This window comes from Streptomyces sp. NPDC002742 (genome assembly GCF_042888885.1).
Classification (GTDB): Bacteria; Actinomycetota; Actinomycetes; order Streptomycetales; family Streptomycetaceae; genus Streptomyces.
The window spans coordinates 112,518-320,590 of the sequence record NZ_JBIAQF010000012.1 but is presented as its reverse complement, the minus strand read 5'-3'; the positions used below and the strand labels follow the sequence as shown (position 1 = coordinate 320,590).

Below are 208,073 nucleotides of genomic sequence, written 5' to 3'. Positions count from 1 at the left end.
ACCGGCAGCATCTCCTTGGGAGTGGCCTTGGTGGCCGGCAGGAACCGGGTGCCGAGGCCTGCCGCGGGGATGACAGCCTTGCTGATCCTGGGGTGCGATGCCATTGGTCGCTCTCGGTCTCTCTCGTTGAACGGGCGAGTGGCCCGGCACAGGGCCGAGCCACTCACGGTCAGGCGTATGTCGGGAGGGTCACGCGTCGATGAGACCGTGCTGCTCACCGGAACGCTGGGCCACGATGTGGGCCCGCACGATATCGCTGTTCGGCGCCGGGGCGGGGGTCCGCTCGTTCAGCGGCACGATGGCCGGCTCGGGCTTCTGGCCGAGGTACAGCCTGCGTACGACGCGCTCAGCGGCGTTGCCGTCGTCGAACTGCACGAAGCGCTCGCGGAACGCCGCGCGCAGCTCGGCGGCCCGCTCGCCGTTCCAGGCGCCGGAGCGGAAGACCTCGATCAGCTCGTCCTCGCTCGTCGCGCTCGCGCCCGGCGTCTCGCCCGGGTTCCCGGAGAGGATGTCGAAGTACACGCCTCGGGCCCGGCTGTAGACCTCCCAGTCGTCCGCGTAGGTGATGATCGGACGGTCCAGGCAGGCGTAGTCGAACATGATCGACGAGTAGTCGGTGATGAGGGCGTCGGCCGCCAGGCAGAGGTCCTCGACCACCGGGTAGGTCGACACGTCCTTGATCAGGCCGCGCTCCTGAAGCGTCTGGAGCTGCGGGTCGGCACCGTAGAAGTAGTGGGTGCGGACCAGGACCACATGGTCGGGGCCCAGTTCACGGCAGAAGCGCTCCAGGTCGATCCGCGGGACGTACCCGGTCTGGTAGTCGCGCACCGTGGGGCAGTACAGGATGGCGGTCTTGCCCTCGGGGATGCCGAGTTCGGTGCGGATGCGCTGGACGTCCTCGGCGGTGGAGCGGAAGTACACGTCGTTGCGGGGGTAGCCGTACTCGATGGCCTCGAAGGCGCAGGGGTAGACGCGCTCCCAGATCTCCGTGGAGTGCTGGTTGGACGTCAGGCTCAGGTCCCAGCGGTCGGCCCGCTCGAGCATCTTGCCGAAGCTCATGTTCTTGGCGGCCGCGGGGAAGCGCTGCTGGTCGATGCCCATCTGCTTCAGCGGTGTGCCGTGGTGCGTCTGGAGGTGGATCTGCCCCGGGCGCTTGACGAACTCGTTCGGGAAGTTGACGTTGTTGATGAGGTACTTGGCGCGTGCCATGACCTCCCAGTAGCGGGGGGAGTTCGCCACCACGTAGTCAACGCCGGCGGGGATGTTCTCCTCGTCGCCGCGGCGCACGACCCAGACGCCGTGGATGTTCGGGGCGAGTTCCTTGGCCTTGTGGTAGATGGCCGCGGGGCTGCAGGCGACTCCGCGGTTCCAGTAGGCCGCGTAGACCGCGAGGTTCTCGTCGATGGGGCGGCGCTTGTGCAGGCGGTAGAGCCGGTTGTACGCCGTCTTGCCGAGCTTCGTCTTCGCCTTCGTGACCCGCTTGATGGCCTTCTGGCGGGTGGAGGACGCGATCGTCATCGCGGCGTACGCCGAGTACGAACCGCGGGCCAGGAGGTCGAACTTCACGCCCATGGTGCCTTCGGGAACCGTGAAGTTCTTCGGCTTGAAGCGCTTGTACTGTTCGGCGGCCAGCTTGAAGAACGGCGCCCGGTCCTGCGGGACGATGCGGTCCTCGCGGGCCAGGGTGAACAGGAAGTGGCTGGCCATGCGCTCGAACAGGAGCGCCCGCACGGGCTCCAGGTGGGGGCGCTCGTCGAGGAAGTCGAAGAGACGGGCGTACTGCTCGAAAATGCCGAAGTGCTTGCGGCCCGGCGTGCGCATGGAGTTGCCCTGGCGGCGCTGGCGGTATTCGACGCAGACGTGGTCGAGAGCGGCGATGCGGTCGGCCGTCAGCATGGTCTTGTAGACCATGAGGGCGTCCTCGTAGATGCCGTCGGTGAACGTGAAACCGTTGCCGACGTAGAACTCCCGGCGGTACGCCCGGTTCCACACCACGGCGAACATGTTCAGGTACTCGGGGCGCTCCAGCGCCGTGAAGACGTCCGTGCCGGCGGCGGAGAGCATTTCTCCGGCGGCGCTCGCCTGGACCCGGTTGTTCCAGTACGTGCGGACGTGGTTCAGGAGAAGGATGTCCGGGTCGCCGGTGACCTCGAGTCGCTCCGCGATGGCCTGGAGGGCGCCTTCGCCGAGGGTGTCGTCGCTGTCCAGGAAGAGAATGTACTCACCGCGCGACTTCAGCGCCCCCGCGTCACGCGCCTTTCCGATTCCCTGGTTCTCCGTGAAATGCACGGGAACGACACGGCTGTCGAGCTGTGCGTATTCATCGAGTATTCGACCGCAGGAATCCGGGGAATAGTCGTCCACGGCGACGATCTCGAAATCGGTGAACGACTGCTCGAGAATGGAGTCCAGGCAGGCTCGCAGGTACCCCTGTACCTTGTAAACGGGTACGACAACGCTTATTTTGGGCGAAGCGTTACCATTCGGCACAGGCATACTCAGGGCTCCTGGGATCGCAGATCAAACTCATCTGCGCCTCGCATTCCGGTCGCTTCGGACCGCGGCGGGACGCAGGGGGCACGGCGCTAGGTTAACGTAGCCGGAACCCTAGCGTACGCTCTGGTATGGCCGAGGCTGCCGGAGTGTGGCGTGGTTCATCCCGCTCGTCCGGCCGCGCCGACGACTTCCGAGTCGTACGGCGTCCGCTGTTCGCCTTCGTGCCCGTCGTTCCTGCTCAGGTACTGCTTCCAGGCGCCCGGCGGTGCCCCTCCACGGCGTTCCCGCCCCATCGGACCGGTGTGCCTCTGTTATCGGACCGGTGTGCCTCTGTTGTGGACGCCACGCTTGCCGCCGGAGTCCGGCAGCTGGCGTCCGGGTCGGATGTGATAGGGGAGAAGCCGCTGCGCGGGCGGACGGCCCGGGGCGCTGGTGGTGCAGTCGTTGCCGTTCTCCTGGACGGAGCCGCTCGGGCCGCAGCCCCGTGCCGGCCGACGGGCGGAGGCGGCTCCCTTGGCCGGTGAGGAGCTGGGGGCCCTGGAGGGTCTGACGGGTGTCGGCGCGGACGGGCCGGAGGCCGGCGGGGGCTGGGTCGCGACGGTGAGCGAGGTCCGGCCGCCGGGCTCGAAGGCGGCGCGCTCAGGTCGTGGAGCCGGAGCCGGAGCCGGAATGCGCCGGAGGCGCGGCACCGTGCCGCGAGCCTGTTGTTCTCCGGGGTGATGCCGACGGTGGTCCGGTCGATGCCGTATTCGAGGCTCATTGGTCGAGCTCAGGGTGCGGCGGTCGGATGCTGCGGTATTCGGTGGATACCGGAAATGACTACGCGGCCATGAGTCAAGGACGAAAGGGCGGAGAAGTCGAGGGTTTTCGTCCTGTTGTCGATTGAGGAATTCTTCCCGATTCCCCTCGTCATCACTTCAGGTGCTGTCGAATATTCTTGACGTTACGCGCCTTGCTTTCACCGCGGGGTCGGTCTTCGTCGCGTATTCCGGCTCCTCGCCCACTTGTTCAACCGTTGATGAGCCGTCCGCCTGCCGGACCGATGGACGCTTCCACGTCTTCTTCGCGTAGATTCGGTCAGGCAGCCGAGGCGAGGGGGCGGACAGCAAGGTGACCGTGGCAAGGCAAGCAGTGGCGCAGGCGCACAGGATCGTCGTCAAGGTGGGCTCCTCGTCGCTCACCACCGCCTCCGGCGGTCTCGACGCGGACCGGGTCGACGCCCTCGTGGACGTCCTCGCCAAGGCGCGCGACGGTGGTGAGAAGGAGATCGTCCTCGTCTCCTCGGGTGCCATCGCGGCGGGCCTCGCGCCGCTCGGACTGCGCCGCCGCCCCAAGGACCTCGCCCGCCAGCAGGCCGCGGCCAGTGTCGGCCAGGGCCTTCTGATGGCCCGCTACACGGCCTCCTTCGCCCGCTACGGCATCCGCGTCGGGCAGGTGCTCCTCACCTCGGACGACACCAGCCGGCGCGCCCACCACCGGAACGCCTCGCGCACTCTCGACAAGCTCCTCGCGATGGGCGCCCTGCCGGTCGTCAACGAGAACGACACGGTGGCCACGGACGAGATCCGCTTCGGCGACAACGATCGGCTCGCCGCCCTCGTCGCCCATCTCGTACGCGCCGATCTGCTCGTCCTGCTCTCCGACGTGGACGGGGTCTACGACGGCGACCCCAGCAAGCCCGGCACCTCGCGGATCGCGCAGGTGAGGGAGCCCGCGGACCTCGCCGGCGTCGAGATCGGCAGCTCGGGCAAGGCCGGCGTCGGCACCGGCGGCATGGTCACCAAGGTCGAGGCGGCCAGGATCGCGGCGGCCGCGGGTATCCCGGTGGTGCTGACCAGCGCGGTGCACGCCGCCGACGCGTTCGCGGGCCGGGACACCGGCACCTTCTTCCACGCCACCGGCAAGCGGTCGGCCGACCGCCTGCTGTGGCTCCAGCACGCCTCCACCCCGCAGGGCGCGATCACCCTGGACGACGGCGCCGTGCGCGCGGTCGTCCAGCGGCGCTCGTCACTGCTGCCCGCGGGCATCGCGGCCGTCGAGGGCGAGTTCACCGCGGGCGACCCGGTCGAACTGCGCGACAGCACGGGCCGGGCCGTCGCACGAGGACTGGTGAACTTCGACGCCAAGGAGATCCCCCAGCTGATCGGCCGCTCCACCCGGGAGCTGGCACGTGAGCTGGGCCCCGCGTACGAGCGTGAGGTCGTGCACCGCGACGACCTCGTCCTGCTGAACCCGTAGGCCGCACATCCGTGAGACGCGCGACCCGCCGTCGACAGCCGGGAAGCGGGCGCTCCGTCACCCATCCGTGAGACACGCGTCCCGTCCTGCGGATACGTGTACGCCCGTCACGGAGGCCTCGTCCGCCCGCCACGGCGTCCGGTGCCCCAGGGGCCTCCCTGAAACAGCTGTCCGCTACACCCGGAAACGGCCGATTCCCCCGCCCCCGCCGGGGGACGTTCCGTAAAACCGCCACACGGCGGCTTCTCACCTGCTCAACTTTGTGGCAGGGAGAGTCCGGGATTCGGTACGACCATCGGGTAAAGGAGGCCGTCGTGAGACGAGTGCGCCCTGGGGCGGCGGCGTCCCGCGGTGGTCCCGCCTCCCGTGCGGCGGGCGAGGAGCGGGCCCTGACCAGTGTCGCGGCCGGCGACACCTACGAGGGCGAGCAGCCGGCCGACCAGCCCCGGCTGTGGCACGTCACGCTGAGCGTGTCAGGCGGTGAGGCCCCGCTGACCGAGGTGAGGCGCGGTCTCGAACAGCTCGCCCACGACCACCCGTTCCTGCTGACGAGCCGGTACGCCAACGACCACGCGGAGATCCGCTACTGGGAGGAGGCCCGCGACCTGCACGACGCGGCGGCCGTCGCGCTGCGTCTGTGGGGCGAGCACCGGCAGACCGCCAAACTCCCGCCCTGGGAGATCGTCGGCCTGGAGGTCATCGACCGCGAGACGTACCACCAGCGGATCGCCGAGGGGTACGGACGGCTGCCCGCCGCACCTGTGGGAGTTCACCCCTTTTGAGCCCGTCTCGCCGTGTGGGACGACCGCTGGACGGGCCCGCCGGGCCCACTACCCTTCCCTCATGACCACGCTCTCGCCGTACGACTCCATGTCCCCGGTGGCCCAGGCCGCCTATCGTGCGAAGTCCGCCGCCGCCGACCTGGCACCTCTGCCGCGAGCCGAGAAGGACGACGCGCTGCTCGCGATCGCGGACGCGCTGGAAGTCCGTACGAGCGAAATCGTCGCCGCCAACGCCAAGGACATCGCCAAGGCCCGCGAAGCCGGGACCAGCGAGAGCGTCATCGACCGGCTCACGCTCACCCCCGAGCGCGTGCGCGCGATCGCCTCCGACGTCCGAGACGTCGTGGCGCTGCCCGACCCGGTCGGCGAGGTCGTCCGCGGCTCCACCCTCCCGAACGGCATCGACCTGCGCCAGGTCCGCGTCCCCCTCGGCGTCGTCGGCATCATCTACGAGGCCCGCCCGAACGTGACCGTCGACGCGGCCGCCCTGTGCCTGAAGTCCGGCAACGCGGTCCTGCTGCGCGGCTCGTCCTCCGCCTACGAGTCGAACACGGCCCTCGTGCGGGTCCTGCGCGACGCCGTCGGCGGCGCCGGACTGCCCGCCGACGCGATCCAGCTCGTACCCGGCGAGGGCCGCGAGTCGGTCCGTGAACTGATGCGCGCCCGCGGCCTGGTCGACGTCCTCATCCCGCGCGGTGGCGCCTCCCTGATCCGCACGGTCGTCCAGGAGTCGATCGTCCCGGTCATCGAGACCGGCACCGGCAACTGCCATGTGTACGTCGACGCGCAGGCGGACCTCGACATGGCCGTCGACATCCTGATCAACTCCAAGGCCCAGCGGCCCAGCGTCTGCAACTCCGCCGAGACCCTCCTGGTCCACCAGGACATCGCCGCCGAATTCCTGCCGCGCGCCCTGGACGCCCTCGCGGACGCCGGGGTCACCGTGCACGCCGACGAGCGCGTCCTCGCCTACGCCAAGGACTCCAAGGCCACCGTCGTGGAGGCCACGGCGGAGGACTGGGACACCGAGTACCTGTCCTACGACATCGCCGCGGGCGTCGTGGACTCGCTGGACAAGGCCGTGTCCCACATCCGGCTGTGGAGTTCCGGCCACACCGAGGCCATCGTGACCACCTCGCAGCAGGCCGCCCGCCGCTTCACCCAGCTGGTCGATTCCACGACGGTCGCCGTGAACGCCTCGACCCGCTTCACCGACGGCGGCCAGTTCGGTTTCGGCGCCGAGATCGGCATCTCCACGCAGAAGCTCCACGCGCGCGGTCCGATGGGGCTGCCGGAGCTGACGAGCACGAAGTACATCGTCACGGGCGACGGTCACATCCGCCGCTGAGCCACCGGCCGGACTGCGGGCTCGGGCTGGGGGCTCGGACTGCGGGCTCGGGCTGCGGGGCGACGGGGTTGAGGGGCAGGACATCTCTCGCCACGGGCCGGGTGCGCGGCGGCCTCGCACGGGCGGAACCGCGCGCCGGCCGAACCGTGCCCCCAAGGCGCACGGACGCACCGTCCGTGCCCCCAAGGCGCACGGACGCACCGTCCGTGCCCCCACGGCGCACGGACGGCACGGACGCACCTCGAAGGTCCGGCGGCGGGCCCGTGCGGGCGAGACCGTGCCGCCCGTCCGCCTCGGTGTGGAGGGCGCGCGCAGGGTGTGCCAGGTGGCACGGTGTCGGGCGCCGGGGCGTGCGGCGGACGGTTCACGGCCCGCGATCCGCTGAGGCGCGGTCTCCTCGGGCGGATGAATTTCCGTACCGTCTGCCCAAATTGACCCCTCAGGTCTACTCTGGATGCGTGCCGGAGGACGTGGGGGGCACGCCGTTCCCTGACGGCTGGGAGCCCGACGACGACCGCGGGGGCGCGGACGAAGAGTTCGCCTCCGTGGTCTTCGACGAGGACTTCGTACGGGCGGCGGTGATCCACGAGCCGACCGCCGTGGAGAGGCTGCTCGCGGCCGCCCAGGCCCGCGCGGAGGCCTCCGAGGCCGAGGCGCGCCGGGCGCACGCCCGCGGAACCCGTGGCGACGACGAGCTCTACGAGGACGGCTTCGGCCCCGACGGTCACGGCGGCTTCGTCCACGATCCCGACCTGGACGATCCGGACGACGCCGAGATCCTCGAAGGCCGCCACGGCCTACTGGGAATGTACGGCCGGCCCTACGGGAAGCAGGCCCGCTGGCACCGCCCGGTCGCCTGGATCCTCGCCCTCGTCATGGGCATCGGCATGGTCGCCCTCGCCTTCACGGCGGTCTACCGGGGCGCTTCCTCCGGCGGCCAGGACCGGTTCCCCTCACCCGCCTCCTCCGGCCTCGAACAAGGCCAGGAGAAAGTCACCGGCGCGGTCCCCTCCGCCTCGGCCGACCATTCCCGGCCGGCGGCGTCGGCGGTACCGCGCACGCCCTGAGACCGGTCTCCCGCCGAGGCACCGACGATCCCTCGCACAGCGTGACCGTCCTGGTGAGAACCTGTCAGAACTTGTCGCGTACCACAGCGTTTACCAGAGCTCCCGGAGACCTACTCTGAAGGTATGGGCGGGCCTGGAGACCCACCTGAGGGGACACCCGAGGGTGCTCCCGCTGGTGGAGAGGACGAGTACCGATCCGTCGTCTTCGACGAGTCGTTCGTCCGCGCTGCCCGCCTCCAGGAGTTCTCCGCCCAGGAACGCATGGCGGACCACAGCCCGGCCGTACGCCGCCGGCCGCCCCTTCAGCGCGGACTGTCCCGGCAGGCGCTGATCCTCGTCCTGCTGATAGCCATGGCCTTCGGCACCGCGATCTACATGGGTGTACGCCACCCGTACCAGACCCCCGACACCCGGCCGGCCGAACCGCTGCGGATGACCGTGATCCCCCTGGCCCCGCAGACCGCCGTGCCCGGCTCCCCGAGCACCGACCAGTTGTACGCGGACAGCCCGGCCGCCCAGTTCCGCACAGGTGCCGACGGCATCACGCTGCCGGCCGTCCGGCGCACCGCGCACTTCTCCGACAGCCAGGTCGTCACCGCCCTGACCACCGCCAAGGACTACCTCGTCGAGTCGTCCCTCGACCCGAGCGTGCTGACCGGGGGCGCCACCCGGCCGGTACGGATCCTGCTCGACCCGCGGCAGCTCGACCAGTTCGACCAGAGCTTCGACCACCCGACCGCCGACGGACGGCACGCCGCCACCGGCTGGCTGGTCCGCTTCGACGCGACCCGGGCGCAGCTCGCCGACAAGAGGATCCGGGTACAGGGCACCCTCCAGGCCGCCGAGTTCGACGCGAACACCCTGGAGGTCGTCGCCGACCACACCTTCGTCTACGCGCTGAAGCCGGCCGGCGCGGACGCCCAGGCCAGGGCCTCCCTGTTCACCGTCCGGCGCGAGCTGACCTTCCGCTTCGACCGTGACGACCTGCGCACCCGCCAGGCCGAGCTGGCGGTGTCCTACGTCCAGGCCGGCCCGCTCACCTGTTCCGACGACTCGGTCAGCCGGCTCCGGCCGCTGCTCGCGGGCGAGACGGCCAAGGCGGGCGGCCCGGCCGGCACCGACCCGTACGCCACCGGCAGCGCGACCGCCCTGTGCGGTTCGCTGGCCAAGAGCGCGCAGCCGAGGCTCTAGCCGGACCGACGGACCGACGACCGCCGGGCGGCGCCACGGGTCAGGCGGCGGCACCCGACGGGGCGATCAGTTTCGGCCGTCGGTGTCCTCGTCGTCGGAGCGGCCCTCACGCGGCGCCTGTTCGGCACCGGTGTCCGTGGCGTCCGCGGTGTTCCCGGCGCCCTTGGGCGCGCCGCTCGCGAAGCCCCCGAAGCCGCGCCGTACCCGGCCCCCGAGGTCGCCCGCGCCGCCGGCGATGTCGCTGACCAGCTTCATCAGCGGGTCCTTGGAGTTCTTCATGTCGCTGGCGTAGCTGGCCGCCGACTGCCGGAAGGAGTCCGACACGGACGTGTCCTTGTCCGCGTCGCGCCGCGGGTAGTGGCCGTCCATGATCCGCTGGTAGTCGCGGGACTCCGCCCACTTCTTCAGCTCGGCCGCGCGGACCGCGGTGAAGGGGTGTGTGCGCGGCAGCACATTGAGGATCTTGAGCACGGAGTCCCGCAGGTCGCCCGCCGACTCGTACTCCTCGGCCTGCTCGAGGAACGCGTCCACGTTCATCTCGTGCAGATGATTGCCGCCCGCGATCTTCATCAGGCCGCGCATCGAGGCCCGCAGGTCCTGGCCGACCAGGAGTCCGGCGCGGTCCGCGGACAGTTCCGACTTGCGGAACCACTCGCGCAGCGCGGTCACGATCGCCATGATCGCGAGGTTCCCCAGCGGGATCCAGGCGACCCGGACCGCGAGGTTGGTGAGGAACAGCAGGATCGTGCGGTAGACGGCGTGCCCGGACAGCGCGTGGCCGACCTCGTGGCCGATGACCGACCGCATCTCCTCCTCGTCCAGCAGCTCGACGAGCCCGGTCGTCACCACGATGATCGGATCGTCCAGGCCGATGCACATCGCGTTCGGCTGCGGGTCCTGGTTCACGTACATCGGCGGGACCTTCTCCAGGTCCAGGATGTGACAGGCGTCCCGCAGCATGTCGTTGAGGTGCGCGAACTGGGCGTCCGAGACGCGCACCGAGTCGGACAGGAAGAGCAGCCGCAGGCTGCGCTCGGGCAGCAGCCCGCTCAGTGCCTTGAAGACCGTGTCGAAGCCGCTGAGCTTGCGCAGGGCCACCAGGGCCGAGCGGTCCGCCGGATGTTCGTAGGTCCGCGAGGAGATCCCCTCGAAGCGCCTGCGCTGCCTGCTCGGCACCTTGTCGTGCCCGTTCCGCTCGTGGCCGTCGTCGGACATGTGTTCCCCCATGTGCGTCTGAGTGCCCTATGTGCCCCCAAGGCAGAGCCCAGCCTAGGCGGAGATACCGTTGACGGGCAGTACAGAGAAGGAGTCGTACGACATGGAGCACATCCCCGCGGCCGCATGGCTCACGGAAGCCGCCGACGCGGCAGGCAAGCAGGGTTCGGGCAATCTGCTCCGCGTCGTGCTGATCGTCATGATCATCGGCGTGGTCTTCGCCGCCTGGTTCCTGCTGCGCGGCTACAAGCGCGACGACTGAGCCGCGTCGGCCGGGGTGGTCCCCGGCGGGGCGGCCACCGGTCGCGCATGCGACCGCGCGGATTTGGTCTCTGGCCGAGAGAGCCCCTGTGCCGGACGGTCTTCGGCCGATGGAACCGCTTCCTCCGAGGCGGTGACGGTGCCCGGAAGGGCCGGGCGGGCCGCGGTCGACGGTTCGGCTCGGTGGTCACGGCAACCGGCGTCCCCAACGGCGGAGTCGGCGTGTTCGCCGCCGAGGTGCCCGCATACGATGGGCCGACGTCTTCATCCCGCCCTCCCCTGCCACCGACTTCGGTCGAGCGCGGGGGACCCCCATCGGATAGGTCCTGCCGAGATGAGCTTCCAGCACACTGCCGCACAGTTGGTCACCGTTGCCGCCGAGGGCGAGAACGGCGGCAACCACGAAAGCCTCAGCCCGTACCTGACCGGTGGCGGGGCCCTGTTCATCCTGCTCCTGCTGCTGTGGATCACCACGCGCTTCAACCGCGACCGCTGAGCCCCGCAGGGCCCGCTCGGGCCCCTGTCGGCCGGAGCCCGTCGGCCGGGCCGGTAGGGTCTGCACGCATGGGAGAGCAGGACATGCCTACCGGTCCGGCGAGTGACACGGAGAGCGGCGCCGTCGGCGACGCCACGGGCAGCTTGAGCGGCACGGCAGGCGGCACGGTGAAGCGCCTGACGACCGGCCCCGGCAACGGCCCCTCGAATCCGGGCAAGCGCCGGCTCGGCGTCATGGGCGGCACCTTCGACCCGATCCACCACGGACACCTGGTCGCGGCCAGCGAGGTCGCCGCGCAGTTCCACCTCGACGAGGTGGTGTTCGTGCCGACCGGGCAGCCGTGGCAGAAGACCGACCGCAGTGTCACCCCTGCCGAGGACCGCTATCTGATGACGGTCATCGCGACCGCCGAGAACCCCCAGTTCTCGGTCAGCCGGATCGACATCGACCGCGGCGGCCCGACCTACACCACGGACACCCTGCGCGACCTGCGCGCGCTCAACCCCGACGCGGACCTCTTCTTCATCACCGGCGCCGACGCGCTCGGCCAGATCCTCACCTGGCGCTACACGGAAGAACTGTTCTCCCTCGCGCACTTCATCGGGGTCACCCGGCCCGGTCACACCCTGACCGACCCGGGACTCCCGGAGGGCGGTGTCTCGCTCGTCGAGGTTCCCGCGCTCGCCATCTCGTCCACAGACTGCCGTGCCAGAGTCGCCAAGGGCGACCCCGTCTGGTACCTGGTGCCGGACGGTGTGGTGCGCTACATCGACAAGCGTGAGCTGTACCGCGGCCAGTGAGCCGAGAGGGGCACCCGGTGAACGACCGATACGACGGATACACGGGCGGCGACCAGTACGAACTCGTCGGCTACGACGAGTTCGGGCAGCCTGTGTACCGGCAGGTCCCGCAACAGCCTGCCCAGGGGTACGACGGCTACGACGCCCGACAGCAGGGCTACGGCTACGACCCCTATGCGACGGGCCGTCAGGAACCTGTCCAGCCCTACGACACGGGCCACCAGCCGCCTGTGTCGTCTTATGACACCGGTCAGCAGGAAACGGTGTCGCCCTATGACACCGGTCAGCAGCCGTCGGTTTCCTCGTTCGACCCGTTCGGCACCGGTACGCCCCGAGCGGGCGGGACCGCGGCCGCTTCGACGTCGTACGACCCCTATGGGCGGACCGCCGACGCGGCGGGCGCCGCGAGCACCGGCCGGCAGCCCCGGGTCGCCGACCAGACCGCCTACATCCCGCAACAGGCCGGACCGGCGACGGACGGACCGGCGACGGACGGGCCCGCGAAGGACGGTGCTCCCCGGGCCGACCGGGACTACCGCACCGAGCAGTTCGCCTTCGTCGAGGAGCAGGAAGCCGAGTCCGAGGACGTCATCGACTGGCTGAAGTTCACCGAGAACCGCACAGAGCGCCGCGAGGAGGCCAAGCGCCGCGCCCGCAGCCGGGTCGTCGCCCTGGTCGTGGTCGTCGCCCTGGTCGCGGTCGGTGGCGCGGGCTACCTCTGGTACGCGGGCAAGCTGCCCGGCACCGCCTCGCACGGCAAGCCGGGGACCACGACGGCCGTCACGGCGCAGAAGCGCGACGTGATCGTCGTCCACCTGCACAACACCAAGGGCGGCGGCACCTCCACCGCTCTGCTCGTCGACAACACCACCACCAAGCAGGGAACCACCGTCCTGCTGCCCAACTCCCTGGCCCTGACGGACGACGACGGCTCGACGACCACGCTCGCCAAGTCCGTCGACGGCGACGGCTCCTCCGGGACGCGGGACGCGCTCGACACCGTGCTCGGTACCAACATCCAGGGCACCTGGCGGCTCGACACCCCCTACCTCAACAACCTCGTCGAGCTCGTCGGCAATATCGAGGTCACCACGAACACCGACGTGCCGGACCCCGACTCCAAGAAGAAGGGTGATCCGCCGCTCGTCAAGAAGGGCACGGACCAGACGCTCAGCGGCAAGACGGCCGTCGCCTACGCCACCTACCGGGCCTCCGGCGAGGCCCAGGACGCGCAACTGGAGCGGTTCGGTCAGGTCATGCAGGGAGTCATGCGCAAGCTGTCCTCGGACAAGCAGGCCGCGACCACCACCGTGCAGACCCTGGCCCAGATCCTCGACCCGTCCCTGACCGACCAGGACCTCGGCGCCTTCCTCGCCAAGCTCGCCGACCTCGCCAAGGGCGGCGACTACAAGACCGCGCTGCTGCCCGTGCAGCAGGACGGCACCCTGAGCGCGGGCGCCTCCAGCGGCGTGATCAAGGACGTCCTGGGCGGCACGGCGAAGAGTCCCGACGCCGGCTCCGCGGTCCGCGTCGGCATCGAGAACGCAACCGGCGTCAAGGCGGCCACGAACCAGGCCCGTATCGTCCTGGTCAACGGCGGCTACACGTTCCTGGACTCCGGTACCGCGGGTGCCGCCCAGAGCGTGTCGCGGATCACCTACAGCGATCCCGCCAAGAAGGACGACGCCCTCGAGGTCGCCAAGACCCTGGGTCTGCCGACCGGCACGGTGAAGAAGGGCACGGTCACCAGCAACGCGGACGTGTCCGTCGTCCTGGGCCAGGACTACAAGATCAGCAGCGGCTCGAAGGGGTGACCGGCGTCACGCCCCGGGGGTCCCCCGGGGCGTGACCGGAGAAACGCGTGGGGTGTCGTCGGCGGTCCGTGAGACCCTTGAGTCATAACTGACCGCCGACGGAAAGCCGCGTAGTGACCGCCACGGACCGCTCCATCGAGCTCATCAACACCGCCGCGCAGGCGGCCGCAGACAAGCTCGCGCACGACATCATCGCCTACGACGTCAGCGATGTGCTCTCCATCACCGACGCCTTCCTGCTGGCGTCCGCGCCCAACGACCGCCAGGTCAAGTCGATCGTCGACGAGATCGAGGAGCGCCTGAACAAGGAGCTCGGCATCAAGCCGGTGCGCCGCGAGGGCGACCGCGAGGCACGCTGGGTGCTTCTCGACTACATCGACATCGTCGTGCACGTCCAGCACAGCGAGGAGCGCGTCTTCTACGCCCTGGAGCGGCTGTGGAAGGACTGCCCCGAGCTGGACCTGCCCGAAGAGGCCAAGGCCACCCGCGGCAAGGGCGCCGAGCACGCCAAGTTCCAGGCCGAGGAGGACTCCGCCGACATGGGGGAGCTGCGGTGAGCGCCGAGGGCCGCGGGACGGCGGGCGCGAAGAGCGACGGGAAGCCGGGCAGGGGTCGTCGCGTCATCCTGTGGCGGCACGGCCAGACCTCCTGGAACGTGGACCGCCGCTTCCAGGGCTCGACGGATGTCGAGCTGACCGAGACGGGCATCGGGCAGGCCCGGCGCGCCGCCCGGCTGCTCGCCTCGCTGAGGCCCGACGCCGTCGTCGCCTCGGACCTCAAGCGCGCCGCCGCCACGGCCGCCGAGCTGGCCGAGCTCACCGGCCTGGACGTCACGCACGACGAGGGCCTGCGCGAGACCTACGCGGGCGTCTGGCAGGGCCTGACGCACGAGGAGATCATCGCCCGCCACGGCGAGGAGTACGCCGCGTGGAAGCGCGGCGAGCCGGTGCGCCGCGGCGGGGGCGAGCTGGAGACCGAGGTCGCCGACCGCGCCGCCCCCGTGGTGCTGCGGCACGTGGAGAAGCTCCCCGACGACGGCACGCTCGTCGTGGTCAGCCACGGCGGCACGATCCGCACCACCATCGGCCGTCTGCTCGGCCTGGAGTCCCAGCACTGGGAGAGCCTCGGCGGCCTCTCCAACTGCTGCTGGTCCGTCCTCGGCGAGGGCGCCCGCGGCTGGCGGCTCCTGGAGCACAACGCCGGCACGCTGCCGGAGCCGGTGCTCGGCGACGACGACTGAGCGGCGCCGGGCGGCCTCCGTCCGGTCGCGCGGCCCCCGCGGGACCGGATTTCACTTTCCGGCTGGTCGCAGGCTAAAGTTCTTCTTGTTCGGCCCGCAGGGCGGGAAGAACGCAAGGGGCTATAGCTCAGTTGGTAGAGCGCCTGCATGGCATGCAGGAGGTCAGGAGTTCAATTCTCCTTAGCTCCACAGATCGACTCTCTTTTGAGTTGTCGGACATTGGTGATGAAGGATCCCGTTCCCGTCAGGGAGCGGGATTTTTCGTTGTTCATCGCCGAGTTGAGTGCCTCGGGTGTGAAGAACACGCCGGGACGGGCGCAGTTGGCGGCCGGCCTGCCGAAGGGCGCGTCATGGACGACTGCCGGACGGCGCCGCCCCTGAAAGCGGCCGCGGTCGCCTTCAGCCGCCTTCCCCCGGCCCGGCCGGCTCACGGGTGCCGTGGTCTTCGGCACACTCTTCTTGAACAGGCTTGAGTCACTTGGGCCCCCCGGGGCGTATACCTTTGCGGACGCGCTCCTGGCGTGCACGTATGCGCCGGCCGCGACAGCTGCGCCGGGTGCCTGTGTCCGGACTGGTACGAAGGCGTCGCTGACCGTATTGCTCCGGCCGTGGCAGAATCAAACGGCCGGAAGGGGGCGCGGCCCGACGGGAGGGAGTAGCGATGCCTGCCAGCATCCTCGAGGAGGTCGACGATCTCCTCGAAGTGGCACTGAACCGTAAGAAAGCCACCCTCCTCGACTGCCCTTCCTGCGGATCGGTCCACGTTGCCCAGGTTCTCGGTGACAACGGTGGAATCTCCTACGTGTGCACGGCCTGCGGCCACAGCTGGAGCTGATTGATGGGTGCGCACAGGCGGAAATGCGATTGGTGCGGCAGTGGTACGCCGATCGTCCGCGACATGGAGCCGGTCAACCACGACTACCAGTACTGGTGTGAGGAGTGCGCGCGGGCGCTGATCATAAAAGGCGACCCCATCGAGACGTACCGCGAGCTGGAGGGCGAGCCGATCTACGCACGGCTCCTCGACGAGCACTGCACCCTCAAGCGGTTCTACTCGTTCGCCACGGCCTGACCCCGAGGGCGGCCGGGTAGGTGAGGCGGATTTCCCCGTAGCGGGCCGGCGGCGTCAATCCGGCGCCGCTGCGGTGCAGTTCCAGCGACCCGGCGCTCCGGCACCCGCCACGGCGCGCCCGCGCGGGCGGACACCACGGCGGCTCTGGGGCCACGCCCGCGCATTCGGCCGCCGGAGGGCCGCCACGGGGCCCGTGAGGGCCACCGAGGGCCGCGTGACGGCGCCCCAGGGGTAGACCGCCGCCATCTCCTCCTCGCGCCCCCCGCGGCCCCGCGCACGTGTCGCGGCCACCCCTGGAACCCCGTTCGGCCCAACGGGCTTGTCCCGGCGGGGATAGGGGTGTGGCAAAGCCTATAAAATGCGACATGGGTGCTGAATCGGCACAGACGGGAAACGATTTGGTGGTGCACCAGGGGAACCGTGTAATGTTGGCGTCGCCGCCGGGGAAACCGGGCGACACGGTGAATACGCGGCCTCGCCGCGTGGCCACAAGGGGCTATAGCTCAGTTGGTAGAGCGCCTGCATGGCATGCAGGAGGTCAGGAGTTCAATTCTCCTTAGCTCCACAGACGTTGAGAGCGGGCCACCCGATCAGGGTGGTCCGCTTCTTCGTTCTTGAGCCCCCGTCGCGGAAGGGTCGTCCGGCGGCTTCGCGGAACGTGCCGAAGGCGGGCCACCGTTCCTGGTGGCCCGCTTCTTCGTGTCAGCGGCCGCTGCCGAGCGCGCGGCGACCGCGCCCCTGGGAGAGGACCGGCAGGTTGCGCGCCGGAGCGGAGGACCTGGTGTCCTCCTCCAGTCGCAGGGCGAGCGCGGGGCAGCGGCGCACCGCGCGCAGGGCCTTCGCCTCGGCGTACGCGGGCACCGGGGCCTGCGCGACGGTCGGGAAGCCGTCGGCGCCCAGTTCGAAGACCTCGGGGAGGAGATCGGCGCACAGGCCGTGCCCGCGGCACAGCGTCCAGTCGACGAAGATCTTCTGGCGGCTGGGACCCGCCTCCTGCTCGCCGGGGCCGCCGAGGATACCCATGGGCACCTGACCGTCCTCGAAGAGCGGCAGAACGCCTTCCACGGGCCTTCCGCAGCCGTTTCCGAGGACATGCGCGGCCAGGTCGTCCGTGAACGCCTTCAGGGTCGACTCGATGAACATCGCCGAACCGTCCGGGTGGGAGCAGGCGCCGCGCCGCTTCACGGACTTGGCGACCTGCTTCACGGCCTCAAGAGCCGCCGGGCCGCCGCCGTTGAGGATGTCCGCCAGACCGCGCGCCGCGGCGGGCAGACCCAGGTAGCAGGGGCCGCACTGTCCCGCGCTCTCGTCGGCCAGCCACTGCGCCACGCGCAGCGACTCGCCGAGGGGGCAGGTCTCCTGGGTGATGGGGAGGATCGCGCCGGCACCGAGCGCACCGCCCACCGCGGCCAGGGAGTCCCGCGAGACGATCGCCTCGTTGACCGTCGCCGCGTCCAGCCACTTGCCGTGGTAGCCGCCGGTCAGCACGCCCTGAGGCATCGCCGGGGCGCCGGCCAGCTGGAGCACGTACCGCAGCGGTACGCCGGTGGGGACCTCGATCACCATGGGGCGCGCGACCGCGCCCGAGACGGTGAGCATGACGGTGCCGGGCTCGTCGTACAGGCCCGTGTTGCGGTAGCGGTCGGGGCCGATGCGGGCGGCGATGGCCAGCTGCGCGAACGTCTCGGCGTTCGACAGCAGGGTGGGCGCGCCGCCGACACCGGTCTGGGACGCGCTGACCTTGCGGCCCGGCGGAACGGCCGGGCCGCCGTCGATCGAGCGGATCAGTGACGCGGCCGCTCCGGTCACCATGCGGATGGGATTGCGCTGCACCCGCGCGCGAAGGGGCGATCCCCTGCGGTTGCTCAGCCCCCGCTCGGCCAGCGCCGCTTCCATGGAGCGCTGTGTGGACTCGCGGGTCACACCGATCACGAGCGTGCGGGCGCCCATGGCCTCCGCGACCAGCAGGGCGCCGTCGAGGATGAGGTGCGGGGCACGGTTGATGAGCACCGTGTCCTTGCGGCAGGCCGGTTCGTCCTCGCTTCCGTTGACGACCACCACCGGGCGGATGCCCTTCTTGATGGCCGACTCGGCGACCGAGCGCAGTTTCTTGCCGAACGGGAAGCCCGCCCCACCGCGCCCCTTGAGATTGATGTCCTCGGCGAGGCTGGCGAGCTCTTCTCCCCCCAGGGGTTCGAGCGGACCGTGCACCTTGAGGTGCATGGGCAGATCAAGGCGTTCAACCAGGTCGAAACCCGACGTGAGCTGCGGAAGTCCGACGACGCGGACTTCCGGGACGTCGGGCAGGGCCTCGTTCACTTAAAGCCTCCGGAAGGGGCATTCCATGATTCACCGGAGCCAGGAGCGTCGAAGGCGCCCGGCAGTACGTCAGTCGTGGGACCGCTGTCGTACGTGTCATTGGTGTTGTACGTGCGGTAGGACGCGTTCGTCTCACCGGTGTTGTACACATCACTCGTGCCGTAGCCGTTGGCGGGCGGATTGCCATAGACCGGAACGGTGTATCCGGTGTCGTTCAGCGGGTCGTACGCCGACGCCGGTGCCTCGCCGACGGGGGGCGGTGAGGGAACGGGCCAGCCGCTCGGGGTGCCGCCGTTGTCGACGCGGGGAAACGTCTGGGTGGGCTGCATGTTCACGGGCATCTGGAACTGCTGTGTCCCGGGGGCCGCGGGGCCGTCACCGGACGGTGTCACGGCCCGGTAGGCCGCCGCGAAACCGGCCGTGTCGGCGGGGTCGGGCGCGCCGCCGGACAGCGGGGACGAGGGCTCCTTGCGAGGGGACGGGACGGAGCCGGCGCCCGGGGAGCGCCGGTCGGAGCGACCCGCGGAACGCTCCTGGGGCGACTCCATCGCGGCGGCGCGAGAGGCCTCCAGGTCCTCGCGGAACCCGCGGGCGCTGCCGCCGCCGGTGAGCGCCAGGATCTGCGCCGCGACCTTGTGCTTGAAGGGGTTCGGGGCGGCCCGCAGCGCGAGGGCGGCTATAACGCCGACCAGGCACAACTCGTACGAGACCATGAAGAAGGTCTTCGCCGCGCGCCCCGCGAACAAGCCGTGGACCAGGGCCGCGCAGAGTGCGGGGTAGGCCAGCATGTGCATCGCGCGCCAGCGGGCGGCGACCACGGCCGGTGCGGCGAACTGATTGCGCAGTGCGCCGGTGATGCCCACGAAGATCATGAGCAGGCCGCCCAGCGAGCCGAGGCCGATGAGCCCGCCGAGGCCCTTGACGCCCAGGCTGAAGGGGATCAGCGCGGCGATCAGGACGGTGTGGTCCAGTGCCAGCTTGACGGTGATGTGCACCAGGAGGAACGCGATCGAGCCGACGGCGGTCACGCGGTGGATGCCCTGCGCGACGATCCGCTGGCGTGTGTTGAGGAGGAGCCGGTCCTGGGCAACCAGGCCCCAGATCACCGAGCAGGTCAGGCAGACCAGTGACAGGACGCCGGCGCCGAAGTTCAGGAAATCCTGGACCGCGTTGCCTCCAGCCACCACGATCACGGGTATGAGGATCAGGACGGCAGCCGTGGCCACCCCGTAGGCCGAACGGCCCATCCGGGGAAGCGAGCTGTTGTTACGACGAGGGTCCATGAGGGGGTACTCCCAAGGGTTCGGGGAAGCGGTCCCGAAGGGGCACTCTAAGTCGAGAAATACCGACGAGTTCCAGGTTTGAGTTATTGCGTTGTTACCAAAGGGCAATGAGGTCTTTGTGTTGTCCGCAAGCGTCCGTTAAGCGAAGTAAAATTTGAACATCGTTCAACATTTTTGGAGCCGCCAGGGGTGGCACGGGGTGCCGGGCGGTCCCGAAAGCTCGTCGCGGCCCGCGCTGGCACTGCTGTACCCTGACGCCATGCGTGCCGTACGCCTTCTGCTTAGCGAGCCGCGCTGATCAGTCCCGACCGCTGACGCATCGTGGTCGGCATCAGCGCGGCGTCCCCTCCTGTGCGAGGGGTTTTTTCATTTCTTGAGTGTCACAGCCGCTGGCAGAGACGATCGATGGAGCTTTGAGGATCATGAGCGAGACGAACACCGCTGCCACTGCCGAGGTGGCCGCGCCGCACCGCTACACGGCCGCCCTGGCCGCTGACATCGAGGCACGCTGGCAGGACTTCTGGGACGCCGAGGGCACGTACGAGGCTCCGAACCCCACCGGCGACCTGGCCGGGGACCCCGAGCTGGCCGCCAGGCCCAAGAAGTTCATCATGGACATGTTCCCCTACCCCTCGGGCGCGGGTCTGCACGTGGGCCACCCCCTGGGCTACATCGCCACCGATGTATATGCCCGGTTCCAGCGGATGACCGGCCATAACGTGCTGCACACCCTGGGCTTCGACGCCTTCGGCCTGCCCGCCGAGCAGTACGCCGTGCAGACCGGCACGCACCCGCGCGTGTCCACCGAGGCCAACATGGAGAACATGAAGGTCCAGCTGCGCGCGCTGGGCCTGGGCCACGACAAGCGCCGGTCGTTCGCCACGATCGACCCGGAGTACTACAAGTGGACCCAGTGGATCTTCCTGCAGATCTTCAACTCCTGGTACGACGACGAGGCCGGCAAGGCCCGTCCCGTCTCCCAACTGGTCGCCCAGTTCGAGAGCGGTGAGCGCGCCGTCCCCGCCACCGGCTCCACCACGCGCGCGTGGAACGAACTGAGCGCCACCGAGCGCGCCGACGTCCTGAGCGGCTACCGCCTGGCGTACGCCTCCGACGCGCCGGTCAACTGGTGCCCCGGCCTGGGCACCGTCCTGGCCAACGAGGAGGTCACCGCCGACGGCCGTTCCGAGCGCGGCAACTTCCCCGTCTTCAAGGCCAAGCTGCGCCAGTGGAACATGCGCATCACCGCCTACGCGGACCGCCTGCTGGACGACCTGGACGCGCTGGACTGGCCCGAGGCCATCAAGCTGCAGCAGCGCAACTGGATCGGCCGTTCCGAGGGCGCCCGCGTCGACTTCCCGATCGACGGCGAAGCGATCACGGTCTTCACCACCCGCCAGGACACCCTGTTCGGCGCCACCTACATGGTGCTGGCGCCGGAACACCCGCTGGTCGGGAAGTTCACCCCGGCCGCCTGGCCCGAGGGCACCCACGACGTGTGGACCGGCGGTCACGCGACCCCCGCCGAGGCCGTCGCCGCCTACCGCGCGCAGGCCGCCTCGAAGTCCGACGTCGAGCGGCAGGCCGAGGCCAAGGACAAGACCGGCGTCTTCACCGGCGCGTTCGCCACCAACCCGGTCAACGGCGAGAAGGTCCCGGTCTTCATCGCCGACTACGTGCTGATGGGCTACGGCACCGGCGCCATCATGGCCGTCCCGGCGCACGACACCCGCGACTTCGCGTTCGCGCGCGCCTTCGAACTGCCCATGCGCTGCGTGGTCGAGCCCTCGGACGACCGCGGCACCGACGCCTCCACCTGGGACGACGCCTTCGCCTCGTACGACGCGAAGATCGTCAACTCCGCCGGCGGCGACGTCTCCCTGGACGGCCTGGGCGTGGTCGACGCCAAGGCGCGCATCACGGAGTGGCTGGAGCGCCGGGGCATCGGCGAGGGCACCGTCAACTTCCGGCTGCGCGACTGGCTGTTCAGCCGCCAGCGCTACTGGGGCGAGCCCTTCCCGATCGTCTACGACGAGGACGGCGTCGCCCACCCGCTGCCCGAGTCGATGCTGCCCCTGGAGCTGCCGGAGGTCGAGGACTACTCGCCGCGCACCTTCGACCCGGACGACGCGAACACGTCCCCGGAGACCCCGCTGTCCCGCAACGAGGACTGGGTCGCCGTGACCCTGGACCTGGGTGACGGCCGTGGCCCGCAGAAGTACCGCCGCGAGACCAACACCATGCCCAACTGGGCCGGTTCCTGCTGGTACGAGCTGCGTTACCTGGACCCGCACAACGACCGGAAGCTGGTCGACCCGGCCATCGAGCAGTACTGGATGGGCCCGCGGGAGGGGCAGCCGACCGGTGGTGTCGACCTGTACGTCGGCGGCGCCGAGCACGCCGTGCTGCACCTGCTGTACGCCCGCTTCTGGTCGAAGGTCCTGTTCGACCTGGGCCACATCTCGTCGGCCGAGCCGTTCCACAAGCTGTTCAACCAGGGCATGATCCAGGCCTACGTGTACCGCGACAGCCGCGGTATCGCCGTACCGGCGGCCGAGGTGGAGGAGCGCGACGGCGCCTACTTCTACCAGGGCGAGAAGGTCTCCCGGCTGCTGGGCAAGATGGGCAAGTCCCTGAAGAACGCGGTCACCCCCGACGAGATCTGCGCCGAGTACGGAGCGGACACCCTGCGCCTGTACGAGATGGCGATGGGTCCCCTGGACGTGTCCAGGCCGTGGGACACGCGCGCGGTGGTGGGCCAGTACCGGCTGCTGCAGCGGCTGTGGCGCAATGTCGTCGACGAGGCGACCGGTGAGGTCACGGTCGTCGCCGCCGAGCCGGACGAGGACACGCTGCGTGCCCTGCACAAGGCCATCGACGGCGTACGCCAGGACCTGGAGGGCATGCGCTTCAACACCGCCATCGCCAAGGTCACCGAGCTGAACAACCATCTGACCAAGGCGGGCGGCCCCATCGCGCGCCCGATCGCCGAGGCCCTGGTGCTGATGGTGGCGCCACTGGCCCCGCACATCGCCGAGGAACTGTGGCGCAAGCTGGGCCACAGCGACTCGGTCGTCCACCAGGACTTCCCCGTCGCCGACCCGGCCTACGTCGTCGACGAGGCCGTGACCTGCGTCGTGCAGATCAAGGGCAAGGTCAAGGCGCGCCTGGAGGTCTCCCCGGCGATCTCCGACGAGGAACTGGAGAAGGTGGCGCTGGCCGACGCGAAGGTCGTCGCGGCACTGGACGGCGCGGGGATCCGCAAGGTGATCGTGCGCGCGCCGAAGCTGGTGAACATCGTCACGGCGTAGTCGTCGCGGCGCGCTCGGCACGGCGCACTCGCCACGGAGCACTCGTCATGGCGTGCGGTACCGGGCCTCGGCCCGGCACCCGCGCAGGTCCGGGCCGTGTGACGGCTCGGGGTAGTCCCCTACGGGCAGGTTCGGGGTTCTTCCGGAACTCCGAACCTGCCCGCAGCGTTTACCGTTGAGAGCGCGGAGACAGTTGCCGCGACCGGTCGGAGGAGGAGTGTGATGGGTACCGTGATCACCATAATCGCCTTGCTCTTCCTGCTGTTCGTGGTGTTCGGCGCGTACGCGACGGTGAAGGTGATCGGCGCCGCCAAACGCGGCGTGGACCGCACGATCTCGCAGGCCCGGCGCACCGTCGAGGACACCACCCTGCGCGCGAAGACCTTCGCCCAGTTCGGACCTCAGGGCGAGCTCGCCCAGCTCAGGTTGTCGCTGCGTACATCGATGCGGGCCACCCAGGACGCTCTGCAGGCGAGCGTGGCGGAGGACGAGTCCCTCAAGGAGTCCCTGAGCCTCTTCGAGCGGCTCAGCGCGCACGGGCGCGAACTGGACGCCGAACTGAAGCGCCTGGAGACGGAGCCCGACCGGGGCACGCTCGCCACCCGGCTGCCGGCCCTGCGCGAGCGCACCCAGCGGATCACGAAGTCGGCGGACTCGCTGCGCTGGGCCGCCCGCGACCGGGCCCACCGCTTCGCGGGCGACGATCTGGACACCCTGAGCGCCCAGATCGACGTGGAGGCCGGCGCACTGCGTCACTGGACCAAGGAGCCCGGGCCCTCGGCGACCTGGCCCGACGCTCCCACGACGGACGCGGGCACCTCCGGAGCACAGACCCGGCGCCGGAGCCCGGAGTCCCGTCCGGCGGATCAGCCGGGGCGTTCCGCCATCACCCCGCCCGGCCAACGGCCCACCTACCCTTGGCAGAAGAAGCCCCGCCCCGAGAGCACGACATGATGCGGCCGACCCGACCGCAGGTGGATAGGGCCGGGCTGCCGCCCACCCGCCCCGCCAGGTAACCTCCAGCTCATGTCCCGCCATGTCGCGATCGTCACCGATTCAACGGCCTACCTGCCGCCGCGGACGATGGAGCGCCACAGCATCACGGCGGTTCCCCTGACCGTGGTCCTCGGGGACCAGGCACTCGAAGAGGGCACCGAGATCTCGGCCCGTTCCCTGGCCCAGGCACTGCAGAAGCGGCGCCCCGTCACGACGTCCCGGCCCAGCCCCGAGACGTTCGCCGCGGCCTACCGCAAGGTCGCCGAGTCCGGCGCCACCGGCATCGTCTCGCTGCACCTGTCCTCCGAGTTCTCGGGCACCTATGACGCCGCGGTGCTCGCGGCGCGCGACGCCCCGCTACCGGTGCGTGTCGTCGACACCGGGATGGTCGCGATGGCCCTCGGGTTCTGCGCGCTGGCGGCCGCCGAGTCGGCCGAGGCGGGCGGCACCGTCGACGACGCCGTCACGGCCGCGGAGAAGCGGGCCGCGGGCACGTCCGCGTACTTCTACGTCGACACCCTCGACTACCTCCGCCGTGGCGGCAGGATCGGAGCCGCACAGGCTCTGCTGGGTTCCGCGCTCGCGGTGAAGCCGCTGCTGCGGCTCAACGACGGCCGCATCGAACTTCTCGAGAAGGTCCGGACGGCGTCCAAGGCGATCGCCCGCCTGGAGGAGATCGTCGCGGACCGGGCGGGCAGCGCGCAGGTCGACATCGCCGTTCACCATCTGGCCGCCCCCGAGCGGGCGTCGGCTCTCGCGGACCGTTTGCGGGCACGGGTGCCGGGGCTCGCCGAACTGCATGTGAGCGAGGTGGGTGCGGTGATCGGAGCCCACACCGGCCCGGGACTGCTCGGGGCGGTTGTCTCGCCCCGGTGAGGCCCGCCCGTGTGCCGTCCGCGCGCGTCGCTCGTGAGGGTGACGGAGTTATCCACAACTGGGCCGCTTTCCACCGGAATTGAGCAAGATCATCGCGAGGGTGCCGGGATGCCGGATCCTCGTCGCATGGCACTTCGATCAAGCTCACGCACCGCCACACCGACCAGCGGCCCTGGTCGTGGCCCCCACTCCGACAGCCGCAGCAGCCATCGCCGTCGCGATCGGCGAAGCCGGGCCCGTCGCCACGAGGCATCGGCCGCGGCCCTCCGTCTGCGCGCCGACGCACTCTTCACCCAACACGCCCAGGGGAGGCGTGAGTTGGGGAAAGCGCCGCCCGGGGCGGACCACGATGTCGGGGACGGTCCGAGGGCGAACACGGCTGTGGGCGCGGGGGTTCCGACCGATGTCCGGGGACCTCGGACGCACCGGGCGGGGTGCCACGGCCGTGGCACCGGGCCGGACACCGGCCGAACCCCACGGGCGGACCGCTCGACGGCCGCCGGGACGCCGATCACGAGTGCGGAGGCCGCGAGGGGGCCGGTCGTGGAGGCGGGCGCATGGCGGGAGCGGGCAGGGCTCGCCGTGCGGGAGCGGCTGCCGTTGTGGCTGCAGTCGAGGTGTGGTCTGGAGCGCAGGAGCGTGGCCGCGCTGACCGTACTGCTGGTCGTGGCCGCGGTCTTCGCCGTGCAGCACTTCTGGGCCGGCAGGACGCAGCCGGTCCGGGCTCCCGAGGTGATGGGCGCCGCCACGCCGTACGGCGAGAGGCGCGGACCGGGCGATCGGCCGGGCGTGGAATCCGGTGCCCCGGCCGACGCCCCGAGCTCGGCCGGTGCCGCAGGCTTCGCAGGCCCCGGCGGGGGCGTGATCGTCGTGGACGTGGGCGGAAAGGTGCGCACCCCCGGACTCCAGCGGCTGCCGGCCGGTTCACGCGTCGAAGACGCCCTGCGAGCCGCCGGCGGCGTACGGCCCGGCACGCACACCGACGGTCTCAACCGCGCGCGACCTCTCGTGGACGGCGAACAGATCGTGGTCGGTGCATCCGCACCCCCGACCGGAGCCGGCTCCGACGGTTCGGGGCCGGTCGGAACCGGCGGATCCGCGGCTGGAGCGGCGCCCTCCGCGCCGATTCCCCTCAACACGGCCACCGTCGACCAGCTCGACGGCCTGCCCGGCGTCGGTCCCGTGCTGGCCCGGCACATCATCGACTACCGCACGGCCCACGGCGGTTTCCGCTCGGTCGACGAGCTCCGTGAGGTGAGCGGAATCGGAGACCGCCGGTTCGCCGATCTCCGGAACCTGGTGCGGCCATGAGCGGCTCCGGGAGGCGGGCTGGTCGGGCTGGACCGGCGACGGGCGTGCGGCGGGCCGGACCGCTGATGAGCGCGCCACGGGGCGGGCCCCTGACCGGGAACGGACTCGCCGGCCCTGCCGAGTCCGCAAGGAGATGCCGACCGGGCGGGCCGGGTGGGCCGCAGGGGCCGGACGTGGCGCAAGGTCTGAACGGACCCGACGTGGCGCGAGGTCGGCGAGGGCCGCTTAGGACGCGGGAGGAGCGCGAGTCGGAGCCGACGGACCTCGGTGAGCCGGAGCGGACGGAGGAGCGCCGTGAGCCTGAAGCTTCTCCGACTCACCCGGCTGGTGTCCCCGCCGTCAGCAGCCGGAGGTCGGTGCACGCTGCTGCCGGGAGTCGGCTGGGAGCCTCGCACCCCAGGGCCGAGGGGCCGACCGATCTCCGGCTCGTGGCGCCCGCGGCGGCGGTCTGGCTCACGGCGGCCGTGACGGTCGGGGTGTCGCCTGGCTGGGCGACGGGTGTCGTGGCCGTGTCCCTGGTCGCGGGTGGCTTACTTCTGGCGGCGGGGTGGAGCGGCGCGGGAGCGGGGCCGCGAGGCACGCGAACGGGGCGTAGAGACGGGGGTACGGGGCGGAGAGATGCGGGTACGGGGCGGGGAGGCTCGGGTACGGGGCAGGGGCGTGGGGCGGCGCGGCCGGGTTCGTGGCCGTGGGTGTCCGTCGCCGCCGTGCTGCTCTGTGTCGGCGCGGCGGCGGCCTCCGCGGGGCTGCACGGAGCGGACCTGCGACGTGGACCTGTTCCCGCGCTCGCGGAGCGGTTCGCCAACGTGACCGCGGAGGTGGAGATCACCTCCGATCCCCGGCTCACCCGGCCCCGGATCAACGGGGACCACATCGCTCCGACGGCTCTGCTGTTCGACGCCGAGGTCACGCGGGTCACAGAGGCGGACGGCACGACGCTCGCCACCCGGACGCCGGTGCTGGTGATCGTCGACGCGCGCTCTCCACGGGGCTCACCCAGGGAGGCCGGTGGGCGCTCGCCCTGGCTGTCGCTGCTGCCTTCCACCCGGCTGAGGCTGGCCGCGCGGATCGTGCCCACCCTGACGGACGGGGACGACATCGCGGCGGTGCTGCGCGTGCGGGGGAGCGGGCCACCGGAGGTGGTGGGCGAGCCGTCCGGTCCGCAGCGGTTCGCCGGCCGGCTGCGCGACGGGCTGCGAAAGGCGACGGACGGCCTGGACGCGGACGCGCGGGCGCTGCTGCCCGGCCTGGTGGTGGGGGACACCTCACGCGTGACGCCGGAGCTGGACGACGCCTTCAAGGCCACCGATCTGACCCACCTCCTCGCCGTCAGCGGAGGCAACCTCGTCATCATCCTCGCCTTGTTCATCGGGCCGGCGGGCCTCGCCCAGAGAGCCGAGCGCCGGGGCCTCGCGCCCAGGCTCGGGGTCTCGCTCCGGGCGACCGCACTGCTCGGCGGAGCGCTCACCCTCGCCTTCGTGATCGTGTGCCGACCGGACCCGAGCGTGCTGCGTGCGGCGGCCTGCGGATCGATCTCGCTGCTCGCCATCGCGACCGGGCGCCGCAGATCCCTGATCCCGGCACTGGCCGCCGCGGTTCTGCTCCTGGTGCTGTACGACCCCTGGCTCTCCCGGAGCTACGGATTCCTGCTCTCCGTCCTCGCGACCGTGGCCCTGCTCACGATCGCCCCGCGCTGGAGCACGGCGCTCCAACGACGTCGTGTGCCTCCGCGTCCGGCCGAGGCGCTCGCCGCGGCCGCCGCCGCACAGGCCTTGTGCGCGCCGGTGGTCGCCCTGTTGTCGGCGCGGGTGAGCCTGGTGGCGGTGCCGTGCAATCTGCTCGCGGAGTTCGCGGTCACGCCGGCCACGGTGCTGGGTTTCGCGACACTGGCGACCGCCTCCCTGGCGATGCCCGTGGCCAAAGTCCTGGCTTGGTCAGCGAGTTGGCCCGCCCGGTGGATCGCGGGCATCGCCCGGACGGGGGCGGCTCAGCCCGGTGGAGGAGTGGACTGGCCGGGCAGTTGGACGGGCGCCCTTCTGCTCGCCCTCGTCACGGTGGTCGTCGTGACCGTCGGTCGACGGCTGCTGAGGCATCCCGTGCTGAGTGCTGTCTGCGCGATGCTGTTCCTGCTGGTCGTGGTGCGGCCGCCGCCGCTCACCAGGGTGATCACGGGGTGGCCGCCGCCCGGCTGGCGGTTCGCGATGTGCGACGTGGGGCAGGGTGACGCGACCGTGCTCGCGGCGGGCGACGGCAGCGCGGTGGTGGTGGACGCGGGGCCCGACCCGGTGTCGGTCGACCGCTGTCTGAGCACGCTCGGCGTCACCAGAATCCCGCTCGTCGTCCTGACGCACTTTCACGCCGACCACGTCGCGGGGCTGCCGGGCGTGCTCCACGGGCGTTCGGTGGGCGCGATCGAGACGACCACGTTCGAAGAACCTCTGGAACAGGTCGAGTTCGTACGAAGAGAGGCACTCGCACGGCACATTCCCCTGACCCGGGCCGTGGCGGGGGAGCGGCGGCGCACGGGAAGTCTCGACTGGCGGGTGCTGTGGCCGCCGCCGGATCCGGCTCCGCCGCCGGACGGTCCGAACGACGCCAGTGTCACCCTGCTCGTACGGTCAGCGGGGCTGCGGCTGCTGTTGCTCGGCGACCTGGAGCCGCCCGCGCAGCAGGCCTTGTCGAGATCGGCGGCGGCCACGGAACTGGACGGCGTGGACGTGCTCAAGGTCGCCCATCATGGGTCCGCGTATCAGGACCCGGAGCTCATACGCAGGGTGGCTCCGCGGCTCGCGCTCATTTCCGTGGGAAGCGACAACCCCTATGGGCATCCCGCCCCGAGCACGGTCGCGGCTCTGCGGGCCGGGGGCGCGGTGGTGTTGCGTACCGACGAGGACGGTGACCTCGCTGTCACCGGTGCGGGCGAAGGGCTGAGTGTGGCGCGACACTGAACGAATGAATTCCGCACAGGCCGACGCCTACCTTCGCCGTATCGGGGCCCAGCACCCGGCATGGCCCACGTCCGATGTGCTCCGCGAGCTTCAAGTGCGCCACCTGCGGACAGTGCCGTTCGAGAACCTGTCGATCCATCTCGGCGAGGAGATCGTGCTGGAGGAGAAGAGGCTGCTGGACAAGGTGGTGGGTGCTCGCAGAGGGGGCTTCTGCTACGAACTGAACGGCGTGTTCGGGGCGTTGCTGGCGTCGCTGGGCTTCGACGTGACGTATCTCGCGGCGCGGGTGTACGGGGACGAGGGGGAACTCGGGCTTCCTTACGGCCATCTCGCGCTGCGGGTGCGGACGGTGGACGGGGGTGACTGGCTGACCGACGTCGGTTTCGGGGCGCACAGCCACTACCCGTTGTCGTTCATGGAGCGAGGCGAACAGCGGGACCCCGGCGGGATGTTCCGGGTCGTGGAGTCGGGGCCGGACGCGGCGGGGGTGCGGGGTGCCGGCGGATCACGGGAACGCGAGGATCTGGACGTCCACCTGGGCGACAAACGCCAGTACCGCCTGGAGGTACGGCCGCGGGTGCTCGGGGACTTCGCCGTCGGTGCCTGGTGGCAGAGCACATCGCCGCTGTCGCACTTCACCCGGTCATCGGTCTGTTCTCGGATCACCGAGGAGGGAGGACGGATCACGCTCAGCGGCCACAGGTTCACCGTGTCGACGGCCGACGGGGCCAAGGAGGTGTCGGAACTGGGCACCGACGAGGACGTGCTGGCCACCTATCGGGAGCGCTTCGGAATCGAGCTGGACCGGGTGCCGGAGGTCAAGGGGGCTCAGTAGTTCCGGTCCGGCAGGCCGCACATGCAGCGCAGGCCGCACGGGCGGCACGGGCGGCACGGGCGGCACGGGCCGGATAGGCCGACCCCGGCGTCGGCCGTGTCGGGCGTATCGGAAGATGTTCACGTGAGCGATGTGAGACATGTACTGGTGCTGCCCGACCGCGATGCCGCGGAAGAGGCGGCGGAGGCCGTCGGTGACCGGTTCGGGCTCCTGGAGGAGCCGCAGCTCGTCCGGGATGCGCTGGCCGGCGAGGACGATGCCGAGGACGCGCAGTGGCTGGTGGTCCTGACGGACCCCGAGGCCCGGCTGAGCCCGAAGGAGCTGGACGAGTTCGCGGCCGAGTGGGACGGCTGGCACGAGGAGCCGTAGCCCACGCTCGGCAGGGGCAGGGGCAGGGGCAGGGGCAGGGGCAGGGACAGGGGGGTGAGGGGGCTGGTGGGCCGCGCGGGGATCGCTGTTCGCGGCACCTGGTGTCAGTGGCGCGTGGGATGCTTTCGGTGATGGCCAAGAAGACCGCACAAGACGACCCTCTCGCCCCTGTCACACTGGCGGTGGGCCAGGAGGATCTCCTGCTCGACCGTGCCGTGCAGGAGGTGGTGGCCGCCGCCAGGGCCGCCGACGCCGACACGGATGTACGGGACCTCACCCCGGATCAGTTGCAGCCGGGCACACTCGCCGAGCTGACGAGCCCCTCGCTCTTCTCGGAGCGCAAGGTCGTGGTCGTACGCAACGCGCAGGATCTGTCGGCCGACACGATCAAGGACGTCAAGGCGTATCTCGGGGCGCCCGCCGAGGAGATCACCCTGGTGCTTCTGCACGCGGGCGGGGCCAAGGGCAAGGGGCTGCTGGACGCCGCGCGCAAGGTGGGGGCGCGGGAGGTGGCCTGTCCCAAGATGACGAAGCCGGCGGACCGGCTGGCGTTCGTGCGGAGCGAGTTCCGGGCGCTGGGCCGGGCGGCCACTCCGGAGGCCTGTCAGGCGCTGGTGGACTCCATCGGGAGTGATCTGCGGGAGCTGGCGTCCGCCGTGTCGCAGCTGACCGCGGATGTCGAGGGGACGATCGACGAGGCCGTCGTCGGGCGGTACTACACCGGGCGGGCCGAGGCCTCCAGCTTCACCGTGGCCGACCGGGCCGTGGAGGGGCGGGCCGCGGAGGCGCTGGAGGCGTTGCGATGGTCACTGTCGACCGGCGTCGCGCCCGTCCTGATCACCAGTGCGCTCGCGCAAGGAGTACGGGCGATCGGGAAGCTGTCCTCCGCGCGCGGCGGCAGGCCCGCCGACCTGGCTCGTGAGCTGGGGATGCCGCCGTGGAAGATCGATCGCGTACGGCAGCAGATGCGGGGCTGGACACCGGACGGGGTCGCCATGGCGCTCACGGCCGTCGCGGAGGCGGATGCCGGGGTCAAGGGCGGCGGGGACGATCCCGAGTACGCCTTGGAGAAGGCGGTCGTGGCCATCGCGCGGGCAGCTCGCTCCGGCCGGCGTTGACCGCACGCGGGGTCGGCCCGACCGAACCTCCGCGGGCCCCGCACAGGAACAGTGACCGCACAACGAAGGCCCCGCTCGTTCTCCCGGGGAAGGGAGGGGCGGGGCCTTCGGTTCGAGCTGGTGGATTCACGCCCGCGTGGCGAACGCAGATCGTGCGTGAATCCGGGTGTGTCGGTCGGGAGCGGGAGAGAGGGCCTGCTCGGGTCCGGCCGACGGTCAAGTCAGGGGTCGAGCTCCGGAGAGCTCAGCCGACTCAGCCCTTGAGGGCGGCGACCTTCGAAGCAAGCGCCGACTTCTTGTTGGCGGCCTGGTTCTTGTGGATGACGCCCTTCGAGACGGCCTTGTCGAGAGCGCGCGACGCGGCGCGCGTGTACTCGGTGGCCTTCTCGACGTCACCCGCGGCAGACGCCTCGCGGGCCTTGCGGATCGCGGTCTTCAGAGAGGACTTGACGGCCTTGTTGCGCAGCCGGGCCTTCTCGTTGGTCTTGATCCGCTTGATCTGGGACTTGATGTTCGCCACGAATGAGCCTTTACAGGTTCAGGCGCGCGAGACAGCACGTCTCACTCGCCGTTTGATTTTCTTGGGTGCGTCTCCTGCTGAGAGGGCACGAGACACAGCTACCCAGGCTACCAGTCGCCGTACGACCGGCCCAAACCGGCCGCCCGCCCCGGCCGAGGGGCCCCCGGGACCGGTCGCGGCCCGCCCCGCTCACGCGGACCGAACCGGTCGCAGCTCCCCGCGCGTGGGACCATGGAACCTACGTATCGATCCGACCCGAGGCGACAGGCGCCTCAAGAGACAGGACCCTGCGTGCCCGCGACCCCTAACAATGTGCCCGAGCCGAGCCGTACCGACCCGGCTCTGATCCGCAATTTCTGCATCATCGCGCACATCGACCACGGCAAGTCCACGCTCGCCGACCGCATGCTCCAGCTGACGGGGGTGGTCGACGCGCGGCAGATGCGTGCTCAGTACCTCGACCGTATGGACATCGAGCGCGAGCGCGGCATCACGATCAAGTCCCAGGCGGTCCGGCTGCCCTGGGCGTCGACCGAGGACCCGGGCAGGACCCACATCCTCAACATGATCGACACCCCCGGGCACGTCGACTTCACGTACGAGGTGTCCCGGTCCCTCGCGGCCTGTGAGGGCACGGTGCTGCTGGTCGACGCGGCCCAGGGCATCGAGGCGCAGACTCTCGCCAACCTCTACCTGGCGATGGAGAACGACCTCAAGATCATCCCCGTACTGAACAAGATCGACCTGCCGGCCGCCCAGCCGGAGAAGTTCTCCGAGGAGCTCGCCAACCTCATCGGCTGCGACCCCGAGGACGTTCTCAAGGTCTCCGCCAAGACGGGCCTGGGCGTCGAGGCACTGCTCGACAAGGTCGTCGCCGAGATCCCGGCCCCGGTCGGCATCCAGGACGCCCCCGCCCGCGCGATGATCTTCGACTCGGTCTACGACTCCTACCGCGGTGTCGTGACGTACGTGCGTGTCATCGACGGGCAGCTCAACAAGCGTGAGCGCATCCGGATGATGTCCACCGGCGCCACGCACGAGCTGCTGGAGATCGGTGTCTCGGCCCCCGAGATGAAGGCGGCCGACGGGCTCGGTGTCGGTGAGGTGGGCTACATCATCACCGGCGTGAAGGACGTCCGTCAGTCCAAGGTCGGTGACACGATCACCACCCTGCACAAGGGCGCCACCGAGGCGCTCGGCGGGTACAAGGACCCCAAGCCCATGGTCTTCTCGGGCCTGTATCCGCTGGACGGGTCCGACTACCCCGAGCTTCGCGACGCCCTGGACAAGCTCCAGCTCAACGACGCGGCGCTGGTGTACGAGCCGGAGACGTCGGCGGCGCTGGGCTTCGGCTTCCGCGTCGGTTTCCTCGGGCTGCTGCACCTCGACGTGATCCGTGAGCGGCTGGAGCGCGAGTTCGGCCTCGATCTGATCGCGACCGCCCCGAACGTGGTCTACCGCGTCGAGATGGAGGACCGCAGCGAGCACATCGTCACCAACCCGAGCGAGTTCCCCGAGGGCAAGATCGACAAGGTGTACGAGCCGGTCGTGCGGGCGACCATCCTCGCGCCCTCGGAGTTCATCGGCGCGATCATGGAGCTGTGCCAGACCCGGCGCGGCACCCTGCTCGGCATGGACTACCTCTCCGAGGACCGGGTCGAGATCCGCTACACCCTGCCGCTCGCGGAGATCGTCTTCGACTTCTTCGACCAGCTGAAGTCCAAGACCCGCGGCTACGCCTCGCTGGACTACGAGCCCACCGGCGAGCAGGCCTCCAGCCTGGTCAAGGTCGACATCCTGCTGCACGGCGACAAGGTCGACGCCTTCTCGGCGGTCACGCACAAGGACGCGGCGTACGCGTACGGCGTCCGGCTGGTCGCCAAGCTGCGCGAGCTGATCCCGCGGCAGGCCTTCGAGGTGCCCATCCAGGCTGCCATCGGCTCCCGGGTCATCGCCCGCGAGACCATCCGCGCCATCCGCAAGGACGTCCTCGCCAAGTGCTACGGCGGTGACATCTCCCGTAAGCGGAAGCTGCTGGAGAAGCAGAAGGAAGGCAAGAAGCGGATGAAGATGGTGGGCTCCGTGGAGGTTCCGCAAGAGGCCTTCATCGCCGTGCTGTCCAGTGACGACAGCGGTCCCGCCGCCAAGGGCAAGAAGTAGTCACGCCGAATCCCGGTTCTGCAGGGCCCGTCGCGCCTCGGCGCGACGGGCCCTGTGCTTGTCTCAGGGGTGTGTCCTGCGAGAAGTGACCGGGAAGTGACCGGCCGCCGCCTCTTACGCACCGGCCGGACGCGCTCTAGTCTGATCTCTGCTCGGTAGTTACTCGCGAGTTAAACAACAGCCGCAATTGAGCCAGCCGCACTGCCGCGGGCCCCGGAGGATGTCGTGAGCGACACACAGACCCTGATCGAGAACCGTCCGCCGTCCGTCGCGGCCCTCTTCCTGGAGCGCGTGGCGGCCACACCCGACGCCGAGGCATACCGCTACCCGGTACCGGCCTCGGGCGGCCCGGACGAGTGGAAGTCGCTGACCTGGGCGCAGGCCGCCGAGCGGGTCTACGCCATCGCGGCCGGTCTGATCGAACTCGGCGTGGAGCCGGAGCAGCGAGTGGCGCTCGCCTCCTCGACCCGGGTCGAGTGGATCCTGGCCGACCTCGGCATCCTCTGCGCGGGCGCGGCCACCACGACGGTGTACCCGCAGACCAACGCCGAGGAGTCGGCGTTCATCCTCTCCGACTCCGCGAGCAAGGTCCTCATCGCGGAGGACGCGGCCCAGCTCGCCAAGGCCAGGGAGAAGCGCGCGGAGCTTCCCGAGCTCACGCGGGTCGTCGTCATCGACCCGGCGGGCGTGGAGACCGACGACTGGGTCCTCACGCTCACCGAGCTGGAGGCGCGTGGCACCGCCTACCTGGAGAAGCACCCCGAGCTGATCAAGGAGCGGGTCGGCGCGATCACCGCGGACCAGCTCGCGACCCTCATCTACACCTCCGGTACCACCGGCCGCCCCAAGGGCGTCCGTCTGCCGCAGGACAACTGGTCGTACATGGCGAAGGCGATCGCCGCGACCGGCCTGGTCGGCCCGGACGACGTCCAGTACCTGTGGCTGCCGCTCGCGCACGTCTTCGGCAAGGTCCTCACCTCCGGCCAGATCGAGGTCGGGCACGTCACCGCCGTCGACGGCCGAGTGGACAAGATCATCGAGAATCTTCCGGTGGTGCGGCCGACGTACATGGCGGCCGTGCCGCGCATCTTCGAGAAGGTCTACAACGGGGTCGCGGCGAAGGCACGGGCCGGCGGCGGCGCCAAGTACAAGATCTTCCAGTGGGCCGCCGGGGTCTCCCGCGAGTACGCGAAGGCCAGCCAGGACAACTTCCGCCGTACCGGCTCGGCCTCCGTGCCCTTCGCGCTCGGCGCCAGGCACAAGGTCGCCGACGCGCTCGTCTTCGCCAAGATCCGCGAGGCCTTCGGCGGCAACCTGCGCGCCTGTGTCTCCGGGTCGGCCGCGCTCGCGCCGGAGATCGGCTACTTCTTCGCCGGCGCGGGGATCCACATCCTGGAGGGCTACGGGCTCACCGAGTCCTCCGCCGCCTCCTTCGTGAACCCGGGCGAGGCCTACCGGACCGGCACGGTCGGCAAGCCGGTGCCCGGCACCGAGGTGCGCATCGCGGACGACGGCGAGATCCTGCTGCGCGGCCCCGGCATCATGGAGGGCTACCACGGACTGCCCGAGAAGACCGCGGAGGTCCTGGAGGCCGACGGCTGGTTCCACACCGGCGACATCGGTGAGCTGTCCCCGGACGGCTATCTGCGGATCACCGACCGCAAGAAGGACCTCATCAAGACCTCGGGCGGCAAGTACATCGCGCCCGCCGAGGTCGAGGGCCAGTTCAAGGCCGTCTGTCCGTACGTCTCCAACATTCTCGTGCACGGCGCCGACCGGAACTTCTGCACCGCGCTCATCGCGCTCGACGAGCCGTCCATCCTGGAGTGGGCGAAGGACAACGGCCTGGGAGGCAAGTCGTACGCCGAGGTCGTCGAGGCGCCCGCCACCGTCGCCCTCGTCGAGGGCTATGTGAAGGAACTCAACGCGGGTCTGCAGCGCTGGCAGACCGTCAAGAAGTTCCGTCTGCTGCCCCGCGACCTGGACGTCGAGCACGGCGAGATCACCCCGAGCCTCAAGCTGAAGCGCCCGGTCGTCGAGCGGGAGTACAAGCACCTGATCGACGAGATGTACGCGGGCAGCCGCGAGGCGTAGCCCCCGGTCCCCGGTCCGCCCGCGGGCGGTGGCGCGCAGGACTTCTCCGCGACCGAGCGGCGGAACTCCACGCGCCACCGCCCGCGTCGTCGTTCCTGCGCCCCCGCCCCCCGGGCAGCTCCTGTGTGCCCGGCCGCTGCCCCGGCGGCCCGGCTCGGCTCCGCTCGTAAGCCCAGGTCCATGATCCGGTCGAACACCGTGTCGAGTCCGGTGGCCGGTCCAGGACCCGCCTCGGGGTGCTGGGCCGAAGTACCCGTCCCGCGCCGCCGTCATCCCGGCGGGCGGTGGGAGCGGACCGGATGCTCGAATCTGTCCGGAATTGAGCACAGGCATACCACTGTTCCCGCTCGTGGCGGCCCACTTCGGTGACTCGGTGCTTATGGGAGCCGTCGGTCTGTCACCCTGGCCGCATCGTCCGAGGTGTATTCGTCCGAGCTGCCCAGGGAGCCGCACAGTGGGGGCCATTCCGACGCAACGGGAATCCATGGCGTGCGCCCCGGACGCGCCCGCGCACCATCGCGCCGGCCGGGACGTCGTGTCACGTACGTCGTTGCCGGGCACCCCGCTCGCCCCCGGAGCCGCCCGCCGCTTCCTCCGTGACACCCTCGTGAGCTGGGCCGAACTGGCCCTGCCCGGCGTCGAGATCATCGACGACCGGCTCACGGAGGACGCCGTCGTGGTGGTCAGCGAACTCGTCACGAACGCCGTCGTCCACGCCGGCACCGACGTCGAGCTGCTGTGCCGCCTGGAGTGCGGGCCCGACGGCCCGCCGGGCCCGCTGGTCGTCGAGGTCTCCGACCACCACCCCTCGCGCGCCATACGGGAGGACGGCGCCGAACACGCCTATGGAACACCGGAGTACGGACGCGGCCTGCGCCTCGTCTCCGCACTCTCCGAGGCCTGGGGGATCACCTACCGTCCGGGCGTGAAGACGGTGTGGTCCCGGCTGCTGGTCGACGGGGGCGCCGCCGCCCTGCCCGGGGCGGACGTCTTCGCGGACGCGGACGACCTGCGCCGGCCGGGCGGATCGGAGGACGCCGAACGTTTCCCCGCGACCGGTGGGTTCACGGATGCCGACGGCGTCCCCCGGTCGGGCGGGTACGCGGATGCCGACGGGCTCCGGGAGCCGGGCGGTCCGGGGGACGGCGACGGGCTCACGGGCGCGAAGGGCGGGGCGGAGGGGGACTGGGCCGGCGCGTACGGCGAGGGGCTGGTCCCGGGTCACGGGCGACCGAGGGCCGGCGGCGAGCCGTATCCCGCGATATCCGCCTCCGTGGCGCGCAGGAGCGGCGCGCGGGGTCACGAATGGCTCGACCGGGGAGCCCTCTCGTTCCTCGCCGAGGCCTCCGACCTGCTCGCCGGTCAGCTCGACGAGGACCTGGTCGCGGCGCTGGCCGGACAGCTGCTCGTCCCGCGCCTCGCCGACTGGTGCGCCGTGTGGCTCGAGGACGAGGCCACCGACCGCGCGGGAGGTCTCGGCCTCGCGCTCGGACCACGCCTCGCCCGCGTCTGGCACGGCAGCGAGAACCTCGTCGAGGGACTGCGCCGCTCCCTGGAGAAGGACCCGCCGCGGCTGCCCGACGCGGTGCGCTCCCAGGCCGTCCCGGTGCCCTGGCCCGGCGAGGCGCTGGGCGCCCGCGGGGCGAGCGGGGCGGCGCTGGCGTACCGGCTGATCGCGGGCGGCCGGCCGCTCGGCACGCTCGTCATCGGGCGGGCCGGACTGCCCGCCTTCCCCGACGAGGTCACCGGGCTCGTCGAGGATCTGAGCCGCCGGATCGCCCTCGCCATCGGCGCGGCCCGCCAGTACGCGCGACAGGCCACCATCAGCCGGGTCCTGCAGCGCGGACTGCTGCCGGGCGCTGTCGCCGAGATCCCCGGGGTGCGCAGCGCCCTCGTCTACGAGCCGCTCGACAAGGGCGGGCCGAGCGGCGACTTCTACGACGTGTTCCCGGCCGGCGACGGCCGCTGGTGCTTCGCCGTGGGCGACGTCCAGGGCAAGGGCCCCGAGGCGGCCGTGGTGATCGGTCTGGCCCGGCCGTGGCTGCGGCTGCTCGCCCGCGAGGGCTACGACGTCGCGGACGTCCTCGACCGCCTCAACCAGCTCCTCCTCGACGACGCGACGGAGACCGCGGACGCGGCGGCCCGCGCACTCGTGGCCGCGGGCGGACCCGGGCTCGGCACCGATCCCGGCCCGCAGACGCGCTTCCTCTCGATGCTCTACGGCGAGCTGGTGCCCTTCGACGGCGGAGTGCGCTGCACGCTGGCCTCGGCGGGACATCCGCTGCCGCTGCTGCTGGACCCCGCGGGCGACGTTCGGGAGATGGCCCGCCCGCAGACCCTGCTCGGCGTCTTCGAGGACCCCGAGTACACCTCCGATTCCTTCGAGCTGTACCCCGGCGACACCCTGCTGTGCGTCACCGACGGTGTCACGGAGCGGCGCGACGGGTCCCGCCAGTTCGACGACGACGACGGTCTCGCGCAGGCCCTCGCGGGCTGCGCGGGCCTGGACGCCGAGATGATCGCGGAACGGATTCGCGGGCTGGTCCACGCGTTCGGCACCCGCCCGCCGGAGGATGACATGGCCCTGCTCGTGTTACAGACGGAGTAGCCCTCAGGTGCCTGGCTCCCCGTCCCTGAGGCCCCGGCACCGCCTCCCGGGCACGGGACGGAACCGTGCGCCCCGCCGGTACTGGACAATGGAACGCATGCCTTCCGCACTTCCCGACGGTGAGCCCGTCCCCGACGACGGGGCGCTGCCCGCGCACGCCCTGGACGGGGCGGCCGAGCGGCCCCTCGGGTTCTACCTCCATGTGCCGTACTGCGCGACCCGCTGCGGCTACTGCGACTTCAACACCTACACCGCGACCGAGCTGCGGGGCAGCGGCGGTGTGCTCGCCTCCCGCGACAACTACGCGGACACCCTGACCGACGAGGTCCGCCTCGCCCGCAAGGTCCTCGGTGACGATCCGCGCCCGGTCCGTACGGTCTTCGTCGGAGGCGGTACGCCCACACTGCTGGCCGCCGACGATCTCGTACGGATGCTGGGGGCGATCCGGGACGAGTTCGGGCTCGCGGAGGACGCCGAGATCACGACGGAGGCGAACCCCGAGTCGGTCGACCCGGAGTACCTCGCGACGCTGCGCGCGGGCGGCTTCAACCGGATCTCCTTCGGCATGCAGAGCGCCCGGCAGCACGTCCTGAAGGTGCTCGACCGTACGCACACCCCCGGCCGCCCCGAGGCCTGTGTGGCCGAGGCCCGCGCGGCCGGCTTCGCACATGTGAACCTGGATCTGATCTACGGCACACCGGGGGAGTCGGACGACGACTGGCGGGCGTCGCTCGAAGCGGCCCTCGGCGCGGGCCCCGATCACATCTCCGCGTACGCGCTCATCGTCGAGGAGGGCACGCAGCTCGCGCGCCGCATCCGGCGCGGCGAGGTCCCCATGACGGACGACGACGTGCACGCGGACCGCTATCTCATCGCGGACGAGGTGATGTCGGCGGCGGGCTTCGACTGGTACGAGGTGTCGAACTGGGCCACCTCCGAAGCCGGCCGCTGTCTGCACAACGAGCTCTACTGGCGGGGCGCCGACTGGTGGGGCGCGGGCCCCGGCGCGCACAGCCACGTGGGCGGTGTTCGCTGGTGGAACGTGAAACATCCGGGGGCGTACGCGGCCGCGCTGGCCTCGGGCCGCTCGCCGGGCGCGGGGCGCGAGCTGCTGTCGGACGAGGACCGCAGGGTCGAGCGGATCCTGCTCGAACTGCGGCTGCGCGAGGGCTGCCCGATCTCCCTGCTCCGCCCCGACGGGCTCGCGGCCTCCCGCCGTGCCCTGTCCGAAGGGCTCCTCGAAGCCGGTCCGTACGACGCCGGACGCGCCGTTCTCACCCTGCGAGGGCGGCTGCTGGCGGATGCCGTCGTCCGGGATCTGGTGGACTGAACACCGTCGCCCGCCCGCTCCCGCCCCGTCGCGGCGGGGGGCAGCCGACGCGGGCGCGGGAACGCGGGCGCGGGAACGCCGGTCCGATGGTGTGCGCGTGCTGTTCGCGTGCCGTCCTCATGCCGTCCGGGTGCGGCGATGCCCGGCTGGGGCGGCTCGGGCCGGGCCGTCGGTCATCGAGTCGGTAAGTCGGGCCCGGCCGGTCCCGGAGCCCCGTCACTCCGGAGCCGTGACGAAGTCGATCAGTTCCTCCACCCGGCCCAGGAGTTCCGGCTCCAGGTCCTTGTACGAGCGGACCCGGGACAGGATGTGCTGCCAGGCCGCGCCGGTGTTCTCCGGCCAGCCCAGGGCCCGGCACACGCCCGTCTTCCAGTCCTGGCCGCGCGGGACCCGGGGCCAGCGCGGGATGCCCACGGAGGACGGCTTCACGGCCTCCCAGACGTCGATGTACGGGTGCCCGAGCACCAGGGCGTGCTCGCTCGTGACCGCCTCGGCGATCCGGGACTCCTTCGAACCGGGGACCAGATGGTCGACGAGGACGCCGAGCCGGGCGTCCGGGCCCGGGCCGAACGCGGCGACGATCGCCGGGAGGTCGTCGACGCCCTCCAGGTACTCCACGACGACGCCCTCGACGCGCAGGTCGTCGCCCCAGACCCGCTCGACCAGTTCGGCGTCGTGGCGGCCCTCCACGTAGATGCGTCCGGCCCGCGCGACCCGGGCGCGGGCGCCGGGCACCGCCACCGAACCGGACGCCGTACGGCTCGGGCGTACCGGCGCCGAAGCCGTCGGGCGCACCAGCGTCACGACCCTGCCCTCCAGGAGGAAGCCGCGCGGTTCCAGCGGGAACACCCGGTGCTTGCCGAAGCGGTCCTCCAGGGTCACCGTGCCGGCCTCGCAGTGGATCACCGCGCCGCAGAAACCGGTGCCGGGCTCCTCGACCACCAGACCCGGGTCCGCCGGGACCTCGGGCACGGGCCGGGGCTTCTTCCACGGCGGGGTCAGGTCCGGAGAGTACTGGCGCATTCGGATGACGATAGGAGAAGCCCGGCGGTGATCACCGCGACACGCCGGAACCCGCCGCGCCGAAACGCCCGGCCAGGGCGTCCCGCTGGGCGCGTACGAACGCGGCGTCCACGACCGCCCCGTGGCCGGGAACGTACAGCGCCTCCTCGCCGCCGAGAGCGAGCAGCCGGTCGAGGGCCGCGGGCCAGCGCGACGGCACGGCGTCGGGGCCCGCCTGCGGCTCACCGGACTCCTCGACCAGGTCGCCGCAGAAGACCACCGGCGGGTCGCCCGGCACCACGACCACGAGGTCGTGGGCGGTGTGTCCCTCACCCGTCCGCACCAGCCGGACCTCGACGCCGCCATGGAGCTCCAGGTTCCAGGTGTCCCACACGTACTGCCGGGGACGCACGAGGGTGTCGGCCGCCTCCGCCGCCGCCCGCGGGTCGAGACCGTTGCGCACCGCGTCCGCGCACAGCTCCCCGCGACCGCTCTCGTACACATCGGGCGAGCCGCCCGCGACGAGGATCTCCGCGCCCGCGAACGCCGCGGCGCCGAAGACATGGTCGAAATGCGGGTGGGTGAGCGCGATGTGGGTCACCCGGTGCCCGGCGACGGCCTGCGCCTCCCGGCGCAACCGCGCGCCCTCCGCGAGGCTCGAACCCGCGTCGACCATCAGCGCCGCGCCCTCGCCGACGACGAGCCCGACCGTGCAGTCCCAGTCCGGAAGTCGCCGCCGCCCGACCCTGGGCGCCACCCTTTCCCACCCCAGCTCTTCCCAAGTCAGCCTCATGCGGCGACGCTAGCGGTGACCGGGTGTCGTGCACGACATCGCAGGCCCGCCCTTGCCGGGGTCCTGCCCCACCGCCGTACACTGGGCCGGGGAACGCTGGCACTCCCGTGCGCCGAGTGCCAGACGAAAGCCACGAAGGCCACGAAGACCACCGAGTCGAATTCTGGAGGTGTGCGCGATGCTCAGTGAACGCAGGCTCGAGGTGCTCCGCGCCATCGTCCAGGACTACGTGGGCACCGAGGAACCGGTCGGTTCCAAGGCGCTCACCGAGCGGCACCGGCTGGGGGTATCCCCGGCGACCGTCCGCAACGACATGGCGGCCCTGGAGGACGAGGGCTACATCGCCCAGCCGCACACCAGCGCCGGGCGCATCCCCACGGACAAGGGATACCGGCTCTTCGTCGACAAGCTCGCGGGCGTCAAGCCGATGACCGCGCCCGAGCGGCGGGCCATCCAGAACTTCCTGGACGGCGCCGTCGACCTCGACGACGTCGTCGGGCGGACCGTGCGGCTGCTCGCGCAGCTCACGCGGCAGGTCGCCGTCGTGCAGTACCCCTCGCTGACCCGCTCGACCGTGCGCCATGTCGAGCTGCTGTCACTCGCCCCCGCGCGGGTGATGCTCGTGCTGATCACGGACACCGGCCGGGTCGAGCAGCGCATGATCAACTGTCCGGCACCGTTCGGCGAGACGACGCTGGCCGATCTGCGGGCCCGGCTCAACAGCCGGGTCGCGGGGCGCCCCTTCGCGGACGTCCCACAGCTCGTCCAGGACCTCCCGGACGCCTTCGAGGCGGAGGACCGGGGTACGGTCTCGACGGTGCTCTCCACACTTCTGGAGACACTCGTCGAGGAGACCGAGGAGCGACTGATGATCGGCGGTACCGCCAATCTCACGCGATTCGGACATGACTTCCCTCTCACCATCCGGCCGGTGCTCGAAGCACTGGAGGAGCAGGTTGTGCTCCTCAAGTTGCTTGGAGAGGCCGGGGATTCGAGCATGACCGTGCGAATCGGGCACGAGAACGCGTATGAGGGACTCAACTCCACGTCCGTGGTCTCGGTCGGCTACGGTTCGGGCGGCGAGGCAGTAGCCAAACTCGGCGTGGTCGGCCCGACCCGCATGGATTATCCGGGAACGATGGGAGCGGTACGAGCGGTGGCACGGTACGTCGGACAGATCCTGGCGGAGTCTTAAGTGGCCACGGACTACTACGCCGTACTCGGCGTGCGCCGCGACGCGTCCCAGGACGAGATCAAGAAGGCGTTCCGGAGGCTCGCTCGCGAGCTGCACCCGGACGTCAATCCCGATCCGAAGACGCAGGAGCGGTTCAAAGAGATCAACGCCGCGTACGAGGTGTTGTCGGACCCGCAGAAGAAGCAGGTCTACGACCTCGGTGGCGACCCGCTGTCCCAGCAGGGCGGCGGCGGCGCCGGCGGTTTCGGCGCGGGCGGCTTCGGGAACTTCTCGGACATCATGGACGCGTTCTTCGGCACGGCGTCGCAGCGCGGACCGCGCTCGCGCACCCGCCGGGGCCAGGACGCCATGATCCGGCTGGAGATCGAGCTCGACGAGGCGGCCTTCGGCACCACGAAGGACATCCAGGTCGACACGGCGGTCGTCTGCGGCACCTGCAACGGCGAGGGCGCCGCGCCCGGGACCTCCGCGCAGACCTGTGACATGTGCCGCGGTCGCGGCGAGGTGTCCCAGGTGACGCGGTCGTTCCTCGGCCAGGTCATGACCTCACGGCCGTGTCCGCAGTGCTCGGGCTTCGGCACCGTGGTCCCGACCCCGTGCCACGAGTGCGCGGGCGACGGCCGGGTCCGGTCCCGTCGCACCCTCACGGTCAAGATCCCGGCCGGTGTGGACAACGGCACGCGGATCCAGCTCGCGGGCGAGGGCGAGGTCGGCCCCGGCGGCGGCCCCGCCGGCGACCTGTACGTCGAGATCCACGAGCTGCCGCACTCGACGTTCCAGCGGCGCGGCGACGACCTGCACTGCACGGTCACCCTCCCGATGACCGCGGCGTCCCTCGGCACCAAGGTGCCGCTGGAGACGCTCGACGGCATGGAGGAGGTCGACATCCGTCCGGGCACGCAGTCCGGCCAGTCGATCCCGCTGCACGGCCGGGGCGTCACCCACCTGCGCGGTGGCGGCCGCGGCGACCTCATCGTGCACGTCGAGGTCACCACGCCGACCAAGCTCGACCCGGAACAGGAGCGGGTGCTGCGCGAGCTCGCCAAGCTGCGTGGCGAGGAGCGGCCCACCGGTCAGTTCCAGCCCGGTCAGCAGGGGCTCTTCTCCCGGCTGAAGGACGCCTTCAACGGCCGCTGATCCAGGCCGGGCGCGGGGTGGCACGGCCACCCCGCGCCCGGCCGTTCCGGTGGCCAGCCGGGCGGACGGCCGGATTCGGACTTGTCCTGGGGACGTGACAACATGCCGTCATGTCCTCCGCGCTGACCGATCTCTTCCCTCACCCGATCGTGCAGGCTCCCATGGCGGGCGGCGTCTCCGTCCCGCAGCTCGCGGCAGCCGTGTCCGAGGCCGGGGGGCTCGGTTTCCTCGCCGCCGGGTACAAGACGGCCGACGGCATGTACCAGGAGATCAAGCAGCTGCGCGGGCTGACCGGTCGTCCCTTCGGCGTCAACCTGCTCATGCCGCAGCCCGAGTACGCGGACGCCGGCACCGTCGAGGTGTACGCCAACCAGCTCGCGGGTGAGGCCGCCTGGTACGAGACCGAGCTCGGCGACCCGGACAGCGGCCGCGACGACGGCTACGACGCCAAGCTCGCCGTCCTCCTCGACAACCCGGTGGCGGTGGTCTCCTTCCACTTCGGCGTACCGAGCCAGGACGTGCTGGACTCCCTGCGCCGGGCCGGCACCTTCACCCTGGTCACCGCCACCACCGCCGAGGAAGCCCGCGAGGTGCAGCGGGCGGGCGCCGACGCGGTCATAGTGCAGGGCATCGAGGCCGGCGGACACCAGGGCACCCACCGTGACAACCCGGAGACGGACGGCACGGGCGTCGGTCTGCTCTCCCTGGTCGCCCAGGTCCGCGAGACCGTGCGGATCCCGGTCGTCGCGGCCGGCGGCATCATGCGCGGCAGCCAGATCGCCGCCGTCCTCGCCGAGGGCGCGGACGCGGCCCAGCTGGGCACCGCCTTCCTCGCCACCCCCGAGTCCGGCGCGAACGCCGTGCACAAGCAGGCGCTGACCGACCCCCTGTTCGTCCGTACGGAGCTGACGCGCGCCTTCTCCGGGCGCCCGGCGCGCGGGCTGGCCAACCGCTTCATGCGCGAGCACGGCCCGTACGCACCGGCCGCCTACCCCGAGATCCACCACCTGACCCTGCCGCTGCGCAAGGCGGCGGCCAAGGCGGCTGACGCGCAGGGCATGGCGCTGTGGGCCGGGCAGGGCCACCGCATGGCGCGCGACCTGCCCGCAGGGCAGCTGGTGGAGGTACTGAACGCCGAAATCGCGGCCGCCAAGACAGCGTTGTCGTCCGCCGACGAGATCCCGGAAGAGGGTGCGGCCCGATGACGGCACCGGTGTTCCTGGTCGAACACTTCAAGACGGACGGCGGCGGACGCCACGTCCTCGACGGTCCCGAGGGGCGGCACGCCGTCTCCGTGAAGCGGCTGCGGGCCGGCGAGGACGTCGTGCTCACCGACGGGACCGGGCGGTGGGCGGACTGCGTGGTCCTCGACACCGAGGGCAAGGACCGTCTGATCGTGCGGATGGGTCCGGTGGCCGAGGAACCGGCCGAGGAGCCGCGCATCACGGTCGTCCAGGCCCTGCCCAAGGGCGACCGGGGCGAGCTGGCCGTCGAGACCATGACCGAGACCGGCGTCGACGCGATCGTCCCCTGGGCCGCCTCCCGCTGCATCACGCAGTGGAGGGGCGACCGGGGCCTGAAGGCGCTCGCCAAGTGGCGCGCCACCGCCCGGGAGGCCGGCAAGCAGTCCCGCCGGGTGCGCTTCCCGGAGGTCGCGGACGCGATGACGAGCAAGCAGGTTGCCGCACTTCTCGCCGAAGCCGATCTCGCCGCCGTACTCCACGAGGACACCGAACTCGGCACCGAGCCGTTCGCGACCGCCGCGCTGCCCGGCTCCGGGGAGATCGTCCTGGTGGTCGGCCCCGAGGGCGGGATCTCCCCCGAGGAAGTCGCGCTCTTCACCGAGGCCGGCGCGAAGACGTTCCACCTGGGGCGCACGGTGCTGCGTACCTCGACGGCCGGGACCGTGGCCACGGCACTGCTGCTGGCCCGCACCGGCCGCTGGTCCTGATCCCGCCATCCACCGTCCCGACCGCACCCGCCCGCACTCCCACCGGGGATTTCATGGAACTCGCCCAGGTACGGCTGCTCGTCTCCGACTTCGCCGCCTGCTACCGCTTCTACTCCGAAGTCCTCGGCCTCAGACCTCAGTCGGGCGCGGCCGAGGGCCCGTACGAGAAGTTCAGTCCCGTCGCCGGATCGGCGGGCATCGCCCTCCAGGACCGCGCGATGATGGCCGAGATCCTGGGAGAACTCGGTGAGGTGGTGACCGGACACCGGTCGCTGGTGGTGCTGCGGGTGGACGACCTCGACACCTACTGCGTGCAGGTCGTCTCACGCGGCGCGACCCTCCTGCACGGCCCGGCGCCCATGACGGAACGCATGCGCGTCGCCCACCTCAAGGACCCCGAGGGCAACCTGGTGGAACTCCAGGAGTGGCTGCTGCTGCTCGGCTGACGAGCGGCCCGCGGCCGGTGTCCCCGGGCGACGAGCGACTCCGTCGTCGCCCGGCCGTGGACGGGCAACTCCTTCGGGTGGTTGTGCCCCCGATGGCCGCATGCGGTCTACCGCGCGTCGCCGTGCGGTGGCACGCTGCGGTCCATGGGGGCTTTGAGGCATATCAGGCGCCGGACGGGACACGGGCGGGCAGTGGCGGCCGTCGGGCTGGGCGCGGCCGGAGTGTTCGCCGTGACCGCGTGCCAGCCCGTGGACGGACTCAGCACCGCCACCGTGGCCTACACGACCGACCAGACGGCGACCAGGCAACTCGAACGGCAGCACGTGGATGTGCGCTGGCTCACCTGCACCGCCCACTACGGCAACGTCAACAAGGCCCACACGCCCGGGAACTCGCCCTCGCCGACCGAGAACACCGTGGCGACCGTCGACTGCCGGGGCCAGACCGGCGACGGCCGGGCCATCGTCGTCAAGGGCAAGGTCACCCGGGCCGTCAACGGCGCCTGCGTACGCGGCGACCTGACCGCCACGATCGGCGGCAAGCAGTGGTTCCACGTGAACGGCCTGGGCGACTGCAACGCCGCGAACAACCCCACCCCGCCGGTCACCTACCACCCCACGAACGGGCAGCCCGATCCCACCGTCACCGTCACCGTGACGAAGACCATGTGGTGCAAGGGCGACCCCACCTGCTGGCCCTCGCAGGGCAAGTGACCTGGCAGGCCGTACACCGATCAAGTGATCCAAACCCCTGTCGGGGCGCGCGTGGGCTGCGTAGGGTGACCGGGTGACTGAGTCCGCACCCTCCGCGTATCTCCGGTTTCCGCATCTGCACGGCGAGTTGGTCGTCTTCACGGCCGAGGACGACATCTGGGCCGCCTCCCTCGACGGCGGCGGCCGCGCCTGGCGGGTCAGCGCCGACAACGTGCCGGTCAACCATCCGCGCGTCTCCCCGGACGGCACGACCGTCGCCTGGACGTCGACGCGGGACGGAGCCCCCGAGGTCCACGCCGCCGCCCTGTCCGGCGGGCCTGCCAAACGGCTGACGTACTGGGGCAGTCAGAAGACCCAGGTACGCGGCTGGACCCCAGACGGACAGGTGCTCGCGCTCAGTACCCAGGGCCAGGCCAGTCTGCGCCGCAGCTGGGCACGGTCCGTCCCGCTCGACGGCGGCCCCGCGACGACCCTGCCGTACGGACCCGTCGGCGATGTCGCCCACGGCGAACCCGGCACCGTCCTGCTGTCCGCCCCGATGGGGCGCGAGGCCGCCTGGTGGAAGCGGTACCGGGGCGGCACGGCGGGCAAACTGTGGATCGACCGGGACGGCGACGGCGAGTTCGTCCGGCTGCACGAGGACATCGACGGAAACCTCGAATACCCCTTCTGGGTGGGCGAACGGATCGCCTTCCTGTCGGACCACGAGGACGTCGGGGCCCTGTACTCCTCCCTCGCCGACGGCTCCGACCTGCGGCGCCACACACCCACCGACTCCTTCTACGCCCGCCACGCGGCCACCGACGGCACCCGCGTCGTGTACTCCTCCGCCGGCGAACTGTGGCTCCTGGACGACCTCGACGGCGCCGAGCCGCGCCGGCTGGACATCCGGCTCGGCGGCCAGCGCGTCGACCAGCAGCCGCATCCCGTGAGCGCCTCGCGCTCGTTCTCCGCCGCGGCTCCCGACCACACCGGACGCGGCAGCGCCGTCTCCGTGCGCGGCGCCGTCCACTGGGTCACCCACCGCTCCGGCCCGGCCCGTGCGCTCGCCGCCGAGCAGGGCGTCCGCGCCAGGCTGCCCCGCACCTTCCGCGCCGAGGGCGAGGAGCACGTGGTGTGGGTGACCGACGCGGAGGGCGACGACGCCCTCGAATTCGCCCCCGCCACCGGAGTCGCCCCCGGCGCCACCCCGCGACGGCTCGCCGCCGGCGCCCTCGGCCGGGTCCTCGGCCTCGCCATGGCGCCCGACGGCAGCCGCGCCGCCGTCGCCTCGCACGACGGGCGCGTGCTGATCGTCGAGCGCGAGAGCGGCGAGGTCCGCGAGGTCGACCGGAGCGAGGACGGCGACGTCACCGGCCTCGTCTTCTCGCCCGACTCGGCCTGGCTCGCCTGGTCGCACCCCGGACCGCGCCCGCTGCGCCAGCTCAAGCTCGCCAACACCACCGACCTGTCGGTGACCGAGGCGACCCCGCTGCGCTTCCGGGACTACGCACCGGCGTTCACCCTCGACGGCAAACACCTCGCCTTCCTGTCGGCCCGCGCCTTCGACCCCGTCTACGACGAGCACGTCTTCGACCTGGCCTTCGTCGGCGGCTCCCGGCCGTATCTGATCACCCTGGCCGCGACGACCCCGTCCCCCTTCGGACCGCAGCGCCACGGCAGGCCCTTCGAGGCCCCCGACAAGGACGAGACCCCCGACAGCGAGGGCACCCCCAGCACCCGTATCGACCTGGACGGACTCGCCGACCGGATCGTGCCGTTCCCCGTCGAGGCCGCTCGCTACTCGACACTGCGCGCCGCCAAGGACGGGCTGCTGTGGCTGCGCCACCCGGTACGGGGCGTGCTCGGCTCCTCCCGCGCCACCCCGGACGACCCGGACCCGAAGACCGAACTGGAGCGGTACGACCTCGCCCAGCAGCGCATCGAGCACCTCGCCGCCGACGCCGACCACTTCACCGTCACCGGCGACGGCAAGCGGGTCCTGCTGTGGACCGACGGCAAGCTCAAGGTCGTCCCCAGCGACCGGCGCGCCTCGAACGACGACGAGAGCGACACGAACATCACCGTCGACCTGTCGCGGGTGCGCCAGGTGGTCGACCCGGCCGCCGAATGGCGGCAGATGTACGACGAGACCGGCCGCCTCATGCGGGACAACTTCTGGCGGCCGGACCTGGGCGGCGTCGACTGGGACGCGGTCCTCGACCGGTACCGGCCGGTGCTGGAACGGGTCGCCACCCACGACGACCTCGTCGACCTGCTGTGGGAGGTGCAGGGAGAACTCGGCACCTCCCACGCCTACGTCACCCCGCGCGGCGGCTGGGGCGGCGGCGACCGGGCCCAGGGTCTCCTCGGGGCGGACATCTCCCGCCACGAGGACGGCCGTTGGCGCATCGACCGGATCCTCCCCTCGGAGACCTCCGACCCGGACGCGCGGGCCCCGCTCGCCGCGCCCGGCGTCGCGGTCCGCGCCGGGGACGCGATCGTCGCGGTCGGCGGCCGTCCGGTGGACCCGGTGGCCGGGCCCGCACCGCTGCTCGTCGGCACGGCGGGCAAGCCGGTCGAGCTGACCGTCTCGCCCTCCGGCGGCGGCGATCCGCGCCACGCGGTCGTCGTACCGCTCGCCGACGAGGAGCCGCTGCGCTACCACGCGTGGGTGGCCGACCGGCGCGCCTATGTGCACGAGCGGTCCGGCGGACGCCTCGGCTATCTGCACGTGCCGGACATGGTCGGCTCCGGATGGGCGCAGCTCCACCGCGATCTGCGCATCGAGGTGGCCCGCGAGGGTCTCGTCGTGGACGTCCGTGAGAACCGCGGCGGCCACACCTCCCAGCTCGTGGTGGAGAAGCTCGCGCGGCGGATCGTCGGCTGGGACCTGCCCCGGGGCCTGCGCCCCTACAGCTACCCGGAGGACGCGCCGCGCGGCCCCGTCGTCGCCGTCGCCAACGAGTTCTCCGGCTCCGACGGCGACATCGTCAACGCGGCGATCAAGGCGCTGGGCATCGGACCCGTGGTCGGCACCCGCACCTGGGGCGGCGTCATCGGCATCGACAGCCGCTACCGGCTCGTCGACGGCACCTCCGTCACCCAGCCCAAGTACGCCTTCTGGCTGGAGGGTTACGAGTGGGGAGTCGAGAACCACGGCGTCGACCCGGACGTCGAGGTCGTCCAGGCCCCGCAGGACCACGCGGCCGGCCGCGACACCCAGCTCGACGAGGCGGTCAGGATCGCGCTGGCCGCGCTGGAGGAGAACCCGGCGAAGACCGCGCCCGCACTGCCGCCGCTGTGACCCGGCGCCGGACGGCTCGCGGACGGTCGGCGACGCGAGCCGCCCACGAGCCGACCGGCCCGTCGGGCCGCTAGCATGCGGAGGTAATGATCGGCTGGCGTGAGGAGGCACACGCATGGCGCAGGAGCCGAGGCGGGACGAGGGCGGGGAACCGCAGGACGACTGCCTGTTCTGCAAGATCGTGGCGGGGCACATCCCGGCGACGCTGGTGCGCGAGAGCGACACGACGGTGGCGTTCCGCGACATCAACCCGCAGGCACCGACCCACATCCTGGTGATCCCCCGGGTGCACTACCCGGACGTGGCCTCCCTGGCCGCGGCCGAACCCGCCGTCGCCGCGGACCTGTTGCGGGAGGCGGGCGAGATCGCGGCCGAGGAGAAGCTGGAGAGCTACCGCATCGTGTTCAACACGGGCAGCGGTGCCGGACAGACCGTCTTCCACGCGCACGCCCACATCCTGGGCGGCCGCGGCATGCAGTGGCCGCCGGGATAACCGGCCTTGTCCGCACGTGAACTGGTGGTCCTCGGCACCGCCAGCCAGGTCCCGACCCGGCACCGCAACCACAACGGCTATCTGCTGCGCTGGGACGGCGAGGGTCTCCTCTTCGACCCCGGCGAGGGCACCCAGCGCCAGATGCTGCGCGCCGGGGTCGCCGCGCACGACCTGCACCGCATCTGCGTCACCCATTTCCACGGCGACCACGCGCTCGGACTCGGCGGGGTGATCCAGCGCATCAACCTCGACCGCGTACCGCACGAGGTGACCGCGCACTACCCGCTCTCCGGACAGCACTTCTTCGAGCGGCTGCGGTACGCCACCGCCTACCGTGAGACGGCCCGGCTCACCGAGGCGCCGGTCGGGGACGACGGCGTCCTCGCGACGACCCCCGCGTACACCCTTGAGGCGCGCAGGCTCTCCCACCCCGTCGAGTCCTTCGGGTACCGGCTGGTCGAACCGGACGGGCGGCGGATGCTGCCGGAGCGGCTCGCCGAGCACGGGATCAAGGGGTCCGACGTCGGGGTGCTGCAACGGGAGGGCTCGCTGCGGGGTGTCACGCTGGACGACGTCAGCGAGGTGCGGACGGGACAGCGGTTCGCGTTCGTCATGGACACCCGGCTGTGCGAGGGCGTGGACGCGCTCGCCGAGGGCTGCGACCTGCTCGTCATCGAGTCGACCTTCCTCGACGGGGACCATCAACTCGCCTCGGACCACGGGCATCTGACAGCCGGTCAGGCGGGCCGGGTGGCCAAGGAGGCGGGCGTACGGCACCTGGTGCTCACCCACTTCAGCCAGCGCTACTCCGATCCCGACGAGTTCGAGCGCGAGGCCCGCGCGGCGGGGTTCGACGGGGAGCTGACGGTGGCGCACGACCTGGTGAGAGTGCCGGTCCCGAAGCGGCACTGAGAACGGCGCGGAGAGCGACGGTGTGCCGGGAAGGTGCCGGTTTCGGTGGGCCCGGGGATCGACCGTACGATGCTTCGATGTCCCTCCCCAAGGCTGAACTGCACCTCCACATCGAAGGCACCCTCGAACCCGAGCTGGCCTTCGCGCTCGCGGCGCGCAACGGCGTCACGTTGCCGTACGCGGACACCGAAGAGCTGCGCAAGGCGTATCTCTTCGACGACCTCCAGACCTTCCTGAACCTGTACTACGAGCTCATGGCCGTCCTGCGGACCGAAGCCGACTTCGCCGACCTGGCCGACGCCTATCTCGCCCGGGCCGCCGCGCAGGGCGTGCGGCACGCGGAGATCTTCTTCGACCCGCAGGCGCACATCGCCCGGGGCGTGCCGATGGGGACGGTCGTCGAGGGGCTGTGGCGGGCGCTCGGACGGAGCGAGGAGACCCACGGCGTCTCCACCCAGCTGATCATGTGCTTCCTGCGCGACGAGTCCGCCGAGTCCGCCATGGACACCCTGGAGGCCGCGAAGCCCTACCTCGACCGGATCACCGGCATCGGCCTCGACTCCGCCGAGGTCGGCCATCCGCCGGTCAAGTTCCGCGCGGTGTACGAGGCCGCCGCCGAGCTCGGTCTGCGGCGCGTCGCGCACGCCGGCGAGGAGGGGCCGCCCGCCTACATCACCGAGGCGCTCGACGTACTCGGCGTCGAGCGCATCGACCACGGGCTGCGCTGCATGGAGGACCCGGAGCTCGTCGAACGGCTGGTCCGGGAGCGTGTTCCGCTGACCCTCTGCCCGCTGTCGAACGTACGGCTGCGCGCCGTGGACGTCCTGGCGGAGCACCCGCTGCCCGCCATGCTGGACGCCGGACTCCTGTGCACGGTCAACTCCGACGACCCCGCCTACTTCGGCGGTTACGTCGGCGACAACTTCCATGCGGTACGCGAGGCCCTCGGTCTCGGCGAGGAGCGGCTGCGGGAGCTGGCGCGCAACTCCTTCGAGGCGTCCTTCCTGGAGCACGACGAGGAGCGCCGGGCCCGGTACATCGCCGAGGTCGACGCGTACGAGTTCGCGTAAGCGGGCGAGGGCCCGTACGCCCGTCGACTCCTTCGCCCGCCCGTCCGCCCGTCCGCCCGGACGGGCGACGGATGGGACGGGCGGACGGGGGGCGGGCGTCAGACGGTCACGGGCCCCGGCGCGGACGCGGTGGCCGCCGGGTGCCGGGGCCCCGCCGTGCCGTACGCCGCCCGCTGGGCGGGTACGCCTTCCAGGGGGAACCCCACGACGTCCGCCACGGCGGCCTCCGCGAGGGCGGTGTCCACGACCGGGACCGGCGCCGCGGAGACCTCCACGACCGGGATCTCCGCGAAGTGGCCGACCGCTGCCGGGATCTCGGCGGACGGGGCGTGCGCGGCCGGGGTCTGCGCCACGGGGTTGCTCGCGGCCGGCATCTCCAGGACCGGCATCTCCAGGACCACCGGCAGCCCCAGGACCGGCAGCTCCACGGCGGGCCTCTCCACGGCGGGCCTCTCCACGTCGGGGATCTCCAGGGCGGGCCTCTCCATGACGGGGATCCCGGCGATCTGGGTGGTGCGCCGCGGGCGCAGGGCCACCAGGGTCATCGGGACGCCGACCAGCAGCAGACCGGCCGCCAGGACCGTTCCCATCGCCGGGTAGCCAGCCCGCGCGGACAGCAGGCTGCCGGTGAGCGGGCCGCACGCCGTGCCGAGCGAGGACGCGGAGCCGACGAGGACCGCCCACCGGCCGCGCCGGTCCATGGACGCGGCGAGGCCGATCACGTACGACAGCACGACCGGGTACAGCGCGTTCCAGGCGATCTCGCCCGCCGCGAAGGACGTCAGATCGGTGGCCGCCGCGCTCAGCGCGATGCAGCCGGCGATCAGCGCCGTGCCCAGACCGATCGGCAGCGCCCGGCCGAGCCGCGGGCCGAGGGCGCCCGCCCCGATGGTCCCGAGCAGTCCGGCGCCGAGCGCCACCGCGAAGACCGCGCCGACCTCGACCTCGGTGAGGCCCGCCTGGGTCAGACCTATCCGGCCGCTCACGCCCCACAGGGAGTTCTGCGCGAGGGACCAGAAGAGCATCGCCCCGGCGAGGAGCAGGCCGGAGCGGCGGTGCGGGAGCGGGGTGGCGGTGCGCAGGGTGTGCGCCGCCGGTGTGCGCGCGGGGAGGCGACCCGTCAGGGACAGTGCGAGCAGCGCGGTGCAGGCGATCGCGGCGAGCGGGACACCGTGCGCCGGGCCCAGATGGGGGATCGTCAGATACAGCGCGCCCGCGAGGCCTGAGACGCCGAGCAGACCCAGGGCGGTGACCCGGTGCGGATCGTGCCGGCCGGCGATTCCGGTCGCGGCGACCGCGGTGGCCGTACCGGAACCGAAGCCGCCGACGATCGCGCCGACGACCACGAGAGGGACGGCCGTCGAGAGCGCGGCGGTGCCGTAGCCGAGGGCCGCGAGGAGCAGGCCCGCGCGGGCCAGCCTGCGCGGGCCGAAACGGTCGACGCGGGAGGCGAGCAGGAAGCCGGCCGAGGCCGAACCCAGCAGCAGGACACTGCCGACGGCTCCGGCCTGGGTGGCCGACAGCGGGAGGCCCGCGTCGAGCCGGCCGACGGTGGTGGGGAGCAGATACGCGGCGAGGTACCCGGCCGTGAAAAGGGCGACGAGGGGCCAGGGCGTGGGGGTGCGGGCGGACACGGGCGTTCCCAGGGCAGGCGAGAGCGGCTCAAGAAGAGGGGGAGGGGGCGGCTGTCGACGGACAGGAACGCGCGGGCAATTTGTATCAAGGTGGGGGGTCCGCGAAGAAGGCATAGCGGTGTGATCTGGGGCACTCTTCGTTTGGGGTGGGGGCGTCGGGGTAGGGAGCCCACTTTTCGAGGCTGGGGAGCCGGGCGGCTGCCGGTGCCGTGCGTACCGGCGAGGTGCCGTGCGTACCGGCGAGGCGCCAGGACGGGCACAGGCGGACGCGGGGACAAGGGCGAGCACGGGCGTGGGGACGGGGACAGGGGTCTCCGGGCCCGGAGACGGCGACGGGCAGTCGGTGACGTGCCCCACCCGCACCACGGGCCACGGCCGCCCCGGCGTGACCCACGGCCTCGCGCGGCCGATGTGGTGCACACTGGCCAGAACCGGACCACCCCAGGGAGCGCACCGTGATCAACGGCGAGGGACCGTTCCGTCAGGCCCATGTCGACCCGCTCGCCGGGCTGCGCACCGCCGAGGACCCGCCCTGGGACGTCTACCTCACGGGAACCGTCTTCCTGGACATCATCTTCACCGGGCTCGACTCCGCCCCCGTTCGCGGCACCGAGTCCTGGGCGCGCGGCATGGGTTCCAGCCCCGGCGGGGTCGCGAACATGGCGACGGCCCTCGCCCGGCTGGGCCTGAAGACCTCCCTCGCCGCCGCCTTCGGGGACGACCACTACGGGGAGTACTGCTGGGACGCCCTGGAGCAGGGCGAGGGCATCGATCTGGCGCCGTCGCGGACCGTGCCCGGCTGGCACTCGCCGGTCACCGTGTCGATGGCGTACGAGGGCGAGCGGACCATGGTCAGCCACGGGCACGAGCCGCCGCACGAGGAGCCCGCCCCGGACTGCCCGCCGCGGGCGCGTGCCGCCGTCGCCTCGCTGACCCCGGGCATCCGCGCGCCCTGGATCGCGCAGGCCGCGAGCCGGGGCACCCGGATCTTCGCGGACGTCGGCTGGGACGACACCGGTCGCTGGGACCTGGCGGGGCTCGCCGATCTGAGGCACTGCGAGGCGTTCCTGCCGAACGCCGAGGAGGCCATGCGGTACACCGGCGCCGACTGCCCCCGCGCGGCGGCGCACGCGCTGGCCGAGCACGTACCGCTGGCGGTCGTCACCCTCGGCTCCGACGGCGCCTACGCCGTGGACGGCCGCTCCGGGGAGAGCGCCGAGGTCCCGGCGATCGCCGTCGAGGCGCTGGATCCCACCGGAGCGGGCGACGTCTTCGTCGCCGGATTCGTCATGGGGACCCTGGCCGACTGGCCGCTCGCCGACCGTCTCGCCTTCGCCGGGCTGACCGCCGCGCTCTCCGTCCAGGAGTTCGGCGGATCGCTGTCGGCGCCCGGCTGGTCGGAGATCGCAGCCTGGTGGCGCAAGGTCCATTCGGTCGACGCCCAGAACCCGGCGGCCCTGAGCCGGTACGCCTTCCTGGAGGGCCTGCTCCCGGAGGTCACCCGCCCCTGGCCGCTGCGCCGGGCGGTGCCGACGATCGGTTTCGGCCGCTCTGCGTGAGGTCGCCCGGTCGAGGCCGCCCGTCGGCGAGGTACCTGATCGTGAGGCCGTCCGATCCCTCGGTCGACGGGTCCTCAGGCCACGTCGCCTCCGCACGTCCCGGCGCGTCCTCAGGTCACGACCTCGTGACCTGAGGAAAAGCCCTACGGCTCCGTGAGTGCCGCGACGTACGCTGGGAACGCAAGGCTGCCCGTGTGGCAAGCGTGCCGACCGAGGAGGATACGCAGGCCTACAGAGCCGGCCCATGACTCAGACACCCACAGCTCACGGCCCCGCTCAGGGGCAGGCGCGCGCGCACTTCACCGTCCCGGCCAAGCACCCCATGGTGACTGTTCTGGGTTCCGGAGACGCCCTGCTGCGCGTGATCGAGAAGGCCTTCCCGGCGGCCGACATCCACGTCCGGGGAAACGAGATCAGTGCGGTCGGCGACGCCGGTGAAGTCGCTCTCGTCCAGCGCCTGTTCGACGAGATGATGCTGGTGCTCCGCACGGGGCAGCCCATGACGGAGGACGCAGTGGAACGCTCGATCGCCATGCTCAGGGCGAGCGAGAACGGGGAGGGCGACGGCCAGGAGACTCCGGCCGAAGTGCTCACGCAGAACATCCTGTCCTCGCGAGGCCGCACGATCCGCCCCAAGACGCTCAACCAGAAGCGCTACGTCGACGCCATAGACAAGCACACCATCGTGTTCGGCATCGGCCCCGCCGGTACCGGCAAGACGTACCTCGCCATGGCGAAGGCCGTCCAGGCGCTCCAGTCCAAGCAGGTCAACCGGATCATCCTGACCCGCCCGGCGGTCGAGGCCGGCGAGCGGCTCGGCTTCCTGCCCGGCACGCTCTACGAGAAGATCGACCCGTACCTGCGCCCGCTGTACGACGCCCTGCACGACATGCTCGACCCGGACTCGATCCCGCGCCTGATGGCGGCGGGCACGATCGAGGTGGCGCCGCTGGCGTACATGCGCGGCCGCGCGCAGCCGCGATTCACGAACGTCCTGACGCCGGACGGCTGGCGGCCTATCGGCGACCTGCAGGTAGGTGACCTCGTCGTCGGCTCGAACGGCGAGCCGACCCCGGTCCTTGGTGTCTACCCGCAGGGCGAGAAGGACATTTACCGCGTCACCGCCCAGGACGGCTCCTGGACCCTGTGCTGCGGCGAGCACCTGTGGACCGTGCGCACGGCTTCGGACAAGCGCCGCGACAAGCCGTGGAGGGTCCTGGAGACGAAGGAGATGATCGGCAACCTGCGTGCGGCGCACGCGCGCCGCTACGAGCTGCCGATGCTCACCGCACCGGTCGGTTTCCCCGAGCGTGAGGTCCCCATGGATCCGTACGCGCTGGGGCTGCTGCTGGGCGACGGCTGTCTGACAGGGTCCACCACCCCTTCCTTCGCGACGGCGGACCCGGAACTGGCCGAAGCTCTGGAAGCCGCGCTCCCGGGTGTCGCTCTGCGGCACAAGGGCGGGCCCGACTACGTCCTCAACCGGATCAAGAGCCCTGGCGATGTCGTCACTCTGGAGAATCCGGTGACCCGGATCCTGCGTGAGACGGACCTGCTGCGTACTCGCTCGCACTCCAAGTTCGTCCCGGACGACTATCTGCAGAACTCCGTCGAAGTGCGGCTGGCCGTTCTCCAGGGTCTCCTCGACTCCGACGGCGGCCCGGTCACCCAGGCGGACCGCACCTGCCGCATCCAGTACACGACGACGTCGATCCTGCTCCGCGACGACGTGATCTCCCTGGTGCAGTCGCTCGGCGGCGTGGCGTACACCCGCCGCCGGACGGCCGAAGGCCGAAAGCCCGGCAGGGCCCGTGGCCGTGACGTTCCCTTCAACCGGGACGCCCACATCATCGACATCCGCCTCCCCGAAGGCATCGAGCCCTTCCGCCTCGCACGCAAGCGCGACAAGTACCTCGCGGCCGGAGGCGGCGGACGCCCCATGCGCTTCATCGACTCCATTGAGCCCGCGGGCCGGGAGGAGGCCGTCTGTATCCAGGTCGCGGCCGAGGACTCGCTGTACGTCACACAGGATTATTTGTTGACGCACAACACTCTCAACGACGCGTTCATCATCCTGGACGAGGCCCAGAACACGAGTGCCGAGCAGATGAAGATGTTCCTCACCCGGCTCGGCTTCGACTCGAAGATCGTGGTCACCGGTGACGTGACGCAGGTCGACCTGCCGAGCGGTACGAAGTCGGGTCTGCGGCAGGTCCAGGACATCCTGGAGGGTCTCGACGACGTCCACTTCTCGCGGCTCACGTCCCAGGATGTCGTCCGGCACAAGCTGGTCGGCCGTATCGTCGACGCGTACGAGAAGTACGACAGCGAGAACGGCACCGAGAACGGCTCGCACAAGGGCCGGGGCCACAAAGGGAAGTAGACCAGCACCGCCATGTCGATCGACGTCAACAACGAGTCCGGAACCGAGGTCGACGAGCAGGCGATCCTCGACATCGCCCGCTACGCGCTCGCGCGGATGCGCATCCACCCGCTCTCCGAGCTCTCGGTGATCGTCGTGGACACCGATGCCATGGAGCAGTTGCACATCCAGTGGATGGACCTGCCGGGACCGACGGACGTCATGTCCTTCCCGATGGACGAACTGCGTCCGCCGTCGAAGGACGACGACGAGCCGCCGCAGGGACTGCTCGGCGACATCGTGCTCTGCCCCGAGGTCGCCGAGCAGCAGGGCAAGGACGCTCCGACGCAGCACACCATGAACGAGGAGCTCCAACTCCTCACCGTCCACGGCGTGCTGCACCTGCTCGGCTACGACCACGAGGAAAACGACGAGAAGGCCGAGATGTTCGGCCTGCAGGCCGCCATCGTGGACGGCTGGCGTGCGGAGAAGGGCATCACGGGTCCGTCTCCGGCCCCGACCGTGTCATGAGCCCACAGTTGGTCATAGGTGCCATCACCCTGGTCGTCGTCGCCTGGCTCGCCGCCTGCGCGGAGGCGGGCCTCGCGCGCGTCTCCAGCTTCCGCGCCGAGGAGGCGGTCCGCAGCGGCCGTCGGGGCAGCGCCAAGCTCGCGCAGGTCACCGCGGACCCGACGCGCTATCTGAACGTGGCGCTGCTGGTCCGCGTGGCCTGCGAGATGGCGGCCGCCGCGCTCGTCGTCTTCGCCTGCCTGAAGGAGTTCGACCGGACCTGGCAGGCCCTCGCGGTCGCCATCGCCGTGATGGTCCTCGTGTCGTACGTCGCGGTCGGCGTCTCACCGCGCACCATCGGCCGCCAGCACCCCTTGAACACCGCGACGGCCGCCGCGTACGTCCTGCTGCCGCTGGCCCGGATCATGGGCCCGATCCCGCCGCTGCTGATCCTGATCGGCAACGCGCTCACACCCGGCAAGGGCTTCCGGCGCGGCCCGTTCGCCTCCGAGGCGGAGCTGCGGGCGATGGTCGACCTCGCCGAGAAGGAGTCCCTCATCGAGGACGACGAGCGCCGCATGGTGCACTCCGTCTTCGAACTCGGCGACACCCTCGTGCGCGAGGTCATGGTGCCCCGCACGGACCTCGTCGTCATCGAGCGCTACAAGACCATCCGGCAGGCCCTCACCCTGGCCCTGCGCTCGGGCTTCTCGCGCATACCCGTCACCGGCGAGAACGAGGACGACATCGTCGGGATCGTCTACCTCAAGGACCTGGCCCGCAAGACCCACATCAGCCGGGACGCCGAGTCCGAGCTGGTGTCCACGGCCATGCGCCCGGCCGCCTTCGTGCCCGACACCAAGAACGCGGGCGACCTGCTGCGCGAGATGCAGCAGGAGCGCAATCACGTCGCCGTCGTCATCGACGAGTACGGCGGCACGGCCGGCATCGTCACCATCGAGGACATCCTCGAGGAGATCGTCGGCGAGATCACCGACGAGTACGACCGCGAACTGCCGCCCGTCCAGGAGCTCGGCGACGACCGCTTCCGGGTGACCGCCCGTCTCGACATCGGCGACCTTGGCGAGCTGTACGGCTTCGAGGCCTACGACGACGAGGACGTGGAGACCGTCGGCGGCCTGCTCGCCAAGGCGCTGGGACGGGTCCCCATCGCCGGTGCCTCCTCGGTGGTCGAGCTGCCCGACGGACGCGAGCTGCGGCTGACCGCGGAGGCCGCGGCAGGCCGCCGGAACAAGATCGTCACGGTCCTGGTGGAGCCGGTCGGACCGGCCGGGCAGCCTCAGGAGGAGAAGCAGGAGTGACTCCGCAGCAACTGCGCGCGTTCTGTCTGTCCTTCAACGCGACCGTCGAGGACTTCCCGTTCAACCCCGAGACCTCGGTCTTCAAGGTGCTGGGCAAGCTCTTCGCCCTGACGAACCTGGACGGGCGCCCGCTCAAGGTCAACCTGAAGTGCGACCCGCAGGACGCGATCCGGCTGCGCGAGCAGCATCCGGAGCTGATCATCCCCGGCTATCACATGAACAAGCGGCACTGGAACACGGTGACCGTCGACGGCGAGCTTCCGGACCGCCTGGTCCGGGAGCTCATCGAGGATTCGTACGATCTCGTCGTGGCCGGTCTGCCGCGGGCCGAGCGGCTGCGCCTCGACCGTCCCTGACGGCAGGCGGGCCCGTACCCCGCCGCGGGCCGAGGTATCCGGTGGGCGGGGGTGACCCTTCGGCCGGGGCGCGCACCGGGACTTCGTATGCTCTGGTCATGACCGACAGCAGCGCGCTCGACCCCGAGGACCGCAAGATCGTCACCCTGGCCCGTTCCGCGCGGGCCCGCAACGGTGTGCCCGAGGGCGCCGCCGTACGCGACGAGACGGGGCGTACCTACGTCGCCGGGACCGTGGAGCTGGAGTCCCTGCGGCTGAGCGCCCTGCGGACGGCCGTGGCGATGGCAGTGGCGTCCGGGGCGAAGTCCCTGGAGGCGGCGGCCGTGGTCTCCGAGGCGGCGGCCGTCACGGACGAGGACCGCGCGGCCGTACGCGATCTCGGCGGGCCCGCGACGCCGGTGCTGCTGGCCGGGCTGGACGGTGTCGTACGCCTGACGGTGGCGGCGGGCTGACCCCTGCGGGGCGCCGGGCGGCGGTCAAGGTGACCGCGGGCCGACGCCGACGGTGCGGGCGGGCCGAGAAGCTTCCGCCCGCCCTTGTACGTGAGGACGGCCCGGAGACCGGGCCGTCCTCACGTTCTTCAGGGGCGGGGAGGTTCCTCAGAAACCGAGCTTGCGCAGCTGCCGGGGGTCGCGCTGCCAGTCCTTGGCGACCTTCACATGGAGGTCGAGGAAGACCGGCGTGCCGAGCAGTGCCTCGATCTGCTTGCGGGACTTGATGCCGACGTCCTTCAGGCGCTTGCCCTTGGGGCCGATGATGATGCCCTTCTGGCTGGGGCGCTCGATGTAGACGAAGGCGTGGATGTCGAGGAGCGGCTTGTCGGCGGGGCGGTCCTCGCGCGGCAGCATCTCCTCGACCACGACGGCGATGGAGTGCGGAAGCTCGTCGCGGACGCCCTCCAGGGCGGCCTCGCGGATCAGCTCCGCGATCATGACCTGCTCCGGCTCGTCCGTCAGGTCGCCCTCGGGGTAGAGGGCGGGCCCCTCCGGCAGCAGCGGGACGATCAGGTCGGCCAGCAGACCCACCTGCGAGTCGCCGACCGCCGACACCGGCACGATCTCGGCCCACTCGAACCCGAGCTCCCGGCCGAGCTGGTCGATCGCGATGAGCTGCTCGGCGAGGGTCTTGCTGTCGACGAGGTCGGTCTTCGTGACGATCGCGATCTTCGGCGTCTTCTTGATCGACGCCAGTTCCTTCGCGATGAAACGGTCACCCGGGCCGAGCTTCTCGTTCGCGGGCAGGCAGAAGCCGATCACGTCGACCTCGGCCCAGGTGGTGCGGACGATGTCGTTGAGCCGCTCGCCCAGCAGGGTGCGCGGTTTGTGCAGGCCAGGGGTGTCGACGAGGATCAGCTGCGCGTCGGGCCGGTGCACGATGCCCCGCACGGTGTGCCGTGTGGTCTGCGGCTGGTTCGCGGTGATCGCCACCTTCTGGCCGACCAGAGCGTTCGTGAGGGTGGACTTGCCCGCGTTGGGGCGGCCCACGAAACAGGCGAAGCCGGCGCGGTGGTTCCCCACTGCCTCGGACGGCTCGGATGACTGGTTGCGAACGCTCATGGCGCCCATTCTCCCTGATCGTCGGGCGCCTGCCGTACCAAGCTGTTCGATACCGCGGAGGCGGGCATTCCGACACCCGCGCCCGGGGTGCCGGGACTCGCCCGCCGGGCGTTCACATGCCGGGCGCCACACAGCTCATCCGTGAGGATTCGGAAATCACGGCGCAATGAAACACATCGGAAACGCTGGTGTGCGCAACCAGAAATGCGCGCCCATGACGCTCTGACGACGCCCCCACCCCGTTGGAGAGACCGTGACTCTGGCCGCTGCCCGGATCGACACCGGCGACACAGCCTGGCTGCTCGCCGCCACCGCGCTCGTCCTCCTGATGACGCCCGGCCTCGCCCTGTTCTACGGCGGCATGGTCCGCGCGAAGAGCGTGCTCAACATGCTCATGATGAGCTTCGTCTCGATCGCCCTGGTGACGGTGGTCTGGCTGACGGCCGGATATTCCCTGGTGTTCGGCCAGGACGGGTTCGGCGGGCTCATCGGCGACCTGCGGCACGCGGGGATGGCCGGGCTCGGGCCGGACAGCGTGCAGGGCAGCGTCCCCACCCTGCTCTTCGCCACCTTCCAGCTCACCTTCGCGATCATCACCGCCGCGCTGATCAGCGGGGCGGTCGCCGACCGGGCGAAATTCGGGGCCTGGCTCGTCTTCGTGCCCGTCTGGGCGCTGCTCGTATACGTTCCCGTCGCGCACTGGGTGTGGGGCCCCGGCGGCTGGATCCGCGACGGTCTCGGCGCGCTCGACTTCGCGGGCGGTATGCCGGTCGAGATCACCTCGGGCGCCTCCGGGCTCGCGCTGTGCCTGGTCCTCGGGCCCCGGCTCGGCTTCAAGAAGGACGCCATGCGCCCGCACAACCTGCCCATGGTGATGCTCGGCGCCGGTCTCCTCTGGTTCGGCTGGTTCGGCTTCAACGCCGGGTCCGCCCTCGGCGCCAACGGTCTGGCCGCCGCGGCCTTCCTCAACACCCTCACCGCCGGCTGCACGGGCCTGCTCGGCTGGCTCCTCGTCGAGCAGCGGCGCGACGGCCACCCGACCACGCTGGGCGCCGCCTCGGGCGCGGTCGCCGGTCTGGTGGCCATCACCCCGTCCTGCGGGTCGGTGTCCCTGCTGGGCGCGCTCGCCGTGGGGCTCGCCGCCGGCGTCGTCTGCTCGTACGCCGTGAGCTGGAAGTTCAAGCTGAACTACGACGACTCGCTGGACGTCGTCGGCGTCCACCTGGTCGGCGGCGTCATCGGCACCCTGCTCATCGGGGTCTTCGCGGTCCACGGGATGACGGGCGGGATCGAGGGGCTGCTGTACGGCGGCGGCCTCGGCCAGCTCGGCCGGCAGCTGGTCGGCGTGCTGGCCGTCGGGTCGTACGCGTTCGGCGCCACGTACGGCATCGGCAGGCTGCTCGACCGGCTGATCGGCCTGCGCGCGGACGAGGAACACGAGCAGACCGGCCTGGACCTTACGGTGCACGCCGAGAGCGCCTACGATCACGGGGTCCTGGGCCACGGCGCCCCGGTGTCGTCGTCCCTTCCCACCGCGCAGAAGGCCAAGTCCCAGGCATGAAGCTCATCACCGCCGTCGTCAAGCCGCACCGCCTCGACGAGGTCAAGACCGCCCTGCAGGAGCTCGGTGTGCACGGGCTGACCGTCACCGAAGCCAGCGGGTACGGGCGTCAGCGCGGGCACACCGAGGTGTACCGCGGCGCCGAGTACCGCGTCGACCTGGTCCCCAAGGCCCGGATCGAGGTCGTCGTCGAGGACGCGGTGGCCGACGCGGTCATCGACGCGGTGGTGAAGGCCGCGCAGACCGGGAAGATCGGGGACGGAAAGGTGTGGTCCGTACCCGTGGAGACGGTCGTACGGGTACGGACGGGCGAACGCGGGCCCGACGCGCTCTGATCGTCACCACCGCCGCCGCGGTGACCGCGGCTCCCGTCACCGCGGCCACCAGCCATGGAAGCGCGAGGAACGACACGCTCGCCGACTCCCGGGTGCCCGGCGCGCTGGCCGTCAACGTCACGTCTCCCCAGTCGAGTTGGGGCGCGCCGTGCCAGGGCGCGGTGAGCCGCACCCGCTGGCCGGGCAGCAGTTCCGAGGGGATGCCCGCCAGGTCGCGGGACGCCAGGGTCCGCCCGAAGAGGCCCTCGGCCTTCAGCCGCACCTTCGGGTTCAGGGTCACGTTGCCGGTGTTGTGGAGCGTGTACGAGACGGTGGCCGCGGAGGCGCCCGTGCCGGGGATCAGCGGCTGGTGGTGGGTGAGGCGGACCTTCTCGACGGCGAGGGCGGGAACGGTGGGCCCGCCGACCCGGAGGTAGACCCGGGCGGCCACGGCTCGTCGCACCCCGACCGACAGGGAGCCCGAGCCGGTCTCGATCCGTTCGTCGAGCGCCACCAGCGCGCCCGGATGGTCGCCGGGCTCCGCCCGCTCCGGGACGTGGAGCGTGAACGGCACGGTGACCTCGCCGTGCGCGGGCACCGTGACCCGGGAGCGGGCGGGCCGGGCCCAGGCCCCCACCCCACGCTGTGCCTCCTTCAGCGTGCGCACGGCGAAACCGCCGTCGCGCGCGGTGTTGTAGGCGTCGGCCGCGTACAGCCGGAAGGTCAGCGGACCGCCGGTCTTGTTGGCGACGGTGACCTTGTCCCGGAGGGTCTGGCCGGGGTCGGCGGAGAGGTAGAAGTAGGGCCGCGCGGCGATGCGCGAGGACACGGGGTAGACCGACCAGCTCCCGTTGTCGGCCGCGTACGAGGGAGTCGCCAGGAAGGCGGAGAGGGCCAGCAGGGCAGGGAACAGGCTCAGGAGGAGGGCGTACGGCTTGCGCATGGGTGCGGACCCCCGCGGACGGCATGGGCGGACGAGGTGGACGGGCGGGTGCGCGCCCGGCCACCGGGGTGCGGACGGACCGGTCGAGTGGCGGACCGGTCAGCTGAGCGTCAGCGTGAGCACACCGGAGTAGGAGCCGGGGGGCGTGAACTCCGGTACGTTCAGCGACAGTCCGGCGTCGACGGTGAACTCACCACCGGTGAGCGTCCCGTTGGGGGTGGACGCCAGTGTCGCCCCCGAGGTGCCCACCGCGCCGGACGAGCCGGCCTGGCAGGTGCTCGGGCTGCCGGCCTTGGTGGCGCAGGCCGGGGTCCAGCTCAGGGCACCGGCACCGATCTTCGCTCCGGGGCCGGTGAAGTCGGTGACCTTGCCGGTCAGGGACCAGCCCGCGGGTCCGCCGCGGAAGTCCTTGACCGTCACCGTCCGCAGGGCGCCCGTGGAGGCACCGCCCTTGCCGTAGTCGACCGCCGAGAGCGCGACGGCGTCCCCGGCCTGGGTCATCGACAGCGTTCCCGCCTTCACCGTGGTGGTGAGTTTCTGACTGCCGTCCGGGACGGGCGTGTTGTCGATGACGACGTACGCGGCGGGACCCGCTCCGGTGTCCGCGTTCCAGCTCCCTCCCTCGTACGCGACCACGCCGGTCGTCGTCTTGTCGTTGACGACGAGCGAGCCGCTGAAGGAACCCTGGGCGTTCGCGGTCACGGTCGCGGTGTCGGCGGTCTGGGTGGCCCCGGCCCGTCCGGCGAGGGTGACCGTGGCGCCCGGGGTGAAGTCGCTGCCGGTGACGGTCACGCTGTCACCGGGGTTCCCGGAGGCCGAACCGAGCTGGATGGCCCGGGTGTTGGTCTGTCCGCCACCGGTCGCGGTGACCGTCTCCGACACCGGGGCGGGCGGGGTGATGACCGTGCACGGGGTGTCCAGCTCCATGATGTAGCTGGTGTGGATGTTGTAGTCGCCCGGCGACAGGGTGATCGCGCCGGGCGCGGTGACGGTGAACGTGCCCGTCATGCTGAACGACGGGAAGGCGCCTTTGCCGGGCACCGGGTCGTTCTTCTTGGGACCGGCGACGGTGACGTTTCCGGTCTGCGCGCCGCCCAGCGCTACCTTGCCGGTGGGGGTCATGATGTCGGCCGGCAGTGCGATGTCGACGGGGTTGCTGGCGGCGGGTGTGACCACCGTGTAGGTCACGGTGACCGTGTCGCCGACCTTCGGACTCGCGTTGTCCACCGTGATTTTCGCGGTGGTGGTGCCGTCGATCGGCGGGAGGCCCGCGATCGCCGGCGGGATGCAGTGCGTGGCGAAGTCCACGTTCGTGGGAGCGGCTCCGGCCGGGGCGGCCAGCGCGCCTCCCGCGGTGAGCGCGAGTACGGTCGCCCCGAGCAGTGCCGCGAGGCGGCGTCTTCGGGTTGTCGGACCCGTGGTTGACATGGTTGTAGCCCCCTCCTGAGGGATGCGGGCGCAGCGGCTCGTCTGCGCCGACAGGGGGCCATTGATGTGCGGGCCGTGCGAGAAGTCAATGGAGTCCCGGCGCAGTGACTGATGGGCCATCAGTTTCTGTCATGATCGTTGAACGGGGTGCCTGCCGGGTCGCCAACCCGGTTCACCCGCTGGGGAGTTGCCGGAGGGCCGGTGCCGCTGCGCGCGGGCGGCACCGGCCCTCGTCACGTCATGGCGCGGTCGGTCAGTCGAAGACGAACGGGCCAGGGGACTGCGGCGCGTCCGCCGTGCAGGTGATGGTGATGCCGAAGACCACCATCTTCAGGGAGCCGCCGTAGGTCTCCAGGCTGTCGCCGGAGGCGACGGTGCCGTCGAGGGGGCCCACCGAGACTCCGCCGCCCGCGGCGATCGCGGGGTTCTTCTTGCCGCTGAAGGCGGTGGTCCCGCCGCTCGCGTTCACCAGGGTCAGCGTGGAGGTGACCGAGTTCGCGGCGAGGGGGAGCGGGGACGTGATGGTGGTGGAGCTGAGGGTGATGGTCGCGGCCGTGCCGTCCTGGGTGGCCGTGAGGGTGGCCGCACCGCCGCCACCGAGGGTGCAGGTCGCGTTGATGGTTGCCGTCTGGGGAGTGACGGCCGCGGCGGTCGGCGCGAAGGCCAGACCGGTCACGGCGAGGGTGCCGGCGGCTAACGCCGCGACGGTTCCGAGTCGCTTGCCTCTCATCGAAATCCCTTCCCTTGTGGGGAATTGCCATGTGGGGATGGTCGGGACGGAACCGTCCGCCCAGGTCCGGGCACACGGGCTTCTCACCTCTGTGCTCGGTGAGGGTGCGGGGAGACGTGTACGCGGACCGTCCGCGCGTGGGGTGCGGGACGCCGTGCGGAGGCGTATCTGACGGTCCGTCGGAACGTGCGGTCCCATTGAGACGCGGGTGCCTCACGATTGCAAGGGAAGCGGACCCTTTCCTTCAACGGTTGTGAAAAGTGGCCGAAGTTGGACCCGGGTGCGGGCCGGGAGTGGGCCACGTTCGGGGGTCGCCGCAGTCCGGCCTCCGGTGTCGTGCCTCGGCACACCAAGTGGACGTGCGGGTTGTGGGCGACCTGGCGACCCGTTCACACGTCGGGGTTCGGATTCCGGCGTGGTGACGTACTCGTGGGGCTTGCCCGAGCGTCCGGGCCCGTGGGACCCCGAGGCGCCCGGCCCCCATCAAGTCCCCGGCTCGGCGATCAAGGCCGTGGCCACGCGCCGGAAGCCGAGCCGGCCGTAGATCCGGGCCACGTCGTCGTCGCCGGCGGACAGGAAGACCGTGTCGACGCCCCGCGTCCGGGCGTCGGCCACCAGGGCGGCGGTCACCGCGAGGGCCAGCCCGCGCCGCCGCGCGGCGGGCAGGGTACCGACGCCCGCGACCTCGCTCACCCCACCGACGGGCAGATGCATTCCGGAACTGAGCACCACGCCGCCCTCGACGGCCGCGGCCACCACCGTGCGGCCCGCGCGGACGCGCTCGGCGGCGGCGGGCAGATCACCGGCCCGGGCGGTGATCTCAGCGGCGAGCTCGGCGGGTCCGGCGGTGCCGAGGGCCGTGCCGGGCGCCGCGAACGCCACGTGCGGGACCGCCAGCGCACCGGCCAGGGACGGCGCCATCCAAGACGACCGTCCCACCGGAGTCACCCGATTTCGGACCGGCTCAGTCCACCCCCTTGATCCGCCCCACCAGCACCGCCCCCGCGAGGCCGATCACCGCCGCGACCAGGTACAGGACCCGGTAGCCGCCCAGGTACGTCACGATCGGGGCCGCCAGTACGGGGGCCGCGACCTGGGGGAGGGCGTTGGCGATGTTGATGACGCCGAGGTCCTTGCCGCGGTCGAGGGCCTTCGGCAGGACGTCGGTCATCAGGGCGAAGTCGACGGAGGTGAAGACGCCGAAACCGATGCCGAGGACGGCCGCGGCGGTGATCGCGCCGGGCCAGGTCTGCCAGCCCGCCAGTACCGCCGTGGCCACCGCCATCAGGACGCCGGACCAGATCACGAACGGCTTGCGGCGGCCCAGCCGGTCCGACCACACGCCGCCCACCACGACCGTGGCCAGCAGCGTGACCCCGTTCACCGCCGTGAGGACCAGGACCCCCTGCTCGGGGTCGCCGTAGTGCAGCCGGTCGCGCAGGTAATAGAGCAGATACAGCAGCACCAGGGCGTTGCTGAGGTTGATCAGGAAGCGGGTCAGCCAGGCCCACGCCAGGTCGGGGTGCTCGCGCGGGCTCAGCCGGAAGGAGGCGAGGAACGCGCGCCCGGACCAGGGCGGGCGGGCCGACACCGGCAGGCGCAGGTCCGGGTAGCGGAGGACATAGGGCAGGACGCCGACCAGGGTGAACACCGCGCACGCCGCGTACCCGCCACCGGTGCCCCCGGCCACCGTCGCGAGTCCCGTGCCGCCCACCACACCGAGGATCTGGGCCGCGCCCAGCCAGCCGCCCACGGAACCGCGCTGGAGCCGTGGCACCCGGTCGGGGACGGCGGCGGTGACGGCGGCGAACGCGGCGTTCAGGGTGAGCTGGACCAGGCACCAGCCCGCCGCCATCGTCCACACGCCGCCCGCGCCCGCGAGGAGCAGCAGGGACAGCGCTCCGCCGGCCGCCCCGGCCACGATCCACGGCGTACGGCGGCCCCGGCGCGCGGTCGTACGGTCGGACAGCGCGCCGAAGAGCGGGTTGGCGATCAGCGAGACGACCGCGCCCGCACCCGTCACCCACGCCAGCATCGCCTCCTTGGACATGCCGGTGCCGGGCGCGAAGTCCTCCGCCTGGGAGGCGAGGAGGATCTGCAGGGGGCCGTACCAGCCCACCCAGATCGCCCCGTTGGCGAGCGAGAGCGCGGAGGTCCAGCCCCGGCCGACCCGCAGGGTGGGCTCGGCGAGGGCGGCCACGGGTATGACCGGGTGGTCGGCCGCGGTCATCTCTGCGCCCGCAGGGCGTCCCGCAGCCAGTTGTACGAGGCCTTCGGGGTCCGCTTCAGCGTGTCGAAGTCGACGTGCACGAGACCGAAGCGGCGCGCGTACCCCTCAGCCCACTCGAAGTTGTCCATCAGCGACCAGACGAAGTAGCCGCGTACGTCCACGCCCTGCTCCAACGCCCGGTGCAGCGCCCGGAGATGACCGTCCAGGAAGGCGATCCGCTCCTGGTCGTCGATGCCGTCGTAACTGCAGCCGTTCTCGGTGATGACGACGGGCGGGAGCCTGTCGCCGTAGCGCTCGCGGAAGCCGGTCAGCAGCTCGGTGAGACCCTCGGGCACCACCGGCCAGCCGAAGTCGGTGACCGGGTAGCCCTCCAGTTCCTTGACGGTGAAGGGCAGTTCGGCGGGCAGCGTGAGTCCGCTGAACTCGATCTCCGCGCCCTCGGGAGCGCCCACCTTCGTCGGCTGGTAGTAGTTGATCCCGTACCAGTCGACCGGCTCGCCGATGATCTTCAGGTCCGCCTCGACGTCGCCGGGCATCAACTCGCCGATGCCTTCCGGGTACCGCCCCAGCAGGACGGGATCGGCGAACAGGCGGTTGAGCAGCAGGTCGTAGAAGTCGGCCGCCTCCACGTCCTCGGTACGGTCCGAGGCCGCCCAGGTCGGGCCGTGCGAGTTGGCGATCCCGATGTCGTCGGCGCCGGCCGCGCGCAGGGCCCGTACGGCGAGACCGTGGGCGAGGAGCTGGTGGTGGGCCACCGGCAGCGCGTCGAACAGGAGCTGCTTGCCGGGGGCGTGCGCGCCGAGCGCGTGGCCCAGCAGGGTGTGCTCGGCGGGCTCGTTGAGAGTGATCCACTTCTTGACGCGGTCCCCGAGGCGTCCGGCGACGACCGAGGTGTACTCGGCGAACCGCTCGGCGGTGTCCCTGTCCAGCCAGTCGAGCTCCGCCGGCAGGTCCCAGTGGAAGAGGGTCGGCACGGGCCGTATACCGGCGGCGCACAGGGCGTCGACAAGCCGGTCGTAGAAGTCGAGGCCGCCGGGGGAGTTCACCCGGGGCCAGGAGACCGAGAAGCGGTACGCGTCCACGCCGAGGCCGGCGAGGAGTGCCACGTCCTCGGGGTAGCGGTGGAAGTGGTCGCAGGCCACCGCCGCCGTGGAGCCGTCCTTGATGTGTCCGGGCCCGGCGCTGAAGGCGTCCCACACCGAGGGGTCGCGTTCGTCCACGGCCCCCTCGATCTGGTGGGCCGAGGTGGACACGCCCCAGAGGAAGCCGGACGGGAACTGCGGGAGGGGGATCGTCGCCATGCGCGCGATCATCTGTACCGGCGGTAACGGAAGTCAACGGTTCGGCGTGACCGCTTTCGGCGCCCTCCGTCAGGCGTCCTCCGGCAGAGGCCGTGAGGCGTCCTCCGTCAGGCGTCCTCCGCCAGAGACCGTGAGGCGTCCTCCGTCAGGCGTCCTCCGCCAGAGACCGTGAGGAGCCCTCCGTCAGGCACCCTCCTTCAGCACCCGCGAGATCAGTTCGCGCTGGTCCTCCGTGAGTCTCGGGTCGGCGGCGTAGACCGTCTTCCCGTCCACGGTGATCCGGTAGCTGAAGCCGTCCGGGACGCCGGCCGGGGGCGTGCCCCGCCCGGCCGCGAGCGCCCGCTCGGCCAAGGCCTGCCATTCGGCGGCGTCGGGCCGTGCCGAGGTGTCCACCTCGGCACGGCGCTCGATGCCGGCGAATCCGCCCGTGCGCCGCACTTCGATACGCATGGGTCCTGTCTAGTACGAGTCGGGCGCCCGGGGCCAGGCCTTCGGGCCGCGGGTCCGGGACTTACGGGACCCGGGCTGCCGGTCCGGGACTGCCGGTCCGCCCGGGGCTACGCGGACGGGACTCCGACCTGTTCCCAGGCCTTCGTCACGGCCTGCAGTTCCTCCCCCTCGTTGTACCGGGTCCGCGCCGCGGCGAGCGTGAGCCGGGCGAAGTCCGAGAAGAGGGCCTGCTCGGGCAGTTCGCCGCCGGTGAGGACGTCGTACCAGATCTGTCCGGCCCGCTCCCACGCGTGGCCGCCGAGGGCCGTGGCGACGAGGTAGAAGGCGTGGTTGGGGATGCCGGAGTTGATGTGGACGCCGCCGTTGTCGCGGCCCGTGCTGACGTAGCCGTCCATCGTCCCGGGCTGCGGGTCCTTGCCGAGGACCTGGTCGTCGTACGCGGTGCCCGGCTCCTTCATGGAGCGCAGGGCGGTGCCCGTGATCCGCGGGGCGAGCAGGCCCGCGCCGATCAGCCAGTCGGCCTCGGCGGCGTTCTGGCCGAGCGTGTACTGCTTGATCAGCGAGCCGAAGACGTCCGACATGGACTCGTTCAGGGCGCCCGGCTGGCCGAAGTAGGTGAGGTTCGCCGTGTACTGGGTGACGCCGTGGGTCAGCTCGTGGCCGATGACGTCGACCGGGATGGTGAAGTCGAGGAAGATCTCGCCGTCGCCGTCGCCGAACACCATCTGCTCGCCGTTCCAGAAGGCGTTGTTGTAGTTCGTGTCGAAGTGCACGGTCGCGTCGAGCGGCAGGCCCTCGCCGTTGATCGAGGTGCGGTGGTAGGCGTTCAGGTAGAGGTCGAAGGTCGCGCCGAGCCCCGCGTACGCGCGGTTGACCGTGGCGTCCTTGCCCGGCTTGTCGCCCTCGCCGCGGACCTTCTTGCCGGGGAGGTCCTGCCGGTGGCGGGCGTCGTAGATCGTGCGGTGCGGCGCGTGCTCGTCGGCCCCCGCGGGCGCGGGCACGGCCGGTGCGCCGAGGACGGTGGTCAGCCGCCGGTGGGTGCGCTCGTACGCGTCGCGCTCCAGGGTCTGGCGCGCGGGACCGGAGAGCGCCGGGTCCTCGTGCCTGGCGAGCTTGTCGAGGACGTGGGGCGGCACGATGGTGCAGTGAACGGGCTCGAAGCCCCCGTTGGTCGTCATGCCCGGCACCCTTGCACTGAGTGACTTGTATGTCACTACATGCAACCATGATTGGTGAAATGCGGAGATAAGGAGCCTGGGATTCCGCCTGGAAGTGGTATGGCGCACTTTTTGTACCTTTTGGTGGGCGTGATCCCGCATACTGATACAGCCCTCCGTACGGAGCGAGGCTCCGCTAGGCTGCGGAGCATCATGCGTTTCGGGCTGCTTCTCCTTAGCTGCCGCGGCGAGGGCCTGTAGTCGAGGCCGACCCCCTCCCCGCGGAGTCTGGCGTTGCGCCGTCGGCCGTCCTTTCGGACATCCTGAGGAGCCTACGCATCATGGCGAACAGCCACAGCAGCCAGCCCACGCGCCCGAACCGTCAGCGGCCCACGTCGATGCCGGTCCACAAGTACGGCCAGTACGACCAGGTCGACATCCCCGACCGCGACTGGCCGAACAACCGGATCACCGTCGCCCCCCGCTGGCTCTCCACGGATCTGCGCGACGGCAACCAGGCACTGATCGACCCCATGTCGCCCGCGCGCAAGCGCGAGATGTTCGACCTGCTGGTGAAGATGGGCTACAAGGAGATCGAGGTCGGCTTCCCGGCGTCGGGCCAGACGGACTTCGACTTCGTCCGCTCGATCATCGAGGACGGGACCGCGATCCCGGACGACGTCACGATCTCCGTACTGACCCAGGCCCGCGAGGACCTGATCGAGCGGACCGTCGAGTCGCTGAAGGGCGCCAGGCGCGCCAACGTGCACCTGTACAACGCCACCGCCCCGGTCTTCCGCCGGGTCGTCTTCCGCGGCTCCAAGGACGACATCAAGCAGATCGCGGTCGACGGCACCCGCCTGGTCGTCGAGTACGCGGAGAAACTGCTGGGCCCCGAGACCGAGTTCGGGTACCAGTACAGCCCCGAGATCTTCACCGACACCGAGCTGGACTTCGCCCTGGAGGTCTGCGAGGCGGTCATGGACGTCTGGCTGCCCGGTCCGGGCCGCGAGATCATCCTCAACCTGCCCGCCACGGTGGAGCGTTCGACCCCCTCCACGCACGCGGACCGCTTCGAGTGGATGGGCCGTCACCTGTCCCGCCGCGAGTACGTGTGTCTGTCGATCCACCCGCACAACGACCGCGGTACCGCCGTCGCCGCCGCCGAGCTGGCGCTGATGGCCGGCGCCGACCGCGTCGAGGGCTGCCTGTTCGGCCAGGGCGAGCGCACCGGCAACGTCGACCTGGTCACCCTGGGCATGAACCTGTTCTCGCAGGGCGTCGACCCGCAGATCGACTTCTCCGACATCGACGAGATCCGCCGTACGTGGGAGTACTGCAACCAGATGGAGGTCCACGCGCGCCACCCGTACGTGGGCGACCTGGTCTACACGTCCTTCTCCGGCTCCCACCAGGACGCCATCAAGAAGGGCTTCGACGCGATGGAGGCCGACGCGGCCGCCAAGGGCGTCACCGTCGACGACATCGAGTGGGCCGTCCCGTACCTGCCCATCGACCCGAAGGACGTCGGCCGCTCCTACGAGGCCGTCATCCGCGTCAACTCGCAGTCGGGCAAGGGCGGTATCGCGTACGTCCTGAAGAACGACCACAAGCTGGACCTGCCGCGCCGGATGCAGATCGAGTTCTCGAAGATCATCCAGACGAAGACGGACGCCGAGGGCGGCGAGGTCACGCCGAAGGACATCTGGGCGGCCTTCCAGGACGAGTACCTGCCCAACCCCGGCAACCCGTGGGGCCGTATCCAGGTCAGGACCGGCCAGTCCACCACGGACAAGGACGGCGTGGACACGCTGACCGTCGAGGCCACGGTCGACGGCGCCGACACGGTCCTGAGCGGCACCGGCAACGGTCCCATCTCCGCCTTCTTCGACGCCCTGCAGTCCATCGGCGTCGACGTACGCCTCCTTGACTACCAGGAGCACACGATGAGCGAGGGTGCCTCCGCGCAGGCCGCGTCGTACATCGAGTGCGCGGTCGGCGACAAGGTCCTGTGGGGAATCGGCATCGACGCGAATACGACACGCGCCTCGCTGAAGGCCGTCGTCTCCGCCGTCAACCGCGCGGCCCGCTGACCTCGTTCACCTGGTTCTTTCCGGCCCCGTCCGCCTTTTCAGGCGGGCGGGGCCGTGTCGTGTCCCGGCCATTCCGTGTGCAGGTCACGAGCAGGTCTCGTCCTAGGTACTGACTACACCTCGACAATGTGGCTAACATCACGCCAGCGCGGCGATGTTGCCGTGTCGTTACGGAGGTGTGCGACGTGCTGCCAGGATGGGGACGAAACGGTCGTGCAGTTCAGGTTCCCCGCTTCCTGGGCACCCGTACCGCGTGGAGCACCGTCGGCGACGGGGAGTTCTTCTGCCCCGGCTGCGGCGGCGACCGCAACTACCAGCGGCTCGCGGGCCGACGCCGCTTCACCCTTCTGGGTGTTCCCGTACTCGCGCGCGGCGAGACGGGGCCCGTCGTCGAATGCGCCGCCTGCGGGCACCACTACGGCGCCGACGTCCTCGACCACCCCACCACCACCCGCTTCTCCGCGATGCTCCGCGACGCCGTCCACACCGTCGCCCTCGCGGTGCTCGCGGCGGGCGGCGGCTGTGCCCGCGCGTCCCTGGAGACCGCGGCAGCGGCCGTCCGCGCGGCCGGCTTCGACGACTGCACTCAGGACCAGCTCGGCGCCCTCGTCGAGGCCCTCGCCGCCGACACGGGCCGCTTCTTCGGCGAGCCCTGCGGGGCGAGCCTGGCCATAGAACTGCACGAGGCCCTGGACCCGCTGGCCCCGCACCTCGCCCCGACGGGCCGTGAGGCGATCCTCCTCCAGGGCGCCCGCATCGCCCTCGCCGACGGCCCGTACACCCCCGCCGAACGGGACGTCCTCGCCACCGTGGGCGCGGCCCTGACGATCTGCTCGGACGACGTGACCCGCCTCCTGGCCACGGCCCGGACACCGTCGTAGGCCCCGCCTCCCGGCGTCGGCGCGGAGGCCCGGAGGCCGTCGTAGTCCCGCCCCGCCTCCCGGCCACGGCGCGGACACCGTCGCAGGCCCCCTCCGCCCCGCCCCGCCGCTACTCCCCAGGGAGTAGTCCGGCCCCCGGGCCACCCTTCGCGCCCCGTCGGTTCCCGCGCTCACGGCGGGCGGCCCCGAGGGGCTCTCCGAGCGGGAGCGCGAGGTGCTCACCCTGGTCGCGCGTGGCCTCAACAACACCGAGATCGCGGCCACGTTGGGACTCAGCCCGCTCACCGCGAAGACCCATGTCAGCCGCATCGTGGGCAAGCTGGGCGCCCGCGACCGGACCCAGCTGGTCATCGGGGCGTACGAGTCGGGCCTGGTGACTCGGGAGACGCGGGCCGGGACTGAGCGAGCGTCCGTCCGGCACTCCCGACGCGCCATCGGAAGGACCTGACGTCTCATCACCATGCCGTGAGAAAGCGGGTATTGCCGTGTCACCCGGGGCACATTAGGTTCACCTGGACATCCCACGTCCCACGTTCCACGTTCCAGGTCCGATGCAGTCGACGTAGCCCAGGGAGTGCCATGACCAGCATGAGCCGCGTGGTCGCGTTCGCAGCCGCCGCCGGACTCCTCGCCACCCTCACCGCCACCGGCGGTACCGCCTCGGCCGCGCCCATGGCCGGCCGGGGCTGCACCTCCTCCGTCCCGTACACCGCGGGCCAGGAGGGCTATGACACGTACCGCATCCCCGCGACCGTCATGACCGGGGCGGGTACCCTGCTCGCCTTCGCCGAGGGGCGGCACAGCGGCGCCGGTGACACCGGGAACATCGACGTCGTCCTCAGACGGTCGTCCGACGGCGGCTGCACCTGGAGCCCGCTCAGGGTCGTCGCGTCCGGCGGCGGTGACACCCGCGGCAACCCGGCGCCGGTGGTCGACCCCCGGACCGGCCGGATCGTCCTGCTCACGTCCTACAACAGCGGTGCGGTGACCGAGGCGCAGATCATGCGGGGCGAGGTCACGGCGGAACACAGCAGGCGCGTCTTCGTCCAGACCAGCCGGGACGACGGGCGGCACTTCTCCGCCCCGCGGGACATCACGGCGCAGACGAAGCTGCCGGGCTGGCGCTGGTACGCCACCGGCCCCGGCCACGCGATCGCCCTGCGCCACGGACCGCACGCCGGGCGTCTGGTCGTGCCGGCCAACCACTCCGCCGCCCCGCCCGCCGGGTCCGCCGACACCGGTCAGGAGCCCAGGTACTACGGAGCGCACGCGCTCTACAGCGACGACGGCGGGGTCACCTGGCGGCTCGGCTTCGTCGACGACTCGTACGACGGGGCCGACAACGCCAATGAGAGCGCGGTGGCCGAACTCCCCGACGGACGGCTCTACTTCACCTCGCGCGACCAGAACGGAACGAGTCCCGGCAACCGCCTCGACTCCTACTCGAGCGACGGGGGCGAGACCCTGGACCGCCCCTTCGCCGTCCAGCCCACCCTGAACGACGTCCCCGTCGTCCAGGGCAGCGTCCTCCAGCCGGCCGGCCGCTTCGCCCCGCTCCTCTTCTCCGGCCCCTCCGTCCCCACCGTCCGCCAGTCCATGGCCGTCTGGCGCAGCACGACCGGCGGCGCGACCTTCGTGAAGGCGACCACCCTGTCCACGCAGCGGGCCGCCTACTCGGACCTCGTCCAGCTCGGCGCCTCCCGGGTCGGCATCCTCTACGAGACCGGGGCCACGGGACCCTACGAGAGCATCGAGTTCAGACGGCTGCCGGTGAGCGGGCTGCTCGGGTAGCGGTGCCCGGCCCCGGCCGGTAAACCGTCCTAGAGCAGTCCCGCCGAGGCCAGGTACTTCCCGACCCGCTCGACCTCGCCCTGCGACAGCGGCACCTGGGGTTCCGCCGTCGCGGGGCAGTCGATGACGCCCCGCAGGGACAGCGCGGCCTTGAAGGCGCCGAGGGCCGAGGAACTGCCGCCCATCCGGGCCGGGTCGCCGACGCTCACCAGGCCGAACAGCTCGCACAGCCGTTCCTGCTCCGCCCGTGCCCGCTCCCGATCGCCCGCCGCGCACAGCTCGTACAGTCGTACGTAGCCCGCCGGGTCCACATTGGCCAGACCGGGGACCGCGCCGTCCGCACCCAGGGCCAGAGCCGAGTCGACGACCACCTCGGACCCGGTGAGCGCGGTGAAACCCTCGATACCGGGGTGCGTACGAGCGCCGGTGACGACCGTGCGGAAGGCGCCGAGGTCACCGCTGGAGTCCTTGAGCCCGGCCAGGACACCGTCGGCGGCGAGTTCGAGGACCAGTTCGGGGCTCAGCTTGGTGTGGACGGACGCCGGCAGGTCGTACGCGAACACGGGGAGCGCGGCGCGGGCGGCGACGAGGCGGAAGTGGCGGGCGATCTCCGCGGGATGGGTGCGGGTGTAGAAGGGTGCCGTGACGACGATCGCGTCCGCGCCCGCGGCGCGGGCGGTGTGCGCGTGGTCCAGGACACGCGGTGTCGTCATGTCGATCGCACCCGCCAGGACCGGGAGCTGACCGGCGACATGCCCCGCCGCCGTCTCCACCACCAGTTTTCGCTGCGCGTCCGTCAGATAGGCCACCTCGGACGTCGAGCCGAGGACGAACAGGCCGTGCACCCCGCCGTCCACCAGATGGTCGATCAGTCTGGTGAGCGACGGGACGTCCACCTCGCGGTCCGGTGTCAGGGGCGTGCAGACGGGCGGTACGACACCGGTCAGCGGGGCGGGGAAGGTCATCAAGGCTCCCGGATGTGCTGCTGGAACGGAACGTCGGCCATGGCGGTGGCCCCGGCGGCGGACTCGGCCTGGGCGACCAGGGTGCGCGTCGACCGGCCCTCCTCGACAGGATGGTGACACCGGAAGCGGTGACCCGGGGTCGACGCGGCCGTGAACTCCGGCATCCGGGTCGCGCACTCCTCGTCCGCCTTCCAGCAACGGGTCCGGAAGGGGCAGCCGCTCGGCGGGCGCGTCGCCGATGGGACGGGACCGGTCAGCGGAATCGGCTCGATCGGGTCCAGCAGGCCCGGGGTCGCCGAGAACAGCGCCCGGGTGTACGGGTGACGGGAGCCGTCGGTGACCTCGCCGGCCGGGGACTCCTCCACGATCCGGCCCAGGTACATCGTGATCACCCGGTCGCTCATCCGGCGCACGGTCTGGATGTCGTGGGACACGAACACCAGGGCCAGGCCCAGGCGTTCCTTCAGGTCGAGGAGGAGGTTGAGGATCTGCGCGCGCACCGACACGTCCAGTGCGCTCGTCGGCTCGTCGGCCACCACCAGGCCTGGATCCAGCGCCAGGGCGCGGGCGATCGCCACCCGCTGGCGCTGACCGCCGGAGAGCTGGCCGGGCAGCGCGTCCGCGAGCGCCCGGGGCAGGCCGACCAGCGACATCAACTCCCTTACCCGGTCGGCCCGTTCGGTCGCCGTGCCGCGCCGGTGCACATCCAGCGGGTCGCGCAGGATCCGGCGCACGGGCAGTCGGCGGTTCAGGGCCGTCGACGGGTCCTGGAAGATCATGCCCGTGCTGCCGCCGACGGCCGCGCGCCGCTCGTCCGGTTTCAGGGACCACAGGTCGCGGCCGTGGAAGGTCACCGTGCCGGAGGTCGGCCGCTGCACCCCCACCAGCACCTTCGCGAGCGTCGACTTGCCGCAGCCCGACTCGCCGACGACGCCGACCGTCTCCCCGGGCGCGATGGCCAGATCGGCACCGGTCAGGGCGTACACCCGGTCCCGGGTGAACACACCGCCGCTGCGCGCCCTGTGGGCGACGTGCGTGTCGGTGAGCCGGACGAGCGCGTCCGTCCGCCGGTCCTCGGCCCCCGTCACGGGCGCGGTCATGCGACGGCCTCGGCCGCCGCCGGCGGAAGCCTCACGGCAGACGGAATCCTCACTTCACGGCCTCGCTCTCCGTGGTCACCAGGTCGACGGCCGGATGGTGGCAGGCCGCCGTGTGCGTGCGCGGGCCGACCAGGTCCGGCGCCGTCGTCCGGCACACCTCGCTCGCCATCGGACACCGGTCGGCGAACCGGCAGCCGGCCGGGAAGTCGGCGGGGGAGGGGACGACCCCCCTGATCTGCGTCATGCGCTCCGCCGCCGACTCCAGGGACAGGACGCTGCCCAGCAGTCCGCGCGTGTAGTGGTGCGCCGGGGACTCCACCAGGTCCGCCGTCACCCCCGTCTCGACGATCTGGCCGCCGTACATCACGACGACCCGGTCGGTGACCGCCGAGATCAGCGCCAGGTCGTGCGAGACGAGGATCAGGGCGAAGTCCAGTTCCGCCCGAAGCCGCAGCAGCAGCTCCATGACCTGCGCCTGGACCGTCACGTCCAGGGCCGTCGTCGGCTCGTCCGCCACGATCAGCTTCGGCTCGCGGGACAGCGCCATCGCGATCAGGACGCGCTGGCGCTGGCCGCCGGAGAGCTCATGGGGGTAACTGCGCAGGGTGCGCTCGGGATCGAGGCCGACCAGAGCGAGCAGTTCGGCCGCCGTGCGCTTGCCGCCCCGCCGTATCACCTGCTTCAGCTGCGCCCTGATCGTCATCGCCGGGTTCAGCGACGACAGCGCGTCCTGGTAGACCATCGCCATCTCGTGGCCCAGCAGTCGGCGCCGTACCCGCATCGGCTCGCCCACCAACTGCCGCTGGTCGAAACGGACATGGCCGCGCACCCGGGCGCCCTTCGGCTCCAGGCCCATGACCGTCAAGGCCGTCAGCGACTTCCCGCAGCCCGACTCGCCCACCAGGCCCAGGACTTCGCCCGGATACACCTCGAAGCTGATGCCGTCGACGATGTCCACACCGCTGTGCCGGTTCTCGAAGCCGATGGCCAGATGCTCGACGGCGAGAACGGGCTGCCGGCCCGAGGGCAGCGGACGGGCCCGTGCGCGCAGCCGCGCGGCGGCCTCCGCCAGACCGGGCAGTTCCAGGACCGTGCCGCTGCCCGGCTCGGGGGCTTCGAGACGGTCCTCGGCCGGCGGTACGGACACCTCCCGGGCGGCCGGAGCGGCCCACGCGTCGGAGACACCCTCGGAGAGGATGTTCAGCGACAGCACGGTGACCAGCATCAGCAGGCCGGGGAAGACGGTTGCCCACCAGCCGCCCGTCAGCACCATGTTCTTGCCGTCGGCGATGACACTGCCCCAGGACGGGTCCGGAGGCCGTACGCCCGCGCCGATGAAGGACAGCGAGGCCTCGAACACGATCGCCTCGGCGACCTGCACGGTGCAGAACACGAGAATCGGGGCGGCGCAGTTGACGGCCACGTGCCGAAGGACGATGTGCGGGGTGCGGGCGCCGATCACCTGCTCGGCCGTGACGTAGTCCTCGCCGTACTGGTCGAGCACGTTCGCCCGTACGACCCGGGCGACGGGCGGGGTGAACAGGAACGCGATGGCGCAGATCAACACGTTGATGCCGCCCCCGAACACGGCGACGAGCACGGCGGCGAGCGCGATGCCGGGGAACGCCATCACGACGTCCAGGCAGCGCATCAGCGTCTCGTCGACCGACTTGCGCGAGGTCGCGGCGAGCGCGCCGAGCAGCGCGCCCACGACCAGGGCGAGCGCGGTGGCGCCGAGACCGATCGCCAGCGACCAGCGCGCCCCGTACATCAGCCGGCTGAGGATGTCCCGGCCGAGACTGTCCTGCCCCATCCAGTGACCGGCCGACGGATGCCCGGTGCCGTCCGCCTGAGGCTGCTGGTCGAGCGGGTCGTGCGGCGCGAGCAGGGGGGCGAACAGCGCCGTCAGCGCGACCACGGCCAGGAAGCAGACCGCGATCCGCGACAGCGGCGGCAGCCTGCGCCAGCCGCGCAGCCGGACACCGGGCCGGACGAGGGCCCCCGCCAGATCCTTCCGCGTGATCATCGGGCCGCTTCCCTCAGACGTGGGTTGACCAGCAGATACAGGATGTCGATGACGAGGTTCACGACCACGAAGCCGATGGCCGTGGTCAGGACGACGCCCTGCACGACCGCCGGGTCACCGTTCTGCACGGCGTCGATCATCAGCTTGCCCATGCCGGGCAGCGAGAAGATCGTCTCGATGACGACCGCGCCGCCCAGCAGATAGCCCACGCGCAGGCCCAGCACGGTGAGCGGGTTCATCAGGGCGTTGCGCAGGACGTTGCGGCCGACGACCACCCGGGGCGGCAGCCCGCTGCCGATCGCGGTGCGCACGTAGTCCTTGTCGAGTTCCTCGACCACGGACGTCCGCACGATCCGGGTGAGCTGGGCCGCGACCGGCAGGGAGAGCGCGAGCGCGGGCAGCGCCATGGTCTTCAGCCAGCCGGACAGCGAGTCGGCCGGGTTGACGTAGCCGCCGGTCGGGAACCAGCCCTGGTCGACGGCGAGGTACTGGATCATGAGCAGCGCCAGCCAGAAGCCCGGTGCGGCGACCCCGGTCAGGGACACCACCCGGATGATCTGGTCGGGCGGCCGGTCGCGGTAGATCGCGGCCGTGACCCCGCCGAGCAGCGACAGCACCACCGCGATGCCGAGCCCCAGGAAGGTGAGCTGGAGCGTGAGCGGCAGCGCGGTGGTGACCTGTTCGGCGACCGGCGCCCGGGTCAGCGCGCTGGTGCCCATGTCGCCGTGCAGCAGGTCACCCACGAAGTGGAAGTAGCGCACGGGCAGCGGATCGAGCAGGCCGTTCTGCTCCCGGAAATCGTGCAGCTGCCGCGGGGTGGGGTTGGCGCCCTGGAAGAACGCCGACGCCGGATCGACGTCCGAGAACCGCATCACCAGGAACACGAACAGGACGATCCCGAGCATCAGCGGCACGAGCAGCAGGGCGCGGCGCAGCAGGATCCTGACGATGGCGACCACGTATCAACTCCCTTGTCGCCTAGACCCACTTGGCTTGCAGCAGATTGATGCCCGGGTAGGGCTGGGGCCTTATCCCCGCGAGCCGGCGCGGATTCCACGCGGTCATCAGCTCGTTGTGCACGACCGGGTAGAGAACGGCCTGCTCGGCGACGACGTCGATGTAGTCCTGGATCATCGTCTTCTTCTTGTCGGCGTCGGGCTCCTGCGTCGCCCGGTCCATGTCCTTGAAGAGCTGCTTGGCGACCGGGTCGCCGGCCCAACGGGCATAGCCCATCCAGGGGTTCTGGGGGCCGTAGTTGTAGTGCATGATCAGGTCGGCGTCGAGGCCGAACTGGTTGGGGTTCGAGGCGGCGGCCACGACCTGGTAGTCCTGCTTCTGGTCCATCTTGGTGAACACGGCCGTGGTCTCCTGCGGGGACAGCGTCGTCTGCACGCCGATCGCGTCCCAGGACGCCTTGATGGTCGGCAGGCAGTCGACGATCCAGCTGACGTTCACCGACAGGATCTCGATCTTCAGCCCCTTGACCCCGGCCGCCTTCAGGAGCTTCTTCGCCTTCTCCGGGTCGTAGGAGTAGACGGTCTTCGCGGGCCGGTAGGAGGGGTTGGCCTCGTTGAGGAAGGAGCTCGACGGCTTCCCGTGCCCTCTGAGGGCGACCTCGACCATCTTGCCGGTGTCGATGGCGTAGTGCAGCGCCTGGCGGACGCGGACGTCGTCGAACGGTTTGTGCCGGGTGTTGAACATGAGGAACAGGTTGTTCATGCCCGCGCCGCCCTGGACGGTCATGCCGCCCTTGCGGAGCTGCTGGATGTTGGCGTACGGGATGTTGTCGGCGATCTGGGCACCGGCGCTCGCCCCCGAGATCTTCGCGACGCGCGGCGCGGCGTCCACTATGGTCAGCCAGTTCATCTTCTTGAAGGCGGGCTTGCGCGGCCCGTTGTAGGCGGCGAACGCCTCGAACGTCGTGTTGGACTTCGGGTGGTGCGCGGTCTGCCGGTACGGACCCGAGCCGATCGCCTTGCCCTTGATCGCGTCGTCCCAGGCACCCGGCTGGGAGAAGACGTGCTTGGGCATGACCTTCGCCAGGGTGAGCCGGGAGATCCCCTCGGGGAACGGGAACTTGAGGACCAGCTCGACGTTCTGCGCGTCGATCTTCCGGACCTCCTTCAGCCAGCTGGCGAAGAAGCCCTTGGCGAGGGTCTGGGTGTTCGGATCGAGTATCCGGTCGAAGACGAAGACCACGTCGTCGGCGGTGACCGGCTTCCCGTCGTGGAACGTGGCACCCGCCCGCAGGGTGAACTTCCAGGAGGTGCCGGTGAGATCGGCGGGCACCTGGGTGGCGAGCGCCGGGTAGGGCTCGCGGGAGATCGGGTCGGTGTCGAGAAGGCCCTCGTAGACATGGTTGTTGGCGGCCATGCAGAAGGCGGACGCGGTCTGCGTCGGATCCCAGCTGCCGTCGTTCCCGTAGCCGATCACGGCCGTGAGGGTGGCGTTCCGGCCGCTGCCCGAACCGCCGGTGTCGTTCGTGGACTCCGGTCCCGACGAGCAGGCGGCAAGGGTCGAGGAGAGGCCGGCGGCCGCGCCCAGGGCCCCGGTGTACTTCAGGAACGACCGGCGGTGCAGCGCCGGAGTGCGGTTCTCGTCGCGCACGGTTCCTCCAGCAAGGAGTGGTCCAGTTGAGCGGTCCGGTGAGGCGGTGGAGCGTCGGTGCGATGCCGTGGAGCGGTCGGTGCGGTGGCCCGGGGAGCAGGAGATACGACGTCCTACGTCATAGGGGGCAGCGCGACCATAGGAGGGGGCGCGGAGAGGGTCAAGGGATCGCACACGAATGGCGTATCTTCCACTGGTGCGACCAATGGCGGTATGAATCAGGGCAGTTGGCCGAACTTGGCGTTTAATCAGCCCGGAGGTGGGACGTCCGATGTCCAGCGAGCGTACGATGCGGCGCATGCCTGAGGAGACCGGGAACCGGCGGCGGCCCGAGCGCCGGGTGAGCAGTCAGATCCAGCGCGAGGTCATGCAGCTGATCCTCGACCAGGGGCTTCCGGCCGGGGCGCCGCTGCCCACCGAGACCGAGCTGATGACCGATCTCGGCGTGAGCCGCAACTCGGTCCGCGAGGCGCTCAAGGCCCTTCAGGCGCTCGACATAGTCGAGATCCGGCACGGCTACGGCACCTATGTCGGCGAGGCTTCCATGACGCCGTTCGTCGACGGACTGACCTTCCGCACGCTCGCCCGTCCGGACGATCCGACCGCGGCGCTCGCCGAGATCCTCCAGGTCCGCGAGGTGCTGGAGGAAGGGTTGATAAGCCGGGTCGCCCAGGTGCTGACCGAGGAGGAGCTGGACCGGCTGGAAGCCGTCGTCACGGAAATGGAGACGGCGGGCGACGACGGCCGCTCCTTCCCCGAACTCGACAGCGAGTTCCACGAGTTGCTGTACGCCTCGCTCGGCAACCCGCTCGTGCCCCAGCTGCTCGGCGCGTTCTGGACCGTCTTCCGGCGGGTCGCCGTGGTGCGTGGCTGGACCGACGACATCACCCCGGAGGTGACGGCCCGCCGCCACCGCGACATCCTCACCGCCCTGCGCGTCCGGGACGTGGAGGGCGCCCAGCGCGCGATGGCCGACCACTTCCGGGGAATCGAGACACGGGCGGCCCAGGGCTCCCGCGGCGTGAGCTGAGCGGGACGGGCAGAACGGGTCCGGGCCGAGCGGGTCCGGGCTGAACGGGTCCGGGCCGAGCGGGTCCGGGCCGAGCGGGTCCGGGCTGAACGGGTCCGCACCTGACTCCGGCCCCGATTCACGCGCCCCGTGGTGGCCGGGCGCGAACCCGACTCGCAGGCCGGCGCACGACCCGGGACCGACGCTCCCGGCGACAACTGGGACGGCTCTGGTCTCAGAAGGAGAGCGCGAGGAGCAGCCGGTCCCTCCCCGGCCCGAGATAGTCCTTGCGGATACCCCCGACAGGGACGAAACCCAATGACCGGTAGAGCAGGATGGCGGTCGTGTTGGAGGGTGCCACCGTCAACCGCACCTCACGTACGCCGTCGGAGCGCAGGTGGCCCAGCGTCTCCAGCATCAACTGCCTGCCCAGTCCGTGTCCGCGACGGCCGGGAGCGACGGCGAGGCTGACGATCCAGGTACGTGTGGGATCCGGCGTCGCGGCGACGGCGACGTAGCCGTGCAGGGCCGTGCCGTCATCGGCGACGAGCAGACGGTCGCCGCACACATCGAGCCACTGCCGGAGTATGTCGTAGTTGTACGGGCCCTCCGGGAAGGCCTCCTCGTCGAGGCGGACGACCTCCGGCAGGTCCGAATCGGTGCCCGGTCTGATGCTCAGGGGACGGTCGCCCGGCCATCGGCGCAGCGTCGAGCCGGTGACGGACGGGAAGTGATCTCCGGGCAACGGAAGCATTTCGGCCCCTTGTGAGAGGAGTCAAAGAGGTGCCGTCTCGCACGGGTGAATACGAGCCGGTCGGCGCACACCCTGTGCCCGGGTGCGATCAGCACAGGTCAAGCCATCATTCCTGGCTGCAACTGTCCGTTCAAGGTGGAATTAGGGCCAAAAACTGATTCATCCGGGGCGCCACCTCGCGCCCTGCGTCAAGGGTTCGCAAAGGATCCGTGTCGGAAAGGGGTACGGGCCACGAGTCGCGTTGCTACATTGGGTCGATGGCCTCGAGATCGCCGGACGGCGGGCAAAAGCTGAACGATGAAGCACCCTGGGACGCGTTCGACCCCGAGGTGTACATCGATCACAACTACCGGATCCTGCATCCTGATGATGCGGAGATCATCTCCATCGTCCGGGACCGCTTCAGTGATCACTTCCGTGAGAATTCCGGAAGGATGCTTTCCGGAATCGACGTGGGTGCGGGAGCGAATCTCTATCCCGCTCTCACCATGCTGCCCTGGTGCGACAGGATCACGCTGCTGGAGCGCTCGGCCGCCAACGTGCGCTATCTGAAGAGTCAGCGCCGTGGCTTCGACCAGTCCTGGGACCAGTTCTGGGAGGTGCTCACCAAGGGGGACAAGCACGAGGTCTACAGCGGACTCGAGGCGGACCGCAAGGTGCGGTTCGGGGAGGCCGTCCGGGTCAAGCGCGGGAATCTGTTCGACCTTCACCGGAGCCAGGGGCGCTGGTCCATCGGGACCATGTTCTTCGTCGCCGAGTCGATGTCCACCTCCTACGAGGAGTTCGAGCGCGGAACCGGCTGCTTCCTGAGTTCCCTGGAGCCCGGAGCGCCTTTCGCCGCCGCGTTCATGGAGCATTCGGAAGGATACAAGGTCGGCGCCGAATGGTTTCCGGCCTGCTATGTGAGCAAATCACAGATCGCCGATGTGGTCGGTCGGTATTCGGACGATGTCGAAATTTTTCCCGTAGGAAAGCCGGGTGGACTGCTGCGTGACGGATACACGGCGATGATTTTGACCTGTGGGCGCCGGAATTCCTATTTCGACAAGCCGGTGCGTTCGAAATGGTGGAGCGTGCAAGGGGTGAACCCGTCCGGTTCCTGACGGCGAGTCCGTTCGGTTCCTGACTGATTTCTCCGTGCACCTTCCAGGCCTGTGTGAGGGGCATGGGTATGCAGATCAAGCCGCGTCAGCAGCTTTTGGACATCTGGCAGGCGATCGCCCGCCACTCCTTTTCGAGTGGCGCATGGGACTGGGGTGAATGGGGACGTCGCAGCAGCGTCGCGGACGCCGAGCGGCTCCTTTGTCTCATGTACCCGGCCACCGAAATCCCGGCCTTCCGGCTGGACGACCCGAACACCATCCAGGACGACGTCCAGAAGGCTCTCAGGAGAGCCGGGGGGCCGATGGAGCTCCCCGGAAATCTGGTGACGGCTCTCGCCGAGTTCATGGACCAGTACACCGACGACACCGAAACGCCGACCTTCGGTGGCGGCTACTACTTCGTCCCCGAGCAATCGAAGGACGAACTCACCAAGGAACAGCTCGAACTGGGAGTGGTCGACTCCTTCTCCATGTCCGTGACCCTCTGTCTCGCCACGCTCGGCTTCCTGAAGGTGTACGAGACCAAGACACAGCGGACCGATGTGAAGAGGCGGATCCAGGAACTCAGGACCGCCACCAGTACCCGGCTCACCGCCGCCATGGTGAGCCTGCTGCGTTCCTTCGCGGTCAATGTCTTCGACACCGATTCCGCACAGGGCCGGACCCTGTGCCGGCTCCTCGGCCAGGGAAGGCTGTCCGACAGGGTCGTCCTTCAGCAGTTCAAGGAACGCTTCAGGGCGTTGCGCGCCACGATCAGTGAAAGCTTCGTTCTCGGCGTCGAGGTCGAGGAGCGCCTCAGCGACGACAGCCAGCTCTTCGAGTGCGGCTGGGCCTGGAGTCTCGTGCAGGACGCCCCCGAGGTGCAGACCACGGAATCGATCGGTGCGCAGCCCGAAGGCATCGCCCACGCCACTCCGTATCTCTACTTCACCGTCGTCGCACTCGACGGCATCCAGGACCTCTTCTCGGACCGCACCCTCACCCTCGGGCTGCTCAACTCCGAGCAGCAGAAGCTCGCCGAGGCGCTGCGACTGCGCTGGGAGATCACCCAGCAGTTCTGGTCGGGGATCGCCCGCTTCGGCGACGACACCTGGCCGCTGGAGGACATCCCCTGGCGCACGACCGGCCAGCGGCGACTGGAGTCGGAGTACTTCTCGCTCTCCGTCGCCGCGCTGCTCGTCCACGATCTGGTGCGCCGCCGTGCCACGGACGACGACCTCACGCGCACCGTCGGCGTCATGGAACGCCTCGCCGAACGCGGCCGGATCACCAGTCGCGTCACCCGGGACGACCGGGCCGTCCTGCTGCACAGCCCCGGCGTCACCCTGCCGCTGCAGGGCAGTGACGCCAAGGGCCCGCCCATGCAGTGGACGATGACCGACTTCTCCGCGCAGCTGCTCAAGCGAACCATCCAGCTGTGCGTGCTCTCCCGCAACATCGTCTCGCACGACCGGCTGCTGCGCCTCGCCGAACAGACCCTGGACCATCTGTGGGCGCGCCGCATCGGGAACGGCGAAAGCGCCGGGCTGTGGGACAACGTCCATGCCGTCTACCCCGCTTCGCAGGCGACCGAGGCGCCGTTGTCCTGGAGCATCACCGAGCGCGTCACCGAGTGCATGGTCGCCGCGCGCCAGCTCTACACACAACCGCCGATCCGAAGCGGCGAACTGGCCACTCTCGCGCGGGCCCTGCTCAGCGAGTCCACGCATCTCCTCGGCAAGGAACAGATGGAGCCCGCGCCCCCGGCCAACAGCGAGGAGGGCGCCGGTCTGCGGGGTATCGAGGCGAACCTCCGCCGGGCCAGACAGCTGCTCGACGAACAGCCGGGCACGGCCTACGCGCTGACCCTCGGCGTACTCGTCGAACTCGACGCGCTGGCCCGGGCCAGGAACGCCGCCTTCCAGGAGGTGTGAACCGTGCTGGTCTTCGCCGCTTCCGACAAAGGTGGCACGGGGCGCTCGGTCACCAGCGCCAATCTCGCCTACCGCCGGGCACTCGCAGGGGACGAAGTCTGTTATCTGGACTTCGACTTCGGCTCTCCGACCGCCGCCGCGGTCTTCGGAATCCCAAGGGCGCTGGACGGGTTCGGACACCAGGGCCTGCACTCCTATCTGTGGGGAACCACCGACGAGCCGGCACGCATCGACGTCTGGGCCAGTACCGAGCGCAGGACACTGCGCGACCGGCCCAGTGGATCCGGCCGCCTGGTGCTGCTGCCCGCGGACCGTGACGGCGGCGAATTCGTCACCGACGACGAGAGCCTGCACCGGTGTGTCGACCTCTTCCTGCGGCTGAACGCCGAGTTCGACGTGATCGTGGTGGACCTCAGCGCCGGACGCAGCTATGCGATGGACATGGTGCTCCGGGCGACCTCGCGGCCGGAACTGCGGGGTGTCCAGGCCCGCTGGCTGGTCTACCACCGCTGGACCCCGCAGCACGTGACCGCCGCCGCCGACCTCGTCTCCGGCATAGTGAAAGCCGGCGCGGACATGGGACACGAGCAGGAGGCACTCTCGGGCGCCATCCGCTTCGTACGGGCCGCGGTGCCCGCTGTCGGGTCGCCCCTGCTGTCCCAGGTGCCCTCCACGACGGCCCGCTGGATGCGCGCGTACGACGAGAAGCTCGACGTCATGGCGGCCAACCGCGGCATCGGAAAGACCCGCGTGCTCGGATCCGTACCTCTGGAACCCGTCCTGCTGATCTGTGAGCAGCTCATCACCGACGAGGACGTGAACGGCAGCCGGATCGCCAACAAGGCGACCTGGCAGGCGCTCGTGGAACTCTCCGAGCGGCTGACCGACGACGCGTACTGGGGGCAGCCGTGACGGAGGCCGTCTTCCGGGAGACGAGCGCGCAGCCGCGCACCGAGTCCGTGCCGTTCTCCCATCTCTCCCTGGAGCTGGGGCATCTGCACATGGAGGACCTGCGCGAAGGCCCCGACCGGCTCCGGCGGCACTTCGAGGCCGTACGGCCCTGGATCGACGCCGCCCGCGCCGGAGTCGCCGTACTGACCGGGGGCCGGACACTCCGCCTCAGCACCTGTTTCCTCATCGACGACTACTTCACCCGCTTCTCCACGCCGGCCGAACTCGTCCCGATGCTGCTCTCGGCAGCCGGCGAAGCGGACCTGACCATCGACTACCTGGCCCGCGAGTCGGGGTGCGCCGTCACCGAGGACGTCCACCTCGCCGAATCCGTGATGCGACGCCTTGTCGAATCGCCACCGCCCGGCAGCAACGGTTTCCGCCCGCCCGTCAGCCGGACCGGCTGGCTCACCAACGGCCGGCGCACGCCCCCTCTGCGCACGTCGGCCGCGATGACCGCCACCAACTGGAAGCCGCCCGCCGAGACGGGGGCCGTCCGCCATTCCATCCACATGGACGTGGAACTGTGGGACGACCGGGACGACCACCGCACCTGGTCCTGCCCGTTCCTCGCCGCGGTCTGGCAACTGTCCCGCCTCGGACTGCTGCGGGACAACGGCAGGGCTGTCCCGAAGCCCGCTCCATGGAACGGCGAGGGCTTTCCGGACGACTGGGACGACCTGCCACCGCTGCTCCGGCTCACCCCCTCGGCGGCGCCGTTCACCGCGTACTTCACCTGCACGGTGCTGCCGACCCGGTTCCTGCCCGTCGAGCACGCCGTCCGGGTGATCCTCGACCAGATCCACGTGGACTCCGCGGCACTGGGGCAGATCGTCGGGCGATCCGCCCGCGAGGGCGTCGACGTACCCGTCCAGATCGCCGACCGTGTCTCCTACGTCTTTCCCCCAGGACTCTGACGTGGCTGCCGCGGGGGAGACGCCCGGGTACGTGCTGACCTGCGGAGAGGTACGCACAGGTCTGCTGCCGACCCGGCACTGCCTGGACGGCCGCGGTGCCGCCCGGCTGCTCGCGCTGCGGACGGACGAACAGGTCCGCGTCTCCGAACGCCCCAATCTCCATGCCCGCTCCCCGGACGTCCTCACCGGCGTGGACTGCCGGCTGCCGACGGCCAACGACGCCAAGGTGCGCGCCATCGGCACGGTGGCCGCCCGCGCGGTACTCACCGAGGGCCGGGTTCTCCAGGCCACCGCGTACTTCTCCGCCCCGGCCGAAGGTCTCGACCAACGACAGCCATGGGGGTACTACCTCGTCCGTCCGGGAGTTCTGGTGCCGCTGGGCCGGCTTCCGGAGCGGGCTGTCGCCGCCGGCTTTCTGGCACGCGATCAATCAGCTTTCCCATCGGGCGAGTTGGGGGTCGGATCCATTGCGGAGGGGCTGTTCGGGCAACTGTCACGGCATCCGTTGCTCGATCACGAGGTTCCGTTCAAGTCCCGGCGCACCAGACTGCGCTGGGCCGCTCTGCCGGTCCAGGACGGTGCCGGTGCCTCGATCGAGCGTTTCACCCTCGACGACGACGGGTTGCGGACCATCGAACTGCGGTTGCCGCGGAGTACGGAGCCGACGGCCGTCGCCGGGCTGTGCGAGGACCTCGCCCTGCACGACTGGCTGCTGACGACGGTCGTACAGAAATTCGACGGCATCCGGACGGGGGCGGCGGAGGACAGGGCGGTCATGAAGGTGGTGCGCCCCCTGGTCGACCATCTGCTGCACCTGTGGATGCCGAGGGCACGGGTGGACCGGACGTTGAGCCCCTTGTGGGAGGTGCTGGAGACCGAGCCCGGATTCACCCGGCAGTGGCGGACGCTCGTCCAGCGCATCCGGGACCAGCTGACCCTGCAGGCCATCGCAGCACCGGCAGAGGCGTCGACGGCGCCCTGACGCGACAGATCCGTGCACGATTCCGACGGGGGAGAGGCAGATGGACGCAACGCCAGGAGTCCTGAAGAAGACACTGATCACGTTGGTTGTGGCCGTTCCCGTGTACGTGCTCACCAACGTCCTGGACCAGAACCAGAACGAGATCTGGAAACTGACCGTTTCCCTGATCCTCGGTGGCGCGGCACTGATCATTCAGTACATGAACGACTTCGAGAACCGGCTGAAGGGGATGGAGACCGGTCAGCGCGACCGCATTCAGGAGATGAAGGAGAGTCTGGCCGACCACAACACCGAGATGAAACAGAACCTCGTCTCCCACAACCGTGAGATGGAGGACGTCGTCAACACCAGTTTCGCCCGCATCAACGAAGCGACCAGGCTGTTCAGCCAGATGGGGCGTTCGGTGCTCCGCGCGGACGGAGTGGCCGAACTGGCCCACAGCGCGACGCGGGTGGGCCTGCTGGGCACCGAGATAGTGAACAGCTTCGCCCGGGACGAGATCAACAGGCTCGCGTTGCTCATGGAGGGGCTCACCAAGCGGAGCGCCGAATGCCGGGGAGAGAACCACGACTGGCTCCTGGGCCTCACCAACTGCACGAAGAGCACCATCGACGCCACCAGCACCATCGTCGACCGGGACTTCTGGACCAGTGAGCCGGGGCGTCGCTATCTGCTGGCGCAGCGCGACGCCATCAAGCTGCGGCAGGTGAGGGTCAGACGGCTGTTCATCGTCAATGAGCCCGAGCATGTCGAGGACGAGCTGACAGGACTGTGCGAGAACCAGAACGCCTTGGGCATCGAGGCACGGGTGGTGGTGCTGTCCCAGGTGCCCGAGCACGCCCGTCTCGGTCCGACCAGCGACTTCGTCATATTCGACGGAGCGCTCTGCTACGAGGTGGAGCAGGACCTGAGGCAGGTCAACGTCAAGACGACGCTGGACGCGAGGGAGGACCACGTCGATCCGTGCGCCAAGTGGTTCGAGGAACTCTGGGAGGCCAGCCGGTAGGCGGGTGAACCGGTCGGCCCCGACCGGTCGGCCCGGACCCGTCGGTGCGTGCCGGGTGGCCGTGCACGGGTCCGGGCTCTGTGACGGTGCGACCCGAGGCGTCGACGCGCCGGGTCAGCTCACCGAGATGCCCCGGAGCGAAGACACCACCGGCGACAGTGACGGACGACGTGAGCGTGACGGTGGAACACCGAACGGGCAACGGGACTCCTTCAAGGAGGAAGACCTTGGTCGGCTTCCTCGCTCTACCAGGTGCCCCATAGCCGCGACCTGCGCTTGCCCTGAAAACCCTGATCCGGTTGGCAGCGCAGGATCGCCCTTAACTCCGTGGTCTTGGGGTACTTCCTCGGGGCAGGCATCTTGGGCTCCTCTCATGAGACCCATCCGACCTGCTGTCACCTTTCCCCGCATCTCGGGGGAACCTCAGCCACGGGGCTGGAGGCCGTGTCAGCGCGATGATCAGCCAGCTCGGCGAGGGGATTCGGGAAGGGCTCCACCCCCCAAGAGCGCTACAAGGTGGCTGGGGCCTGGCTGCGAGGCGTAGGTCTTGCTGGAGGACGGCGTATCGCTTGCCAACGACGTTTCGGCTGGTCAGGGGCCTAGAAACACCAAAGGCCCCCTGGCCTAAGCGCCAGCGGACCTTCGGTCTGCCATAAACCCGTCAGCGTGCTCAGCAGAGGCCAAGCGGGTCTTCTGAAGGAACTATACGATGCCAGGCACCATGGGACAACAGAAGATCTCTTCAGAACAGCTGCTCATTGCGCGTTTTTCTCCGTCGCGTATGGCTCCCTACCTGGCTGCAGCGGGTTCGCCCCGTGAAGCTGTCAAGCTCTACCGATGGAACGTGGAGGCTTCTGCAGCGCTGTACGAAGCTCTGCACATCTTCGAGGTGGTCTTGCGTAACGCCATCCATGAGCAGATGACGCAATGGCATCAAGCACAGGGCAGGCCGGGAACCTGGCTGACTCATCCTCCTGACGAACTCACATCGCGAAGCAAAGAAGATCTTGCGAAGGCCAGGTCAAGGGCGAGGGATGCCTTGGCGCAGAAGCCTCGACAGCCGGGAGCCGCAACGTCTCCCTCGCTGACGGACGGTGACATCGTTGCTCAGCTGACGCTGGGCTTCTGGCGGTTCATGCTGGCGTCGCGTTACACCCACGACCTGTGGCACGACGCTATCCGCTATGCCTTTCCGGAGCTCAGGCAGCAGCGGCTCTCGGACGTGGAGGGTCCAGTCGTCCGTCTGCACTGGCTGCGGAACCGGGTTGCCCATCTGGAGCCGGTCTTCGTGCGGAATCTCCACCTTGATCTCAAGGACATGAAGACCGTCTTGGGATACATCTGTCCACGGACCCAGGCGTGGTTCGCGTCCACGCGAACCCAGTCCATCAAGGATGTCGCCAGTACGTTGCCCCGGATCCGGCCGTAGCCCCGCATTCCCAAACGGCCCAATATCGAACTTAACGGCTGACGGCTACAGCAGTTCGCGTCGGGCGATGACGAGGTTGCGCCAGCGCTGCCGGGTCGGCTGTGCGCCGTCGAGCCACTGGGCTTGCGAGGGTGTTTCAACGGGCAGGCCGGCCATGAAGTGGGCGATGTCTGCGTAGTAGGCGTAGTCGCCGCTGTGGGTGAGTTCCCGCAGGCGTGTGATGGAGGCTGTGGCCTTCTCGTCGTCTCCTTGGATGGCGTGATGGAAGCTCAGGGCAAGTTCGAGGATGGGTTCAGCGACGGTGACGCCAGCGAGGCGGATCTCGGTGCGCAGCTGTTCTGCCCGGTCTTCGATGTCGTGGGTGGTGCTGGCGTCGCGGATGAGTTCGGCAGTGGCGACGGTGGCCGTGGTGACGCGCAGGACCAGGCCGGTCAGGAGCTGACGGGCGAGGTCGATCTCGTCGGCGGCCGTGCGGGGGTCGGTGAAAGAGAGGACGAACGCGCGCTGCGCCTGGGAGGTGGCGAGTTCCCCGGCAACAGCATGTTCTTCGGCTTGGGCGCGGGCGGCGGCATAAGCGGTGGCTGCGCGGTGCATGTCGCCGTGCGGCCACCAGATGTCTCCCTCGACACGGTGGCCGCGTCCGGCCCAGCCGAGAGCGCGGGCGGTGGCCAGTGCGGTGGGGAAGTCGCCGCCGAGGCGGGCGAGGTGGGCGAGGCCGCGGCGGGCAGCTGGGGCCAGTCTGCCGCCGCGGTCGGCGACGTACTGCATGCCGTGGCGGGAAGTGTTCGAGCGGCCGAGGTCGCGTTCGGCCTTGGCCTGGTAGTAGACGGCCATCTCTTGCAGTTCGCCGGGCAGCAGGCCGGCGTCGATGACTGTGGTGAGGCGTTCGACGGTGCGGGCGCGGTGTTCGTGCTGGCGGCGGGCGAGGGTGTGGAGGAGTTCGGCGAGTGCCTCGGCAGGGGTGTGCAGGGTGCCGGCCTGTTCCTGGCGGGCGGGTGGGGCGAGGGGTTCCCAGACGGAGTCGCTGACGTAGGTCCAGGCTGCGGGGGTGAGCCAGTCGAGGTCGAGGTGGTGGTCGCGGGCCAGGCGCAGGCCTTGGCGCAGGCAGGCGATCAGCAGGAGTCGGCCGGGATCGTCGGCTGCCTGGTGCTGTTCGCCCAGGGCGGTGAAGGCGCGCTGGGCGGCCTGGTGCCAGTCAGTCTCGGTCCAGCGGTCGTCGGTGGTGTCGTCGGCGGTGCGGACGGCGGACTGGATGAGGGAGTGGAGGTGGAAGGGCCACAGTCCGAAGGGGGTCTCGCGGACGAAGGGCCGCTCGGTCAGACGCTGGGCGGGGCTTTCGTGGGTGAGACCGGCGGCACGGGTGGCGAGGGCGATGTCGAAGGCGTCAAGCAGGGTGACCGAGCGCAGGACGCGGCGTTCGTCGGGGGTGAGGTCGGACAGAGTGCGGGCGACCAGGGCGGGAAAGTCGTGGTCGAAGTCGGCCGGCTGCGGGAGGTGGCCGGTGCGGCGTAATTCCAGGAACCGGGCGACGGACAGGTCGAGGTGCAGGGGCAGGCCGTACGAGCGGGCGGTGATGACCTGCCGGACGCTTTCGCTGATCAGGGGTTGACCGTCGCGAGTGAGGCGGCGGGCGAGATAGTCGTCGCAGTCCTCGGGGGAGAAGTCGCCGACTAGCACCTGCCGTGCGGCTCGGACGCCGGGAGCACGAGCAGCGGGCACCGGGGTGGAGGAAAGTCCAGGCCATGCGGAGGGTCCGGTGTAGTCGAGCTGACCCTGCAGGGCAGGGTCAGCCCACTGAAGGCGGGAGCGACTGGTAATGATCCAGAAAGCGTTCGGCATCAGCCACACGGTCCGCTGGATCAGCCGTTCCAGGTCACGGTGGGTCCGGTCGCCGATGTCCTCGAACGTGTCGAGCAGGATGACCGGTACGACCCGCTTGCCTTCGGGCAGGCGGGTGAGCTCCCAGGCCAGCAGATGGGGGTAGAAGGCGAGGGCATCCAGGTCGGGTTCGGCCTCCAGCAGATCCGCCAGCCGGGCACACCCTGCCAGTGCTCGCACGGTCTGACGGCGTTCACGCAGCGCGCTGACGAGGGCGCCGGTGACCTGGCCGACGACCGATCCGATGGTGCCGGGCAGCATGAGCGCCTGGGCGACGTCGGCGAGCGCGGACTGCACCTGCTGCGGCAGAGCCTGCCCGAACCGGGAGCCGAGCCCTGCCCGGCGCAGGTACTCCTCCAGTGGTTCGCCGGGGTGGTTGACGTCCCAGTAGCGGCGCAGCGCCAGATCGAAGGCGGGCAGCGGGCGCCCGATCCGAGTGAGGGCGGACCGGATCGTCAGCACGATCTGCTCGAAATCGGTGCCGGCAGATCGGGCGAGGTCGATCCGCACGGGCAGGATCCGGTCGGCAGGCCAGCCAGGCGCACCCCACTGGGAGGGCCTGCGTCCCGCGTCGGCGAGTGCCGCCTCCAAGGTCCTGGACAGCGTCGTCTTGCCGATCCCGCCCACCCCGTGGAAGACCAAAACGTTGTTGCGGGGCGCCTCAAGGTCCTCCGGGTCGAGAGAACTAACGTGCTGGAGGTGCTCGGTGAGCGCGGCCGCTACTGTCTCCCATTGTGAGGATCGGTTCGTGAACGCCTCTGCTGCCTGCACGCTGCGGTCGTTGGTACTGAACAGCGCCCTCAGATCCCGGCCACCAGTCACAAGCACCCCCGGAAAAATGATCACCTACGGGACCAACTTACGCCCGTAGCCAGCTGCTTGGGCAGTACGCCCCGATGGACCGGGCTTACGGCATGCCTCAGTGATGAAGTCCGATCCCGAGCCCGGGTATAGCACGAGCCCCAGCTTTCGGCAGTCGGCAGTCGGCAGGGGTGCGGGCGCCTGTTGGCCTCTCACCGAAATGCCGACCGCGTGATGACCTCGTACCGTCGGCCGGTGACGTGCACAGCGCTTAGCCATTCGAGTCGAACAGCACGCTCGGAGCTCATGTCCTGCCTTGACACGTTTGTTGGCAGGCCCATGATGAGGAAACGGTCCTGCTTCCATAGCCGGCCGTGACCGACCTTCCTTGATGTGCCAGTGAAGAGACTGGACAATGACGCCTGATCGTTTTCAAATCTCAAGGTGGCCGCCGTGTCCGACCCGCAAGACCCACAACCCCGGTCCGTGCCGTCCTCGGCCGGCCCCGAGGAGGACGGCGGCGAGGTCGGGTACGCGGTGGTTGCGGAGCATGTACGCCGCGTCATGAGCTGGTACAGCGAGCAGATCAGTACCGAGATGCGCTCTGCCGTCCCTGATCAGCAGCGGTTACGGCAGCTCGCCGCTGAACGCCTGGCCTGTCAGGATGAACTGCGCGCCCTCGACGACGCGGAACCCGAGGAGCTGGCCCGGATCGCCGCCGAGTACGAGGAACGCTTCACTCAGCTGCGCCGGTCCCGGCCGTAGTGTCTGGCTCTGCCAGGTAACGGGCGGGCAGCAGCCCTGGCACGCCCGGTCCGGCCAGCCGGGGCTGGTGCAGATGCTCGGGCATCAAGGGCCAGGCCAGTTGGGTGATCTGTGCGATCTCGGCCCGGTACCGCGGCAGCGCCGTGGTCAGCTTCCGCTGGACCGCGCGGAACCGGGCTGCCTCGGCTTCGGTGTACGGTCGCTGCTGCTCACCGGTCAGTGCCAGCGCGGCAACGGGTAGGTGCACCCACTGCCCGTCGGCGGCCCGGCTGTTGCGGTAGAGCGCGGCTGCGTCGCGTCGCATGATCACCAGTGAGTCCACCCACGGCGATTGCTCAGCTGCCAAGACTGTGTCCGCGACCGCCCTGAAACACACATCGTGCCCCGAAGCGCTGGTGAACCGGGCCGGAAGACCTTTGCGTGCGGCTTCTTCGTAGCGCGTCATGGTGGCCTGTTTGCTGTCTGCGGCCCGGACGCCCAAGGCGACGACTTCCACCCGGTATCCGGCCCGGTGGAAGCGGGTGGCACTGGCCAGGAATTGCTGGGCGTTACCGGGCGCGATCTCGATCACCACGTCGCCGCCCCGTTCGCGTACGTAAGCTTCGCTTTCGGTCTGCCAGGCACTGTAGTCGGCGCGGATCTTGGCACTGGCTGTCCGCGGGTTCTCCTCCAGCAGCCGCAGATAGTCGGGGTGAGCGGCCTTGAAGTTGTCACCCACGATCGCCGTGGGCCGCCGGTGGCGCATGGACCGCCGGATCGTACGGGCCAGTTCGGACTTGCCCGCACCGGGCTGCCCCACTACGTACACCACGACCGGCTTGTCGTGCCTGGTGATCGCACCGAGCTCAGGAACGATTACCGTGCGGAAGATCCACCGGTGCTCGGCAGCCGACAGACGGTGATAGTCGACCCCGGGCGGATCGATCAGCGGCTGCGCGATACGGCGCACCGCCTCAGACAGGGCAAACGCCCGCTCGAGGCCACCGCTCACCATCAGACGCTGCCCGGACGAGACCCGCAGGTCAGACAGCTTTCGCTGGATCTCGGACAGCTCCTGCCGGAATCGCCAGGAGCGCTGAGCACTCCATGGCCGCGCCCACTCCGACCGGATGGCCCGTACCGCGGCAGCCGGCCGCCTCCATCTTCCCGATGCCAGTTCGTTGCGGTAGAGGACCTCCAGGTCACGCCGGAACACGGTGATGCGATCAGCCAGGCACTCGTCCTCGACCACCTTGAGCGTGGCAAGCAGGCCGCGCACGCACGTGTCGTGGTTTTCCCAGGACACGTACCGCCCCGTAGACCGGTCATAGACCTGCCGCACGTAGCGGTCCAGCACACCCAGCTGGCTCAGCGCCTCAGACGTGGACAGGACCGCGATCTCGATGCGGTAGCCGGCCATACGGAAGGCTCGTGCCGCCGTGCGGAACTCGTCCACGTCGCCCAGCGCCGTCTCGATCACCGCATCCGCTGCACAGAGCCGAACGTGTTCCTCGACCTCGGACTGCCACAAGCGCACGTCCGGGCGCACCTTCAGACCCGCCGTCCGCTCGTCCTCGGCGAGCAGTTCGGCATACGACGGATGGACCGTCTTGTAGAGATCACCAGCAACACGGACCGTGCCACCTCGTCGGTTCAGTGACTCCTGCAGCACATCCGCGAGGAAGGACTTGCCGCTACCCGGCGCACCGGCAACGAAGAACACGACAGGCGCCTGCTGGGAGGCAGCACCGTGCACCCAGACCGGCAGGATGAGATCCGCGAGGATACGTGCATGCTCCTGCTCGGACAGCACGACCGGCGGGACTTCTCGTTCCCTCACCACTCCTCCTTGGACCGTCCGGGGCTACTCAAGACCACCGGGGATCTGCGCCATCTTGGAGACAAACGACGACAAGCCGACCTCGGTCTTCGAGATCAGCAGATTCGGGATGCTGGTGTTGCCGGTGAACATCGCTTCACCGAATAACGTGCGCAGTGCGTCCCTGGGCAGACTGCGGTGGTTGGCGCCGGCTGCGTGGATGAACAGTCCGGCCGTGGAAGCCACGAAGGCAGCAGCGGCGCTCCACACGTGTGAGGGGACATGCATGACGTGAGGCATCGCGCCGATCAGAACCCAGTCGACGACCGCCGTGGCCGTGGAGTCGGCCCACCGGATCACGCCCGGCCCGAAGATCTCCTTGATGGCGCTTACGTCCTCCTCCCGGACGCCGCTGGGCAGTACGACCAGGTCCTCGCGGGATGGTAGATCGTTGCTGGCCTCATCGAGGATGTACCAGCTCTGCCCGTCGCCGGTGTGATGCCCGCATGCCGTCTCGTGGTTCGCCATGACCAGGTTGTCGCAGGTGGCCACGGCGGCGGAGATGCTGCGGGACCCTGTGGCGATAGTGACTGAAGACGCCAGCGAGTTGCTGCAACCTGAGATGAACTCCCTGATGTTGTCCTCGTCGCCTGCAGGATCAAGGCAGATGATGTTCTGGCCGTTGGAACTGGCCTGCTGCAGCAACTGGGTGCGTTGGCGCCGGTAGTAGCCATCGCCAGGGCCGATGACGAGTGCCTTGGGGTCCCAATGTCTGGCCACCTGCGCGGCGTCCTGGAAGCACCGGCGCTGGACGACCTCGGGATATTTCTTCCAGAACGTGGCCTGAGCGGCACCGCCCGCCTGCGGGAAGACTCCAGTGGGGTTGAGGTCGTCGTCGCCCTCGAAGGCTTGAAGGCAGGCCAAATCATCCGCAAGCGGCGGGTGTTGACGGTCCCGGCGAGCCCGGAGCAGGAAGGTCCGCATGGCATCGGCGATGTGGCCGGCTGCCTTCACTTGGTCAGGAGCTGGAGCTGCCTCCACCGGCGCTGTCTCCACCGGCAACACCTCCGAGCATCGGGTGGGACCTACTGCGCGTCTCACAGGGTTGAAGAGACCCTACAGTGTTGGAGGACTACGCAGTTACACGGGTAGAACATTTCTGTAGTTCTGTAGTTCTCAAGATCCGTAGTTCTGTAACTCATTGATAAAGTGTCAAGTCTCTGCAGACTACGAGATGCGCAAGGTAGTGTATGCGCGTTAGGCTCGACCCCCGAGTCTGATGGCAACGGCAGAGTGCTGCGGCGAGGTCGGCGTGGTGACTCCGCCGACTTACCACAAGGAGGACTTGTGACGCGAAACCTCAATGGCACCAAGCAAGTTGTGGTCTCCGTCCGGTTCGATACGGACATGTTCGAACTGATCCAGAGCTTCGCTTCGGTCGTCAGCTCCACGCCCAACGCCGTGATCCGCGATGCAGTGAGCGCCTACCTGACCAACCAGGTGAACACGCCACAGTTCCAAGAGGCCTCCCAGGTCCACGTCGAACGGGCGCGTACCGCAGTCGAATCCCTGTACGCCCTCTCGCATGCGAACGGAGGACCGGAGCGCAACTCGCTCCCTTACGCCGCTCCGGACCATGCCCTCGAGTCGAATGACACGTTCAACCAGCAGACCGCTATCGGGTAGGCAACGGAACCGAACGCTCCACGCGCACGTTCGCGATCATGAACACACCACATCCTCTGATCGGCATAGACATATCTCGGCGCCGACGAGACAAGGGACAGCGAGACATAAGAGGTCTGACACGTCGTCGTGTCAGACCTCTTATGTCTCGCTGGTTATCACCGCTCACGCCCCGATCTCCCTCGTAGCGCGATTCAGATTCGACGCACGGCATCCAGTCGACCGCGCTGCGCACGACGAAATCACTGAGCGTTTTCGGAGTGGCCACCGATGGGGTGACGGCGAGGTGGGCCGCAACGCACGAGGCACCCGTGCCGTTGAGGGAGGTGTTCGAAGTCTCAACTCATCAGCTTAGGTGCCTCGTTGGTTCCTTATCCTGCCGCACTCGATCTGCCCCACGCGTTGGTCGAGTGGGTCATCATGCTCATCGTCACCCGCGAGGGTGACCGCCGTTGCAAGTTCCCGCCGCACCAACGTGCGCTCGTCGTTCCGGTGTACCTGCGCAAGCACGACACGCCGGCCCAGATCGCGGCCGGCTTTGAGGTGCCCCCGAGACGCGGAGTTTGTTGACAGAGGGTCGGATGGGGCTTATGGGAGGAACATCGACCATGGCTGCCGGTGAGCTTGTCCCACGCGCGCATGTACCCCAGCTGCGGGAAGAGCACCAGTGACAGCACGAAGTGCACCCCCACCCTCGACGGCAGCAGCCGCAGCCTCCGCTGTGCGCCGCCCGTACGTTCCAGCACGTCATCGACGAGTTCGAAAGGCAAGTGCCGGGTCAGCTCACCGAGATGCCCCGGAGCGAAGACACCACCGGCGACAGTGACGGACGACGTGAGCGTGACGGTGGAACACCGAACGGGCAACGGACTCCTTCAAGGAGGAAGACCTTGGTCGGCTTCCTCGCTCTACCAGGTGCCCCATAGCCGCGACCTGCGCTTGCCCTGAAAACCCTGATCCGGTTGGCAGCGCCGGATCGCCCTTAACTCCGTGGTCTTGCAATACATGGGCCTTGTAGCGTCACCGAGAACATGGGCCCGCTCCAGCCGGGCGGCCACCTTTTCCTCCACGTACTCGTCCGCCGCGAACGGATTGGCGGCCAGCGTCACGGCCCGCGCATAAGCGGCCGTCTGCAACAGACCCGGTACCAGCGCGGGCGCGAACTCCGCGATCTTCGTCGCCGTCCGCTCCAGTTCGACGACCGCCGCGAAATACCCCGCGTACCGTTTGTCGTCGATCAGCTTGTGCCACATCCGCTCGAAGAAACCGTCGCTCCGCAGCAGCGTGTCGATCCGCTGGGCCACGTCCAACTGCGGTTTGCGGATGGCCTGTTCGAACTGGCCGATATAGCCCCCGGAGACAAAGACTCGCGCACCCAACTCCACCTGGGTGAAACCCGTGTCCTCCCTGCGTCGTTTCAGTTCTGAACCGAAAAACTCCCAGGCAGCCTGCCGAGAACCGTTGGCCACGGCCAACCCCCTTACGCTGCGCCGCATTTGTAGTGAACCCAATCCTGCCGATTCTAGATGCGGAGCGTCACCATGAAGATGCGAAGCGTGAAATGAAAAGGGACGGGTGAGCAGAGTGAAAGAAGTTCCGGTCGGTTCCTACGCCGTCGACACGTACACGGGGAAGCTGGGCATGGTCATGGGGAGCGAGGGCCCCTACGTGCAGCTGAGGCCGCTCGGTGGCGGCCGGGAATGGGACTGCCCGCCGGAGGCCGTCCGGCGGGCCACCGCGGCGGAGCGGCTCAGCGCGGCGACCGCGTACGTCAACGCGCGCAGCCGCGGTGAGGTGCCTTGAAGACGGCCTCCGGACGCAAAGCGACCCGTCGGGGCCGGGGTGCGGGCGCCGTAGGCGAGAATGGGCCGCATGAGTCTGTTCCGCGACGACGGCATCGTGCTGCGCACCCAGAAGCTGGGTGAGGCGGACCGGATCATCACGCTGCTCACACGCGGGCACGGCCGCGTACGGGCGGTGGCGCGGGGCGTCCGGCGGACCAAGTCCAAGTTCGGGGCCCGCCTCGAACCCTTCTCCCACGTGGACGTGCAGTTCTTTGCGCGGGGCAGCGAACTGATCGGCCGCGGCCTGCCCCTGTGCACACAGAGCGAGACGATCGCTCCGTACGGTGGCGGGATCGTCACCGACTACCCGCGTTACACCGCGGGCACCGCCATGCTGGAGACGGCCGAGCGGTTCACCGACCACGAGGGCGAGCCCGCCGTGCAGCAGTACCTGCTGCTCGTCGGAGGGCTGCGCACCCTCGCCCGGGGCGAGCACGAGCCGCACCTCGTCCTCGACGCCTTCCTGCTGCGCTCCCTCGCCGTCAACGGCTACGCGCCCAGCTTCAGTGACTGCGCCAAATGCGGCATGCCGGGACCGAACCGTTTCTTCTCGGTCGCCGCGGGAGGAACCGTCTGCGTCGACTGCCGGGTGCCCGGCAGCGTCGTACCCTCGCCTCAGGCCCTCGAACTCCTCGGTGCGCTGCTCACGGGAGACTGGGAGACCGCGGACGCGAGCGAGCCGCGGCACGTCCGGGAGGGCAGCGGGCTGGTGTCGGCCTATCTGCACTGGCATCTGGAGCGCGGACTGCGTTCCCTGCGGTACGTGGAGAAGTAGACGCCGTCCGGCAGGCCGGGGCGGCGACAGCGGACAAGCGCGGCACAAGCGCGCGAGAACAGCACAGAACAGCAAGCAGAGCGAGACGAGCGCCCGGCGCACGCGAGCAAGCAAGAGGGAGACGAGAAGCACATGGTCGTACGCGGGATCCTGGGCAGCCGACGCCGCGAGTACAAGGCGCCGGAACCGCACCCCTCCGGTGCCCGCGCGCCCAAACTCCCCGGCGAGCTCGTCCCGAACCATGTGGCGATCGTCATGGACGGGAACGGCCGCTGGGCCAAGGACCGCGGGCTGCCCCGCACCGAGGGCCACAAGGTCGGTGCCGAGCGCGTGCTCGACGTGCTCCAGGGCGCGGTCGAGGTCGGCGTCGGCAGCATCTCCCTGTACGCCTTCTCCACGGAGAACTGGAAGCGCTCGCCCGACGAGGTGCGCTTCCTGATGAACTTCAACCGCGACTTCATCCGCAAGACCCGCGACACCCTCGACGGGCTCGGCATCCGGGTGCGCTGGGTGGGCCGGATGCCCAAGCTGTGGAAGTCGGTCGCCAAGGAGCTCCAGATCGCCCAGGAGCAGACCAAGGACAACGACGCGCTCACGCTGTATTTCTGCATGAACTACGGCGGCCGTGCCGAGATCGCCGACGCGGCGCAGGCGTTGGCCGAGGACGTGAAGGCCGGCCGCCTCGACCCGTCCAAGGTCAACGAGAAGACCCTCCAGAAGTACATGTACTACCCGGACATGCCGGACGTGGACCTGTTCCTGCGCCCGAGCGGCGAGCAGCGCACCTCCAACTACCTGATCTGGCAGAGTGCCTACGCCGAGATGGTCTTCCAGGACGTGCTGTGGCCCGACTTCGACCGGCGTGACCTGTGGCGGGCCTGCGTCGAGTACGCCCAGCGCGACCGCCGCTTCGGCGGAGCCGTTCCCAACGATCAACTCCTCGCGATGGAACAGGACATGCGCGGCGACGGGTCGTAGCACCCGCCGCCCGGAGCGTTGTCAGGACCCGGCGTTACGATCACGGCTCATCACCACCGAACTGGGGAGGGGCCGTGGTCGAGGACCAGGGTGCTGCGCAGCAGCAGGAGTCGCCGGAGCAGCCGCAGGGGCACGAGGCGGATGTCGTCGAGCTGGAGTACCGGCCGACCATCGGGGACCTCACGTCGGCGCTGAAGGCGCGCCGAGGTGTCAGCAAGGCGGGCCGAAGACAGTACTGGGCGCTGGGTGCCATGGCCGTCGTGGCCGTTCTTCAGGGCGCGGAGGCGCTGACCGGTCACGGAGGTTCCCTGTTCGTGGCCGTCTGGCTGGCCGTCTGCGTGCCGCTCATCCTGCTGACGCCCTGGCTCACGGCCCGCCAGTTCCTGCGGCTCGCGGAGCGCCAGGGCACGTTCCGGGTGACCGTCACGAACACCGGGGTGACGGTGACCACGGACAACTCCACGACGGCGCTCAACTGGACCGTACAGCCCCGCTACCGGGAGGCGAAGGACGTCTTCGTCATGATCAGCCCCGACAAGAACGCCGTCGGATTCACCGTGCTGCCCAAGCGCGCCGTGCGCGCCCCCGAGGACGTGGACCGGCTGCGGGCGATCCTCGACCGCAACACGACCCGCGTCTGAGTACCCCGGGGCGGGGCCGGCCCTCGGGTCAGCCCTTCGCCGCCGCGCACTCCGCGCACGTACCGAAGATCTCCACCGTGTGCGCCACGTTCACATAGCCGTGCTCCGCGGCGATGGACTCCGCCCACTTCTCCACGGCCGGGCCCTCCACCTCCACGGCCTTGCCGCAGACACGGCAGACGAGGTGGTGATGGTGCTCGCCGCTGGAGCAGCGCCGGTAGACGGACTCGCCCTCCGACGTGCGCAGGACGTCGACCTCGCCGGCGTCGGCGAGGGACTGGAGCGTGCGGTAGACCGTGGTGAGCCCGACCGAGTCGCCCTTGTGCCTGAGCATGTCGTGGAGCTCCTGCGCGCTGCGGAACTCGGCCACCTCGTCGAGCGCGGCCGCCACGGCGGCACGCTGCCGGGTGGAACGGCCCCGGACGGGTGATCCAGCGGTTGTCACCGTTGCCTCCTCACGTCTGCCCTTGCCCGGCCATTGTGCCAGTCCGGGCTGTGCCCGGTCAGACGCCGACCGTGCTCTCCGGGCCACGCGTGGACGGAATCGCGCACTCCGCGGGGTCCTGGGCCGTCTGCGCCATTGTCACCGCACGGGCCCGGCGCCGGGCCAGCGGCGAGGCCAGCGCCGTCAGCGCGACGAACGCGCCGATCGTCAGCAGCACGATCGTCGAGCCGGGCGGCACATCCTGGTAGAACGACGTCACGGTGCCGCCGATCGTCACGCTCACACCGATCGCCACCGCGATGGCGAAGGTCGCCGCGAAGCTCCGGGTGAGCTGCTGGGCGGCCGCCACCGGCACCACCATCAGCGCGCTGACCAGCAGCAGACCGACCACCCGCATCGCGACGGTCACCGTGACCGCCGCCGTGACCGCCGTCAGCAGGTTCAGGGCCCGCACCGGCAGACCGGTCACCCGCGCGAACTCCTCGTCCTGGCTGACCGCGAACAACTGTCGGCGCAGTCCCACGGTGACGAGCAGGACGAAGGCGCCCAGCACGCAGATCGCGGTCACGTCGGACTCGCTCACCGTCGACAGCGAGCCGAAGAGGTACGAGGTCAGGTTGGCGTTCGAGCCGCCCGCGAGACTGGTGAACATCACGCCGCCCGCCATGCCCCCGTAGAAGAGCATGGCCAGCGCGATGTCGCCGCGCGTCCTGCCGTACCAGCGGATCAGCTCCATGAGCACGGCGCCCAGTACGGACACGGCCGTCGCCATCCACACCGGTGACGTGGAGAGCAGGAAGCCGAGGCCCACGCCCGTCATCGCCACATGGCCGATCCCGTCGCCCATCAGGGCCTGACGGCGCTGGACGAGGTAGATGCCGACGGCGGGCGCGATGACGCCCACCAGGACGGCGGCGAGCAGCGCCCGCTGCATGAAGGCGTAGTCGAGGATGTCCATCAGCTGAGCAGTCCCGTCCGGAGGGGTTCGGCGTCATGGGCCGCGTGCGGGTGTACGTGGTCGTGGCCGGGCAGGGCGTGCTGGCCGACCGCGCGCGGCGGCGGGCCGTCGTGCAGCACACAGCCGTCCCGCAGGACGACCGCGCGGTCGATCAGCGGCTCCAGGGGGCCCAGTTCGTGCAGTACGAGCAGCACGGACGTGCCCTGGGCGACCTGGTCGCGCAGGGTCGCGGCCAGCACCTCCTGGCTGGCGAGGTCCACGCCCGCCATCGGCTCGTCCATGATCAGCAGTTCGGGTTCGGAGGCCAGCGCGCGGGCGATGAGGACCCGCTGGTGCTGTCCGCCCGACAGGGCGTTCACGGAGTCCTTGGCGCGGTCCGCCATCCCGACGAGCTCCAGGGCCCGCCGTACGGCCGCGTGATCGGCCTTGCGCAGGATGCCGAAGCGGGCCCGGGACAGCCGGCCCGAGGCGACGATCTCGGTCACCGTCGCCGGCACACCGCCCGCCGCCGTGGTCCGCTGCGGGACGTAGCCCACCCGGTGCCAGTCGCGGAAACGGCGGCGCGGCACGCCGAAGATCTCGATCTCGCCGTCGCTGACGGCGACCTGGCCGATGACACTGCGCACGGCGGTCGACTTGCCGGAGCCGTTGGCGCCGAGCAGCGCGACGACCTCCCCGCGGCGCACCGTGAGATCTATGCCGCGCAGGACCGGGCGCGAGCCCAGCTCCGCCCGCACACCGCGCAGGGACACGACGGACTCGCTCACGACGTCCTCCATGGTGATCACTCGGCGCCCAGCGCCGTCTGCAGGGCCTTCAGGTTCGACCGCATGACCTGCGTGTAGTCGCTGCCCCTGGACTTCCCGGTGATGCCTTCCAGGGGGTCGAGGACATCCGTCCGGAGCCCCACGTCCCGCGCGATCGTGCCGGCCGTCCTGTCGCTGACGAGGGTCTCGTAGAACACCGTCGTGACCCCGTCGGCCTTCGCCAGGTTCTCCAGGCCCTTCACCCGGTTCGCGCTGGGCTCCGACTCCGGGTCGAGGCCGGTGACGGCCTCCTCGGTGAGCCCGTAGCGCTCGGCGAGGTAGCCGAACGCGGCGTGGGTGGTGATGAAGGTCTTGGTCTTCGTGTGCGCGAGACCGTTCCGGAAGTCGGTGTCCAGCGCGGCGAACTTCTTCCGCAGCGCCGCCATGTTCCGCTCGTAGTCCGCGGCGTGCTTCGGGTCGGCCTTCCGCAGCGCGGCCGAGACGCCCTCGGCGACCTGGCCGAACCGCACCGGGTCGAGCCAGACGTGCGGGTCGGCGGCGCCGGCTTCCTCGCCCTCGCCGTGGTCGTGGGCGGCGGCGTGCCCGCCGACCTCGTTGCCGTGCTTCTCCAGCTTCGTGAGCGAGGCGGCGTCGACCTTCGTCCTGACCCCGGACTGGGCCACCGCGTCGTCGACGGCCGGCTGGAGGTTCTTGAGGTAGAGCACGACGTCGGCGTCCTGGAGCCGCGCGGTCTCGCGGGCGCTGATCTCCAGGTCGTGCGGTTCCTGGCCGGGGCGGGTCAGGTTCGTGATGTTCACATGGGCCCCGCCGATCTGCTCGGCGAGGTACTGGAGGGGGTAGAACGACGCGACCACGTCGAGTCTTCCGTTGCCCTTGGCGTCGGCCGAGGCGGAGCCCGAGCAGGCGGTGAGAGCGCCGAGGCCGAGGGCGGCGGCCGCCGCGACCGCGAACCCCGATATGAGGCGTCGTCCTACGTTCATGACACTCATTTTCAACAAATCTGGAAACGATTGTCAACAAGCCCTCTTCCTGGCGGCCGGGCCCCCCTCGGCAACGGGTATCAAGTGCATCCAATCGGCAGGAAGCGGCCCACCGCGGGAACCGATTTGATGCGGGGGTGGCCCACGCCGGTAACCTGAAGCATTCGCTGCCGTCCGTTCGTAATGAAGAGAGCACCGTGGCCGCCGACAAGATCGATTCCATCGTCAGCCTGAGCAAGCGCCGTGGCTTCGTTTTCCCCTGTAGTGAGATCTACGGCGGACAGCGTGCCGCTTGGGACTACGGCCCGCTGGGCGTCGAACTCAAGGAGAACCTGAAGCGCCAGTGGTGGCGTTACATGGTCACGTCGCGCGAGGACGTGGTCGGTCTCGACTCGTCCGTGATCCTGGCCCCCGAGGTGTGGGTCGCCTCCGGTCACGTCGCCACCTTCACGGACCCGCTGACCGAGTGCACCTCGTGCCACAAGCGGTTCCGCGCCGACCACCTGGAGGAGCACTACGAGGCCAAGCACGGCCGCCTCCCGGAGAACGGTCTCGCCGACCTCAACTGCCCCAACTGCGGCAACAAGGGCACCTTCACCGAGCCCAAGCAGTTCTCGGGCCTGCTCTCCACCCACCTCGGCCCGACCCAGGACAGCGGCTCCGTCGCCTACCTGCGCCCCGAGACCGCCCAGGGCATCTTCACCAACTTCGCCCAGGTGCAGATCGCCTCGCGCAAGAAGCCGCCGTTCGGCATCGCCCAGATGGGCAAGTCCTTCCGCAACGAGATCACGCCCGGCAACTTCATCTTCCGCACCCGCGAGTTCGAGCAGATGGAGATGGAGTTCTTCGTCAAGCCGGGCGAGGACGAGCAGTGGCAGGAGTACTGGATGGAGCAGCGCTGGAACTGGTACACCGGTCTCGGCCTGCGCGAGGAGAACATGCGGTGGTACGACCACCCGAAGGAGAAGCTCTCCCACTACTCCAAGCGCACCGCCGACATCGAGTACCGCTTCCAGTTCGGCGGCAACGAGTGGGGTGAGCTGGAGGGCGTCGCCAACCGCACCGACTACGACCTCGGCGCGCACTCCAAGGCCTCCGGCCAGGACCTCTCCTACTTCGACCAGGAAGCCGGAGAGCGCTGGACCCCGTACGTCATCGAGCCCGCCGCCGGTGTCGGCCGCGCCATGCTCGCCTTCCTGCTCGACGCCTATGTCGAGGACGAGGCGCCGAACGCCAAGGGCAAGATGGAGAAGCGCACCGTGCTGCGCCTCGACCCGCGCCTCGCGCCCGTCAAGGTCGCCGTGCTGCCCCTGTCGCGCAACGCGGACCTCTCGCCCAAGGCGAAGGGTCTGGCCGCCGCGCTGCGCCAGAACTGGAACATCGAGTTCGACGACGCGGGCGCCATCGGCCGCCGTTACCGTCGCCAGGACGAGATCGGCACCCCGTTCTGCGTCACCGTCGACTTCGACACCCTCGACGACAACGCCGTCACGGTGCGCGAGCGCGACTCCATGAAGCAGGAGCGTGTCTCGCTCGACCAGATCGAGGGCTACCTGGCGGCACGCCTCGTCGGCTGCTGACCCGAGCGCTCACGAAGCCCCCGGTTCCCGTGCGGGAGCCGGGGGCTTCGCGTTGTCCCGGACCATGGGGTGTCCGGGCGTCGGTGCGACCGGCGGCGTCGGCGTGCCGCCGGTCGGTCCTTTCGGCCTCAGCGGCCCTGCAGTGCCTTCACGTTGTCGCCGAAGGTCCAGTTCTTCGAGCCGTCCCAGTTGACCGACCAGGTCATCAGGCCCTTGAGGCCGGTGCCGTAGTGGCGCCAGGCCTGGGAGACCAGACTCGGCGCCATGTAGCCGCCTCCGGCGCCGGACTGCGCGGGCAGCCCCGGCACCTGCTTGTCGTAGGGGACCTTGATGGTGGTCCCCTGCACCACGAGCCCCTTGTCGAGACAGTCGGTCTGGGCGGTGAAACCCTGGACCGTGCCCGCGGAGTACGCGTCGCCCGAACAGCCGTACATGCTGCCGTTGTAGTACTGCATGTTCAGCCACCACAGACGCCCGTTGTCCGCGTACTTCTTGACGATCGGCAGATACGCGCCCCAGATGGAGCCGTACGCGACGCTGCCGCCGGTGACGTACGCCGTCTCCGGTGCCATCGTCAGCCCGAAGCCGGCCGGCATCCGCGACAGCACTCCGTCGATGATCCGGATCAGGTTCGCCTGCGAGGCGGAGAGCTGGCCGATGGTCCCGCTGCCGACGAGCCCGGTCTCGATGTCGATGTCGATCCCGTCGAAGTTGTACTTCTTCAGGACGGGCACGATCGTCGCGACGAAACGGTCGGCGACCGCGGACGAGCTCAGGTCGATCCCGGCGGCCGCTCCGCCGATGGACAGCAGGATCGTCTGCCCCGACGCCTTGGCCGCGCACATCTCGGCGGGCGTCGCGACCTTCACCCCCGCGTCCATCCCGTCCTCCCACAGCGCGGTGCCGTCCGAGCGGATGACGGGGAACGCCGCGTTGATCACGTTGTAACCGTGCGCGGCGATACGGGAGTCGGTGATCGGCGTCCACCCGAAGGGCGGGTGCACACCGTTGGACGAGCCGTCCCAGTTCTCCCAGTAGCCCTGGAGAACCTTTCCGGCGGGGCGGGACCTCACGGCGCAGGTGTCCGCGGCCGAGGCGCTGGGGGCGCCCGCGACCGACAGCGGGGTGAGGACGGTCGCGGCCAGCGCGACGGCGAGCAGACGAAGTTTCCGGCGCATCATGCGAGGCCTCCCGGTGGGGGTGCGGTGAGGTGTCGTAGGCATGACAGTCGCGCGGTCCAGACCTTTCGTCAATAGGTCTGGACCAAAGTGGGGGTGATGGCTCCGTGCGGGCCGGACGTGGGCCGGTGCTCGCCGATCTGGCCCGACGCGGCGCCGTGTCCGCGCCGTGAACCGGGCGGCAGCCCTCAGGCCTCCTTGGGGTCGACCGTCGCCTGGTGTTCCTCGGCCAGGTGTTCCTCCGCCTTCAACCAAGGGAGGAATTGGGCGTTTTTGCGCCAGCCGCACGTGTCGCATTTGATGGTGCGCTGTACGCCCGCCCGTTGTACGCGGACGGTGTGCTCGCGGCCGTGCTGGTCCCAGCGGCTTACTTTGCTCGTGTTGATCTGCAGCATGACACCTCCTGGTTTTACCGCTTCGTCTGCGCAGCAAGGAGTGTGCAGCATGGTGAAGATCAACGGGGGCTCTTCGGTGGCGAGTTCGGTGAGGGCAAGATCACGCTCAGGAGGGGGCCAGATGTCCTTCGGCGGCCTCGACGGCGGCGGTGGTGACGTTGACCTGGTGTTCTATCTGCCGGTCCACCGGGACCCAGGTCGCCGTGAAACTCGCCGAGTAGGCGGCGCACCAGCGCGCGACGAGGGCTTCCAGCTCGGCGCGTTGAGGCGCGGTCCCCGGGGTGGGCGCGTACTCCTCCAGGAGGCGCAGCAGCATGGCGGCGGCCCGCAGCGGGGTCCGACGGGCGAAGCCCTCGATGCTGGCCGTGCGGGCGCGGGTGAGGCCGGGGAGCGGGGTGAACGACGGGTGCGCGGGGTCCCAGCTGTCAGCCAACGGGCCGCAGACGCGCAGGGTTTCGGCCACCGCCCTGCGCATGCTGAAGCCGGAGTCCGGGCTGGGTGCCGGGAGGTGGGGGCGGGCGAGTTCGTAGTGGCCGCGGACGGTCTGGGCGTAGGCCCGCAGGCGTTCCGCCCAGTGCCGCAGACGCTCTTCCGGAGCGGGGTGGGGGGCCAGGTCGGCGAACCCGGCGGCGGCCCAGACCGGTACTTCCACCACCGCGGTGACGCCACCGTAGGCGTGCGGGGCGAGCCAGGTCGAACGGTGGGCGTTCTCCGGGAAGGCGGTGGGACGTTCCGGTGCTCCGGGCGGCGGCAGGACGAAGACACCGGGGGCGCTCGTGGGCCAGTGCAGGGCGTCCAGCGGGGCCCTCTCGACCGGGATGCCGAGCCGTTCGGCGGAGGCGGCGAGGGTCCGGTCGAGGCCGGGGACGTCCCGGGTGAGCTGGGCGAAGGTGCCGCCGATGTCCGTGCTGTGCAGGGAGATCTGGATGTAGGGCCGCAGCCGGCGGATGACGTCGAGCAGGGCGCGGCTCTCCGGCAGGAACCGTGGCCTCGGCAGGGCGGGTGCCCATTCGGGCTGTTCGTCGGCGGTGGGGCGGAAGAAGGCCCGGTAGTGGTCGAAGAGGGTGTCGGCGCGGTGTCCGCCTTCGTTGAGGCGGGCTCCGTCCGGGTCCAGGCACAGCACCAGATGCCATACGGTGCCGGGCCGTTCGCCGCCCAGTGCCCGGTGGGCCAGCGCCAGAAGGGTGCCCCCGCCGACGTACTCGTTGGGGTGTGCGCCCGCGACCACGAGGGCGTGGTGTGACCCCTTTCCGACGCTCAGCATCCGCAGCGGGACGCCGTGCCGGGAGTGGCCGATCGTGCTCAGCCTGCACAGGCCGGGGTGCCGGGCGGCCAGGGCTTCGGCGGTGCGGGTGACGTCGGCGGGTGTGGGATAGCTCAGAGTCCGGAACCGCTGTCGTCCCAGGTCTCTCCCTGGTCCAGCGCGCGGATCTTGATCTCGGTCACGGAGCCTCCTCGGATCGCGGATCGCGGGTCGGCCGAACGGAACGCTCCTGGCCGTCGCCGGGCGCGTTCCGTTCGACTTCAGTGCGACTCAGTACGACATGACGCATCACGAGTGTCAACAGCCCCTGAGGATAGGGGAGTTGCGCTCATGGCCAGTGCATATGCCGGTGGCCGCACGGAGGTTGGATACCGGTCGTCACGGCCGGCGTGTGCCCGGCGTGTTCGCTGCCGTCGGCATGTTCGGCATGTTCGGCATGTGCCCGGCGTGTTCGGTGGGTCGGCGAAGGGCGGGGCGGTCGACGCGGCCGGCCTCAGGGCTGCGGGGCCGGACCCTCAGCCGATCGTGCGCGGCAGCCGCAGGCTCAGCGCGGTGGTCAGGGCCACGCCGGCCAGTTGGGCGAGGAGGGTCGTCACCAGGGCGTCCCGCATCCCGTGGGACGGGACGAGCGACAGGAACAGGGTGCCGAGCGTGGCCACCCCGACGGCGAGGGCCGCCTGCTGGGTGGTCGCCATCACGCCGCTGCCCACGCCCGCCCGCGCGGGCGGCACCTCGGAGAGGACGATCCGGATCAGGACGGGCAGCTGGAGCGCCTGGCCCGCGCCGGCGACGGCCGCTCCGGGCAGCAGTTCCGCCACCCCGAGGTCCGGCCAGGAGCGCCAGGCGGCCAGCGTGATCAGGGCCAGACCCGCCCCCTGGATCAGCCCGCCCGCGGTGACGACCCGGGTGCCGTACCGGCCGATCAGCCGGGGTCCGCACAGGGACGTGACGAAGAAGACGACCGCCATCGGCGCGAGGGCCAGCCCCGCCGGGACGGGGCCGAGCCCCTCGCCGCGTTGCAGCGCCACCGCGATCACGAACATGAAGCCGCTGAAGCCGATGGAGAACGGCACGATCATGATCAGGCCCCGGCGCAGCGAGGTCAGTTCGAACAGGCTCGGCGGGACCAGCGGGGTGCGGCCGCGGCGGTCGGCTCGGCGTTCGACGAGGTAGAAGGTTCCGGCCGCGAGCGGGAACAGGGCGAGGGACACCCAGGTCCACAGCGGCCAGCCCGCGGCCCGGCCCTCGGTGAGCGGGGCGAGCAGGGCCAGCAGGGCGACCGCGAGCAGGATCGTGCCGGGGGCGTCGACCGGCTCCGGGCGCTGCGAGCGCGTCTCGGGGACGGCACGGCGGGCCAGGACCAGGCCGAGCACGACGACCGGCACGTTCACGAGGAAGACCGAGCGCCAGCCGGTGCCCGCGATGTCGGCCGCGACCAGCAGGCCGCCGAGGATCTGCCCGACCACCATGGACAGGCCGGCCGTGGCGCCGTACAGGCTCATCGCCTTGGCCCGGCGGGGTCCGGAGGTCGCCGACTGGATGGTGGCGAGGACCTGCGGCAGCATCGCCGCGGACGCCGCGCCCTGCGCGACCCGCGCCGCCACCAGGGTCCAGGCGGTGGGTGCGAGGCCGCAGGCGAGCGAGGTCAGGCCGAAGGCCGCCATGCCGCCGATGAAGAGGCGGCGGCGCCCGAACAGGTCGCCGAGCCGTCCGCCGAGGACGAGCAGGACGGCGTACGCGACCCCGTAGCCGGCGACGACGAGTTCGAGGACGGCCTCGCTCGCGTTCAGGTCATGCCCGATGGTCGGAAGGGCTACGTTGACGATGAAGAAGTCGATCAGGGGGAGCGCCGCGCCGAGCAGCACGGTGAAGAGTCCGAGGCCGCTGAGCGCGGGTGGCGCCGTGGGAGCGCGGACGGTGGTCGTGAGAGTTCCGGTTTCGGTCACGTCCTCCAGACTTCTCCCGTACTCAGACGGGTACCAGAGTCTTCTTGTCCTGGTACAAGCACTACCTGGCAACAGGCTGCGCCGAGCGGCAGGGTGGAGGCATGACGACGATGGCACGCGAGACGGCGATGAGCGCGGTGCCCGCGCGACCGGCGGCCACGGGCCAGGACCCGGACCCGGTGCGGCCGGCCGGCGGTGGGGTGGCCTCGGGTCCCGGTGCGGCGCCCCGGGCAGGGCGGGCAGGGGAGATCCGGCGGCACGAGCTGGCCACCTTCCTGCGCAGCCGCCGCGAACGCATCACGCCCGAGCAGGTCCAGCTTCCCCGTGGCCGCCGACGGCGGACGCCGGGCCTGCGCCGCGAGGAGGTCGCCCAGCTCTCCGCGGTGGGGGTCACCTGGTACACGTGGCTCGAACAAGCGCGCGACATCCAGGTCTCCGAGCAGGTTCTCGACGCCCTGGCCCGCACCCTGCTGCTGGACACCAGCGAGCGGGCCCACCTCTTCCAGCTCGCCGGAGCGGTCGATCCCACACCCGCCGCGCAGTGCGCGGTGATCACACCGGCGCTGCGCCAGATCCTGACGCAGCTGGAGCCCGTTCCGGCCTGCATCCAGAACAGCCGGTACGACATCCTGGCGTACAACCGCACCTACGCCCGGCTGATGATGCGCGACCTCGACACGGTCCCGCCCGCCGACCGCAACTGCGTGCTCCTGGCCTACACCAACGCGGAGTGGCGCGCCTCGATCGTCCTGCTCGACGAGACGACGAGGCTGATGGCCGCGAAGCTGCGCGCGTCGATGGCCGGGCATCTGGGGGAGCCCGCCTGGAAGACCCTGCTGAAGCGGCTGCGGGCCGAGTCGGCCGAGTTCCGCGAGAACTGGGACCGGTACGAGGTGGCCGCCGCCCGCGGCAAGACCAAGAAGTTCGCGAACCCGTACGTCGGTCTGGTCACCGTCGATCACACGGACCTGTGGCTCGCCCCCGACCTGGGCGCCCGCATGGTGACGTACGCGCCTCACGACGAGGAGAGCCGCGAACGGCTTGAGAGGCTGCACGCGATCGTGCTGGAGGCCGAGGCCGAGGCCGGGGCCGGGGCGCGAGCGGAGAACGAGGACCGGGCCGGAGCGCGGTCCCGGGTGGAGGCGGCGGGGGCGGTCTGATCCGGGGACGGCCCCGCACCGCCGGTCCGGTCAGGCGGCGGAGGGGTCCTGGGCCCGTACGCCCGCCGCTTCCCGGATCTCGGGGGACTCCAGCAGGCGGGCCGTGCGCTCGGCCGACGCGCGGGCCCGGCGTCCGCTGGTGAGTGCGCCGAGGACCAGGACGGCGACACCGCAGGCGGTGATGATCCACCAGCCGGGGCGGGAGGCCGGGACGAAGGTGTCCCGGTAGGCGGAGGCCCGGATGCCGGAGGCGAGGGCCGCGCCGATGACGGCGACTCCGAGGGTGCCGCCGATCTGCCGGCTGGTCGAGGCGACGGCGGCGGCGACGCCCGCCTGGGCACGGGGCATCCCGGAGACGGCGGTGTTGGTGATGGGGGCGTTCACGAAGCCGAAGCCGAGCCCGAAGAAGACGTAGCCGATGACGAGGGTGACGTTCGACGTCTCGGCCTCGAAGGCGGCGAACAGCACACCGCTCACGGTCATCGCCACACCGGCGATCAGCAGCGACGGCCGGGGGCCGCGACTGCCGACCAGGCGGCCCGATATGGGCGCGCAGACGAAGCACAGGGCCGCCATGGGCAGCATCCACAGGCCCGCGTGCAGGGCGTTCAGCCCGCGCACGTTCTGCAGGTACAGCGTCGACAGGAACAGGAAGCCGCTGAGCGCCGCGAACGCGCTCACCGCGATGACGGTGGCCCCGCTGAACGGCACCGAGCGGAAGAAGCGCAGGTCGATGAGGGGTTCGTCGCGCCGGGGCTCGTACCGCAGGAGACCGAGGAGCGCGGCGAGGGCGATCACGGAGAAGGCCAGGGTGTGGACGAGGCCGGAGGTGGGCGCTTCGATGATCGCGTACGTGAGGGAGCCGAGCAGCGCGATGACGAGGAGCTGGCCGACCGGGTCGGGGCGGCGGGCCCTCGGGGCACGGGACTCCGGGACGAAGCGCAGCGTCAGCAGGAGTGCGGCGAGACCGACGGGGAGGTTGATCCAGAAGATCGACCGCCAGCCCACGGTGTCGACGAGCAGTCCGCCCACCAGCGGTCCGGCGGCCATGGAGATGCCGACCACGGCGCCCCAGACGCCGATCGCGCGGGCGCGTTCGCGCGGGTCGGTGAAGGTGTTGGTGATGATCGACATCGCCACGGGGTTCAGCATCGAGCCGCCGACCGCCTGCACCATCCGGAAGACGATGAGCATGTCGAGGTTCGGGGCGAGGGAGCAGAGCACCGAGCCGATGGTGAACAGCACCAGGCCCGCCGTGAAGACCTTGCGCCGGCCGATGCGGTCGGCGGTGGAGCCCGCGAGCATCAGCAGGGAGGCGAGCACCAGGGTGTACGCGTCGATGGTCCACTGCATGCCCGCGACGCTCGCGTGCAGCTCCTGCTGCATCGAGGGCAGGGCGACGTTCAGAATCGTGACGTCGAGGCTCACGATCAGCAGACTCATGCAGCAGATCGCGAGCACCAGCATGCGGCGGCGGTGGCTGAGCTCAGGCATGCGGTCAGGGTACGTCGTTGTCGATAGTGTGTCTAACTAATGACTGCTACATGATCTTCCGCGCGAGCATCCGGCCCGGTACGCCACAATGGGGGAATGCCCACGCCCACGTCCACCGTGAACTCCACGCTGAACTCCACGCTCTCGATCGGCCCCCACCAGGTGCAGCCGCCCGTCGTCCTGGCCCCCATGGCCGGGATCACGAACGCGCCGTTCCGCACGCTGTGCCGCGGGTTCGCCGAAGGCGACGGCTGGGGGCTCGGGGGTCGTCCCCCGAAGGATGCTGCCAGTGGCGGCAAGGGACTGTTCGTCAGCGAGATGATCACCACACGGGCGCTGGTCGAGCGCAACGAGAAGACCATGCAGCTGGTCCACTTCGACGCGACCGAGAAGCCGCGCTCGATCCAGTTGTACGGCGTCGACCCCGCCACCGTCGGCAAGGCCGTCCGCATGATCGCGGAAGAGGACCTCGCCGACCACATCGACCTCAACTTCGGCTGCCCGGTCCCCAAGGTCACCCGCAAGGGCGGCGGCTCCGCCCTCCCGTACAAGCGCCACCTGCTGCGCGCGATCCTGCGCGAGGCGGTCAGCGGCGCCGGGGACCTGCCCGTCACCATGAAGATGCGCAAGGGCATCGACGACGACCACATCACCTTCCTCGACGCCGGACGGATCGCGGTCGAGGAGGGCGTGACGGCCATCGCGCTGCACGGCCGGACCGCGGCCCAGCACTACGGCGGCACGGCCGACTGGGACGCCATCGCCCGGCTCAAGGAGCATGTGCCGGAGATCCCCGTCCTCGGCAACGGCGACATCTGGTCGGCGGACGACGCGCTGCGGATGGTGCGCGAGACCGGGTGCGACGGGGTCGTGGTCGGGCGCGGCTGCCTCGGCCGGCCGTGGCTGTTCGGCGACCTGGTGGCCGCCTTCGAGGGCCGCGCCGACGCCTACGCGCGGCCGGCGCTGCGCGAGGTCGCCGCTGTCATGGTCCGCCACGCCACGCTCCTCGGTGAGTGGATCGGCGACGAGGCACGGGGCGTCATCGACTTCCGCAAGCACGTCGCCTGGTACCTCAAGGGCTTCGCGGTCGGCTCGGAGATGCGGGGGCGCCTCGCGATCACCTCCTCGCTCGCCGAACTCTCCGACGGTCTCGCCGAGTTGGACCTCGACCAGCCGTGGCCCACGGGCGCCGACGGACCCCGCGGCCGTACCTCCGGCAACAACAGGGTCGTCCTGCCGGACGGCTGGCTGAAGGACCCCTACGACTGCGCGGGCGTGTCCGAGGACGCCGAACTGGACACCTCCGGCGGCTGATCCGAGGGATGCCCGGTACCGGTCCGCGGGACGTCCCGCGGACCGGCCGCCGAACGATCGGTGCCGATCCGCCGGACGTCCGGTGCGCGCCGCCCGCGCGCACCGGACCGAACCCGCTAGGCGCCACCCACCGCCGTGAGCAGGGCCAGCGGTGCCGCCGCCGAACGGGACTCCCGTACGCAGGCGTGCGGGTAGGGCACCGGCTCGGCATGGGTGTCGCGGCCGTAGCCCGCGAGGACCTCGGGGAGACGGTGACCGGCGGCCGTGGCGGCGTCGACGAGCGCGTGGGCCACCGTACGGGCCTCGTCGTGCAGGCCGTACCGCGCCAGCCCCAGAGTGATCAGGGCGTTGTCGTGGGGCCAGACGGAACCCCGGTGGTACGACAGCGGGTGGTACGCCGGCTGGCCGGAGGCGAGTGTGCGCACGCCCCAGCCGGAGAAGAAGTCCGGTTCGAGGAGCCGGCGGCCGACCAGCTCGCCGTACTCCTTGTCCAGCAGACCGGACCACAGCAGATGGCCCGCGTCCGAGGCCAGCGCGTCGACATGCCGGCCGTCGCCGTCCAGCGCCAGGGCGGGGAAGGCGTGTTCGCTCATCCAGAAGTCCCGCTGGAAACGGTCGCGCAGATCGGCGGCGGCCTGTTCGAGGAGCGCCGCGTAGACCTCGTCGTCCCAGACCGTGCGGGACAGGTGCGCGGTGCGGCGCAGCGCGTCGTACGCGTACCCCTGCGCGCCCGCCGCCATCACCGGGCCGCTGGGGCGGCTGCCGTCGGCCGAGCAGATGGCCCCCGGGGAGTCCTTCCAGTTCTGGTTGGCGAGACCGCCGCCGTCCGCGCGGTAGACGAGATAGCCGCGCGAGGTCAGCCCGCCGTGGTCCAGCATCCAGCCGATCGCCGCACGGGCGTTGGGTTCGAGGCGGCGGGCCAGGGCCACGTCACCGGTCCGCTCGGTGTAGGCGCCGAGCAGCACCAGGAACAGCGGAGTCGCGTCCACCGAACCGTAGTAACGCCCGTACGGCACCTGCCCGAAGTGCGCCAGCTCGCCGTGCCGCACCTCGTGCACGATCTTGCCGGGCTGGGCGACCGCGCCCAGCCCCACCTCGACCGCCTGGGTGGCGGCCAGCGCGGGCAGGGTGGCGGCGGCCAGCTGGGGCCGGTAGGGCAGCGCGAAGAGCGAGGTGAGCAGCGCGTCGCGGCCCAGCAGGGTGAGGAACCAGGGGACCCCGGCCGCGGGCACCCGCAGCTCCTCGCCGTCCAGGCCCGTCGCCGGTACCTGGAGCACCGCCAGATCGGACAGGCCCCGCGCACAGGCCGCGGCCAGTTCGGGCCAGCCGGTCGGGAAGGGCACCCCCCGCGCGAACTCGCCCTCCAGGGCGAGGAGTCGCTCATTGGCCGCGGCGGGCGAGGCGGGCACCCGCGGTTCGTTCGCGGCGCCGTGCGGACGCGCCGCGACCCGCAGCGCCAGCTCCGCCGAGCCGTGTGGTTCGAGGTCGAGGGTCCACACGAGGCGACGCGCGCCCGTGCCCGTCTCCTCCACCCCGTCCGGCGCAGGCTCGGAGGTGACCGTCGTACGGGACTGCCACTCCCCGCGCCGGTAGCTGAACTCCACGCCGTCGTCGAGGACCTGGCGCTGGCGCACGACCCCCGTCTTGGCGTACGTGCGGTAGTCGGAGCGCAGTTCGAACTGATCCGTGAAGTCGGCGTCCGCGGTGACCGCGATCCGGACCGTGGTGGTGGTCGGACGGTTGCTGGTGACGCGCAGCGCCTCCACGAACGAGCCCTCGGCGACGGCCTGTTCACGGAAGAGCGTGTAAGCGGGCGGCTCGTTGCGACCGCCCCGCGGGACCAGCACACAGCGTGCCGTGTCACCGTCCGCGACCGGCGTCAGCGCCTCGGGCACCGCGCCGTCCACCGTCAGCTGCCAGCGGCTGAGGTGTCGGGCGTCCCGTACGAATAATCCGTCCGGAGAGCTGCCGCCCCGCACTCCGCTGATGTCCCCGCCGTCGCCCACGGCGGCGAACGTTCCACCGTGCACGAGCAGATGATGCCGGTCCGTCATCCCCGGTCCCCTCCCTTGGCGCCCGTCTCGAACTCGAATACGCGCTGTCCCGCAGCGCTGTGTGCCGTGTCGATCAACGCGTCGCGCCCCTTCGGGGACACGATCGACGTCGCCCCGGAGGGCTCGTGCAGCAGGTCGAGCGTCAGTGCCGCCGTCCAGCTGAAACCGAGTGCTCCGCAGGCCTCGCCGGTGAAGGGGTCCACGTACTCCGCGAACCCGGACTCCCCGGCGGTGTCCAGCAGGGCGGCCCGCAGCGCGTCCGCCCGTCCGTGCTCCCCGTGCAGCCGCAGCCCGCGCTCCAGCAGCCAGTTGGTGTTGAACCAGGCCGGCCCGCGCCAGTAGCGGTGCGGATCGAACGCCTCGCCGGTCAGGTCGTAACTGGGTGCGAGCCGCGTCACCCCGCCGAGCCCGAAATGCGGCCCGCCCGCGGTCCGTACGAGCGTGGCGGCGATGTCCCGCGGCAGCGCGGGGAGGATGAGGGGGAGCAGCCCGGCGACACTGCGCTCGGGAATCAGCGCACCGCGCCCGCCGCCCCCGCCTTCCCTGTCGCTCCGCCCGTTCCCGTTCCCGTCGCCGTCGCTCCGCCCGCCGTTCCCGTAGCTCCCCCCGCCATTGCCTCCGGCACGCTCGTCGCGGCAGAAGAACATGCCCTCCGCCGGATCCCACAGCCGCTCCACCAGGGCCGCCGTCAGCCGCTCGGCGCGCGCGTGGCGGGCGGTCCCCGTCGCGCCCAGCTCCCGCGCGATCCGGGCCAGCGCGTGTTCCGAGGCGATCAGCAGGGCGTTGAAAGCCGGGTCCTCGACGGCGAACTCGCCGCCGCCGTCCGCGTACCCCCGGTCCCGGTAGTCCGTGGCCAGCCGCACGTACCGTCCGTAGTCGAGATCCGTCGGCCGGTCCTCGGGGGCGCCGTGGTCGAGGTCGGCGCGCCGGAAGGAACGGGCGGGCGCCGGGGTGACACGGCTGAGCGGGGCGTCCCAGCAGGGGCTGTTGTCCATGCCCTGCTCCCAGGGGTGGACCACGCTGGCGAGGCCCCCGCCGCCCAGGTCCCGGCGGTGCAGGAGATAGCGGTGCCAGGCCGCCAGCCGGGGATACATCCGGGAGAGGAACGAGCGGGACCGGGACAGCCCGGGGTCCGCCCGGTGCACCAGCCACACCGCGAGCGCGTGCACCGGTGGCTGCACGATGCCCGACGTCTGTACGGTGCGCGGGGCGCCCGCGGCGCGTCCGGCGGTGGACGAGCGCCAGAAGTCGGGGCTCGGGAAGTAGGCGTCGAGCGGGACGGAGGGGTTGAACACGATGTGCGGGACACGCCCGTCGGCCCACTGCGCGCCGAGCAGGGTCTCCAGCTCCGTCTGCGCCCGCAGCGGGGACAGATGGCGAAGGCCGATCGCGATGAACGCGGAGTCCCAGGACCACTGGTGCGGATACAGACCGCGCGAGGGCACCGTGGACGTTCCCGTCCAGTTGCCGTTCAGCACCCGGGACGCCCTGAGGTGCAGGGACCCCGACCGGCCCGCGGGATCGTATACGGGTGATCCGCCACGGACGATCTCGCCGGGACCGGGCGGAGAGGGTGGGCCGGAGGCGTGCGCCGGAGTGCCGGAGGTACGCACGGGGGTGATGGGCCCCCTGCGCAGGGCGGTGAGCTGGGTTGTGCTGTCCACTCAGGTCTCCCCGAAGACGTCCGTCCGACCGGTTCGGCAGTAGCTGCCGTAGGGTTACGTCTATTTAACACGCAAAACTCAATATGTAATGCAGAGTTGGGGAACGCAAGAGGGTGCGCATGACAGAAAGGGCGGGGAGGACCGTGAAGACCGGTAACCAGGCAAGCTCCGGAGAACTGCTCGAACTGGTGCGCAGTGGCCGCGCGACCACACGCGGGGCGCTCCAGCGGGCCACCGGTCTGTCGCGGGCCACGGTCGGCCTGCGCCTCGACCGGCTGTTCCGCGCGGGCTGGCTCCGCGAGGGGGCCGGCGGGCCCGTCGACTCACCCCTCGGCGGCCGCCCCTCCATCACCCTGGAGTTCGACGACGAGCACGCCGTCGTCCTCGCCGCCGACCTCGACACCCGGCACGGCCGGGCCGCCGTCCTCACCCTGACCGGCGAGATCCTCGCCGAGCACGCGGGTTCCCTGGTGATCGACGACGGTCCCGAGGCCGTGCTCGGCGAGCTCGGGCGCTGGTTCGCCGAGCTGGTGGAGAAGTCCGGACGGCGCGCCGACGCCGTCTGCGGCATCGGGCTCGCGGTGCCGGGCCCCGTGGACAGCGAGACCGGCCGGGTGGTCCAGCCGCCGATCATGCCGGGCTGGGACGGCTACGACATAAGGGGCCGGCTGGGCCGCGCCTTCTCCGAGCACGCGGGCACCGGGACCGCTCGCGTCCCCGTGCTCGTCGACAACGACGCCAACCTCATGGCCTACGGGGAGCAGCGCGCCGGCTATCCGGACTGCTCGGCCTTCGCGCTGGTCAAGGTCTCCACCGGTATAGGCGCGGGCATGGTCGTCGGCGGCACCGTCTACCGGGGCATCGACGGCGGTGCCGGGGACATCGGGCACATCCGGGTGGGCGCCGACGCGTTGTGCCGGTGCGGGTCGTACGGCTGTCTGGCCGCCGTCGCCAGTGGCGGCGCGGTGGCGCGAAGGCTCGCCGAGTCCGGGGTCCCGGCCGCGTCCGGCTCCGATGTGCGGGACCTGCTGGTCACCGGGCACCCCGAGGCGATGGCGCTCGCCCGTGAGGCGGGCCGCCAGGTCGGGGACGTCCTGGCCACCGTGGTGACGCTGCTCAACCCGGGCGTACTGATGATCGCCGGGGATCTGGCCGGGACCCCGTTCCTCACGGGTGTCAGGGAGCTCCTCTACCAGCGGGCGCTGCCCCGTTCCACCGCTCATCTGGACGTGGTGACCTCCCGTCTCGGTGAGCGGGCCGGGCTCGTGGGCGCGGGGGCGATGGTCGTGGAGTACCTGTACGCACCGGAGCGGGCCGAGGAGCGGCTGGCGGCCCTCGGTGTGTGATCGGACGCCCGCCGTCCGGGGTCACCCGTGCGGGGGATAGGCATGTGACAACCGTGTGTCGTGTCCGGATCGTGGTCCGCATGATGAAATCTGACTGCTCCCGGTGGCGTGATTCTCGCCACCCTTGATAGGGGTCACGCTCAGATGAGCGGATCTTGAGCGACTGCACTTCCCAAAGGGGTGGCACTCAGTGCCACCCTCTGATCGTTCATCGATTAAACTCAGACGTGTCGAAGCTCGCTCACCTGAGCGTCTAGAGCGATCTGTGAGCGTTGATTCGTTCAAGAAGTGAAAACATCGCCACCCGATGGCTTGCCAAGGCTTGACTTTTGATCTGGTGGCGGACGAATGGTTACAGGCGCATGACGCGCAAGTGGACGTACCCAGACGCCTTCGATCTGGGTATGTTCCCCGTCGTCAGGGCAGCCACCGCGACGTCGAGGAGTCGAGACTCGTGTCGGAAAACAAAGATCCCCACGTAGCTGAAAGCGGCGAAAGCGGCGTCGGCGGAGCGAAGTTCGTTTATGACTTCACCGAGGGCAACAGGGACCTGAAGGACCTCCTCGGGGGCAAGGGCGCCAACCTTGCCGAGATGACCAACCTGGGGCTTCCCGTCCCGCCCGGCTTCACCATCACCACCGAGGCGTGCAAGACCTACCTCGACAGTGGCGAGGAGCCGGCGGCACTGCGTGACGAGGTGAGTGCGCACCTCGACGCCCTCGAGGCCAAGATGGGCAAGAAGCTCGGCCAGGCCGACGACCCTCTGCTCGTGTCCGTCCGTTCCGGGGCGAAGTTCTCCATGCCCGGCATGATGGACACCGTCCTGAACATCGGACTCTCCGACAGGTCCGTCCTGGGCCTCTCCCGGCAGTCCGGCGACGACCGCTTCGCGTGGGACTCGTACCGCCGTCTCATCCAGATGTTCGGCAAGACGGTCCTCGGTGTGGACGGCGAGCTCTTCGAGGAGGCGCTGGAGGCGGCGAAGCACCTCAAGAAGGTCACCGTCGACACGGACCTCGAAGCGGCCGACCTGAAGAAGCTCGTCACCAAGTTCAAGAAGATCGTCAAGACCGAGGCCGGCCGGGACTTCCCGCAGGACCCGCGCGAGCAGATGGACCTCGCCATCCACGCGGTCTTCGACTCCTGGAACACCGAGCGCGCCAAGCTCTACCGCCGCCAGGAGCGCATCCCGCACGACCTCGGCACGGCCGTCAACGTCTGCTCGATGGTCTTCGGCAACCTCGGCCCCGACTCGGGCACCGGCGTCGCCTTCACCCGCGACCCCGCCTCCGGCCACCAGGGCGTGTACGGCGACTACCTCCAGAACGCCCAGGGCGAGGACGTCGTCGCGGGCATCCGCAACACGGTCCCGCTCGCCGAGCTGGAGTCGATCGACAAGAAGTCGTACGACCAGCTCATGCAGATCATGGAGACCCTGGAGAACCACTACAAGGATCTCTGCGACATCGAGTTCACCATCGAGCGCGGCCAGCTGTGGATGCTCCAGACCCGCGTCGGCAAGCGCACGGCGGGCGCGGCCTTCCGTATCGCCACGCAGCTCGTGGACCAGGGCCTGATCGACGAGGCCGAGGCGCTCCAGCGGGTGACGGGCGCCCAGCTCGCGCAGCTGATGTTCCCGCGCTTCGACGACGAGGCGAAGGTCGACCAGATCGGCCGGGGCATCGCCGCCTCGCCGGGCGCCGCGGTCGGCAAGGCGGTCTTCGACTCGTACACCGCCATCAAGTGGTCCCGTTCCGGCGAGAAGGTCATCCTGATCCGCCGTGAGACCAACCCCGACGACCTCGACGGCATGATCGCGGCCGAGGGCATCCTGACCTCACGCGGCGGCAAGACCTCGCACGCCGCCGTGGTGGCCCGCGGCATGGGCAAGACCTGTGTCTGCGGCGCCGAGGAGCTGGAGGTCGACACCAAGCGGCGCCGGATGACGGCGCCGGGCGGGATCGTCATCGAGGAGGGCGACGTCGTCTCGATCGACGGCTCCACGGGCAAGGTCTACCGGGGCGAGGTCCCGGTGGTCCCCTCCCCGGTCGTCGAGTACTTCGAGGGCCGCATGCACGCGGGCGCCGACGACGCCGACGAGCTGGTCGCCGCCGTGCACCGGATCATGGCGTACGCCGACCGGGTCCGCCGGCTGCGGGTGCGCGCCAACGCCGACAACGCCGAGGACGCGCTGCGCGCCCGCCGCTTCGGAGCGCAGGGCATCGGCCTGTGCCGCACCGAGCACATGTTCCTCGGTGACCGCCGCGAACTCGTCGAGCGGCTGATCCTCGCGGACACCGACGCGGAGCGCGAGGAGTCCCTCAAGGGGCTGCTGCCGCTCCAGAAGAAGGACTTCGTCGAGCTGTTCGAGGCGATGGACGGCCTTCCGGTGACGGTCCGTCTCCTGGACCCGCCGCTGCACGAGTTCCTTCCGGACATCACCGAGCTGTCGGTGCGCGTCGCGCTCGCCGAGTCCCGCAAGGACTCCAACGAGAACGACCTGCGTCTCCTTCAGGCCGTCCACCGGCTGCACGAGCAGAACCCGATGCTGGGCCTGCGCGGGGTACGCCTCGGCCTGGTCATCCCCGGTCTGTTCACCATGCAGGTACGGGCCATCGCGGAGGCGGCCGCCGAGCGCAAGAACGCCAAGGGCGACCCGCGCGCGGAGATCATGATCCCGCTCGTCGGCACCGTCCAGGAGCTGGAGATCGTCCGCGAGGAGGCCGACCAGGTCATCGCCGAGGTCGAGGCCGCCACCGGCGTGCACCTGAAGCTGGCGATCGGCACGATGATCGAGCTGCCGCGGGCCGCGCTGACGGCCGGCCAGATCGCCGAGGCGGCGCAGTTCTTCTCCTTCGGCACCAACGACCTCACCCAGACGGTGTGGGGCTTCAGCCGCGACGACGTGGAGGCCTCCTTCTTCACGGCGTACCTGGAGAAGGGCATCTTCGGCGTCAGCCCGTTCGAGACGATCGACAAGGACGGCGTCGGCTCCCTGGTCAAGTCCGCGGTGCAGGCCGGCCGCGCGACGCGCCCCGACCTGAAGCTGGGCGTCTGCGGCGAGCACGGCGGCGACCCCGAGTCGGTCCACTTCTTCCACGAGGTGGGACTCGACTACGTCTCCTGCTCCCCCTTCCGGATCCCCGTCGCCCGCCTGGAAGCGGGTCGCGCGGCCTCCAGCTCGAAGGGCAGCGACCACCGGTAGAGACCCCGGAGCCACGCCGGTCACCTGACCCTCACCGACCGGCGACGGCCCCGGCATCCAGAACGAAGGGGCGGCACCCTGTGCGGGGGTGCCGCCCCTTCGGGCATGGTCTGCGGGGACTGTCAAGGTACGGTGCTGACCAGGGGAAACGGCGTTGGGTGGCGTTGGCTGCCGTTGAACCTGTGCGAGGCCGTTGTGCCCTCGTTGTGCCCTCTGGGTGCGGCTGAGTCCCGTCACGCGTCGGCAGCGCAGAGACCCGCCTTGATTTGGCGCTTTGAGGGATCATTCCCCGCTACGCGCCCCCAGAAGGTTGAGGCGGGATACTCCCGCGACGCAGCGCATCAGCAGCAATCGACGGCCGGGAGTCCGCTGCCGGTGGAGGCGCCAGGCTGATGCCGGCATTCGTCAGGATGGACAGGTCCAGTTCGTAGCTGCGCTCGGACCGGGACCTCCAGATTTTGAAGGCATCGGCAACGTGCGCGTGCGCCTGCTCTTCCGTCATGCCAGTGACGTTCATCAGATGCAGCAACGCTTCTGGCGCCTGCCCACGAATTTGGGCTAGACCGAAGTGGGTGACCGTGTGGCAGTCGGTACACAGGCAGATCAGACGGCGCAGCCTCTGTACGAGTCGGTCCTCGTCGTACACCCACCGCTCGTGCGCTTCCAACCAGCGCTTCACATCACGGTCCTGTGCGGCACCGCACACTTCGCACCGCTGGCCTGCCCTACCAGTGATCATCCGACGGAGACGTTCCCAGTCCCTTGGCGAGACGCAGGAGCGGACATTGGTGAACCAGCAGGAAGACGGCACTAGGTCGACGAACAGGCCTTGCCCCACCGTCCGGTCCTCACCTGGGAGAAGCTCCGGTACGGCGGGGCCAGCAAGCCAGCGCTCCAAGGAGGTTTCCCGACCAGGCGGGGCGTACCAGCGCCGTGTAGTGGCGTCCCATCGGGCGCCGGCCGCCTTTGCCTCATCCTTCTCCTGGTAACTCACGTCCAGCCACGTACGCGAGACCCCCATGGCCCCTCCCAATGCCGCAAGTTGTTGACTACCGGATCTTATGGGGCGTCAGAGCGCTTAGGTGGGCTTATCGGGAACCGTAACGATCGGACTGTGAGGCCGGCGTGTTCTGAGGCTTGGCGCTGCCCCGAGTGGGGGAGGCAGCAAAGACCCGCCGGAGGGGCCGGAGGGAAGGGAGGAGCCACGAATGCCGCAGCAAAGCGTGTATGGGGGCTACGCAGAGGGCAAGGCGGACGCGGCGGCGGCTCGGACGGGCGACGAGGACCGAACCGACGCCGTCGGGGAGGGCCTGGCGGCCATTGCTTACGCCCTGCTCGACGTCGCCGCCGCGATCCGAGAGAACACTGAGGCCCGGCAGCAGTAGCAGCGGCGATTGGCCCCTGTACGCGTGCAGCGACCAGCACGTAACTCGCTTTGCAGGTTTGTCCGGGCTGTTCGGGGCATGATCCGGGGTTGTTCAGGGGCGTTCAATCTCGTGCAGACGACACGGCTGACGGAGCCGAGCGAACGACCCTGAACGGCGACGTGCGGCCATGAAAGAGACGGAAACTGAGACGGCGCTAGGACCGCTGACCTGGACGGCGCCCCTGGCGAGAAGCTGCTAAGAGGGCTATGCGCTGCACTGCCTCCACGCGACGGCGTGCCTGGGGCACTGGCTGTAGTAGCTGTCATCAAGGTTGCGGCTCTGCGGTGCTCGGCCCTTGGCCCCGTTGGCCATGCCGCGACCATCTGCCCGATGCGAGAGACGCAGGCGCCGGGCTCGTCATACCTGGACGGTGCTCCTGTCCGGGCTCTGCCCGCCTCGCACCTGGTAGACGCCCGGACTCACCTCGTCGGACTGCTCGATAACAACCGATGCCAGGTCGGCAGGCCATCTTGTATGCGAATCCCAAGCCGCTCCTACCGGCAGGAGCATGTGCGCAGCACCTGCGAGCCGCGCACCCTTCAGGTTCGCGTCGGTCAGGTTCGCGTCGGTCAGCTTCGCGCTGGTCAGGTCCGCATCGCTCAGGTCTGCGCCGCTCAGGTCCGCGATGGTCAGGTCCGCGCGGTGCAGCTTCGCGCTGGTCAGGTCCGCGTCGGTCAGGTCCGCGCAACTCAGGTCCAGCTGGTCCGCAGTGTGCTTGGGCTGGCTGAGCTGAGCGGCTTGGAGGACTGGCTCTTGGTGCGTTTCCTCTGCGTGCTCAGCAATGGCCTCCGCGGTTGCGGTGATCGCGGTGGCGGGGGCGTCGGGGCAGGCGAGGTAGAGCAGTCCGCGCAGGCGGGCTGCGTGCTCGGCTCGTTCGATGTCCGTCACCACGTCTCCAGGGTAGGCCGGTGGTTCATAACCGGGGCCGTTGCCGCTTGACACAGATGGGACAGAGGTAGTTGGGCTGGCCGTTGACAGCCAGGAGGATGCCGACGGCTTCGTTTTCGGCCCGGCGCACGGTGGCTGTAGTACCAGTCTGCGGGGGTGTTGCCGTGCCCATGATGACCTCGATCAGGTGGGTGAAGTGCTTCTCTGCCCATTTCCAGTTCGGTTCGACGTCCGGCTCTGCGCCGTCGAGAGGGTGACGGGCGCCGAATGCCAGGACTGCGGCCTTGACGGCCTCGCTGCCCTGTTCGTACACCTCATGCAGGGTGATCACGAACCGCTCCCGGATGGCGGTGGCGGGCCGGGGGGTTCGGCCAGGCGGCGCAGTTCGTCGAGGACGTCGCTCAGCTCGCGTGGTGGACTTGGATCTGCTCGGTGATGACGTAGCCGGCGGCCGCTCCGATGATGGCGGGGATCGCAGCCCAGCCGATCAGGGACAGCGGCCAAGCGCACCATTGGGGGCGGACGGCCGCGGGCGAGGTGATGCCGGTCAGGACGGTGTAGACGTTTGCCCAGCCGATCACGAACCCGTTGAGCACGTACAGGGCACCACACACCGTCAGCACTACGGCGCCCCGGCTGAGCAGCCAGTAGCCGAACCGGGGCAAGGCGTGCCGGTCAGCCCAGCGTGCCCGCAGCCGCAGCCGCAGCCGCTGCCGTCGGCCGGGTGGCGGGGGCCCGCCGGGCGCGGGGGCTGGTGCGGAGGACACATCGCCCACGGTAGGGGGTAGATCGCTTCCCCGGCAGGCGAACGACGGCCTCCACGGCAGGAATTGACGTGTGTGCCCGGCGCATAGCGGTGCGGCTGCGCTCAACAGGGACGGGTTCCGGGCGGCCGTTGCCTGACGTCGTCGTCGGCTAGCCTCGCACGGCCCACGGATGGCCCGGCCCGGAACCCAAAAAAATCCGACTGAGACGGAAACCGAGACGGGCAACGTCGAAGGGCACCGCTGCAAGCAGCGGGGCCCTTCGGCATCGTGCCCGGTGAGGCACTGGTGGAGGATACGAGATTCGAACTTGTGAGGGGTTGCCCCCAACACGCTTTCCAACTGTCCGCATTACAGTTCGAGGGTGTCCGTAGGGGTTCACGCGGCAGGTCAGATGGGTTGCGTGTACGGCAGCGAACGGTGGCGGCCGTAGGGGAACTGGACAACGATCAGGACAACGCGGCGACCGTCAGATGCGAGAAACGACCCTGACGAACTCTCTCCCCTTGTGGTTGCTGACCGAAGTCGAAGCCATGGCCATCAGCGTAGGTGAGTTCCACCTTGACGTAAGAGGCCGTTTAAGCGCAGAACCGCTGCGCCTGGCAGGCGGTGACAGCGCACCGCCTGCCTGGAGGACACGGACGGTTTGAGGCCGAGCGTGTGGTGGTCGGCCCCTGGCCTTCCGCTACTTCCACTCAAGACCCCAGACGTTCGAGTCCTTCTTCACGGGGGCCGTGAACCACTTCGCCCAGACCTTCTTCTCGTGGTACCTGCAGCGGGCGTCGAAGGAGTACGTGTACTTCGTGGCCAGGAACTTCTTCGACTCGTGGAACATCGTCATGCGGACCTTGGTCTTGCCCGCCTTGTTCCTCGCCGGGATCGAGTAGCTCCAGCTGCTCGACTTCGACCAGGACTTGCCGACGGTCACGCTGAACGACTTACTCGCCTTGGCGAAGATCACCCCGGCCTCGGCCTCGACCCCCCACGTGCCGCTGGCGCTCGTCGTGGCGGTTTTCGAGTGGTTGTAGGTGAGGTTGCCGCCGAGGTTGTCGTACACCCAGTCGCTGTGCAGGTTGGTCGACTTGCTCACCGTCGACTTGTTGGTGATGCGGTAGCTCTTGCCGGGAGACGGAGGAGGGCACGCGGCGGAGGCGGTGCCGGCGGTGACGGCGACAATGCCGGTCGCGACAACAGCCGTCGAAACAAGGGCGCTTGCAATTCTCAGCACGGATGAGTCCTTCCAAGGAAGCTCGTTGGTTCGGCTGAGGGTAATGAGATCTCGCGAAGAGGCGAAGTTCCGTTGTGCACAAGCATTTTGACGGTTCCTCATGCAACGGGACAAGGAGCGCGGACGGGGCCTCGCCGAGGGCGCGGGGGTGAGGGGATTGGCTCGCATTCGCACCGCTCCGCACCCTCACCCGCGACGCTTGAAGTGACCTACGTCTCAAAGCGGTGGTCCATGCGCTTTGCGGTATGGGAAAGGCCGGACCTCAATTTCTGCCAAAGTCCGCAGCCGTATACCCCCGCCCTTTGTCATGATCTGTGGTCCATGACGGCTCGGTCATTGAGCTGGGGCAAACGGGGGGCAAAGAATGCCGGTTGCAACAAATCGAAGAAGAGGTCACGGAGCAGGTCGTGAAACGGAGGGCGGAATGGAGCGCCGGAGTTGAGGGGTTGCGCACGGTCTGGGTGGCCGGTGGTCGTGAATGGACCGATGGCCTCTGCGACCTTGACGCCGTGGAGCAGCGTGTCGCGGAGGTCATCGAGCTACTGCGGGAGCTGATGGTCTAGCTGGGATCGCACCGCGGGCCCTTGTGCAGCTCATCCAGTACGAGCGCAAGATCCGGCGAGGTGTTCTTGAGCCCCGTCCACCGACCCATCACGGTGGCCGCGGCGTCAGCCAGGTCAGTGGGAAGGCCGGCCTCTTCGAGGGCATGCGCGGCTTCCCGCATTTCTGGTCCCCAGCGCCATGATCGAGCGGCGACCTTCGGGAAGTACGTGGTCTCTGCGAGGTAGTTGGTCGTATGTCCTTGGGCGATGTCCAGTAGCTCCGCCTCCACCCCGTGGTCACTGGCGAGAGCATAGGCAACGGCGGCCAGTGCGCGGCTGGCTTTTTGGTAGCTGCTGTACGACAGCTTGAGGGCGGATGCCTTCCCGATCCCGCCCGACAGGGGACGCGTCTGCGCGACGCTTCCGGCGAAGAGCTGGACGACTGCCGACAGAGCCTCGGTCGGTCCAGCAAGGTAGAGGCGAGGGCTCTTCGAATCCGACGGCGGAGACCCGATCACGGAGCCGTCCACAACAAGCGGAGGAAGACCGGACCGCCGACATGATGGAGGCGGCTCTCAGCTAAGACGGGATCACTGACAGAAGCGCACAATGTGGGGTACGGAGCCGAGTCACGCTCCGTACCCCACGCTGGCCGCGTGTGCCGAACCGCTTTGACGACACTTGCCGTTAGCAGTCAGCGAAAAGTGTGCCATTTCAACTGGCACGCTGGTGCTTTCTGCCTTTCGCCTGGTTCAGGCTCTAGCCCCACGTTCTCCCTATCGACCCAGAACCACTTACCTCGAAAGCGGGTGTCGCCGTCTTCCATGCGCACCAGGTATCGCTGTTTTTGGTCAGGGCCCACGGACCAGCACTCAACACCAACCTTTTTGACCAAGTCCTCCTCCGATGTTGAGGGCTCCCGATCATTTCGGTGAAGGAAGAGCTCCACCGCCCCGCCGCCCAAGGCCAGGAAGCCGGACGTTCTCGGCTGCCCCTCCGGCCAGGGCGCGAGCCCCGGAGACGGCGACGGGGACGGGGACGGGGGCGGAGACGAAGTCCCTGGCTTCCCTCCCACATCCTCTGGCATATTGCCCCCTGTTTCGTAGCACCCGTCGTCGCAGTAGTCGCCCTCTGTACCCGGGTCAGGTGAATTCCCTGGGTAGTAGTTGCGCCCCTTGATCTGGTTCTCGCAGACAGCAGTCCCGCAATGGTTCTCGGCCCGAGGGCCGGGCATATGCAGGTAGGCCACCACGCCGGTCATAACCGCCATGATGATGAGCGCCGCTCCTTTAAGAAGGGCTCTCCAGGAATCGGTGAGGTATGAGCGTTTGGGCAACTCCGCTTTGCACCGTGGTGTGCGGCGGATTGAGTGAGCGGTGGTTGCACGGAGGATGTTGTCGAGCGTGGTGTCCGACGGCTTACGCCGCCCGCTGGCGATGAGCGACAAGGCTGCCGGGCTGACATGAGCCTCGTTGGCCACCTGCCGCAACGTCTTCCCTGACTCCGCGAGCTCCTTCCGGACCGCGTTCGCCAGGTTCTTCTTACCCTCTGGAAGGTCGTCCGAAAGGGGCTTCATGCTGGTCGTCATTCGCCCTCTCCGTCCTCCTGCTTAACCTCCTTCGGGAGGGAGGGCAGCTGGATCCCTGGCATCTCGGCCCCGGCACTCCCACCCCCCGGACCGACCATGTCGCGGACGACGATGGCAACTGCTGTCACTGCCCCCAAGGCAACGGTCACCTGAACGCTGGCGGCGAGAACTAACACCAGCACCAGGCTGGCAGCCGCTCCGAAGGTGATCAGCCTCTGCATGAAGGAACGCCAAGGCACTGGGCGCTCAACTCCCCAAATAGACCCGGATTGCAAGTGGCCTCGGCTCTTGCCAGCCGTGCTTCGACCACAGCAACTATGGAACCCCCCAGGTACCCGAGGGGGGTAGATGCTGGGGGACCTTGTAAACACTTTCTCGGGGCCCTTGAGATGTGAGGCAGTTCAGGGCCCAATAGAACTGCTGAACGTCCCGACCCGGATGTGCGGCCAGAGGCCCCTCGTCTTGCCGCGAGGGGCCTCGCCGTCCGCACTGCAGGTCAGGCCCCCTGCACAAGGACAGTTGGGGTTCTTCGCTCGCCGGCCCAGGTGTAGCGCGCTGGAGGAAGGGGTTCGGCTTGGTGCCCAGGTGGCGTACGAGCTTGCTGAAGACTTCTGTCCCTTCGACGTAGAGGTGCAAGGCCTTTGCCCGTCGAGCCTGACGATGTGAGGCCGCGTCCCTTCGAGGACGTAGAAGACCGTCGGGTGATTGCAGGAGACAACCCCGGTCAACCCCTTCAGCCTCTTGCCGACGCGCCACAGTACGTAGGCGCTGGTGGATGGCGGCAAGGCACTGTGCGCGACGGACGTCCGGGATGCGCCGTGCGAGCTGACGTGAAGTTCACCGGGGAGCCGTAGCGGTACGGCTCACCTCCTGAGTGCCACCGTGATCCGTCTTGAGTGCCCTGAGAGTGCCCTCGGGTACGTGAGAAGAGCTGATTTCCCAGCTCAGGAAGTCAGCCGTCCACCCTGTGCGGGGGTGCCGCCCCTTCGGGCATGGTGCTGCGGGCCGGGCGGAGGGACCCCCTACGCTGGGCCGCCCCGTAGTCACCTGGAAGGAAACGCCATGTCCGGCTGGAACGCGCAGGACGTCCCCGATCAGAGCGGGCGCACCGCTGTCGTCACGGGGGCCAACAGCGGGCTCGGGTACGTCAGTGCGCGTGAGCTCGCGCGCAAGGGCGCCCGGGTCGTGCTCGCCTGCCGCAGCGAGGCGCGGGGCGCCGGGGCCGTGAACCGGCTCATGGCCGAAGTGCCGGGCGCGGACGTGGAGTTCATACGGCTCGACCTGGGGGAGCTGGACTCCGTAAGGGAGTTCGCGAGCGTCTTCGAGCGGGCACACGGCCGGCTCGATCTCCTCCTCAACAACGCCGGGGTCATGGCGCTGCCCCTCGGCCGTACCGCCGACGGCTTCGAGACCCAGTTCGGCGTCAACCACCTCGGGCACTTCGCGCTCACCGGGCTGTTGTTCCCGGTGATCGCCGAGACCCCCGGCGCGCGGATCGTCACCGTGTCGAGCATGGTCCACGCGCTCTCCGACCTCGACCTCGACGACCTCAACAGCGAGCACGGGTCCTATCGCAAGTGGATCGCCTACGCCCGGTCCAAGACCGCCAACCTGCTCTTCACGCACGAGCTCGCGCGACGGCTGTCCGGCGCCGGTTCCGACGCCGTCGCCGCCGCGGCGCACCCCGGGTACGCCTCCACCAACCTGCAGACCGCCGGGCCCCGACTGGAGGGGCGCAAGGGTGCCGAGCGGCTGATGGAGATCGGCAACCGCGTCTTCGCGCAGAGCGCCGAGGCCGGGGCCCTGCCGACGCTGTACGCGGCCACCGCCCGCGGAGTGCGGCCCGACACCTTCGTCGGACCGTCGTTCGCGATGTGGCGCGGCTCGCCCGCGACCTCCTGGCGGGCCCGCTGGACCCGCGACGACGCCACGGCGGAGCGGCTCTGGGCCGCCTCGGAGCGGCTGACGGGCGTCACCTACGAGGGGCTCAAGGGCTGACCGCGCAGCCGCGTCCCGAGGGAGACGACGGCCGGCGGGGTCCGGCGGCCGATGTGGGCCGACGGCCGGCGGGAATGGTCCGGACCGGCGGCCCGGACCGGATCAGGCGGCCCGCACCTCGTACGTCGCCACCCGTACCTCGTCGTCGTCCAGGCACCGCCCCGATTCCAGGTCGAAACGCTGCTTGAGCAATGGGGAGGCCACGAACGGGCGGCCCCGGTGGGTGCCGGTCAGCCCGCGGGAGAGCACCGCCGCCCCGCTGAACGGGTCACGGTTGTCGATGGCGTACGTCCGTCCCGCGCGGTCGGTGAACAGGGCGACCTGGCGGCCGTCCGGGAGAAGGGCGGCGACACCCCGTCCCGGGGTCAGCAGGGACAGCTCGCACACCGTGAACCAGTCGTCCTCCAGCAGGAGTTGGAGAGTGTGGGCTGTTGTCGTCCGGGTCGTCTCGGGTGCCAGGGTCATCGCTGGGCACTTCCTTCCAGGGCTTGCAGGGGCCGGTGTCCGATGGTCAGCAGCGGCAGGTCGGGCTTGATCTGGTCGCGTTCGGGAACGAAGCCGACGACCGGGTCGGGGGTGTCCGGGGCGTTCACGAACGACACGAACCGCCCCAGCTTCTCGGGGTCGTTGATGGTCTCGGCCCACTCGTCCCGGTAGTTGGCGACGTGCGCGGTCATCAGCGACTCCAGCTCCTCGCAGATGCCGAGGGAGTCCTCCACCACCACCTCCCGGACGTGGTCCAGGCCGCCGGGAATCCGCTCCAGCCAGGTCGAGGTGCGCTCCAGGCGGTCCGCGGTGCGGATGTAGAACATCAGGAAGCGGTCGATCAGACGGACCAGTTCGGCGTCCGGCAGGTCCTGGGCCAGCAGGTCCGCGTGACGTGGGGTCGCGCCGCCGTTGCCGCCGACGTACAGGTTCCAGCCGTTGGAGGTGGCGATGATGCCGAAGTCCTTGGACTGGGCCTCGGCGCACTCGCGGGCGCACCCGGAGACCGCCGACTTCAGCTTGTGCGGGGAGCGCAGACCGCGGTAGCGCAGTTCCAGGTCGATCGCCATCCGCACCGAGTCCTGCACGCCGTACCGGCACCAGGTCTGCCCGACGCAGGACTTCACCGTCCGCAGCGACTTGCCGTACGCGTGCCCGGACTCGAAGCCCGCGTCCACCAGCCGCGCCCAGATCAGCGGGAGTTGCTCCACCCGCGCACCGAACAGGTCGATGCGCTGACCGCCCGTGATCTTCGTGTAGAGCCCGAAGTCCCGTGCCACCTCGCCGATCACGATGAGCTTCTCGGGAGTGATCTCGCCACCGGGGATGCGCGGCACGATCGAATAGGAGCCGTTCTTCTGGAGGTTGGCGAGGAAGTGGTCGTTGGTGTCCTGGAGCGCGGCCTGTTCGCCGGCCAGGACGTAGCCGTCGGCGCCGATCGTCGGGGCGAGGGAGGCGATGACCGAGCCGACGGCCGGTTTGCAGACCTCGCAGCCGTCACCGCCCCGGGCGTCCTCACGGCCGTAGCGGTCGAGCAGCGTCCGGTACGAGGTGATCCTGAGGGCGAGGACGATCTCGTACAGCTCCTCGCGGGTCTGTGCGAAGCAGCCGCACAGGCCGTGGTCGACCTCGACACCGCTCGCGGTCAGTTCCTCGTTGACGAGCTGACCGAGGACCTTCACGCAACTCCCGCAGCCGGTACCGGCCTTGGTGCACTTCTTGACCTCGGGGACGTTCGTGCAGGAGTGCTCGGTGACCGCGCCGCGGATCGTGCCCTTGGTGACGTTGTGGCAGGAGCAGACGACCGCGGAGTCGGGGAGCGCGGAGGGGCCGAGGGTCACCGGGGCGCCCGCGCCCGCCGGCAGCACCAGTTGCTCCGGCGCGATCGGCGGCACCGAGCCGGTGAAGGCGCGCAGAGTGCCGTAGGCGTCCGCGTCGCCGACCAGGATGCCGCCGAGGAGCTTTCCGTCGCGGCCGATGACCAGCTTCTTGTAGATGCCCGAGCGCGAGTCCGCGTAGACGACGTCGAGACAGCCGACGGTGGCCCCGTGCGCGTCGCCGAACGAGGCGACGTCCACACCGAGGAGCTTCAGCTTCGTCGACAGGTCGGCGCCGGTGAAGCTCGCCTCGTCGTCGGCGATCGTGGCGGCGGCCGTCGCGGCCATCTCGTAGCCGGGCGCGACGAGTCCGTACACCCGGCCGTCGGAGGCCAGGGCGCACTCGCCGATCGCGAACACGGCCGGGTCGGAGGTGCGGCACCGCTCGTCGACCGTGATGCCGCCGCGCTCGCCGACCATGAGCCCCATGGCGCGGGCGAGTTGGTCGCGCGGACGCACTCCCGCCGAGAACACCACCAGATCCGTGGGGAGTTCGGACCCGTCGGACAGCTTCATCCCGGTCACGGCGCCGTCGTCGCCGGTCACGACCTCCTGGGTGCCCGTGCCGGTGTGCACGCTCAGGCCCATGTCCTCGATGGTGCGCAGCAGCGCCGCACCACCGCCGTCGTCCACCTGCACCGGCATCAGCCGCGGCGCGAACTCCACGATGTGCGTGGCCAGTCCGAGACCCTTGAGCGCGCCGGCCGCCTCAAGCCCCAGCAGACCGCCGCCGACGACCGCACCGGTCGTCGCCCGTGCCTTCGCGTACTCCTCGATGGCGAGCAGATCCTCGATCGTGCGGTACACGAAACAGCCCTCGGCGTCCTTGCCGGGGACCGGCGGCACGAAGGGGTAGGAGCCGGTGGCGAGTACGAGGGTGTCGTAGCCGACCGTCAGACCGGACCGGGAGGTCACGGTGCGCGCGGCCCGGTCGACCGACTCGGCCGGGTCGCCGAGGTGCAGCTCGATGCCGTGCTCCTCGATGAACTCCGCGTCCGTGAGGGAGAGTTCGTCCGGTGTGCGGCCCGAGAAGTACGAGGTCAGCCGGACCCGGTCGTAGGCGGGGCGGGGCTCCTCGCAGAGCACGACCACGCGGTGCGTGGCGGTCAGTCCGCGTTCGGCGAGCGACTCCAGGAAGTGCTGGCCGACCATGCCGTGGCCGACGAGCACGAGCGTGTGCGCTTTCCCGGCCGAGGCGTTCGGGGCTGCCGCCGTGCCTGTCGTCACGGTCGCTGCCGTCGCCGCCGTCATCGTCGTATGCGAGGTCATGACCACACCGTGAAGTGCCGGTGTTACCCGGTGGCATCACGTCTGTTTCCCGGGAGGAACGCTGCCCTCAGCGGGAGCGGGGCCGCGGTGTGAGGGCTCCCGGGGGCCGGAGTGGGACCCGGCCGGGCCGTGAGGCCTCGGGGAAGGCCAGGGGTACAGGATCGGGCACCGGCCACCGGCGGGTCCTCGCGGTCCTGTGCTACGGGGATTAATCGCAGCGCATCGGGCTTCAGTCCGGGGGTAGAGCGATTCTGATAGTTGCTCTGACTCGCAGGTCACATCGGGATTCTGCTGCTCGATGTACTGATGGACTATCGACGGCGGAGCACCGCCGGCCGATCCGGCGAAGCAGGAGCCTGGCGGCTAAAGTCGTTGCGCCCGCCAGCAGTGCTGGACGAGTTCCGGAACTCCTGGCGGAGCCTGCGAGGGCTGGCCCCCTTGAGGGAGTTGACCAACTTGGACAGGGCGGCCTTCGGCGGGAATTTCACGAGCAGTTGGACATGGTTGTGCGCGTGCAGGACGAAGGCACAGTGCCGCCCGGTACATATGTTCTGATACTCGTCTATAGTCCAACGGCAGTACGCTGGCCGGCATGCAGTTGAGGTACAGCTTCCGCCTGTACCCGAACGGTCCTCAGCGCACTGCGCTGGCGCGGGCGTTCGGGTGTGCGCGGGTGGTCCACAACGACGCGCTTCGCGCACGTGAGACTGCGCGCACCGCAGGCGAGCCGTTCCCGAAGACAGGGGACTTGTCCAAGCTGCTGATCACCGAGGCGAAGAGGACCGAGGAGCGTGCCTGGCTCGGCGACGTGTCGGCCGTGGTGCTCCAGCAGTCCCTTCGGGACCTGGACAGCGCCTACCGGAACTTCTTCGACGCTCTCAAGGGCAGGCGCCCGCCCATGGGTGCGCCCCGTTTCAAGAGCCGGAAGGATAACCGGCAGGCCGTACGGTTCACCGCCAACGCCCGCTGGAAGATCACAACCGGCGGAGACCTGTCGTTGCCGAAGATCGGCGACATACGCGTGACGTGGTCGCGCACACTGCCGTCCGTGCCGTCCACGGTGACCGTGGTGAAGGATGCGGCCGGCAGGTATTTCGCGAGCTTTGTCGTGGAGACCGAACCCGAGACGTTGCCTCGGGTGGCGTCCGAGGTCGGTATCGACCTGGGACTGTCGCACTTCGCGATCCTCTCGGACGGTACGAAGATCGAATCCCCGCGCTTTCTGCGCCGGGCCGAGAAGAAGCTGAAGCGGGAACAGCGACGCCTTTCCCGCAAGGCCAAGGGCAGTAACAACCGGGGAAAGGCCCGGTTGAAGGTAGCCCGCGCCCATGCGCAGGTCGCCGACGCACGGCGCGAGTTTCACCACCGGCTCTCAACGCAGATCATCCGCGACAACCAAGCGGTTGCCGTTGAGGACCTGGCGGTGAAGGGGCTCGCCCGTACGCGCCTGGCCAAGTCCGTCCACGACGCCGGATGGTCTGCGTTCGTGTCGATGCTGGAGTACAAGGCGGCCCGGTACGGGCGCACCTTCGTTCGCATCGGCCGGTTCGAGCCGACCTCGCAGGTCTGCTCGCAGTGCGGCGTCAAGGACGGCCCCAAGCCCCTCCACGTCCGCGTGTGGGAATGCGCGGCATGCGGGGTCGTCCTCGACCGGGACATCAACGCGGCGGTCAACGTCGCCAAGGCCGCCGGACTGGCGGTTTCAGCCTGTGGAGCGCAGGTAAGACCAGGACTGGTCCCGGCACAGCGCAGTGAAGCAGGAACCCACCGAGACGGTCGGACGACCGTGGCAGGAATCCCCGGGCCTTAGCCCAGGGAGCGGAAGTCAACTGGACTCGGTGAACTGAGCGCGTCGACGCCTGCACCGGGGACCCGTCGAGGCGAACCTCAGGAGTCGCTCAAGCTTCCCGGCCCCGTGCAGGGCACATCCAACGCGTCCCTTAGGGTCGCGATCATGCCCGACATATCGCTGACCATGATCCTTGTGCTGTGCGCCGCCGCCCTGGCGGCCGGCTGGATCGACGCCGTGGTCGGCGGCGGAGGGCTGCTTCTGCTGCCCGCCATGCTGCTCGGGCTGCCCGCCGGCACCCCGGCGGCGTTCGCGCTCGGCACGAACAAGGCGGTCGCGATCGTCGGCACCGCGGGGGCCGCGGCGACGTACGCGCGCAAGACACCCGTCGACGTGCGCCTCGCCGTACGGATCGGACTCGCGGCCCTCGCCGGTTCGACGGCGGGCGCGTTCGTCGCGGCCGGGCTGAGCACCGAGGTGCTCAAACCGGTCGTCATGGTCGTCCTGCTCGGCGTCGGCACCTTCGTGATCCTGCGGCCCGCCTTCGGCACGGCGCCGCCGACCACCCCGGTCTCCGCGCGCCGCGTCCTCGCCGCGATCGGGCTCGCGGGCCTCGGCATCGGCTTCTACGACGGGCTCATCGGCCCCGGCACGGGCACGTTCCTGGTGCTCGCCCTCACCGCGCTCCTCCACCTCGACCTGGTGACCGCCTCCGCCACCGCCAAGATCGTCAACTGCTGCACCAACGCGGGCGCCCTGGCCACCTTCGCCTGGAAGGGCACGGTGTTCTGGGAGCTCGCCGCCCTGATGGCCGTCTTCAATCTCGCGGGCGGCATGGTGGGGGCGCGGACCGCGCTCAAGCAGGGCAGCGGGTTCGTCCGGGCGGTGCTCCTGACGGTGGTGTTCGCGCTGGTGGCGAACCTGGCCTACCAGCAGTGGCTCGCCTGAACCTCAGCGGCTGCCCGTGAGATGGGCGAAGACGACCACGTTCCCCCGGTAGCCCGTCGTCTCCGAGTAGCCGCCGCCGCAGGTGATGACGCGCAGCTCGGGCCGGCGCGCGGCGCCGTACACCTTGGCGTCGGGGAAGGCGCGGGAGTCGTACACCTCGACCGCGTCGACGGTGAAGACGGCCGTTCTGCCGTCGAGCCGGTCCACCTCGACCGTGCTGCCCTTGCGGAGGGAACCCAGGTCGTAGAAGACGGCGGGGCCCTCCGCGTTGTCGACGTGCCCGGCCACGACGGCGGTGCCGCGCTCGCCGGGGCTGGTCCCGGCCTCGTACCAGCCGGCCAGGTTCTTCTTCCCGGCGGGCGGCACGTTCAGGCTGCCCTGCGGGGTGAGACCGAGGCCCATCAGCGGGGCGTTCACGCCGATCGCGGGGATGCGGATGCGGTCCGGCGGGGAGTGCGGCATCGCGGGGGCCACGGACCGCGCCCGGTCCCCGGCGGTCGCCGCCTGCGCCGCGGACGGCTGGGGCGGCGGGTGCGCCTCGGAGCCGCTGCGCAGCAGCCAGGCACCGGAGCAGAGGGCGACGACCGTGACCGACGCTATGGCGGCATTGCTGACCCGGCGCACGCGAGCCTCCTCACGGGTTCCTCTCCGCGGGCGGGACCGGCCGGCCCGGCGGCTGGGGGATTGCTGATGGTGCCGGTCCCTTCCCCCTCCGGGCCGCGAGGGGCGTCGGGCCACGGAGGGGGAGGGACGGCGGTACCGGCGGACGGACAGCGGAGGATGTCCGTCAGATCCCGTCGCCTCTCGCCCGGCGATGCAGGAGCCAGGTACCGCCCGCGGCGGCGACGGCCAGCGCCGCCACTCCCGCCGCGGTCTGAACGGGGTCGGGGCCCAGCGCGCCGCCGACACCCGTGTTCACATGCCCGCGCGGCTGGATCTGCTCGCGCGTGGAGGTCAGGGTCACCAGCAGGTCGCCGGTGACCCGTCGGCCGTGGGAGCACGTCGCGACGATCTCGTACGTCCCCGGCTGCGCGCTCGGCGGCACCCGGAACTGACCGATCGCGTCCTGCTCGTGCGCGCTGGCGGCGAGCGTGAACGTACCGCCGCCCACCGCGCCGGCGTCCCCGTTCGCCGTGCCGTCCGAGCCGCACGCGGCCGTGTTGACGGTGACATCGGCGCCCGGGACGACGGTGGAGGGGAACACCTCCAGACTTCCGGTGTCTCCGCCGTACACGGGCGCGGCGCCCAGACCCGCGGCGGCGACGGCGAGCGCGGTACCGGTCAGCAGACGTGCGGTACGTCGCATCGTGCTAGCTCCTCCGAGGGGGCGCGGCCCGCGACACCCCCAAGTGCCGCAGCGTCGGTCGTACCCCTGCTCTTCCGAGGTAAGTGGCACATGACCGCGCCCGCTCTCTGATGGAACGTCAGAAATGATGTGAACGGGTGTCGGACGGAGCGCCGGAAGAGGCGGAACCTTCGGCGTTCCGGCAGGTCACCGGCGTGCGCCCGGTGTGCCGCACGGAGAACCCGAAGGGGGCGGGGCCGGGAGTGTGAATGGGTGACCCCGCGTGAACGGGCGAGCCGCGTCAGAGGGTGAACGCGCGGCGCGGCCCGGGTGCGCCGGCCGAAGGTGCGCCGGAATGCGTGCCGGAGCATGTGCCTCGTCACGTCGTGGCGTCGGTCGGGCGCGATGATTTCGGAAGGCGGGTGAAGCGCCCGCTCGAACACGTTTCCACCGTTACCGCGAGGACGGGCGTGGACGTGAGTGTGTACCGGCCGGTGAAGGAGGACTAGGACCCGCCCGGCGCGGACATGCTCCGGACAAGCCGTGGGCAGGCGAACCTGACGGCGCCTGCCCACGGTGACCGGAGAGCGTCCGAGCCCGGAGAGCGTCCGAGCCCGGAGACCCTCCGAGACCGATCGCGTCCGGTACCGGTCAGCCCACGGAGACCGCCGACCAGGCCGCCGCCACGGCGTTGTACTCGGTGCCGCCCGCCCCGTACAGGTCCTTGGCCGCGTTCAGCGTGGCGGTGCGCGCGCCCGCGTAGTTCGTCGACGAGGTCATGTAGACCGTCAGCGCGCGGTACCAGATCTTGCCGACCTTGTCGTGGCCGATGCCGGTGACCGTGGCGCCGTTGCAGGTGGGGGAGTCGTAGGCGACGCCGTTCACGGTCTTCGCCCCGCTGCCCTCCGAGAGCAGGTAGACGAAGTGGTTGGCGACGCCGGAGGAGTAGTGGACGTCGAGGTTGCCGACCGAACTGCTCCAGCAGTCGGCCGAGTTGCCGTCCCTGGAGGGCTTGTCCATGAAGCGGAGGGCGGGCTTGCCGAACCCGGGGCGGACGATCTTCTCGCCGATCAGGTAGTCACCGGGGTCCGAGGCGTTGTTCGCGTACCACTCCACCATGGTGCCGAAGATGTCGGACGTGGCCTCGTTCAGGCCGCCTGACTCGCCCGAGTACGTCAGCGCGGCCGTCTTGGAGGTCACGCCGTGCGACATCTCGTGCCCGGCGACGTCCAGCGCGACCAGCGGCCCGAACGTCGAGCCGTCACCGTCCCCGTACGTCATGCAGAAGCAACTGTCGTCCCAGAAGGCGTTGTTGTAGTTGCTGCCGTAGTGCACGCGGTTGTACGACCCCTTGCCGTCGCCCGCGATGCCGTTCCGCCCGTGGACGTTCTTGTAGTAGTCCCAGGTCTCGTTCGTGCCGTACTGCGCGTCCACCGCGGCGGACGAGCGGTCCGAAGTCGTGCCCGCGCCCCAGTGGTTGTCCGCGTCGGTGAAGAGCGTCGCGGGCGCCCGGCTGATGCAGATCCCGAAGATGCACAGGTCCGTCTTGTTCGCCGCGTCGCCCGTGTACGTGTTCCCGCGCGTCGGGTCCTTCAGCTGGTACGTCGATCCGGACAGCGTCGTTTCGAGCGGAACGGTGCCGCTGTAGAGCGAGTTGCCGTCGCCCGTCGCCGTCTCGACGCTGTCCCAGGCGTCGATCCGCGCGCCGGTGCGGGCGTCGGTCACGGTCGTGCGGGCGACCGGGTTGCCGAGCGAGTCCTCCGCCACCGCCTCGGTGCGCCAGGCGAGCCGCGCAGCCCCGTGCAGGGCGTCGACGATCAGCCGGGGCTTCGCGGTCACCTTCTTCAGCGCCTCACCGGGGTTGGCGGCGCGCAGCGCGTTCACCGCCAGACCGGCCGCCTTCGCGCCGGACAGCTCGGGGGTGACGCTGGTCAGCGAAATGGCCTTCCCGGTCGCGCGGTTTGCGCCGCGGTAGGCGCCGTCCGGTGCCAGATGCACCACGAAGTCGCCGCCGAGCACCGGGAGTTCGCGGTAGGTCCGGTCGTAGCGCACATGCTGGGTGCCGTCCTTGTCGACGACGACGTCCCGGACGGAGGTGCGCTGCGCGGAGTTCAGGCCCAGGTCCGTGGCGTGGGCCGCCAGTGCCGAGACCGCGTTCTCGATCGCGGTGGCCCGGGTCGGCCGGGCGTCGGCGCTCGCGGCGGGGGCGAGTGCGGCGGCCAGCAGCGCGGCCGTCGTCACGGCCGCGCCGGCGGTGACGAGAGAGGAACCTCGGACGTGCCGTATTCGACTCATCGGTCTCCTTGGGAAGGTGCCTTGGGGAGGGCGCGTGGGGGGAGGGGCGCGTGGGGACGCGTGAGGAGGCGCTGAAAGCTGACTCAGATTTAAAGGTGCATGACATGTCATGTCCATAGGGCCTGCCGGGTGCGTGCGGGATGCGGCGAGAATCGTTTCCGTACCCTCACGAATGGAGGCGCTCATGGAATCGCCCGCCTGCCTGGCCGTCCTGACCACGACGGATGCGGCGGAGAAGGCCGCGGCGCTGGCCCGTGGCGCGGTGACGGCGCGCGTCGCGGCCTGTGCGCAGATCTCGGGGCCGGTCACCTCCGTCTACCGCTGGGAGGGTGCCGTGGAGACAGCCTCCGAGTGGCAGATCCAGTTCAAGACGACCGCGGCGCGCTACCCGGCGCTGGAGGCGTATCTCCTGGACGCCCACGACTACGACACCCCCGAGATCATCGCGACCCCGGTCGTCGCGGGAAGCCCGGACTACCTGCGCTGGCTGGAGGAGGAAACGGCCCCTTGAGTCCTTCGAGTCCCCTGAGTCCTCCGGACCTCCTCGGCGAAGCGGAACTTCCCTTCTTCGTCTACGGCACCCTGCGCCCCGGCGAGCACAACCACGACCTGTTCCTGCTCGGCCGGACCCGGTCCGAGGAGCCGGGGCGGATGCGCGGGCTCCTGCTGTACGCGGGGCCCGGATACCCGTACGCCGTCGAAGAGCCCGGCGGCGTGGTGAGCGGCGAACTCGTGACCGCGCGACCCGAGGCGTACGAGCAACTCCTCGCGGCGCTCGACGAGTTGGAGGAGTACACGCCGGGCGACCCGCGCAACCTCTACGAACGGGTCGCCCGTGACGCCGTACGAGCGGACGGCGTCACGCGCGTGCGGGCCTGGGTGTATGTCGCCGCCCCCGCGATCGCGGCCCGTCTGCGGACCGACGGCAAGCTGATCGAGAACGGGGACTGGCGCGGCGGCGGGGGAGACACCCCGGCGCGCCGGCCCGGCTGAGCGTGCCCGCGCGGGACCTACCGGTGAGCGGGCCCGCCCAGCGGGCTCGCGCGGGCCGGGCCTGCCCGCGCGGTCGGGGTGCACCCGCGCGGTCGGGGTGCACCCGTGCGGGTGGCTGTCCCGTGTGCCCCTGGTGGCACGGGCGTTCGCGCCCCTAGGGTCCGGCCATGACCGACCGCGACTTGACCAGGCGACGAATCCTCGCGCTCAGCGGGGCGGCCTTCGGCGCCGCCCTGGGTATCGGGCTCAGCTCCTGTTCCGCGGACCCGGAGCCGGGCGGACGTTCCGGTTCCGGGTCCGGTTCGGGCGCCGGCCCGACGCGGGCCCCCAAGTCCGACGATCGGACCGGGCCGGAGGGCCCGGGCGGGCACTGACCGGTACCGCGTCCCGGCACGCCGATCGGTACCGCGCCGCTAGCGGGCCGCCGCCAGCGCCCGGGTCACTCCGCGCTCCTTCGGGCCCAGGAAATGCGGATCCGGCTGGAACACCGCGTCCAGCGCGGCCTTGCCCGCCGCGAAGATCTCCCGGGTGCCGCCGTAGTACCAGGTGGCGTCGTGCTTGGCGTCGACGCCGATGCCGTACGAGCGGACGCCCGCCGCCTGGCACAGGGCCAGCGCTCGGCGGATGTGGAAGCCCTGGCTGATCAGGACGGCCTCGTGGACACCGAAGATCCTGCGGGCGCGGACGCAGGAGTCCCAGGTGTCGAAGCCGGCGTAGTCGCTGACGATCCGCCGCTCGGGCACCCCGTGCGCGGTGAGGTAGGCGCGCATCGCGTCGGGCTCGTCGTAGTCCTTGCGGCTGTTGTCGCCGGTGACGAGGACGACCTCGATCCGGCCGGCCCGGTACAGCTTCGCGGCGGCGTCCAGACGGTGGGCGAGATACGGGGACGGCTCGCCGTCCCACAGACCCGCGCCGAACACGATCGCGACCTCGGTGCGCGGGGCGTCCGCCGTCGTCCGCAGCCGGTCGCCCGTCGCCACGTACAGCCAGGTCGCCGGGAGCAGCGCCAGCACGCACAGGATCATCAGCGCCTGTACGGCCCGCCGTTGCCCCTTGCGCGTACGCGGCAGCGGCGGCAGGCGGAGCAGACGTGGTCTGCGGAAGCTCGGGCGCTTCGGGCGCGGCAGGCGCGGCATGATCGATGTCCCCCAGGTGTCGTCACTCGCGGCGGCGCGCGGGCGGTTCCGTCCGGCGCGCTCGCGCCGGCTCCGTCCGGCCCGCGCGGCGGATGGCGCTTCGGTTCCGGTTCGGCTCTAGATCGGCTCTCGGTCGTCTCTCGGTTCGGTCATCGGTTCGGTTCTCGCGCCGGATTCCGCGTCGCCGTTCGACAGCTGAAGACGCATCGTAAGGCCGTTCGGTTCGCTCCGGTGCGCCCGACCCCGGTCACCCGGAAGAGGGAGAGCCGCAGGTGGGAGCCCCTCACACCGGGTCGGCGCCGAATGGTGAACCGACGGAAAACACCCGACATACCCACGCAACGGCCCGGCAACCTCGTACCGCCAGGATCGCCCCATGACGGCCTCGAACCCCGCTCGCGACGCGTCCTCCCACCGCCTCGGCGGCCCGCCGCCCCGCGGCGCCCGCCTCGAAGGCCCCCTCGACAGTACGGCGCAGCTCATCAACCGGATCGCCGGCCAGCTCGGCAGCCAGCTCAGCCTCGTCTCCCTCGACGGCACCCGCCGCCCGCCGCCGCCCGCGCTGGTCCTGACCGCCCACGGCAGCCGCGACCCGCGCGCGCTCGCCACCGTACGCACCCTGGTCGAACGCGTCCGCGAGCTGCGCCCGCACCTGTCCGTGCGCCTCGGCCACATCGAGCTGAACGAGCCCCCGCTCCGCGACACGCTCGCCTCCCTGGCCGGCAAGGAGGACGCCGTCCTCGTACCGCTGCTGCTCGGCCGCGGCTACCACGTCCGGCGCGACATCCCCGAGACCGCGGCCGCGGTTCCCGGCCTGAACGCCCGCGTCGCCGGCCCGCTGGGTCCGCACCCGCTGCTCGTGGAAACCCTCTACGCCCGCCTCGTCGAGGCCGGATGGCGGACCAGGATGAGCGACTCCGCCCGCCGCGCGAGCGCCGTCGTCCTCGCGTCCGCCGGGTCCCGTGCCCCGGACTCGGCCGCCGACACCCGCCGCACGGCCCAACTGCTCGCCGAACGCCTCGGCGTCCCGGTCGTCCCGGCGTACGCCTCCGCCGCCGCGCCCACCGTCCCCGCAGCCGTGCGCTCCCTCGCCGCCCGGGGCCGCCACCGGATCGCCGTCGCCTCGTACTTCACCGCACCCGGCCGCTTCGCCGCACAGTGCGCCGAGGCCGCCCCCTGGATCTGCGCCGAACCCCTCGGCGACCACCCGGCGATGGCCCGCCTCGTCCTGCACCGCTACGACCAGGCCGTCGCGGCCCCCGAGTCCGCCCAGGAGCGCACCCTGGTCCCGGCCTGAACCCGACGTTTCCTCGGGCGCCTGACACCGCGCCGTCGGCGACGGCGTCCCGATTGTCATTGCCTGCGTCTACTGTCACTACATGGAAGGCATGGCACCGAAGACCGCAGACCCCGCACCGCAGACACCACAGTCACCACAGTCACCGCAGACGTACGAGAACCACGCGGCTCCCCATGAGTACGACGTGTCGGCCGTCGAGCGCTGGGCCGTCGAGCCCGACAAACGCCCCGGCCGCACCGCCTTCCAGCGCGACCGCGCGCGCGTGCTGCACTCCGCGGCCCTGCGCCGCCTCGCCGGCAAGACCCAGGTCGTCACCCCCGGCACCCTGCCCCAGGTCCTCGGCCCCGCCGGAGCGGGCGGGGCGCCCATCCAGGTATGGGACGCCAGCCCGCGGACGCGGCTGACCCACTCCCTGGAGTGCGCCCAGGTGGGCCGAGAACTGGGCGCCGCCCTCGGCTGCGACCCCGACCTGGTCGAGGCGGCCTGCCTCTCGCACGACCTGGGCCACCCGCCCTTCGGGCACAACGGCGAACAGGCGCTCAACGAATTCGCGGAGGACTGCGGCGGATTCGAGGGCAACGCCCAGTCGCTGCGCCTGCTCACCCGGATCGAGCCCAAGCGCTTCGTGCGCAGCGACATGGTGGCCTCGGCCTCCGCCGCGGCGGACGACGACCTGGTCAGCGTCGGTCTCAACCTCACCCGCGCCGCCCTCGACGCCGCCACCAAGTACCCCTGGCCGAGAGGCGCCCGCCCCACCGACCCCAAGTCGCCGAAATTCGGGGTCTACGAGGACGACCGGCCGGTCTTCGACTGGATCCGCAAGGGCGCCCCCGGTTCGCGTACGTGCTTCGAGGCCCAGGTGATGGACTGGGCCGACGACGTGGCCTACTCGGTGCACGACGTCGAGGACGGTCTGCACGCCGGCCACATCGACACCGCCAGCCTGCACTCCGGACCGGAACGCCAGGAGATCTTCGCCGTCGCCATCGGGCGGTACGTGCCCGACGACACCGATCCGGCCGAGCTGGCCGAGGCCCTCGACCGGCTCCTCGGCCAGGAGTGGTGGCCGCACGGGTACGACGGATCGGCCGTCGCGCAGGCCCGGCTGAAGGACGCCACCAGCCAGCTCATCGGCCGTTTCTGCCTGGCCGCGGAGGGCGCCACCCGCGCCCGGTACGGCAGCGGACGCCTCACCCGGTACGCGGCGGAACTGGTCGTCCCGCGAGCCGCCCGGCACGAGTGCGCCGTCCTCAAGGCGGTCGCCGACCGCTACGTGATGCAGCGCGCCGAACAGGAGCGGCTCCGCGCCGACCAGCGGATCGTCGTCGCCGAGCTCGCCGAGGCGCTCACCGCCCGCGCCCCCGGGATACTGGATCCGCAGTTCCGGGCACTGTTCGACCACGCGGCCGACGACCGCGCCCGCAAGCGCGTGATCGTCGACCAGATCGCATCCCTCACGGATGCCTCGGCGCGTTCCCTGCACCTCAGGCTCACCACGCGTTCCCATGGGAGCGGACAACTGTGACCCTGCGTGGCCTGATCGGGCCACTACCCCTTCCCGCATCACGCTCCGTGCGGGACGCTCGCATATGGCGACATCCTTACGAGGAGGCATCAAGTGGTCGACGCGGATCAGACATTCGTCATCGTCGGAGGAGGCCTGGCAGGCGCCAAGGCGGCCGAGACGCTCCGAGCGGAGGGCTTCACCGGCCGCGTGATACTGATCTGCGACGAGCGCGACCACCCCTACGAACGCCCCCCGCTGTCCAAGGGCTACCTCCTCGGCAAGGAGGAGCGCGACAGCGTCTTCGTGCACGAACCCGCCTGGTACGCGCAGAACGACATCGAACTGCACCTCGGCCAGACCGTCGACGCGATCGACCGCACGGCCAGGACCGTCCGCTTCGGCGACGACGGCACCCTCGTCCACTACGACAAGCTGCTCATCGTGACCGGCGCCGAGCCGCGCCGCCTCGACATCCCGGGCACCGACCTCGCCGGCGTCCACCACCTGCGCCGCCTCGCCCACGCCGAGCGGCTCAAGGGCGTCCTCGCCGCGCTGGGCCGGGACAACGGGCACCTCGTCATCGCGGGCGCCGGGTGGATCGGCCTGGAGGTCGCCGCCGCGGCCCGCGAGTACGGCGCCGAGGTCACCGTCGTCGAACCCGCGGCGACCCCCCTGCACAACGTGCTCGGCCCCGAGCTGGGCCAGCTCTTCGCCGAACTGCACCGCGAGCACGGCGTCCGCTTCCACTTCGGGGCCCAGCTCACCGAGATCGTCGGCCAGGACGGCATGGTGCTGGCCGCCCGCACCGACGACGGCGAGGAGCACCCCGCCCACGACGTCCTCGCGGCCATCGGCGCCGCCCCGCGCACCGGCCTCGCCGAGGCCGCCGGCCTGACGATGGCCGACCGCGCGCACGGCGGCGGCATCGCGGTCGACGACCAGCTCCGCACCTCCGACCCCGATGTGTACGCCGCCGGTGACGTCGCCTCCTTCCACCACGGCCTCTTCGACACCCGGCTGCGCGTCGAGCACTGGGCCAACGCCCTCAACGGCGGACCGGCCGCCGCCCGCTCGATGCTGGGCCGCGGGACGGCGTACGACCGCGTGCCCTACTTCTTCTCCGACCAGTACGACGTGGGTCTCGAGTACTCGGGCTGGGCGCCCCCGGGGTCGTACGACCAGGTGGTGGTCCGCGGCGACGCGGGCAAGCGGGAGTTCATCGCCTTCTGGGTGAAGGAGGGCAGACTGCTGGCCGGGATGAACGTGAACGTGTGGGACGTCACGGACCCGATCCAGCAGCTGATCCGCTCCCGGGCCGCGGTGGACACCGAGGCGCTCGCCGACCCGCACGTTCCGCTGGAGAGCCTGGTCCCGTGAGCGGCGGAGCCCGGCCCCGTGACCGACGCGTCGCCCGGCTCCCGAACCGTCCGTGCCGGGGATTTCGGGGGCGCGCCCCCGGACCCCGGCCGGGTGGTCGCTCACCTGCCCCGGGAGTGTCGGTGCTGCCCCGTAGAATCACCACGTGGCAGGCAGGATCAATGACGAGGACGTGAAGGCTGTTCGGGACGCGGTCCCGATCGACGCCGTGGTGTCCGAGTACCTCCAGCTGCGCAACGCGGGCGGCGGAAACCTCAAGGGTCTCTGCCCCTTCCACGACGAGAAGTCGCCGTCCTTCCAGGTCAGCCCCAGCAAGGGACTCTTCCACTGCTTCGGCTGCCAGGAGGGCGGCGACACCATCACGTTCGTGATGAAGGTCGACCACCTCACCTTCTCCGAGTCGGTCGAGCGCCTCGCCGCCCAGGCCGGCATCACGCTGCGCTACGAGGAGGGCGGGTACAACCCCGCCCACCAGCGCGGCGAGCGCATCCGCCTGGTCGAGGCCCACCAGGCGGCCGCGAAGTTCTACATCGAGCAGCTCGACACCAGCCCCGAGGCCGACACCGGCCGCACGTTCCTCGCCGAGCGCGGCTTCGACCAGGCCGCCGCCGCCCACTTCGGTGTCGGCTACAGCCCCCAGGGCTGGGACCACCTCACCCGTCATCTGCGCGGCAAGGGCTTCACCGACAAGGAGCTGGTCCTCTCCGGCCTCGCCCAGGAGGGCCGCCGCGGTCCCATCGACCGCTTCCGCGGGCGCCTCATGTGGCCGATCCGCGACATCGGCGGCGAGGTCGTCGGCTTCGGCGCCCGCAAGCTGTACGAGTCCGACAACGGCCCGAAGTACCTGAACACGCCCGACACCGCGATCTACAAGAAGTCCCAGGTCCTGTACGGCATCGACCTGGCCAAGAAGGACATCGCCAAGAGCAGCCGGGCCGTCGTCGTCGAGGGCTACACCGACGTCATGGCCTGCCACCTGGCCGGCATCACCACGGCCATCGCGACCTGCGGCACGGCCTTCGGCGGCGACCACATCAAGATCCTCCGCCGGCTCCTGATGGACAACGGCTCGGCCCGGGTGATCTTCACCTTCGACGGTGACGCGGCCGGCCAGAAGGCCGCCCTGCGCGCCTTCGAGGACGACCAGAAGTTCGCCGCCGAGACCTACATCGCCATCGCGCCCGACGGCATGGACCCCTGCGAGCTGCGCCTGGCCAAGGGCGACGCGGCCGTCGCCGACCTGGTCGAACCCCGCACCCCGCTCTTCGAGTTCGCACTGCGCCAGATCGTCCTGCGCTACGACCTGGAGACCCCGGCGGGCCGCGCGGCCGCCCTCGACGAGGCCGCCCCGATCGTCGCCCGCATCAAGAACAGCGGCGCACAGCACGAGGTCGCCGTGCAGCTCGCCGGCATGCTCGGCATCCTCGACACCCAGTTCGTCGTCAAGAGGGTGTCCCAGCTGGCCCGTTGGGCCCGCGACCGCGGCGGCATGGGCCCCGCTCCGGCCGGCGGCCGACCCCAGCAGACCTACGCCGCCACCCAGGCGCCCACCGGCGGCGGCCCGGCCCTCACCCTGCGCAACCCGGTCTTCGCCACCGAGCGCGAGCTGCTCAAACTCGCCCTTCAGCGGCCGGAGTTGGTCGCCCCGGCGTTCGACGCGTACGGCATGGACGAGTTCACCGCGGCGCCCTACGCGGCGGTACGCCGGGCCGTCATGGACGCGGGCGGCGCCGAGTACGGCGTCCAGGACCCCCAGGAGTATCTGATCCGGGTCCGCGACGCCGCCCCGGACGACACGGTGCGCGCGATGGTCACCGAGCTGGCCGTCGAGGCGATCATGCGCAAGACCGTCGACGAGACGTACGCGGGAGACCAGCTCGTCATGGTCCGCCGCCGCGCCGTCGACCGCCGCATCCGGGACGTCCAGGGCTCCCTGTCCCGCCTCAGCGCGGGCGGCGACCCGGCCCAGCTCGCCGCCGTACAGAACGAGTTGTGGGTTCTCCAGCAGTACGGGCAGGCGCTCCGTGAGAAGGGCGCCGAAGCCCTCTGAGGCCGGACGGCGGGGTTCCGGGGATGTTCCGCGAGTGAACCGCCGGGACCGCCGGGGAAGGACGGGCGGTCCCGGTGGCCGGCGCACATGCCAATCCCGTGCGGGCTTCCTCAGGTTTCGTCCTGCCTGAACTGCGCACTCGTGCAGGACAGTAACCAGGCGGTCACGGACCGGACGCAAAAAGTCACCGCACGCCCCTCGTGGCAGCGATGTGTCGTACTCCACACTGGGTTCCGGTGCCTGAGTCCTCGGAGCGCGGCCGACCCGCACGCGACGGGTTCGCTATCCCCGCGGTTCCGCCAAACGACTACGGGATGGACAGCGGCGAGGCCGTCGACCCCATCCCCGACGTACCGCTGCCGCACGCCTCAGCAGCGACATTCCTGGAGGTCGCCCCCGTGCAGACCCAGACCCTCGCCCAGACCGACAGCACCATCGACACGGACGCGGATACCGACGTCGTCGCGGCGGTCCCCGCGCAGCGCCGTGCCGCGCACCACCCCGAGGCCGAGCCGGAGAGCCCCCCCGAGGCTCCCGGGGAGGCTCCCGGGGCGGAGGTGGAGGTGGAGACCGAGGCCGAGGCCCCCGAACCCGTGGAGCCGGTCCGAGGCCGCGCCGCCGACACCGGTGGCCCCTCGTCCGACCTGTTCCGCCAGTATCTGCGGGAGATCGGCCGGATCCCGCTGCTCACGGCGGCCGAGGAGGTCGACCTCGCCCGCCGCGTCGAGGCCGGGCTCTTCGCCGAGGAGAAACTCCGGCTCGCCCCCGACCTGGACAGCCAGCTCGCCCTGGACCTGGACAAGATCGTCGTCATGGGCCGGATGGCCAAGCGCCGGCTCATCGAGGCGAACCTGCGGCTCGTCGTCTCCGTGGCCAAGCGGTACGTGGGCCGCGGTCTGACCATGCTCGACCTGGTCCAGGAGGGCAACCTCGGCCTGATCAGGGCCGTCGAGAAGTTCGACTACGCCCGCGGCTACAAGTTCTCCACGTACGCCACCTGGTGGATCCGGCAGGCCATGTCGCGCGCGCTCGCCGACCAGGCGCGCACCATCCGCGTCCCGGTGCACGTGGTCGAGCTGATCAACCGGGTGGTCCGCGTACAGCGGCGGATGCTCCAGGAGCGCGGTTACGAGCCCAGTCCCGAAGAGGTCGCGGCCCATCTCGACCTGACCGGCGAACGGGTGAGCGAAGTCCTGCGGCTGGCCCAGGAGCCGGTGTCCCTGCACGCCCCCGTGGGCGAGGAGGACGACGTGGCCCTCGGCGACCTCATCGAGGACGGCGACGCGACCTCTCCGGTGGAGTCAGCGGCGTTCCTGCTGCTCAGGCAGCATCTGGAGGCGGTGCTTTCCACGCTCGGCGAGCGGGAGCGCAAGGTGGTCCAGCTCCGGTACGGGCTGGCCGACGGGCGTCCGCGCACCCTGGAGGAGATCGGCCGCATCTTCGGCGTCACCCGGGAGCGCATCCGCCAGATCGAGTCCAAGACGCTCAACAAGCTGCGGGACCACGCCTTCGCGGACCAGCTGCGCGGGTACCTGGACTGAGGCGGGAGGCTACCGGCGCGCCGGGACTCCCCGCGTACGGGAGGGTTCCCGTACGCCGGAAGGGGCCCGTGAACGGGAGGGCTCCGTACGCCGGAGGGACCGTGGTTCTCAGCCCCTCCGGCGTTCGGCAACCGGCCGCTAGTCGACCTCGGCGACCGCCTGCGCGAACTGGGCCTGGTACAGGCGGGCGTAGGCCCCGCCGGACTCCAGCAGTTCCGCGTGGGCGCCCTGTTCCACGATGGACCCGTCCTCCATCACGAGGATGGTGTCCGCGTCCCGGATCGTCGACAGACGGTGGGCGATCACGAAGGACGTCCTGCCGTGCGCCAGCTTCGCCATCGCCTTCTGGATCAGCACCTCGGTCCGGGTGTCGACGGAGCTGGTCGCCTCGTCGAGCACCAGGATGACCGGGTCCGACAGGAACGCGCGGGCGATCGTGATCAGCTGCTTCTCGCCCGCGCTGACCCCCGAGCCCTCGTCGTCGATCACCGTGTCGTAGCCCTCGGGCAGCGTACGGATGAACCGGTCGGCGTGCGCCGCGCGCGCCGCCTCCTCGATCTCCCCGCGGGTGACGTCCCGCGAGGCCCCGTACGCGATGTTGTCGGCGATCGTGCCCCCGAACAGCCAGGTGTCCTGGAGCACCATCCCTATCCCGGACCTCAGCTCGTCACGCGACATGGACGCCACATCGACCCCGTCGAGGGTGATCCGGCCGCCCGTGACGTCGTAGAACCGCATGAGCAGGTTCACCAGCGTCGTCTTGCCGGCGCCGGTCGGGCCGACGATGGCGACCGTCTGGCCCGGCTCCACCTTCAGCGAGAGGTCCTCGATGAGCGGCTTCTCCGGGTCGTACCGGAAGGAGACGTTCTCCAGCGCCACGCGCCCGCGCAGCTCCTCGGGACGGGCCGACACCTTCGGGTCCGCGTCCTGCTCGTCCGCGTCGAGGACCTCGAAGACCCGCTCCGCCGACGCGACACCCGACTGCACCAGGTTCGCCATCGACGCGACCTGCGTCAGCGGCATCGAGAACTGGCGGGAGTACTGGATGAAGGCCTGCACGTCACCGATCGACAGCGAGCCCGAGGCCACCCGCAGACCGCCGACGACGGCCACCAGGACGTAGTTCAGGTTCGACACGAACATCATCAGCGGCTGCATGACACCGCTGTTGAACTGCGCCTTGAACCCGGCCTCGTACAGCTTGTCGTTCTGCTCGGCGAACAGTGCCGCCGACTCGTCCGCCCGCCCGAACACCTTCACCAGGTTGTGGCCGGTGTACATCTCCTCGATGTGGGCGTTGAGCTTGCCGGTGGTGCGCCACTGCTGCACGAAGTGCGGCTGCGAGCGCTTGCCGACCCGGGTGGCCACGACGAACGACAGCGGCACCGTGACCAGCGCGACGAGCGCGAGCAGCGGCGACACCCAGAACATCATCGCGAGCACGCCCACGATGGTCAGCAGCGAGTTGACGAGCTGGCCCATCGACTGCTGGAGGGTCTGCTGGATGTTGTCCATGTCGTTCGTCGCGCGGCTGAGGACCTCACCGCGCTGGCGCTTGTCGAAGTACGACAGCGGCAGCCGCGACAGCTTCGCCTGCAGGTCCTCGCGCATGCGGTAGACGGTCCTGTTGACGGACCGGTTCACCAGCCGCGTCGCCACCGCCATCAGCAGGCCGGCCAGCAGGAACGTGCACAGCGCGAGCAGCAGGACGTGCCCGACGGCGGTGAAGTCGATGCCCTTGCCGGGGGTGAAGTCCGTCCCCGAGAGCATGTCGGCGACGGCGCCCTTGCCGTTCGCGCGCAGCGAGTCGAGGGCCTGGGCCTTGGTGGCCCCGGCCGGCATCTGGCGTCCGACGATCCCCGAGAAGACCAGGTCGGTGGCCCTGCCGAGGATCTTCGGGCCGACCACCGAGAGCCCCACGCTCAGCACGACGGTGACCAGCATCACGTACAGCGTGGCGCGCTCGGGCTTGAACTGGGTGAGGAGCCGTCGGCCCGACACCTTGAAATCCATCGAGCGCTGGTCAGGGCCGGTCCCGGCCATCATGCGCCCCATAGGCCCGGCCATCAGGCGGCCTCCGCTTCCGTCAGCTGGGAGAGCACGATCTCCCGGTAGGTCTCGTTGTCCGCCATCAGCTCGTGATGGCGACCGCTGCCGACGACCCGGCCCTCGTCGAGGACCACGATCCGGTCGGCCTCCCTGATGGTCGACACCCGCTGGGCGACGATCACCACGGTCGCCTCCGCGGTCTCTGCGGTGAGGGCCGCGCGCAGCGCCGCGTCCGTCGCGTAGTCGAGCGCCGAGAAGGAGTCGTCGAAGAGATAGATCTCGGGGCGCTGTACGAGGGTGCGTGCGATGGCCAGGCGCTGACGCTGGCCGCCGGAGACGTTGGTCCCGCCCTGCGCGATCGGCGAGTCGAGACCGTTCTCCAGCTGTTCGACGAAGCCCTTGGCCTGCGCCACCTCCAGCGCGTGCCACAGTTCCTCGTCGGTCGCCTCCGGGTTGCCGTACCGCAGGTTCGTGGCGACGGTCCCGGCGAACAGGTACGGCTTCTGCGGGACCAGTCCGACGGTCCTGGCCAGCAGCTTCGGCTCGATGGTCGCGACGTCCACGCCGTCGACCAGCACCTGGCCGTCGGTGGCGTCGAACAGGCGGGGGATCATGCCGAGCAGGGTCGACTTCCCGCTGCCGGTCGACCCGATGACCGCGGTCACCTCACCGGGGCGCGCGACCAGGTCGACGGACTTCAGGACCGGCTCCTCGGCGCCCGGGTAGCGGAACCCGGCCTCGCGGATCTCCAGGTGGCCGTGCCTGCGCAGCTCCAGGACGGGCGCGAGGGGAGGGACCACGCTGCTCTCGGTGGACAGGACCTCCTGGATGCGCTCGGCGCAGACCTCCGCGCGCGGCACCATCATGAACATGAAGGTGGCCATCATGACGGACATCACGATCTGCATCAGATAGGCCAGGAACGCGGTCAGGTCGCCGATCTGCATCTCGCCGCTGTCGATGCGGTGGGCGCCGAACCAGACGACCGCGATGGACGACAGGTTCACCACCGTCATGACGATCGGGAACATCAGGGCCAGCATCCGGCCGGTGGCCAGCGACGTCTCGGTGAGGTCGGTGTTGGCGCCCTTGAAGCGCTCCTTCTCGTAGCCGTCGCGCACGAACGCGCGGATCACGCGGTTGCCGGTGATCTGCTCGCGCAGCACCCGGTTCACGGTGTCCAGGCGCACCTGCATGGTGCGGAACAGCGGGCGCAGCCGGCGCACGATGAGCGTCACGCAGATGCCGAGGGTCGGCACCACCGCGACGAGCACCGCGGACAGCGGGACGTCCAGGCCGAGGGCCAGGATGATGCCGCCCACACACATGATCGGTGCCGACACCAGCAGGGTGAACGTCATCAGGGCGAGCATCTGCACCTGCTGGACGTCATTGGTGGTGCGGGTGATCAGCGACGGCGCGCCGAAGTGGCCCATCTCACGTGCCGAGAAGGACTGGACGCGGTCGAAGACGGCGCCCCGGATGTCCCGGCCGACCGCGGACGCCGTACGGGCGCCGTAGTAGACGGCCCCGATGTTGCAGACGACCTGGGTCAGCGAGATGCCGATCATCAGGGCGCCGAAGGTCAGGATGTAGCCCGTGTCACCCTTCACGACACCGTTGTCGATGATGTGCGCGTTCAGGGTGGGCAGGTAGAGCGTGGCGCAGGTCTGCAGGAACTGCAGCAGCACCAGCAGGGCGATGGGTTTCTTGTACGGACTGAGGTGGGTCCGCAGGAGTCGTATGAGCACGCGGGGTCTCTCGGAATCGTCGGTGGCGGGGTGATCGGCAGGCGGTGGATGGTGCACCACCCCCTATCGTCGGGCACTCCACCCGCGTTACCTCAACCGATTAACCCAAGTGCGGTCCAAAAAAGGAGCCCGCCTCCGCCTTCGGACGTACGCCCGCGGAGGGGTTACGGCCGGAACGCCCCCGGATGCGTCTGTTCGCGTACGGTCACGTACTGCTGTCGTACGGCCTGCCCCACGGCGAGTTCGTCACCCGGCTCCAGCACCTGGGCGACCGGACCCTGCCAGGCTGGCGGGGTCCGCGGGTCGAGGGTGCCCTGCGAGGCGCCGAGGGCCCAGGCCGCCTGACGGGCCGCGCCGAGCGCCGCGTAGTCGGCGGGCTGCGGTACGACGACCTGGGCGCCGAACAGCGCGGGCGCGACGGCCTGGACGGCGGGCAGCTCGGCGGCCTGGCCGAGCAGGAATATCCGGCGTACGTCGACACCCCGGCCGCGCAGCACGTCGAGCGCGTCCGCGAGCCCGCACAGCATGCCCTCGAAGGCCGCCCGCGCCATGTGCTCGGGCTTCATCGACTCCCGGCGCAGGCCGGCCAACGTGCCCGCCGTGTGCGGCAGGTTCGGGGTGCGCTCCCCCTCCAGGTACGGCAGGAGGACGAGCCCGTGGGAGCCCGGTGTCGACTTCATCGCCAGGTCGGACAGGCTCTCCAGGTCGGACACGCCGAGGAGCTCGGCGGCCCCGCGCAGGGCCCGTACGGCGTTGAGCGTGCTGACGACCGGAAGATGCATGCCGGTCGCGTCCGCCAGAGAGGTGATCATGCCGGTGGAGTCCACCAGCGCCTCGGTGTGGACGGCCATCACGGAGCCGGAGGCGCCCAGCGACACCACCGCGTCGCCGAGCCCGATGCCGAGCCCGAACGCCGCCGCCATGGTCTCGCCGGTCCCGGCGGAGATCAGCAGCCCCTCGGGCGTGGTTCCGGCGGCCTCGGAGGGGCCGAGGACGTCCGGCAGCCCGGCCTGGTGGCCGAGCGCCAGTTCGATGAGGTCGGGCCGGTACGCGCCGGTCGCCGCCGACCAGTACCCGGTCCCCGAGGCGCCGCCCCGGTCCGTGGTCCTGCGTACGGGCCGGCCGAGGAGCTGCCACACCAGCCAGTCGTGGGCCTGCAGCAGCATGCTGGTGCGCCGCGCGGCCTCGGGCTCGGTCTTGTTCAGCCAGCGCAGCTTGGTCACCGGCTGCGCGGCCTGCGGGACGCTGCCCACCGCCTGCGCCCACGCCTCGCGGCCGCCGAGCGCGTCGATCAGATCGGCCGCCGCGACCTGCGCCCGCTTGTCACCGCCGACCATCGCGGGGCGCACGGTGTTGCCCTGCGCGTCCAGCGGGACGAGCCCGTTCTGCTGGGCGGACACGCCGATGGCCTGTACGCCTTCGAGGAGCCCGCCTCCCGCGGCCTCGCCCAGGGACAGCAGCCAGGCCTGCGGATCCACGTCGGAAGGACGGCCGCCACCCTCGCCGCCGTCGACCGGATGTGGCGCATAACCCTGCCTCAGCACGGCACCCGTCTCGGTGTCGCAGACGACGATACGAGTGAAATCGGGCGCACTGTCCAGCCCGGCGACTATCCCCATGGCGGAAATTCTGCCGTACGACGGGGCTCGGCGGCGCCGGGCCGTCACACAGGACCCGGCGCGCCCAACGGTCCCTAGGTATTACTGGTGCCCCAGTCGTCCTCGCCGGTGCTGCCCGCGTTCCGCTCCCGCAGGGAGCGCACCCGGTCCGTGACCGAGTCGGGGACGCGGTCGCCCACCTTCTCGCTCACGGTGTGCAGCGCCTTGCCCGCGATCTCGCGGCCCTGGTGGGCGGCGGTCTCCGCGGTGTTGCGCACGGCGGGGTTCTGCGCGACCTGGCGCATGGACTTCTTCAGCTGTTCGTAGCGCTCGCGCCCGGCCCGCGTGCCGAGCACGTAACCCAGGGCCAGTCCGGCGACGAACGTGAGCCGGTAGCGCATGACGGCCACCCTTCCCTTGCGTCGGCATCGGTACGGAGGGAACCGATTGGCGGAGCACCCCCCTGCTTGCGCTAATGTATGTGTCGCAGCGGGCGCACGCTTCCTGGCGAATACCCAGGTAGGTGCGTTCGATGCAAAGATCAATCCTCCGTAGCTCAATTGGCAGAGCAGCCGGCTGTTAACCGGCAGGTTACTGGTTCGAGTCCAGTCGGGGGAGCTCGATCTCCTGTAGCTCAATTGGCAGAGCAGCCGGCTGTTAACCGGCAGGTTACTGGTTCGAGTCCAGTCGGGAGAGCAGTGAAAGAGGGCCCTTCGGGGTCCTTTTTCATGCCCGCGGGAGCCGCCCAGGGCATGCCGAAGTCGTCATGGTCGCGCGATGCCGACCATCCGAAGCAGGAGATCGTATGAGCGGCTATGCTGCGGCAGACGGCGCGCACAAATGTGCGCGGCGCGCCGTAACGGGGCGGTAGCTCAGCCGGTTAGAGCAGCGGACTCATAATCCGTCGGCCGTGGGTTCGAGTCCCACCCGCCCCACTACGCGCTACGCGTGCAGAATCGATGTGACCAGTAACTTCCCTGACTGGTCAGGCGAGTTGAGGGCCCCTGCGGGCGCCCCGCCCGGTCGCGGTCTCATGATCGTCAGGGCCCGCCGGAGGCCCGTGCCCCGGCCAAATCCGTTGTCACCCGGACGGCCTGACCGTCCCTCGGCTGGAGCACACCGTCAACGGCTCCGCCCCCTCCCCGAAGCGGCTTGCGGCGCACCGGGAGGCGTTCCCGAAGAGCAGAGTTCCGTCGCGTACTGAACCCATCCGATGTTGGCGATGTACGCTGAACGCATACATCGTGGATGTCGGGAGGTGGTGGCTCGATGTCGGTCACACAGATCGATCTCGATGACGAGGCGCTGACTGAAGCCATGCGGCTCATGGGCGCCACGACGAAGAAGGAGACCGTGAACGCGGCCCTTCGGGACTACGTGGCCCGGATCAAGCGGCTCGAAGCCGCCGAGAAGCTCGCCGCGCGGGGCGCGAGAGGCGAGTTCGAGCAGGCGTCGGCGGCGCGTGACGCGTCGAAGCGCGCCCGGCTCGCGGCCTTCGAGTGATCACGTATCTGCTGGACACCTCCGCTCTGTGGCATCTGTTCCGCACCCCCGGGGCGCTGCGCCCGTGGGAGGGACACATCGCTGCCGGGGTGTTCCACATCTGCGAGCCGACCCGTACCGAGTTCCTCTACTCGGCCACCAGCCCCTCCCACCGGGATGAGCTCGCGGAGGAGTTGGACGCGCTCTGCCTGCTCTCTCCGGTTCCGAAGAGCGCCTGGCGTTGGGTCGACACCGCCCAGTACAAACTCACTCAGCGGGGCCAGCATCGCGCGGCAGGTCCGATCGACCTGCTGGTGTGTGCGACAGCGGTCCACCACGGCCACACCGTCCTTCACGTGGACAACGACTTCGCGACGGTGGCCGGAGTGCTCAAGGAAGTGCAGCAGCGAGACGCGCGAGCCTGATCTCCCGGCGCCGGTCCGCTTGTCGGGCTGTCGGAGTTTCGTTGACCGACGACCACGTCACTACCCCGGGGCGAACTCGGTCGGTCCCCTGAGTGCGGCTGCCGCGCCGTGCGGATCCACGAGCCGTGCGGCAAGGGTGGCCTCCGCGAGCCGTGCGGCGGCGTCCGCAGCCCACCCCGGCAGGCCGACGACCTTGACCGGCTGCACGAGGCGTCTCCCTACGGGCTGTTGAAGGACCCCGCGGCATCCGGAACGTGGCCCTGGCAGTCCACGAGGGGGTCCTGTGCGGCCCGCGCTTGTTGCGGCGACCCACTCGGTGGCCACTCCCGATGGGTTTGTCGGCGACCTCGCTGTGGTCCTCCCCGCTGCCCTGTCCGTGGCCCTCCCGGAGATCCTCGCGGCGGCCCCCGTCTGCGACCCGCTCAGCGGCCTGTCCCTGCCCTGACAGCGGCAGGCCGACCCCTTACACGCTCCGACAGCGGGACGAAAGACGGCGTGGCTAGTTTCGTCATCGTCAACCGCGGACGTGTTGGTCCGGGGTGCACGACTACGAGATTCCGGGAGCGTCGGCGCGAGTGGCGCCGCGCCACCGGTAGGGGGGTTAGCCACCGATGACGGTGTCAACAAGTACCTTTGCGTCCGGTGTCCGGGCACTGGAGTTCGTCCGGTCCGTCGACCGGCGTCTCCTCCATCGCCGGGCCCTGTCGGAAGTGTTCCTCACCGACACCACGGCGGTGGACGGGCAGAGCTTTCTCGCGGGCGCCCAGCTCCCTTCCTCGCACGCCTACTTCACCGACCACATCGGTCACACGGTCGTCGACCCGATCCTGCTCCTGGAGTGCGCCCGGCAGGCCGAGACGTACGGCGCGCACACGCACCTCGGCGTCGACGGCGACACGAAGTTCGTCCTGCAGTCGTGGTCCATGCGGCTGCCCGGCCTGTTCACCGCGTACTCCGGCGACCCGGCGGAGCTGACCGTGGAGGTCACGACCGACCGGCCCGCCGACGCGACCGCGCCGGCCCGGTCCGTCGCCTATGGGATGCGCTTCCTGCTCCTCGGCGAGGAGGTCGGCGAGGCCCGTATGGCGGTCGGCTACCTGTCGTCGGGGACGTACTCCTTCGTCCGTTCGAAGCGGCGCGGCAGTCCGCCCGTCTCGTCCGACGACGTCGCGACCGTCCCGGCGACGGTCGCCCCCCAGGACCTCGGGCGCGCGAACCCGGTCAACGCGCTGCTCGTCGACCCCGTGCGCGACGGCGACGGAATCTCCGCCGGGGTGCGGATCCCCAACGACAACCCGAGCATGTTCGACCACGCGCAGGACCACCTGCCGGGCATGGTGCTCACGGAGGCGGCGCGGCAGGCCGCCCTGCTCGCCGGCGCCCGGCTCCTCGGCCGGCCCGCGGAGCGGACCACGCTGGTCGGCTTCGACCTCGGCTTCGCCAAGTTCGCCGAACTCGACGCGCCGACCACGGTCAGCGTGGTGCCCGACGGCGGCGACGGGGTCCAGGCCTTCCGGATCGCCTTCCGGCAGAACGGCGAGGAGGTCGCGTCCGGCACCGTGGAGACCACCGCCGTCCCCGCGTCGCACCGGAGCGCCCGGTGAGCGGACGGGCCGCCGTACTGGCGGGACTCGGAGGCTGGCTGCCGCCGACGCGGATCACCAACGAAGACCTCGCCCGGCGGTTCGACACCTCGGACGAATGGATCACCACCCGTACCGGGATCCGGCAGCGGTTCGTGGTCCCGCCCGGCCTGTCCACCTCGGACGTGGCGGTCGAGGCCGGGGCCCGGGCACTCGCCTCGGCGGGTACGGAGTCGGTGGACCTCCTCGTCCTCGCCACGAGCACCCCGGACCATCCGTGCCCGGCCACGGCGCCGGAAGTGGCCAGCCGGCTCGGGCTCGGAGAGATACCCGCGTTCGACGTGGCCGCCGTGTGCACGGGGTTCGTGTACGCCCTGGCGACCGCGTCGAGCATGATCCGGGCGGGGATCGCCGACAGCGCCCTGGTGATCGGCGCCGACACCTTCTCCACCATCCTCGACCCCGGGGACCGTACGAACAGGGCGATCTTCGGGGACGGCGCGGGAGCGATGGTGCTGCGCGCCGGAAGTCCGCGCGAACGCGGCGCGATGCTCGGGTTCGACCTGGCCAGCGACGGTTCCCAGGCCGACCTGATCACGGTGCCGGGCGGCGGGTCCGAACACCGCTCGAAGGGCCTCACCGAACCGGGTGACGAGTTCTTCACGATGCGGGGCCGTTCGGTGTTCCGCAACGCCGTGACGCGGATGAGCGAGTCGTCGCGGCGGCTGGCGAAACAGCTCGACTGGCCCGTCGAGTCCGTCGACCGGCTCGTCGCCCATCAGGCGAACATCCGCATCCTGACCGCCGTGGGCAATGAACTCGGGCTGCCCGAGGAGAAGTTGGTGGTCAACCTCGACCGGGTCGGCAACACGGTCGCCGCCTCCATCCCGCTGGCGCTGACCGACGCGGTGCACACCGGCTCGATCGCACCGGGACACCGGGTGCTGCTGTGCGGCTTCGGCGGAGGCCTCACCTGGGGGGCCGCGGCCCTGGAGTTTCCCGAGGTGTCCGTCGAACCACTGCCGGGTCCCCCGGCGCCTGCCGAATCCACCTGCACGAACCGAACGAAGTGAACGAAGGAAGCGCAAACATGAGTGCTGTACAGGAAAAGCTGACCGGTCTGCTCGTCTCCCAGCTCGGCGTGCCCGCAGCGAAGATCGAGCCGGACATCTCCTACAAGGACCTCGCCCTCGACTCGCTCGCGCTGATCGAGCTGACCATGATCATCAACAGGGAGCTGGGGGTCGACCTCACCGACGACGAACTCCAGGGCGAGACGACCATAGGGGAGACCGTCGAGCTCATCGAGTCCCAGGGCGTGCGCGCGTGACCCACCCCTCGAACGGGGCCGTGGCGATCACGGGTGTCGGACTCGTGACCGCCGCCGGCCTCGACGCGCGGACGAGCTGGGAGCGTGTGTGCTCCGGCCGGCCGACCGCCGCCTTCGATCCCGGACTCGCCGGTCTCCCGGTCGACTTCTCCTGCCGTGTGCCGGGCTTCGACGCCGGGGAGTTGCTCGGGCCGGGCAACGCCTGGCGGCTGGACCGCTTCACACAGCTGGCGATCGTCGCCGCCCGCCAGGCGGTGGCCGACGCGGGCCTCGACCCGGAGAGCTGGGACGGCACCCGCGTGGGCGTCATCATCGGCAACTCCCTCGGCGGTACGGGAACGTGGGAGCAGCAGCACCGCCGCTTCCTGGAGGACGCGCCCAAGAGCGTCTCCCCGCTGATGATCCCCATGGGGATGTCGAACATGGTCGCGGGCCACACGGCCATCGACGTCAAGGCGTTCGGGCCGAGCATGGTCACCGCCACCGCCTGCGCGTCCGGCTCCAACGCCATCGGCCTGGCCCGGGACCTGCTGCGGTCCGGGACCTGCGACGTGGTGCTCGCCGGCGGAGCCGAGGCCGCCCTGACGCCCGCGACCATCACCGGCCTGACGCGGATGGGCGGGCTCTCGGGGCGGCGCGAGGACCCGGGCGCCGCGTCCAGGCCGTTCGACGCGGCGCGCGACGGCTTCGTCGCGGCGGAGGGCGCGGGGATCCTCGTACTGGAGCGGCCCGAGGACGCGCGGGCGCGCGGCGCCTCGGCCTACGCGAACGTGATCGGCTTCGGCTCGTCGACGGACGCGTACCACGCCACCGCTCCCGACCCGAGCGGAGCCGGGATGGAGCGCGCCCTGCGCGCCGCCCTCGCCGACGCGGGCGCCGGGACGGACGAGGTGGACCACGTCAACGCGCACGGCACCTCCACCCCGCTCAACGACGTCGCCGAGGGCCGCGTGCTGCGCCGGGTCCTGGGCGAGCGTCCGCTGGTCACCTCGACCAAGGGCGTCACGGGCCACGCGCTCGCCGCCGCCGGCGCCATCGAGGCCGCCTTCACCGCGCTGGCGCTGCGCCACGGCGTGGTCCCGCCGACGGCCAACCTCACCGAGCTCGACCCCGAGATCGACCTCGACGTCACGAGGGGCAAGGCGGCAAAGGCCGACCTGGAGGTCGCGGTGAGCACATCACTCGGTTTCGGCGGCCACAACGCCGCACTCGTATTCGCGGCTGTCTGAAGAGAAAAGGAGGAAACGTGCGCCTGAGGAATCTGGGCAACACGGGAATCAGGATCGGTGGCGTCGGCCTCGGGTGCATGGGCATGAGCTGGCTCTACCAGGAGTCCGCCCGGGACGACGAACGCTCCATCCGGGTCATCAACGAGGCACTGGACCTCGGCGGGAACCTGCTGGACACGGCCGATCTCTACGGAGCGGGCCACAACGAGACGCTGCTGGGCAAGGCCCTCGCGGGCCGCCGGGACGAGGCGGTCGTCGCGACGAAGTTCGGCATCGTCCTGGACGACCTCCAGCACCGGGCGGCCCACCGCGACAACTCACCGGCCTATCTGCGTACGGCGGTCGAGGCCAGCCTGCGACGGCTGAACATCGATGTCATCGACCTCTACTACGTCCATCGCATCGACCCCGCCGTCCCGCTCGCGGAGACCTGGGGCCTGATGGCGGAGCTCGTCGACGAGGGCAAGGTGCGCTGGCTCGGCCTGTCCGAGGCCACCGTCGCACAGGCCCGCGAGGCGCACGAGATCCACCCGGTGACCGCCGTCCAGTCCGAACTCTCGCTGTGGACACGCGACGCGCTGGAGGGCGAGTCGGGCGGGATGGTCGGCTGGTGCGAGAGCGTGGGGGCGAGCTTCATCCCGTTCGCGCCGCTGGGCCGCGGCTTCCTCACCGGGACGCTGCACGCCGGCCAGTTCGAGGACAGCGACTTCCGCACCGCCAACGAGCGCTTCCACCGCACCGCGATGGAGGCGAACCAGCGCATCGTCGACGTGATCCGGGAGGTCGCCGACCGACGTTCCGTCACGCCCGCCCAGGTGGCCATCGCCTGGACGCTGGCGCAGGGCGAGAGGGTGGTGCCGATCCCCGGCACCAAGAACTCCCGCTATCTGCGGGAGAACCTGGCCGCGGTGGAGGTCCGCCTCACCGAGGAGGACCTGGCCGATCTGGCCGCGCTGCCCGCCGCGGTCGGAAGCAGGTACTGAGCGCATGAGCGACGACACCCGGCCCACCGGGGGCGGGCCGAGGTCCGCCGGGCCCGTCCGGATCGCGTTCTTCGATGTCGACGAGACGCTCATCGACACCAAGAGCATGTTCTCCTTCCTGGAGTTCCACTTGGCCGATCCGGACCGGTACCGGGCGGCAGCCGGCGAGTTGACGCGGGCGGCACGGGCCGGCGTGCCCCGCGAGGAGACCAACCGCGCCTACTACCGCAACTACGCGGGGATGGAACAGACCGCCGTCGCCGAGAGCGGGCGCCGCTGGTTCGCCCGCGAGCGGCAGCGGGACGGCTTCTTCCACGAGGAGGCCGTACGGGAGCTGCGCCGGTTCCGGGCCGAGGGGTGCCAGGTCGCGCTCGTCTCGGGGTCGTTCCGGGCCTGCCTCGACCCGATCGCGGAGCACCTCGGAGCGGACCACCTGCTGTGCGGCGAGCCCGAGGTGGTCGTCGGCCGCTACACCGGCGAGGTGCGCGGCGTGATGATCGGCGAGGCGAAGGCCACGGCCGCCCGCGCGCTGATGAAGCGGTCGGGCGCACGTCCCGGGGATTGCGTGGCGTACGGCGACCACGCGTCGGATCTGCCACTGCTGACCTGCGTGGGTGGTGCGGGGGTGGTCGGGGCCGACCCGGTGCTCGCCGAACACGCGGACCGGTTCGGCTGGATCCGCTTGCCGGGGACCGGCGGGTCCGCAGCGGCGGCACAGGGGTCCGCCGCTGCGGACCCGTCCAGGCACCCGTCCGCCTCCCCTCCGGCAGCCCCGCTCGCTCCGTCCGCCCGACCGGCTCCCATCACCCCAGCCGCTCCCATCACCCCATCCGCTCCATCCACCCCACCCGCGTCGAGCACGGAGGAACCCAACTATGCGACTCGGTAACGGACTGGGGATCAGGGCCGTCAGGACCTGTCTGCCGGAGACCGTCGAGACCGCCGTGGACGCCGTCGCGCGGGGCAGGATCGCGGAGGACGACCTGACGAACACCGGCGTCACCGAGGTCCCGGTCTCGGGAACGGTCTCGGCGCCGGACATGGCGGTGCAGGCGGCGCACGGCGCGCTCGACGCGGCGGGCTGGGACGGCGCCGACCTCGGTTTCACCGCGCATGCCTGGATCCATCACCAGGGCCACGACTTCTGGTCACCCGCGCACTACGTGGCGCACCGGGTCGGCGCGGTGCGCGGTGTACCGCTGGGCATCCAGGTGATGTGCAACGGCGGCGGCACCGCGCTGGAGGCGGCCGCGTCGCGGCTCCTGGCCGACAGCACCACCGGCACCGCGCTGGTCACCACCGGCGACCGTTTCCCCGACGAGGGCTTCGACCGCTGGGCGGGTGACTACGGCGTCTTCTACGGCGACGGCGCGACGGCGATCCTGCTGCACGAACGCGACGACCTCCTCGACGAGTTCACGCTCCTCGGCCTGTCCAGCGCCGCCGTCTCGGCGGCCGAGGGACTGCACCGGGGCCGGGACGAGTTCACCCCGGCGACCCGGTGGAACAGCGACCGGATCGACGTCAAGCGCACCAAGAAGGCGTTCATCAACGATGTCGGCCTCGACGGCTTCTACGGCGGAGTGCACCTCGCCCTGCGCGGCATCGTCACGACCGCGCTGGAGGAGGCCGGCATCGACGTCGACGACCCTCGCATCCGGGTTCTCGCCCTCCCCAGGGTGGGCATCAAGGTCCGCCGCGAGACGTACCACCCGGCGGTCGAGGGTCTGACCAAGGCCCAGATCGTCGAACTGGGCAACCGGACGGGCCACTTGGGGGCCGGAGACATGGCCGCGAATCTGGCCGACATCCGGGAGCGGGAGCTCCTCGGGCCGGGTGACATCGCCGTCGCCATCTCGGCGGGCGGGGGCTTCGGCTTCACCTGCGCGGTCGTCGCCCGGCCCGCCCGCTGACCCACTCGGCCCCCACCCGTACGCCTGTCCCACCCGTTACATCCATGCCCTCTCCCGTTACACCCATCCGCACTCCCGTACGGCCATCCCCCCTCCCGCACACCGATCCCCCCACTCGTCACACCGATCCCCCCACTCGTCACACCGATCCCCCCACCCGTACATCCATCCCCCCGTCAACTCCCCCCATCAACCCCCTGGAAGGGGACGTTTCATGAGTACGGCTCGTCCGGACACCGGTCGCGGCAATCCGACACTGACGCTCGTCGCGGTCTGTCTCGCCGTCCTGGTCCTGCCCGCCTCGCTGACCGGTACCTCCGTCGCGCTTCCGGAGATCAACTCCGATCTGCACGTGGGGCTCGCCTCGCTGCAGTGGGTGGTCAACGCCTACAACCTCGCCTTCGCCTGCTTCATGCTGGGCTGCGGCTCGCTCGCGGACATCGTCGGCCGACGGCGGATGTTCACCGCCGGTACCGTCCTGTTCGGCCTGTCGACCCTGGCCAGCGCGGTGACGTCGAGCATCACGGTGCTCGACGTGGCACGTGCGCTGGCCGGACTCGGGGCCGCGGCGGTGATGACCTCGGGCGCCGCGATACTGGCCACGACGTTCGAGGGAGCCGCCCAGGCGCGGGCCTTCGCGATCCTCGGCTCCTCGGCCGGTGCCGGCCTGGCACTCGGCCCCTCGACCGCGGGTCTGCTCGTCAACACCTTCGGCTGGCGTTCGGTGTTCTTCTCGCACCTGGTCATCTCGGTGCTCGTGCTCGTCGCGGTGCCGCTGATGCCGGAGTCGAGGAACCCCGCCGCGACGAAGGTCGACTGGGCCGGCATCACGACGTTCACGCTGTCCCTGTTCTGCCTGATGTACGCCATCGTCCAGGGGCCGCAGCAGGGCTGGACGAGCGGTGGAACGCTGCTGCTGTTCGCCGCGGCGGTCGTACTGATGGCACTGTTCGCCGTCGCCGAACTGCGGCAGCGCCAGCCCATGATCCAGCTCTCGCTCCTCAAGCAGGGCCGCTTCATGGCGGTTTCGCTGATCCCCGTCGCGCTGTCCTTCAGCTTCGTGTGCCTGCTGGTGCTGCTGCCCACGTACTTCACCGGGGTCGCGGGGATGAGCACGAACGCCTCGGGCGCCACGATGATGCTGCTCACCCTGCCGGTCCTGGTGGTTCCGCTCGTCGTCGGCAAGCTGGTCAAGAACGGCGTGTCCACCCGGCTCGTCCTCACCCTGAGCCTCGTGGTCGCCGCGGTGGGCGCGGGCTGGCTCACCCTGATCGACCCGGACGCGACGGTGGTGGCACTGGCCGGTCCGCTGCTCCTGCTCGGCGTCTCGATGGGCATGACTGCCGGTCTGGTGGACGGCGCGGCGATCACCTCCGTGGAGCCGGCGCAGATGGGTGCCGCCGCCGGCCTCTTCAACACGATGCGCCTGGCCGGTGAGGCGTTCGCCATCGCCGTGATGAGCGCCGTGCTGCTCAACTCGACGCGCTCGCACATCTCCGACGGCCTGTCCGCGGTCCGGGGCGCGAACGGCGTCGACGCGGGCGCCATGGCCGACCGCGTGATCGCCGGCGACACGGCCGGGGCGGCCGGCACCGTCGCCCGTTCCGCCCGCTCCGGCTTCCTCGACCTGCTCGCCGACAGCTACACCGACGGTCTGCACCTGGTGCTGTGGGTGGTCGTCGCCATCTGTGCCGCGAGCGCCGTGCTGGTGAGCGTGATGCTGCGCGAGCGCGTCCGGCCGGCCGCGGCCGCCGAACCCGCCGTCGAGAAGGCCACCGTATGACCGCCCCCGCGGAGGCGCTCCCCGTCCTGGTCGCGGGCGCGGGACCGGCCGGGCTCACCGCGGCGACCGAACTCACCCGGCGCGGCGTACCGGTCCGCTGCGTGGACAGGGCCGACGGCCCCAGCACGCTGTCGAAGGCGTTGGGCCTGTGGCCGCGTACCGTCGAGCTGATCCACCGGGTCGGCGGGCAGGACATGCTCGCCACCCGTGCGCTGCCCCAGTCGCAGATGCGGTACTACTCCGACGGGAAGGTCATAGCCGACCTCCGCTACCGAGCGGAGACCCGGCCGCTGATCTGCCCGCAGCCGGACATCGAGGAGGTCCTGCGGACCAACTTCGCCTCGGTCGGCGGCGCCGTGCGGTGGCGTACCGAACTGCTCGGCTTCGAGCAGCTGGACGACCGGGTCCGTGCCCGGCTGCGCCACCAGGACGGCACCGAGCACGAGGAGGAGTTCGCGTACGTCATCGGGGCGGACGGGGCGAGCAGCACGGTCCGCGGCCGGCTCGGCATCGGCTTCGAAGGATCCACGTACGAACTGCGGTTCGTGGTCGCGGACGTGATGGTCGACACCCGTTTCGACCACCGGATGACGCACTACTTCTGCTCACCGCGAGGCATCCTGGTGGCCTGCGGCCTGCCGGACGGACGCTGGCGCGTGTTCACCTCGGCGCCGCCCGGGGTGAACCAGGAGGACGTCGACCTGGACATGGTGCAGAGCCTGGTCGACGAGCGCGGGCCCGGCGGCATCCGGCTTCGCGACCCCGACTGGATCAGTGTCTTCAACGTGCACGCGCGGCATGCAGACACGACACGGGACGGCAGGGTCTTCCTGATCGGGGACGCCGCGCACATCCACAGCCCGGCCGGCGGGCAGGGCCTCAACACCGGTGTCAACGACGCCCACAACCTGTCCTGGAAGCTCGCCCTCGTCTGGCACGGGCACACCGCCGAACGGCTGCTCGACACCTATGTGAGCGAGCGCGGGGACGCGGCGCGCGCGGTGGTGCGCCAGGCCGACGTGCAGACGAAGCTGTGGCTGCTGCGCAAGGGCCACCAGGTCCTCCTGCGCGACAGCCTGCTGCGTGTCGCGTCGGGCCTGCGTCTCTTCGACCTGGCGTACATTCCGTGGCTCGCCGGGCTGCGGACGAGATACCGGACCGAACCCTCGGCCGGGAAGAAGACGGCCGGGTTCGTGCCCGGCGCGCTGGTGCCGCAGCCGCTGCGCGGGGAACTCGACGATCTGCGCCACACGTTGATCCTGACGGGGTCGCGGGACGAGTCGGCTCGTGAGCTGACACGGTGGTGCGCGGACCGGCTCGGCGCGGTGCTCGACGTCCGCACCGGGCCGCACCGCCGCACCGGGGCGCACCGCGGAAAACCCGCCCTCGTGCTCGTCCGGCCGGACGGTCACGTGGATTCGATCACCAGGGACGCCCGCGCGACGCGGGCACGACTGACGGACCTGTTCCGCCCCCTGCTCGGTGCCGGGCAGGACGAACAACGGAAAGTGAAGGAACACACCGTATGAGCCTCATTCCGGAAAGCCACCGGGACCTGCTGGAGCGGCCGCTCTTCGGCCATCTGGCCACGATCCGGGCGGCGGGCGACGGTCCGCAGGTGAACCCCATGTGGTTCTCCTGGGACGGAGAGTACGTCCGCTTCACCAACACGACGGTCCGCTACAAGTACAAGAACATCACGGCCGACCCGCACGTCGCGGTGTCGGTCAACGACCCGGAGCAGCCCTACCGTTACCTGGAGATCCGCGGCGAGGTGGTGCGGATCGACGACGACTCGTCCGGCGAGTTCTTCGCGCAGCTCGCGGAGCGGTACGGGATGAAGCTGGACGGCCCGCCGCCGGACGTCGCGCACCGCATCGTCTACGTGGTCAAGCCCACGGCGGTCAGCCACCAGTGAACCGGTGGCCTGAGGCCGCACCGGTGAACCGGTCGGCCTGAGGCCGCACCACGGCGACCCGCCGGGCCGCGAAGGCCGGCTCCCGCCGGCACCTTCGCGGCCCCGGGGTCAGCTCCCGCCGACCGTGGCGGCCACGAAGTCCGAGACCAGGCCGGTGCGCGCGCCGAGCGCGGTGAGCCGGTCGAGTGCCTCGCGGTGCTGCGCCTCGTCCACGCTGGCGGTGGCGTCGGAGACGACGACCACTTCGTAGCCCAGGCGCAGCGCCGTCGCGGCGGTGGCGGCGACGCCGTGCGCGGTGGACAGACCGGCGATCACGACCTGGGTGACGCCTTCGCCGCTCAGGCGGTCGTGGAGATCGGTGCCCTCGAAGGCGTCGAGGCCGTGCTTGGTCACCAGGCTTTCGCCGGCCCGCGGTTCGAGACCGGGGACCAACTGGTTGGGGGCGGCGTCGACGCCCCCGTCGGCGCCGTCGGCTCGTACGTACCGGACGAGGACGACGGTCGAGGAGCCGGTGCTCGCGAAGTGCTCGCGCAGCCTTTCGCAGGCGTCGCTCACGACATCGCCGCCGGCCGGCTGCCACGGCATGTCGACGATCCACCGTTGCAGATCAACCAGGACAAGTGCCGTGTGTGCGCGGGTCATTCAGTTCCCCCAGGGCGGATGATCAGCGGTCCACCGCACCCTACCAAGGGGAAAACAGAGCCCGATGGAGAGGCCAATCGCGACGCAGGACGGCCTGCGACTGTGGACGGAGACGTTCGGCAGCCGACGCGATCCGGCGGTGCTGCTGGTGATGGGCGGCACGGCGCCGGGCATCGTGTGGCCGGACGAGCTGTGCCGGCTGATCGCCGCGGACGGGTACTTCGCGGTTCGCTACGACCACCGGGACACCGGCAGGTCGGGCAAGTCCGGCGGCGAGTACGACCTGTCGACGCTGGCCGCGGACGCCGCCGACGTGATCGTCGGGCTCGGTCTGGGCTCGGCGCATGTGGTGGGCCAGTCCGTCGGCGGCATGGTGGCCCAGCTGCTCGCGCTCGACCGGCCCGAACTCGTCAGGTCGCTGGTGCTGTTGTCCAGTTCCCCGGACGCGAACGGCGACGTGCGGCTGCCGCCGCGCACCGGACTGCCCGGTCCGCGCCCGCCGATGCTGGAGCGGGCCGCACGGCTCACCGAGTCCCCGCCGCGGGGGCCCGAGGAGTCCATGGCCGCGGCGGTCGACGGCTGGCGGGTGCTGGTGGGGCCCGCCGTGCCGTTCGACCAGGCCTACTGGGCCGACCTGGTCCGGCGCGTGATGTCCCGCGGCCGTGAGCCCGACACCTCCTGGCGTCACGCGGCGGCCCTGGACCGCACGCCCCCGCTGACCGGCCGGATCGCCGCCCTCGACGTGCCGACCCTCGTCGTGCACGGCGAGCAGGACCCGGTCCTTCCGCTGGAGCACGGCGAGGAACTGCACCGGGTGATCCGCGGGGCACGCCTGTGGCGGATCGCAGGCATGGGCCACATCTTCCCGCCGCACTGGTCGTCGACCATCAGGTCGCTGGTCGTCGACCACCTGCGCCGGACCTGACCGCCGGATCCCGCTCCCCGGCACGGCCGTCGGACACGAATCGCGTACGAAGGAGACTGTGATGCGTCACGCAACCGGCAGGGCCGCTCCCCGGCACGCGCGGCCGAGACCGCACGGGGGCGCGGTGCCGGGCGGATGCCCCAAGCCCGAGGCGCACGGTCATGCCACGCTGCCGCACGTCCCGGAGCCCGGCGGCGCCCCTCGCGTGCCCGCCGCCGACGGCTCCGGCAAGCCGGCCGGTGAACCCCTCGCGGCTCCGGCCGCCGACGCCGGAGGCCAGGACGCGGAAAGCGATTTCCTCCAGGCGCTGCGCAGCCGGCGCCCTTCTTACCGCCTTGACGAGGTGTCCTTCTCGGATCCGCTGACGGCGGCGATATCCCGGTTCACGGGCACTGCTTGAGCGCACCTGTCCGTGCCGGAAATCCGGGCGACTTCGAAGCGGTCGGGAACTCGCCGCAAGGCCCACTCCGGCACGGCGGCCGTCATCGCGGGGAATTCCCTTGTCGTCGAACAGCCGTGGAACATCTTGTGAGGAAATTCCGCGCCGAACCACCCCCGGCGCACTCCGGGGACCTGGAGGGCCGCCCTCGGTCAGGTATCCGGAACCGCTCCCGCGGCCCTCACCTCGGCGGGTACGGGCCGAGAGCGATCGGACCCGCCGTGTGACAGATCGAACAAGGCGGAACTCCCGGCCCGCCTCCGGTGTCGTTTATGGTGGCAACCGCACGGCTGAGGGGTCCCCTTGCACGCGTTCCAGCAATGGCGCGGCGCGCGGCATCGGGAGGCCGTGCACACGCTTACGGGGGATGGCAAGAACTGCATGGCGCGAACAGAATTCGTCCCATTGCCAGGCGTCGCCGTGTCTGGCGCCGGGAACAGCTTCGGAATATTGGGAACGCTCTCCGCGCGCGTCTCCGGCAAAGAACTGGTAATCGATTCCGGGAAGCTCCGGGTGCTGCTGGCCGCCCTGTTGCTGCGGGCAGGTTCCGTGGTCGACAACGACCGTCTCGCCGACTGGCTGTGGGACGAGCGCAAGCCGTCGAACCCGCGCGGGGCGCTCCACACGTACGTACGACGGCTGCGGATGCTGCTCGGCGACTCCGGCCTGGTGGAGACGGCGGCCGGCGGCTACCGGATCGACGTGGCGGACGATGAGCTGGACCTGACGCGGTTCCGCCGCCTGGTCCGTCAGGCGCAGCAGGCGGAGACGCCGGAGGAGCGGACGCGGCTGCTGGCCGACGCGCTGAGCGTGTGGCGGGGCGCGCCGCTCGCGGACATCCCGTCGGACGCGTTACGCCGCGACGAGTGCCCGGCACTGGAGGACGAGCGGCTCGGCGTGCTGGAGGCGTACTTCGAGACCGAGCTCCACCTCGGCAGGCACGCGCAGCTGGTGAAGGAGCTGCGCACGGCGGCGATGGACAACCCCCTGCGGGAGAACTTCTGGAGCCTGCTGATGCTGGCTCTGTACCGCTCGGGGCGACAGGCGGAGGCGCTGGACATCTACCAGCAGGCCCGCCGCGAACTGGTCGGGCAACTCGGCGTCGAGCCCGGCGAACGGCTGCGCTCCCTGCACGCCGGCATCCTCGAATCGGACCCCGCGCTCGCGGCCCCGCACGGGCCGCGCCTCGGCGCCGTCACGGTGCCCGCGCAACTCCCGCCGCTGGCGCTCGGGTTCGTGGGCAGGGGTGATGTCGTCGGCCGGATCGAGACGATGCTTCCGCCGGCTCCGGACCGTACCGGCGTCCCCGTCGTGGTCCTGTCCGGGCCGCCCGGAGTGGGCAAGACGGCGCTCGCGGTATGGCTCGGCAGCCGGGTGCGGGGCGCCTTCCCCGACGGGCAGCTGTACGTGAACCTGCGCGGCTACGAGCAGGGCGGGGCGCACGCGCCGCTCCCGCCGGACCAGGTGCTCTCGCAGTTCCTGCGCAGCCTCGGCGTGCCCGCGGAGCAGATCCCGGTCGACCCGGTCGAACAGGCCAACCTCTTCCGGTCGAAGCTCACCGGGAAGAGTGTGCTGGTGGTACTGGACAACGCGTCCGGCGTCGAGCAGGTGCTGCCGCTGATCCCCGGTGACGCGGGATGTTCCGTACTGATCACCAGCAGACGGCAGTTGCGCTCCCTCGCGGTCACGCACGGCGCCCAGGTGATCCGGGTCGGCACGCTCAGCGCGCAGGAGTCGGCCGAGCTGGTCACCGGCATGCTGCGGCAGGCCGCGGTGGCGATCGAGCCCGAAGTGGTACGCGAAGTGGCCGCCCTGTGCTCGTACCTGCCGCTCGCGCTCCGGATCGCCGCGGCCAACCTGATCGGCGCCCCGGGCGGGCAGACCGAGGACTACGTGGAGAGTCTGCGGCGCGGAAACCGCCTCGCGGCCCTCGCCGTCGACGGCGACACGACCTCCGCCGTCTCCACGGCCATCGCCCTGTCGTACGACGCGTTGACCCCCGACGACCGCGCGGTCTTCCGGCTGGCCGGGCTCTTCCCGGGCTCCGACTTCACACCCGCCGCCGTGTCGGTGCTCGCCGACATCAGCGAGGCGCAGGCCCGGACCGGTCTGAGCCGTCTGGAGACGGCGAGCCTGCTGCAGCAACCCGCCCCCGGGCGTTACCAGTTCCACGACCTGCTGCGCGAGTACGCGCAAGGCCGCGCCCTTGCCGAGCACTGTGCGGGGGAGCGGGCCGAGGCCCTGGAACGGCTCGGCCAGTGGTATCTCGCGGGCGCCTGCGCCGCGGCCGACGTCCTCTACTCGGAGTTCGTGCGGCTCGCCCAACCGGAGCGGCCGAAGGCGACCTTCGACGCGCCGCTTTTCCCGAACGAGAGCCACGCGACGGCCTGGCTGCTGGCCGAGCGGCGCAATCTGATGGCCTGCGTGCGCCACTTCGGCACGCACGGCCCGCACCACCTGTCCTGGCATCTGGCCGACGCGCTGCGCGGCTTCTTCTGGACGGGCAAGTACCGCACGGAGTGGCGCGAGACGACCGGCATCGGCCTGTCCGCCGCCGAGTCCCTCGACGAGGAACGAGGCATCGCGGCCATGCACCGCAGCCTCGCCAACCTCCACAACACGCTGGGCGACTACGAGCGGGCCATCGCCCACCAGGAGAAGAGCCTCGCGCTGCACGACCGGCTCGGCATGGCCGAGGAGGTCGCGGCCACGCTCAACAACATGAGCCTCGCCCACCTCAGCCTGGGCCGGGGCGCGCAGGCGGAGGAGGCCGCACGGCGGGCGCTCGACGTCGCGTCCGCCATCCGGTCCTCCCGGCTGGAGGCCAGCACCCAGGGCCTGTTGGGGTTCATTCACTGGACGCGGGGAGACATGGCGCGCGCCACCGAGTGCCTCACGGCGTCGCTGGCCACCGCGGGCAGCCTCGGACTGCACCACATCAGCTCGTACAGCCTGCGCAACCTGGGCCTGGTGCGCCAGGCCACCGGGGAGCCGGCCGAGGCGCGGTCCTGTTTCGAGCGGGCGCTGAAGGTGTCCGAGTCCATCGATTCCTCGTACGACAGAAGCATCTCGCTGTACGGGCTCGCCCTCGTCGACCTGGACCTCGGCCGGCACGAGAGCGCGCTCGACTCGGCGCAGCGGGCCCTGAGTTCCTTCCAGGAGTGCGGCGACCGCACCTACGAGGTGGAGACGCTGTGTCTCCTGTCGGCCATCAGCGCGGGCCTCGACTCGCCGCCGCGGTCGGCCCGTTACGCCGCCGCGGCGCTCGACGGTGCCCGGCAGATCGGCTACGTCGCCGGCGAGGCGTACGCGCTGGCCCGCATGGCCGTCGCCGACGCGTCGCTGGGCCGCGAGGACGCGGCCGGGCACGCCGAGGAGGCCCGCTCCCTCGCCGAGGGGGGCGTGAACCACATCGCCCGCAGCAAGGTCCTCCTGGAACTGGCCCCGCTCTACCTGAGTCTGGGCGACCCGCACCGCGCCGAGGAGTGCGCGCGGCTGGCGCTCGCGCTGTCGCAGCGGACCGCGCAGCGGCTGAACATAGCCAGGGCCGAGCACGTCCTTGGCACCGTCGCCATGGCCGACGGCGACCACCCGACGGCGCGGGCGTACTGGACCCAGGCCCTGGAGGCGTTCACCGAGATCGGCGTCGCCGAGGCCGACGACGTACAAGCACGGCTCGACACCACACCCGCCGCACGATCACAGAACGGGACGACATCGTGAACACCCTTGTCGCGGAGGCGCGTCGCGTCTCCCCGAGGCGGGACCGGCTGCGGCCCTTGCTGGTCGCCTCCATCGGCAACGCCATGGAGTGGTTCGACTGGGCCGCGTTCGTGACGTTCGCCGCGCTGCTCGGCCCGCACTTCTACCCGGCGGGCGACACGACCACGAACCTTCTGCGGACCCTGTCGGTCTTCGCCGTCGGGTTCCTGTTCCGACCGCTCGGCGGGGCGCTGATCGGTGCCTACTGCGACCGCCGCGGCCGCACGACCGCGCTGCGGCTCTCCCTGCTGATGATGGCGGGCGGCAGCCTCCTGATCGCGCTCTGCCCGCCCTACCGGACGGTCGGCGTACTGGCCCCGGCGCTGCTCGTCGTGGCCAAGGCCCTCCAGGGGCTGTCCGCGGGCGGCGAGGGCGCGGCGATGAGCACGTACGTGAACGAGATCGCGCCGGGCGGGCGCCGCGGCCTGTACTCCAGCGCCGTCTACGTCAGCACCACCCTCGGCACCCTCGCGGCGACCCTGCTCGCGCTGCTCCTGCGCAACACGCTGACCCCCGCCGAGCTGGGAGACTGGGGCTGGCGTGTTCCCTTCGCGCTCGGCGCGCTGCTCGCCCTGTACGGCTGGTACCTGCGCGGCCGGATGCGCGAGACACCCGTCTTCGACGCGGTGCGGGAGCGCTCGCCCAACCCGGCGCGCCAGGTGCTGCGCACACACCCGCGCGCCGCCGCCCGCGTGGTCGCCTTCACTCTGGGCGCGACCGTCGTCTACTACACGTTCGCCTCGTACCTGCCGCTGTACGCCCAACTCCGTTACGGGATCCCCGCGAACGCCGCTCTGCAGGCCGCCGTCGTCGCCCAGGTGGTGTTCATGGCCGCGCTGCCGCTGTTCGGCATGGCCGCCGACCGGTGGGGGCGCCGTCCGCTGCTGCTGGTGTTCGGCTGCGGGTTCGCCTGTCTGTCCCCGCTGCTCTTCGGGCTCCTGTCGGGTTCGGCCGTGCGGCTGGGCGCGGTGATGACGGCGGCGCTGCTGCTGTTCGGCTGCTACGCGGGGGCGGCACCGTCGGCGACGCTGGAGATGTTCCCGACGTCGCTGCGGTCGAGTGGCGTCGGCCTGCCGTACGCGCTGACGGTGGCCCTGTTCGGCGGGACGGCGCCCTACCTGATCGAGTACCTCTCCGCGCACGGCCACGCCGCCTGGTACCCGTGGTACGTGGTGGCGCTCTGTCTGATCAGCACCGTGTCGTTCTTCCGGTACCGGGAGACCAAGGACGTGGACCTGGCGGCGGTCGGAGAGGGGTAGGCGCGTCGCCCGCGCCGCAGGGCTCCCCGGGGGCGGCGCCCCCGGGGAGCCGGTCCGGGGGCCTGATGCTGTGGCCTGGTGCGGTGGGCGGGGTTCAGGGAGCCGTGGGGACGCCCCGCAGCTCACGCTTGAGGATCTTGCCCGTGGCGTTGGTGGGCAGCTGGCCGCGGAACTCCACCTGGCGCGGGTACTTGTAGCCCGCCATCCGGTCCCGGCACCACGCGATCAGCTCCGCCTCGGAGAGTTCGGCGCCCGGGGCGAGGACCACACAGGCCTTGACCTCCTCGCCGTGGGTGACGTGCGGCACGCCGAGGACCGCCACCAGGTGCACGGCGGGGTGGGTGAGCAGGACCTCCTCGATCTCCCTCGGGTAGACGTTGAAGCCGCCGCGGATGATCAGGTCCTTGGTGCGGTCGACGACGTAGAGCCATCCGTCGGCGTCCCGGCGGGCCAGGTCACCGGTGCGGAACCAGCCGTCGCGCAGCACCTCGGAGGTCGCCTCGGGGCGCCCGTAGTAGCCCTTCATGACGTTGTGTCCGCGTACGACGATCTCGCCGATGGCCTCCGGACCCTTCACCGGCGTACCGTCCTCGGCGATCAGGTCCACCTCCACGCCCCAGACCGGGCGGCCGACGGAGCCGGCGCGCACCGGCTCGCCACGGGGTGTGAACGTCACCGCCGGACTGGTCTCGGACAGGCCGTACCCCTCCAGGACGGTGACCCCGAAACGCTCCTCGAAGCGGCGGTGGATCTCGACCGGCAGCGCCGAACCCCCGGAGCCGGCGATCCGCAGGTTCGCGGCGATCTCCGCCCGTTCCGCCTCGGGCACGTCCTCCGCGAGCAGCGCCCCGTACATGGTGGGGACGCCCGCGAAGAAGGTGACGGCGTGACGCCGCATCAGGGCCAGGGCCGAACCCGCGTCGAAGCGCGGCATCAGCACCAGCGTCGCGTGAGCGGCGAGCCCGGCGTTCATCTGCACGGTCTGGCCGAAGGAGTGGAACAGCGGCAGGGCGATCAGATGGACGTCCTGCTCGGCCTCGCCGAACATCTTGTGGCAGGCCAGCACGTTCAGCGCGAGGTTGGCGTGGGTGAGTTCGGCGCCCTTGGGCCGGCCGGTGGTGCCGGAGGTGTAGAGGATGACCGCGGTGTCGTCCGCCTCGGTGGCGACCGTCGCGAAGTCGGCGCTCCGGCCGGCCAGCGCCGACGTCAGGGTCCGCGCGCCCGGGATCGGCGACGTCTCGGTGGGGGCCGCGGTCAGCAGGAAGAAGTGGTCGCAGCTCTCCGTCCCGTCGAACGCGTTCCAGCCCTCCCTGCCGACGGGGAGCTCGGAGGTGCCCTCGAAGCAGAAGTACGCCTTGGCCTCGGAGTCCGCGAGGTGATAGGCGATCTCACGGCCCTTCAGAAGCACGTTGAGCGGGACGACCACCGCGCCGGCCTTGAGGATGCCGTAGTAGACGACCGGGAACGACGGAAGGTTGGGGCAGGACACGGCCACCTTGTCGCCGGGCTCGATGCCGCGCGAGCGCAGCAGCCCGGCCACCCGGCGGGCGGCGGTGTCCAGCTCCGCGTACGTCATCCGCAGGTCGCCCAGGACGACCGCCGTACGGTCGGGCACGGTGCGGGCGCTGTTCTCCAGCATGACGGCGAGGTTGAGCATGGACTGTTCTCCGTAGGGGTGTTGACGCGGATCGGGGCGGGCCGAACGGGCTCAGCCGCGCAGGGCTGAGGCGAACAGGGCGGGCAGCCGCAGGACACCGGGCGCGGCGGTGAAGCGGGTGAGGCGCTTCACGGTGGTCAGGGCCGTGCGGTTGGTGACGAAGTACGGGGGGCGCGGGGTCAGCGACGGGTCTCCGGTGACCAGACCGCGCGGTGCGGGCGTGAACGGGGCACGCAGCACGGTCTTCTCGATGTCCTCGCCCCGGAGCATGAACGCGTTGTGCACGAAACCGATGCCGCTGCCGATCTCCTGCCGGGAGTGGCCGGGGAAGGCGCCCCAGGGGGTGAAACCGAGCAGGAAGCCCACCGCGGACCAGCAGTTGACGCCCAGGGTGCCGTAGCGCAGGTCCGCGATGGCGGCCTCCACCGCCGCCCGGTCCGACCGCTCGGTCCTCGGGTGCACGATGAGGGTGGCACCGAGGGTGCCGGGGAGGCTGTCGTTGGCGAACTCGACGGCGTTGCGCAGGAACGCGGCCGTGGTCGCGCCGGGCAGCCGTACGACGCCCAGCGCGCTGGCGAAGACCTCGTCATTGACCAGGACGTCGTCGGGGCCGGTGACGTCGGGGACGAGGAGGCGGCAGCCGTCGCCGTACCGCTCCGCCCGTGGATGTGCGGCGAGAACGGCGTCGAGGCGTTCGCGGGCCCCGGGGTAGTAGTCGGCGCGGGACGGCAGCGCGCGCAGCACCCGGCGGATCTCGTTCAGCAGCCTCTCGGTGCCGTCCCAGTCGCGCGGTACGACGAGGATCTGACCGGCGATGCAGTTGTGGCCGGAGTTGTTCATCTTGCTGGTGACGATGTGCTCGGCCTGGAAGCGGAAGTCGGCGTCGCTCCACGGGCCGGGAGCGACGACGCACGGGCTGACGCCGCCGAGTTCACTGCTGAAGGGCTTGTCGATCAGGGGCCGGTCCTCGCCCCGGCGCCGCCCGGCGTCCTCGTCCGTCCCCCAGACGATCGCGTCGTGCGTACGTTCGCTGCCGGTGACGTGGATCGCGTCGACGTCCTCGTGGTGGGCGAGGTAGCCGCCCTCGGCCGCGCCGCCGTCCACGAAACGGACCCAGCCGCGGGTCACGAACTCCGCGAAGACGTGCTCGAAGTGGGGTCGCAGATAGGCGTTGACGGGGTTCATCTTGGCGACGACGACCTGGCCCTCGACGTAGAGCTTGTGCAGGATGTCGAGCGAGGTGATGGCGGCGACGTTGCCGGCGCCGAGCACCAGGGCCACGGCCGAGGGCTCCGGCCTGCCCCGGTACGCGTCCGCCGCGCGGTCGCGTGTCTCGTCGGCGGTGACGCCAGGCCGCATCCACACCTGGGCGGTGAAGCGGTTGAGCAGCAGCCGGTCCCAGCCGGTCGCCGGGAACACGTCGACGCGGGTGCGGCCCGCCGCCTCCCGCACGGCCTTCGGCGCGAGTGGTTCGCGGCCCGCGGCGAGGCGTCGCAGCACGTGCAGATACGCCGACGCGTTCTGCGCGAGCGCCCAGGGACCGCCGCTCCAGTCCTCGGCGGCCCACGGGGAGCCGGGATCGTAGCCCTTGGCGCGGGCACCGGCCGCGGCCAGCTCGGCCGCGCCGGAGTCCACCCGGCGCAGCAGCCGTTCGAGCAGCGCGACGCGTTCGGTGAGCGGGGCGGCGGACCAGGACGCGGCACTGCCGCGCAACTCGGCGACGGCCCGGTCCAGGCAGGAGGTGTCGAAGGCGCTGGGGTTCACGTCGTTCCTAGCGATAGGGGAGAGCGGAGAGAGGGAGGGAAGAGGGGAGACGCGGGTGCGGCACGGCCCCCTCGTTCCGTGCCGTACCCGGCGTCGGCGTACGCAGCGGCCGGTCAGACGGGTTGCAACGGGCTGTCGTGGTCCGGGGCGAGAGGGCCGGAGTGCCGGGCGGACAGCAGGCGGGCGTCGCGGGCCGGGTCGATCAGCGTGACGGCGGCGGCTCCGCCCAGCAGGAGCAGGACTCCGGTGATCAGGAGAGCCTCCCGGTAGCCCGCGGTCCCGTGGGTGTCCACGAGGTGCCCGACCAGGGTCGGGGCGATCAGACCCGCGGTGGTCACCACGGCGTTCATGATGCCCAGCGCGCCGCCGCGGCGGTCGGCCGGAGCCAGCTCGGCGACGGTGGTGGCGGCGACGCTGCCCATCGCCCCGGCGCAGCCGAATCCGGCGACCAGGAGGACGACCGTCGTGGCACCGGCCGACGCGGCGGGCAGCGCGAGGCACGCCGCGGCGGCGATGAGCAGCAGGACTCCGCCGACCCCGCCGCGCGCCCGTCGGCTCGAGGTCCCGCGGCGCAGCAGCCATCCGGTCACGCCGGCCTGACCGAGCACCACGACGCCGCTCAGCCCCCAGACCAGCATGAGCAGCCGGGCGGACGCGGCCGATGAGTACCCCAGGCCGTCGTGGAGGAAGGACGGGAGCCAGACCAGGCAGAAGGCGATCACCCAGTAGGTGCCGAAGTACGCGGCCGTGGCACCGATCCAGGTGCGGGTCGCGAGGATACGGCGGTACGGCGTCCCGCGCGCGGCGCCGCCCGTCCCGGTCGCGGACTTCACGGCCGCGGCTCCTTCGGCCGCAGGGTCGGCGTCGGAGCCCGCACAGGGAACGGAGCGCCCACCGGGAACGGAGCCCGCACCGGTGCCGAGGCCCATACCGGTATCGGGGCCGTCGGCCGGCACCGGCCCCGGGGTCTCGTCGTCCCGGACCGCCGCGTAGGGCCCCTCTCCGCCGAAGGGGATCCACAGCAGCGCCCACACGGCGCCCGCGATCGCGACCACCGCGACCGCGGTGCGCCAGCCGTGCTGGTGGATGACCCAGGTCAGCACGGGGGCGGCGACCAGGACGCCCAGGGTGATCCCCAGCACGATGAGCGCCCCGGGCAGGTTGCGCCGGCGGTCGGGGAACCAGGAGAGGGTGGTCTGCTGGGCCACCGGGAACGCCGGCCCCTCGGCGGCGCCCAGGAGAACGCGTGAGGTGACGAGCACCGCGAGCCCTCCGCCCAGGACCAGCGGAGCCTGGGACAGGGACCACAGGACGGCCATCGTGAGCAGCAGCCACTTGGGCCGTACGCGGTCCGCGAGCAGCCCCACAGCGGCGCCGCAGACCGAGAACAGCAGGAAGAACGCGCTGTTGGCGAGCCCGAAGGCGGACGCGGACAGGCCGAGGTCCTCGCGGATGGGGTCGGCCGCCAGGCCCAGTACGGACTTGTCGGCGAAGTTGACCATCATGAAGACGACGAGCAGCGCGGTGACGGTCCACGCACGGCGGTGCCGGTCAGGTGGTGTCTTCGCACGGCCGGCGGGCACAGCGGGTACGACGTCGGTGTCGGTCACAGGGGCTCCGCGGGAGAGGGCGGGTCGGGAACGGGCGGGGCATGTCCGGCCGAGGTCCTCAGGACAGGCGTTCGCCGGTGATCGCGATGCGCTCCATGACGCGGCGCTGCGGGTAGTAGTCGTTGATCGCGTAGTGCTGCGTGGCGATGTTGTCCCAGATCGCGACGGAGCCGGGCTGCCAGCGGAAGCGGACCTGGTACTCGGGGATACGGGCCTGCAGGACCAGTTCGCCGAGCAGCTCACGGCTCTCGGTCTCCGACAGACCGGTGATCCGGGTCGTGAAGGGCTCGTTGACGTAGAGCAGCTTGCGGCCGGTGCGCGGGTGCCGCACGACCACGGGGTGCTCGACGGGCGGCAGGGCCTCCCGGTGCGCCGCGATCTGGCTCTCCGTCATCGTCAGGCCCCAGCTGGTCACCCAGTCGTGCACCGCGGTGAGCCCCTCGATCCGGGCTTTCATCCGCTCGGGCAGGTTGTCGTACGCGGCGCCCATGTCCGCCCAGAGGGTGTCGCCTCCCGCGGCGGGGACCTCGACGGCCCGCAGCACAGAGCCGAGGGCCGGTGCGGCCATGAAGGAGTGGTCGCTGTGCCAGATGTTCTCGGTCCCGATGGCCATGGCGTCCTTGGCCAGGCGCGAGACACCGGCGGTGTCGGCGGCGGGGAAGAACGGGTTGGCCTCCGGCGCGCCCCACAGGGCGGAGAGCGCGAGCTGGGCGCTCGGGTCGAAGGCGTGCTGGTCACGGAAGAAGATCACCTTCCACTCCAGCAGGGCCTGCTTCAGCTCCGCGGCGAGGTCCTCGCCGATCGGGAGCGAGAGGTCGACGCCGGCGATCTCCGCGCCGATGTGCGGGGTGAGCGGGCGGATGTCCATCAGGCGGTACTCGGCCGGGGCGACGCCGGGCGCGGTGCGCTCCAGCACCCGCTTCCCGTAGTGCATCAGGGGCTTGTCAAAGGCGGGCGCGGGAGGGGTGACGACGCTGTCCATGGGCTCTCCAGAACGACAACCGGGATTTCGTTACCAGGAGTATCGTTATTGGGGTGCGAGGTGGCAAGGGTCTGGGGCGATTGTTGTGAACGGGGCCTTCGGGCGGGGCCGTGGCCGTCAGCCGGGGCCGTGGCGGTCCTGAACGGGCCGGTCCGGCGGGGCCGCGGTGGTCAGGAGGCCGAGCCGACCGCGCGGGCCACGAGGTCCACCAGGGTCTCCACCAGCCGGGTGTCGGGCGGTTCCTGCTCGCCGATCAGCCGGAAGAGCAGCGGCGCGGCGACCAGGGTGGCTGCGGCCCGGACATCGGTGTCGGGGCGTACGTCACCGCGCTCGATGCCGCGTTCGAGGATGTGCCGGGTCTCGCTCGTGATCCGCTCGGTGTACCGCGCGTACTGCGCCCTGTCCGTGCCCGCCTCGGCCGCCGCGCCGATCAGTCCCGCGATCAGCCGGGCCGACCCCGGCAGCCGGTACGCCTCCAGCCGGGCCGTGAGGATGACGCGCAGCTCGGCGCGGAAGTCGCCCAGGTCGGGCACCGACAACTCGCCGATGCGGCTCTCGGCGGCGGCGATGATCAGGTCCTGCTTGGTGGGCCAGCGCCGGTAGATGGCGGGCTTGCTCACCCCGGCCCGTGCGGCGACGGCGTCCATCGTGAGCGCCCCCATGCCCTGTTCGACGACCAGGTCGACGACCGCGTTCAGGACCGCTCCGGTGACCCGCTCCTCTCGCGGTCGCCCCGGTCCCCGCTCGGTCCCCCGCGTCCGCGCACCCGTCATACCCCGAGCCTACGGGGACCGGTGGCCCTCCCCGGGAGGAGGGCTCGCGCGGAACATCCTGCTCGGAGGGTAGGAGGGGGGTCTCCGTGGGCACGATGCGTCTATGCGCGTCAACGGCGACGCGGGTCTCATCAGCAATGAGGAGGGGTCATGAACCGTCAGATCCGGATTCGCGTGAACCGCCGGCCCGCCGCTCCCCGCGAGATGCCGATCGACCGCAGGACGCCTTCGGGACGTCTGCTGCCGTACTGACCCACGTGTATCTACGCGACCGGCATCGGGCCGCTCCCCCGTCGAGCAGCACGACGCCGGGTCCCGGCGCCGGGTCATGGACACCGATGCCGTCGGCGCGGCGCTGGTCACCGACGCCGGCTAACGCCCCAGGGCCGCACCGCCGTTGATGTGCAGGAGCTGGCCCGTCATGTACGCCGCCTCCGGTGATGCGACGTACCGGATGGCGGCCGCGATCTGTTCGGGGCGGCCGGCCTCTCCGGTGAGGGACTGGGCCACGCGGGTGGCCACGAACTCCGGCGTGGCGCGGTCCCCGAAGAACTCGGTGTCGCCGACGAAGCCGGGCGCGACGGCGTTCACGGTGATGCCCTCGGAGCCGAGGCGCTGGGCGAGATCGTAGGTGTAGGTGTTGATCCAGCCCTTGGAGCCGCCGTACGAGCCGGGGCCGCGCAGCGAGGCGATCGAGGAGAGCTGCACGATGCGGCCGCCGGGTCGGCGCAGGTGGGGGAGCAGCGCCTCGGTGAGCAGGACGGCGGTCAGGACGTTGGCGTCGAAGTTGCGCCGGTAGCCGTCGGCGACGGAGGCCAGGCTGCCGTCGTGCGACACGGCGGCGTTCCCGCCCGCGTTGGCGACCAGGACGTCCACCGGAGTGTCGTCCTGGATGATGAACTCCCGTGCCGCGCCGACCTGTTCGGGGTCGGCCAGATCGGCCGCACGCCAGGACGCGGTCTCCTGGCCGTATCGCTCGTTCAGTCCGTCGGCGGCCTTGCGCAGGACGTCCCCGCGGCGGCCGAGGAGCACCACCCGGTCCCCGTCCGCGGCGAACGCCTCCGCCGTCGCCAGGCCGATTCCCGTACCGCCTCCGGACACCACCACACGCCGTCCGCCCATGTCCGCCCCATCCGTTCTCGGTATTCGTGGATATGAATTTCGGTCAGGTACAGATACAGGTGGGGAGGCTACGGAGAGCCTGAGACAGCGTCAAGAGTGCGGGCGGTGCACCCGGTCGACCGCCCGGATCTACAGCGGTGACTGCCAGGTGACGTTCGTACCGGTGCCGCCCGAGTCGTCACCGACGCCGGTGCGGTCCGCGTCCGCTTCCTCCGGGATGCCGTCCTGGTCACCGTCGTCGTGGACGGTCAGCCGGACACCGGGGCGGCCGTCCTGCAGTGGGACTGTCACATCGACGGCGACCTCGATCCGCGACACCCCGGAGCGTCGCGAGGCGGCGGCAAGGGCGCGGCGCAGCACGGCGAGCAGTCGACCGGCCACCGGTTCCGTGAGGCTGTTCTCCACCGGACCCGTGAACCGGGTGGACGGCTGGACGCCGAGGACCGCGGCGGCGCCGGCCGTCTCGCGCAGCACCTTGCCGCGGAACGTGGTGGGGGCGTCGGCGGGCGGCTGTTGCAGCGCGAAGATCGCGGTGCGCACCTCCTGGACCGTGGCCTCCAGTTCGTCGACCGCCCGATCGAGGGCCGCGGACACCTCTTCGGCCCCGCTGTCACCGGCTCCGCTGTCACCGGTGCCGCGCCCGGCGTTCCTGCGTTGTGTGGACTCCAGCATCATGCCGGTCGCGAACAGGCGTTGCACGACGAGATCGTGCAGGTCCCGGGCGATGCGGTCCCGGTCCTCGTACACCGCGAGGAGTTCACGGCTGTGGCGGGCGTCGGCGAGAACCAGGGCGAGGGCGGCCTGCGAGGCGAACTGGGTGGCGAGCAGGCGTTCGACCTCCGTGTACGGGCGGCCGCCCCGCCCGCGCGGCAGGGCCAGCGTGCCGATGAGACGGCCCTCGGTCTGCAGGGGCAGCATCATGCTCGGCCCGAACCGGGTCCGTACAGGAGTCGTCATGCGCGGGTCGGTCGCCGAGTCGTCGATGAACAGCGGCTCCCCGCCCAGGAGCGGTTCGAGGGCCGGGCTGCCGGGCGCGATGGTGGTGCCCACGATGCCGTCGGGGTCCTCGTGGGTGGAGGCGACCACGACCTCCATGCCGCCCTCGTCCGTGGGCTTGAGGATGATGCCCGCCGAGGCGTCCGCGAGAATCCTGGCGCGTTCGGCGACCGTCAGCAGCGCGTCGGTGTCGGTCCCGCCGCTGAGGAGGGCGGTGGTGACGGCTGCGGCGCCCTCGATCCAGCGCTCCCGCTGCCGGGCCGTCTCGTACAGCCGGGCGTTGGCGATCGCGATACCGGCCTGCGTGGCGAGCAGGCGCACCAGCTGTTCGTCCTCACGGGTGACGGGCCCGGAGGACTTGTCCGCGAGATAGAGGTTGCCGAACACCTCGTCGTCGACCCGGATGGGGACGTCCAGGCAGATGTCGGCCTCGGGAGCCTCGGGAGCCTCAGGGGACTTAGGGGATTCGGGGGATTCAAGGGGGTCGCTGGACTTGAGGGGCTGGTCGAGGGGCTCGGGCGAGACGGGGGGCTCGGCGCGAGGGCCGGTCTCCGCCGGGTGCGGCTCCGTCGGGTGCGGCTCGGCCGTGCGGACGTGCACCAGCCCGTCCCGTCCCGGGTCCCTCATCCGCAGCGCCGCGTACCGGGCTCCCGTCAGCTCGGCCGCGGCGTCCACGATCCGCTGGAGGGTGGCGCGCAGTTCGAGTTCGGTGCCGACACTGAGGACCGCTTCGAGGAGGGGCGGGAGTCCGGACACGGGATCGGTCATGCGAGGCCCCCGGACGCCGGGCGTCAGTTCGCCAGCGGGTCCAGGATCATCGGCTCGATCTTGCCGTCCAGCATGTAGCCGAGTCCCTGGACGGCACAGACGTCGGGCCGCTCGGCGATGTGGACGGGCATACCGGTCGCCTGCCGCAGCATCTGGTCGAGCCCGGGGAGCAGCGCGCTGCCGCCGACCATCATGATCCCGCGGTCGCCGAGGTCGGCCACCAGATCGGGCGGGCAGGACCGCAGCACCTTGCCGATGCCGTCCAGTACGGCGGTCAGCGGCGTCTCGATCGCCAGGCGTACGGCGGCGGTGTCGACCTGCACGGAACGGGCCAGGCCGGTCGCCACGTCCCGCCCGTGGATCTCGGTCAGGGCCGGGCCGTGCGGGGTGAGCCCGTTGCCGGAGAGGGCGAGCTGCAGGGGCCGTACGGCCTGACTCGGCAGCATCAGCTCGTGCTGGTGGCGCAGGTGCTGCACGATCGCGTGGTCGACGGCCTCACCGCCGACCGGAATGCGCTCGGCGGTGACGATCGAGCCCAGCGAGAGCACGGCGAGCTGGGTCGCGGCCGCCCCGCACACCATGATCATGGTGGCCTCGGGCCGCTCGACGGGCAGTCCGCAGCCGACCGCGGCCGCGATCAGCGTGTCGACGAGCTCGACCCGCCGCGCCCCGAGCCCGACCAGCGTCTCGATCGTGGCGCGCTGGGCCAGCGGGCCCGCGTCGTGCGGGGTGCAGGCCGCGGCCCGCAGCCGGGGCTTGCGGCGAAGGGTGCGCCGGACCTTGTCCCCCAGGAGCTGGCGCAGCATCCGCTGGGCCATGTCGATGTCGACGACGGTGCCGCCGGACACCGGGCGCACCACCCGGATGTACTCGGGGGTTCGGCCCGTCATCCGCTCCGCGAACTCCCCGACCGCGATCAGCGCGCCCGTCTTCGTGTTGATCGCCGCGACGCTCGGCTGGTCGACGACCAGGCCCGCACCCCGCACCCATACACGGGTCCGCGCCGCGCCCATGTCGACGGCGAAGTGACAGCGGCGCAGCTGCTCCAGACTGGCGGTCATGGCAGGTCCTCCCGAGAGCGCAGACCGTGGGGCTCCGCCGGGCGGCGGTCCTCTCTCGTATCCTGCGCGCGACGGGCGCCGGGCGCCCCTTTTGGGGGGCCGGGCGGGGTGCCGCCTGCCGGGTGGTCGGGCGGTCGTGGACGCCACAGGTCACCCGGTCGGCCGGTCCCGGTGCGTCCGGACCACACGGCGCGCCGAATTCACGGGCCACCCCGCTCCGGGGAATCCCCCGTCGGCGCAACCCCGTTCGGTGCACCCCCGTCCCAGGAATCCGGCTCCACTGCTTCCGGCTCCACTGCTTCCTGTTCCACTGCCTCCCGCTCCACGGCTTCTCGTCGTACCGAGGTGTCCGCCGAGGCCGGCGGCCGTGGCCCGGAGGGCGGCGCGGACTCGCGGAGCCGTACCGAGCAGGCCACCGACAGCCCCGGTACCGGCCAGCGGCGCAGCCCCTCGTGCACGGCGCGCTGGGCCGCGCCCGCACGGCGCAGCGGGTGACGGCGGGTGATGCGCCCCGCCTCCTTGAGAAGGTGGTCGAGGAGCAGCCTCGACACGTCGTGGGTCTCGCCGCGCACGAAGGCCACCGGGTCGTCCACGTGCCAGGACAGTTCCACCGAGGCGGCGAAGGAACTGCGCCCGGAGCTCGGCAGGTTCAGTTCGTGCGCGGCGCCATGGGCGGTGAGGTCGACCTCGTAGTACGTGATGAGGGAGCGCGGCGGGCGCTTGCCCCGTGGCCGGTCGAGGTCGAGCAGGGTCAGCGAGGTGTCGGGATCCGTGTGCACGACGGCGGTGCGGCCCTGCTCCGCGCCCCGGAGCCGGGTGAGGTCGCGGGTGGTGAACGGGCCCCGGACCAGGTCGCGTCGGACCGGTTCGAGTTCCGGGACGCGTTCGGGGAGGTCCAGGGCGCAGTACCAGGCGACGACCGGGCCGTCCGCCGACGGCCGCCGGTGCAGCGGGCGGAAGCGGCCCGCCGCCGACGGGGTGCCGCCACCGGCCGTCAGTTCCTCGTGCAGAACGGGGGAGAGCACGACCATGATGTCCGCCTCGGGACGGTCGAGGTCGGGCCGGAGATCGGGCGGCACCGTCGGGCTGCCCGCGCGGGCGAACAGCGCGGTGTGCCAGAAGGTCACCCGTATCCTCGGAGGCTCGTCCAACTCGAGCAGGGCTCCCGGAAGTTCACGCAGTACGACGTTCAGCGCGGTCAGCACGGAGGCCGTGGGCTCAGTGATCACGACGTAGCCGTTGTCGCGGCCGAGGAGTTCGTACTCGTTCGGCGTCATGTCGCTCAACGAGAGCAGCCAGGCCAGCGTCCGGCCGAGCACGCTGTGGGTGTGCGGATCCTCGGCGGAGTCCGCGGCGTACTCGACGGCGATGATCGGGCTGCCGTGTTCCGGTGCGGCCCGCAGCTCGCGGTACAGCTCCAGCAGGGCGGGGTTCGGCTCGCCGGGCGCCTGGAGGTTCTCGTACGCCCGGTACGACTCAAGGGCCTCGGCCACCCGGCCCTGGCCCTTGAGCGCGAGGATGTGCAGCCGCCGGAAGTCCTCGCGCTGCGGGTGGGACCGCAGGAGTTCGCCGAGGTCGCTCGCCGCCCGACGGAAGTCGCCCGTCTCCAGGTCGAGTTCGGCCCGGGTGGCGCAGAGGGTGAGGCGCAGGGCGCGGAGCCGTCCGCGGGTCGTCTCGGCGGCGGGGCCGGGGACGCCGTCCACCGGGTCACCGGCCCACAGGCCGAGAGCCTGCCGGACGCATTCGGCGGCGGCCTGCGGGTCGCCCGCGTCCCGGTGGGTCTTCGAGCGGGCGACGAGCGCCTCGCACAGCGCGAGGTCGACGCAGTCGGGGTCGGCGTACAGGGCGTAACCGTCCGCGGTGCGGGCCAGGACGCCGGGGCCGAGGGCCTCGCGGACGGCTGCCGCCTCCATGGAAAGCAGACGCGCCGCTCGCTGCGGGGGCCGCCCTTCCCACAGTCCCTCGGTCAGCTCGGTGTGCGTCACGGGCCGGCCGCGGCGCTGGAGCAGCATGCACACCAGGGCCTGCTGCCGGGGCGAGAGCGTGCGGACGGTGCGGTCGCCCCGGGTGATCCGTACCCGTCCCAGGATCCGGTACCGGTGGCGTGCGGCCTCGGCGGCCTTCAGAGCACGGGCGAAGGACGGGGTGAAGAAGAGGTCCATGCCGCGCCGCTGGGCCTGCGGGTCGGAGGAGGTCAGTGGGTTGAGGATGTCGAACAGAAGGGCCCTGAACTCACCCGGCACCGCGTTGAGTTCACCGCCACCGGTACCGTTGGTGAGTTCCCGCAGCAGATGGCCGAAGTCGTGCAGATCGTGCGACGGGTCGCGGTCCCGGCCGGTCCCCAGTGCGAAATGGGTGATCTTCAAGCCGCCGTCCGGCAGGACGATCAGACCGTTCGGTGTGAGCCTGCCGTGCGTGACGCCTCGCTCGTGCACGGCCCTGAGGCCGCGTGCGAGCTGCTGGGCCAGGGAGGCGAGCAGCGAGAAGGGCAGGGCGAAGCCGCCCTCCGCGGTGAGTTCCGCCACCGTGAGTCCCTCGGTGAACTCCGTGACGAGATAAGGGACGTTCTCCTCGACGCCGAAGTCGTGCACCGTGAGGACGTTGGGATGCCCGACACCCGCGAGTGCGCCGGCGTCCTCCAGGAAGCGCTCGTGCGCGCTCGGCGCGTAGGTGTGCACCACCACCTTCCGGCCGCTCCGCGTGTCCTCGGCCAGCATCAACTGCCTGCCCCGGCCCAGCCGTCGCACCAGCCGGTACCTGCCGAGCACCAGACCCCCGGTCCGCGGCGGTGCCCCGCCCCCGAGCCGTCGGACGCTCTCCTCGCGCACCGAGGCGAACGCCTCGCCGTCGGCCGTCGCGTCTCCGGGTCCGGGAGCGACCACGGGGAACTCCCCGGCGGTCACCCCGGCCCGCGCGTCGATCAACGCGCCGACCCGGCCCAGAAGTTCACTTGTGCGGCCGTGCGCGGTGCGCGGCAGCGTGTGCAGCAGGAGTTCGCGCACGCCGGGCCGGAAGGTGTACGAGCCGGGCGGGCCCGACGAGTCGGCGCCGAGGAGACCGCTGAGGATCACCTCGGCGAGATGCTGGGGCCGAGGACTCCGTTCCATCGCGGCGTGCACCAGCCGCATCACGGGCAACTCCGTTCGTCCCACGGCGAGATGACCGGCGAGCCGGAACGCCTCGGGGGAGGCCGTGGAACGGAACCGCAGGACGAGCTCCTCCGCCGAGAGCCGCTCGACGTCACCGCGGCCGTGCTCGTCGAGCGGGGCGGGCGTCGGGGCTCGGTCCAGCATCGCCACCGAGCCCGGGAGGCGGCCGCCGCCGGCCACCAGCGACGACCAGTTCGCCAGCCAGCGGGCGGACGGCTCCAGGACGGGCAGCGCGAGCACCGGACCGGGGCCGGGCAGATCGTCCGAGGCGTAGGAGTCCACGGTGTAGGCGGAGTTGGGGGCGGCGGGCCACGGAGCGCCGAGGCGCGCGGTCGTCGTGGGCAGGGCGGTGGTGCGCCACAGCCGCTCGGGCAGCGGCTGGAGCACGGCGACCGGCATCCGGGCCGCCCAGCGGCGCAGTGTGCGGTACCAGCGGGTGCCCGCCGGACCGCCTCGCCACTGCGCGCCCATGCAGTCGCTGACCAGCAGGGTGACCGTACGGCCGTCCGCGTACGACTCCTGCGAGCCGGGCCGTCGTACGGTCCCCCCGGCGGTCAGCTGGTGCAGCTCCACCGTCCGGAAGACGCCCGACTGGGCGAGTGCGGTGTGCAGTTCGCGGACGAGTGGACGCCAGACGGGCATGGTGGGCCCGGTGTCGTGCACGAGGTGCAGCGTCAGCCAGCGCTCGGTGGCCGGGCGCAGCACGGGCAGCCATCCCTGGGGCGCGGCGTCGAACCGCGCGATCCGGTGGGCGGTGGCCTCCTCGTCCAGGGTGTGGCCGACGGGCGCGGGCACCCGGCGCTTGAGCGGACGCAGGGTGCGCTGCAGCGCGAGCGGGTGCGGCAGCATCGGGGGAGCGGGGGCGAGGAGCGTGGTGTGCGGAGTGTTCGCCGGGGCGTCGTCCGCCGCGTCCTGACCGGCGCCGCCGGCGTTCCGGCCGGGGGAGCCGGCGCCGGGGCCGGGCAGGCGCAGCGGGACGCGGCCGTCGCCCGGACGGTCCGGACCGGCGGGCGGTTCTCCGCGGGGCGGGTCCGGCGGCACGTCCCTCCGCGAGGGTGCCACCGGGGGCGTACGCGGGGAGGCGGGGCCGCCCTCGCCGGACCGGGTCGGGTCCGGCGCCACGACGGCCGGCCCTTCGATGTGCCCGGCGAGCCACAGCAGTTCGGCCAGCTCCACCGAGGTCGGTGTCTCCCCGCCGGCGACCCGCCCCAACAGCTCGGCGAGCAGGGCGGTCCCCGGGTCCGCCGGGTTGCCCGGGCCCGGACCCTCGGGGTTGCCCGGGCCCGGATGCGTCGGCGTGTCCCGGACCCGGTGCGCGGGGGTGTCCGGGTCCTCAGAACTCATCGTCGTCCCGGGCGCTGCTGAGGTAGGGCATCAGCTGCTCCGCGAGATCGTCGCGTGACGTCGCGTCGATGCCCGCCGTGCCCGTCAGGTAGATCGCGTTCAGGAGCTGGTCCGTGGCGAGTTCGCCGCCGGTGCCACGGGAGAGGAAGCGGGTGATCAGCTCGCGGGCGTAGGCGTCGGGCTCGCCGAGATGGGCGCGGACGATGCTTTCGAGGTGGGCGTCGCGCGGCTGGTGGAGTTCGAGCCGGACGCACCGGCGCAGGAAGGCGGGCGGGAACTCGCGCTCGCCGTTGCTGGTCAGGACGACGAAGGGGAAGGCGCGGCAGCGCACCCGGCCGCCGGAGACGGTGACCCGTTCGTCCGTGCCGGCCACCATCACCTCGGCGGCCGGGGTCTGGCGGGCCGCCCGGACCAGCTCCGGGATCTCGTACTCGCCCTCCTCCAGGATGTTCAGCAGGTCGTTCGGCAGGTCGAGGTCGCTCTTGTCGATCTCGTCGATGAGCAGGGCACGAGGGCGCCGGTAGGGGAGCAGGGACGTGCCGAGCGGGCCGAGCCGCAGATGGTCCTGGAGCTCGCCGCCCGCGGGGATCTCGTGCGAGGCGGCACGGCCGGCGGCGTACAGCCGGGAGAGCGGGTCGTACTGGTAGAGGCCGTCGTGCAGCGTGGTGCGGCTGGTGATGTTCCAGCGCAGCACCGGCCCGAGCCGCAACTCCCGTGCCACCGCGTACGCGAGGGAGGACTTGCCGCTTCCGGGCGGGCCGGTCACCAGCAGCGGGCGGCGCAGGTACAGCGCCGCGTTCACGAGCTGGACGGCCCGGTCGGTCGCCCGGTAGGTGCGGGCGCGGTGCCTGCGGTCCGGGGAGGCGGTCGAGGTGTCGCCGTCCTCGGCGGGGGTGTCCAGCTCGGGACCGCCGTCGAAGTCGCGCCACGGCGGCGGCGCGGGCAGTTCGGCGATACCGTCGTGGGGCTCGCTCCCACCCGTGTAGACGGGCCACAGGGACATGCGCTCTCCTCATTCGTTTCCCGGGCGCGCTTGTCTGTCTCCGCGCGATCCCCGGTTGCTAGCCGACCGGTGAGTGCAGATAGCCGACCGGGTCGGGCAGACATCTGGGGTCCTCCCAGAGCAGCGCCAGATCGTTCGCCCAGTGCGGTTCAAGGCTGTCGTCCGCATACGCCGTCTCGCGCAACTCGTGTATGTGCGAGGGGAGTTCCGAGGGCGGGAGATCCGCGAGCTGGGCGGCGAGACGGTCCAGGAACGCCGCCCCCGTACAGTCCTCGTGCGCCCCGCCCCGGGTTTCGCCGCGGCAGCCGCTGCGCGGCCAGAGCATCACCGGGACCGCCGCGTTCAGGCTCGCCCGGAACAGCCGGCGGGTGCCCTCGGCGCGCGGCGGTGAGGCGAAGCCCACGATGTCGGCGCCGCGCCGCAGCCCGATGGTCAGTCGCACCGGATCCTGTCCGAGCGCCCCGCAGTCGATGCGGTGCAGCCGCGGCGCGGACAGATCGTCGAGCCGCTGCCACTTCTGCAGCAGCTTGTGCTGGAGGCCGCCGCTGCGCCGCCGCTCCAGGTCCATCACCACGAGCGGTGCGAAGGAGCCGAGCGGGCTGTCGTCGTCGGCGCTGCGCTGCCAGTGCGCCACATCCGTGTTGAGCCAGCGACGCGGCAGCACGAAGGCGATCAACTCGCGAGCACCCGGCTCCAGTTCGTGGTACGCCTCGTCGATGCGCTCCAGCGCGTAGCCGCGCACCCGGTCGGCGGGCAGGGCGCGCGAGCCGACGACGCGACGGTGCCGCCCGTTGTACGCCGAGACCTCGACGAGGAACTGCTGGCCGCCCGAACCGCTCGGCGCGATCTCCACGAGGATCGGCGACCAGGGCCGCGTCCCGGTGGCGGGCCGGGCCGGGGGGTCCAGGGGCGGCCGGGGGTGCCTTTCGTGCGCCCGGGACGGCCAGGCCCGTAACGCGCCGCGGGTCGGCGCGTCCTCGGTGAAGTCGGCGAGCCGCGCGGCGAACCGGGCGACGGCGCCGGTGTCGGGCACCTCGGAGAGCAGATACCAGGCCGCGTCCCACAGCGACCGGAACCGCCGGCCCGGCAGCGGCGGTCCGAACGGGCCCACGGCATCGCTGTACAGCCGCTCAGGGCTGCACTCGGGGCGCCCGTCGAACTCCGGGCCGCGCGCCAGCACCAGCTCGCGCAGCCGCTCCTTGTCCACCCGCCCGTACTCCGGTGTCGGTATCAGCTCGCCGAGACGCGGCCAGTAGCGGGCCATGACGTGCGCCGGGAGCATCCGTCCGTTGCGGATCCCCGAGTCCCGTGCGGCGGCCGACACCATGCCCACCACCCGCCCGGAGTCCGCGAGGGCCACCGCGGCGCCGCTGAATCCGGGCGCGAGCGGCTGTCCGTGTGCCGCCCAGGCCTCCAGCTGGACCCACTCGTCCGCGATCAACTGGTCGGCGGTGGCCCGGTATTCGGCGAGGGTCCCCTCCTCGTAGCGCTTGGGGAAGCCGTACGCCACCAGCCTGCGCGGCGGATCGCCGTAGGCGTCCGACGGCGCCGCGAACTGCGCCGGCTCCATCGGTACGGAACGGTCGAGTTCGAGGACGGCGACATCGCCGGGGTCGGTGTCGTGACCCTCCCAGCCGCCGTGCGCCACCACCTTCGCGGGCAGGGCGGCCTCCTCCCGGGCGAAGGAGACGCTCACTTGCGCGGTCCCGCTGCGCGCCACCACATGGGCGCAGGTCAGCACGTGCCGCTCGGTGACGAGGAAGCCCGCGCCGGTCTCTCGTCCACAGGTGATCCTGGCCTGCCAGGAGGCACTGTTCATGACCGCACGGCGGTCCCCGGCGCACCTGCCTCCGGCCCGGAGGCAGGGGGAGTCCCTGACCCCGTCCGGGTTTCCGGAGGCACGCCCATACCTGGCGTGCCTCCGGTTCCGGGCGCTCCGGTTCCGGGCGTGCCTCCGGTTCCGGGCATGGCCCCGCTCCGGGGCGTGACCCAGGTCCCTGACTCCGGCCCAGGGGGTGTTCCGGGCCCGTTCCCCGACGTGGTCCCGTTCCCGGGTCCGGCACCGGTCCCGGCTGCCGGCCCGAGCCCGACCCCGGGCGTGCCTCCCGTGCCGGGCGTGGCCTGCGGCCCGGGTGTGGCACCGGAGGCCGTGTCAGGAGTGGGCCGGGAGGCGTCCCGCCCGGACTCTCCCGGCGTCCACGAGAGCTTGACCACCAGATGACCCTCGACCGTGCTCTTCGCGATCAACGCGCCCGCCTCCGCGGTGAGTTTGACCCCGAACTCGATCTCGACGGAGTCGGGCGAGAGGCTCCCGTCGCGGAACACCCGCAGCGCCGACCCGGCGGCTGCCCGCACGCCCTCCAGGGCGCCCTCGAAGGTGCGCGTGGCCTGCACCGTACCGTCGCCGCGGGTCACGAGCCGGGAGCCGGACCCGTCGTCCACCGCCTCCACGACGACCACTGCCCCGTCATCGGTCTTGAACTCCAACAAACCGTCCATGGCGCACCCCCGTTGTCCGTGACGTCCGAGCACCGACATTGTCCCGGACGGCAGTTGGGACTGTCCCGGTTTCTGCGGCTCGTACCCGCATGTCCTGGCGGGAAGCCGCCAGGGCGCCTTCCCGCCAGGTTCCGTCAACACCCCCGCAACACAAGCCCCCCGACACTCTTCGCAAGCACCGGGCGCCACCCCTGCCCGGCGCGGGTCGGCCGATGAAGAGAGGGCACGAATGACCAGAGGACCACTGAGACGTCCGGCGGCGCTGCTGTCGGCCGGGCTCGTGTTCGCCCTGCTGCCCATGGGCCGGGCGGGCGCGCTCGCCGACGCGGGCGCCGCGGACACCGGGAACACCGGCACCCCGGCGTCCACGAGAGCCGCCCTCGCCGCCCACACCGTCACCCTCGTGACCGGTGACAAGGTCACCGTCACCGACATCGGCGGCGGAAAGAAGACCGTCTCCGTCGTGCGCCCCCGCGGGGCCACCGGAGCCGTGCGCACCCAGGTCGCCGACGGCGCCGTCACCGTCGTACCGGACGAGGCACTGCCGTATCTGCGGGCCGGCACCCTCGACCGGCGGCTGTTCGACGTGAGCGAGCTGATACGCCAGGGGCTCACCGACCAGCGCACGGGCGAGCTGCCGCTCATCGTGACGTACGACCCGAAGGCCCGCGTGACGACGCCGGGCGGGGCCGAACGGACGCGCTCGCTGCCGAGCATCCGCGGCGCGGCCCTCGACGCGGACAAGGGCCGGACCTTCTGGAAGGCGATGACCCGGCAGACGGGGATCGGCAAGGTCTGGCTCGACGGGCGCGTCAAGGCCGACATGGCCCAGAGCAACGCGCAGATCGGCACACCGGGGGCATGGGAGGCCGGGCTCACCGGCAAGGGCGTGACCGTCGCCGTCCTCGACACCGGCGTCGACACGAGTCACCCCGACCTGGCCGGCCGGGTGACGCAGACGAAGAGCTTCATCGACGGGCAGGAGGTCGCCGACCGCAACGGGCACGGCACGCACGTCACCTCCACCATCGGCGGGGACGGCGCCGCCTCGGACGGCAAGGAGAAGGGCGTCGCGCCCGAGGCCACGCTCGCCGTCGGCAAGGTGCTCAGCGACCAGGGTTCGGGCAGCGAGTCGCAGATCATCGCAGGAATGGAGTGGGCCGCCCGCGATGTGCACGCCAAGGTGATCTCGATGAGCCTCGGCTCGTCCGAGCCCAGCGACGGCACCGACCCCATGGCCGCGGCCGTCGACACCCTCTCCAAGGAGACCGGCGCCCTCTTCGTCATCGCCGCGGGCAACACCGGCGCCCCCTCCTCCATCGGCTCGCCCGGCGCCGCGGACTCCGCCCTGACCATCGGCGCCGTGGACTCCGCGGACGAGGCCGCCTACTTCACCAGCGCCGGACCCCGCTACGGCGACAACGCGCTCAAGCCCGACATCTCCGCGCCCGGCGTCGGCATCCTCGCCGCCCGCTCCCAGCTCGTGAGCGGCAGCGGCTACTACACCTCCATGAGCGGTACGTCGATGGCGACACCGCACGTCGCGGGCGTGGCCGCGCTGCTCGCCCAGGAACACCCCGACTGGACCGGCGACCGGCTCAAGGATGCCCTCATGTCGACGTCGAAGCGACTCGACGCCTCCGTCTACCAGTTGGGCGCGGGCCGGGTGAGCGTCCCGGACGCGATCGACGCGGAGATCACCGCCACGGGCAGCGCCGACCTCGGCTTCTACAGCTGGCCCTACGAGGACGACAAGCCGGTCACCCGGACGGTCACCTACACCAACTCCTCCGACGCGGCGGTGCGGTTGACGCTCGCCGCGGAGGGGGCCGGCGAGGGTGTCGCCACCCTCGCCGACACCACGCTCACGGTGCCCGCGCACGGCACCGCGTCCACGACGGTCACCGGCGACGGCTCGAAGGCGCCGGTGGGCGACACCTCGGGGCAGATCGTGGCGTCGGCGGACGGCACGCCCGTCGCGCACACCGCGTTCGGGCTGGTCAAGGAGGAGGAGCGGTACACGCTCACGGTCCACGTGAAGGACCGGGACGGCGCTCCGACCGCCGCCTACCTCGCCGTGCAGCAGCTGGCGCAGGACGTCGACGCGTACTCCGCCTCCGTCGGTGACTCCGGCACCCTCGAACTGCGGCTCAAGCCCGGCACGTACAGCCTCACGTCGTTCCTCGACGTGCGCGGCGGCCACGGCGCCGACTCGCTCGGCATCGGCTTCCTCGCCGCACCCCAGATCGCGCTCGGCCAGGACCGCGAAGTCACCCTGGACGGGCGGACGTTGCGGGAGATCGGCGCGAAGGTCGACCGGCGCACCGAGACCCGGCAGCTCCTCATGGAGTACGACCGCGACGGCGGCGGCTCCGACCTGTTCGGCGCGGTCCAGGTACCCGTCAAGTACGACAGCGTCTTCGCCGCGCCGACCCCGAAGGTCACCGAGGGCACCTTCGACTACCGGACCGTGTGGCGGCTCGGGAAGCCGCTCCTCGAGGTCGCCGGCGTCAGGGCGGCGCTCGCCCAGCCCGGCGGCACCCTGATCGAGGGCCGCAGCAGGCTCCCGCTGGTCGACGTCGGGGACGGGCCGTTCACCGGGGTGAGCGGCAAGGCCGTACTCGCCAGGCTCGCCGACGGCGCCGACCCGGCCGCGCTCGCCCAGGCGGCCCAGGACGCGGGCGCCAAGGCCCTGTTCGTCACCGACGACAAGGCGGGACGCCTCAACGCCTGGTTCGGCACGGACGACAACGCGAACCGGCCGCTGCAGATCGCCACCGTCGACGCGGCGGACGCGGCACGACTGCGCGCGAACCGGACCGTCGACATGACCGGCACGCTCAACACGCCCTACATGTACGACCTTTCGCACGGCTACAAGAACGGCATCCCGGACCGGAACCTCACCTACGAGCCCGGCCGCGGTGAACTGGCCGTGCTGGACTCCAGGTTCCACGCCGTGAAGCCCGCTTCGGGCAGCGAGTTCCGCTACTCGATCGCCGAGCCCTTCCCCGTCGGCCTCGGCTTCCAGGAGCGGATCGACTACCCGGCCGAGCGGACCGACTACGTCTCCACCGGCCCCGGACAGACCTGGACGGAGTCCACGTACGTCGGGGACGGCGCGCTGGAGGAACGCAGCGGCCTGGTCCCCTACCGGGGCGGCAGCCACGAGACCCTGAACTGGTTCAAGCCCGTCTGGCACCCCTGGCTCGGCACCGGACTGGGCTGGGGCCAGCAGCGCGCGGGCAACGACATCCAGTTCAACACGCCCGGCTGGGGCGACTCCGGCCCCGACCACACCGGCTTCGGCGACGTGTGGAGCGACGACACCGGGATGACGCAGTTCACCGAGGTCTATCAGGACGGAGTCCTGCTCGCCCGGCGCAAGAGCTCCGCCGGATACGTCTGGGGCGCGCCCGCCGACGAGCACACGTACAAGGTCGTCACCGACACCACCCTCGACCCGGAGCGCTGGAAGCTCTCCACCAAGGGCCACACCGAGTGGACGGTCCGGTCGGCGGCCACCCCCGAGGACCACTACACCTTCCTCCCGCTCATCAACCTCGGCTACGACGTCGACACCGACCTCGCGGGCGATGTGCGCGGCGGCCGGGTCCCGGTGAGCATCTACGCCGAGTACGTGAAGGGCGCCCCGGACACCGGCACCATCGGCGGCGGAAAGCTGGAGGTGTCCTACGACGACGGGACGACCTGGAAGGCCGTCCCGCTCACCGGCGGCGGCCGAGCCCGCTGGAAGGGCACGCTGAACGTGCCGCGCGACGCCGAGTTCGTGTCGCTCCGGGCCTCTGCCCGGGACGACCGGGGCGGGACGGTCGGCCAGGAGACCATCCGGGCGGTGGGGGTCCGGTGACCGGCCGCCGGGCGGCGGGTTCCCCCGGGGGAGAGCCCGCCGCCCGGCACACCACCGCGAACGGGCGGACCGGCGTACGGCCCGGCCCGCTCCGAGGGGAGGGTGGCTCTGTGTACGACGGCCCCGACGAGCGGGCGGCCGCCGGTTCCTCTCGGGAGGGGAGAACCGGCGGCCGCCGTCCGTTCACGTTCCGGGGCGGCGGTGCGTGATGCCCCGGATCACTCCCAGGTCCAGCAGGTCCTGCGGACGGAGCCGGAGCTGGGCGGCGGTCGTCCGGACCTCGTCGGCGGGCCGCTTGAGGATCGCGGCCGCCGACTCGGGTGCGATGACGGAGAAGTAACTGTCCGGCGTGGCCCAGGTGTTGCCGGGAGCTGCCAGTGCCAGCGCACCGCCCGAGCCGCCCTCGCCGATCACCAGCGTGGTGACCGGCACACGGGCGGTGGCGATCGCCGCGAACAGGTCCGCGATCGCCGCGCCGGCCCCTTGCCGCTCGGCGTCCGCGTCGTTCGCGGCGCCCGGGGTGTCCACCAGCGTCAGGACCGGGATGCCGAGCCGTCCCGCCAGCCGGACCAGCCGGGCGGCGGTGCGGTATCCGGCGGGACGGGTCGGGGTCCCGCGCTGGGCGGCGTACGCGATGGTCCGCCCGTCGCGCGCGTGGCCGAAGCCGCACACCACGCCCTCGTCGGCGCCCCCGCAACGGTCGCCGCCGATCGCCACCCGGCGGCTGAAGTACGCGTCCAAGTAGGCGTCCGCGCGCGGACGTTCGGGAGAGCGGGCGCGCTTCACCGCGTCCCAGCCGGTCGTCGGCAGGTCGGTCGCTGCGCCCAGCGCGGACGGGACGGGCGCCGCCCCGGCGGCGGGCCGGGTGAGCAGGTCCAGCCACAGGGCGAGCGTCTCCCGCAGCCCGTCCCGCGGTACGAGGGCGTCGACGGACCCCGCCGCCACCTGCGCCTCGGCCGTGTAGGCGGCCGGGTCCGCGTCGGGCGGGCGGACCCGGGAGCCCGCGAAGGCGACCTGGGCGCCGGGCAGCGCCAGGGTCACATCGGCGCCCGCGCCGAGCGTGGCCCAGCCGCCGCCCGTCGTCGGGTCCCGCAGGACGGCGATCTGGGCGAGCCCCGCCTCCCGGGTGAGTGCCGACTGCCGGGCCACCCGCTGGAGTTGGGTGAGGGCGAGCATGCCCTCCTGCATCCGGCTGCCGCCCGTGGCGACGAGCGAGACGACGGGCAGCCGGTGGGTGCGGGCGTAGTCGTAGGCCGCCTCCAGCCGGTCCCCGGTGCGTTCGCCGAGGGAACCGCCGAGAAAGCCGAACTCGAAGGCGACGAGGACGGCGGTGACCGGACCGAGCGGAGCCCTGCCGTCGGTCGTCGTGCCGAAGCTCGCCGTCCCGAAGGTCGCGGTGCCGCAGACGACGGACTCCTCCTCGCCGGTGCGGGCCGCGGCGCGCGCCCGCGCATCGTCGTACCCCTTCCAGGCGAGCGGACCATCGGGCGGGAACTCCCCGCCGGGGGAGGGGAGTTCGGCGAAGCTGTCGGTGACCAGGGCGATGGCCTCGCGGGCCGAGATCCGTTCAGTCACGCGGCAGCGCCCGCTTCAGGATCTTGCCCATGTCGTTGCGGGGCAGCTCGTCCAGGAAACGCACCCGGCGGGGCCGTTTGTGCGGGGCGAGACGGCGGGCCACGTGGTCGGCCAACTCGTCGGCGGACGGCGGCGCCTGGGGATCGACCGGGACGATCCAGGCCACCACCCGCTCACCGAGGTCCGCGTCCGGCTCCCCGGCCGCGGCGGCCTCGCGCACCCCGGGGTGTTCGAGGAGCGCGTTCTCGATCTCGCCCGCGCCGATCTTGTAACCGCCGCTCTTGATCAGGTCGGTGGCCTTGCGGCCGACGATCCGTACCGAGCCGTCGGGATCGAGGACGGCCATGTCACCGGTACGGAACCAGCCGTCCGCGGTGTACGCGGCGGCGGTGGCGTCGGGCCGGTTCAGGTACTCGGTGAAGAGATTGGGCCCGCGCACCTGGATCTCGCCGACGCTCTCGCCGTCGTAGGCGCCGGTCGGGGTGCCGTCGGCCTCGTACCCGGCGATCGTCGTCCCGTCCTCCTCGACGAGCCGCAGGCCGACACCGGGCAGCGGCACGCCGACGGTGCCCGGCCGGACCTCCCCGTCCGCCCGCACGCTCGTGTTCATCAGGGTCTCCGTCATGCCGTACCGCTCGACGACCCCGCGTCCGGTCGCGGCCGTGATCCGCTCGTGGTCGTGCAGGGGCAGCGCGGCCGAGCCCGAGACGAGCAGCCGCGCCCGGCCCAGCGCCTCGGCGAGCCCGGGGTCCCCGTCGAGCGCCTCGGCGAGCCGGTGGTACATCGTCGGCACCCCGAACAGCATCGTCGCCCCGGCGTTCAGCTCCCGCGCCACGCCCTCCGCGCTGAACCGCCCCAGGTGCCGTACGGACCCGCCGCGCCGCAGCGGGCCCAGGATGCCGATGATCAGCCCGTGCACATGGAACAGGGGCAGACCGTGCACCAGCACGTCGTCGCCGGTCCACTGCCAGGCGTCGGCCAGCGCGTCCAGGGTGGCGGCGACGGCCCGGCGCGGGATGACGGCCCCCTTGGGCGGCCCGGTGGTGCCGGAGGTGTAGACGACCAGGGCGGGGGCGCCGGGGTCGCGGACCGCCGCCTCGACGGTCACCACCACCTCGGTCCCCGCCTCCGTCTCCTCCCCTGCCTCCTCCCCTGCCTCGGCCGCTGTTTTCGTCGTCGCCTCGACGTCGATACGTTCCAGCGCACCGAGCGCGGTCGGCAGCAGGTCCCCCGGGGCCGCGAGCACCAGGGACGGTGTGCTGTCGCCCAGGATGTGGCCGAGTTCCGCCGCTCCGGACTTCGGGTTCAACGGCACGGCGGGCACCCCGGCGAGCAGGGCCGCGACGACACCGACGGCCGTCTCCAGGGTCGGCGTCGCCCAGACGGCGACCCTCCCGGCACCGTCGAGCCGTGCGGCCAGCGCTCCCGCCGAGGCCGCCAGTTCCGCGTACGTCAGGGACCGATCGCCGAAGCGCAGCGCGGACCGGTCCGCGACCGAACCGCCCGCCAGGGCCGGGAAGAGGGAGAACACGGGGACTCCTTGCCGAGAGGACTTCACCGGGAGGGACAGGCTCTTCCTACACGATGGGACCGCTGAACCGAGTGGCCGGCCGCCTGCCCGCGCCAAGGACGTGGAGGCTGAGCGCAGGCGTCGTAAGGATCGTTCCGAAACCGGGAACGATCGTTCGGGAACCGTGGCGTGGACGGACCCGGACACGTAGTGTCGGCCTCGCGTCACAACTTGATGAGTCAACTGCCGGGAGACCTTTGGTGAGTGAGTCCCCGCCGCTCCTTCCCGAGACACTCGAACGCCTCGGCGGGCGGATCGTCGGGCCGGGGCCGGACGGATCCGTCACCCTCGCCCCGTGCGGCAGGCGGTCCACCCCGCGCGGGCGGGGGGCCCTTGTCGGCGTGCTCGACGGTCCCCCGGACGGCGAGGGGGCGGAGCGATGACGGCGAAGCCGGGCGGGGCCGTCGGAGGCTTCCTGACGGCGCTGCGCCCGCGCGGCACCCGGTCCGAGATGCGGGCGCTGGCGGTGGAGCTCGGCCGGGTGCTCCGGAGAGGGATCGATACACCGGTCGACATACGGGAGTTGGCGCGTGCCCTCTGTGAGGAGATGAGCCGACGGCGGGGCGGCCGTCCCGTCCAGCTCCGTTTCGAGCGCTTCCCCGACGAGATCGAAGTCACGGGCCTGTGGATGGAGTTCAACGACTTCGACCTCGTCGTCGTCGAGGAGCGCGCCGATACGGTGCAGCAACTCGTCATTCTCGGACACGAGTTGTGGCACATGAAGGAAGGGCACCGCGACCACCACGTGGACGGCGTGACGGCCGTCGCGCGGGCGGCCCTCTCGGACCGTTCCGCCTCGCGCGGCCCCGGGGCGCCGGGGCCGTTCCGGCAGGAGGTGGCCCGCGCCGTCGCCGCCCGCAACGGATCACGCCAGGCGGACGAGGCACAGGCCGAGGCCTTCGGCCTGCACCTGGCGAGTGTCTTCCGCTCGTGGGTGACAGGCCCCGGCGACAGCGCCCCCGTCGACCCGGTCAGCCGCGCCATCGAGAGCTCCCTCGGCCACCGCCGACCGTTCGTGGGGACTGAGCGGGAGTGAGTCGTGTCGCCGTAACTCGTGCTCAGCCGCACGTCCCGAACGGTGCTGGGCGTGCTGGTTCGCCCGTGGGTCTGTCACCGGTGCACGGCCCTGCCCCTCGGTGAAGGCCGCCACTGGCTCGGCCCGGTGGCGCGGGTGCTTGTTAACCTGCGGCGGGGTTGTTCCCGGGGGCGCCGGTGGGGTGCGTCCGCGGTCGTGCGACGGTGTCGTACGCCGTGCCGTACGAGGATGGAGTACTTTCGTGGCCCGTATCGCGCTCGTCACGTACGACCCGGGCGAGGAGCCCGGCGCGGACCGGGATCTGTCCGTGCTGAGGGGAGCCCTGGAGGATGCCGGGGCGGTGGCGGACATCGTGCACTGGGACGATCCCGGGGCCGACTGGGCGGGGTTCGACCTGGCGCTGATCCGCTCGACCTGGGACTACAGCTGGCGCGTGGCGGAGTTCGTGCAATGGGCCGAGCGGTGCGCGGGGCTCACGCGGCTCCTGAATCCGGCCCCGGTCGTGCGATGGAACACGGACAAGCGCTACATCGGGGACCTGGCGGACGCCGGGGTGCCCGTCGTGCCGACCCGCTACCTCGCGCCGGGGGACCCGGTCGAGCTGCCCGGCGATCACGATTTCGTCGTGAAGCCCACGGCCGGGGCGGGGGCGCGCTATGCCGCCCGGTACACGCCGAAGGAGCGGGAGACGGCACTCGGACAGCTCGCGCGGATGCACGCCGAAGGGCTGACCGCCATGGTCCAGCCCTATGTGACGAACATCGACACCCGGGGCGAGCGCGCGCTCCAGTTCTTCGGCGGACGGCTGCTGCACGCCAGTCGCAAGGGAGCCGTACTGGAGCCCGGGACGCCGTACGACGGGGCCAAGACACCCCACCCGCGGCTGGAGGTCTGGGAGCCGACCGAGGCCGAACAGGCCGTTGCCGAAAGGGCGCTGGCCGCTGTTCCGGGAGGCCCGGACAGCGTGCTCTACGCCCGTGTCGACCTCGTCGACGGCGACGACGGCGAGCCCCGGGTGATGGAGCTGGAACTCGTCGAGCCGAACCTCTTCCTGTGGCTGCACCCGGAGTCGCTGCCCGTCGTCGTGGGCGAGATCCTCAAGGCCGCCGCTCCTTGAGGGGCTCGTCGGCGGTCTTGTCGGTGACCGCGCCGCCGGTGCTGTCCCCGGACCGCTGAGCGGTTTTCCCGGGAGGCGTCGGTACGGGTCCCCTGACGCCCACTCGTTGCAGCAACCCCCAGGTGAACTCCGCCGCGCACGCGTGCGGCACGCCCGAGGCGTCGGGGGCCGTGAACGCCAGGCCCCAGCGGGTCGGAGCCGTGCCCTCCAGGGGCCGGGCGGGGGCGAAGGCGCGGGCCGCCTCGTCGACCGTGCAGCACCAGGGGGCCAGATCCTCCAGGGTCTCCAGTACCGGGGCGGGGGCGCCCGGGGCCCGTACCAGCCATTCGTTCCAGGCGACGCCGTTCGGGGCGAGCAGGACCTCG

General features: G+C 70.9%; 167 protein-coding genes, 5 tRNA genes and 9 pseudogenes (1 of these 181 only partly in view). 104 read left to right on the top strand and 77 right to left on the bottom strand.

Annotated features, from left to right (window positions below):
- Together ACFYW8_RS23655 and ACFYW8_RS23650 are read right to left on the bottom strand one after the other, a co-directional pair.
- Positions 1–104, bottom strand: a pseudogene (locus tag ACFYW8_RS23655) (UTP--glucose-1-phosphate uridylyltransferase); the annotation flags it as partial.
- An 85-nt stretch (positions 105–189) separates the two neighbouring features.
- Positions 190–2,496 (bottom strand): CDP-glycerol glycerophosphotransferase family protein, encoded by a 2,307-nt coding sequence (locus ACFYW8_RS23650; RefSeq protein WP_389079375.1) that lies wholly within the window; start codon positions 2,494–2,496, stop codon positions 190–192.
- A gap of 1,110 nt (positions 2,497–3,606) precedes the next feature.
- Here ACFYW8_RS23650 and proB point away from each other — a divergent pair.
- The 5 genes from proB to ACFYW8_RS23625 all read left to right on the top strand — a co-directional run bounded on the left by proB (position 3,607) and on the right by ACFYW8_RS23625 (position 9,122).
- Complete coding sequence (proB, locus tag ACFYW8_RS23645) at positions 3,607–4,734, top strand: glutamate 5-kinase (RefSeq protein ID WP_365871325.1); 1,128 nt, start codon at positions 3,607–3,609, stop codon at positions 4,732–4,734.
- 323 nt (positions 4,735–5,057) lie between these two features.
- Positions 5,058–5,516, top strand: a complete 459-nt coding sequence (locus tag ACFYW8_RS23640; protein ID WP_365871361.1) for a hypothetical protein — start codon at positions 5,058–5,060, stop codon at positions 5,514–5,516.
- 61 nt (positions 5,517–5,577) lie between these two features.
- Positions 5,578–6,864: a glutamate-5-semialdehyde dehydrogenase gene (locus ACFYW8_RS23635; RefSeq protein ID WP_365871323.1), complete on the top strand. Its 1,287-nt coding sequence runs from the start codon at positions 5,578–5,580 to the stop codon at positions 6,862–6,864.
- A 431-nt stretch (positions 6,865–7,295) separates the two neighbouring features.
- Entirely contained in the window at positions 7,296–7,931 is a 636-nt protein-coding gene (locus ACFYW8_RS23630) for a hypothetical protein (RefSeq protein WP_389079366.1), read from the top strand.
- 123 nt (positions 7,932–8,054) lie between these two features.
- A complete protein-coding gene (locus ACFYW8_RS23625; RefSeq protein WP_365871319.1) occupies positions 8,055–9,122 on the top strand; it encodes a hypothetical protein in 1,068 nt (355 codons plus the stop codon).
- A 66-nt stretch (positions 9,123–9,188) separates the two neighbouring features.
- Here ACFYW8_RS23625 and ACFYW8_RS23620 read toward each other — a convergent pair whose 3' ends face one another.
- Entirely contained in the window at positions 9,189–10,337 is a 1,149-nt protein-coding gene (locus tag ACFYW8_RS23620) for a M48 family metallopeptidase (protein WP_389079360.1), read from the bottom strand.
- A gap of 70 nt (positions 10,338–10,407) precedes the next feature.
- On the opposite strand from ACFYW8_RS23620, the gene ACFYW8_RS23615 reads away from it, so the two are divergent.
- The 10 genes from ACFYW8_RS23615 (at position 10,408) to ACFYW8_RS23570 (ending at position 16,585) form a co-directional block, all read left to right on the top strand.
- Positions 10,408–10,599, top strand: coding sequence for a hypothetical protein (locus ACFYW8_RS23615; RefSeq protein WP_389079431.1), 192 nt, complete (start codon positions 10,408–10,410; stop codon positions 10,597–10,599).
- Between the two features lie 333 nt (positions 10,600–10,932).
- Positions 10,933–11,094: a hypothetical protein gene (locus ACFYW8_RS23610; protein ID WP_261702681.1), complete on the top strand. Its 162-nt coding sequence runs from the start codon at positions 10,933–10,935 to the stop codon at positions 11,092–11,094.
- Between the two features lie 233 nt (positions 11,095–11,327).
- The gene (gene nadD, locus ACFYW8_RS23605; RefSeq protein WP_389079419.1) at positions 11,328–11,894 is read left to right on the top strand and encodes a nicotinate-nucleotide adenylyltransferase; all 567 of its coding nucleotides are present in this window, start codon (positions 11,328–11,330) and stop codon (positions 11,892–11,894) included.
- A gap of 17 nt (positions 11,895–11,911) precedes the next feature.
- A complete protein-coding gene (locus tag ACFYW8_RS23600; protein WP_389079353.1) occupies positions 11,912–13,708 on the top strand; it encodes a LytR C-terminal domain-containing protein in 1,797 nt (598 codons plus the stop codon).
- Positions 13,709–13,821: 113 nt separating this feature from the next.
- Entirely contained in the window at positions 13,822–14,265 is a 444-nt protein-coding gene (rsfS, locus tag ACFYW8_RS23595) for a ribosome silencing factor (RefSeq protein WP_365871313.1), read from the top strand.
- Positions 14,262–14,948 (top strand): histidine phosphatase family protein, encoded by a 687-nt coding sequence (locus ACFYW8_RS23590; protein ID WP_365871311.1) that lies wholly within the window; start codon positions 14,262–14,264, stop codon positions 14,946–14,948. Before rsfS ends, ACFYW8_RS23590 begins: the two co-directional genes overlap by 4 nt.
- 116 nt (positions 14,949–15,064) lie before the next feature.
- Positions 15,065–15,137, top strand: a tRNA-Ala gene (locus tag ACFYW8_RS23585).
- Between the two features lie 472 nt (positions 15,138–15,609).
- Positions 15,610–15,783 (top strand): hypothetical protein, encoded by a 174-nt coding sequence (locus tag ACFYW8_RS23580; protein WP_261702676.1) that lies wholly within the window; start codon positions 15,610–15,612, stop codon positions 15,781–15,783.
- A gap of 3 nt (positions 15,784–15,786) precedes the next feature.
- On the top strand, positions 15,787–16,020 hold the full coding sequence (locus tag ACFYW8_RS23575) for a hypothetical protein (protein WP_037618755.1): 234 nt from the start codon (positions 15,787–15,789) through the stop codon (positions 16,018–16,020).
- Positions 16,021–16,512: 492 nt separating this feature from the next.
- A tRNA-Ala gene (locus ACFYW8_RS23570) sits at positions 16,513–16,585 on the top strand.
- A 137-nt stretch (positions 16,586–16,722) separates the two neighbouring features.
- Here the strand turns inward: ACFYW8_RS23570 and ACFYW8_RS23565 are convergent.
- Complete coding sequence (locus ACFYW8_RS23565; protein ID WP_389079339.1) at positions 16,723–18,339, bottom strand: NADH-ubiquinone oxidoreductase-F iron-sulfur binding region domain-containing protein; 1,617 nt, start codon at positions 18,337–18,339, stop codon at positions 16,723–16,725.
- On the bottom strand, positions 18,336–19,622 hold the full coding sequence (locus ACFYW8_RS23560; RefSeq protein ID WP_389079335.1) for a cytochrome b/b6 domain-containing protein: 1,287 nt from the start codon (positions 19,620–19,622) through the stop codon (positions 18,336–18,338). Before ACFYW8_RS23560 ends, ACFYW8_RS23565 begins: the two co-directional genes overlap by 4 nt.
- Positions 19,623–20,044: 422 nt before the next feature.
- On the opposite strand from ACFYW8_RS23560, the gene leuS reads away from it, so the two are divergent.
- From leuS to holA, 8 genes are all read left to right on the top strand, one after another.
- Complete coding sequence (gene leuS / locus ACFYW8_RS23555; protein WP_389079331.1) at positions 20,045–22,933, top strand: leucine--tRNA ligase; 2,889 nt, start codon at positions 20,045–20,047, stop codon at positions 22,931–22,933.
- 222 nt (positions 22,934–23,155) lie between these two features.
- A complete protein-coding gene (locus ACFYW8_RS23550) occupies positions 23,156–23,887 on the top strand; it encodes a hypothetical protein (RefSeq protein ID WP_365871300.1) in 732 nt (243 codons plus the stop codon).
- A 72-nt stretch (positions 23,888–23,959) separates the two neighbouring features.
- Positions 23,960–24,805: a DegV family protein gene (locus ACFYW8_RS23545; RefSeq protein WP_365871299.1), complete on the top strand. Its 846-nt coding sequence runs from the start codon at positions 23,960–23,962 to the stop codon at positions 24,803–24,805.
- A gap of 126 nt (positions 24,806–24,931) precedes the next feature.
- Positions 24,932–26,116 carry a ComEA family DNA-binding protein gene (locus tag ACFYW8_RS23540; protein WP_389079323.1) on the top strand — a complete coding sequence of 395 codons (1,185 nt, stop codon included), beginning with the start codon at positions 24,932–24,934 and terminating at the stop codon, positions 26,114–26,116.
- Between the two features lie 356 nt (positions 26,117–26,472).
- Positions 26,473–29,064, top strand: a complete 2,592-nt coding sequence (locus ACFYW8_RS23535) for a ComEC/Rec2 family competence protein (RefSeq protein WP_389079320.1) — start codon at positions 26,473–26,475, stop codon at positions 29,062–29,064.
- Positions 29,065–29,068: 4 nt separating this feature from the next.
- On the top strand, positions 29,069–29,899 hold the full coding sequence (locus ACFYW8_RS23530; RefSeq protein WP_389079314.1) for an arylamine N-acetyltransferase: 831 nt from the start codon (positions 29,069–29,071) through the stop codon (positions 29,897–29,899).
- 123 nt (positions 29,900–30,022) lie between these two features.
- Positions 30,023–30,268 carry a hypothetical protein gene (locus ACFYW8_RS23525; RefSeq protein ID WP_365871291.1) on the top strand — a complete coding sequence of 82 codons (246 nt, stop codon included), beginning with the start codon at positions 30,023–30,025 and terminating at the stop codon, positions 30,266–30,268.
- 131 nt (positions 30,269–30,399) lie between these two features.
- The gene (gene holA, locus ACFYW8_RS23520) at positions 30,400–31,386 is read left to right on the top strand and encodes a DNA polymerase III subunit delta (RefSeq protein WP_389079308.1); all 987 of its coding nucleotides are present in this window, start codon (positions 30,400–30,402) and stop codon (positions 31,384–31,386) included.
- 253 nt (positions 31,387–31,639) lie between these two features.
- Here the strand turns inward: holA and rpsT are convergent, their stop codons facing one another.
- Positions 31,640–31,906 (bottom strand): 30S ribosomal protein S20, encoded by a 267-nt coding sequence (rpsT, locus tag ACFYW8_RS23515; protein ID WP_261702665.1) that lies wholly within the window; start codon positions 31,904–31,906, stop codon positions 31,640–31,642.
- Between the two features lie 291 nt (positions 31,907–32,197).
- On the opposite strand from rpsT, the gene lepA reads away from it, so the two are divergent.
- From lepA to hemW, 4 genes are all read left to right on the top strand, one after another.
- Entirely contained in the window at positions 32,198–34,066 is a 1,869-nt protein-coding gene (gene lepA / locus ACFYW8_RS23510; RefSeq protein ID WP_389079303.1) for a translation elongation factor 4, read from the top strand.
- Positions 34,067–34,291: 225 nt separating this feature from the next.
- Positions 34,292–36,160 carry an AMP-dependent synthetase/ligase gene (locus ACFYW8_RS23505; protein ID WP_389079299.1) on the top strand — a complete coding sequence of 623 codons (1,869 nt, stop codon included), beginning with the start codon at positions 34,292–34,294 and terminating at the stop codon, positions 36,158–36,160.
- Positions 36,161–36,614: 454 nt separating this feature from the next.
- The gene (locus ACFYW8_RS23500) at positions 36,615–38,768 is read left to right on the top strand and encodes a SpoIIE family protein phosphatase (protein WP_389079295.1); all 2,154 of its coding nucleotides are present in this window, start codon (positions 36,615–36,617) and stop codon (positions 38,766–38,768) included.
- Positions 38,769–38,865: 97 nt separating this feature from the next.
- Positions 38,866–40,098 carry a radical SAM family heme chaperone HemW gene (gene hemW, locus ACFYW8_RS23495; protein ID WP_365871283.1) on the top strand — a complete coding sequence of 411 codons (1,233 nt, stop codon included), beginning with the start codon at positions 38,866–38,868 and terminating at the stop codon, positions 40,096–40,098.
- A 216-nt stretch (positions 40,099–40,314) separates the two neighbouring features.
- Here the strand turns inward: hemW and ACFYW8_RS23490 are convergent, their stop codons facing one another.
- Positions 40,315–41,121, bottom strand: coding sequence for a DUF3097 domain-containing protein (locus ACFYW8_RS23490; RefSeq protein ID WP_389079288.1), 807 nt, complete (start codon positions 41,119–41,121; stop codon positions 40,315–40,317).
- Positions 41,122–41,152: 31 nt separating this feature from the next.
- Positions 41,153–41,893: an MBL fold metallo-hydrolase gene (locus tag ACFYW8_RS23485; protein WP_389079283.1), complete on the bottom strand. Its 741-nt coding sequence runs from the start codon at positions 41,891–41,893 to the stop codon at positions 41,153–41,155.
- Positions 41,894–42,071: 178 nt separating this feature from the next.
- Between ACFYW8_RS23485 and hrcA the strand changes: the two genes are divergently transcribed.
- From hrcA to ACFYW8_RS23435, 10 genes are all read left to right on the top strand, one after another.
- Positions 42,072–43,088, top strand: a complete 1,017-nt coding sequence (hrcA, locus tag ACFYW8_RS23480; protein ID WP_365871277.1) for a heat-inducible transcriptional repressor HrcA — start codon at positions 42,072–42,074, stop codon at positions 43,086–43,088.
- A complete protein-coding gene (gene dnaJ, locus ACFYW8_RS23475) occupies positions 43,089–44,225 on the top strand; it encodes a molecular chaperone DnaJ (protein ID WP_365871275.1) in 1,137 nt (378 codons plus the stop codon).
- Positions 44,226–44,335: 110 nt separating this feature from the next.
- Positions 44,336–45,430, top strand: coding sequence for a nitronate monooxygenase (locus ACFYW8_RS23470; protein WP_389079274.1), 1,095 nt, complete (start codon positions 44,336–44,338; stop codon positions 45,428–45,430).
- On the top strand, positions 45,427–46,176 hold the full coding sequence (locus ACFYW8_RS23465) for a 16S rRNA (uracil(1498)-N(3))-methyltransferase (protein ID WP_365871271.1): 750 nt from the start codon (positions 45,427–45,429) through the stop codon (positions 46,174–46,176). The genes ACFYW8_RS23470 and ACFYW8_RS23465 overlap by 4 nt, the downstream gene beginning before the upstream one ends.
- 53 nt (positions 46,177–46,229) lie before the next feature.
- Positions 46,230–46,622: a VOC family protein gene (locus ACFYW8_RS23460; RefSeq protein ID WP_389079267.1), complete on the top strand. Its 393-nt coding sequence runs from the start codon at positions 46,230–46,232 to the stop codon at positions 46,620–46,622.
- Between the two features lie 144 nt (positions 46,623–46,766).
- Positions 46,767–47,336 carry a hypothetical protein gene (locus ACFYW8_RS23455; RefSeq protein WP_389079262.1) on the top strand — a complete coding sequence of 190 codons (570 nt, stop codon included), beginning with the start codon at positions 46,767–46,769 and terminating at the stop codon, positions 47,334–47,336.
- Positions 47,337–47,409: 73 nt separating this feature from the next.
- The gene (locus ACFYW8_RS23450; protein WP_389079258.1) at positions 47,410–50,622 is read left to right on the top strand and encodes a S41 family peptidase; all 3,213 of its coding nucleotides are present in this window, start codon (positions 47,410–47,412) and stop codon (positions 50,620–50,622) included.
- Between the two features lie 115 nt (positions 50,623–50,737).
- The gene (locus tag ACFYW8_RS23445) at positions 50,738–51,115 is read left to right on the top strand and encodes a histidine triad nucleotide-binding protein (RefSeq protein WP_389079253.1); all 378 of its coding nucleotides are present in this window, start codon (positions 50,738–50,740) and stop codon (positions 51,113–51,115) included.
- Between the two features lie 6 nt (positions 51,116–51,121).
- Positions 51,122–52,027, top strand: coding sequence for a ribonuclease Z (locus ACFYW8_RS23440; protein WP_389079249.1), 906 nt, complete (start codon positions 51,122–51,124; stop codon positions 52,025–52,027).
- A gap of 77 nt (positions 52,028–52,104) precedes the next feature.
- Positions 52,105–53,097, top strand: a complete 993-nt coding sequence (locus ACFYW8_RS23435; RefSeq protein ID WP_389079246.1) for an adenosine deaminase — start codon at positions 52,105–52,107, stop codon at positions 53,095–53,097.
- Positions 53,098–53,195: 98 nt separating this feature from the next.
- Here ACFYW8_RS23435 and ACFYW8_RS23430 read toward each other — a convergent pair whose 3' ends face one another.
- On the bottom strand, positions 53,196–54,731 hold the full coding sequence (locus ACFYW8_RS23430; RefSeq protein ID WP_389079242.1) for an MFS transporter: 1,536 nt from the start codon (positions 54,729–54,731) through the stop codon (positions 53,196–53,198).
- A 455-nt stretch (positions 54,732–55,186) separates the two neighbouring features.
- On the opposite strand from ACFYW8_RS23430, the gene ACFYW8_RS23425 reads away from it, so the two are divergent.
- The 6 genes from ACFYW8_RS23425 (at position 55,187) to ACFYW8_RS23400 (ending at position 61,292) form a co-directional block, all read left to right on the top strand.
- Positions 55,187–56,290, top strand: coding sequence for a PfkB family carbohydrate kinase (locus ACFYW8_RS23425; RefSeq protein WP_365871255.1), 1,104 nt, complete (start codon positions 55,187–55,189; stop codon positions 56,288–56,290).
- Positions 56,291–56,534: 244 nt separating this feature from the next.
- Entirely contained in the window at positions 56,535–58,673 is a 2,139-nt protein-coding gene (locus ACFYW8_RS23420) for a PhoH family protein (protein ID WP_389079236.1), read from the top strand.
- A 12-nt stretch (positions 58,674–58,685) separates the two neighbouring features.
- Complete coding sequence (gene ybeY / locus ACFYW8_RS23415) at positions 58,686–59,183, top strand: rRNA maturation RNase YbeY (RefSeq protein WP_389079232.1); 498 nt, start codon at positions 58,686–58,688, stop codon at positions 59,181–59,183.
- On the top strand, positions 59,180–60,484 hold the full coding sequence (locus ACFYW8_RS23410; RefSeq protein ID WP_389079228.1) for a hemolysin family protein: 1,305 nt from the start codon (positions 59,180–59,182) through the stop codon (positions 60,482–60,484). The genes ybeY and ACFYW8_RS23410 overlap by 4 nt, the downstream gene beginning before the upstream one ends.
- Positions 60,481–60,840 (top strand): MmcQ/YjbR family DNA-binding protein, encoded by a 360-nt coding sequence (locus ACFYW8_RS23405; protein ID WP_389079223.1) that lies wholly within the window; start codon positions 60,481–60,483, stop codon positions 60,838–60,840. Before ACFYW8_RS23410 ends, ACFYW8_RS23405 begins: the two co-directional genes overlap by 4 nt.
- A gap of 98 nt (positions 60,841–60,938) precedes the next feature.
- A complete protein-coding gene (locus ACFYW8_RS23400) occupies positions 60,939–61,292 on the top strand; it encodes a cytidine deaminase (RefSeq protein WP_365871245.1) in 354 nt (117 codons plus the stop codon).
- 147 nt (positions 61,293–61,439) lie between these two features.
- On the opposite strand, the gene era is transcribed toward ACFYW8_RS23400, so the two are convergent.
- Positions 61,440–62,405: a GTPase Era gene (gene era / locus ACFYW8_RS23395; protein WP_261702641.1), complete on the bottom strand. Its 966-nt coding sequence runs from the start codon at positions 62,403–62,405 to the stop codon at positions 61,440–61,442.
- 244 nt (positions 62,406–62,649) lie between these two features.
- On the opposite strand from era, the gene ACFYW8_RS23390 reads away from it, so the two are divergent.
- Positions 62,650–63,957: an ammonium transporter gene (locus ACFYW8_RS23390; protein ID WP_365871243.1), complete on the top strand. Its 1,308-nt coding sequence runs from the start codon at positions 62,650–62,652 to the stop codon at positions 63,955–63,957.
- Complete coding sequence (locus ACFYW8_RS23385; RefSeq protein WP_365871241.1) at positions 63,954–64,292, top strand: P-II family nitrogen regulator; 339 nt, start codon at positions 63,954–63,956, stop codon at positions 64,290–64,292. Before ACFYW8_RS23390 ends, ACFYW8_RS23385 begins: the two co-directional genes overlap by 4 nt.
- On the opposite strand, the pseudogene ACFYW8_RS23380 reads toward ACFYW8_RS23385, so the two are convergent.
- The 8 genes and pseudogenes from ACFYW8_RS23380 to ACFYW8_RS23345 all read right to left on the bottom strand — a co-directional run.
- A pseudogene (locus ACFYW8_RS23380) lies at positions 64,189–65,214 on the bottom strand (WxL protein peptidoglycan domain-containing protein); the annotation flags it as partial. The gene ACFYW8_RS23385 and the pseudogene ACFYW8_RS23380 sit on opposite strands and share 104 nt — an antisense overlap.
- A 99-nt stretch (positions 65,215–65,313) precedes the next feature.
- A complete protein-coding gene (locus tag ACFYW8_RS23375) occupies positions 65,314–66,642 on the bottom strand; it encodes a beta-xylosidase (protein ID WP_365871239.1) in 1,329 nt (442 codons plus the stop codon).
- A 253-nt stretch (positions 66,643–66,895) separates the two neighbouring features.
- A complete protein-coding gene (locus ACFYW8_RS23370) occupies positions 66,896–67,372 on the bottom strand; it encodes a hypothetical protein (RefSeq protein ID WP_389079212.1) in 477 nt (158 codons plus the stop codon).
- A 483-nt stretch (positions 67,373–67,855) separates the two neighbouring features.
- Complete coding sequence (locus tag ACFYW8_RS23365) at positions 67,856–68,293, bottom strand: GNAT family N-acetyltransferase (protein WP_389079208.1); 438 nt, start codon at positions 68,291–68,293, stop codon at positions 67,856–67,858.
- A 43-nt stretch (positions 68,294–68,336) separates the two neighbouring features.
- Positions 68,337–69,602: an MFS transporter gene (locus ACFYW8_RS23360; protein ID WP_365871233.1), complete on the bottom strand. Its 1,266-nt coding sequence runs from the start codon at positions 69,600–69,602 to the stop codon at positions 68,337–68,339.
- Entirely contained in the window at positions 69,599–70,915 is a 1,317-nt protein-coding gene (locus tag ACFYW8_RS23355; RefSeq protein ID WP_389079202.1) for a GH1 family beta-glucosidase, read from the bottom strand. Before ACFYW8_RS23355 ends, ACFYW8_RS23360 begins: the two co-directional genes overlap by 4 nt.
- 171 nt (positions 70,916–71,086) lie before the next feature.
- Entirely contained in the window at positions 71,087–71,353 is a 267-nt protein-coding gene (locus ACFYW8_RS23350) for a protealysin inhibitor emfourin (protein WP_389079198.1), read from the bottom strand.
- A 107-nt stretch (positions 71,354–71,460) separates the two neighbouring features.
- Positions 71,461–72,531: a M4 family metallopeptidase gene (locus tag ACFYW8_RS23345; RefSeq protein ID WP_389079195.1), complete on the bottom strand. Its 1,071-nt coding sequence runs from the start codon at positions 72,529–72,531 to the stop codon at positions 71,461–71,463.
- 320 nt (positions 72,532–72,851) lie between these two features.
- On the opposite strand from ACFYW8_RS23345, the gene leuA reads away from it, so the two are divergent.
- From leuA to ACFYW8_RS23325, 4 genes and pseudogenes are all read left to right on the top strand, one after another.
- The gene (gene leuA / locus ACFYW8_RS23340; RefSeq protein WP_389079191.1) at positions 72,852–74,603 is read left to right on the top strand and encodes a 2-isopropylmalate synthase; all 1,752 of its coding nucleotides are present in this window, start codon (positions 72,852–72,854) and stop codon (positions 74,601–74,603) included.
- A gap of 185 nt (positions 74,604–74,788) precedes the next feature.
- Positions 74,789–75,484, top strand: coding sequence for a TerB family tellurite resistance protein (locus ACFYW8_RS23335; RefSeq protein ID WP_365871223.1), 696 nt, complete (start codon positions 74,789–74,791; stop codon positions 75,482–75,484).
- Between the two features lie 145 nt (positions 75,485–75,629).
- A pseudogene (locus ACFYW8_RS23330) lies at positions 75,630–75,932 on the top strand (response regulator transcription factor); the annotation flags it as partial.
- A gap of 131 nt (positions 75,933–76,063) precedes the next feature.
- Complete coding sequence (locus tag ACFYW8_RS23325) at positions 76,064–77,275, top strand: exo-alpha-sialidase (RefSeq protein WP_389079185.1); 1,212 nt, start codon at positions 76,064–76,066, stop codon at positions 77,273–77,275.
- A gap of 29 nt (positions 77,276–77,304) precedes the next feature.
- Here the strand turns inward: ACFYW8_RS23325 and ACFYW8_RS23320 are convergent, their stop codons facing one another.
- From ACFYW8_RS23320 to ACFYW8_RS23300, 5 genes are read right to left on the bottom strand one after another with little or no spacing between them, the layout of a single operon-like run.
- Positions 77,305–78,240 (bottom strand): dihydrodipicolinate synthase family protein, encoded by a 936-nt coding sequence (locus ACFYW8_RS23320; protein ID WP_389079180.1) that lies wholly within the window; start codon positions 78,238–78,240, stop codon positions 77,305–77,307.
- Positions 78,240–79,340 carry an oligopeptide/dipeptide ABC transporter ATP-binding protein gene (locus tag ACFYW8_RS23315; RefSeq protein WP_389079176.1) on the bottom strand — a complete coding sequence of 367 codons (1,101 nt, stop codon included), beginning with the start codon at positions 79,338–79,340 and terminating at the stop codon, positions 78,240–78,242. The genes ACFYW8_RS23320 and ACFYW8_RS23315 overlap by 1 nt, the downstream gene beginning before the upstream one ends.
- Before the next feature lie 49 nt (positions 79,341–79,389).
- Entirely contained in the window at positions 79,390–81,366 is a 1,977-nt protein-coding gene (locus tag ACFYW8_RS23310; RefSeq protein ID WP_389079171.1) for a dipeptide/oligopeptide/nickel ABC transporter permease/ATP-binding protein, read from the bottom strand.
- The gene (locus tag ACFYW8_RS23305) at positions 81,363–82,325 is read right to left on the bottom strand and encodes an ABC transporter permease (RefSeq protein ID WP_365871209.1); all 963 of its coding nucleotides are present in this window, start codon (positions 82,323–82,325) and stop codon (positions 81,363–81,365) included. The genes ACFYW8_RS23310 and ACFYW8_RS23305 overlap by 4 nt, the downstream gene beginning before the upstream one ends.
- A 19-nt stretch (positions 82,326–82,344) precedes the next feature.
- The gene (locus ACFYW8_RS23300) at positions 82,345–83,973 is read right to left on the bottom strand and encodes an ABC transporter substrate-binding protein (protein WP_389079166.1); all 1,629 of its coding nucleotides are present in this window, start codon (positions 83,971–83,973) and stop codon (positions 82,345–82,347) included.
- A gap of 289 nt (positions 83,974–84,262) precedes the next feature.
- Here ACFYW8_RS23300 and ACFYW8_RS23295 point away from each other — a divergent pair, with 289 nt between their 5' ends.
- On the top strand, positions 84,263–85,003 hold the full coding sequence (locus ACFYW8_RS23295) for a FadR/GntR family transcriptional regulator (protein WP_365871355.1): 741 nt from the start codon (positions 84,263–84,265) through the stop codon (positions 85,001–85,003).
- A 214-nt stretch (positions 85,004–85,217) separates the two neighbouring features.
- On the opposite strand, the gene ACFYW8_RS23290 is transcribed toward ACFYW8_RS23295, so the two are convergent.
- A complete protein-coding gene (locus ACFYW8_RS23290; protein ID WP_365871205.1) occupies positions 85,218–85,736 on the bottom strand; it encodes an N-acetyltransferase in 519 nt (172 codons plus the stop codon).
- A 257-nt stretch (positions 85,737–85,993) separates the two neighbouring features.
- Here ACFYW8_RS23290 and ACFYW8_RS23285 point away from each other — a divergent pair, with 257 nt between their 5' ends.
- The 7 genes from ACFYW8_RS23285 (at position 85,994) to ACFYW8_RS23255 (ending at position 94,037) form a co-directional block, all read left to right on the top strand.
- Positions 85,994–86,839, top strand: coding sequence for an SCO2525 family SAM-dependent methyltransferase (locus tag ACFYW8_RS23285; RefSeq protein ID WP_365871203.1), 846 nt, complete (start codon positions 85,994–85,996; stop codon positions 86,837–86,839).
- 68 nt (positions 86,840–86,907) lie between these two features.
- Positions 86,908–88,752 (top strand): SCO2524 family protein, encoded by a 1,845-nt coding sequence (locus ACFYW8_RS23280; protein ID WP_389079157.1) that lies wholly within the window; start codon positions 86,908–86,910, stop codon positions 88,750–88,752.
- A gap of 3 nt (positions 88,753–88,755) precedes the next feature.
- On the top strand, positions 88,756–89,664 hold the full coding sequence (locus ACFYW8_RS23275; protein WP_389079152.1) for an SCO2523 family variant P-loop protein: 909 nt from the start codon (positions 88,756–88,758) through the stop codon (positions 89,662–89,664).
- A complete protein-coding gene (locus tag ACFYW8_RS23270; RefSeq protein WP_365871197.1) occupies positions 89,661–90,620 on the top strand; it encodes an SCO2522 family protein in 960 nt (319 codons plus the stop codon). Before ACFYW8_RS23275 ends, ACFYW8_RS23270 begins: the two co-directional genes overlap by 4 nt.
- Before the next feature lies 1 nt (position 90,621).
- On the top strand, positions 90,622–91,602 hold the full coding sequence (locus tag ACFYW8_RS23265) for an SCO2521 family protein (protein WP_389079146.1): 981 nt from the start codon (positions 90,622–90,624) through the stop codon (positions 91,600–91,602).
- A 40-nt stretch (positions 91,603–91,642) separates the two neighbouring features.
- Positions 91,643–92,608 (top strand): DUF6879 family protein, encoded by a 966-nt coding sequence (locus ACFYW8_RS23260; protein WP_365871194.1) that lies wholly within the window; start codon positions 91,643–91,645, stop codon positions 92,606–92,608.
- A gap of 721 nt (positions 92,609–93,329) precedes the next feature.
- Positions 93,330–94,037 carry a hypothetical protein gene (locus tag ACFYW8_RS23255; RefSeq protein WP_389079139.1) on the top strand — a complete coding sequence of 236 codons (708 nt, stop codon included), beginning with the start codon at positions 93,330–93,332 and terminating at the stop codon, positions 94,035–94,037.
- Positions 94,038–94,082: 45 nt separating this feature from the next.
- Here the strand turns inward: ACFYW8_RS23255 and ACFYW8_RS23250 are convergent, their stop codons facing one another.
- A complete protein-coding gene (locus ACFYW8_RS23250) occupies positions 94,083–96,686 on the bottom strand; it encodes an ATP/GTP-binding protein (protein ID WP_389079134.1) in 2,604 nt (867 codons plus the stop codon).
- Positions 96,687–97,169: 483 nt separating this feature from the next.
- Here ACFYW8_RS23250 and ACFYW8_RS23245 point away from each other — a divergent pair, with 483 nt between their 5' ends.
- Positions 97,170–97,481, top strand: coding sequence for a hypothetical protein (locus tag ACFYW8_RS23245; protein ID WP_389079129.1), 312 nt, complete (start codon positions 97,170–97,172; stop codon positions 97,479–97,481).
- Here the strand turns inward: ACFYW8_RS23245 and ACFYW8_RS23240 are convergent.
- Together ACFYW8_RS23240 and ACFYW8_RS23235 are read right to left on the bottom strand one after the other, a co-directional pair.
- Positions 97,453–99,273: a zeta toxin family protein gene (locus ACFYW8_RS23240; protein WP_389079125.1), complete on the bottom strand. Its 1,821-nt coding sequence runs from the start codon at positions 99,271–99,273 to the stop codon at positions 97,453–97,455. The two genes, ACFYW8_RS23245 and ACFYW8_RS23240, sit on opposite strands and share 29 nt — an antisense overlap.
- A 51-nt stretch (positions 99,274–99,324) precedes the next feature.
- A complete protein-coding gene (locus ACFYW8_RS23235; RefSeq protein WP_389079121.1) occupies positions 99,325–100,335 on the bottom strand; it encodes a hypothetical protein in 1,011 nt (336 codons plus the stop codon).
- 291 nt (positions 100,336–100,626) lie between these two features.
- On the opposite strand from ACFYW8_RS23235, the gene ACFYW8_RS23230 reads away from it, so the two are divergent.
- Together ACFYW8_RS23230 and ACFYW8_RS23225 are read left to right on the top strand one after the other, a co-directional pair.
- Entirely contained in the window at positions 100,627–100,965 is a 339-nt protein-coding gene (locus ACFYW8_RS23230) for a hypothetical protein (protein ID WP_389079118.1), read from the top strand.
- Between the two features lie 363 nt (positions 100,966–101,328).
- Positions 101,329–101,511: pseudogene (locus ACFYW8_RS23225) on the top strand (IS5/IS1182 family transposase); the annotation flags it as partial.
- 2 nt (positions 101,512–101,513) lie between these two features.
- On the opposite strand, the pseudogene ACFYW8_RS23220 reads toward ACFYW8_RS23225, so the two are convergent.
- Positions 101,514–101,831, bottom strand: a pseudogene (locus ACFYW8_RS23220) (transposase domain-containing protein); the annotation flags it as partial.
- A gap of 135 nt (positions 101,832–101,966) precedes the next feature.
- Positions 101,967–102,434: pseudogene (locus ACFYW8_RS23215) on the bottom strand (Scr1 family TA system antitoxin-like transcriptional regulator); the annotation flags it as partial.
- A 115-nt stretch (positions 102,435–102,549) separates the two neighbouring features.
- On the opposite strand from ACFYW8_RS23215, the gene ACFYW8_RS23210 reads away from it, so the two are divergent.
- The 4 genes from ACFYW8_RS23210 (at position 102,550) to ACFYW8_RS23195 (ending at position 105,203) form a co-directional block, all read left to right on the top strand.
- Complete coding sequence (locus tag ACFYW8_RS23210; RefSeq protein ID WP_389079427.1) at positions 102,550–102,768, top strand: hypothetical protein; 219 nt, start codon at positions 102,550–102,552, stop codon at positions 102,766–102,768.
- 69 nt (positions 102,769–102,837) lie between these two features.
- Positions 102,838–103,584: a DNA repair protein RecO gene (recO, locus tag ACFYW8_RS23205; RefSeq protein WP_328555658.1), complete on the top strand. Its 747-nt coding sequence runs from the start codon at positions 102,838–102,840 to the stop codon at positions 103,582–103,584.
- Positions 103,585–103,716: 132 nt separating this feature from the next.
- Positions 103,717–104,562, top strand: a complete 846-nt coding sequence (locus tag ACFYW8_RS23200; RefSeq protein ID WP_389079108.1) for an isoprenyl transferase — start codon at positions 103,717–103,719, stop codon at positions 104,560–104,562.
- Positions 104,563–104,636: 74 nt separating this feature from the next.
- Positions 104,637–105,203 (top strand): hypothetical protein, encoded by a 567-nt coding sequence (locus ACFYW8_RS23195; protein ID WP_389079103.1) that lies wholly within the window; start codon positions 104,637–104,639, stop codon positions 105,201–105,203.
- Positions 105,204–105,231: 28 nt separating this feature from the next.
- Here the strand turns inward: ACFYW8_RS23195 and ACFYW8_RS23190 are convergent, their stop codons facing one another.
- From ACFYW8_RS23190 to ACFYW8_RS23175, 4 genes are read right to left on the bottom strand one after another with little or no spacing between them, the layout of a single operon-like run.
- Positions 105,232–105,648, bottom strand: a complete 417-nt coding sequence (locus ACFYW8_RS23190) for a Fur family transcriptional regulator (RefSeq protein ID WP_389079098.1) — start codon at positions 105,646–105,648, stop codon at positions 105,232–105,234.
- Positions 105,649–105,706: 58 nt separating this feature from the next.
- The gene (locus tag ACFYW8_RS23185; protein WP_365871174.1) at positions 105,707–106,606 is read right to left on the bottom strand and encodes a metal ABC transporter permease; all 900 of its coding nucleotides are present in this window, start codon (positions 106,604–106,606) and stop codon (positions 105,707–105,709) included.
- A complete protein-coding gene (locus ACFYW8_RS23180) occupies positions 106,606–107,385 on the bottom strand; it encodes a metal ABC transporter ATP-binding protein (RefSeq protein WP_389079088.1) in 780 nt (259 codons plus the stop codon). The genes ACFYW8_RS23185 and ACFYW8_RS23180 overlap by 1 nt, the downstream gene beginning before the upstream one ends.
- 5 nt (positions 107,386–107,390) lie before the next feature.
- Positions 107,391–108,353, bottom strand: a complete 963-nt coding sequence (locus ACFYW8_RS23175) for a metal ABC transporter substrate-binding protein (protein ID WP_389079082.1) — start codon at positions 108,351–108,353, stop codon at positions 107,391–107,393.
- A gap of 197 nt (positions 108,354–108,550) precedes the next feature.
- On the opposite strand from ACFYW8_RS23175, the gene ACFYW8_RS23170 reads away from it, so the two are divergent.
- The gene (locus tag ACFYW8_RS23170) at positions 108,551–109,933 is read left to right on the top strand and encodes a glycine--tRNA ligase (protein ID WP_389079078.1); all 1,383 of its coding nucleotides are present in this window, start codon (positions 108,551–108,553) and stop codon (positions 109,931–109,933) included.
- Between the two features lie 128 nt (positions 109,934–110,061).
- Here the strand turns inward: ACFYW8_RS23170 and ACFYW8_RS23165 are convergent, their stop codons facing one another.
- The 4 genes from ACFYW8_RS23165 to ACFYW8_RS23150 form a co-directional block, all read right to left on the bottom strand.
- On the bottom strand, positions 110,062–111,114 hold the full coding sequence (locus ACFYW8_RS23165) for a chitinase (RefSeq protein ID WP_389079073.1): 1,053 nt from the start codon (positions 111,112–111,114) through the stop codon (positions 110,062–110,064).
- A 185-nt stretch (positions 111,115–111,299) separates the two neighbouring features.
- Positions 111,300–111,506, bottom strand: a complete 207-nt coding sequence (locus ACFYW8_RS23160; protein ID WP_355845540.1) for a hypothetical protein — start codon at positions 111,504–111,506, stop codon at positions 111,300–111,302.
- A 106-nt stretch (positions 111,507–111,612) separates the two neighbouring features.
- Complete coding sequence (locus tag ACFYW8_RS23155) at positions 111,613–112,842, bottom strand: M14 family zinc carboxypeptidase (protein WP_389079413.1); 1,230 nt, start codon at positions 112,840–112,842, stop codon at positions 111,613–111,615.
- Between the two features lie 443 nt (positions 112,843–113,285).
- Positions 113,286–114,716, bottom strand: a complete 1,431-nt coding sequence (locus ACFYW8_RS23150) for an MFS transporter (RefSeq protein WP_389079066.1) — start codon at positions 114,714–114,716, stop codon at positions 113,286–113,288.
- Between the two features lie 101 nt (positions 114,717–114,817).
- Here ACFYW8_RS23150 and ACFYW8_RS23145 point away from each other — a divergent pair, with 101 nt between their 5' ends.
- Positions 114,818–115,876 carry a helix-turn-helix transcriptional regulator gene (locus ACFYW8_RS23145; RefSeq protein ID WP_389079061.1) on the top strand — a complete coding sequence of 353 codons (1,059 nt, stop codon included), beginning with the start codon at positions 114,818–114,820 and terminating at the stop codon, positions 115,874–115,876.
- 30 nt (positions 115,877–115,906) lie between these two features.
- On the opposite strand, the gene ACFYW8_RS23140 is transcribed toward ACFYW8_RS23145, so the two are convergent.
- Positions 115,907–117,370 carry an MFS transporter gene (locus tag ACFYW8_RS23140; RefSeq protein ID WP_389079057.1) on the bottom strand — a complete coding sequence of 488 codons (1,464 nt, stop codon included), beginning with the start codon at positions 117,368–117,370 and terminating at the stop codon, positions 115,907–115,909.
- Positions 117,371–117,466: 96 nt separating this feature from the next.
- Here ACFYW8_RS23140 and dusB point away from each other — a divergent pair, with 96 nt between their 5' ends.
- On the top strand, positions 117,467–118,684 hold the full coding sequence (dusB, locus tag ACFYW8_RS23135) for a tRNA dihydrouridine synthase DusB (RefSeq protein ID WP_389079052.1): 1,218 nt from the start codon (positions 117,467–117,469) through the stop codon (positions 118,682–118,684).
- Between the two features lie 116 nt (positions 118,685–118,800).
- Here dusB and ACFYW8_RS23130 read toward each other — a convergent pair whose 3' ends face one another.
- Both ACFYW8_RS23130 and ACFYW8_RS23125 read right to left on the bottom strand, forming a co-directional pair.
- Entirely contained in the window at positions 118,801–120,738 is a 1,938-nt protein-coding gene (locus tag ACFYW8_RS23130; protein ID WP_389079049.1) for a glycogen debranching N-terminal domain-containing protein, read from the bottom strand.
- Complete coding sequence (locus ACFYW8_RS23125; RefSeq protein WP_389079410.1) at positions 120,735–122,288, bottom strand: hypothetical protein; 1,554 nt, start codon at positions 122,286–122,288, stop codon at positions 120,735–120,737. Before ACFYW8_RS23125 ends, ACFYW8_RS23130 begins: the two co-directional genes overlap by 4 nt.
- A gap of 233 nt (positions 122,289–122,521) precedes the next feature.
- Here ACFYW8_RS23125 and ACFYW8_RS23120 point away from each other — a divergent pair, with 233 nt between their 5' ends.
- The gene (locus tag ACFYW8_RS23120; RefSeq protein ID WP_389079044.1) at positions 122,522–123,748 is read left to right on the top strand and encodes an ROK family protein; all 1,227 of its coding nucleotides are present in this window, start codon (positions 122,522–122,524) and stop codon (positions 123,746–123,748) included.
- Between the two features lie 454 nt (positions 123,749–124,202).
- Positions 124,203–126,953, top strand: coding sequence for a pyruvate, phosphate dikinase (ppdK, locus tag ACFYW8_RS23115; protein ID WP_389079039.1), 2,751 nt, complete (start codon positions 124,203–124,205; stop codon positions 126,951–126,953).
- Between the two features lie 292 nt (positions 126,954–127,245).
- Here ppdK and ACFYW8_RS23110 read toward each other — a convergent pair whose 3' ends face one another.
- The gene (locus ACFYW8_RS23110) at positions 127,246–127,632 is read right to left on the bottom strand and encodes a hypothetical protein (protein ID WP_389079424.1); all 387 of its coding nucleotides are present in this window, start codon (positions 127,630–127,632) and stop codon (positions 127,246–127,248) included.
- A gap of 216 nt (positions 127,633–127,848) precedes the next feature.
- Positions 127,849–127,974, bottom strand: a pseudogene (locus tag ACFYW8_RS23105) (DUF5710 domain-containing protein); the annotation flags it as partial.
- A 187-nt stretch (positions 127,975–128,161) separates the two neighbouring features.
- Here ACFYW8_RS23105 and ACFYW8_RS23100 point away from each other — a divergent pair.
- Positions 128,162–128,338, top strand: coding sequence for a hypothetical protein (locus ACFYW8_RS23100; RefSeq protein ID WP_389079034.1), 177 nt, complete (start codon positions 128,162–128,164; stop codon positions 128,336–128,338).
- 399 nt (positions 128,339–128,737) lie between these two features.
- Here the strand turns inward: ACFYW8_RS23100 and ACFYW8_RS23095 are convergent, their stop codons facing one another.
- The 4 genes from ACFYW8_RS23095 to ACFYW8_RS23080 form a co-directional block, all read right to left on the bottom strand.
- Positions 128,738–129,271: a pentapeptide repeat-containing protein gene (locus ACFYW8_RS23095; RefSeq protein WP_389079031.1), complete on the bottom strand. Its 534-nt coding sequence runs from the start codon at positions 129,269–129,271 to the stop codon at positions 128,738–128,740.
- A 22-nt stretch (positions 129,272–129,293) separates the two neighbouring features.
- Positions 129,294–129,599: a hypothetical protein gene (locus tag ACFYW8_RS23090; RefSeq protein ID WP_389079027.1), complete on the bottom strand. Its 306-nt coding sequence runs from the start codon at positions 129,597–129,599 to the stop codon at positions 129,294–129,296.
- 70 nt (positions 129,600–129,669) lie between these two features.
- On the bottom strand, positions 129,670–130,035 hold the full coding sequence (locus ACFYW8_RS23085; RefSeq protein ID WP_389079023.1) for a DUF6313 family protein: 366 nt from the start codon (positions 130,033–130,035) through the stop codon (positions 129,670–129,672).
- Between the two features lie 682 nt (positions 130,036–130,717).
- Positions 130,718–131,260 carry a hypothetical protein gene (locus ACFYW8_RS23080; protein WP_389079019.1) on the bottom strand — a complete coding sequence of 181 codons (543 nt, stop codon included), beginning with the start codon at positions 131,258–131,260 and terminating at the stop codon, positions 130,718–130,720.
- Between the two features lie 371 nt (positions 131,261–131,631).
- Here ACFYW8_RS23080 and ACFYW8_RS23075 point away from each other — a divergent pair, with 371 nt between their 5' ends.
- Entirely contained in the window at positions 131,632–131,823 is a 192-nt protein-coding gene (locus ACFYW8_RS23075; RefSeq protein ID WP_389079015.1) for a hypothetical protein, read from the top strand.
- On the opposite strand, the gene ACFYW8_RS23070 is transcribed toward ACFYW8_RS23075, so the two are convergent.
- The 3 genes from ACFYW8_RS23070 to ACFYW8_RS23060 all read right to left on the bottom strand — a co-directional run bounded on the left by ACFYW8_RS23070 (position 131,820) and on the right by ACFYW8_RS23060 (position 133,611).
- Entirely contained in the window at positions 131,820–132,320 is a 501-nt protein-coding gene (locus ACFYW8_RS23070) for a DUF1932 domain-containing protein (protein ID WP_389079011.1), read from the bottom strand. The two genes, ACFYW8_RS23075 and ACFYW8_RS23070, sit on opposite strands and share 4 nt — an antisense overlap.
- 176 nt (positions 132,321–132,496) lie before the next feature.
- On the bottom strand, positions 132,497–133,390 hold the full coding sequence (locus tag ACFYW8_RS23065) for a helix-turn-helix domain-containing protein (protein ID WP_389079008.1): 894 nt from the start codon (positions 133,388–133,390) through the stop codon (positions 132,497–132,499).
- Positions 133,387–133,611 (bottom strand): hypothetical protein, encoded by a 225-nt coding sequence (locus ACFYW8_RS23060; protein ID WP_389079004.1) that lies wholly within the window; start codon positions 133,609–133,611, stop codon positions 133,387–133,389. Before ACFYW8_RS23060 ends, ACFYW8_RS23065 begins: the two co-directional genes overlap by 4 nt.
- 841 nt (positions 133,612–134,452) lie before the next feature.
- On the opposite strand from ACFYW8_RS23060, the gene ACFYW8_RS23055 reads away from it, so the two are divergent.
- On the top strand, positions 134,453–135,388 hold the full coding sequence (locus ACFYW8_RS23055) for an oxidoreductase (protein WP_389078999.1): 936 nt from the start codon (positions 134,453–134,455) through the stop codon (positions 135,386–135,388).
- A gap of 102 nt (positions 135,389–135,490) precedes the next feature.
- Here ACFYW8_RS23055 and nirD read toward each other — a convergent pair whose 3' ends face one another.
- From nirD to ACFYW8_RS23040, 3 genes are all read right to left on the bottom strand, one after another.
- Positions 135,491–135,853, bottom strand: coding sequence for a nitrite reductase small subunit NirD (gene nirD, locus ACFYW8_RS23050; protein WP_389078996.1), 363 nt, complete (start codon positions 135,851–135,853; stop codon positions 135,491–135,493).
- Entirely contained in the window at positions 135,850–138,402 is a 2,553-nt protein-coding gene (nirB, locus tag ACFYW8_RS23045; protein WP_389079406.1) for a nitrite reductase large subunit NirB, read from the bottom strand. Before nirB ends, nirD begins: the two co-directional genes overlap by 4 nt.
- Before the next feature lie 428 nt (positions 138,403–138,830).
- A complete protein-coding gene (locus tag ACFYW8_RS23040) occupies positions 138,831–139,007 on the bottom strand; it encodes a transposase (RefSeq protein WP_389078991.1) in 177 nt (58 codons plus the stop codon).
- A 104-nt stretch (positions 139,008–139,111) separates the two neighbouring features.
- Here ACFYW8_RS23040 and ACFYW8_RS23035 point away from each other — a divergent pair, with 104 nt between their 5' ends.
- Together ACFYW8_RS23035 and ACFYW8_RS23030 are read left to right on the top strand one after the other, a co-directional pair.
- Positions 139,112–140,329 (top strand): RNA-guided endonuclease InsQ/TnpB family protein, encoded by a 1,218-nt coding sequence (locus ACFYW8_RS23035; protein ID WP_389078987.1) that lies wholly within the window; start codon positions 139,112–139,114, stop codon positions 140,327–140,329.
- A gap of 144 nt (positions 140,330–140,473) precedes the next feature.
- The gene (locus tag ACFYW8_RS23030; RefSeq protein ID WP_389078983.1) at positions 140,474–141,256 is read left to right on the top strand and encodes a sulfite exporter TauE/SafE family protein; all 783 of its coding nucleotides are present in this window, start codon (positions 140,474–140,476) and stop codon (positions 141,254–141,256) included.
- A gap of 3 nt (positions 141,257–141,259) precedes the next feature.
- On the opposite strand, the gene ACFYW8_RS23025 is transcribed toward ACFYW8_RS23030, so the two are convergent.
- The 3 genes from ACFYW8_RS23025 to ACFYW8_RS23015 form a co-directional block, all read right to left on the bottom strand.
- Positions 141,260–141,880 (bottom strand): class F sortase, encoded by a 621-nt coding sequence (locus ACFYW8_RS23025; RefSeq protein ID WP_365871123.1) that lies wholly within the window; start codon positions 141,878–141,880, stop codon positions 141,260–141,262.
- Between the two features lie 163 nt (positions 141,881–142,043).
- Positions 142,044–142,562 (bottom strand): hypothetical protein, encoded by a 519-nt coding sequence (locus tag ACFYW8_RS23020; protein ID WP_365871121.1) that lies wholly within the window; start codon positions 142,560–142,562, stop codon positions 142,044–142,046.
- A 630-nt stretch (positions 142,563–143,192) separates the two neighbouring features.
- Entirely contained in the window at positions 143,193–144,836 is a 1,644-nt protein-coding gene (locus ACFYW8_RS23015) for a M4 family metallopeptidase (RefSeq protein WP_389078976.1), read from the bottom strand.
- 184 nt (positions 144,837–145,020) lie between these two features.
- On the opposite strand from ACFYW8_RS23015, the gene cutA reads away from it, so the two are divergent.
- The gene (gene cutA, locus ACFYW8_RS23010; RefSeq protein ID WP_389078972.1) at positions 145,021–145,347 is read left to right on the top strand and encodes a divalent-cation tolerance protein CutA; all 327 of its coding nucleotides are present in this window, start codon (positions 145,021–145,023) and stop codon (positions 145,345–145,347) included.
- A complete protein-coding gene (locus ACFYW8_RS23005; protein WP_389078967.1) occupies positions 145,344–145,829 on the top strand; it encodes a gamma-glutamylcyclotransferase family protein in 486 nt (161 codons plus the stop codon). Before cutA ends, ACFYW8_RS23005 begins: the two co-directional genes overlap by 4 nt.
- A gap of 413 nt (positions 145,830–146,242) precedes the next feature.
- On the opposite strand, the gene ACFYW8_RS23000 is transcribed toward ACFYW8_RS23005, so the two are convergent.
- Positions 146,243–146,965, bottom strand: a complete 723-nt coding sequence (locus ACFYW8_RS23000) for an ElyC/SanA/YdcF family protein (RefSeq protein ID WP_365871111.1) — start codon at positions 146,963–146,965, stop codon at positions 146,243–146,245.
- 376 nt (positions 146,966–147,341) lie between these two features.
- Here ACFYW8_RS23000 and ACFYW8_RS22995 point away from each other — a divergent pair, with 376 nt between their 5' ends.
- From ACFYW8_RS22995 to ACFYW8_RS22975, 5 genes are all read left to right on the top strand, one after another.
- On the top strand, positions 147,342–148,262 hold the full coding sequence (locus tag ACFYW8_RS22995) for a sirohydrochlorin chelatase (RefSeq protein ID WP_389078960.1): 921 nt from the start codon (positions 147,342–147,344) through the stop codon (positions 148,260–148,262).
- An 82-nt stretch (positions 148,263–148,344) separates the two neighbouring features.
- On the top strand, positions 148,345–149,790 hold the full coding sequence (locus tag ACFYW8_RS22990; protein WP_389078955.1) for a deoxyguanosinetriphosphate triphosphohydrolase: 1,446 nt from the start codon (positions 148,345–148,347) through the stop codon (positions 149,788–149,790).
- Between the two features lie 93 nt (positions 149,791–149,883).
- Positions 149,884–151,149: an FAD-dependent oxidoreductase gene (locus ACFYW8_RS22985; RefSeq protein WP_365871105.1), complete on the top strand. Its 1,266-nt coding sequence runs from the start codon at positions 149,884–149,886 to the stop codon at positions 151,147–151,149.
- A gap of 145 nt (positions 151,150–151,294) precedes the next feature.
- Entirely contained in the window at positions 151,295–153,199 is a 1,905-nt protein-coding gene (gene dnaG, locus ACFYW8_RS22980) for a DNA primase (protein WP_389078951.1), read from the top strand.
- A gap of 236 nt (positions 153,200–153,435) precedes the next feature.
- A complete protein-coding gene (locus tag ACFYW8_RS22975; RefSeq protein ID WP_365871101.1) occupies positions 153,436–154,740 on the top strand; it encodes an RNA polymerase sigma factor in 1,305 nt (434 codons plus the stop codon).
- A gap of 138 nt (positions 154,741–154,878) precedes the next feature.
- Here ACFYW8_RS22975 and ACFYW8_RS22970 read toward each other — a convergent pair whose 3' ends face one another.
- From ACFYW8_RS22970 to ACFYW8_RS22955, 4 genes are all read right to left on the bottom strand, one after another.
- A complete protein-coding gene (locus tag ACFYW8_RS22970) occupies positions 154,879–156,807 on the bottom strand; it encodes an ABC transporter ATP-binding protein (RefSeq protein ID WP_365871099.1) in 1,929 nt (642 codons plus the stop codon).
- Positions 156,807–158,540 carry an ABC transporter ATP-binding protein gene (locus ACFYW8_RS22965; RefSeq protein ID WP_365871097.1) on the bottom strand — a complete coding sequence of 578 codons (1,734 nt, stop codon included), beginning with the start codon at positions 158,538–158,540 and terminating at the stop codon, positions 156,807–156,809. The genes ACFYW8_RS22970 and ACFYW8_RS22965 overlap by 1 nt, the downstream gene beginning before the upstream one ends.
- A 164-nt stretch (positions 158,541–158,704) precedes the next feature.
- Positions 158,705–160,159 carry an FGGY family carbohydrate kinase gene (locus tag ACFYW8_RS22960; RefSeq protein WP_365871095.1) on the bottom strand — a complete coding sequence of 485 codons (1,455 nt, stop codon included), beginning with the start codon at positions 160,157–160,159 and terminating at the stop codon, positions 158,705–158,707.
- Positions 160,160–160,233: 74 nt separating this feature from the next.
- Positions 160,234–160,539 (bottom strand): YtxH domain-containing protein, encoded by a 306-nt coding sequence (locus tag ACFYW8_RS22955; protein WP_389078940.1) that lies wholly within the window; start codon positions 160,537–160,539, stop codon positions 160,234–160,236.
- Positions 160,540–160,683: 144 nt separating this feature from the next.
- Here ACFYW8_RS22955 and ACFYW8_RS22950 point away from each other — a divergent pair.
- From ACFYW8_RS22950 to ACFYW8_RS22930, 5 genes are all read left to right on the top strand, one after another.
- Positions 160,684–160,756 (top strand) — tRNA-Asn (locus ACFYW8_RS22950).
- A 5-nt stretch (positions 160,757–160,761) separates the two neighbouring features.
- A tRNA-Asn gene (locus ACFYW8_RS22945) sits at positions 160,762–160,834 on the top strand.
- A 165-nt stretch (positions 160,835–160,999) separates the two neighbouring features.
- Positions 161,000–161,073 (top strand) — tRNA-Ile (locus ACFYW8_RS22940).
- A 334-nt stretch (positions 161,074–161,407) separates the two neighbouring features.
- A complete protein-coding gene (locus ACFYW8_RS22935; RefSeq protein ID WP_365871093.1) occupies positions 161,408–161,641 on the top strand; it encodes a type II toxin-antitoxin system VapB family antitoxin in 234 nt (77 codons plus the stop codon).
- Complete coding sequence (locus tag ACFYW8_RS22930) at positions 161,638–162,045, top strand: PIN domain nuclease (RefSeq protein WP_365871091.1); 408 nt, start codon at positions 161,638–161,640, stop codon at positions 162,043–162,045. Before ACFYW8_RS22935 ends, ACFYW8_RS22930 begins: the two co-directional genes overlap by 4 nt.
- Positions 162,046–162,105: 60 nt before the next feature.
- Here ACFYW8_RS22930 and ACFYW8_RS22925 read toward each other — a convergent pair whose 3' ends face one another.
- Positions 162,106–162,252 carry a hypothetical protein gene (locus tag ACFYW8_RS22925; protein ID WP_389078933.1) on the bottom strand — a complete coding sequence of 49 codons (147 nt, stop codon included), beginning with the start codon at positions 162,250–162,252 and terminating at the stop codon, positions 162,106–162,108.
- Between the two features lie 109 nt (positions 162,253–162,361).
- Between ACFYW8_RS22925 and ACFYW8_RS22920 the strand changes: the two genes are divergently transcribed.
- The 11 genes from ACFYW8_RS22920 to ACFYW8_RS22870 all read left to right on the top strand — a co-directional run bounded on the left by ACFYW8_RS22920 (position 162,362) and on the right by ACFYW8_RS22870 (position 172,784).
- Positions 162,362–162,490, top strand: coding sequence for a hypothetical protein (locus ACFYW8_RS22920; RefSeq protein WP_389078929.1), 129 nt, complete (start codon positions 162,362–162,364; stop codon positions 162,488–162,490).
- A gap of 166 nt (positions 162,491–162,656) precedes the next feature.
- A complete protein-coding gene (locus tag ACFYW8_RS22915) occupies positions 162,657–163,649 on the top strand; it encodes an AfsA-related hotdog domain-containing protein (protein WP_389078924.1) in 993 nt (330 codons plus the stop codon).
- Complete coding sequence (locus tag ACFYW8_RS22910) at positions 163,646–164,701, top strand: beta-ketoacyl-ACP synthase III (RefSeq protein ID WP_365871083.1); 1,056 nt, start codon at positions 163,646–163,648, stop codon at positions 164,699–164,701. Before ACFYW8_RS22915 ends, ACFYW8_RS22910 begins: the two co-directional genes overlap by 4 nt.
- Before the next feature lie 17 nt (positions 164,702–164,718).
- The gene (locus ACFYW8_RS22905) at positions 164,719–164,958 is read left to right on the top strand and encodes an acyl carrier protein (protein WP_389078919.1); all 240 of its coding nucleotides are present in this window, start codon (positions 164,719–164,721) and stop codon (positions 164,956–164,958) included.
- Entirely contained in the window at positions 164,955–166,187 is a 1,233-nt protein-coding gene (locus ACFYW8_RS22900) for a beta-ketoacyl-[acyl-carrier-protein] synthase family protein (RefSeq protein ID WP_365871078.1), read from the top strand. The genes ACFYW8_RS22905 and ACFYW8_RS22900 overlap by 4 nt, the downstream gene beginning before the upstream one ends.
- Before the next feature lie 17 nt (positions 166,188–166,204).
- On the top strand, positions 166,205–167,170 hold the full coding sequence (locus ACFYW8_RS22895; protein ID WP_389078914.1) for an aldo/keto reductase: 966 nt from the start codon (positions 166,205–166,207) through the stop codon (positions 167,168–167,170).
- Between the two features lie 4 nt (positions 167,171–167,174).
- Complete coding sequence (locus ACFYW8_RS22890; RefSeq protein ID WP_389078909.1) at positions 167,175–168,059, top strand: HAD family hydrolase; 885 nt, start codon at positions 167,175–167,177, stop codon at positions 168,057–168,059.
- Positions 168,046–169,083, top strand: a complete 1,038-nt coding sequence (locus ACFYW8_RS22885; RefSeq protein WP_389078904.1) for a ketoacyl-ACP synthase III family protein — start codon at positions 168,046–168,048, stop codon at positions 169,081–169,083. The genes ACFYW8_RS22890 and ACFYW8_RS22885 overlap by 14 nt, the downstream gene beginning before the upstream one ends.
- 214 nt (positions 169,084–169,297) lie before the next feature.
- Positions 169,298–170,866, top strand: a complete 1,569-nt coding sequence (locus ACFYW8_RS22880; RefSeq protein WP_365871070.1) for an MFS transporter — start codon at positions 169,298–169,300, stop codon at positions 170,864–170,866.
- Positions 170,863–172,395: an FAD-dependent monooxygenase gene (locus ACFYW8_RS22875; protein ID WP_389078897.1), complete on the top strand. Its 1,533-nt coding sequence runs from the start codon at positions 170,863–170,865 to the stop codon at positions 172,393–172,395. Before ACFYW8_RS22880 ends, ACFYW8_RS22875 begins: the two co-directional genes overlap by 4 nt.
- Positions 172,392–172,784, top strand: coding sequence for a PPOX class F420-dependent oxidoreductase (locus ACFYW8_RS22870; protein ID WP_261702565.1), 393 nt, complete (start codon positions 172,392–172,394; stop codon positions 172,782–172,784). The genes ACFYW8_RS22875 and ACFYW8_RS22870 overlap by 4 nt, the downstream gene beginning before the upstream one ends.
- Positions 172,785–172,892: 108 nt before the next feature.
- Here the strand turns inward: ACFYW8_RS22870 and ACFYW8_RS22865 are convergent, their stop codons facing one another.
- Positions 172,893–173,426: a cysteine hydrolase family protein gene (locus tag ACFYW8_RS22865; protein ID WP_389078890.1), complete on the bottom strand. Its 534-nt coding sequence runs from the start codon at positions 173,424–173,426 to the stop codon at positions 172,893–172,895.
- Positions 173,427–173,490: 64 nt separating this feature from the next.
- Here ACFYW8_RS22865 and ACFYW8_RS22860 point away from each other — a divergent pair, with 64 nt between their 5' ends.
- The 4 genes from ACFYW8_RS22860 to ACFYW8_RS22845 all read left to right on the top strand — a co-directional run bounded on the left by ACFYW8_RS22860 (position 173,491) and on the right by ACFYW8_RS22845 (position 179,811).
- Positions 173,491–174,351, top strand: a complete 861-nt coding sequence (locus ACFYW8_RS22860) for an alpha/beta fold hydrolase (protein WP_389078885.1) — start codon at positions 173,491–173,493, stop codon at positions 174,349–174,351.
- A gap of 61 nt (positions 174,352–174,412) precedes the next feature.
- Entirely contained in the window at positions 174,413–174,751 is a 339-nt protein-coding gene (locus ACFYW8_RS22855) for a hypothetical protein (protein ID WP_365871062.1), read from the top strand.
- 489 nt (positions 174,752–175,240) lie between these two features.
- The gene (locus ACFYW8_RS22850; protein ID WP_389078877.1) at positions 175,241–178,513 is read left to right on the top strand and encodes a BTAD domain-containing putative transcriptional regulator; all 3,273 of its coding nucleotides are present in this window, start codon (positions 175,241–175,243) and stop codon (positions 178,511–178,513) included.
- A complete protein-coding gene (locus tag ACFYW8_RS22845; protein ID WP_389078872.1) occupies positions 178,510–179,811 on the top strand; it encodes an MFS transporter in 1,302 nt (433 codons plus the stop codon). Before ACFYW8_RS22850 ends, ACFYW8_RS22845 begins: the two co-directional genes overlap by 4 nt.
- Positions 179,812–179,905: 94 nt before the next feature.
- On the opposite strand, the gene ACFYW8_RS22840 is transcribed toward ACFYW8_RS22845, so the two are convergent.
- From ACFYW8_RS22840 to ACFYW8_RS22785, 12 genes and pseudogenes are all read right to left on the bottom strand, one after another.
- Positions 179,906–181,468 carry a long-chain fatty acid--CoA ligase gene (locus ACFYW8_RS22840; RefSeq protein WP_389078869.1) on the bottom strand — a complete coding sequence of 521 codons (1,563 nt, stop codon included), beginning with the start codon at positions 181,466–181,468 and terminating at the stop codon, positions 179,906–179,908.
- Between the two features lie 51 nt (positions 181,469–181,519).
- Entirely contained in the window at positions 181,520–183,232 is a 1,713-nt protein-coding gene (locus ACFYW8_RS22835) for an aldehyde dehydrogenase family protein (protein WP_389078866.1), read from the bottom strand.
- Between the two features lie 113 nt (positions 183,233–183,345).
- Positions 183,346–184,842 (bottom strand): MFS transporter, encoded by a 1,497-nt coding sequence (locus ACFYW8_RS22830; RefSeq protein WP_389078861.1) that lies wholly within the window; start codon positions 184,840–184,842, stop codon positions 183,346–183,348.
- Positions 184,843–184,900: 58 nt separating this feature from the next.
- The gene (locus ACFYW8_RS22825) at positions 184,901–185,824 is read right to left on the bottom strand and encodes a TauD/TfdA dioxygenase family protein (RefSeq protein ID WP_389078856.1); all 924 of its coding nucleotides are present in this window, start codon (positions 185,822–185,824) and stop codon (positions 184,901–184,903) included.
- Positions 185,825–185,994: 170 nt separating this feature from the next.
- Entirely contained in the window at positions 185,995–186,597 is a 603-nt protein-coding gene (locus ACFYW8_RS22820; protein ID WP_365871048.1) for a TetR/AcrR family transcriptional regulator, read from the bottom strand.
- Positions 186,598–186,969: 372 nt separating this feature from the next.
- Positions 186,970–187,719 (bottom strand): SDR family NAD(P)-dependent oxidoreductase, encoded by a 750-nt coding sequence (locus ACFYW8_RS22815; RefSeq protein ID WP_389078849.1) that lies wholly within the window; start codon positions 187,717–187,719, stop codon positions 186,970–186,972.
- A gap of 129 nt (positions 187,720–187,848) precedes the next feature.
- Positions 187,849–189,483 carry a GAF domain-containing protein gene (locus ACFYW8_RS22810; RefSeq protein WP_389078844.1) on the bottom strand — a complete coding sequence of 545 codons (1,635 nt, stop codon included), beginning with the start codon at positions 189,481–189,483 and terminating at the stop codon, positions 187,849–187,851.
- 23 nt (positions 189,484–189,506) lie between these two features.
- The gene (locus tag ACFYW8_RS22805) at positions 189,507–190,544 is read right to left on the bottom strand and encodes a rod shape-determining protein (RefSeq protein WP_365871041.1); all 1,038 of its coding nucleotides are present in this window, start codon (positions 190,542–190,544) and stop codon (positions 189,507–189,509) included.
- Positions 190,545–190,744: 200 nt separating this feature from the next.
- Entirely contained in the window at positions 190,745–195,037 is a 4,293-nt protein-coding gene (locus ACFYW8_RS22800; RefSeq protein ID WP_389078838.1) for an SAV_2336 N-terminal domain-related protein, read from the bottom strand.
- A complete protein-coding gene (locus ACFYW8_RS22795; RefSeq protein ID WP_365871037.1) occupies positions 195,027–196,040 on the bottom strand; it encodes a MoxR family ATPase in 1,014 nt (337 codons plus the stop codon). The genes ACFYW8_RS22800 and ACFYW8_RS22795 overlap by 11 nt, the downstream gene beginning before the upstream one ends.
- A gap of 58 nt (positions 196,041–196,098) precedes the next feature.
- Positions 196,099–197,859, bottom strand: a complete 1,761-nt coding sequence (locus ACFYW8_RS22790) for a trypsin-like peptidase domain-containing protein (protein ID WP_389078831.1) — start codon at positions 197,857–197,859, stop codon at positions 196,099–196,101.
- 347 nt (positions 197,860–198,206) lie between these two features.
- Positions 198,207–198,539 (bottom strand): annotated as a pseudogene (locus tag ACFYW8_RS22785) (CU044_2847 family protein); the annotation flags it as partial.
- Between the two features lie 229 nt (positions 198,540–198,768).
- Here ACFYW8_RS22785 and ACFYW8_RS22780 point away from each other — a divergent pair.
- Complete coding sequence (locus ACFYW8_RS22780) at positions 198,769–202,410, top strand: S8 family serine peptidase (protein WP_389078827.1); 3,642 nt, start codon at positions 198,769–198,771, stop codon at positions 202,408–202,410.
- 183 nt (positions 202,411–202,593) lie between these two features.
- Here ACFYW8_RS22780 and ACFYW8_RS22775 read toward each other — a convergent pair whose 3' ends face one another.
- Positions 202,594–203,985, bottom strand: coding sequence for a carboxyl transferase domain-containing protein (locus ACFYW8_RS22775; RefSeq protein WP_389078823.1), 1,392 nt, complete (start codon positions 203,983–203,985; stop codon positions 202,594–202,596).
- The gene (locus ACFYW8_RS22770) at positions 203,978–205,516 is read right to left on the bottom strand and encodes an acyl-CoA synthetase (protein ID WP_389078818.1); all 1,539 of its coding nucleotides are present in this window, start codon (positions 205,514–205,516) and stop codon (positions 203,978–203,980) included. The genes ACFYW8_RS22775 and ACFYW8_RS22770 overlap by 8 nt, the downstream gene beginning before the upstream one ends.
- Before the next feature lie 418 nt (positions 205,517–205,934).
- Here ACFYW8_RS22770 and ACFYW8_RS22765 point away from each other — a divergent pair, with 418 nt between their 5' ends.
- Positions 205,935–206,591 carry a toxin-antitoxin system, toxin component gene (locus ACFYW8_RS22765; protein ID WP_389078814.1) on the top strand — a complete coding sequence of 219 codons (657 nt, stop codon included), beginning with the start codon at positions 205,935–205,937 and terminating at the stop codon, positions 206,589–206,591.
- 241 nt (positions 206,592–206,832) lie between these two features.
- Entirely contained in the window at positions 206,833–207,708 is an 876-nt protein-coding gene (locus tag ACFYW8_RS22760; RefSeq protein ID WP_389078809.1) for a RimK family alpha-L-glutamate ligase, read from the top strand.
- A gap of 88 nt (positions 207,709–207,796) precedes the next feature.
- On the opposite strand, the pseudogene ACFYW8_RS22755 reads toward ACFYW8_RS22760, so the two are convergent.
- Positions 207,797–208,073: pseudogene (locus ACFYW8_RS22755) on the bottom strand (hypothetical protein) (its annotated part continues 308 nt past the right edge of the window); the annotation flags it as partial.

Excerpts from the sequence above, each read along its gene's own strand:
- ACFYW8_RS22855 (WP_365871062.1), top strand. The coding sequence starts at position 174,413 with ATGCGTCACGCAACCGGCAGGGCCGCTCCCCGGCACGCGCGGCCGAGA.
- ACFYW8_RS23100 (WP_389079034.1), top strand. The coding sequence starts at position 128,162 with ATGCCGCAGCAAAGCGTGTATGGGGGCTACGCAGAGGGCAAGGCGGAC.
- ACFYW8_RS23200 (WP_389079108.1), top strand. The coding sequence starts at position 103,717 with ATGGTCGTACGCGGGATCCTGGGCAGCCGACGCCGCGAGTACAAGGCG.
- ACFYW8_RS22905 (WP_389078919.1), top strand. The coding sequence starts at position 164,719 with ATGAGTGCTGTACAGGAAAAGCTGACCGGTCTGCTCGTCTCCCAGCTC.
- ACFYW8_RS22840 (WP_389078869.1), bottom strand. The coding sequence starts at position 181,468 with ATGCTCAACCTCGCCGTCATGCTGGAGAACAGCGCCCGCACCGTGCCC.
- ACFYW8_RS23540 (WP_389079323.1), top strand. The coding sequence starts at position 24,932 with ATGGCACTTCGATCAAGCTCACGCACCGCCACACCGACCAGCGGCCCT.
- ACFYW8_RS23260 (WP_365871194.1), top strand. The coding sequence starts at position 91,643 with ATGGACGCAACGCCAGGAGTCCTGAAGAAGACACTGATCACGTTGGTT.
- ACFYW8_RS23460 (WP_389079267.1), top strand. The coding sequence starts at position 46,230 with ATGGAACTCGCCCAGGTACGGCTGCTCGTCTCCGACTTCGCCGCCTGC.
- holA (WP_389079308.1), top strand. The coding sequence starts at position 30,400 with ATGGCCAAGAAGACCGCACAAGACGACCCTCTCGCCCCTGTCACACTG.
- ACFYW8_RS23625 (WP_365871319.1), top strand. The coding sequence starts at position 8,055 with ATGGGCGGGCCTGGAGACCCACCTGAGGGGACACCCGAGGGTGCTCCC.
- ACFYW8_RS23470 (WP_389079274.1), top strand. The coding sequence starts at position 44,336 with ATGTCCTCCGCGCTGACCGATCTCTTCCCTCACCCGATCGTGCAGGCT.
- ACFYW8_RS23485 (WP_389079283.1), bottom strand. The coding sequence starts at position 41,893 with ATGAGGCTGACTTGGGAAGAGCTGGGGTGGGAAAGGGTGGCGCCCAGG.
- ACFYW8_RS23580 (WP_261702676.1), top strand. The coding sequence starts at position 15,610 with ATGCCTGCCAGCATCCTCGAGGAGGTCGACGATCTCCTCGAAGTGGCA.
- ACFYW8_RS23175 (WP_389079082.1), bottom strand. The coding sequence starts at position 108,353 with ATGAACGTAGGACGACGCCTCATATCGGGGTTCGCGGTCGCGGCGGCC.
- ACFYW8_RS23355 (WP_389079202.1), bottom strand. The coding sequence starts at position 70,915 with ATGATCGCGCGCATGGCGACGATCCCCCTCCCGCAGTTCCCGTCCGGC.
- ACFYW8_RS23310 (WP_389079171.1), bottom strand. The coding sequence starts at position 81,366 with ATGATCACGCGGAAGGATCTGGCGGGGGCCCTCGTCCGGCCCGGTGTC.
- ACFYW8_RS22995 (WP_389078960.1), top strand. The coding sequence starts at position 147,342 with ATGACGGCCTCGAACCCCGCTCGCGACGCGTCCTCCCACCGCCTCGGC.
- ACFYW8_RS22780 (WP_389078827.1), top strand. The coding sequence starts at position 198,769 with ATGACCAGAGGACCACTGAGACGTCCGGCGGCGCTGCTGTCGGCCGGG.
- ACFYW8_RS23285 (WP_365871203.1), top strand. The coding sequence starts at position 85,994 with ATGGCCTCGAGATCGCCGGACGGCGGGCAAAAGCTGAACGATGAAGCA.
- ACFYW8_RS23545 (WP_365871299.1), top strand. The coding sequence starts at position 23,960 with ATGTCCCGCCATGTCGCGATCGTCACCGATTCAACGGCCTACCTGCCG.
- nadD (WP_389079419.1), top strand. The coding sequence starts at position 11,328 with ATGGGCGGCACCTTCGACCCGATCCACCACGGACACCTGGTCGCGGCC.
- hrcA (WP_365871277.1), top strand. The coding sequence starts at position 42,072 with ATGCTCAGTGAACGCAGGCTCGAGGTGCTCCGCGCCATCGTCCAGGAC.
- leuS (WP_389079331.1), top strand. The coding sequence starts at position 20,045 with ATGAGCGAGACGAACACCGCTGCCACTGCCGAGGTGGCCGCGCCGCAC.
- ACFYW8_RS23365 (WP_389079208.1), bottom strand. The coding sequence starts at position 68,293 with ATGGCGCCGTCCCTGGCCGGTGCGCTGGCGGTCCCGCACGTGGCGTTC.
- nirB (WP_389079406.1), bottom strand. The coding sequence starts at position 138,402 with ATGGTCGGCCAGCACTTCCTGGAGTCGCTCGCCGAACGCGGACTGACC.
- ACFYW8_RS23120 (WP_389079044.1), top strand. The coding sequence starts at position 122,522 with ATGACAGAAAGGGCGGGGAGGACCGTGAAGACCGGTAACCAGGCAAGC.
- ACFYW8_RS22765 (WP_389078814.1), top strand. The coding sequence starts at position 205,935 with ATGACGGCGAAGCCGGGCGGGGCCGTCGGAGGCTTCCTGACGGCGCTG.
- ACFYW8_RS23635 (WP_365871323.1), top strand. The coding sequence starts at position 5,578 with ATGACCACGCTCTCGCCGTACGACTCCATGTCCCCGGTGGCCCAGGCC.
- hemW (WP_365871283.1), top strand. The coding sequence starts at position 38,866 with ATGCCTTCCGCACTTCCCGACGGTGAGCCCGTCCCCGACGACGGGGCG.
- ACFYW8_RS22970 (WP_365871099.1), bottom strand. The coding sequence starts at position 156,807 with ATGGCCGGGCCTATGGGGCGCATGATGGCCGGGACCGGCCCTGACCAG.
- ACFYW8_RS23055 (WP_389078999.1), top strand. The coding sequence starts at position 134,453 with ATGTCCGGCTGGAACGCGCAGGACGTCCCCGATCAGAGCGGGCGCACC.
- ACFYW8_RS23455 (WP_389079262.1), top strand. The coding sequence starts at position 46,767 with ATGGGGGCTTTGAGGCATATCAGGCGCCGGACGGGACACGGGCGGGCA.
- leuA (WP_389079191.1), top strand. The coding sequence starts at position 72,852 with ATGGCGAACAGCCACAGCAGCCAGCCCACGCGCCCGAACCGTCAGCGG.
- ACFYW8_RS22825 (WP_389078856.1), bottom strand. The coding sequence starts at position 185,824 with ATGGACAGCGTCGTCACCCCTCCCGCGCCCGCCTTTGACAAGCCCCTG.
- ACFYW8_RS23360 (WP_365871233.1), bottom strand. The coding sequence starts at position 69,602 with ATGACCGCGGCCGACCACCCGGTCATACCCGTGGCCGCCCTCGCCGAG.
- ACFYW8_RS23610 (WP_261702681.1), top strand. The coding sequence starts at position 10,933 with ATGAGCTTCCAGCACACTGCCGCACAGTTGGTCACCGTTGCCGCCGAG.
- ACFYW8_RS23420 (WP_389079236.1), top strand. The coding sequence starts at position 56,535 with ATGACTCAGACACCCACAGCTCACGGCCCCGCTCAGGGGCAGGCGCGC.
- ACFYW8_RS23650 (WP_389079375.1), bottom strand. The coding sequence starts at position 2,496 with ATGCCTGTGCCGAATGGTAACGCTTCGCCCAAAATAAGCGTTGTCGTA.
- ACFYW8_RS23465 (WP_365871271.1), top strand. The coding sequence starts at position 45,427 with ATGACGGCACCGGTGTTCCTGGTCGAACACTTCAAGACGGACGGCGGC.
- ACFYW8_RS23350 (WP_389079198.1), bottom strand. The coding sequence starts at position 71,353 with ATGCGTATCGAAGTGCGGCGCACGGGCGGATTCGCCGGCATCGAGCGC.
- ACFYW8_RS23295 (WP_365871355.1), top strand. The coding sequence starts at position 84,263 with ATGCGGCGCATGCCTGAGGAGACCGGGAACCGGCGGCGGCCCGAGCGC.
- ACFYW8_RS23530 (WP_389079314.1), top strand. The coding sequence starts at position 29,069 with ATGAATTCCGCACAGGCCGACGCCTACCTTCGCCGTATCGGGGCCCAG.
- ACFYW8_RS22820 (WP_365871048.1), bottom strand. The coding sequence starts at position 186,597 with ATGACGGGTGCGCGGACGCGGGGGACCGAGCGGGGACCGGGGCGACCG.
- ACFYW8_RS23180 (WP_389079088.1), bottom strand. The coding sequence starts at position 107,385 with ATGGAGGACGTCGTGAGCGAGTCCGTCGTGTCCCTGCGCGGTGTGCGG.
- ACFYW8_RS23320 (WP_389079180.1), bottom strand. The coding sequence starts at position 78,240 with ATGACCTTCCCCGCCCCGCTGACCGGTGTCGTACCGCCCGTCTGCACG.
- ACFYW8_RS23015 (WP_389078976.1), bottom strand. The coding sequence starts at position 144,836 with ATGAGTCGAATACGGCACGTCCGAGGTTCCTCTCTCGTCACCGCCGGC.
- ACFYW8_RS23445 (WP_389079253.1), top strand. The coding sequence starts at position 50,738 with ATGGCGCAGGAGCCGAGGCGGGACGAGGGCGGGGAACCGCAGGACGAC.
- ACFYW8_RS22815 (WP_389078849.1), bottom strand. The coding sequence starts at position 187,719 with ATGGGCGGACGGCGTGTGGTGGTGTCCGGAGGCGGTACGGGAATCGGC.
- ACFYW8_RS23400 (WP_365871245.1), top strand. The coding sequence starts at position 60,939 with ATGACCGACAGCAGCGCGCTCGACCCCGAGGACCGCAAGATCGTCACC.
- cutA (WP_389078972.1), top strand. The coding sequence starts at position 145,021 with ATGGAATCGCCCGCCTGCCTGGCCGTCCTGACCACGACGGATGCGGCG.
- ybeY (WP_389079232.1), top strand. The coding sequence starts at position 58,686 with ATGTCGATCGACGTCAACAACGAGTCCGGAACCGAGGTCGACGAGCAG.
- ACFYW8_RS22885 (WP_389078904.1), top strand. The coding sequence starts at position 168,046 with ATGCGACTCGGTAACGGACTGGGGATCAGGGCCGTCAGGACCTGTCTG.
- ACFYW8_RS23140 (WP_389079057.1), bottom strand. The coding sequence starts at position 117,370 with ATGCCTGAGCTCAGCCACCGCCGCCGCATGCTGGTGCTCGCGATCTGC.
- ACFYW8_RS23410 (WP_389079228.1), top strand. The coding sequence starts at position 59,180 with ATGAGCCCACAGTTGGTCATAGGTGCCATCACCCTGGTCGTCGTCGCC.
- ACFYW8_RS22955 (WP_389078940.1), bottom strand. The coding sequence starts at position 160,539 with ATGCGCTACCGGCTCACGTTCGTCGCCGGACTGGCCCTGGGTTACGTG.
- ACFYW8_RS23375 (WP_365871239.1), bottom strand. The coding sequence starts at position 66,642 with ATGTCAACCACGGGTCCGACAACCCGAAGACGCCGCCTCGCGGCACTG.
- ACFYW8_RS22790 (WP_389078831.1), bottom strand. The coding sequence starts at position 197,859 with ATGAACAGTGCCTCCTGGCAGGCCAGGATCACCTGTGGACGAGAGACC.
- ACFYW8_RS23620 (WP_389079360.1), bottom strand. The coding sequence starts at position 10,337 with ATGTCCGACGACGGCCACGAGCGGAACGGGCACGACAAGGTGCCGAGC.
- ACFYW8_RS23370 (WP_389079212.1), bottom strand. The coding sequence starts at position 67,372 with ATGAGAGGCAAGCGACTCGGAACCGTCGCGGCGTTAGCCGCCGGCACC.
- ACFYW8_RS23325 (WP_389079185.1), top strand. The coding sequence starts at position 76,064 with ATGACCAGCATGAGCCGCGTGGTCGCGTTCGCAGCCGCCGCCGGACTC.
- ACFYW8_RS23315 (WP_389079176.1), bottom strand. The coding sequence starts at position 79,340 with ATGACCGCGCCCGTGACGGGGGCCGAGGACCGGCGGACGGACGCGCTC.
- ACFYW8_RS22890 (WP_389078909.1), top strand. The coding sequence starts at position 167,175 with ATGAGCGACGACACCCGGCCCACCGGGGGCGGGCCGAGGTCCGCCGGG.
- ACFYW8_RS23065 (WP_389079008.1), bottom strand. The coding sequence starts at position 133,390 with ATGACGACCAGCATGAAGCCCCTTTCGGACGACCTTCCAGAGGGTAAG.
- ACFYW8_RS22810 (WP_389078844.1), bottom strand. The coding sequence starts at position 189,483 with ATGACCGATCCCGTGTCCGGACTCCCGCCCCTCCTCGAAGCGGTCCTC.
- ACFYW8_RS23000 (WP_365871111.1), bottom strand. The coding sequence starts at position 146,965 with ATGCCGCGCCTGCCGCGCCCGAAGCGCCCGAGCTTCCGCAGACCACGT.
- ACFYW8_RS22960 (WP_365871095.1), bottom strand. The coding sequence starts at position 160,159 with ATGGGGATAGTCGCCGGGCTGGACAGTGCGCCCGATTTCACTCGTATC.
- ACFYW8_RS22795 (WP_365871037.1), bottom strand. The coding sequence starts at position 196,040 with ATGTCCCTGTGGCCCGTCTACACGGGTGGGAGCGAGCCCCACGACGGT.
- era (WP_261702641.1), bottom strand. The coding sequence starts at position 62,405 with ATGGGCGCCATGAGCGTTCGCAACCAGTCATCCGAGCCGTCCGAGGCA.
- ACFYW8_RS22860 (WP_389078885.1), top strand. The coding sequence starts at position 173,491 with ATGGAGAGGCCAATCGCGACGCAGGACGGCCTGCGACTGTGGACGGAG.
- ACFYW8_RS22880 (WP_365871070.1), top strand. The coding sequence starts at position 169,298 with ATGAGTACGGCTCGTCCGGACACCGGTCGCGGCAATCCGACACTGACG.
- nirD (WP_389078996.1), bottom strand. The coding sequence starts at position 135,853 with ATGACCCTGGCACCCGAGACGACCCGGACGACAACAGCCCACACTCTC.
- ACFYW8_RS22875 (WP_389078897.1), top strand. The coding sequence starts at position 170,863 with ATGACCGCCCCCGCGGAGGCGCTCCCCGTCCTGGTCGCGGGCGCGGGA.
- ACFYW8_RS22935 (WP_365871093.1), top strand. The coding sequence starts at position 161,408 with ATGTCGGTCACACAGATCGATCTCGATGACGAGGCGCTGACTGAAGCC.
- ACFYW8_RS23345 (WP_389079195.1), bottom strand. The coding sequence starts at position 72,531 with ATGACGACCAACGGGGGCTTCGAGCCCGTTCACTGCACCATCGTGCCG.
- ACFYW8_RS23030 (WP_389078983.1), top strand. The coding sequence starts at position 140,474 with ATGCCCGACATATCGCTGACCATGATCCTTGTGCTGTGCGCCGCCGCC.
- ACFYW8_RS23490 (WP_389079288.1), bottom strand. The coding sequence starts at position 41,121 with ATGCGCCAGTACTCTCCGGACCTGACCCCGCCGTGGAAGAAGCCCCGG.
- ACFYW8_RS23290 (WP_365871205.1), bottom strand. The coding sequence starts at position 85,736 with ATGCTTCCGTTGCCCGGAGATCACTTCCCGTCCGTCACCGGCTCGACG.
- ACFYW8_RS23165 (WP_389079073.1), bottom strand. The coding sequence starts at position 111,114 with ATGATGCGCCGGAAACTTCGTCTGCTCGCCGTCGCGCTGGCCGCGACC.
- ACFYW8_RS23255 (WP_389079139.1), top strand. The coding sequence starts at position 93,330 with ATGGGACAACAGAAGATCTCTTCAGAACAGCTGCTCATTGCGCGTTTT.
- ACFYW8_RS22800 (WP_389078838.1), bottom strand. The coding sequence starts at position 195,037 with ATGAGTTCTGAGGACCCGGACACCCCCGCGCACCGGGTCCGGGACACG.
- ACFYW8_RS23575 (WP_037618755.1), top strand. The coding sequence starts at position 15,787 with ATGGGTGCGCACAGGCGGAAATGCGATTGGTGCGGCAGTGGTACGCCG.
- ACFYW8_RS23435 (WP_389079246.1), top strand. The coding sequence starts at position 52,105 with ATGTCCCTCCCCAAGGCTGAACTGCACCTCCACATCGAAGGCACCCTC.
- ACFYW8_RS23060 (WP_389079004.1), bottom strand. The coding sequence starts at position 133,611 with ATGCAGAGGCTGATCACCTTCGGAGCGGCTGCCAGCCTGGTGCTGGTG.
- ACFYW8_RS23185 (WP_365871174.1), bottom strand. The coding sequence starts at position 106,606 with ATGGACATCCTCGACTACGCCTTCATGCAGCGGGCGCTGCTCGCCGCC.
- ACFYW8_RS23145 (WP_389079061.1), top strand. The coding sequence starts at position 114,818 with ATGACGACGATGGCACGCGAGACGGCGATGAGCGCGGTGCCCGCGCGA.
- ACFYW8_RS22865 (WP_389078890.1), bottom strand. The coding sequence starts at position 173,426 with ATGACCCGCGCACACACGGCACTTGTCCTGGTTGATCTGCAACGGTGG.
- ACFYW8_RS23385 (WP_365871241.1), top strand. The coding sequence starts at position 63,954 with ATGAAGCTCATCACCGCCGTCGTCAAGCCGCACCGCCTCGACGAGGTC.
- ACFYW8_RS22990 (WP_389078955.1), top strand. The coding sequence starts at position 148,345 with ATGGAAGGCATGGCACCGAAGACCGCAGACCCCGCACCGCAGACACCA.
- ACFYW8_RS23550 (WP_365871300.1), top strand. The coding sequence starts at position 23,156 with ATGGGTACCGTGATCACCATAATCGCCTTGCTCTTCCTGCTGTTCGTG.
- ACFYW8_RS23160 (WP_355845540.1), bottom strand. The coding sequence starts at position 111,506 with ATGCTGCAGATCAACACGAGCAAAGTAAGCCGCTGGGACCAGCACGGC.
- recO (WP_328555658.1), top strand. The coding sequence starts at position 102,838 with ATGAGTCTGTTCCGCGACGACGGCATCGTGCTGCGCACCCAGAAGCTG.
- ACFYW8_RS23280 (WP_389079157.1), top strand. The coding sequence starts at position 86,908 with ATGCAGATCAAGCCGCGTCAGCAGCTTTTGGACATCTGGCAGGCGATC.
- ACFYW8_RS23020 (WP_365871121.1), bottom strand. The coding sequence starts at position 142,562 with ATGCGACGTACCGCACGTCTGCTGACCGGTACCGCGCTCGCCGTCGCC.
- ACFYW8_RS23130 (WP_389079049.1), bottom strand. The coding sequence starts at position 120,738 with ATGACGGACCGGCATCATCTGCTCGTGCACGGTGGAACGTTCGCCGCC.
- ACFYW8_RS22805 (WP_365871041.1), bottom strand. The coding sequence starts at position 190,544 with ATGACCGCCAGTCTGGAGCAGCTGCGCCGCTGTCACTTCGCCGTCGAC.
- dusB (WP_389079052.1), top strand. The coding sequence starts at position 117,467 with ATGCCCACGCCCACGTCCACCGTGAACTCCACGCTGAACTCCACGCTC.
- ACFYW8_RS23035 (WP_389078987.1), top strand. The coding sequence starts at position 139,112 with ATGCAGTTGAGGTACAGCTTCCGCCTGTACCCGAACGGTCCTCAGCGC.
- ACFYW8_RS22915 (WP_389078924.1), top strand. The coding sequence starts at position 162,657 with ATGACGGTGTCAACAAGTACCTTTGCGTCCGGTGTCCGGGCACTGGAG.
- ACFYW8_RS22870 (WP_261702565.1), top strand. The coding sequence starts at position 172,392 with ATGAGCCTCATTCCGGAAAGCCACCGGGACCTGCTGGAGCGGCCGCTC.
- ACFYW8_RS23560 (WP_389079335.1), bottom strand. The coding sequence starts at position 19,622 with ATGGACCCTCGTCGTAACAACAGCTCGCTTCCCCGGATGGGCCGTTCG.